Source organism: Rhodococcus sp. NPDC079359 (assembly GCF_040702585.1).
In the GTDB taxonomy this organism is placed as follows: domain Bacteria; phylum Actinomycetota; class Actinomycetes; order Mycobacteriales; family Mycobacteriaceae; genus Rhodococcoides.
The window spans coordinates 342,739-570,904 of the sequence record NZ_JBFBLH010000002.1 but is presented as its reverse complement, the minus strand read 5'-3'; the positions used below and the strand labels follow the sequence as shown (position 1 = coordinate 570,904).

The window sequence follows — 228,166 nt, the reverse complement described above, 5'->3', positions numbered from 1 at the left end:
GGGGACGTCGAACGGAATTGTCATTTCAGTCTTCCTGACAGGAGTTTGCCGAATGTGAATGGTCGTGCCGCTCGATTGTCCGGCTTTTCCTTTGCAGAGCTATGCGCCGCGATCAAGACTCGGGTGTGTCGCGGGGGACCGCCCAGGACCAGTAGCCTGCAGAGGTGCTGCTCTCCGACCGTGACATCCGTGCCGAAGTGACCCTGGGAAACCTGGCGATCGAACCGTTCGACCCGTCGATGGTCCAGCCGTCGAGTGTCGATGTGCGGCTCGACAAGCTGTTTCGGGTGTTCAACAACACCCGCTACACCCACATCGACCCGTCGCTGCAGCAGGACGAGTTGACGACGTTGGTCGAACCCGCGGCCGGCGAGCCTTTCGTTCTGCACCCGGGTGAATTCGTCCTCGGCTCCACTCTCGAATTGACGACGCTGCCGGACTACCTGGCCGGTCGGCTCGAGGGGAAGAGCTCGCTCGGGCGGCTGGGTCTGCTCACGCACTCGACTGCAGGGTTCATCGATCCGGGCTTCAGCGGCCACATCACGTTGGAGTTGTCCAACGTCGCCAACCTCCCGATCACGTTGTGGCCGGGCATGAAGATCGGGCAGCTGTGTCTGTTCCGGCTGTCGTCGCCGTCCGAGAATCCGTACGGCAGTGCCGCGGTGGGGTCGAAGTATCAGGGTCAGCGCGGGCCGACGCCGTCGAAGGCCTACCTGAATTTCGTCCGGTCGAGCGTCGAGTAACGATCGCGCAGTTTGTTTGACCGCCGTAAAACATGACGGACGGACGGTTGTAGCGGTACTCTGGTGACCTGACGTGGGTTGGGGCCTACCAGAGCGAGGTTTCTAGTGTCCGCGGTTCCCGATGTGTCCGTACTCGGCGCTTCGTTGGGGTCGAGTGGTCTCCGCAGCGTGATCAGCGACAACGATCGCTCCGGTGCCGTTCTGGAAGTGCACGAGCCCGTCGCGTCCCGCCCCGCACCCAACGGCCTCGCCCCCGATCCGTGGGATGCCGTCATCACATCGGTTCACAACCTGGCGTCGAAGTACGCGTCGGCGGATTACTATCCGGTGCTCGCACTGCGTGAGAGCGACCCCAGAACGGCTTACGATCAGGATTTCTCCGACGGTGCCGTCCTCGTGTCCGAACTCGGTGCGCAATTGGGTGCACTGCGTGAAACACGTGTGTTGGTAGGCGAACGCTGCGTCGCCCTGTTCGACGTCGGCGCGTCCGGTACCTCGGTCTCCGTGGTCGACATCGACAGCGGCGACGTTCTCGCGTCGCGTCGAACGGATGCGCTCAGCGGTGACGAGTGCGATCGAATGCTGTGCGATCACCTCATCGCGACGTTCGGTGCGGCCGAGGCGCTGACGATCGAGGCTCGTAGGAGGCTCGTGCACGACGTCCGCGACGGCAAACACGAGCTGGCCCTGCTTCGCAGCGTGTCGATCATCGGGCCGTTCGTCGGCGGACGTGCGTCGCTGTGGCGTGGCAATCTCGACGAGATCATCGGCGACGCCGTGCACCGAGCCGTCTCGATGGCCGTCGACGTTCTCGCCGCGGTCGATGCGCAGGGCGTTCGCGTCGACGCCGTCGTCGCCGTCGGCGGCGGTGCCAACATGCAGATAGTTCGCCAGGTCCTGTTCGACGCGGTGTCGATGCCGGTCTACGTGCCCGAGCAGCCGGAACTGCTGGCAGCGCACGGTGCTGCCGGGATCGCTCGGACGGTGGGTCTGCGGCCTGCGCCTGCGGCACCGGAAGCGCTCACCGATCGGTTCGCTGCAGTGGACCGGGATTCCGCAGACCTCGAGGTGGCCGCGGTTGTCCCGGTGGTCTCGAAGCGTCCGCGGCACAGCGACACCTCCTCCAAGCGGGTGACCAGGGCCAACAAGTCCCGGCATCTCGGCGGCGCGCTCGCGGCACTCGTCGCGGTGTGTGCAGCCGGCACCGTGGTCACTGCGGCGGCACGAACCAGCGGCGAGGATCCAGCGCCGTCGGTGACCACGTCGCAGGACTCCTCGCAACCCGCCCGGTCACAGTCCGTGGTGCCTGCGGCAGACGGGTCACCCGCCGAACCCGCCGGATCGTCGGTGCCGTTCGCGACCACGACGGCGACGCCGACCTCTTCTTCGGTCGGCGCGCCGCCAACGTCGTCCTCGTCCCAGGCACCGGCCACGACGGTCGCCGAAAGCGCCACCGCCACACGGCGCACCGTCACCACGACCAGTGCCCCGTCCGACATCGAGCAGACGACGGCACCGAGCAGGCCCACCGTCGATCGGTCGACCGTGGTGCAGACGACGGTCCCACCTGCCGCCACGACTCGTCCGACCACGACGCGTCCCACCACGACGACCCGGACCACGACGACGACAACAACGCGGCCGACTCGGACGTTCGATTTTCCGTTGCCGGATTTCGACTTTCCGCGACGCTGACCGGTCTGCGCTTTCGGCCGTCATCGGCCCGGGCACTCGAGGCAGGATGAGCAGTATGGAGTCGATTCAGACCGAGCGCGAAGACAAGTTCGACGTCGACGCAGAATTTCAGTTGCCCACTCTCGCTTCGTTGGTGCCCACCGGCGGCGCACTGGTGTCGAGCGAGACCGACCTGAGCAGTGAGTATTTCGACACTGCCGGCCACGACCTGTTGCGACGCGGGATCACCGTCCGGCGTCGTACCGGTGATTCCGACAACGGCTGGCATGCGAAGGTCCCGGCAGAGAAGGCGCGGACCGAGATTCGGCTCCCTCTCGGCAGCGGTGCGCACAACGCGGTGCCGGACGAGCTGAACGATGTGTTGCGCGGTGCGGTGATGGGCGCGGAGTTGGCCGCGGTCGCTACTTTGACGACGCGTCGAACGATTCACACCGTGTCCGACGCCGATGGTGCGGTCGTCGCGGAAATCGCCGACGACGAGGTCTCTGTCGTCTTGATCGGGGGTGCGACCGGTCCGCGGTGGCGCGAGGTGGAGGTGGAACTCGGACCGGCAGGCTCGGAGTCGTTCCTGAAGAAGGCGGGCAAGGTGTTGCGCGCTGCCGGTGCTCGGCCCTCGGCGCATCCGTCGAAGTTGGATCGTGCGCTGTCGGTGGTGCGCCAGGAACCTGCCGAACCCGGGGTGGCGCTGCTGGCGGATTATCTCGACGATCAGGCGCAGGCGATCGTCGCAGGCGATGTGTATCTGCGTCGGGGGCTGGATCCGATTCACTCCACGCGGGTGGCCATTCGGCGCTACCGCAGTACCCTCCGCGTGTTCGGGAGTCTGTTCGAGGACGAGCCAGCTGCGCAACTCGAGGCCGAACTGTCTTGGTATGCAAGCATTCTCGGTGAGGTTCGCGATCGTCAGGTGCAGCGTGCTCGGTTCGCGGCTGCGCTGCGCGAACTGCCGCCCGAACTGGTGCTCGGGCCGGTGGCGTCGCGCATCGAGAACGATCTGTTGGCCGAGCAGATCCGATACCGCGAGGCGGCGATGACCGAACTCGACGGAGAGCGATATCGCGCGCTGCTCACGACGCTGTCGGAGTGGTCGCGGGGGCTACCGATCGACGGCGAGGTGACCGACCGCGTGTTGGTCAAGCTAGCGCGCAAGGCCGGCAAGAAGGCGATCGATCGCACGAAGAGTGCCGTGCGCGGTACCGACGACGAGGCGTTGCATCGTGCACGGAAGGCGTCGAAACGTGCGCGGTATGCGGCCGAGTTGGTTGCCCCGGTGGTGGACAAGAAGGTCTCGAAAGCGAACATCAAGCACTACAAGACGATTCAGGAGGTGCTGGGAGAGCACCAGGATGCGGTGATCGCGGCGGAAATTCTGCGGACTCTCGGCGCGCGGGCAGGGACGACGGCGGGGGAGAACGGTTTCACCTTCGGCCTGCTGTTCGAGCGCGAGCGTCGCGCCGCCGAGGTAGCCCGGGACGAGGCGAGCAAGTTGGAGTTCTGATGACCTGAACCGGGATAATTCCCCGATTCGAGACTCGAAGGGTACTCTGAGTCCGAATCGAATTCGGGGGAGTCGACGATCATGGCCATTGCGCTCGGGGTGCACGTCGGTGACGACGAAATATCTGCTGCGTTGGTCGAGGCCGATCTACCCGAGCTCGGCCCCATTTCCACTCGCACCGTCTCCGTCTCCTCGGCTCCCGGGGGTGTCGGGGACGCCGTCACGACGATGCTCGGAATCATGAGAGTGCAGGCGGCCCAGAACGACCTGCTGATCAGCGGTTCCGGGGTGGTCTGCGACAGCATCGCGCTCTGTGGGACCGTTCGCGCCGCTCTGGCCGCCCACGATATTTATGACGTCGGGGTAGTGGATGCCGGAGATCCGCGGTTGAACTCCGCGGTTCCATTGGGAATTGCAGCGGCACTGATCGGAGCCAAGGCCGCACTCGCCGAGCCGGTGGCCGTTCCGACTGCGACGGTTGACGAAGACCGAAGTGGTTCCGGCAGCGACGTGGCCGGTACACCCCGCAGCGCGAGAGTGACGATGATCGGGTTGGGTGTTGCGGTTCTCGCTGCACTGAGCGGAGCCACCGTGTGGGCTCTTGCTGCGTCCGATCCGACGCAGAATTCCGGGGTCGATAGCGCCGATGTTGCCGAGGTCCCGTCGAGTGGAGACAGCGAAGCCGCGTCCTCGGCGGTGGTGGTCGCCGATTCGGCGGTCCCCTCTACCGGCCCGTCGGCGGTTCCGTCCGTCGACACCGGATTGCTCGAGGCCCCCGCGTACGGGCCGATGCCGATCGGTACCTGGAGTGCAGCACCCACTGCGGGTTCGGGCCCCGCTCCGTACGTCGAGGCGTCGTCGGGAGGAGGCAACTCCGGTCGCGTCGATGCGGGTGGCGTCGATGCGGGTGGCGGCAGACCTGGCGGGGGCAACTCCGGTGGCGGTGATTCCGGCGGTGGTGACTCGGGTGGCGACTCGGGTGGCGAGGAAACGACGACCGTCGATCCCCCGCCCGAGCCGGAACCCGAAACCGAGGTGCCGTCCACGGAGCCGGCCGAGCCGACCACCGAGGTTCCGGAGACCACCGAGCCCACCACCGATACAGAACCGCCGGCGGATCCGGTCGAATAGCCCTCGATCCGTTGATTGCATTGTGAGCGAGCGGTTTTGATACTTGTACAAGTCCTTCACGTGACGGGTATGTGAATTCGACTCGGACACCTGAACTTCTGCTCACCCGTCGCTACCATCGAGTGATCGACCAGTAGACGGTGAGTATTCGATGACCGAACATCCCGCAGCAGAACCGGTGACCCGTACGACCATCGACAGGGCAGTGGGTGTTCTCATCGCACTGCGTGGCTGTAGTCCGGAGGAGGCGTTCGCCGAATTGGCGGCGCACAGCTTCCGCTTCGATGTCTCGCTCGTGCAGTCCGCCCGCTCCATCGTCGCGGCTGCGCGTGGGATGGATTCGGCCAACGGTGTCGCGTGCGCGGCGATGACGTCGGCGCAGGAGGAATGGGGTCCGCTGCTGGCGGACCGTCGAGAACCTTTCGACCACGTTGCCTGAGAACGGACAACCGATGTCCGGCTGCTTGTTATATCTCCCAAAACAAACCGAAAGTTCATCGAGATACCCAGTTTGCTGTCCAGGCGGCGGTTCGACGGTTAGTATCGGCTGGTCGGAGTAGCCAGTCGAGTCGAGGAATCATGAGAACAGTCCTTGGTGTTTCGGTGGGTTCCGCCACTGCCCGAGGGGTCGCAGTCGATGCGATCGACGAGTCGGTGCGGTCGGCCCACATCGTTCACTCGTTCGATCCCGACGACCATCTTCAGGTCGCCATCGACTTGCTGGACTCCATGTCGCGCGACCAGATGGTCGACAGAACCGACATCGTCTTGGCTGTGCCCGACGATCCCGGTGCTCGCGCGCGAACCTCCGCCTACTCCACGTACGAGGCCGATCGTCTGCTGGTCGCCTCCGAACTCGGTGCTCAGCTGCGGTATCTGCGGGGCACCGGCCAGCTGGAGGGCGCTCGTACCGTCGCGATCTGTGACGTCGGGGCGTCGGGCACCACGGTGTCGGTCGCGGATCCGGCAACCGGCACGGTCTTCAGTTCGGTGCGCACGACGCTGTTCGGGGGTAACAGCTGCGACGAGCAGGTCGCCCGCTACTTGATCTCGATGTACGGAGCGGACGAGTTGGCGTCCGATCGCACCCGAGCAGATCTGGCGGTGTCGGTTCACGCCGCACGCGAGCAGCTGTCCAGGCTGCGGGTGGCGGAAGTTGCCGGACCTTTCGTCGGCGGGCCGGTGCGGTTGTGGCGCAATACTTTCGACGATGTTCTCGAGCGCAGCATTCGTTCGTTGGAGGACTGGGTGGCCAGTGTCATCGTCGACGCCCCCTGTGCCGTGAACGCCCTGGTGATGGTCGGCGGCTGCGCCAACATCCCGACGCTGCGGCGCCTGTTTCGTCGTGATCTGATGCTGCCGGTCGTCGCGCCCGCCAATCCGGAGTCCCTCACCGCGCACGGTGCAGCCCTGATGGCGGTCGACGCGGTCGCGTCGCGTCGCCATCACCCGCGTGGTGCCATGATCGCCAACGTTGTGCCGTCGCAACACGCCTCGATGGTGGGCATGGTGGGCTACCACGACTCTCCGCGACACCGCTCGGCTTGACCCCTCCGGCCTGGCCAACCAACGCCGTTGTTCGGTAGGTTGCTCGGGTAATGGTGAACAGTGGGGTACGAGACGGTGGGACAACAGTGGCAGAGCAGGTAGCGGAGTCCGGTACGGCAGCGACCGGCGAGGAAGCGTTCGATCCGGCGGAACACGCTCGGAGCATGGTCGGTTATCACTACCGCACCGGGGACTACTACGAGGTGGGCCGCGAGAAGGTCCGTGAGTATGCCCGGGCCGTCCAGGATTTCCACCCCGCCCACTGGGATGGCGACGCTGCCGCCGCTCTGGGTCACAGTGCCCTCGTCGCACCTCTGACGTTCATGTCGCTGGTCGGCACCCTCGCGCAGAAGAAGCTTCTCCAGTCCATCGCCGAGGGCTACGACCTGAGCCAGATTCTGCAGACCGATCAGGTGCTGGTGTTCCAGAAGCCGATCCTTGCCGGCGACCAACTGACATGCGATGTCTCGCTCGATTCGTTCAAGACGGTCATGGGTCGCGACATGATGGTCACCAAGAACGTCGTGTCCAATCAGAAGAACGAATTGGTGCAGACCACGTACACCACGCTCCTCGTCGGTCGGTCCGGCGAGATCGATCCGGCCATCGCCGAGTCTGCGAAGAACTTGGTGATGTTCGGTGCGACGACGGACGTCGGCGGAGCCGATTCCGGCCAGAGCGACACACTGTCCACTCCGCAGGAGCACGAGCCGCTGATCGTCGAGGAGTACCGGGGTCGGCCGACTCAGAAGTTCGACGACGTGAACGTCGGAGACGAACTGCCGCCGCGCACGGTGCGCCTGACCCGCGGTGATCTGGTCAACTACGCAGGCGTTGCCGGCGACGCGAACCCGATTCACTGGAGTGAGCAGTTCGCCAAGCTGATCGATCTCGAGAACGTGCTGGCCCACGGGATGCTCACGATGGGCGTCGGCGGGGGCTACGTCACCGAGTGGCTCGGCGACCCGGGCGCAGTGAAGGACTACACCGTCCGCTTCACCACCCCCATCCCCGTGGACACCCACAAGGCCGCCGAAATCGTCTTCACCGGCAAGATCAAGTCCAAGGACGAGGCGACGCGTACTGCAGTGATCTCACTGGGCGCAACATTCGAGGGCAAGCGAATCTTCGGCCACCGCGCTACGGCAACAGTGCAATTGGGCTGAATGCCTGCGGCAGTGGTGTGATTAGGTGCCCTGGGCGGCACTCAATCACACCACTTGACGGCTTAGTTGGTTCGCCTCTGCCGCGGATCGGCTCCCCAGTTTTGGATTTCTGACTCCGATCGGCGTCGGGTATCCGAATGTGGGGAGCTGATCTGCAGGGTGCAGTGGTATTTACGCCCTTCGTTGGAATCCGCACCCCCTGTAGCGGGCGTGAATTCATGCGAGGGGCGTAGATGTGTTCTGGGTTCATCCCCCCCACGAAGATGCAGAATGGATGGCCGGCCGGGTCGGCATAGATTCGGATCGGCTCCACCGGGTCGTCGTGCAGATCCCGAAGCAGAGTAGCTCCCAAACCCATTGCACGCGAATGCTCTTCGTCGAGTTGCGCGACAGTGTCGACGCGGAAGTCCAGGTGCAGCATTTGAGGGTGTTCGCCGTCCGGCCACGTTGCGGCCGGAAGTGCGTCGACCTGCTGAAACGCGATGCGCCACGAACCGTCGGGTGCGGTGATCGCGAGCCAATCCGGATTGATCGGTTCGGCGTCGCCGGGCACGTATTCGAATCCGAGTAGTTGCCGGTAGAACTCGGCTGACTCACGGGTGTCGGTGCAGTCGAGGACCACTTGATGTACCGAAATGTTCATGATCGGGTCGTCTCCTCGGAGTGCTGCACCATTGCTGATCGGGTCGATCCTGCAGAACCAGTTGACCGCATCGCGGGGCATCGCACAACGCTCAGGCGATCACGATCCGGCCCGTTCTGTAGATCGAGGACGGCAGCGGTGCGCGCATCATGACGACCATGGTTCACGCCCTCGCCGAACGTGAGCAGCGATTCGGGCTGCAGGTGATGTGCGAAGCGGGAGGGCTCTCGAACGCGACCATCATCGAACGACTGTAAGTGCCTGCGGCAGTGGTGTGGTCGAGTGCCCTGGGCGGCACTCAGCCACACCACTGCGGAGCAAATTCCCTCTTGGCACTCGTGGGTGGAGAGTGCTAATTTGGGACTCGCACAGTGAAGACGCGGCCGCTACAGGGGCGGACGCATCGTCGTTCAGGAGGTGGTTGCTGTGCTTCGCTTCGATCCGTTCCGTGACCTCGACTCGATTGCTGCCGGGATGCTCGGCGCGACCAGTGGTTCGGACCGTGCACCCAGGTTCATGCCCATGGACCTCTACAAGCTCGACGATCACTACGTCCTCAACGCAGACCTCCCGGGTGTCGATCCGGGCTCGATCGATGTCGACGTCGATCGCGGCACTCTCACGTTGACCGCGCATCGAACCGCACCCACCAGTGATGGCGTGCAGTGGCTTTCGTCGGAGCGATTTGCCGGAACGTATCGTCGCCAGCTCTCGCTCGGTGACGGGGTCGACGCGGAGAAGATCTCGGCGTCCTACGACAACGGCGTCCTGACGGTCACCATCCCGCTGGCAGAGCGGGCCAAGCCGCGCAAGATCGAGATCGCCCACGACAACACGCAACGAACCATCGAGACCCAGGCAAGCTGAGCGCCTACGGCAGTGGTGCGGATAGGTGCCTTCAGTGGCGCTTGTCCACACCACTGTCGTGGGTAATCGCGGCGTCGTGAAATTCCATCTCGGCAGCCAACATTCCGACGAACCACGCGTCCAGGGTCGCGTCGTCCACCTCGTCCATCGCGTCGACTTCTCGGGCCAACGCGTCCACCTGCGCGACGAACGCGGGGCGGGTATGCATCTCGATCCACTCCTGCAGTGCCGATTCACGATCGACAGATTTGTCCATCGCCGCGCGACACCAAGACAGATACAGGGTTTCGGCGGCGAACATTGCGACCAGAGCTGCGGCTCTACCGTCCTTACGAGCAAGTCCCAGTGCGTAGTTCGACAGAACGGACGAGCTCTCGATCAATTCGTCCACGTCACCGTCGTACGGAAACTGCTCGCGTAGCCCCGCGAAATATTCGCGCTGCTCGCCGACAAGGTTGGACAGCGACGTCACGTGATCGGTGGCGTCGTCCAACGACGTCGACTCCGCGACCACGAGCCCGAGAATGCGCACCGCGGTGAGCACGAATGCTTCCTCGATCACCAGGTAGCGCCGAAAGTCGTCGTCGCGCAACGTGCCGTCGATCGAGTCGGTGATGAAGCGGACACGCTGCGCGGCAGCGAGATTGCGATGCTGCCGCGCAGTCAGTTCGGCGGAGCGAGTCATCTCTCGGACAACCAGGTGATCAGGCCGTCGAACAGATCCGTGTATCCGAGCCATTGTTCGCAGAACTCCGGCGGTGCCCAGTGCGGTGAGCAGTCCGAGGTGAACACTGCGGAGCGGCCCTTGCCGTAGGTGCCCGCCGCCACCAGCGGATCGCCGTCGATGGTGGCCGGTACGGCAACCCCGTCCTTGGCGATCACGCGGTTGTAGCCGAGCAGGGCAGGCCACTCGGTGCCGCTGCCGCTCACGGTGGGGTGGGTTCCGTCGACGACGACGGGAATCATTCCACCGGGCGTCTCCACCCGATCGTCCTCCGGGAGCATCGTCACCGGGAGTGCGTCGGCGAGGGCCGTCTGCCGGAACGCGGCCCGAGCCTGAAATCCGGAGAACGAGAGGTATCCGCCGATCATCATCAGCGCACCGCCGTCGTGCACCCAGTTCCGAAGCTCGACCAATCGATCCTCGCCCGCCTGGAAGCGGTCGAAAACATTGGGTGCCAATTGAATCGAGTTGGCACCGATATCGGAAAGCACCACCACGTCGAACTCCGACAGCGCTTCTGCGTTACCGGGGAACTGGGTGGGTACCAGGTGCGCCGGCATGTGCACCACCTCGTGCCCACGGGAGGCCAGCGCGTCCCGCAGTGGGCCGACGCCTTCGACGTAGGAATGCACGGTGAACTCGTCGACACCCTTGACGTGGGTGGACGACGTCATCCAGCTTTCACCGGCGATCAGAACTTTCTTACCCATGACGCTTCTCTATCCTTTTCCGGCCTGCTCGAAGAGCGACCTCGGGTTGTCTTGCATGAGTGAGGACACGCGCTGCGGATCCAGTCCGTTGCGAACCAGCCGAGCGGCGAAAGAGACCGGCACATAGGCCAATCCATTGCCTCCGTACTTACGCAACATCGATTTGAGGAACAGGTCGTGGCTGAGGAGGAGTTGCGCTCCGTATCCGCCACCGACCAGACCCACCACGGCGAGGGCAGTCTCGGCGGGTGGCGGCGACTGCCCCTCCCCGGGAAACTCGAAGGGCATACCGATCATGTCGAATTCGAGAAAGACGCCGCGATCGGCGAGTGCACACTGGTAATCGGGATCGTTGCCCGACGGATCCATGTGGCACAGCACCACCGCGCCCGGATCGACACCCATCTCGTCCAGAACGATATCGAGTACCGCCGGTCCATAGCGCTTCCAACCCGGAAGATGAACGAACAGCGGCACCTTCACCTCCCGTTGAGCGACGCATGCTGCGCGGAGCGCTTTCGCCTCGTTCTCGGTGAACGACGGCGAGATTCCGATCTCGCCGATCACGCCTGGCTTCGGCGCATCCGTATCGACGGTGAACTCGGAGACGAGCGACGCGGCGAGTGCGTCGATGCCGAGTGCGGCCACCTCGGGCGGATGCGTCGACTCGAGATACCAGCCCGAGCCCATGACGACCCGAACACCGGACCGGCGTGAGTAGTCGGCGAGAATCTGTGGTCGACGGCCGATACCCGGAGGTGTCAGGTCGACGATCGTCGTTCCTCCGTTGTCCGCGAACGTCTTCAGCTCGTCGAGAACCCCGGCTGCATCGTCGACTCGGCAGTTGTCGGCGCTGTGGTACGGGTTGTCGTGCAACAGCCACGCGTTCTCCGAGGCGACCGGGCCGGCGAGGATCTGCGCAACAACAGGATCCGGCGACGGTGAGTACGCGACGGAAGCGTCGTTGTGCAGGTGTTCGTGCGGTAGGACGAGCCCGAGCCGATCGGATTCGATCGGTCCGGTGACGGTGGTGACGATCACTGCTTCCCCGGCGCAGTCTGCAGGTGCTTGAACAGCGATGCCAGGGAATGTCCGCGCATGTTGATCCAGATCGCCATCAGCAGAACGACACCGGTGATGATGGGAGTCAGGAATGGACTGACGCCCAGCAGGGTGAGGCCGTTGGCGATGATGCCGGTGAGGACCGCGCCGATGACGGTTCCGATCACGGTGCCGCGTCCACCGAAGAGATTGGTGCCACCGAGTACAACCGCGGTGATGACGGTGAGCTCGAATCCGTTGGCGGAGTTGGCCGATCCGGATCCCAGCCGAGCTGCGATGAGAAGTCCGGCGATGCCCGCGGCGAGACCGGTGAACACCAACGTCATCATCAGCACTCGGCGGGTGTTGACGCCCGAGCGGCGAACGGATTCGACGTTGGAGCCGATCCCGGTGACGTAGCGGCCGAATCGAGTGCGGTTGAGGGCGATTGCGCCGATGATCACCACGCCGAGTGCGATCCAGGCGCTGGCCGAGAACCCGAGCCACGATGCGGTGCCCAGCTTGGCGAACGCCGTACCGGGAGTGATCGGGACGGAGAATCCCTCGGTGCGGTACAGCGCGATGCCGCGAATGATGGACAGCGTCGCGAGGGTGACGATGAACGGTGGAATGCCCTGGTAGGCAGCGAGCCAACCGTTGACCAGACCCCACGTGGCCCCCATCAAGGGCGCTGCCACGAAGACCACCGAGGAGTCGACGCCGGCCTGGATCAGCTCGGCGCTCATCGCAGCGACGAACGCCACCGTCGCCCCGACGGAGAGATCGATCTGACCGGTGGTGATCACGAACGTCATGGCGACGGCGATGATCAGAACCGGAGCGATCTGCGTCGCGAGGTTCGAGATGTTGGTGAACGTCAGGAACGACGATGTGGTGACCGAGAAGATCGCGGCGACGGCGACGGTGACGGCCAGCATGGCCAGCGTCGGCTTGTTCGCCTGCTGCCACAGGGTGGGTCTGCTGGCGAGCTTCTCCACGCTGGGTGGAGCGTTCTTGTCGAGAATCGTCATGAGGGGCCTCCCGGCCGGGACGTGGAGTGCGTGGGTACCGGGGTACGGGTGATGAGGCCGACGAGGGATTCGATGTTCAGGTCCCCGATGGGGACGTCGTCGACGCTCTGGCCCTCGTACATGACGGTGATGCGGTCGCAGACGCGGAACAGGTCCTGCAGTCGGTGCGTCACGAGGATGACGCCGACGCCCTGGGCCGCGACGTCCGTGATGAGTTTCAGTACCGACTCCACCTCGGCGACGGCCAGTGCCGCCGTTGGCTCGTCGAGGATCAGCACGTCGGGACGGAACGACACGGCGCGGGCGATGGCAACGGTCTGACGTTGTCCGCCCGAGAGCTGCCCGATCTCCTGGTACGTCGACTTCACCTTCACGTGCAGGTCCGCCAGGATCTTCGCGGCCCGCTCGTGCATGCCGTGCCGGTCGAGGAACGGACCCTTCCTGGGCTCGCGTCCGAGGAACAGGTTGCTGGCGACGTCGAGGGTGTCGCACAGGGCGAGATCCTGGTAGACGATGCCGATCTTCTTCTGTTGTGCGTCGAGCGGCGTCGAGAAGCGCACCGGGTTGCCGTCGACGCGCATCTCACCGCCGTCGTGTTGAACGGCGCCGGCAAGGATTTTCATGAGCGTCGACTTGCCGGCGCCGTTGTCTCCGACGACTCCGAGTACCTCGCCGCGTCCGAGCCTGAGATCGACTCCGCGCAGTGATTTGACCGGGCCGTACGACTTGGTGATTCCGGAGAGTTCGATCAGGGGTGGATCCGGTGAAAGCTGTTGTGTCATGGCTCTACTTCTCCAGGTAGTACATGTAGTCGCCGACGTTCGCCGGGGTGACGATCTGCGTCGGGACAGGGATGTCTGTGGGGGCGGTGCGTCCGCAGCCGAGGTCGATGGCGGCATTCATTGCCTCGTAACCGAATTCGAAGGTGTTCTGCTGTACGACGCCTTCGAGCCAGCCGGCCTGGAGCGCGGTGACGGCCTGATCCGACAGGTCCCATCCGACGGCCTTGACCCGGTCCTGTGCGCTCTGACTGTTCACTGCGGCAACGAGACCGATGAGCGCGGGTTCGCCGGTGGCGTAGACGTATTCCATGTCCGGATTACCGGTGAGCAGGTTCTCCGCGGCGGTTTGCGCGTTCTCCTGGATGTTGCGACCGTCGACCACTGTTCCGACGGTCATGCCTGCGGCGGAGACGGTGTCGGTGAAGCCCTTCTGGCGTTCGAGCTGGATGGTGCTGTTGAGCGCGCCGACGATACCGACGGTGCCGGTGTCGTTCGCGAGCTCGGCCAGGGTGTCGCCGATCTGCGCTCCGCCCTCGGCGTTGGCGGTGCCCACCTGGGTGGAGATGGCCGGATCGTCGACGGTGGCGTCGACGGCGACGACGGGGATTCCCGCGGCAGCTGCCTTGGCCACGGACGGCTTGATGCCGTCGGTGTCGATCGCGTCGACGATGATGGCGTCGACGCCGGAGGCGATGAGGTTGTCGAACGCGTTGGCCTGTGTGACGGAATCGTCGTTGCCGCTGATGATCTGGAGATCGACACCGGCTTGATCGGCCACGTTCTGAGCTGCGTTGTTGATCTGGTTGAAGAACAGGGCCTGAAGGTTGATCGTCACCAGGCCGATCTTGAGGGTGCCGTTGTTGCCCTCGCAGGATTCGGCGACGCGGGTGGGCTCGGGGATCGACGACGCGGCCGCGTCGGTCCCGCCGGCGGTATCGCTGGGAGCGGCGGAATCGCAGGACGTGAGCGTCAGCGCCACGGCAGCACCGAGAACGAGAGGGAGTGCGCGTTTGATCATGGGATCTCCTGGAGGTCGAATGGTGCGTGCGTGGAGGTGAATTGGGTCAGTTCGGTGAGGCTGGGGCAGCCGCGTGGACCGGGGGTGGCGCAGGCGAGGGCTGCCGACGCTCCCGCGAGACGTGCCGAGTCGGCCGGTGGTGTGCCTGCGTCCACGAAGGCGATGTAGGTACCGCAGAAACAGTCGCCCGCGCCGACGGCGTCGACGATGTCGACGCGCACCGCGGGTTCGGTGACGGTCTCGCCCGTAGGCGTGACCAGGGTCCACCCGTGTTCGCCGTCGGTGACGACGAGGTGGGTGTCGTGCTCGGCGGTCAGCGTCGACCACCGCTCGGCCTCGATGCCGAAGCTGTTCTGCCAGAGACTGCGTCCGACTATCACGTGGTCGGCGAGAGCGAATGCCCGCAGTGCGGCATCGGCGTCCTCGCAGCCGTCGAGGTCGATTGCGAGGCTGACGTTCGGGGGGAGTTCGGCGGGCAGCATCGCTGCTCGATAGCCGTCGAGGAAGAGCCGGCCGCCGCCCTCGGCGAGAGTGGCGAGCACCGCAGCCAACCGGGTGGCGTCGTTGGCGTCGTCCTGGCTGATGATGGATCGGTCGCCGCCGTCGGCGATGAGAACCACTGCGGTGGAAAGGAATGCGTCACGCGGTGACCAGCTGGTGTCGACACCGTCGTGTTCGAGTGTGGCGAGAAACTGCGTCGAACGCGGGTCCGGTCCGACGGCTCCGGCGAAGGCGACCCGGGCACCCATACGGGCGGCGGCGACGGCGGCGTTGGCGGTCATGCCCCCGTCGATGGTGTCGACAGCCGTCGCCTGAACCCGTTCGCCGAGCACCGGCACGTGCGGAACATGCACCGTCACATCGCTGTTGGCGTAGCCGAAGAAGACGATCATGCGCTACTTTCCTGCTGCGCGGGCGACGGCGCGTACCTTGTCGCCGTCCACCCGGCCCCACCAGCGCGCGTTCTCCTTGACCGAGGAGGCGATGATGGCACCGTCGCACTCCTTCATCAGATCGCCCACGTTGCCCGCGGTGATTCCGGAACCGATGATGACCGGGAGCACGGTGTTGTTCCTGATCACCGACACCTCGTCCACCGAGGCGGCGTCGCCGGTGCGTGAGCCGGTGGCGATGAGGACGTCGGCGTCGAAGAACTCGGCGTCCTCGGTCTGCTCGGCGATGGTGCGGTCGGCGACGATGGCGTGCGCACCGTGCTTGACGTGCACGTCGGCGAAGATCTTGACCGGGGTGGCTCCGATGCGATGGCGGAAGCGAGTGGTCTTGGCGGCCTGGCCCTCGATGAAGCCCTCGTTGGCGATGTACGCGTTGGCCCACTGGTTGACGCGGACGAAGCTCGCGCCTGCGGCCCACGCTGCGGCCACGCCGCATTCGCCTGCGTTGGACAGGATGCTGACGCCGACGGCTCGGCCGAATTCCGCGACCACGGCGGCGGTGACGACGCCCATCGTGGCCGCAGTTTCGTAGCCGTGCTCACCGGGCTTGAGGAACGGTATGTCCCAGTGGTTTTCGACGATGACCGCGTCGAAGCCGTTGTCGATGTAGGCGTGTGCCTCGGCGACTGCGAAGGCCGCGATCTCGGCGACGGGCTGGCCCTTGTAGTGCGGGCTTCCCGGGAGCGCGAGGAGGTGGATGGCCCCGATGAGGGCGGGGGTGGTGGCGACGATGTCGGCAAGCGCCGACGGCTTGGACGGAAATACTCCCAGCGACGACGTCGGGCTGGCTTCCGGAGGGGGCGTGCTCACGTGGGTGGCTCCTGGGATCGGGGCAATCGAGTCGGGCATGTAATCGATTACCTTGCGTATATGCACCGTAGGGGATCAGCACCCGTTCATGTCAAGGAATTCTCGAGTCGTTTATGTAAACGATTGCCTCTATCGTGTTAACCAGACCGGACGGTGTCCACGGTTCGCTACCCTCAGGCCACACCAAAGACTAGGAGTCGGATGCGCAAGGCAACGATTCGCGACGTCGCCGAACGTGCGGGCGTCTCGACGGCCACGGTGTCGCGGGCACTGTCGGGTTCTCGGCCGGTCTCGGAGGAGGTCGCCGCGGCCATCCGGCGAGCAGCGGACGAGCTGGGCTACTCCGGAAACATCATCGCCAGCTCGCTGCGTCGCAATCGCACCGACACCATCGGCATGGTGGTTCCGTCCATCGCCAACCCGTTCTTCACCTCGCTCGTCGTCAACGTGGAACACGTGCTCTCGCAGCGTGGACTGCAACTGTTCCTCTGCGATTCGCGCTCGGATCCGGCCGTCGAAGCGCAGCGCCTGCGAAGCCTGGTCTCTCGTCAGGTCGATGGCATCATCATCAGCCCGTGCCATGGTGAACGATCCGCCGACGCCGTCCGAGCCTCGGCTCGCGCGATCCCCGTCGTCCAACTGGACCGATTCGCCCTCGACACGCACACCGACTGGGTAGGCGTGGACGACGATGCGGCGCAGGCACTTCTGATGGATCACCTTGCCGCCCAGGGCGCACGCAGCGCCGCGTTCATCAGCTCGGAGCTCACCAACTCCTCCACCGAGCTGCGCCGGGCCGGCTTCTTTCGGCACGCCGCCCGCGTCGGCATCGAGACGCGAGAGGAGTGGACCCAGCTGGGCGACTACTCGATCGACTGGGGACGCGAATCATCCCGGGCGATGCTGGCATCGGCGTCTCGTCCGGACGCGGTGGTGTGTGCAGACGACCTGATCGCGCTGGGCGTGCTGCAGAGCTGCCAGGCGCTGGGGCTCGCCGTACCGTCGGACATCATGGTGACGGGCTTCGACGACATTCCGTTCTCCGCCTTGAGCAATCCGCCGATCACCACCATCAGGCAGCCCCAGGAACGGATCGCTGCCGAGGCGACGCGGCTGCTGGATCAGGCGATGAACACCGACCTCACCGGTACCGCGCACATCGCGCTCAAACCTGAACTGGTGGTGCGTCAGTCGACCGTAGGCCAGGCTCGAGTCACCGCGCCGTAGGCGGCGACAGCGGCGTCGAGTTCGGCCAAGGACACGCTCTCGTCGGCCGCGTGCATCAGCGCCGGCGTGCCCGGTCCCCACACCACGATCGGGGCCGACGGGGCCGCGGCGGCCAGGATGGATGCGTCGGTGAAGTAGGTGACCGGCTCTGCTGCAACGGGATTCGGGAGTGCGGAGATCCAGTTGTTGTCCGGCGTGGTGCGTACTCCGGGGAGGTCGATCCGCGCGTCGATACGATCCACTTCCGGCTGATCCCTCCACCAGGCCAGCAGATCCCGGCCATCGCCGACGGTACGGTGGTCGATCACCACGTGGGCAGCGTCGGGCACGATGTTGGGGGCCGAACCGCCGTCGATCAGTCCGACGTTGAACGTTTCCGCGCCCAGGAATGCATCCGAGGCGAGCGGCAGTTCCTCTTTTGCGCGCGCCAACACGTCGACGAGTTTGAAGATGGCGCTCTCGCCGCGTTGCGGTGTACTGCCGTGTGCGGCAACGCCTGCGGTGAACACGTCGACCCACAACGCACCGCGATGGCCGAGGTGTACGCGGTTCCCTGTGGCCTCCGGAACTACGACGGCTCCGACGCTGCAGTCGGCGACGGCGTGGCGGGCGGCCTGCGCGCCGAGCGATCCGATCTCCTCGTCGCTGGTGAGCAGGAATGCGACCGGGACGCCGTCGTGGATGGCGTTGAGCACTGCGGCGGTGGCCGCCACGAGACCGGCCTTCATGTCCGAGGTGCCTCGGCCGCGTAGGACGCCGTCCTCGATGTCGGCGACGAACGGATCGAACTGCCAGTGCTTCAGGTCGCCGGGCGGGACGGTGTCGACGTGACAGGCGAACATCAGCCGCGTCGTCTCGGGAGGTGCCTCGTTGGTTATCAGCATCCACGGGTGCGGACCGTCGGTGTCGCCTTCCACGGTCAGCATCGGAGTGCGCGCTCGAAGCAGCGACAGAACCGTGTTCATGGTCAGTCGCTGTGGTGCGGGGTCGCCGGAAACGGTGCTCGTGGCGACGAGTTCAGTGAGCAGGCCGGTGGTGTCCATGGTGCAGTATGCCTCCGGTTGTGGAGCGGTCACGCGCCGCTGAGGGCGATCGACCGCAACACTGCTGCGGCGGCCGCATCCGATGCCTGTGTTGGAATCCAGTGCGACACATCGGGTAACACGGTCAAGGTGTATGCAGCGTCGACGTAGCGCTGTGCATTGTCGACGGCGGATCGTCCGATGAAGGTGTCTCCGTCACTCCACACCATCGACGTCGGCACGGTGATGCGCAGACGGCCGATGCTCGGGTTCGAGAACGGAAGTCCGCGGTACCAGGTAACGGCGAAGGGCAGTGCGCCGTAGTCGACGATCTGCGTCTTCGTTCGTTCGAGGTCGTCTTCGGTCATTCCGCTGCGCTCGTACCACTTCTCGGCCCGTGCGCCGGGACGCATCATCCATTTCTCGGGCAGTAGCGGCAGTTGGAAGAACGCGAAGTACCAGGAGTGCAGAATTTGCTTCGAGGTGAGCATCGCGGTCATGAACGAGCCGGGATGCGGAACCGAGAACGCAGTCAGTGACGCAACGAGTCGAGGGTGTCGGCCTGCGGTGACCCAGGCGATGTTCGCTCCCCAATCGTGTCCGACCAGATGAACGGGTTGGCCGATCACCTGGATCAGGGCGGCGACATCGCCGACCAACGCTCCGATGCGATAGTCCCGTCGCCGCTTCGGTCGGGCCCGCGGTGAGTACCCACGCTGATCCGGTGCGACAGTGCGGAATCCGTGTTCGTTCAGAACGGCCATCACCGCGGACCACGACGATGCCCGCTCCGGAAATCCGTGCAGTAGCAACACGATCGGGCCGTCGAGCGGGCCTTGGTCGAGGACGTCGAACACCCATCCGTCATGGGTGTACTCGGTGATTCTCTCCGTCGCGGAGCCGCTAGTCAGCATGTGCTTGGCACCGATTGGCCTGCGAACACGGCAGCCAGGAATTGCATGGCGGCCTCGTCGCTGACGTCGTGGCCTTGCTCGGGTTGTTCCTGCGCGACGATCGGATCACCCAGAGCGCAAGCTTTTTCGACACCGTCGGCGGTCCACTGCGGCAGCACGATGTCGTCCTTCGCGCCGTAGGCCACGAACATCGGCACCTCGGTTCGCACCTGGGGGAGTGTGTAGCGGCCGATCACGTCGAGCAGCTGTTGCTCGGATTGCGCTGAGTCGGCGGCGAACTCGTCCGGAGCCATTGCCTCGACGGCTCGCTCCTTGCCGTCCGTGTCTCCGCCCGAGCAGGTGAGCAGCAGCTCGTTGTTGGCCTCCGCGACGGTGCCGCTGTAGTCCATCGGATCGATCGTCGGGTCGACTTGCTGTGCGCCGTAGAGCAGGTACGGCAGCAGCTCCTTCTGCGGTCTGGTGAGGTTTCCGTCCGTTGCCGCCTGCACCAGGGGCGTCAGGTCCGTCGGCGGCGACAGCGACACCGATCCCACCAGGTCGAGGCCCTGACCGTAGGTAGCGGCGAGTTCGTTTGCAGCCCAGGCTGCTTGGCCACCCTGCGACAACCCGACAGCGGCCCAGCGGGTGGACATGTCCGGCAGTGCGCTCTGGGCGGCGCGGGCCGCGTCGATCATGTTGTGTCCCGAGGTGCGCGGTTCCAGGTACGGGTGGGTGCCGCCGCCGGTGCCCAGGCCCTGGTAATCGGGCAGCACGGTGACGTATCCGAGTTCGGTGAAGTCCTGCACAGCGAATTGGTAGCCGAGTAGATCGGGATACAGGGTGGGTCCGCAGTCGGCCTGAATTCCTGTGGTGCCGTGCCCGTAGACGACGGTCGGCCAACCGCCCGCGGGTGGGGTGCCTGCCGGAACGGCTGCCACACCCGAGACCGCCGTGGGGGAATTGTCGACACCCGACGTGGACTCGTAGACGAATCGGTACAGCGTGGCTCCGGTGGCGGAGAGCTCCGTCGATCGATCGCCGAAGTCCTCGGAATCGAGAACGGTGCCCGGCACTCCGGTGAAGTCGTACTGCGGGGCCGGTGCGGTCGTCGTCTCGGCGGGCGTGACCGTGACCGAGGGCGCGGGCGGGGAGCTGCACCCGACGAGCGCGCAGGTGGACGCCGCGAGAACGGCTCCGACGCGTCGAGCTCGATTCGGACCACTGATGGCATTCACCCTCGCGTGTCTACCAGACCCTGGCGGGAATCGGCAGCCTCAACTGCCCGTGTGCTTCCGGCGGACATCGTCGACCAGGTCGTGAGTGGCGGCCGATTCGGGTCGGCAACTCGGCAGCGGTGTTTGCGACCGTCGTATTCAGGGGATCAGTGCTGCTATGAAAACAGTGGTCGTCGTCAGTGCGGTCGTAGCAGTCGTGGTGTCGTTTCTGGGGTCCGGTGCGTGGATCGGAACGCCGATCGCCGAGGCGGCGGGCGGGGCGCTCAGTGCCACGTCCACGCTGGTGGCACCCGCGGGCCCGGCATTCTCGATCTGGTCGGTCATCTACACCGGACTCATCGCCTACGCCGTCTGGCAGTTCCTACCCGGTCGCACCGCACGTCACGACGCGTTGCGTGCACCGATCGTCGCGTCGATGTTGCTCAATCCCGCGTGGATTCTCGTGATCCAGTTCGGCCAGGTGTGGCTGAGCGTGATCGTCATCGTCGCCTTGCTGGCGGTGCTCGTCCGCGTGTTCGTGCTGATGCAGCAGTATCGACCGGAGGGTGTGGCCGACGCGGTGATCACCGACGGCACGATGGGGATCTACCTCGGGTGGGTGTGTGTGGCGACGATCGCGAACGTCTCCGCGTGGCTGGTGAGTCTCGGATTCACCAGTGGTGCAACGGTATGGGCGGTCATCGTGCTCGTGGTGGCTGCCGGTGTCGGGGTGTTTCTGGCCCAGTTCTCCGGTGGTGCGGTCGCACCGATGTTGGCGATCGTCTGGGGATTGGGATGGTTGGCGCAGGGCCGCTTCTCCGGTGAGGTGGTCGATACGACTGTCGCTTGGGCAGCCGTTCTCGCCGCAGTGGTGGTCGCGATTGCCACGGTAGGCATCAGGTTCCGCACCCGTGAGGCAGTGTCATCTGGGTAGCTCCTCGACGGTCGGTGGGTCGGCCCGGTCAGTGATCGGTGACGTCGAGTGCGGCGCCGACGATGGAGTCGGTATCGATCTTGTGGTGCTTGTACACCTCGTCGAGTGATCCCACCTGTCCGAAGTTGCTCACGCCCAACGACGTCGAGGCCACTCGGTTGACCGTGGCGAGGAACGCGAGAGTGTGCGGGTGGCCGTCGAGCACGGTCACCATGGGCGTCGCCCGATCGGCGGGCAGGAGCTGATCGAGAATCCACGATTCTCCGACACCGCGTCCCTGCCTGGCTTGCAGTGCGCGGTAGAGCTCGCCTGGGCTGGTGATGCACAGAACGTCTGCGATCACGCCGACCTTGCTCAGTCGCTCGGCGGCCTCGAGTGCTTCGGTGATCACTGCTCCCATCGCCGCGATGGTCACCGTCGCACCGTCCCTACGCACCAGCGGGTATCCGCCGGCCACGACCTGGCGTCGGCGACGTTCTCGTGCCGCCGGGTCGGTGGGGACGTCGGCCTTCGACTGGTCGACGGGTCGCGTCGACAACCGTAGGTAGGCCGAGGTCCCGTCGGGCCGGCCCAGCCGCGCGATGCTGGCGAGCAGGGTCCATTCGACGTCGATGGCGAATGCGGGTTCGTAGCTGATGCAGCCTGGTTGTTCGAGACCGATCGACGGTGTCTTGATCGATTGGTGCGCACCGCCTTCCGCGGCCAGAGTGACGCCGGACGGTGTGCCGACGAGGATCGATTGACCGCCGGCGTAGATGCCGTACGACCACGGTTCGAGGGCGCGTTCGACGAACGGGTCGTACATGACGCCGATCGGGAACAGCGGCTGTCCCCATCGGCTCCAGGTGGCACCGAGTTCGCCCATCAGTCCGACGAGGTTGGTCTCGGCGATGCCGAGTTCCATGTGCTGACCGCTCGGTCCCTCGCGCCAGTGCATGATCGTCTCGGCGTCGTCGCCGAACCAGTCGTGTCGATCGGAGGAGGACCACACGCCGACCTTGTTGACCCAGCCGCCGAGGTTGGTGGTGGAGCTGACGTCGGGGCTCACTGTCACAACCCTTTTCGCTGCTTCCGGGGCCTCACGAGTGAGGTCTATCAGCGTGCGGCCGAGGGCAGCCTGAGTGGTGGCGGTGCCCTTCGGTGTGCGGCCGATGTCGGTGGGAACGGCAGGGGGAGTCGACGCCGGAACCGGTTCGCGGCGCAGCCGTTCCGCGGTGGCAGCGCACAGTCGCCCGGCAGCACTGTCTTCGTCGAAACGGCCCCAGGGCGCAGCGGGATCAAGGTCGAGGGTGCGAGCGAGCTCCGCGTACTCGTCAACGGTCAACAGCGAGGAGTGGTTCTGGGGGTGCCCCTGAGTGGGCAGTCCGAAGCCCTTGACCGTGTACGCCACGATCACGGTGGGCCGGGTGTCGTCGATGCGAGAGTAGGCCTCGCGCAACGCATCCAGATCGTGTCCGCCGAGGTTGCGAATCGACTCGGTCAGCAGTGTGTCGTCGAGATCGGCGATCAGTTCGGCGATTGCTGCGGCGTCGGGTCCGGATCCTGGAAGGCGGGTGCGCACCTCGTCGGCGCTGCAGCGCAGCAAGCGCTGATATTCGGGGTTCGGCATGTCCAGAATTCGGTTGCGGAGTGCGTCGCCGCCCGGCTTGGCGAAGAGGTCTTCGAGCAGTCGGCCGAACTTGACGGTGATGACCTGCCAGCCGGCAGCGTCGAACATCTTCTCGAGCCGCCGCGCCGCGATGTTGGGGACCACTCGGTCCAGCGACTGCCGGTTCAGGTCGACGATCCACACGATCTCGCCGAGCTCGGTGATGCCCGGGTCGATGACGGCTTCCCAGACTGCGCCTTCGTCGAGTTCTGCGTCACCGACCAGTGAGTACTGTCGTCCGCTGAATCCCGAAGTCCTGGGGGCGGAGTCGTCGGCACCGAACCGGCCCTCGACGAAGCGTCGGGACATCGCACCCCAGATCGGGGCCGTGGCACCGATGCCGACCGATCCGGTGGAGTAGTCGACGGTGTCGGGGTCCTTGGCCCGGGACGGGTAGGACTGCAGTCCGCCGTACGAGCGGAGAGTCGTCAGGTACTTCTCGTCCAACTCGCCCAGAAGGTAGTTGATCGCGTGCAGCACAGGCGAGGCGTGGGGTTTGACGGACACGCGGTCGCCGGGCTGCAGCTGCTCGAACCACAGTGAGGTCATGATCCAGACCATCGACGCGCAGGACGCCTGGTGGCCGCCGACCTTCAACCCTGTCGGGTTGGGCCGAATTCGATTGGCATGGTGAATCATCGACGTCGACAACCACAGCACCCGCTGAGCGATGTCGTGCAGGTCTTCGCCGTCACCGGCAGACGAACGGCGGTCGGCGGGGCTGATGCTGGTCATGACAGATGGCTCCTGAATCGACGATGAAGAACGTCCTGATGCCGGCCGAGACCGGAGGGCACGTGAAAGAGCGGACGACGCGGGACCGAGTGTGGTCCGAGGGTCCGGGCGGGCGTTCGGGTTTCGAATCGCCGGAAGTGCAACTGAGCTGCGATGGGGGACAGTGGACCAGGCGTCTACCCAGCTGCGCAAGTGTTGCCGCTCGAATGGTGCAGATTGCTCAATTCGAGTCCTGTGAGGGGCTCGACCTTGGTCCTACTGATCCCGATTACCCGTCTCCGGAGGCGCGTGCGTTGCCCCCACGACAGCCTCGAAGGTGTCGACGATCAATTCGACCACCGCATCGAGTTCGAGATCCGGGGTGTCGAAGTACGCGTCGGCAGTGCGATCGAGAAAGCCGGTCCACCCGGAGATGGCGGCACTCTGCAACGGAGACAGGGGTTCCGAGAGCTCGGCGAGAGCCGCGACCTGCTGAGCGCCCTCCGCGCGGGCCTTCCGGACGGCGTCTTCGACGACGGAATCGCCCAGTTCTCCCTCACGGATCACCCGGACGTAGAGGGCGCGGTGGCGTTCGAGGAACTCGATGTGCCGGCGCACGAAACCTTCCACGCGAGCCCGCACGGACTGTTCACCGGCCTCGGGTTCCTGAAATTCGGCCAGGTTCGCCAGGACGTCGGCCAGCGCTGCCGCGACGAGGCCCTGTTTGTCGGTGAAGTAGTAGAACAGCAGCCCGTGGGCCACTCCTGCGCGACGAGATATGGCCGCTGCGCTGATGTCGGCGCTGTTGCCCTCGGCCAGTAGCTCGATCGCGGCGTCGATCAGGGCTTGGCGACGGTCTTTGCGAGGGCGGGCACGGTGGGACCGCTCGGCTCCGGGAGGCGGGTTGGTCGACACCGATCCGACATTAGCGCACCACACGCAGGCTCTCCTGACCATCGTTCAACTTCTTGACTAGTAGTCAAAGTGGACGTAGCGTCGGCCACACACAGGTGACCCGAAGAAAGGTCGTTCGATGAGTACGACGCAGGATGCAGAGAGTCGGAAAGCGCCCAGGGTGGCGCCCGATCTCATCGCCCACTGGGTGGTCAAGTCCGCTCGCACCGAGGAGATGGTGCGGTGGTACGGAGCGGTGTTCGGTGCCGAGATCGTCTATCAGGACGAGGGAATCACGTTCCTGACCTGGGACGACGAGTCGCACCGGTTGGCGATCATCGCAGTGCCGAAGCCCGTCAGGTTCCTGTTCCCGTTCGCCAAGTTCAGGCGCAAGGCCTACGGAATCGACCACATCGCGCTGACGTTCCACTCCCTCGAGCGGCTGCTGGAGAACTACGTGCGACTCAAGCGAATGGACATCCTCCCCGTCTGGTCGATCAATCACGGGCCGACGATCTCGCTCTACTACGAGGATCCCGACGGGGTGCGGCTCGAGTTCCAGGTCGAGAACTTCGACGCCGAGAACACCGCGGCATTCTTCTTCACCGAGGAGTTCGCCAAGAACCCCATCGGCGTCAACATCGACCCCGATTACCTGCTCAGTCAGCTGCGCAACGGCGTGCCCCACGAGGAGCTTCGCCGACGCGAGGCCGGAACTCGGCCCGGGCGTCCGGTCGTCGCGAACAAGAAGACCATCACGCCGAAAACTCTGTGACACAACAAGCTGCTGATCCAACGAGGGGGAGGAAGAATCACATGTCTGTCAACGTAGTTCGAACAGTCGACGGTTGGTGGCGTCTCGACGGCGACCGTGCAGTCCGCATCGACACCGAGGCCGAGACCACCCGCGAACTTCTCGCCGACCGCGGTGCCATCACCGGTGCATCGGGCGCGGGTACGAGTGTCGACGAGCTCGAGCTCGTCTCTCCGATCACCACGCCGTGTCGGGTGGTGGCGCAACTGCTCAACTATCGATCCCACGCGATCGATGCCGGCTCCGATCCGAACACGTTGCAGCCGACGTTCTTTCGTAAGTCCTCGGCGTCGGTCTCCGGCCCGTTCGATCCCATTCGTCAGCCTGCCGAGGTAGCGCTGCTGGATTACGAGATCGAACTCGGAATCGTCGTCGGTGCCGAGATCCCGGTCGGTACGACGGTCACCGACGACAACCTTTCGGACTACGTGGCCGGTGTGGTCGTGGCCAACGACGTATCCGCTCGTGAGATCCAGCTGACGAAGGTCCAGGTCTACGAGAGCAAGTCGTATCCCACGTTCACCCCGCTCGGCCCGAGGTTGGTGTTGTTGGACAACGACGAGCTCCGTCGCATCCCCGAGTTGCACATGACGCTGGCCGTCAACGGCGAGACCCGCCAGGATCAGACGATCGGCAACGACCTCATCACTCCGCCGGCCGAGGCGCTCACCAGGTTGGCCCGTTTTCAGAACATGACCGCCGGTGACGTTCTCCTCACCGGAACTCCCATCGGGACAGCCATTTCCGCGCCACCGAGGATCGTGCAGAAGATCGGTGAGCTGATTCCACCGGCTCTGAAGTGGAAGTTCTTCTTCGCCCGGCAGGCGAAGAATCCGAAGTATCTCTCGGTGGACGACGTGATCACCGCCGGTATCAGGACCACCGATGGGACCATCGATCTGGGAACTCAGGAGACGGTGGTCCGATGACTGCGCCGATCGTCGTGGTCGGGGCGGGGCCGGCCGGCTGTACCGCCGCATTGCTGTTGGCGTCCAGAGGGATTCACAGCGTCGTGCTCGAGCGACGAGGAGCGCCGCTGTTTCATCCCGCCGCGCACGTCATCAACGCCCGCACTCTCGAGATCTGGAACGAGTACAGCCCGGAGCTGGCCCGCTCCATCGCTGCGATGTCGCCACCGCACGAGACGGTCAATCTGATCAGCTGGTACGGCGATCTCGCGGACGAGGCCATCGGTTCGATCGACCTGCTCTCGGACCCCGAGCGCAAGGCCATCGTCGAGAGCCAGAGCCCGTTCCTGGTATCGCACATTGGTCAGCATCTGCTGATGCCGGCCCTGTGGGATGCACTCGACGCCGAACCGTTGGTCGAGTTCAGGCGCGGATGCGCCGTCGAGTCCGTCGAATCCGACTCGTCCGGCGCTCGTGTTCGTGGGCGTTGCGCGAGTGGCATCACCGACATCGAGGCCCAATACGTGCTTGCGTGCGACGGCGCCAACAGTGCGACCCGAGATGGTACCGGGGTGGGGCTGACCGGGCCGGTGCTGGCAAACATGGGTAGCGCCTTCTTCACCTCGAAGACGCTCTTCCCCGACGATTCTCGGCCGCTGCTCAGTTGGATATACACGCCCGAGCTGTGCGGCGTGATGATTGCGCACGCCGACCATCGATACATTCTGATGACTGCCTACCTGCACCCCGAGCAGGAGATCGCCAAGGACAGTCGCGCGTTCTGGTTGCGCACGTTGCCGAAGGTGCTGGGCGATCACGAGTTCGATCTGGAATCGACCGGAACGTGGGTGATGACCTCGCAGACCGCCGATGCGTTCCGACAAGGTCGGTTGCTCCTGCTCGGCGATGCAGCGCACCGGTTTCCGCACACCGGCGGTTTCGGCCTGAACTCGGGTGTTCAGGACGCCCACAATCTGGCGTGGAAGCTCGACGCCGTTCTGTCGGGCGACGCCTCCGATTCACTGTTGGACACCTACGAGACGGAACGCCGCCCGGTGGTGGAGAAGTTCGCCGAGCAGAGTGTGGCGAACCATTTCCGGATGGACGACATCGGCAAGAGGGTGGGCATCACCAACAAGATGTTGGCGAAGGCGACACAGGTGATGGGCCGTCCGCCGCTGAACAAGATTCCAGGAAAGTTGATCGCGCCGCTGGCGGCCGGGGCGACACAGCGGCAGATGGCGCGCTCGCAGAAGGTGAACCCCGGCGCTCCCGGTTCGGCTCGGCTTCGCCGCGAGATCGCCGACGCGATTCCGGGTCAGGTGGAGCACTTCGTCTCGATCGGCCTGCAATTCGGCTATCTCTACGCCGGTCCGTTGATCGCACAGGATCCTTCGGCCAAGCCCGCCGAAGACGTGGTGGATTACCTGCCCACCACCTACCCTGGTGCCCGCCTCCCACACGCGGTCCTGTCGGTGAACGGCACCTCGGTGGACGCGCACGACACGCTGGATCGAAACAAGTTGACGCTGTTGACGTTTGCTGGTCACGAGTGGGATCCGGTGGTCTCCGAGCTCGACGCAGGCGGCCCCGGGGTGGTCATGGTGGCGGCCGACGCGCCGTCGGGCATCGATCGTGGCCGGTTGATCGACCTGTACGAGGTCGGTACGTCCGGGGCGATACTGGTGCGACCCGACGGACATGTTGTCTGGCGTACACCAGGTTCGGCGAGCGAGGCCGGAACGGCGCTGGCCGATTTCCTCGAGACACGGTGGCGCAGCGTGTACGACGTCGCACGGTCCCGGATCTGACTGCCTGCGCAGCGTCGCACGAGAGATAGAGAGACAATGCCCCATCCCGACCGTGTACGTTGGCAGGGAATCGACTGGCAGAGCGCGACACGAGATGTTCTCCTGGAGGACAAACGAATTCGCTTGGTCGATCTGAACTCGAGCGGCAGCGGCGAGGTCGTGATCTTCCTCCACGGGATCGCGGCGAGTTGGCGTTGGTTCGTCCAGATCTTGCCGGAGGTGGCGCGGACGCATCGTGCGATCGCAGTCGATCTTCCGGGCTTCGGCGACTCGCAATTCTCCCGTGCCGGTGTGAGTTTCGAGGGCATGGCGCGTGCGGTGGCGGCGGTGTGCGATGCGCTCGAGGTGCCGAGGGCGACGGTCGTCGGGCATTCGATGGGCTCCATCGTTGCTACCCGCCTGGCGATCGAACGGCCCGATCTGGTCGAGCGACTCGTCATCACCGGTGGGCCGATACTGTCGCTCACCGGCCTGGTGAGAAGCCCGGTGAAGACCTTTCGTAACCAACCACGTTCGGTGGCAACACTTCTGATGGAGCTGGCCACGATCGGCATGCCACTTCCTGCACGGCTTGCCCGCAGAGTTGCGCATTCGCCCACTGCGCTGTCGTTGGTGCTCGGGCCGTTCGTGGAGGCACCGCGACAGCTGGACCCGCAGGTGATGGAACAGGTCATGGCCAAACTGGGCGCGACCGGGTCGTTTCCTGCCCTGCTGTCGACCTTCGCGAGCGATCCCAGTGCCGATCTGCACCGCATCACGTGTCCGACGCGGATCATCAGGGGACCGGGAGACCCCCTGTCTCCGCTGTCCGACGTCGAGCGTTTCCTGAAGGCGGTTCCCTCTGCCTCGTCGGTCGATATCGAGGGAACAGGGCACTGGCCCCACATCGAGATGCCCGAACGATTCCTCGCGGAACTCGAGGCATTTCTGAACGACCGGACGTGATGGATCCCGATACGGATGCGGACGGCCCCCGATACAGTGCGCGCATGCACAAAGTACCTCGCGCGATTCGGGCCCTCGGCATCAATGCGGTGCGTCTGTACAACCGCCTCGAAGTGTCCGTGGCGCAACCGGTTCCCGACGAGCCCGTGCTGTTCGTGTGCAATCACGGGTTCGGCGGAGTGATCGATCTGAACGTCTTCGCGTTCTCTGCGGCGTACGACGATCTGAACCTGTCCAGGGAGATCATCGCGTTGACGCACCAGATCGCGTGGACTCTGCGTGCAGGGAAATTGCTCGAGCCGTTCGGCGCTCGGCCTGCCGCTCGACAGAACGCTCTCGATGCATTCGAGGAGGGACACAATGTCCTGGTCTTCCCAGGCGGGGACCTCGATGCACTGAAGTCGTGGCGGCAACGCAACGAGATCGTCTTCGCCGGACGCAGCGGCTACGCCCGTCTGGCAATGGAGGCTGGGGTGCCGATCGTTCCGGTGGTGACCGCGGGAGCGGGTGAGTCTCTCCTCGTCCTCAGTAGCGGAAAGCGCATTGCCAAAGCTCTTCGGCTGGACAAGACGGCGCTTCGGGTCAAGACTGTGCCGCTGTCGGTATCGATTCCCTGGGGTGTCAATGTCGGGGTTGTCGGCTTGCTTCCGTATCTCCCGCTACCGACGAAGCTGCAGACGTCGGTTCTCGCGCCCATGCGTCCCGAGCCCGACGAGTCCGCAGAGGACTTCGCGCATCGCGTTCACTCTGCGATGCAGGCAGAACTCGACGAATTGACGAAGGATCGGCTGCCGGTGATCGGCTGAGCCGTCATCCCGGTCCTTCCCATCCGCACGCTTCACACGAGGCATAGATGCGGCTGTTGGCCGGTCCCACGGGCGGCGAATCGATGACGTTCTCACCCAACGTGACGTGGTCACAGATGGGGCACACTCCCCGATAGTCGAGGTTGAAACTGTAGGTGAGCACTCGGACTCGATCCTGTAGGTCATGTCGACGTGAGCGACAGTAGACCCCGAGCCCCCAGCTCGTCGACAGCCGATGTCGTGACTGTCCGGACCGTACCTTTCGGTTTGACATCGGGCGTACCGTGAGGGAATTCGGTGAAGGTCATCACCGTCGACAGGCCTCGCGCACGTCAACAGGTGTAATGACTGCACCATCTGGGACTCGATCCAATGACCGACCGAAAATTCGAGAACTCGACGCCGAAAGAAGCCAGAGCGGAAGCTGATTTCGACAAAGAAATCCTCGCGGCTCTGTCGGCACCGACCCGTCCTCCCTCTGCAGAGGGCTATTTCGCTGAGGACACGTTCGAGGCACTCGACGTGTTCCGTGGAATTCTGCTCGAACACAGTCGATTCGAGGCGCTCCTCCAAGGGCTCTGTGAGCAGGTCGTCGCTGCAGTACCCGGAGCGGAGATGGCGGGAGTCACACTGTTGCATCATGATTCGGAGAATCCTGAAACCGCAGCGTGTTCGGACGCGCGTGTCGTGGACATCGACATCGACCAGTACAACGCCGACGAAGGCCCTTGTCTCGAGGCCGCTCGAACCAACCGCATCGTCTGTGTCCGCGTCGACGAGGCCGCGGCCCGATGGCCGACGTTCGCAGCCGCGGTTTCCGGCCTCGGGGTCAAGAGCTACTTGTCCGCGCCTCTTGCAGTCGACTCCGAACACGCCGGATCTCTGAACATATACAGCTTCGACGGCGATGGCTTCAGCGACATCGACGAAGTTCTGGTGAAAATGTTCGTCACGGCGGTAGAAGCCGCGGTATGGAATTCACGACACACGGAAGAAGCGAAACAGGAGACAGCCGGCCTGCGCGACGCGATGAGAACCCGCGCTACCATCGAGCAGGCCAAGGGCATCTTGATAGCGGTGCGAGGTGTTTCTCCCGATGCCGCGTTCGCCGCTCTGGCCGAACAATCGCAACGAGAGAACACCCGGGTGGCGGTCTTGGCGGCGCGCGTCGTGAACTCTGCTGTGGAGAGCACACGTGAGCATCGGTGATGCAACTCGAATGGACGACCGGCCGTAGGGTCGGGGTCACGCCGCTCATGCATCACACACCATGGTTCAGCGAAACCGAACCGACCTGGTGCATCCCAGGTCGAGAAGGTCGAGTCTCATGACCGACACACCTATTCACGACGAACTGCAGAACTTAATGAAGATGAGCACGCGCGGTGGCGATCGGACGGTTGAACCCGTTGCCGCATCGGTTCCCGCCGAGGTGCCTGTGCACGCCCCCGCGCGACATCACAGAGCCTGACGTTACGGCCACCGCGCGTGCGGGGCCCGTTCTTCTCGCGCTCGTACCGGTCAGGCGGGCGGTTGGGTTGTGGGGTCGATCGCTGCGTGTACTCCGCGCCTGTAAGACGTCGGAAGCTCGCGGCTGCACAAAGTTTCGGCCTCGTCGGCGGAGATCCCGAGTGCTCGCAGCACGCGCTGTGTCGTGCCGTCCACTGTTGTCGCTTCGTCACGCTCGGGTTGGGCGAGCAGCAGTCGCCCCATGGACAGCAGGGAGCCGGCCACGATCGCGAGTGCGACATCTGCGTCGTCCACATCGAATCGCCCTTGGTCTGCGGCCGATTCGATATCGCGGCGTGAACGCGGTGCCAGGCCACCGGCTGCTGCAAATGCCGCAGCCTCGGAGTTGAGCAGAACGCGACTCAGTTCCGGCTCGAGGCGGAACAGTCGTCCGGACAACCGGAAGGACTGCGTGAATTTCTCGACGGGGTCGTCCAGGCCGACAGTGAGCGAGTCGAGGAAGTCGCCTGCGGATTCGAGGGCCGCGTCGATGGCGGCCTGCCACAGCTCTTCTTTGCTCTCGAAGTAGTTGTAGAACGATCCATTGCTGACGTCGGCGGCCTGGGTTATTTCCAGAACGGGTGCGTTGGTTTTGCCGCTCGCCAGGAATCCTTGCGCGGCCCGAACGAGAGCGGCTCTGGTGCGGGCCTTGCGGCGCTCGACACGGTTGCCTTCGGTCACGGTGTGCTCCTGCTCTGGAAGGTGGTGACGGCAGCCTATCGCGATAAATATTGACGAATTCGTCAAAAAAGCTTGACGCGGCGAGGTGCGGTGAGTGACGATATCGTCAATGTCTGGCGGACCTCGCCGGATCCGTGGCCGCATCGAGGACTTGATGAGAACCGACGTGTCGATTCCCCAGTACCGCAGAAACATCTACTCCACCGACGCCATTCTCGATCCGTACCCGCACTACGCCAGGTTGCGGCAGCTGGGCTCGGTGGTGTGGCTACCGGGTCAGCAGGTGTTCGCGATCCCTCGGTATGCCGAGTGCAAGGAAGTACTGCTCGACGACGAGACCTTCATCTCGGGTGACGGCGTCGCGCTCAACCCCATCGCCAACCGGCTCGGCCGGGGCACGACCCTCAACAGCGATGGCGACGAGCATGCATCCAAGCGCGCGGTTCTGGCTCACCGTCTGACTCCGCGAGCAGTTCGAAAGATGACCACGGCAATCTCGGAGAAGGCGGAAAGCATCGTCGACGCCGCGTTGAGCAAACAGGACGTCGACGGAGTCGACGATCTCGCGACGGCGCTGCCCATGTCGATCGTCCCTGATCTCGTCGGCTGGCCTGAGGATGGCCGCGAGGACCTTCTACGTTGGGCCGGAGCAACTTTCGACTCACTGGGCCCCGTCAATCGGCATTCGGCCACCGCGGTCAAGGCCGCCATCGAGATGCTGAGTTTCTCGAAGCGGGTGGTGCGTGAGCGGTCGGTCCTGCCCGGAAGTATGGGCGAGGACGTGCTGATCGCCGCCGACGAGAATCGACTCGAGAAATCGGCGTGCCCGGCACTGATGATCGACTACCTCGGACCGTCACTCGATACCACCATCGGAGCAATCTCCGGCGCACTGGACCTGTTCGCTCGACATCCCGAGCAGTGGCAGGCGTTACGGCAAAACCCGGACCTGATCCCCAACGCCGTCAACGAGGTGGTCCGGTACGAGTCACCCATCCGAGCATTTTCTCGACGGGCTGTGCGCGATGCCGATATCGGCGAATCGAGAATTCCAGCAGGAGCCCGTGTGCTGGTGATCTACGCGTCGGCGAATCGAGACGAGCGGGAATGGGGCAACCCCGACGCCTTCGACATCACCCGCGATGCGGCCCGCCAGCTCGGCTTCGGCTCGGGTACGCACGGCTGCGCCGGCCAAGGATTGGCGCGCCTCGAAGCGCAGGCCATGCTCCGGGTGCTCGCGCGCCGGGTCGAACGAATCGTCCCCTCGGGAACACCGAAGAGGGCCGTCAACAACGTCATTCACCGATACGAACAACTGCCGCTGAAACTGGTGGCTGCAGAGAGGACATCGCAATGAGAATCGACGTCGACTGGGATCGGTGCGAAGGGCATGGCATCTGTGCCGATCAAGCTCCCAAGGTTTTCAGCCTGGACGACGAGGGCGAGCTCCACTACGCCTTCGACGGCGGCGACATACCCGACGGTCTTGCCTCCACGGCACGTTCGGCGATCGGAGCGTGTCCGGTGGCAGCTCTCCGAGAGAGCAAGTGAGCGCCACCGACCGTCGCATCGTCATCGTCGGAGACTCCATCGCCGGGTGTACCGCCGCCCGTGAGCTCCGCGCCCGCGGGCACCGGGGTTCGATCGTCATGATCGGTGCCGACGCCGACGGCTGCTACGCGAGACCGCCGTTGTCGAAGCATGTGCTCAAAGGTGAAGCAGCCGAGGCCGAGACGTGGGACATCTCGGATCTCGACGTCACGGCGATCGTCGATCCGGCGGTGTCGTTGGACGCCACACGACGAACGGTCACCACGACGGCCGGAATCGACGTTCCCTACGACGCTCTGATCGTGGCCACGGGAGCGTCCGCCCGGCGCATCGCCGGTCCGGATCAGTCGGGTGAGACGGTGCTGCGGACCTTCGCGGACGTCCGTGCCCTGCGTCCGGCACTGGACAATGCCGCGACCGCGATCGTGGTGGGTGCAGGATTCCTCGGCATGGAGGTCGCCAGTGCCTGCGCTGCACGCGGGATAGCGGTGACCGTCGTCGATGTGGATCCACCGTTGCAACGGCTCCTGGGTTCCTTCCTGTCCGACGCGATAGTCGCGCGAGCCGAGGCTGCCTCGGTCGAGTTCGTGCGGGCGGACGCCCCCGTCGCGTTGGTGGGTGACCCCGTCACGGGTATCGAGTTCGCAGATCGAACGCTGACTGCCGATCTTGTTGTCACCTGCGCCGGTGACGAGCCGCAGACGGGTTGGTTGGACGGTACCGGTATCGCGGATCGGATCGGGGTCGGGATCGACTACCGTTGCGCTACAGACATTCCCGGCATCTACGCGGCCGGGGATGTCGCGTACTCGCGCACAGCGTCCCGTCGAGCACCGTTCTGGTCCAATGCCGTTGCGCAGGGCAAAGTTGCCGCAGCCTCCGCGCTCGGCATCGAACCGACCTGCGCACCCACCGACGACTACTTCTGGACCGAAATCCTGGGGTTGTCCATTAAAGTCGTCGGTCCTCTACCCCTGCAGGGAGATCCGACCGTTCTGGAAGGATCCGTCGACGACGGGTCTGCCCTGTTGCAGTGGAGCCATGAGGACGGCCGCACCACCATCGTCGCATTCGGCATCAAGAAGCCCGCCGGTCTGCTCCGGCGGTTGGCTCGCAAGAACACTCTCTCCACTACCTGAGGAACGCATTCATGACTACTGGCTCCACACTTGTACGACGCCTGCCCGAAATCGTCGGATTGGGCCGTGCCGCAATCGGAATCGCCCACATGATCGCGCCCACTCGCGCCAACGAACTTCTCGCCGGGCCCGACGCAGCAGTGGCGACCACGCGAGCTGCCGCCCGCACCTTCGGAATTCGCGAGATCTACATCGGAGGCGGGCTGTTTGCGGCCACCATGTATGCACCGAAGTTGGTGCGCCCCTTGCTGCGCGCCGGGGTGGCCGTCGATGTCTGGGATGCCGGTGCGTTCGCCCTGACGGCGTATCTGCCGCAGCGGACGCGGGTGGCCGGGTGCGCCATTGCCGGAGGGTTCGCTATTGCCGGTGTCCTTGCCGACACTCAGCTCTGACGACGGGGGGAGGGGCTGTCAGAACACCAGTGAGCGCGCAGGCAGCCCCGCCACTCCTTCTCTGGCGAAGGCTGCCCATGTTCGACGGACTCTGGCGGCCAACGCCGACGGCGGTGTGTTGCCCGCCAACATGGGCGCATCCGACCATGCTTCACCGAACAGCAGCGGCAGTTCGATGCAGTGGCACGCCCCCAGAGGAGCACCTTTCGGTGCCCAGTCGACTCGATACGATGCGACCTGACCACCGGCGCGGTGCCACATCTTCACCATCGAATCCACGCCGAACAGCAGGTTGGTGACGAGACGGACGACCGGAGCGGTGAGCGTCGAACTGACAATTCCGAACCTGTTGAGCCACAGCATGCTTGTCACGATGTCCACGAACGGGGCAGCATCGTCTCTGGTGTGGCCGATCAGCAGTTCGACGCGAGTGGCAGTGGCGCGTAGGGCGGCGTCGGGGTCACCGGAGAGGGGCTCGAGGTGCGCAACCGGCCCGAACGGCATTCCGCCCGCGGCACCGAACCTGCGCACAGCCTGTGTCACGGCCCGCTCGGCATCCAGAACATCCGACGCAGGTGCGGTGGCCGGGTCCGTGGAGAACCGAGCTGCGAAAGCCTTTCGCGCTGTGGCGTACAGAGCAGAACGGCCCGATCGCAATCCGAGTGGTGCGCTCTGCACGATGGCTCTGGTGAACAGCCCTGCAGCCGCCTCACACGCCATCAGGGAGAGAATGGCATCGCCGCCCGCGGACTGACCGAACAGGGTCACGTTGGTGGGGTCACCGCCGAATCGAGCGATGTTGGTCGACACCCAGTGCAGTGCGGCAATCTGATCCTGAACGCCGATGTTGCTGTCCCCCGTGTCTTTAGGGGTCAGGTAGCCGAAACCGCCGAGCCGAAAGGTGACGCTGACGACCACCACGCCCTCCCGGACGAGGTGGTCTGCGTCGTACTTCTCCGCCTCCCCACCGCCGGAGACATAGCCGCCACCGTGCAGCCACACCATGACCGGAAGTCCCTCGGCCGCAACAGGAGCGGTCACCGACAGCACGAGACAGTCCTCGCTCTGGTCGAGTGTGTCGATTATCGGACCGGTGACGTTGTCGAGTCGGGACGGGATTTGAATGCAGGCCGGGCCACGGCGGGTGGCGTCCCGCGTCGTCCCCGGGGTGTTCACCGGTTGTGGCTTCCGAAAGCGCGTGGCGGTGGCGTAGGGAATTCCCCGTGCGTGGATCAACCCGTCGGCCTCGATCACGTCGAGATCTCCACTGGTCGTACCGGTGATCGTTCGCCGCGTCGATCCGGCCGTCATGTCGTCGTTCAAATCCAGAACCCCCCTGTGTCGAACAGTGTGAGCATATCGTTCGCCCGTGGCGTCATACTCGGACCATGCGGTCCAAGCAGAAGATTCTCGACGCCACACTCGGGTTGATCGCCGAGTCCGGCTTCGAGGGCGTCACGATCGCGGCAGTGGCTCGGGCAGCCGGTGTCACCCGTCAGACGGTGTACTCGATTGTCACCACCCGCGAGGACATGATCTCCGAGGCCATGATCGGACTCGTCGTCGATGTCATGGGTGGGATACGGGACAAGGCCGATCGGGCCGAGACTCCGACGCAGTTCATCGTCGAGACGATCGTCGCCGCACGCCATCTCATTCGGCGCGAACCGGTTCTGAATTCGTTGCTGCGCTCGGGCAACGCGAACCCGCTCTTCGACGCGGACATGATGGAGCGTGCGCTACCGGTGGTTCGTCAGTTCCTGGACGGATACGTCGAGCGCAATCCCGGATTCGATTCCGCGCAGTTCGACGGTATCGATGGAGTCCTCGTTCGGGTGGCGCTGTCGGTCATCCTGTTCGACGACCCCTCCATTCACGAGGACGACGGTTTGCGTCGCTACCTCGAGCGGTGGTTGATTCCCGTTCTGCCGTTTGCTCAGCCTGGAAAACTTGACACCTGAGGACACATCTGTCTAGTTTTGCACGGCGCGCACGTGTGGCCCGAGTCTCGGTGCGTGCTGTCCACAACCCTGGGGGGAACGTGTCGAATCTGAACCGTCGGTCATTTCTGGGCGCTACTGCAGTTGCCGGCCTGGCCGCAGTCGCGGGTACCGGGGTGGCCCGGGCAGGGGTCAGAACTCGCATTCCGCTCACCCGGGAAGACCATCGGGTGGTCGTGATCGGGTCAGGATTCGGCGGTGGCGTCGCAGCGTTGCGGTTGGCCGAGGCCGGCATTCCCGTGCTGGTGCTCGAGCGCGGAAGACGTTGGCCCACAGGGCCGAATGCAAACACCTTCCCCAATGCGACCGCGCCGGACAAGAGGATGCTGTGGTACGGCTCCAGCCCCAATCTGTTCGGTAGGCCCGTTCCGTTCGATCCGTACGTCGGACTGCTCGAGGCCGTTCCCGGTGACAACATGACCGCGCTGTGCGCCGCCGGTGTGGGCGGCGGGTCCCTGATCTATCAGGGAATGAGCTTGCAGCCGTCGCAGGCCGTGTTCGAGACGCACTTTCCGGTCGAGCTCGACTGGAAGAGGTTGAACGAAGTCCACTACCCCCGCGTCGCGCGAATGCTGCAGCTCGCGCAGGCCCCCGATGAGTTGATCGACACTCCCAATTACCAAGCGGCGCGGGTGTTTGCGGACAGTGCGCGGCGGGCGGGACTGCCGGTGTCGAAGATTCCGATGCCGATCGACTGGAACTACGCGCTCGACGAGACGCGTGGGGTGATGACGCCGTCGTACACCAACGGTGCCGGTGCCTTCGGAGTGAACAACGGCGGCAAGCATTCTGTCGACGTCACCTATATCGCGGCCGCCGAGGCGACCGGCCTGGCCACCGTGGCGACGCAGCACAACGTCACGCATGTCGAGCGCGCCGCCGACGGTCGCTGGACCGTCCACGTGGACCGAATCGATTCCGACGGAACGGTGTTGGAGAACAAGATCCTCACCACCGGTGCGCTGATCATGGCGGCGGGAAGCCTGAACACCACCAAAATGCTCGTTCGCGCGAGCGCCACCGGGGCCGTTCCCGATCTGCCGGACGAGCTGGGGCAGGGCTGGGGCACCAACGCCGATCGCATCTACGTGTGGTCCAGCGTCGAGCAGAATTTCGGTACGCCGCAGGGTGGTCCGGTGGTGTTCGGCAGCTTGAACTGGGACGACCCGCGCACTGCCCACACCGTCATCCAGGCATCGATACCGCCACTGTCCTTCGATGCCCGCAGCACCATGCTCGTCGGATACGGAGTCAGCGACGGGCGTGGCCACTTCGGCTACGACGCCGCGCGAGACCAGGCCCAGCTGCACTGGCCGGCCAACGGCGACTCCGTCATTCAGGACGGATCCATCGACCCGACGGTTCGCCGCATCGCCGGCACCGGCAGCATTCTCACCGACACCAATGCGCTGTTCCCGTCCACCTGGCATCCGTTGGGCGGGGCCAACATCGGCCCGGTGTGCGACCTCGACGGCCGCGTACACGGCCAACGCGGACTGTACGTGCTCGACGGTGCGCTGATGCCCGGCAACACCGCGGCCTGTAACCCGTCCATGACCATCGCCGCGCTCGCCGAACGAGCACTGGACAACATCGTGGCCCGCGACCTCGGCACAGTCATCTGACACGGAAGAAAGAGACCGATGCACCCGTATCGCAACATGATTCGTGTTCTCGTGTGCACCGCACTGCTTGCATCCTCGGTTGCTGCGCTCAAGACCATTCTCGAGCATCCGTTTCTGCGCACGGAGTCGTTGACGAAGGGCGGCAAGTCGATGCTGGAGAATCTGCGTGCCATTCCCCAGGTCGGTGGGATCTTCGACGAGCAACGAATCGGCCGACATACACCTAACGCTCCGGTGTTGATCACCAGTGGAATCAACGACGACACCGTGCCGTACGGGCAGGCCCGACGGTTGGCGGAAGACTGGTGTGGTGCCGGTGCGGCGGTCGAATTCCACAGCAACCCACTGCCGCCGATTCTGCAGGGTGCGGTGTTGCCGAACCACTTCGGACCACAGTTGATCGACGGTTACGGTGGAGCAGCTGCCCAGTTCTTGATGGACCGGTTCGCCGATCTCCCGGTGGCAGCATGCGCTTTCGACTGATCCCCGACCGCTGGCGATGGCGGGAGATGCGAGAGTTCCTTCGACGCAACCGTATCGACGGTGCCCTGAGCGTCGAGCAGCGGGTGAGTGACTATCTCGCCGTCGCCGACGCATTCGGGCTCACCTGGCCACGAGACGAGTCGCGTCTGCACGCACTGCTTCTCGGTTTCGGAGAGTCCGATCCCTCGGCGGCGAGCAGGTTGGTCGGACAGAATGCAGTGTCGGTGACGCTGTGCCCGGTCATTCCGATGCGGGCCCGTGCTACCGATTAGGGACGCCTCCCACCGGCGACACGCATCGCGTCGGATCCGGGCTGTCATCGACTCGGGTGGTCCGACCATCGTGTTTCAGCCGATCATTCGCGCCGGCGACGGCGCGATCGAGGGATACGAGGCTCTGTCGCGTTTTCCGGAAGGCGGAGGCACCACCGAGAGTTGGTTTGCCGAATCCGTGCACTGTGGACTCGGGGCAGCTCTCGACACGTCTGCCGTCATGAATGCTCTCGAGGAGTCCGCTCAGCTCCCGTGCGGATCGTTTCTCGCCGTCAATCTTTGCGCCGCAACACTAGTGGCCGATTTCGCGCTGGTTGGCCACCTCGTGGAATTCCGGCAGCGACGGCACCTGATCGTGGAGATCACCGAGCACGCCACCATCGACGACGAGGTGGGGGTGCTGGCGGCATTGGCCGAGCTCAGACGCGGCGGCGTCGACATAGCCGTCGACGATGTGGGCTCGGGCTATGCGGGTCTGCGACGACTGGTGCTGCTCGAACCCGACGTCATCAAGCTCGACGCGTTCGTCGTGCACGAGATGGGCACGAACCCGACCAAAACAGCGGTGGCCGAACTCATCCTGGAGTTTGCACGAAAAACCAATGCTCGCTGCGTGTTCGAGGGTATCGAGACCGACGACGATATCGAGGCCGCCACGTCGATCGGGGCCGACTTGCTGCAGGGCTATCGAGTGGGTCGCCCCGCAGCGGTGCATCAGTTCACGCGGGACTGACTGCTCCTTCCGCCTAATTTAGGCGATGTTAGGCGTAAGCTAGGCGTTCAGGGGACGGCGGGTCGAGTTACACGGCCTAAATTCACCGATGCTAGTTGCAAATTAGTCGAACGAGGAGTCACCATCAAGACACCCGCGCCGCCGCCATCCTTCGAGTCGATCGCGCGAAAAATTCAACTGTCGGACAACTCTGCGCGCATGTTCGAGATCATGACCCTGACCAGCAATGTGGCCACCGGTGAGTACATGGCCTGGGACAGGTTGCGGTACAAGACGCCCCCTGCAGGCTTGACCCACGAGGAGTGGTGGTTCGGGGTGAAGGTCGCACGATCGAGCTTGCTGCGACCGCTCCCACTTCAGAGCGTCGACGGTACGTTCTTCTCGTATGCCCTGCCGGATCAGGTGCTCAGGCTGCTCGACGACGTCACCAAGCGAGCCAGCGGTCAGATTGCAGCGCCCGAAGAGATTACCAATCCGGCGACAAAGAACAAGTACGTCGTCAGTTCGCTCATCGAGGAAGCGATCACATCGAGTCAGCTCGAAGGGGCAGTTACAAGTCGTCGCGATGCCAAGAAGATGATCAAGAACAAATCCCGGCCGCGAAATCGTAGCGAACAGATGATTTTGAACAACTATCATGCGATGCAGCATATTTCCGAAAACCAGCATGCGGAGTTCACGCCAGAAGCTATATGTGAGCTTCATCGGATCGTGACGGACGGGACGCTGGACAATCCGGATGCAGCCGGAGCCATCCAAAGTGATCCCGATCCAGCCGACCGGGTGAGGGTCTTCGGCGAGCAGGATCAAGTCCTTCATGCGCCGCCTCCGGTGGACGAGCTGCCTGGTCGGTTGCAGACCCTGTGTGACTTTGCCAATGCCGGTCCCGAATCGGATCCATATGTCCCGCCTGTAGTCCGGGCTCTCACTGTGCATTTCATGGCGGGATACGACCACTATTTCGAGGATGGAAATGGCCGTACTGCACGTGCGCTCTTCTACTGGAGCATGCTCAAGCAGGGCTACTGGCTGACTGAATATTTGACAATATCTCGAATATTGAACACGGCACACTCACAATATGCCCGGTCATTCTTGTTGTCAGAAGATGACGGTGGCGATTTGACGCACTTCATCATCTATCACCTGGGAATCATCCAACGTGCGTTGAACGACTTGAACGAACATTTGGAGCGTAAGGCATCGGAACTGGTGTCAGCGCGGGATTGGCTCTCGGGAGCACACGGCGAACTGAATCACCGGCAAATAAATCTGCTGGAAGGTGCGGTGAAGAACGCGGCGAACGACTACACCGTGAACAGTCATCAGCGAACACACGGCGTTGCCATGCAAACTGCACGGAGCGATCTCTACGACCTCGAGCAACGCGGGTTCCTGACCAAAGTCAAGCGGGGTAAAGCCTTCGTATTCTTACCGGCCCCGGATCTGCATGAGCGCTTGACCGAAGCATGACACACGGTCAGGCCGCGAGCGGGACCACCGTTCCCGGCTCCGCTCCCAACATTTCGTCGAGTGCGACTGGCGCACGCTGATGGACCGCATGATTCTCCCACGTCGGCCCGGATTGCGGCCCGCAACTGATGCTCCACTCGACGGCTTCGTAGCGGGAATCCCACGACCAGTGCTCCGGAGTGGAGCAAATTGCTCACCCCGGAGCCGATCCGACCACAGCATTGCCTCGGCGCGACGCAGTTCAGGCCTGGGTAACCATTTTCACGTGCGGGATTCCCGCTTCCAGGTATTGCTCTCCCACTCGAATGAATCCGAAACGCCCGTACCAGTTTTCGAGGTGCGCTTGAGCGGAGATTTCGACCACCCCTGGGTATGCCGTCAGTGCGGCCTCGACGAGTGTGCCGGCATAGCCGCGTCCGCGACCCGCAGTCGCGGTCGCGACGCGGCCGATGTGGACCGTGTCGTCGACGAGGACGCGGAGGGTGGCCAGCACTTCGCCGCTCTCGTCCTGGATCCAGAACAACTCGGTCGTCGGAAGTAGGTCCGCGCCATCGAGTTCGGCCTCGTCGACGATCTTCTGTTCGTGTACGAAGACCGCGACCCGAAGCGCCATGATGCGGTACAGGGTGCTCGGGTCTACGCCGGCAAGCGGAGCATGGTGGAGGGCGGGCATGAGGTCCGTTTCGTCAGGGGAGTAGAACGATCTTTGCACGGTGAGCACCTCGGATCACTGTTGCGGGTTGTGTTCCTCGCGCAGTTTGCGTCCCTGCTCGACGGCCTGCGCATCCTTCTCGTCGTTCTTGTCCGATACTCGGGTGTCGCGCGGCGGCAGTTGGAGTCGCTTCTCGGCGACGATTCCGGCTTGGAGTTGACGGCCACGTTCGAGTTCGGAATCCAGTTCGGCTCCGAAGAGCAAGGCCAAGTTGGTGATCCAGAGCCAGAGCAGGAACACGATGGCACCGGCGAGTGAGCCGTAGGTCTTGTTGTAGCTGGAGAAGTTGGCGACGTAGAAGCCGAATGCGATGGTCGCCAGAATCCATACGATGATGCCCACCGCGGCACCGGAACTGATCCACTTGAACTTGGGCTGCTGCACATTCGGCGTCGCGTAGTACAGAATCGCGACGGCGAGCACGACGACGATCAGAACCAACGGCCAGCGAGCGATGTTCCAGATCGTCAGTGCGGTATCGCCGAGTCCGACGGCGTCTCCCACAGCTTTGGCCACGGGGCCGCTGATCGCCAGCATGACGGCGGCCAGGGCGATGAGTACCAGCGCGATGAGAGTCACCAGGAGCATCACCGGGCGTAGCTTCCAGATGGGCCTGCCCTCGTCCACCTCGTACATGCGGTTCATCGCGCGGCCGAATGCGCCGACGTAGCCGGACGCAGACCACAGCGCACCGGCGATACCGATGATCAACGCAAAACCTGCTGTGGGTGCCTGCACCAGCTGTTCGATCGGTTCACGCAGGGTGTCGACCGCCGATTGGGGTCCGAGATCGCCGACGATCTGCAGTACGCCGTCGACTGTTGCCCGTCCCTGCCCGAACACACCCAACAACGAGACGATGGCCAGAATCGCGGGGAACAGGGACAGTACGGCGTAGTAGGTCAGCGCGGCTGCCAGGTCGGTGCACTGATCCCGAGAGAATTCACGAGCCGTCTTCTTCAGTACGTAGATCCACGAGGGTTTGGTCAGATCGGCAGGTGAGTCTGCCTTGCGGGGATCATCGGGGTCGGCTTCGGTGGGTGCGGGATCGGTTGCTTGGTCTGCCATCAGGAGTGCATACCCGGCCTTTGTCGATGAAAACAGAGCCGGCTACTTCGCAAGTCGACGCAGCGCGACCTGTGCTGCGTTGTAGCCGCCCATTCCGTGCACTCCTCCGCCCGGAGGTGTTGCCGCAGAACAGATGTAGACCCCGTCGATGCCGGTCCAGTACGGGTTGACGCTCACGCGCGGGCGCAAGGCCACCTGGCCCGGATCGTTGGAGCCGGTGATGATGTCACCGCCCACGTAATTGGGGTTGTACGTGGGCATCTGCGTGGTCGAGCGAACTGCCCGCGCCACGATGCGTTTCCGAACCCCCGGCGCGAATCGTTCGATCTGATCGATGATCGCCTCGCTGGCGTCGCCGGTGTATTCGTTGGGGACGTGGGCGTAGGCCCAGATCGGGTGGATGTTGCCCTGCGAGCGGGTGGGGTCCGCCAAGTACTGCTGGCCGAGCAGTACGAACGGCTTTCGCGGCATGGCGCCTCGGTGCACATCACGTTCCGCGGCGGCGACCTCCTCGAAAGTGCCTCCGAGATGGACGGTTCCGGCGCGTCGGGCACTGTCGTTGGTCCAGGGAATGCCGTCCTCGACGGCAAGATCGAGCTTGAACGCACCGGGTCCGTAGCGCCACCGACGGTAGGGTCGTGCCACTCGCCGGGGGAGGGCATCGCCTGCGATATCCGCGACTGCGGTGGGGGAGAGATCCAGCATCACGATGTCGCTCGTCGGAATCTGTTGCAGCCGAGTCACTCTGACGCCGGTCTCGACCTTCCCGCCGTTTTCGGTGAGGATCGACACGAGCGCATCGCTGATTGCGCGTGAGCCACCTTCGGCCACCGGCCAGCCGTACTTGTGACCGGCCGCGATCATCATGACTCCGACGGCGGAGGTGGTCGGCCGAGTCAGTGGATACAGCGCGTGGGCCGCGACACCGGAGAACAACGCGCGCGCCTCGGGTGTACGAAACCGGCGGGCGGTCAGCGACGCCGGTGCCAGCGCGTTGAGGCCGAACTTGGTCAACGTGATCGGGTGCCGCGGAACATGCAGCAGCGGCCGGAAGAAGTCGGTAGTCAGGTCGTCGAAGCGATCCGACAGTGGCCCGAAGAACCGTTGCCAGGCTGCGCCGTCGACCCCGAGTCCGGCTGCGGTCTCGGTGATGGACCGATACAGCACCCCGGCGCTGCCGTTGTCGAGGGGTTGCACCGCGTCGATCTCCGGGTACTTCCACGTCAGGCCGTGGGCCTCGAGATCGAGACTCGCGAAGAACGGTGATGCCGCGCCCACCGGGTGTACGGCCGAGCAGTCGTCGTGCAGCACTCCCGGCAGGGTCAGCTCGGAGGTTCGGGTGCCGCCGCCGACCGTGTCGGCCATCTCGAGGACCGTCACCTCGACGCCTGCCTTCGCCAGCGTCACCGCAGCGGCGAGACCGTTGGGACCCGATCCGACGACGGTCGCCGTGGTCACGGTCGATCCACCGCGTCGGTGACGGTGCGGTGGCTCTGAGTTCCTCGGTGCATCGGCTGACCTTCGCTCATCGGGGTGGGACCAAGAGGTGAACCCTCTCGACCAGGCTCAGTGCGGTGTCGGCATCCCCGCCTTCGAACACCGCAGTGTGTATTCCGCGCATGGCACCGGTGAGCAGGTGCGCTGCAGCGAGTACGTCTGTGTCGCTGTCGATTTGGTGTGCTTCTGCGGCGGCCCGGAGCAACTGGGAGATCGCGAGGACGAAACTGTCGTGCCACCGTTCTGCCGAGCCCTCGGATCTCGGTACTCCCAGATTGCGGAACAGTACGTGTGTGCGCGGGGAGTCGTAGATGCTCTCTGCCGCGATGCGAAGAAACGTCTGCAGCTGCTCGAGTGGGGTGCCCGGCCAGGTGGCGGCGACCGATTTCTCGTGGATGCGGTCTATCAGCACGGTGGCGGCGTCATCGACAGCGGCTTGGAAGAGCACGCGTTTGGTGGGGAAGTGGTGGAATGCGGTTCTCGGTGCGAGACCGCATCGGAGAGCGACACTTTCGATGGTGATGTCGGCGTAATCGGCGTCTCGCAGTAGGTCCTGGGTGGCCTCGATCAGTCGGGCCGCCGCGGGCCCGGGCTCGTCGGTAGTCGACGACCCGGCCCAGCGGTAGAGCGTGGTGGTGTGGATGCCCAGTGAAGTCGCCACGGCGGCCGGGCTCTCGGAACCGCCGAAAGCCCGTGCGACCGCTTGCCGACGATCGGCGAGTGTGAATCTGGAGACCCTGGCCATGCTGGTGACACTACATTCCTCGTGAGGTGCCTGGACGGTGCTGAGTTCGGCCGGGATCTAGTGGAGCATCCGGGCGAGGACGGGCAGCAGAATTCGCGCGGGGACCAGACCGGCCGCGATTGCCTGAACGGTGTTCATCCGGCCCGAAACCACCTGCGGGCGAGACCGTCTGGAATCGAGCGTGCGCATGGCAGTGGCGACCACCTCGGTCGGTGTCTGGTAGCTGCCGGTTGCTGCGGCGGTGTCTCCGATGACATCGAAGAACTCGGTACGGGTGGGGCCCGGATTGAGTGCGAACACTCTGACTCCGTGCTGGGCCGACTCGAACCACAGCGACTGACTGAAACTGAGCACGAATGCTTTGGCGGCCGCATACACCGCCAGTGACGGGACGGGCTGGAACGCTGTGGTGCTGGCGACGTTGACGATGGTGCCGCTCGAGCGGGCGATCATGTCCGGCAGAAACGCCGAGCAGATGTCCACGACCGCGCGGATGTCGACGGCGATGAGGCGCTCGAAGTCGTCGGCGTCGCTGTCCACGAACGGTCCCTGTACGGCGAACCCTGCGTTGTTGACGACGAGATCGATCTGCTCGGGCACCACCTCACGGAGTCGGCGTCCGCTCGCTTCCTCGGACAGGTCCCAGGCCACTGTGCGGCAATGGATTCCGTGGTTCTGCTCGAGTTCCGTCGCCAGTGTGGTCAGCCGGTCTTCTCGTCGGGCGACGAGTACCAGGTCGGAGCCGCGGGCGGCGAGCGCTCGGGCAAATTCTTCACCGATCCCCGAGCTTGCGCCGGTCACCAGCGAGCGGCCCGGCCGGTAGCGAGACCCTCGGAGGTTCATCGGCTCGCCCCGAGGGGAATGCCCCCGAGCTCAGCGGCCGAGCGCCGTGCGAACTGCTCGTACGACGTCGGTGTGTGTCCGAGCAGCTTCGGCAGAACCGTCAGGTCTCCGGCGGGGAGTCCGTAGCCGTCGTAGTGGGTCATCATCGTGCGGTACGCCTCGCGTGCATCGGCCGGCCAATTCTTCATGTCACGGGGGTTGGACGCAGCCTTGGCACCGCGAACGAGGTGGCCGATGGAGTTCAGTTTCGTCGATTGCACCGCATGCCCGACCACCGAGGCCACTGCAGGCAGCACGTTCAGCGAGTTCGTCAACGACGAGGGCGGGATCCGAATGGCGGTGACGCGGTGGCCGAGCACGTCGGACCAGATCTCTGCCATCTCGTGTCGGGTGAGTTCCACCGTGGACAGGTCGTAGACGCGATCGGTGTGCGGCGTGGGGTCGACGAGGATGTTCGCGGCTGCTTCGGCGACGTCGGCAACGTCGACGACACCCATGACACTGTCCGGTGAAACCGGGTACGGCATGACTCCGGCCTGCAGAAATTCCCACACTTCCAGGTAGTTCTGCATGTAGTGGGACGGCCTGAGCACCGTGGTGGGAATTCCACTGCTGCGCAGAATTCCCTCGGCGATGTCTTTCTGGTGGTGGTGCGTCAGTTGATGCAGGTTCGGATGAATCACGGAATGGAAAACGATGTGCTGCAGCCCGTTTACCGGTCCGATTGCGATCAGATGATCGATGATCGGCCTCTCGTCGATGATCTGCGTCGGTGCCGCGTGGTAAAGGACGTCCGCCCCGGTGAGGGCGTTACGGAGCGTTTCCTCGGATCTGAGATCGCCTACGACGACCTCGACGGCTCCGTCCTGGCGGGTGGTCGCAGCTTGCGCCGCGTTCTTGACGACTGCTCGAACCGGCACGTTCTGCGTGGCGAGCTGTCGAACGAGCAAGCGGCCGGCACCACCCGCGGCACTGGTCACTGTGATCATGGGGCCTCCTCGATGGTGGGCTCGGCGGACGCTGAGCCTGATTGCACATATTGCACAGTGAATGTATATAACGCAAGGATTCCTCCGCGCAGAAACAAAAATCCGGTGCAGCCAGCCGCGCTCAGCGCGGTCAGCTGCACCGGATTGTGTTCGAAATCCAGCTGGAATCGGCCTACTCGATGGTGGTCGACTCCTGCGTGCGTTCGGCCGGCTTCGGTTCTGTCGAGCGCCGCGACCAGTAGCTGGCGAGAAGTGAGCCCGAGACGTTGTGCCACACCGAGAAGATGGCCGCAGGCAGAGCAGCCGCAGGGCTGAAGTGCACCGATGCCAAAGCCGCGGCCAATCCGGAGTTCTGCATTCCAACTTCGATACTGATCGCGCGTCGGCTGGCGACGTCCAGTCCGCACGCCTTGCCGATGCCGTATCCCACGGCCAGTCCAAGCGAGTTGTGCAGCACGACGGCCAGGACGATGAGGGCTCCGATAGACAGCAACGTCGGTGCACTGGCGGCAACCACGAACAGCACCACCGCGGTGATGCCGGCGACCGAGATCAACGGCAGAGCGTCGAGCATGCGGTCGATGATCTTGGGAAACAGCAGGCGCAGAACAACTCCCAGTACGACGGGAACCAGCACGATCTGCAGAATCGAGACGAACAGTCCGCCGGCATCGACCGGCAGAAACTCACCGGCGAGCCAGAGCACGAGAAGTGGCGTGAGAATCGGTGCAAGCAGGGTGGATACCGACGTCATGGCCACCGACAGCGCGGTATCGCCCTTGGCGAGGTAGACCATCACGTTTGACGCTGTTCCGCCAGGAGCCGAACCGACCAGCACCATCCCGGCGGTCAGTGCGGCAGAGAGGCCGAGCGCGTTGGCGATTCCCAGACCGAGCAGCGGCATCGCGATGAACTGCGCGGCCACCCCGAGCAACAGTGCCCACGGCCGTCGAGCAACGACCGCGAAGTCGGAGAGCCGCAACGTCATTCCCATGCCGAGCATGATGATCGACAGCAGCCACGGAACGGCAGGAGTGCCGCCGCTGAAGGTGTCGGGAGTGATCAGGGCCAGTGCGCCCGCCGCCACGACGATCAGAGCGAACCACTTGCCGGTGAACTCGCTGACGGATTTCAGCTTGGGCATGCAGAGTCTCCAGAGGTGGTCGGGGCGCGACCCCGGGCGGGCGCGCAACCCACCGAGCGTAACCGCAGCGTGGAACAAGACCAATCGGACTTGTTCTGGCAGTATCAACCCTTACGTGAACCGCTGCCGGCCACGAGCGAAGGACGACGAAGTGAGGACGTCACCGTGAACAAACTCTCGACGGTGGCACTGCTGATCCTGTTGGGCGCAGCCGGAACGTTCAACGGAGTGTCGCTGACCTCGGACCCCAGCGGTCGGTCCCTGGGCTTGAATGTCGGAATGCTCCCGTCGTGGCACACCTGGGACTACCGCATATCTGGGTTGTTCGTGCTGTTCTTCCTCGGGCTCGGACCGCTGATCTGTGTGGCTGCCGTGCTCGTCGACGCCTCCGAAGCAGCGCTGTATGTCGCGTGCGCGGGGTTGGTGACCATCGGGTGGGTGGTGTGGCAGATCGTTGTGCTCGACATCGACGCTCCCCGCGCTCAAATCCCCCTCACCGTGTTGGGGGCCGCGTTGATCGTCCTGGCAATCGGCCAGTTCCGTACGCGTGCCCGCGATCGCAGCCGGCAATAGCCGAAAGCGAGCCGCTGCACGGGATGCTCCACTCGCGGCCCGGGTCTGAGGGAATCCCCCGAGGTCGTCGAATAGTGGAGCACCAGTTGCTCAGGAGTCGGAACCTGCTCGCCGCTGTCCCGGCACGCATCACAACACGATGGGCCCCAGAAGCGACAGGGTCAGCACAACCAGACCGCCACCGATGCGTGAGGAGATGGACAGGAAGGGAAGCAGTTCCAGTCGATCGGCGGCACCCAGTACTGCCAGATCGCCGCTCGAGCCGAAGTCGGCCAGACCCAGTCCGCCCGAGATCGCCGATTCGATGAAGTGGAGATGCACCAGCCAACCCACGAATCCGGCAGCGAACAGGGCGACGAACACGACTGCGATGGTGGAAAACATGTACACCGGGTCGTTGAGCAGACTGAGCACCTGTTTGAAGTCGATCGCCACGATGCTCACGGCCACCAGGATGCCGGGATTAAGGCGTTGGCGACGAGTTTGTACCAGATATCGGCACCCTGAACCAGAAAGTCGGGGATGGTCAAGAAGATCTTCGCGATGGCGCACAACACGATCAAGAAGACATAGCTGTGGATCGACGGAACGTAGAAGGACAGGGCGTCGGCGATCATGAACAGCATTCCGGCCGTGAACAATCCGATGATGGAGCTGCGCACGGCATCGGCCGAGGAGATGGCCTTGCCCACCGGCACGATCATTTTCGATTTCTTGACTGCCAGTTCGCCGTTGCCGTTGAAGCGGGGGAACAAGTTCGGCTTGCGCCGCCCGAGCCATGCCAGGCCACCGGCCGCGATGATGCAGACGGTATTGGCCACCACGACGGCTGGCACGAGCATCGACAGGTAGTCGGTCGCGTTGCCGCCGCTGTTCTGTGCGATGACCTCGGAGATCGGAATGGCACCTGCCGCAACACCTCCGCCCAGTACCGGCCCGACGACGTAGAACAGCATCTTGCCCAGGCCGTATCCGGTGAGGTGCCCGATGAGGCCGAACAGCGCGAAGCACACGGCGATGGTCGCGACGATCGGCACGATGATCCGCGAGCCCGCCTTGATCAGCAGCGAGCGGTCCATCCCGAGGATGCTGCCGACGATCAGCGCGGCGACGACGAATTCACCGAATGCGGACAGGGTGTAGAAGTCGTCGATCGCCGTGGCGGTGCGCTCGGGCATCAGGTTGTAGCTGAACAGCACGGCCGGAATCAGGATGGCGAGGATGACGCCGCCACCGATTCGATTGAACCCGGGGATCGCATTGCCGATCACCATCAGTAGGCCGCCGAGGGCCATCGTGGTGGCGAAGCCCGCCGTCATCCCTTCCGCGGGGGTGAACAGGTACGCCAGCACCACGATGACCAATGCCATCGGGACGAACCAGCGCATCGGTAGGCCGAGGGTCGAGTTCATGTCCGACGAGCGTTCGCCGTCCTCGGTGACGACTTCGGATTCGGTCGGTCGGGCTGACGTCAACGTGTTCTCCTGAATTTTCGGTGCACGACGAGGGGATCGAGCTAGCGCTACGTTATGTGTTGCGGGTCACTGCGTCAACATGATTGTATGCACCTGTGCTCATTTGCCTGGTAGGAATGGCCAGAAAGCGCACATCGAGCATTAATTGCATGCAATAGAGGAGAAGTTGTGACTGTCGACGACCGAGCCACGAACGAGCCGAGTACCCCTCGTCCGGCGTCCACCGGCCCCCTTCAGGGCCTGCGTGTCATCGAGATGGGTCAGTTGGTCGCCGGGCCGTTCTGTGGGCAGATCCTGGGAGACCTCGGTGCCGAGGTGATCAAACTCGAACAGCCGGGAATCGGAGACCCACTGCGTGAGTGGGGCCGGACGCGTCCTCAGGGTGAATCGCCGTGGTGGTCGGTCGTCGGCCGCAACAAGAAGTCGGTGACGGTGAATCTGCGTACTCCCGAGGGACAGGGCATCGCCCGAACATTGATCTCCCGGTCCGACATTGTTGTCGAGAACTTTCGCCCGGGAACGTTGGAGCGGTGGGGACTGGGCTACGACACGCTCGCCGCCGACAATCCAGGCTTGATTCTGGCCCGGGTCTCGGGATTCGGCCAGACCGGCCCGTATTCCTCGCGCGCCGGCTACGGATCCATCGGTGAGGCGATGGGCGGACTGCGTTACGTCGTCGGCGATCCTTCGACGCCGCCCTCACGCGTCGGAATCTCGATCGGCGATACCTTGGCCGCGGTGTTCGCCGCCATCGGAACGCTCGGCGCGGTGTACGAGCGAACTCGCAGTGGCCGTGGACAAGTGGTGGACTCGGCAATCTACGAGGCCGTCCTGGGCATCATGGAATCGATCGTGCCGGAGTGGGTCATCTCGGGCTATCAGCGTGAACGCAGCGGTGCCATTCTGCCCAATGTTGCGCCCAGCAACGTCTATCCCACCGCGGACGGCGGCTGGGTGTTGATCGCGGCCAATCAGAACACGGTGTTCGCGCGTCTCGCCGAGGCAATGGGGATGCCGGAGTTGGCCACCGACCCGCAGTTCAGCACGCACGGTGCCCGCGGAGAACGGCAGGAACAACTCGACGCGATGGTCGGGAAGTTCACCGTTCAGCACGATGCGCGCGCACTCGAAGAGTTGCTGCTGGCGCATTCGGTTCCGGTCGGCAAGATCTACCGACCCGAGGACATGCTGGGCGACGAGCAGTTCATCGCCCGCAAGAGCATCATCACCACCCCGCATCCCACTCTGGGGGAGGTGCCGATGCAGAACACGTTCCCCCGGCTCAGTCGTACCGACGGATCGGTACGCTGGCCTGGCCCTGCGCTCAGCGAACACACCTACGAAGTACTCACTACCGTCGGCGAATTCACGCGCGACGCGATCGATGCCTTCCGCGCCGATGGGATCATCTGATGGTGTTCGACGGTTTGCCCACGAGCGCGAGGTTGGTGGAGGTCGGCCTGCGGGACGGCCTGCAGGCGGTATCGCAGTTCGTCAGTACCGACCACAAACTCGAGTTGCTCCACGGCATTCTCGATTCCGGTGTGACCACCGTCGAGATCACGTCCTTCGCGCATCCTAAAGTGTTGCCACAGTTCAGCGATGCAGAGCGAGTCATCGAGGAAGCGCCGCGCAGAGAGGGGGTTCACTACAAGGCGTTGGTGCCCAATGTTCGGGGCGCACAACGGGCTTGCGAGACGCAGATCGAGGAGATCGTCGCGATCATCCCGGTCGATCGGGACATGGCCGCGAAGAATCAGAATTCGACGCCCGAACAGTTGCTGCACGATTTCGCCGCGATCGTCGCCCAGGGGCACCTGTCCGGGAAGAAGGTCAGCGCCGCAGTGGCGACCGCGTTCTTCGCGCCCTGCCACGGCGCGATCGACACTGCCCAACTCGACGCGGTGGTCGAGCGAGTGGTCGACGCCGGAGCCGACTCGTTGTATCTGGCGGGTACCAGTGGGGTGGAAACCCCGAACGAGTTCTACGACGGTGTCCGACGCGTCAAGAGCCGTCATCCCACCATCCCGGTGGGGGTGCATCTGCACAACCGCAACGGCTTCGGCACCGTCAACGCGTTGGCGAGCCTGTCCGCGGGAGCCGACTGGATCGAGGCGTCCTTCGGCGGCCTCGGCGGAGACATGTGGTTCCCCGGCGACCCGTCCGTCCTCGGCAACGCCCCGATGGAGGACGTGGTGGCCCTGTTGGATTCGCTTGGAATCGAGACGGGCATCGACCTCGAGACCTACCTGGCGATGGTGCGAACAAGCGAGGGGTACACCGGCACACCGTCGTACTCGTTCGTCTCCCGAGGTGGCACCCGTCAACAGCTCGCTGATGCACAATGGCCCGTGTGAGAACACCCCCGACAACCAGGCACCTACCGTGTCCGAGCTGAGCGACAAGATTCTCGACCTTCTCATCTCCGGGCTCTACAGTCCGGGCGAGAAGCTCAACGAGGCCGAGCTCGCCGGGCGGCTGGGGGTCAGCCGCACTCCGGTGCGCGAAGCACTCGCCACTCTCGCCACCACGGGTGTGGTCACGATGGAGAAGAACAAGGGAGCCCGGGTCACCGAGTTCACCCGGGACACCGTCGAGGCGATCTACTCGTCCCGCTCGCTGCTGGAGCCGCATGCCGCCAAACTTGCCACGGGGCACTTCTCGGCCGAGGAACTGGCTGAGCTTCGTAGCACTGCGCAGCGGATGCAGGACATCGTCGTCGAGGCCGCCGACATGACGGAGATCGCGAGCCTGAACAACGCCTTCCACACGGCGATCCTGTCGAAGTGTCCCAACGCACGAATGGCCGAGATGGCCATCGCCTTGCTCAAACCCCTTGTCGCAGCGCGAACCTTCCGGAAGTACTCACCGAAGGAGATCTCGCGCAGCGCCGCCCATCACCTCGAGATCGTCGACGCGTTGGAGTACGAGGACGAAGAGTGGGTCGAGGCCATCATGCGCGCGCACATTCGCGCCGGTTGCCACAGCGCGATCGCGGCGGATTGATCGAACGACGCGAGCGAACGCGTCGTGAACCAAGGAGGTTCCTCAGGATGAGGGGGACGAGCGCTGAGCAGGCTAAGGCCCTCCACCGGAGTCGAGGTTCGATATCGACCCCAATGCGCGGGATACCGCGTGCAGATTGCGATCGTGCTCGGTGAGGTGTGCGTCGCCGTCGTTGCCGCCGCTACCCAGCTTCCGGATCACCGTGCCCACTGTCCTGCAATGGTTGTCGCTCCAAGTGAACCGTGGCAAGGTGACCGTCACTTGAACGGCATTCTGCACTCGATGCCTGCAACCCGAGATGCCCCACCCCGGGCCCTGGAGTGGAGCACAGGTCGCAGACCGTTTCAGCTCACACAGCATCGACTCGCGGCAGGACCGGTCCGGTGGGACGGGGACCTCACATCACGGGAGTTCTCACCATGCGCAGAGCCACCACTCTCGTCCTTTGCCGCCGATGCGTTCGTTCCTCTCTGTTTCGCCGTCTCGGCAGCCGCTGTGGCCGCGCCCGAGGACGTCACTTTCATAGCTGTGTCCGACGGCAATTCCATCACCGGCACGTTCTCGTTCACCGGCGACAGCTACCGGTCACGTGCCTGTTTCTCGATTTCGACACCTTCGACGCGATCACCCAGACGTACGCGGTGTACGGCCTCGTCTATTCGAATGTGGAATCGACGTCCGTTTCCTTCACCGATGTCGATGTGGCAGAGGGGGACTACACCCTCGACTGGAACTGTGCCGGTTCGGGTGAGCAGTGGGGTACCGGTGTCCGCGGCGGAAGCGCAGCCCAGGTTTCGGTCACTGTGGTGACAACCTGTCGACGAGCCGGATCCTGCCTGCACCGGTTAGGTGTGTTTGCCGACCGGCTAGTTCGGTTTGTGACCCATGGCCGCGACCGCCTGAAACGGCTCAGCGTTGCACGGCATTCTGCGCTCGGCACCGCGAAGCCGAGATTCCCACACCCTGAGCCCCGGACTGGAGCACGACCTGCGGGCCCTTAGCCGGGACCCCCAGGCCCCAACATCTAGGAACCCGCCGCCCGCCGGCATCGGATCACCGTGACTCCTGCAAGCAGTAGCCCCGCCGCCGACACGAAATCGGATTCCGTCAACCCTGTCTGGTAGTCGATCGAGTAGAGCACCCGACCCTCGATGGGGTGGTTGAAGAACAGCCACAGGATCGAGGTGGTCGTCAGCGCGATGGCCGCCGTCCAACTCGGCTTCGCGAGGCTCCATGCTGCGCAGGCGAAGACGGCGTTGAGTAATACCAACGCGTGAAAAGGGTCCATCGATCCATGATTACGCACCGAGCGGGCAGGCGCGCAATCAGACGAAAGACGCGACCGTTTGGTATCTAAACTCACCAGACTATTTACACATTCGCCCACACCTCGGTGAAACCGGTAATGGAATCGGTCGATGACCGGTCTGCGTACGGCTCGAAGAATGCGTATCGAGATGCCCAAGCCTCGATTCGAGGATCCTGAACTTCCTGCCGGTTTCCGTCGGGTAAATCTATAGTTGCGGTATTTCCACGAATGTCGATTTGTACTTCATGAATTGTATTTCCGTCCTCCGAGAGCGGAGAACTGAATGTTCCGGCTGCGAGGGTTATCAATTCAGCTCCGCCTCCGGATGTTCCGGGCGACACCGAGTAGTTCCAGCCGTCCCGGGTGACGATGAAGTGGAGGGGCATGAGCGGGGACGCGCCGCCCAGTGGGTCTGCCGGTCTGTCGGTGATCGCCATGGCCGCGACACCGGGTGTGCCCCCGGGCTGCGCTGTGAACGTCCACTTCATGCCCATCGACGTCACCGGCGTGCCGAGATCGCCGGTTCTGAAGTATGCGGCGGCCGGTCCGCCGCCGGTGGGGGCAAAGGTCAACTTGCCATTGGCGATTCGCAGGTTCATGGACGGATCGGGCACCGGTGCAACCGAGGCGGGCTGGCCGGTCTCGAAGGTGCTCGGAGCCGGGCCGTCGGGCAACGCTGTGAAATCGCTGTACACCGCGAAGTTTCGGGCTTCGCCACTCGTCGCTGGAGAAGAAGTACTTTCTTCGGGTAGCAAAATGGTATCCGACGACTCGCCCGCGCACGACACCGATGTCAGGGCAACGGTCGTGAAAACAGCAATCGCGGCAACTCGTAGATTGTTTGTGCGGTTCATTGTCATGAATCTCCAGGTTTCGCTATTTTCTCGTGTTTGTTTATTTCCGAGCCTGGTGTACATATATGTGAAAGCCCTTCGGTGGCAATCGACTCTTCGCTTTTTCCTGCTCTTGTGGGCCTGTCCGCAGGAGTTGCACCTGTTCACCCCCGAGTAAGGCATTCGCTGTGAATATCAATTTCCGATCCCCCTCGCCGAGTGCCTCGAAAAGTAGGCCACTTCTTCGTCGCGCCCTGTCTTCCTCTGTAGCGCTGATCGTGGCGGCGTCCGTTGCGGTGGCTCTGCCGGCACCCGCGTCGGCCGCCTCGGGCCCGATGGGCGCGCGCACATTGGGTGTCACTGCCGTTACGTTGGAGACCTCCGATTCCGTGCGGCAAGCGCAGATTCAGTCGATCAAGCAAAATGGCTTCCCCGCCGTGCGCATACCGATCCAGTGGCCACAGGTCGAAGCTGTTCAGGGCGTATTCAATTGGGCGGGTACAGACAAACTGGTCGTGGACGCGTACAACGCTGGTCTCAATATACTGGCTGTACCCACCTATACGCCGACCTGGGCGGCGATACCCGAGGGCAGAACGTTCCTGCATCCGGGCCCGGCCGATCCGGCCACGTACGCCAACTTCACCCGCCTGGCCGCAGAGCGCTACCGGGGTCTCATTCGAAACTGGGAGATCTGGAACGAGCCCAACGTCATACACAGCTTCGCGCCGAAGCCGGATGCTGCGAAGTACAGCCAGATGCTCAAACTGTCCTATGCCGCAATCAAATCCGTCGATCAGTACTCAGTGGTCATCAGTGGCGGGCTTTCGCCTGCCATCGACGACGGCACCAACATCAGCCCTGCTCGATTCGTCGAGGCCCTGTACGCCAACAAGGCCGGAGCGTCGTTGGACGGAATCGGAAATCACCCGTACAGCGCTCCCGATCTACTCAGCGCAGGTACGGACTGGTGGACGCCGAAGAACTCGATCGACATGATCTCGTACCTGATGTACATCAACGGCGATGGTTGGAAGAAGATCTGGACTACCGAGTTCGGCGCAGCCACCACCACGGGACAGCCGCCGTACGGCGTCACCGAGGCTCGGCAAACCGAGATCCTGGTCGACGGCATCAAGTACTTGAGGTCGCTGCCCAACGGTGGGCCCATCTTTCTCTTCGACTACCGCGACATCAACACCGGAAGTCAGAATCTCGAGGAGAACTACGGGCTGACCAGAACCAACAACACCGCGAAACCGTCCCTGGCTGCAGTGAAGGCACTGATCAACTGATCGCGATAGATTTCAGTCGAATGAATGAATTCACGAACGCAAATTGCCTGGTGTGCCCGGTTCGTGCAATCGTGAGGGCGACTGAACGTCATGGCTGGTTTGTTCGATTGGAGTACGTCCTTGTCCCGTAATTCTGGTAACACCTACAGGGTCACGGGTGCGGACCTGTGCATGATCAACAGTCGCTACATCGGCGTTGCCGGCCCGGCTCGAGGGTTGAGTGCCGATGCTGTCAGGTCGACGCTTCAGAGTCTCGCGGATTCTGGGACACACACACGAATCGGCTTGGTGCCGAAGCACGGAACGGTCACCTGGGAGGTGTCGGAATGCCTCGGTGCCGACGCGGTCCGGGTGGTCGAGCCGTGTTCGACGTCGGGGCAACTCGAGTCGGCCATCGCGGCCGTGCGTCGCCGTGACGGAGAGCGTCTGCCGCTCGAGGTCACCATCTGCGGCGAGTACCTGTTCATCGACACAGCGCACGGATTGAGCGATGGAAAGCTTTTCGTCGATCTGGTGGAGGCCCTGCATCTCAACGATGTTCACGGCGCGAGTGTGTGGTCGCTCGGTCCCGAGTCGAGCCATGTCATTCCGCGGGCGTTGCTGCGATGGTTCGCCCTGCATCCACTGAGGCTGCGCGACGCGTGGCGTGCGGTGAAAGGGATGCAGGCTCTCAAACAGCAGGCTCTCGCTGAGGCGGGTCAACCGGAAGACAATGAGACAGTTCCGTGGAGCCCGTCGCCTTCGGTGGTGATCAGGCAGTCCACCGCGGCCACCGAAGCCGCTGTCTCCGCTTGGCGGAAGAAGAATGCGCCGTCGGCCGGTGCGGCCACCGTTGCGCTGTGGTTGGTCCGATGCGCGATGGAACGCGTCGGTCTGGAGTCGACGCCTGCCGTCACGATCGCCATCAATTGCCGCAGGTATCTCGACGCGAAGACCACTGTCAACGGCAACTTCGCCGTCGGACTGGATGTGGCGATCTCCGGCACCCGCCCCATCGAGCCTCAGGCACGTGTTCTCGATGCCGTGTACACCTCGGGCCTTCCGCTGGCCGTTTTGGGATTGGTATCGGCGACTGTTCGGGTCAAGCCTGCTACCGACCGGACGGCCGTGGACCGGGTGTTGCGCAATCCGAAGGTCAAGCTCATGTACTCGGATCTGGGGCGGCCGCCGTCGTGGGCCAGGGTTCCGTGGAGCGAGGGGGAGGGCAGCCAGTTCGCAGGTCTGCTCGATCCGTCGGCTCCCGATGCCATCACTGTGATGTGCGGTGTCGTCGGTAAGGAACGCACCTACTCGGTGTCGTTCCACGACAACGTGTTCGAGCGAGCGAAGATCGAAGAGGCAATGGATCTGATCGTGACCGATCCGCTCCTGTTGCTCGATTCGGTCTTCTTCGACCTGGTCGAGCAACAGGGACGCGTCTAGCGCTTGCGGCTCGAGCTCGCCATTACCGCGGCGATCGGACGAGCGTCCGAACCCTGCAACTCCCGTACCGCTGCGGCAACGTCGCGATCACGAGCCAGCTTGGTGTCGATGACGAGCAACGTTCCGTCGCACAGTCCGGCGAGAACAGCTGCCGAGCCGCTCGAGGCCAGTGGCGGAGCGTCGATCACGAGGTACGAATAGGACTTTCTGAGCGTTTCCACCAGGTCACGCATTGCGACGGTGGAGAGCATCGGTGTTGCGTCCAACCCGACGCCGACAGGAATTGCGTCGAGGTAGCGGTCTGTTGTGGGTGCTGCGATCTGGTCGGGAGCATCCGGCTTGTCGGCAGTGTCTGCCAGCACCCCTACCAGTCCCGCAGATGCAGGCAGGCTCAATTGCTCGGCCAGCGCGGGATGCGCTGAGTCGGTCTCGATCAGCACCGTCCGGTGATCGGATTCTGCCAGTGCCGCAGCCAGATCCACCGAGAAGTCGATGGTCGACTCCTTGGCGGAGGAGCTGGTCACCAGAATCACCTGTGGACCGGTGGGTATCGATTGCAGGTGGACGCGAACCTTGCGAAATGCCTCGGCATCGGGGCTGGACCATTTGTCGAGCTGCGCACGACGCCCTTCCGGACTGCGGGTGACCGGTGCGACCGGGCCGAGAACCGGTAGCCCCGTCAGCGACTCGGCGTCGGATCGCTTGGAGACCCGTCGATCGAGCGTCGCTACCAGGATGACCAGCAGGATGCCGACCAAGATTCCACCGGTAGCGCCGTAGATGAGGTACGTCGTCAGTTTGGGTGTCGTGGGGCTCGACGCAGCTTCTGCTCCGTTGACGATGGTCACGGTGGCCCTGGCCTGGTCCTGGCCGGTCGGCGTCTCCAACGGCACGATGTAAGCGATGAACTCGTCGGACAGAGTGTTCGCGATCTCGGCTGCCCGGTCGGCAGACGAGTCGGTCACGCTGACGTCCAGTAGCACCGTCTGCGGAACGACGGTTGCCGTGACCTTGCCTGCCACCGCATTTCCGCTCAGGTTCAGTCCCAGCGCATCTGCCACCCGCTGGCCGAGGATCTCGCTGGTCAGGATCTGAGCGTACGACGTTGCGCGCTGCTGAGAGAACTGATCACCCTGGTAGGACTCGGTGGAGCTGGTACCGCCGGTGGTCGAGACGAAGAGCTGCGCATTGGAGGTGTACTGCGGCGGAGTGACCAACGTTGCGACGATCGCTGCGCCGATGCCGATCACGAGGGTGACCGCGACGATCCACCAGCGTTCGAGGAGGATTACAAACGCCCTTTTGATATCCATTGTTAGCGAAGGTCTCCTTGGTTTTCGGGGGCTGGTTCGGGTGCTGGGCGGGCAGCGATCATCGATCGACCGGGGTGGATCGGAGGGGGCTGCGGGATCGTCCGATGCTATCGATATCTGCCGCGGAACAACCGTTGAGGACAACTCCGGCGACCTGCTGACCGGAGAGTGTGATCTGCTGAGCGGTCGCGCGAAGTGTCTCGAATTTGGTCTTCCCGCTTCGGGATACGATCACCAGCGCGTCGGCGAAGTGCGAAAGCCGTTGCGCGTCACTGAACTTGCTGGCGGGGGCGGAGTCCAGAATCACCCAGCCGTGCAACTGTGCGGCCCGCTCGATCAGCAGCGCTGCTCGGGGTGAATCGACCACGCGTGCGGCGTTCTCCGATGCGTGTCCCTGGGGAACGACGGAGATTCCGTCGACCTTGTTGCTCAGGGCGTCGTCGGGTGCCACCAGGTCCTCGACCACATCCACGACCGAGACGACGGATTCGTCGGGTGTGCCGCTGGGCTTCGTCCGTACGTCGAAATCGATCAACGCAACGCTTTCCCCCGAGTCCCGAAGCGAATCGGCCAATTGCTGTGCGATCGAGGTGGATCCGGTCGAGACGTCCGGCGCGGTCACCAGCACGATGTGCTTCTGGTCTGCCGGGAGCGCCGCCTGCAGCGCGTCGCGGAGTTGACGGCCGGGTTCGATCCCCGTCGTCTTCGACGTCTGAGCCGGAAATGCTGCGAACAGTGGCAAACCGGTTGCCTCGATTGCGTCCTCCGGCCGGCGGATGCGTGAGTCGGCGAGGGCCAGGAGCACCGCCAGAGTGGCCCCGGCGATCAGCCCTGCGGCCGTTGCGGCACCGAGGATCAGAGTGGGAGGGAACCCGCCCGGCAGTTCGGAGCTGGTCGGCGGCTCGACGACGAGCAATTCGGCTCTGGGGGTCAAGGCCCCGGGTATGGCTTCGAGAGAGGCGATTTCGGCCATGAACTCGTCGAGGTAGGCCTGGTTGATGGCCTGGGCCGAGGACGGCGAGCCGGCCGCTGTCGAGAGCAGGATCAGCACCGTGCCGGGGACCGGGGTGGCCGTCGTACTGGCGATCAACGCTTCCGGCGTGCTGTCCAACTGGAGATCGGCGATCACCCTTCTGGCCAGATCCTGACTCTGGATCAACGCCGCATAGGACGGTAGGCGCTCCTTGGCATACAGGTCACCGCGGTAGTACGTGTCGGAATCGTCGCGCGGTGTCGAGACGAAGACCGTCGACTGTGACTGGTAGGACTTCGGTTGCAGCAGAAGATAAGTCGCTGCCAGACCGACCACGACGAGGCACACCACGGCAACCCAACGCCAACGCTCGGTCAGGATGCGGAAGTACTCGGTGAGTGTGCTGTTCATCGGGTCCCGTCGGGTTCGATCAGTACTGGAGTCCGGCCGGGCGTCACTGCAGCTGCCCGAATCCGTCGGCGATCAGGGCGGCGGTGAGCTTCTCGGCAATGCGCTTGTGGCCCTCGGGGTTCGGGTGGATGCCGTCATCGGCCAGCAGGGAGCTCACGTCTTCGCCGGCGAACCAGCCGAGGGAGCCGGGGTCGATGAACGTGACCGCACTGTTCTCCGGCACCTCCCGGAGCTTGCCCTCGAGGTACGGCCCCACCCTGGCGGGTCCCTCGTCGGAATCGAATTCCACGTCGGGATCGTCGATGAACCACGGTGCGATGGCCACTATTCGAGCGGTGGGCCACGTCTCTCGGGCCCGTTCCACGGTGTACAGGAACATGTTGCTCAGGTAGATCGGGCCGAACTGGAGGTCGTTGCGACCGGCATCGAGCACCACGACGTCGGCGTCGAAGTTCTCACGCAAACGTGGAAGACGCTCCGAGGCATTCAACGACGCAACTTCGAGTGCGCCCAGAACGCGCGGCAACCGGTGGTCCGGTCCGCCGCTGATGTACCCGGTTCCTGGCTGGGAGCCGAGATTGCAATTCCACCCCAGGTTGGTGGCGGTGAGGCAGGGGTAGCCGAAGTCCGGAACGGACGAGGGGCCGACGGTGTAGCTGTCGCCCACGAACAGAGCCGAACGGGCAGCACCACGATCAGCAGTGGGCCCGGTCGAGGTGGCCGTAGTGCCGGGGTCGGAGGCCGCGGTGTCGTGGCCGAGCATCACCGCGGCAACCCCGAGTACGACGACCATCGCCAGCGCTATCACTGCACCGGTCAGCACGCGTCCACGACGGACGTTGGTCGGCGAGATTCGGCGTGGTTTCGCGCCGGGTGCCGCTGAATGCCGTGATTGCTCAGACAAAGGGAACTCCGGTGTTCTCGAGGGACGCGACGATCTGCTGGGCGAGTACTCGTTGACCGGCCTCGGTGGGGTGGATTCCGTCTTCCTGGATCATTCCTTCCGGAACCAACCAATCTTCACCCACCACGCTCAGGTACGGCAACCGGAGCATCGACGCGGCAGCGCGTACCGAATCGTCGATGACGGCGGCTGCTTCGGGAACCGGGATCTCGTGCCATATCGGGCCCATGACCACGAGTTTGGCGCGGGGTGCCCGGCGAGCCAGTTCGCCCAGGGTGTCGATCGCGCGTTGCATGATCAGTTCCGGCGGCTTGCCGACGTCGTTGATCCCGCCGACGACGAACACGACGTCCGGGTCGTCGGCCACTGCCGCGTCTATCTGGTCCGCGTAGGTGCCGTTGCCGTCGGTGGCGACGTATCCGGCGCTGAAGATGCTGACGTTGTTCACCGACCATCCAGTCGACTCCGCTGCCAGCGTCGGCCATACGACCGTGTCGGGAAGACCTCTGCTGTACGAGTCGCCTACCACCGAAACTTTCAGGGGCGTGTCGGCGGCGGTGACGGTGGGAGGCGAGGCGTCGTCTCGGACGACGGCTGCGACCACGAGGGCCACGGCTGCGATGAGGGCCACGGCGACCGCTGCGTTCGCCGATGGGCGTCCGAACCGGAATCGGCTCGACCGTGTCTTCGGACGATCAGGCACGACGACCTCGATCGGCCGTCGCAGCAGCGTAGGTGTCGGTCAACCTGGTTGCCACCGACCGCATGCTCAGGTCACTCCTGGCGGCCGCACGACCACGTTCGCCCATCGCCGCGGCGAGGGCCGGGTCGGTCAGCAATGTCTTCATCGCTTCTGCAATCGGGCCTTCGCCCGGAACCGTTACGATTCCGCAGCCCGTGCGGGCGACGAGGGGAGCCAGCCCACACTCGTCGGTCACCACGACGGGGATGCCGACGGCCATCGCTTCGAGGACCGACATTGGGTAGGGCTCGTTGACCGAGGGAAGTACGTAGATCGCGGCGCGGCGCATGCGATCGGGGCCTTTGCCTCCGGGCAGTGGCCCTTCCCAGGTGATCTCGGAACGGCCGGCGATGGATTCCGTCACCTTCTCGGCTTCACCTTCGTCGGGTCCGACCAGAGTGAATCGAGCCGAAAGTCCGCTGTCCAAAACTTGTTTCGCAGCACCGACGAAGTCGAGTGGACGTTTTCGTGGGTGTAGTCGGGCCAGATACAAGATTTCGGGTGTTGTACCGGTCGATTCGACGGCTTCGTACTCGGGAACGCCGTTGTTCAGCATGTCGATTCGTACCCCGTCACCGGCCACCTGGCAAATGCCTTCCCGCTCTTGGTCTGTGAGACAGAACACAGTGTGGGCCTTACGAAGCAGCCGTCGGACGAACAGGGCATCGAGCGCTGGAGCCAGGGGATTGGACTTGGGTGCGAGCATGCCGTGCGATTGGACGACGAACGGCAGGCCCAGGGTGTGCACGGCCGTCGCGAACGGCAACATCACCAGGTCGCGGGCGAGGTGGATGTGCACCACGTCGAACTCGGCACGATGCTTCCGCAGCCAGGTTAGCGATGTCGGCGCAGCGAGACCGGCGAAACCGACACCGGGCACCAGGTTTCGCGCCTTCTTCAGCGTGAGAGGTACGCCCTCCTGCTCGGTCGGGATCGGATCGTAACCGCGAACACCCGCGGTGATCGTCACCTCGTGACCCGAGTCCTGCAGGGCCGACGCCTGATTGAGGGCGACGCGGACCGGCCCGCCGTATGCCCCGTCGGGGCTGAACAAGGTGACCGCGTGGAGAATTCGCACGTCAGCGCGGACGAATCGGTCGAATGGTCGACGGCGGTGCGAGTGCGAACGACGATGCAGGAACGTCGGCCGACACCAGCGCTGCGGCTCCGATGACGGAGTTGGCACCCACGGTGACGCCTCGAAGAACCAGTGCGCGTGCTCCCACCCAGACGCCGTTCTCGATCACGATCGGGCCGTTGTCGTACTCGAACACCGGCGAACGGTGGTCGTGGCTGCCGGTGCAGAGAAATGCCTGCTGGGACACACAGACATCCGATCCGATGGTGAGCTGCTCGACGTTGTAGAGGTCGCACCCCACGCCGATCCAGGTGTTGTCTGCGATCTCGAGCTTCCATGGCCACTGGATGCGCACGTCGTGCTTGATCAAGACGCCCGTACCGATCTTGGCCCCGAAGGCGCGCAGCGCGGCGCAGCGAATGCGGTTGGGGCACCACACTTTCGTGAACACCAGAGACGAGAAGGCCACCCACAGGGCTTGATGGACGAAACCTCGACCCTTGTCGTACGAGCGCCCGCGCAGTGCGCCGAGGGATCTGACTGATGCAGTGGAGTCGGTCACGCAGGTTGTCCTTTGCGAATCAGGTCACGAGTAGCGGTAGCAAGGATGAGATGCGTGTCGACCAGTCCGCCCATACGGATCGAGGCGTTTGTAACGGTACCGGAGTGGGGCCGCGATGGAGGATGTGAGCAACCTGAGATGCCGAGACCAGGAGTCGTTGCATTGCTACTCTTCAGTCGAACCGAATGTGGGCAGTGTGACGGCCGAATATCGGCGTGCGCTCGCTCGAACAGACCTTCCAATCCCATTGCAATCGAAAGGCCCTGTCGATGAGCCTGATCCAGCTTTTCATCTGGTTGTTGCCGCCACTTCGGTTGAAGAACCGAATCTTGAACTCGTTCGGTCACGACATCGCGATGTCCGCGAAAATCGGACCCTGCTTGGTCTCGGGAGTCCGGCGCGCGAAACTCGGCGAAAACGTGCTCATCGGTCCGTTCAACACGTTCAAGAACCTGTCCCTGCTGCACCTCGAGAACGAGGCGGGGATCGGTTCGTGGAACTGGATCTCCGCCCATCCGGCCTACCAGGCGCTCGATCCGGAAGCCGGCACGCTGGCGCTGGGATACGGGGCCAGGATCGAAAGCCGTTCCTACCTCGACTGCTCCGGGACCATCGAGGTCGGTGCCTACAGCGCGGTGGGAGGCCAGCGCTGCACGCTGCAGAGCCATGAGCCGAACATGCGAGACATGATTCAGACCGTGGGACGGATCGAGATCGGCCACCACACGTCGGTCGGTAGCAACGTGGTGATCCTCAAGGGCGCGAAGGTTCCCGAATGTTCGGTTCTCGCAGCGCATTCCACCATGACGGGTAAGCCACTCGCAGATCCCAAGCCCGGTGTGTACGGCGGAACTCCTGCCAAGTTCCTTGCCCCCATTTCGGGGCAGTGGTTCGAGCGCACCCAAATTCCCATCACCGATGTCGCGATCGACGGCGTCGTGGGTCTGGATCGCGCCTCGCTGGCGCGGGGCACCGGAGCTCCGCAACATGAAGCTCTGCACGTGGTCGAGGCCGACGGCACTGAGTGATGACAGCAACCGTGGTGACGGCACCACTCGATTCTCCGAAACCGGCCACGACCGGTCTCACTTTCGAAGCCCGGCGGGCCCTCGGCAAGCGAGTCATCTCGAGTGGTGTGCTGATCCTGCTCGGTGCGACGTCGGGCCTGCAGGTCATGGGCTTCACCGTCACAGGCTTCTCGGGGCTCTGCCTTCTCGTGGCCCCTGCCCTCTTCCTGACGGCGACCTCGCGCGGTGATCGCCTGATCATCGGGCTGGCGACCGTAGCGTTCGCCGGGTTCATTGTCTCCTCGCAGCTCAACGACCTGAGTTTCTTCGACGAACGCGTCATCCAGTGGGCATCGTTCGCCATCTACTTCGTCGGAATCACCGTCATCGCCGGTCGGGATCTCGAGCGGCTGTTCTCGCTCGCGGCCGGTGTCGCACTCGGTTCCTGCCTGTACTTCCTCACATCAGGTCTGCCTTTCGCCAGCTTGTCCACATTCGAGGATCTGTGGAAATACGCTTTCGCTCCGTACGTCACGTTGATCGGTCTGTACGTACTCGTCCGGATGAAGGTCCCGGTTCAGATTCAGGCGGTATTCCTGGTGCTGCTGGCCGGGGCCAGCCTGGTTCTGAACTTCCGGTCCCATGCCTTGGTCTGCCTCGGCAGCGCGGCCATCTTGCTGGTGACATGGCTTGCCCGTGAGAAGATCTCGCGGTTCACGCAGTTCTTGATCGTTGCCGGAGTCGGTGCGGGTCTCGGGACCCTGATCCCAGCCATCGCGCGGAGTGGAATCGCAGGCGAGGCGGTGAAAGCCAAGACCGAACTGCAGGATTCGACGGGTGTGCCTGCGATTTTGGCCGGGCGCACCGAATCCCCTCTGTCGATAGCGGCGATCCTCGACAAACCGATCTTCGGCTGGGGCAGTGCAGACAACCTGACCACCGAAGTTTTCGCTCGCGGTGAGGAATTCGCGATCGCGATCGGCTTCGACCCCAACCTGCCGTTCTACGGCTTCTGGCATCTGGCGAACGGTGCCACGTCGTTGCACTCAGTTCTCTTCAGTTCGTGGGCCGAGGGCGGCGTGTTCGCCGCGGTCCTTCCGGTGTTTCTGGTGATCGCGGCACTCACCGTCATCTGGAGCTCACCGCGGTATGGGATCTGGGGTGCGATGGCAGTGCAGATTTCGGTGCAGGCGGGGTGGGACCTGTTCTTCTCCCCGATGTCGTACAACCTGCTCGCGGCGTTCGCGTTGCTCGCCGCCGTCTTCGCCAGCCGGCACCTGACTACACCCGGTAGCCGACGGTCGAGAGCATCCGAGACCGAGCACCGTGAGGTGGCCCTGCCATGAAACCCTCTGTCAGCGTGGTGATCCCCACCATCGGCCGCAGTTCCCTCGAGGCTGCTGTGCGGTCTGCACTCGCGCAGACCTATCCGGTGTCCGAGGTGATCGTGGTGGTCGACTCCGATGCCGAACCCGTTGTTCCAGAGGACGATCGAGTGACGGTGATCCACACCGGCGGCGGCGCAGGGGCCAGCAGGGCGCGTCAGTCGGGAATCGACAAGAGCACCGGTGCCGTCATCGGTCTGCTCGACGACGACGACGTGTGGTTGCCGAATAAGCTCGAAGTCCAAATGTCCTCGCTACCAACGGATTCACAGTTGTGGATCGCATCCAGTCGCGTCCGTGCAATCACTGCCGAGGGCGGCTCGGAGTGGCCGGTTCGGTTGATCGGCATGCACCAGCCCGTGGATCAGTACCTGGTTCGCTTCCACTCGCTCAGGTTCGGTGGAGCGAGTGCGCAAACGTCCACGTTGCTGTTCCCCCGTGAGATAGCCGAGGCGGTTCCGATGGACCTGCCTCTCGGTTCCGTGCACGACGACCCGTCCTGGCTGATCGATGTGCGTCGACGCTTTCCCGACGTCCCGATCGTGCAATCGGCCGAGGTGTTGGTGCAGTACGACATGACGTCTGCGTCGCTGTCTCGAACCGATTCCGATCAGAGCGTGGCCTACATCCAGTGGGGCAAGGAGTATCTGGCGTCCTCGGACAAACGGAGCAGAGGAGACTATTTCCTGACGAGTCCGCTGTCTTCTGCTGTCAGTGGTCGGTCGATGCGTGGGGTGATCAGGTCCCTCGTCGCAGGTGTGCGCTACGGACGGCCCGGGAAGTGGGCCTGGGGGTTTGCTCTCGTGAGCACGGTGCGATTGGTGTTGATGAAGGCCATGGGAATCGCCCAGCATCTGACGAAGAGATGAGATAGGCATGTCGTCGAAGATCGAGAAGATATCCGTGGTCACGATCAGCTTCCGTGACCTGGACGGGCTGAAGAAGACTGTCGACAGTGTTCGGGCCCAACAGTGTTCGGTACCCATCGAGCATGTGATTCTCGACGGTGGGTCCGGCGCGGAGGTGGAGCAATACCTCGAGTCGATCGGCGCAGGCCTGCAGTATTGGCGGTCCGAGCGCGACAATGGACGGTACGACGCGATGAACCGGGGCATAGCGCAGACCACCGGCGACATCGTCTGGCTCATGCACTCCGGTGACTGCTTCTCCGACCCCGGTGCGCTCGAGTACATCGTGGAGAATCTGTCGGATCCCCGGGATAAATGGGGCTACGCCAAGGTACGACGCGTTGGTGCCGACGGCATCGACCTCGGTGAGTGGGGCTTCATGCCCTTCGACCTACACAACTTCACCATCGGCAAAGCGCCCATCCCGCATCAAGGTTCGTTCGTGGGTGCCGATTTCGCCGAACAGCTGGGGCCGTACGACGAAGAGTTCGGATTGGCAGCCGATCAGCTGTATCTGATGCGAGCGGCACTGACCAAGCCTCCGGTCACGTTCGATCGCGTCGTGTGCGATTTCGACACCACGGGTGCCGGCACGGTCCGGCCCATCAAGGAGAGCTTCGCTGATCTTCGGCGGGCCTGGGACATGCTGGACCACTACCCGTACGGCACGCGTCGACGGTCCCGCCTGAAGTCGAAGGTGATCGAACTGGTGGTTCGGGTGGCGTTCCACGGTCGCGAAAGAGTCCGCGCGATGTTGGGGAGGGCACCGGCGAATGGCGGGTAGGCACCGCGTCGACCGTGGGCAGAAGGGGTTTTCCAAATCCCACCCGGCCGCGGTCCAGGACGTGGCACCCAACGAGCTGGTGGACACCGCGGCACCGGCGGGTGGACTGTCCTCCCAGGAGCAGAAGGCCGTTCTGTGGGGGACGGTCTTTCGTGTTCTCGGGACGCCGATCATGGCGCTGCTGGGGCTGCTGAACACCGCGATCATCGTGCGCGAGACCGGTGAGTCGATCTTCGGTGTCGTGTCTCTGATCGCCACGATGAGCCTGCTCTTCCCGTTCGCGGATCTCGGTATCGGAGCCGTGGTGACCAATGCGAGCTCGCGAGCCGGCAAATTGTCCGAGGACCCGGTCACGGTGGGAACGATTCAGCGTGCCTACCGGGTGCTGGCGATGATCGCCGCTGGTCTGATCGTGGCGTTCGTGCTGATCATGATCTTCGACAAATGGGGAGCGGTCATCGGTCTCACCACCGGACCCGACGATCGTTGGGTGATCACCCTGGCGGCCAGCCTGTTCGCGCTGAGTCTGCCGACGGGGCTGGGCATCCGAATCCTCATCGGCATCAACAAGAATCAGCTCGCGGTGTTGGTGCTGATGTCGAATACGGTGTTCGGTTTGCTGATCACCGTCGGGTTGATGCTCGTCGGCGCAGAGGGAATCTTCTTCGCCATTCCCGGTGTTCTCGGTGCGCTCCTCGGCAACATCGTGGGAACGATTGTGGCCCTGCGAATGTCCGGCTTGGGAACGGTGGTGTTCGCGCCGCCCGTGCAGGAGATGGCGCAGGTGAAGTTGCTGGCGGGTTCCCTGTGGATGCTGATCGCCAGTGTGGGGTTGCCTCTCGGCCTGCAGTCCCATCGAGTGATTCTCTCGCACCTGTCCACGCCCGAGGAACTTTCGAGATACGCACTGATGGCTCAGGTGTACGCACTGGGATGGTCGGTGTTCTCCACGGCAGGCATGGCCTATTGGCCGGTGTTCGTCAAACGGCGCGGTGATCAGGCGGGCACCATCAAGATGTGGATCAAGATCGTGCTGGTGTTTTTCGGGGTGTCCATCGTTGCGGCCGTGTTCATCTCGCTGCTCGGCCCCTTCGCGACAAACATCCTCTCCAGTGGCGAGGTGAAGACCGGAACGTGGCTGGCGGTGGCGTTCGGCTGCCTACTGGTGGTGCAGTGCATCCACCTTCCCGCGGGTGTGTTGCTCACGACGCCGACGGAGATGCGGTTTCAGGCGTTCTGCATCATGGGAATGGGTCTGATCAGCGTGGTCGGCGGTATCTTCGTGGCTCCGGAGTACGGGGCCGTCGGAGTGGTGTTCGTCGCTGCTGCAGCGGTATTGGTCACTCAGATCGTACCGGATTTTGCGTTCGTTCCGCGATTGGTCAAGCGACGAGACCCGGTGGAGCTCGATCAGGCCGAGACGTCGGGGTCGGTCTCGGTGTAACCGAAGGCCGGATCGGTCCAGGCGACACCCCTGCGCACCACTTTCGCGGGCACACCGCCGATCAAGCAGTCGGGTTCGTCGAAGTGACCGCGCACCACGGCACCCGCGGCCACGATGCAGCCGTCGGCTATTCGCGTTCCCGCGAGAACGGTGGCCCTCGACCCGATCCACACGTGGTTGCCGATGTGAATGCCCTTGTCGGCGTGCCGGAACGGGGCGTCGGGAGAAGACCGCGTCGGGTGGAAGTCGTCGTCGATCAGGTGCACGTCCCACCCGATCATTCCTTCGCTTCCGACGGTGATCTCGGTGGTCGCAACCACCACGGACATCGGAGAGACGGTGGTCGGTCCGCTCATGGTCATCGTTGCCCCCGGCCCAATGTCCCATCGGTTTCCGGAAGTGATGGCCACGGAGCCGTCCACCTCGAAGCGGCCACGCACTCGGAGCGATCCGGCCATTCTGTTGTCGGCGAAGCCGTAGTTGTTGATGCCCAGGGCGAGAAGGCCGTTGCGGACGGTGATGTTTCCCGCGCCTCGGACGCGAAAGTTGCGTCCCACCAGAATCGGCTTGCGGCGCGCAATCATCGGTGCGGTGCGCAGCACGGTCGGACGGAACTCACCGAACAGTAGGCCGAGTTTCGCTCGCAGTGTCATCGACTTCCTTCACGATCGCGGCGGGCCAGGTTGTGTGCGAAGTGCCGGAACCCCTCGCGGCCGGCGGATTCACTGTAGCGCGCGTTGCCCAGATCCCTTGCTGCACGGATCAGTCGATCCACCTCGGTCTGGTTGCCGTCCAGGGTCATCACCGCGCGGTTGAGGGACGCTGGGTCGCCCGGAGTGGCGAACAGCGCAGAGGAGTGTTCGTCGAGTACCGAGTGTGAGATGCCACCGGGTTCGGTTGCGGCCACGATCGGCCGCGAGGCGGCGACGTAGGACGTCAGCTTGCTGGGCAGCGACATCTCCTTGACGCCTGGGCGCTCGTTGAGCAGCAGCACGTCGGCAGCGGCGAGCACACTGGGGTACGTGTCCTCGTCGACGGGGTCGACGAATTTCATGGTCGGGAGTTCGCCTGCAGCAGAGACGAGTTGGCGACGCTGATTACCGTCACCCACCATCACGTAGGTGATCGGCATCGATTGTTCGTGCGCCAACCGAGCGGCGTCGACCACCGATTCGAGTCCCTGCTTCATGCCCATGTTGCCGGTGTGCACCACGACGCGGTTGTCGGTGTCGGCCCAGCCGAGCCGCGCGCGGGCTTCGTGCGTCGTCTCGGTCGATCCCGAGATGTGCGTGAAGATCGGTAGGTCCACGATCTTTGCTGCGTCGACGCCGTTCTCCGTCAGTACGTCTCGGAATCGTGGGGTGATGACGCCGATCGAATCCGCGCGTCGGGCCAGTCGGTACTCGACGGATCCGACCATGCGCCCAGCAGTGCCGCCGGTGGTACCGGATTGGGCAGCTGCGTTTCCGCTCAGGTCGTGAACCACCACTCCCAGGGGCCGTCCTCGATGACCGAGGGATGCGGCGAGCATGGCACCGAGGAGCGGGGTGACGGTGATGACGACGTCCGCCCGCGAGGCGCGCACCAACGGGGCAGCCAGGGTAGCGAAGCTCAGTTCCATCCGGGCTCGGCCGACGAGATTCGGAGCGGCGGGCACCGCATGCCGGACGCGTCGTACCCGTACGTTGCCCATCTTTTCTCGCCATGTGATGCCGCGACGGTAGCGGGGATCCTGAATTGCCCACTGCGGGTAGTGCGGAACTCCGGTGATCAGGTCCACATCCGCGCCCGCGCTGCTCAGCGCTTCCACCAGAGCGGTGTTGTACGGAGCGCTTCCGGTGGTCTCGGGTGCGTAGTGGCAGGCCACCACGCAGACGGACAACCCATGGAGCGAGAGTGATGCGTCTTGCTCGTCGGGGACTTCTGCCACGTCAGTACGCGCCGTCCGATTTGAGCACTGCCGCGGCGGTACGCCAGATGATCACGAGGTCCTGAATGATGGACCAGTTGTCGACGTAGTAGTGGTCCAGTCGAATCCGCTCCGACTCGGCCACATCCGAGCGTCCCGAGACCTGCCACAGCCCGGTGACACCTGGCTTGACGAGGCTCCGTCGCTCGACGAAGTGCTCCACGTCCGCGCCTTCACCGGGTACCAGCGGCCTGGGGCCCACGATGCTCATCTGGCCGGACAGGACGTTGAACAGCTGGGGAAGTTCGTCGATGCTCAATTTCCGAAGCAGCCGACCAGTTTTGGTGATCCGACTGTCGGTTGCCGACTTGTAAAACACCGAGGTCTGTTGGTTCGCATCCTCCCGCGCGTGGCCGATGGCCGAGTCTGCATCGACCACCATGGTCCGCAGTTTCCAGATGCGGAACTTCTCGCCTGCCAGGCCCACTCGCTCCTGGCGGTAGAAGATCGGTCCTCGGTCGCCGAGCTTGATGGCGACAGCGGCGACGGCCAACACCGGAAACAGAACGGCCAAGGCGATGGTGGCGAGCGCGAAATCGAAGACCGTTTTGCTCTTCCGGGTGGCACCGTCGTACTTGGGTCGGTCGACGTGCAGCAGTGGCAGATTGTCGATTGGCCTGATCTTGAGCCGGGGCCCGGCGATGTCTGCTACGCCGGGAGCGACGACCAGATCGATCCTGTGCTTGTCCAGCTTCCACGCCAGATCGCGCATCCGCTCGTAACCGAGGTGCTCGACGGCCGCGACGGCTACCGTGGTCGCGGAGGTCTTCCGGAGCGCTGTGTCGATGGCTGTTTCGTCACCGAGGATCTCGATGGTGCGGCCGTTCGCGTCTACGGTTGCCCCGGCGGCACCGATGTATCCCGGGATGCAGGCACCGATCACTCGGTAGCCGGCGTCGGCCGCGTTGTCGAAGTTGCCGGAAATTCTCTTGATCGAGGTGACGTTGCCGATCACGATGACCTCGCTCAGGTGGTAACCGGCCGACCGTTTCCGAGCGAGTCGCCGCCGCCAGAACCGCCGACCGGCCAACAGCCCGATGAGGCCGATCGGCAGCGCGATGGCCAGGTAACCGCGGGCGATGCCCGACTGGACGAGAAGGTCCACCACGGCGATGCCGCCGAACAGCCAGCCGGTGGCCGTGACGACTCGTCGGTATTCGTCGGCACCGTTGCCGATCAGCTGTGGGTCACGCGACTGAACGAGACCGAGTGCGAGCAGCCAGACGATGCCGAGGCCGACGGAGAAGGCCGTGAAGAAGACCAGCGCACTGAGGGTCTCGGGCGAGTCGGTCGCAGGGGTACCGAACCGGATCAGCTGAGCGCCGACGAGCGCCGCACCGATGACGCAGGCATCGGTCAACAGAACCTTGCGCCGATAGCTGCGCTGCCATTCGGTCCGCTTCGCCGGCGCGTAGGCTTCTTCTGAGGACGAGATCAGCTTGGGAAGATCCGGCGAATTCGAGCGCGACTTAACCGGGTTGTAACCTGACGTGAGCTTGCCGAGGGCGACATTCATGTGCGGTCTCCATGTCTGGCTGTGCAACGAACAGACTGAGCAAAAATCGAGCTGGTAAGTATTGACTGAATGCATTTCCCCGAGCGCTGCTCATTCTTCGCAGGATCGGGCAAAAGTGTTACTGGGCACACCTAACTTGTGTCAGGTATCACCGGATCGACGAGTAGGACGTGAGTGGATGCAGGCCGCAAGACGCCGACGGTGCCGAACGTTCTTGGCATCGATCGGGGTGACGTCGGTGCTGTTGGCTGCCTGTTCTTCGGCCGAGGACCCCGCTGACGAGCAGGTGGAGTCCACTACGACCGCCGCAGCCGAGGGCGGTGGGTGCCAACCGTCGGTGGAGCATCTGGGCCTGACTGCGGTGACGGCGTCGGAGTCCGAAGACCTGCTGGCAAAACAGAGTTCGCTGATTTCGCAGTACGGTTTCGGTGCGGTGAGACTGACAATTCACTGGCCCGTAATCGAGCCTTATCCCGGTGTTTACGATTGGAAGTCCACCGACGATCAGGTCGCGGCATTTTCCGATGCCGGGCTCGACATCTTGGGGGTGGCGACGTGGGCACCGTGGTGGGACGTCGACCCGGCCAATCGAAACGTCATGCACCCGAAACCGTCGGATCCCGAAAAATTCTCCGAGTTCGCAAAATTGGCAGCAAACCGCTACAAAGACCGAATTCGAACGTGGGAAATATGGAATGAGCCCAATACCGGCGCGACATTCGGTCCCGGTGTCGATTTGCAGACGTACGTTCCGATGTTGAAGCAGTCGTACGAAAAGATCAAAAGCATTGATCCGGACATCGAGGTCCTGACCGGAGGTACCTCGCCGACCATCGACAACGACACGGACCTGAGCCCGGCAAGTTTCATCAAGGGCCTGTACGCAGCCGGCGCGGGCCCTTTTTTCGATGCCATCGCGATGCATCCCTACAGTGCCCCGGATCGGCTCAGCGAGGCGTCAGTGCAGTCGTACAGCTCCAACACTGCGATCGCGCGGATTCGCGAGACGATGATCGTCAACGGCGATCGCAACAAGAAGATCTGGTTCACCGAGTTCGGTGCCGCCTCCGGCACGGGACCGGAGAGCGTCCCCGAGGACAAGCAGGCCGAGCTGTTGGTGGACGGCATCGACTACCTACGGAGCCTGTCCTACTGCGGCGGGATCTTCCTGTTCGACTTCCGTGACTACGACACCGGCAACGCGGTGGACGAGCTGAACGCGGGGCTGGTGCGGTCTGACTTCAGCCCCAAGCCCGCGCTCGATGCCGTGATTCAGGCCGGCGGTTCCAACTGAGTTCGACGGGTGGCTTTCGCGTGCTCGAGCGTCATGGCCGGCGGTGACACCATGACGGTTCCCGGCGCGACGTCGTGCAGAATCGTGGCGTTCGCGCCGATGGTCACGTCGTTGCCGATGGTGATCGGGCCCAGTACCGCTGCACCCGCACCCACGCGGACGTTGTCACCGATGACCGGGCGGCCCTTGGCCGTGTAGCCGAGGCTCACGTGCTGATTGATCCAGCAGTTCTTACCGATGTGTTCTGCGGTGATGATCGAGCCGAGGCCGTGTTGAATGAACAGGCCGGGGCCGATGGATCCCGCTTCGAGTGTCAACGTGGACAGACCCGGATAGAGCTTCTTGAGCAGCAGCCGTTGGACCGTCCCGATGTGCCTGATGCGGTAGTGCACAAGGGTTCTGAACTCGGGTAGCGCTCCGGCGATGTAGGCGAACCGGCGGTAGGGATCGAGTGCGCTGATGGCCTCGACTTCCAGACATACGGTCCATTTGGCCACGTCTGCCGCGATGTCGTCGGCCACGCCCGCTCGCTGCACTGCTTTCCAGAGTGGGTATGCCCAGACGGACGCTGCGGAGGTGAGAAGGGATGTCTTGTCGGTCACCCGAACCACTGTAGGGGCAAGAGCCGTCACCGTCCCATCGATCAGGGGCACTCGTTGGGTGCGTCCTTGTCCGAGAACCGCTCGAGCATCCACTGGTACATCTCGTCGCCCGCATCGGCATCGGCGTGGCCTTGACCTGCCATCTCGCGGTGGACGATTCGGTCGCCGATGCGGCATCCGGCGTCGACAGCCTTGGAAACCCATGCGGGCAGGATCAATTCGTCGTCGGATCCGTTGATCACCAGCATCGGTGCCGGTGCTCGTCGCTGGGGGAGCGAGGCCTCGGTGAGCCACTCGGTGAGTCGATCGGTCGCTTCGTCCGATGCCGGCTGCACCTGTGCTGCGTCGAGTTGGGTGGACAGGGCGGCCTTCTCGGTGTCGGGCAGTGCACACGACGTCAGGCCCGTCAGCTCGCCTGCTGCTGCGCCCCGCAGGTAGTCGCTCTGCTCGAGATCGGGGTGCACCACCGACAACCCGTCGATGATCAGCGGCATGAACGCAGTTTGTGCACCGGTCAATGTCTCGTCCCGAGCGGCCTCGGCGAAGCCGGTGATGTCTGCTGCAGGCGAGGTGGACACACTACCGACGAGGTTCAGGCCCGATCCGTAGTCTGCGCTGTATTCGTTTGCGGCCCATGCTGCTTGGCCACCCTGCGATCCGCCGACGGCCATCCATTTGTCGGAGGTGTCGGGGTATTGGTTGCGCACTGCTCGCACGGCGTCGATCATGTTGAATCCGGCGGTACGTGGCTCGAGGTAGGGGTGCTCGCCCGGCCAGCCCAGTCCCTGGAAGTCTGTCATCGTCACCACGAATCCGGCCTCGGCGATGGCGGCGAGGGTGGGTGCGTAGCCCCGTAGATCCGGGCTGAGCGACGGCCCACAGTCCTGGCCGAGTCCGGTGGTGGGGTGACCGTAGGAGATGACGGGCCAGCCGCCTGCCGGTGCGTCTCCGCGGGGACGGTAGACCGTGGACGCCACCTCGGACACCTGACCGTCGTATGCGGAGACGGAACGGTAGACGACGGTGCGGGCCTCGCCGAGCTTGTCGGCAAGAGTGGGATCCAGGCCTTCGACCGGGGTGGATTGAACGATGGTGCCCCGCTGATCGAGCACCGACTGGGCGATGTCGGGAAGCGGGGTATCGAGGACTGCCACCGCGCGCGGTGTCTCCTGGGAGCACGCAGCGAGCGTCAGGATGCCGACTACGGCAAGGGTTCCGACGCGACAAGCAGACGAGGCCAACATGTGTTCAGGCTAGCGTGTGCTGCGATTTCGACCGACCAAGCTCTAAGCTCGGGTAACTGACCCTCGTCGACATTTCAGGTTGGAGCAAACTCGATGAAACGCGCGCTGATCACCGGTATCACTGGGCAGGATGGTTCATATCTGGCAGAACTGCTGCTGAGCAAGGGGTATGAGGTGCATGGCCTGATTCGACGGTCGTCCACCTTCAACACGTCGCGCATCGATCACCTCTACCAGGATCCGCACGACACCGGCGCTCGAATGTTTCTGCATTACGGCGACTTGAGTGACGGTGCTCGACTGGTCACGCTGTTGACCGAGATTCAGCCGGACGAGGTTTACAACCTCGGCGCGCAGTCGCACGTGCGGGTGAGCTTCGACGAGCCCGAGCACACCGGCAACACCACTGGCATCGGTTCCATTCGACTGCTCGAGGCCGTCCGTCTGGCGGGGTTGCAATGCCGCTTCTATCAGGCGTCGAGCTCCGAGATGTTCGGCGCAACTCCGCCGCCGCAGAACGAGGAGACTCCGTTCTACCCTCGCTCGCCGTACGGTGCCGCGAAGGTCTACGCCTACTGGGTCACCAAGAACTACCGCGAGGCGTACGGCATTTTCGCCGTCAACGGCATCCTCTTCAATCACGAATCCCCTCGTCGCGGTGAGACATTCGTGACTCGAAAGATCACCCGCGCGGTTGCGCGCATCAAGGCCGGTGTGGAGCAGAACATCTATATGGGCAACCTGGATGCCATCCGCGACTGGGGTTACGCGCCAGAGTATGTCGAGGGCATGTGGCGGATGCTACAGGCCGACGAGCCGGACGATTTCGTGCTTGCTACCGGTGGAAACTTCTCGGTGAAAGATTTCCTGGTAGTTGCGTTCGAGCGGGCCGGTTTGGATTGGGAGAAGCACGTCAAGTTCGACGAGCGCTACCTGCGTCCGACGGAGGTCGATGCTCTCGTCGGCGACGCCAGCAAGGCAGAAGAGAAGCTGGGCTGGAAAGCCACCGTGCACACACCGGAGCTGGCGAAGATCATGGTCGACGCCGATATAGCGGCTCTCGAGCATGAGGGTCGTCCGTGGATCGACCGGCCGTCGCTGCCGGATTGGGCGTGAGCGCCGTGGTGCCGGACGGGTCGCCTGCACCCGCCTACGTACCAGCTCCTCTGGATCGAGCAGCACCCCTGTACGTCGCCGGACACCGCGGACTTGTGGGGTCGGCGATCTGGCGTCAACTCGAGAACTCGGGTTTCGATCGTTTGATTGGCCGATCGTCATCCGAGCTGGATCTCAAGGACCGCGACGCGGTGTTCGCGTTCTTCGAGGAGACCAAGCCTGCGACGGTGGTACTGGCTGCTGCCAAGGTGGGTGGCATTCTGGCGAACAGTACGTATCCGGTGGATTTCTTGTCGGACAATCTTCGGATTCAGGTGAACGTGCTCGATGCGGCCTTGGCGCAGGGCGTCGAGCGCGTCCTGTTTCTCGGTTCTTCCTGCATCTACCCCAAGCTTGCTCCTCAGCCGATCAAAGAGGAGTACCTGCTCACCGGTCATCTCGAGCCGACAAACGATGCCTACGCCATAGCGAAGATCGCGGGGATCCTACAGATTCAGTCGGTTCGCAAGCAGTACGGACTGCCCTGGATCTCGGCTATGCCGACCAACCTGTACGGCCCGGGAGACAACTTCTCCCCGCAGGGCTCGCACGTACTGCCGGCGTTGATCCGCCGGTACGACGAGGCCCGCCGCGATGGTGTCGATACGGTGACCAATTGGGGTAGTGGATCTCCGCGGCGTGAGTTCTTGCATGTTGATGATATGGCGGCTGCGTGTATTCATTTGCTCGAGCACTATGACGGGCCTGATCAGGTAAACGTGGGTACCGGTGAGGACGCGACGATCAAGGAGATCGCCGGGATTGTTGCTTCCACTGTCGGTTTCGAGGGTGAGACCGAGTGGGACACATCGAAGCCGGATGGGACACCGCAGAAGCTTCTGGACGTGAACAAGCTGCGGGATGCGGGGTGGAAGCCGCAGATCGACTTGGAGGCGGGGATCGCGACCACAGTCGAATGGTATCGGCAACACGTCGACTCACTGCGCACCTGACAGGCCAAGCCGGGCCGTCCTACGTTCGACCGACATCCTTGACACCGGCCGCGGATCTGGCGCTAATAGGTGGTCGAGGGTCGGTCGGGTGGGGCACGATCGCAGACATCGGTAAAGCAGTGGACGCGTTCGGTTAACGCAGTAGAAACGTGTGACGACCTGCAGGTTTCTGTCGATCAACCTATCGTGACCAAGTGACGCAATAACCACAACAAGATCATCTGCACGACGGGGTGGCACGGAGCTGTGTCGATCACGCAAGGGTTCGGCAACGCGTACGTACCGAGGGGAAATCAGTGTCAATCAGCGATCTGGAAGCGCAGAGTTCGGTTGTCTCGCGGCGTGACGCTCGACGGTTGCGCAGGGTGACGTCGCGTCGTGAATGGGAAACGCATTACACCGAGGGCTTGCGTGTCACCGACACGGTGGTCGTTCTCGGTGCGGTGACGGTGGCGCAGATCATCCGCTTCGGCGACATCGATTTTCGTGAACCGTGGTCCATCGTCGGCTACTTCGGGATCTCCGGAATCCTTGCAATTCTGTGGCTGACGTTTCTCGCCATCTTCCGCACTCGTAGTCCGCGAGTGATCGGCAACGGCTCGGAGGAATATCGCCGCATCGTGTCGGCCACGTTCCGGCTCTTCGGAACCATCGTGATCCTTTCTCTGTTGTTCCGTCTGGACATCGCCCGTCTGTATCTCGCGATCGCACTGCCCGTCGGGCTGGTCGGACTGCTGTTGAGTCGATGGGTATGGCGAAAAATAGTGTCGCGCAAGCGTGCTCGTGGCGGATATCAAACCTCGGTGCTCATCGTCGGCAGTCGTAGTTCGGCCCTGGCCATGGCCAGGTCGTTCGAGCGTTCCCCCGAAGCCGGCTACAGCGTGGTGGGTATCTGCCTACCCAACTACGAACCCGGCAACGACTCGTCGTTCACCATCGACGGCGTAGAGATCCCGGTACTCGGGGATGAACACAGCGTCGTCGAGGCCATCGAGACCTCCGGCGCAGACACCGTGGCGGTGACGGCCACCGAACACATCGGCCATCACGGATTGCGAAAGATGGTGTGGGACCTCGAGAAGAAGAAGGTGGACCTCGTGGTGTCGCCGGGAGTGGTGGATGTGGCAGGTCCGCGTCTGGTGATGCGCCCGGTCGCGAACTTCCCGCTCATCCACGTCGAGAAGCCGCAGTACAACGGCGCGAAGCGATTCAGCAAGACGGCCTTCGACTTCCTGTTCGCCGCCTCGATCCTGTTGTTGATTTCGCCGGTTCTGATGACTCTCGCCGTGATCATCAAGCTCACCAGCAAGGGCTCGATCTTCTACAAGTCCGAGCGAATGGGCATCGACGGCAAGCCTTTCCAGATGATCAAGTTCCGCAGCATGGTCCAGGACGCCGACAAACGAGTGCAAGAACTGGCTGCCCTCAACGAAGGGGCCGGCGGGGTGCTGTTCAAGATGCGCGACGACCCACGGGTGACTCGGGTGGGCAAGGTGATGCGCAAGTTCAGCCTCGACGAGCTGCCGCAGTTCGTCAACGTGCTCAAGCGTGAGATGAGCGTGGTGGGTCCGCGGCCGCCGCTGCGCAGCGAAGTGGAAACGTACGACGGTGAAGTGCGTCGTCGGTTGCTCGTCAAACCCGGTATCACCGGGCTGTGGCAGGTGAGTGGTCGATCGGATCTGTCGTGGGAGGAGAGCGTGCGCCTCGATCTCTCGTACGTCGAGAACTGGTCCATGACAGGGGATCTGCTCATCATCGCCAAGACCGCAGTCGCCGTCCTCAAGAGCGACGGCGCGTACTAGTAGCGCTGACGCTCACCCTGCGGTCGGTCCGTATTGTTCGTATCATTGCGCAATGACAACTGTGTCGCAGAACGGACGTGACGTATCCATGGGGCAGAACACGTTTCACGATTTCCTGGCAGATCGCATCGACGTGATCGCCCGCGTCCATCTGAACAGGTCCACCTCGCTGCACGCTGTCATCTCCGACAGCGTCGACGCCTACACCTCGGCGTTCGCGGAGTTTCACGGCACCGACGCACCGTTGGATCTACTCGCTCCAGAGGTCCGCGCCGAGCTGAGCGATTTCGTCCACCGCTGCGCCGAGGCCGTCGAAGAGCCGGAGAACCCGCAGTTTCCCGTTCGTCGCTGATCTTCGTCCCCGGTTTGACCGTTAGCTCGCGGGGTAACTCATTGATGCTCATGTGCAATTCAGCTCGCCTTACCCGGTCGTTTGCCTTGGGCACTCAGTGTCGTACCGATACCGCGGCTCCGTCGCGGTTGCGGTCGAAACCAAGGAGATTGCCGGAGTATGCGCATCACAGTGTTCGGAACCGGATATCTCGGTGCCACCCACGCGGCCTGCATGGCGGAGCTGGGGCATGACGTACTCGGCGTCGACGTAGACGAGGCCAAACTAGCCAAGCTCGAGGCCGGCGAGGTCCCATTTTGGGAGCCCGGACTCGGGGAAGTACTTCAGCGCAACATCGCGGCCGGCCGTCTCCGGTTCACCTCCTCGTATGAGGAAGCAGCCGAGTTCGCCGAGGTCCACTTTCTCGGTGTCGGCACGCCTCAGAAGCGGGGCGAGTACGCAGCAGACATGAAGTACGTCGACTCCGTAGTCGAAACACTTGCACCGTTGTTGACCAAGCCTGCTGTGATCTTCGGTAAGTCGACCGTGCCGGTGGGTACGGCAGAGCGGCTGGGGCGGATGGCGCGCGAGCTCTCACCGGCCGGTGACGGCGTCGAGGTCGCCTGGAACCCCGAGTTCCTGCGGGAGGGCTTTGCTGTCAAAGACACGTTGCGTCCCGACCGGCTGGTGCTCGGGGTCGACCGCAACCGGCCGGGACGTGCGGAGGGACTCGCCCGCGAGGTCTACGCGCAACTGCTCGACGAGAGGATCCCGTTCCTGGTGACCGATCTGGCTACCGCCGAGCTGGTCAAGGCCTCCGCAAACGCATTCCTAGCCACCAAGATCTCATTCATCAATGCCATAGCGGAGGTGTGTGAGGCGTCGGGTGCAGATGTCACCGTGCTCGCCGACGCCATCGGCCACGACGAACGCATCGGTCGGAAATTCCTCAATGCCGGCATCGGTTTCGGTGGTGGCTGTTTGCCCAAGGATATCCGGGCATTCATGGCCCGGGCGGGTGAACTGGGCGCTGACCAGGCATTGACGTTCCTGCGCGAGGTCGACAACATCAACATGCGACGTCGTACCCGGATGGTCGAGCTGGCGCGCGAGGCTTGCGGGTCTCTTCTGGGTGCTCGGGTCGCCGTGCTCGGAGCGGCGTTCAAGCCCGACTCCGACGACGTGCGTGATTCGCCCGCTCTGAACGTGGCCGGTCAGGTCCAGCTGCAGGGAGCAGCGGTCAACGTGTACGACCCCAAGGCCATGGAGAACTCCCGCGCTCTGTTCCCCACCTTGACCTACAGCAGCACTGCGCTTGAGGCCTGCGAGGGCGCAGACGTGGTGTTGGTGCTGACGGAGTGGAAGGAATTCAAGGCTCTCGCTCCGCAGGAACTGGACGGCGTCGTGCGGAGCAAGAAGCTGATCGACGGCCGAAACTGCCTGAGCCCGGAGCAGTGGCGGGCGGCCGGTTGGAACTACCGAGGCCTTGGACGCCCCTGATCACGTTCGACCCGAACGAATGATTCATTCGATGGAATGAATTCGTGTGGCCGTCTTTGTTCGATACCACGTTTCGTTGTTTCGGCTTTTCATGTGCTTCGATGTCGGTAATATCCTTGTTTCGCCCCAGGCTGAGCGGTGTGAGGTTTGTTCAGCGTACTATCCGCGGGAGCGAGACCATCGATCGCACGATAAAAGGCGTCATAACCTGTGAAGTCTCACATTGCAGCGTCGATTGTGCTCGTGTGTAACGTTTTTGGGCCGCGGCACGGTTACACCAGGTGGGTTCCTGTCGCACAAATCGCCTCGTCAGAGATGGTGTGGTAAACCGGATACCTGCTGTTATTCGTTTGTGATCTACGCCGCTCGCGTGGTGCATCGGATAGCGGCATGGGACTATTCAATTCGATACCAGTTGCTCTCCGGATTGGTTCGAGCCGAATTCGCCGTTCACCTCAGGTGTGCGCAGTACTGCAGAGGAGGGGAGCACGTTGGCATCTGTCGGGGCTGCACAGCGCTCTCTGTGGGGATCTCCACGTCGATCAGGTGTATTGCCGACACGCAAGCTCACCTCGCGACACGTGTGGGAGCAGCAATACATCGCGCGCCTGCGGGTGACCGATGTGGCGGCTGTGGCTCTGTCGGTTGCTCTGGCCCAGATCGTTCGGTTCGGCGATGCCGAGACCAATGGTCTGCTCTCGGCAATGACGTACACGGGAGTCTCCCTCGTCCTGGCCGGTCTCTGGATCGCCTTCCTCGCTATTTTCCGAACACGCTCGACGCGCGTCATCGGCAACGGTGCCGAGGAGTACCGACGCATCGTGTCGGCCACATTCCGCCTGTTTGGGGTCATCGCTATCGCGTCGCTGCTGTTCCGTATCGACATCGCTCGTCTGTACCTGGCGATCGCCTTTCCGGTCGGATTGCTGGCACTACTTCTGAGCCGGTGGACCTGGCGAAAAGTAGTCACAAGGCTTCGCGACAAGGGCGAGTACAAGACGTCTGTCCTGATCGTAGGTAGTCGTACAGCGGCGGTATCAATGGCGCAATCCTTCGAGAAGTCGTCTGCGTCGGGCTATGCGGTGGTCGGAATCTGCATGCCTGGGTACGAAGCTCCGCGGGACGGCGTGGTCCACATCGAGGGCACCGACATTCCGGTGCTCGGCGATGAGCACGACGTAGTGGACGCGATCGAAGAGTGCGGTGCCGACACTGTTGCTGTGACGGCCACCGAGCACCTCGGCCACAAGGGCATCCGCAAGATGATCTGGGACCTGGAGAAAAAGAACGTCGACTTGGTGGTGGCACCGGGTGTCGTCGATGTGGCCGGCCCGCGACTGGTCATGCGGCCCGTTGCAGGTTTCCCTCTCATACACGTAGAGAAGCCGCAATACAACGGTGCAACGCGCTTCAGCAAGACGGCGTTCGACCTGACATTCGCGGCCCTGGTCCTTGTAATGATCTCGCCCATCCTGTTGGCCGTCGCCATCGCCGTGAAGACCACGAGCCGGGGCCCGGTGTTCTACAAGTCGGAGCGGATGGGCATCGACGGCAAACCGTTCTCGATGATCAAGTTCCGCAGCATGACTGTCGACGCGGACAAGCAGGTTGCCCACCTCCTCGATCAGAACGAGGGTGCCGGCGGGGTTCTGTTCAAGATGCGTGACGACCCTCGAGTGACACCTGTTGGCAAGTTCCTGCGGCGCTTCAGTCTGGACGAGCTGCCGCAGTTCGTGAACGTTCTCAAGCGGGAGATGAGTGTGGTGGGGCCGAGGCCTCCGCTACGCCGCGAGGTCGAGACCTACAACGGTGAGGTTCGACGTCGTCTGCTGGTCAAGCCAGGAGTCACAGGTCTGTGGCAGGTCAGTGGACGATCCGACCTGTCGTGGGAAGAAACTGTCCGACTGGACCTTTCGTACGTCGAGAACTGGTCGATGGTGGGGGATCTATTGATCATTGCAAAGACCCTGAAGGCCGTGACTGGAAGCGACGGAGCTTACTGAGCGGCATGTCCAATTTCGTAACAAGCCAGATCTGTGCTGGGCCTTAGAGGAGTGGAAAGATGAAACGCGCACTGATAACCGGCATTACCGGCCAAGATGGCTCGTACTTGGCGGAACTGCTATTGAGCAAGGGCTACGAGGTGCATGGCCTTATTCGACGGTCGTCCACCTTCAACACATCTCGTATCGATCACCTGTATCAGGATCCGCACGACAAGGACGCCAAGCTGTTCCTTCATTACGGCGACTTGAGTGACGGCGCACGGTTGGTCACTCTGCTCACTGAGATCCAGCCGGACGAGGTCTACAACCTGGGTGCACAGTCGCACGTCCGAGTGAGCTTCGACGAGCCTGAGCACACCGGCAACACCACTGGCGTCGGATCCATCCGCTTGCTCGAGGCAGTACGCCTCGCAGGCTTGCAGTGCCGTTTCTATCAGGCATCGAGCTCCGAGATGTTCGGCGCAACTCCGCCCCCGCAGAACGAGGACACGCCGTTCTACCCACGCTCCCCGTACGGCGCAGCGAAGGTCTACGCCTATTGGGTCACCAAGAACTACCGCGAGGCGTATGGCATCTTTGCCGTCAATGGCATCCTGTTCAACCACGAATCCCCTCGCCGTGGTGAAACTTTCGTGACTCGCAAGATCACCCGCGCAGTCGCACGTATCAAGGCCGGTCTGGAACAGAACGTTTACATGGGCAACTTAGACGCCATCCGAGACTGGGGTTACGCGCCGGAGTACGTCGAGGGCATGTGGCGGATGCTGCAAGCCGATGAGCCGGACGACTTCGTCTTGGCCACCGGCGGCAATTTCTCGGTGAAGGACTTCCTCGTCGTGGCATTCGAGCGAGCCGGACTGGATTGGGAGAAGCACGTCAAGTTCGATGAGCGCTACCTGCGTCCCACCGAGGTGGACGCTCTCATCGGTGATGCCAGCAAGGCCGAAGCAAAGCTCGGGTGGAAGGCCACGGTGCATACCCCCGAGCTTGCGAAGATCATGGTCGATGCCGATATCGCCGCTCTTGAGCATGAGGGTCGTCCGTGGATCGACCGGCCGGCACTGCCGGATTGGGCATGAGCACCGTGGCGACGAAGGGGTCGGCGTTGTCCGACTACACTCCAGGTCCGCTGGATCGTGACGCGCCGTTCTATGTAGCTGGGCACCGAGGTTTGGTCGGATCCGCTATCTGGCGGCAGCTCGAAGCCTTGGGGTTCAGCGACCTGATCGGCCGCTCGTCGTCCGAGTTGGATCTCAAGGATCGCGACGCGGTGTTTGCGTTCTTCGAGGAGACCAAGCCGAAGACGGTGGTACTAGCGGCAGCCAAAGTCGGTGGCATCCTGGCCAACAGCACGTACCCGGTCGACTTCCTCTCGGACAACCTACGCATCCAGGTAAACGTATTGGACGCGGCGTTGGCGCAAAACGTGCAGCGTGTGTTGTTCCTCGGGTCTTCGTGCATCTACCCGAAGCTGGCTCCGCAGCCGATCAAAGAGGAGTACCTCCTCACCGGGCACCTCGAGCCGACCAACGACGCGTACGCCATCGCGAAGATCGCCGGCATCTTGCAGATTCAGTCGGTACGCAAGCAATACGGTCTGCCTTGGATCTCTGCGATGCCAACCAACCTCTACGGTCCGGGCGACAACTTCTCGCCACAGGGCTCGCACGTCCTGCCCGCTCTCATTCGTCGCTACGACGAGGCAAGAAGAGACGGTGTCGAGACTGTAACCAACTGGGGTAGCGGCTCTCCTCGGCGTGAGTTCCTACATGTCGACGACATGGCAGCCGCATGTATCCACTTGCTCGAGAACTACGACGGGCCCGATCAGGTGAATGTTGGTACCGGCGAGGACGCGACGATCAAGGAAATTGCCGCTATTGTGGCATCTGCAGTCGGATTCGAAGGCGAGACCGAGTGGGACACCACAAAGCCAGACGGCACACCGCAGAAGCTACTCGACGTGAATAAGTTGCGGGACGCGGGTTGGAAGCCTCAGATCGGATTAGAGTCAGGAATCGCTTCGACCGTCGACTGGTACCGCGGGCACGTCGAGACACTGCGGACCTAGTTCGGGATAAACTTCAAGGATGACCAGGGAACCGGTCCATCAATCGACTAAAATTAAGGAAACTGATTAGGTTTAAGAACGACTTCAAAGAACGACTGAAATCTAGCGGCAGCGAGGATGGACAAGTGAGCACTGGGAGAACAGTCGGACTGCTCGACCCCAGCCTAGATTCTGACAACATGGGAGACTCAATAATCCAGGATTCCGTCAGGGCAGAGCTCAACAAAATGTTTCCAGCTGTGCACATTGTTCGCCTACCGACTCAACGCTTCATGACCCGTTCCGAGAGAGCGGTAGCGCGATCATGCGATCTATTTATAGTAGGCGGAACCAATATACTTAACGGAAATTTGCCGTTCTACATGCAGTGGAAGCTGGATCCAGAGTTGCTGTCAATCTTGGCAGGCAAGACAATCCCAATGGGTGTTGGCTGGTGGAAATATCAGAAAAACACAAACAAATTGTCAGCTAGGGTCTGGCAAACTCTTTTTCTGAACGAATTTATCAGCGTCAGGGATGGGTACACCGAGCGAAAGCTTGCCAGCATAGGAATAAGCTCTATAAACACCGCGTGTCCGACGATGTGGGCCTTGCCGGAAGTCGTGAACGTATCCGCCAGAGTGAAAAGTTCTGTAGTGGTAACCCTTACTGACTACAAGAGGCATGTGGAAGCCGACTTAGCCCTCTTCAAATCCCTTCGACAAGTCTACGACAAGATATACGTATGGCCGCAAGGGGAAAAAGACCAAACCTACATTGAGAAGTTACGGCTTGACGTCACGTTGGGTGAACGAGATGTACGTTGGTTCAACCAAAAATTGGCTCATGGGGAAGCTGACTATGTCGGTACCCGCCTCCATGCCGGTGTCCGTGCCCACCAACTGGGTGCGCACTCTCTTATTGTCGCGATTGACAACCGCGCCACCGAAATCGCAAGCGATACGGGGCTCCCGGTAATTCCGCGAGACGACTGGGCAAATCTTGAGGAGAAAATCTCCGTACGCAACCCGGCAAGGCTGTCCTTACCGCATGGCGAAATAAAGGCCTGGAAAACGAAGCTAGTCGGGATTCTCGATGCACGGTAGATATGTAAACGCAGGATTTTGGGGGCTCGCTTCAATCATCTCCTTCCTGTTCGTCACATCTGATACGAACACGGCGTTGATAGTACTAGCAGTTCTTATTGCCGGTTGGCTATTGATTCTCGGTCGATCACCCAGGGGCGAAACCGCCAGGTCACTGACGCGTACAGCACAACTGGGTATTCCATATTGCACGCTCGGCAGTGCCCTCGTGGTATCAACCGCAGACGTCACCGGCTGGGTGAGCAGCGGACCTCCGTGGCGGTATGCATTTATGGTCCCGGGGCTCTGCGCTGCGGCCGCGATAGATGGAACATTCCGTCGAAAAGTTGATCGGCTGCTGCCCATCGGTACTTTCGCCGGAGAATACAAAGGACTATCCCGAACCACGACGGCGCTTCTCTATGGATTTAGCCTTTTGTGCCTCACTTACATATCCTGCGGTACGATTATGGGCACATTCAACGGAGACAATTACGCTGTGGCGTTACCGCCAGCAATTTTACTTTTCTACGTCGCCGCCTACAAGCGCCCTCTTGGCATCCGACTAAGCTCGACGCCTCTCACTGTTTTGACCGATCTTGTCCGAATAAACACGCGGCGCAGCACGATCTTTAGTGGTATCGCGATGCTATTCGCGGCGGCAGCGCTATCCGACGCTTTGTCTGCGACTACAGGCGGACCACCTCCGTTTGCGAACCACGAGACTATCTTTATCCTTGTAACAGCGAGCCTCCTTGCGACTAGGTTCCGTAAAACCATAGCGATTGTATCGATTGCCGCCATCATTGTAAGCACTCTCAGGTATGCCACCGCCACACTCCTTTTAATTGCTCTTACGGCTGCAGCCCTCTTGCTCTTAAGCTATCTAATTTCGGGTCGATCGTTCAAATATGCTGTATTTCTGGCCGGACCATTGTTGGCAACCGGATATCTAATCTTTGGGCAACGGATAATTAATTCCTTTTATTCAAACGCAAGCCGCACTAACAATAGTGACACGCGGGAAGAATTGTGGTCACAGGGTTTCGACGTGCTGAAAGCCAATCCCTTGTTTGGAGGTTACGGATCAGAAACTATAACTGCGACTGCTTTAATCGACGGACGGTCGGCAAACGTGCCACTGCACAATTCCGTGCTCACCCTGGGGGTATACGGTGGGGCGATCCTGATTGTCTTGTTCGGTTGTTTAGTATTTAGAGGTGCGCTTGCCGGGATCGACAACATTGCCAGCGGCGGTCTGACATATGTATCTCCGTTGCTGGGTCTAATATCGGCGACCATTACGTTGCTGTTCAATCCAGTGCTCGATCAACTTGGACAATCTTTCTTCTTCTACGCGGCTCTATTGTGGTCAGTCACTCAATTGCCCGTGGTCTCTAGCGCGCCCGAATTCTCAAAGCGTTTCATCGAGGAGAAAAATCATGCGACGCTGAGGTCGCGGCCCTCCGCACATCGCACTAGGGGCGTATTATGAGTACAATTTTTGTAGAGCCCAACCCCTTTGCATCGAGGTTGCAGGTATTGGCACCACTCGTAACGGCGGCTAATTTGCAGCAGGCCTGCACCGTCGTGATTCCTGACCGCCTCGGTGGCACTGACTTCGAGTCGTTTAATGCAGAGATCCCAGCGACCACACGGGTGATCAGGGTGAAAGACGGCTCCCCTAAGCAAGCAACTGGAAAAATTCGACTAAGCACCTTTATTAAATGTTTGGTGACGTTGATAAGATGCACCGCGAAGCAAAAGTCGGGAACGATTGTGTTCACGGCAATTGACGATTATACGAAATGGCTATGGCTACTGCCGATACTGCGTGTTATGACACCAGGTTGGAAGTATTTGCTTATTAGATACCGCGTTGATGATGCGCTCGGATCCCCGCAGGATGTCTCGGGAAAGGTCCGGGGGGCACTGGTACAGTCCGTACGCGCCATGCTCGCTGCAAACGTTTGTTGTTTTGATGAGAGAGTGCAACAGCCATTTTACTCAGTATTACCTGACCCGTGGTCAGGTCCGTTTGGCTCGGTGAGCGGTGCCCGTGTAGCCCAGGACCACAACTGGAATACAAATGACTTCATAGTCTGCTTGGTCGGATTTCAAGACAAGCGCAAGGGATTCGACGTGGCGGCCGAAGCGCTAATCAAGGCCGCTGAGGAAGGGTTTCGAATCTGTCTTGTAGGTAGAGTGGATGACGCGCTAGAGCACTACTTAAACGAACTCAAGACCTGTTATGGCCCTAGCCTTGCGCACTACAACTATTATGTTAACGACTTAGAGCTGGCGCAGATCATGACGGCGAGCTCTGTAGTGCTCTTGCCTTACCATCAGAAGTTTAACGCGACCAGTGGTGTCTTAGTTCGTGCGGCAGCATCAGGAACGTCCGTCATTACCTCGGATCACGGTCTAGTAGGTTGGCGCACACGACGGTGGAAACTTGGTGATACGTTCGAGTATCCATATGCCTCGCAACTGGCAGAAGTATTAGTCCGTGCCAGCCTTACTGCGGGCAGTATCGACAAATCGAGTGCTGAACAGTTTGCAAACAGTTCGACCACTTCGGCGTTGACTAAGAGATTTAGTTCAGTGCTGCAGTCGATATGATCTGATCGAACTGGACGGAACAGATAACTTGTCTAAACTAATATCGTCTCTGTGGAATCCGGCAGGCCAGTTATCCCAATCAGCCGTTTCGTTATTGATTACTTTAGCGCTTGCTCACGCGTTCTCGCCTACTGCCTACGGCTGGATCAGCGTAATCGCAATCGTACTTGCGTTGGTTATGTCGATGAATCGGTCAGTACTCGGCGAGCAGTTGCTGGCGACCGTTGGCGGTAAGGGCTCGTTCGATGGCTACTGGATTTTTCAACGTTATCTGTTTGCGATCCTATCTGTTGTAACACTGCCCACGGCATTCCTTCTACTGGGTCTGAACGGGGCTTTGGCGGCGTGGTTCTTTGTCACATTTGTAGCGTCTGACGCGTTTCGATACGCGCTATTCGCAGGCGCAGGCGGCTTGAGCCTGCGAGCGATAGCTGTGGTCGACATGTTAAGGGCTGTCACTGCACTCTTATGCCTCGGGGCTTCATTGGCATTCGACGAAACTCTGGGTGTAGTGGTCCTGGCCATCGCATCAAATCTCCCGTGGCTTGTATTTGCATTCGTAGTGTATCGACCTGCCAAGGTATCCATGAGGCGCTATCTATCGAGCCTGGGCAGGTATGAAATGTTGATCAGTGCACAGTTTCTGATTGCCACGTCAGCCACGCAATGCTTGCCTATAGTCTCACTCGGTTTCTCAGGACCGACAATCATTGGGGCTATCAGGCTGACCCAGTCACTTTTGAATCCGATAGCAGTACTTGGTCTAGCTTTTCAGCCCACGTTGATCGGACTTCTGTCGCGGCAATCCATTCGGGACGCAGTCTCGTTGACAAAAAGACTAGTTCTGGGCGCTCTGCTGATAGCCGGTACGATAGTAATCGGTGCTGTTCTGGCTCAAGACTATATCGTTGAAAGAATGGTTCCGCGCGACATGGCGGAGTACGTGAACAATGTGTGGATACCTATTGCTGTGGTAACCGTCGCTGTTATCGTAGGCCAGCCAGGCGGGGCCCTAATCAGGGTACTTAAGCTTGGCGGTACGAGCCTGTACGGGCAGGTAGTTGGAGCGGTGTGTGCCTACACATCCCTAGCCGTGCTGGTTCTACGGCCTGCGCCTGACGACCTGGCACTGGCGATTGCGGCGGGTGCAATTACCGGCGTAATATCGACTTATGCTGCTCTAGTTTATTCTTTGCGTGGCCCGTATGATCCTGGCCGGATTTCCAGCCCAGACTGATCCGTCCTCGGTGCTTGCTAGCAACACACTGCTTGCACCGATAGTGGATTCATTTCCTACCTTGATCTCGCCCAGAATGGATGCGTTCGCGCCAACGACGACACCCGCACCAATCGTTGGGTAGCCTTCGTGACTGTCGAATCCAATTTTCTTCCGCCCTATCGTTATGCCACCCATCAATGTGCAGTAGGCACCGATCTCAACGCCACCTCCTATGACAACACCGGTCGGATGCTGAAACAGAATTCCATCGTCGATGGATGCTCTTGGATCAATATCTATCCCGTTCAGTGCAATGTTTAATCTGGCTATCAACAGCGCAATGGGGCGGTTTTTTGGAAACACGGCATGGGACAGTCGATAGAGGAAAGCAGCATTGAATGCTGTCGAAAGTGCTAATGCTTTGAGTGCGGATACTGCAGACGTAGTCTGGTATATTCTGCTCAGGTCGGCTGAAACTTGTCGTTTTAGGCTCATGAGAGGATGGTACCCGATATGAACCGTTCCGTAGTTGTGTGCCTAGCGTTTGCTGCAGATCCAAACCTCGGTTCAGAAGCCGGTGCCGGTGCGGCCTTGGTTAGGTCAGCGGCTGAATTTGCGGCTACCCAGGGTTTCGGTCTGGTGGTCTATACGCGAACTAAGCATTCAGCTGATGTACAGCAAATGCTATCGCGTGGCGTTGGTGAAATTCGTGTTATCGGTGTCGACGGCTGGAAGTCGAAAGCCCTCGGTTCCTCGATGGGTTTTCGACTTGAGTCTTTGGTATGGCAGGCTCGGGTATGGGTGCGCGTGAGAAGGCTTACGCGAGAGAATTCAGTTGCGGCTATCCATCATATGACGATGGCGTCAGACGCGATGCCCGGTGCAGTGCATTTTTTGTCTAGGACTAAGGTTAGAACAATCTGGGGTCCGGTTGGTAGCTCCAGTGTTGCTTTGAACACCGGTCAATCATGGCAATCAAGAAGCTTGCGGGTTTTAAAATCGCTTTGGTTTACTGCGCTAGCGCGCAGGGTTTCAGTGGTTGTCTCTCAGACTGATTGGGTTGCGAAGCAACTGATCGGGGGGAGAGTCTCAAGCTTCGTAGAGCAGAATTGCTCAGTCGATGATGAGGTAGTTACGTCGGTGCGAGCAACACGGATGTTAACGCCAAATCATGGAGATCGAGTTATCGTGGTAGGTGAGTTGATCGAACGGAAGCGCCCGCGACTTGCATGTATGGCTGCAGAGTATTTACCGATCACCACTGAGATGGTATTCGTAGGTGATGGACCTCTCCGGGACACCCTTGAGGAAAGCTTTGCCCCTTTAGTAGCTAGTGGCAGGATTAAGTTTACGGGCAAGATTCCTCGTCAAGAGGTGTTGCATCTTCTGGCGAAAAGTAGTCTTCTGCTTCACTTGGCATCTCGGGAAGGTGCCGGCTGGGTTGTGGCTGAATCTTTGGCCTGTGGAACTCAGGTTGTTGCCGTCGATGGTTCGGGGGCTGATTGCCTAGTCCGCAAAGTATTATATGGGGGCGAAGTAGTGTCAGATTCCGTGGCGAACGATCCGCGGGCGTTAGCAAACGTTATTAATGGTTTGGTGTCCAACTCTCAAAATCCCGCATACGCAGGGCAATGGTCTGAGGCCCGGTTTGTTCGCCTTATGGGCGACTGGTATCGACCATGAAGTTTCTGTCGTTCCCTCTTAGTGGATAGTATGTGTTGAAACGGTCAGTCAGATGTATGGAGTCTTTCCGGATTCTATATTCGTTACCGAGTTCATGGGCTCGAATGTCTGCTAATTGTTCTTTCGCGCGGCTATAGCCATATTGTATATCTCTTCCACATTTTCAATCCACGCAGATTCAGAATAGCGGGCGCAGTAGAGTTTACCTGCGCACTGGCGATATGTACCTTGGTTGGTCTGGAGTTCTGCTAGCATCGATTCCACGTCGTGTGCCTCTGTAGTCTGAGGTGAGTACGTCATTCCAGCGCCATCAGTGGTCAGTTCTTTAGCTGCTGAGCATGCATTAGATACCAACAATGGTGTGCCCACCGACAATGCCTCAAGCGCAACTGTTGGTAGGCCCTCAGACCAAAGGCTCGGAAGCAGAAGACCGTATGAGTCCCTGATGTGACGAATGACTTCGGTGGTGTCTAGTAGACCCAACATCACGACTGCTGTCAGACGTCGTCGTGAGATTACTTCTTTCACTTCCTGTTCTAACGGTCCGGTGCCTACAACGCGTAGTTTTTGGCCCTGCGGCCAACGCTCCAGAAGCCAGATCAACCCCTTTTCCTGCGTAATTCGACCTACGTAGGTGAATCCATCGGGCATGGGGTTATTCATCGACGGTTTTGCTGGTGAGAAATTTGGTACGACCTGAATAGGTACCGTCGGGCGAATTGTTTGGAACACTTTCGCGGCCTGCGAGTTCAACGTTATGAGCGCCTGTACGTTATTGAGTACATCGGAGTGTTTTCCCCGTGCCCGCGAGGCAAATGCCAGAGGTGCTGTTGCCAGCGATGAGTTTCTGTAACATTTATGTCTAAGTGCTGACCGTGAACCAAAGTCTAAACATTCCGTGCAGTCATGCCCGTCTCTCCAGAGGATAGAGTTCGCACAGAGCGGGCGGTAATTGTGCATAGTTGCGATGATGGGCCCGTTCCAATCTCTCATCCAACGGGAACCCCAGTTCGGGAAGAGGTTATGCACGTGGGTTACGTCGGGATTGAACTCGCGGAGGTCTGAAAGTGGTGACGGTCCGCTAATGCCGGAGGCGGCGGCTGCAGCTTTCAGGGGGTATAAGGCACGACTCGACTCGCTGTCGGTGTATCTACCCAAGACTTTAACTGTGTGTCCCCGGTTCAAGAGAGCGGCCGCTTGCGCGTCCACGGTAATATTTTCGCCGCTTGGTGAGTCGCTAGAATAGTAGCTGTGTAGAATTGCAATCTTCATTGCGATGCCGACTTGCTTTTGGTTGCTGTTCGCAAAAATACAACATTGCCAACTAAGTACCTTCGCCACAGTCGTCGCGGTTCGCTCGCTAGCCGAAAGAGCCATTCGAGACCTAGTTTTTGGAATGCAAGCGGCGCCTCTTTTGTTGTTCCGGCAGAGAAGTCGAATGCGGCACCGATGCCGACGGCTACTCTGCCAGTCCTGGCTGATATCCTCGCTGCGGCAATATCCTGTTTTGGTGTTCCCAACGCTACCCATACGAGATCGGCATTCGATGCTGCGATTTTTTCACAACACTCATCAAAGAATTCGTCTGACAGGGGTCCATACTCGGGAGCGTACGATCCCGCCACGAGAAGTCCTGGATATTTTCGCTGCATATTGTCTGTGAGAAGATCGAGTGTTCTCGCTGTCGTGCCGAGAAAAAAGTGCTTGACTCCCGGAGTTCGACCTAAATCTAAGACTGACTGGAATAGCGAGGGCCCCCTGACGCGACCGGGTTTCGAGAGTGATTGCGATTCGCGCCTCATGAACCACACGATCGGGGTGCCGTCAGGATAATTGAGCCCGTCTGCGTTCAGTAGTTGTAGGTAGTCTTGGTCCTTGGATGCTAGTGCAACGCAGTAGGCGTTCGAAAGCCTGACCGGAATGGGTGATCGCTCGATTGCGGCTCGAAGTACCTGTTGAGTAGCGTTTTCGAGCGTTGTGACCTCGAATGGAACTCCGCCCACACTTGTTCGTTCTGTCACCAAATTCCGTCCTTTGCGCTCCATGGAGACTGCTTTCCTTCCAGTAAACCGTCGTTCTTAGTAACTGTTGGGCCCGACCGGGTGTCCCTACGGCAAGTTCGGCGCGTACGGTATGTTCCTCAAGCGCTATCATAGTTTAAGAACCTCTAAGGCGTGGACTGCTTTCTGTGGCATCCTAGAGCTGCACAGATTTGCCGTTTGCCGTTTGTTGTCTGCAGCCGGTCCGTAGCGGTAGGTTGTGTTGAGTATTAGATCTGCGAGAGGTTTCGTTTTGGCCTTACGATCTGGATGTTGCCAGGTGAGCGTCGCGTCGAGGGCGGCTTGTAGGTTGCTGGTGTTTGTAGCAGCTGCTGTCCTTGCAGTGAGTTGCGCATCAGATGCAGAACCGTATGAGTCAACTTACGATCCGGTGGTCGAGTCGGCTCCCTTCGGCCCCTTACGGCCTGGGGTCGATAGTAAGGAACTGCGGGTTGCTGTTCTTTCCGATGAGTCGGCAGTAGGGTCAAGCTGCGATTCTGAACAGTCCTACACCGACATCTTGTCGACATCGCTCAACTGGGATATTACCGTCGATGCCGTCCCGTCTTCTGGGTATGCCGTCAGTGCCGGCGATCCAGGTGCCGTTGTTTCTCAGCGCGCCAGTAGAATGCTGGGGCCTGGAAGCAAACCTTTCGACTTTATAGTTTTGCAGGCGGGTGCGGCAGACGTTGGTAGCTCATCCGGATCTTTGGTGGTGGGGGTGCAGAATGCAATAACTGCGGTTCGTGCGAACGCTCCAGGGATCCCGATTCTTGTGGTCGGGATATTGAATGGGGCGAACAGCATCGAAGGGGATGTCGAAAGAAACTACAGGGACATAGCTCGGGTAGCGCTGGCGGCGGACGGGGTGGGGTTCCTCCCCACTTTCGATTTCCGGTTCGCAGCTGGACCGAATCCCCACAGTCCAATCCTTGATGGATGTCAGCAAATTGCTAGCTTGATCATTGAATACTTGGAGAGAATTCACGCACTCGGTTCTGGTTCATAAACTCGTAAGTGTTGATGATGCTGCTTGAAATGGCGCATCTAGCTACGTGGGGCGCTGCGGAGTTCATATGCGTTGTGTAGAGTGTCTGCAAATCGGCCGTTTCTGTTGTACGCCCACAAGGCTTTAGCTGGTCCTTTCGCTCAAAGCGCAGGTGCGATCACGAAGCGGTCGCGCCTAACAAGGGGGACTAGTCAGTGGACGCAATGACTCGGCCAGAGCCTTCGGCGAGTGCGATCCCTGCGGGGATCCGATCGTATTTACCGCGTGCAAGCGCACGGTAAAATAGACGGCGGGGCAGTGCGAACCACAATGCAGTTTTTCCGAGCAGAGACAGTCTCTGCTTCACGCTATGGCTTTGCATGATTCGATCGCGAACTGTCGACCAGTTGTCGTAGGTAGACGACATTCCGCCGAGTTCGAATATACACACAATCTCGTCCACGAAGACTGCCCCGTGTGTCTGTAAGCAGTCGTGAGTGAAAACCCAGTCTGCGCCGAGGCGGTTTAGTCTGTATCGGTTCGCCGTGTATGCGGCGCGGGGATAGGCCGTTGCCTGGTGCGCGGGGTGGTCCAAGCCTTTGCCTTCGCGGCCCAAAGATGGCCGGCGATAGGCGTCGGTGCCATGTAACGTCTCGATGCTGAACCCAACGACGATGCGGTCGTGCTTCTCTACGCCTGAAAGGAACCTGCGAACGTCGAACGTGGGGTGAAAACTGTCACCTGCGTTCATGAACAGAATGTAATCCCCGGTCGCTCGGTCCAAGCCCTTGTTCATGGCGTCGTAGAGTCCGTCGTCAGGTTCGCTGAGAAGTTGGATTTCAGAGTTATCAATGTCTGAGACTAGCTGTCGCACAGCTGATTCGGAGCTACCGTCGATTATCCAGTACTCGATCAAGTGTAGAAACGGCTGAATGCTGTCGATTGTTCGACGGAGTCCGTGAGCGTCGTTGTATACGACAGTGACGACGGTGAGGGTGGCGGCCATGCGGAGCATTGTGCCGTACATGCCGGTTTCTTGCGCGGCGCGCGAGCGTCGGGCCTTTCGGGCTTCGGGCACCAGAAGGCGAGTGATCGTCGCCTTCGCGGTGGCGCACGGTAAAGGTTCTTCAAGCACATCGAACGATTGCTGGGTAGGTTCACGCGGTGGCGCTTTGGCTCTTTGGAAGCTTCTGTTAACGAGGCTTATACAGTGCTGGAACCGCTGCGGTGGAATGAGGACGAGCCGACACGGTCGTTGCACGCGCACGATGCAACACCGACAACGGTCGCGAATTGAGGTTTGCCGCCAGCTGGGCGACCAGTCGGTGAAGGCCTCGGGGTGAACTCTTATTTGCCGCGTCGTAGATCCTGGCGTCTGGTCTGCACGTCACGAGGTGTCAACTTGGATGAACCTAAGTGCAGCACCGTGCGAGGTGATGTCGAACTCGCCCACTGTCAACGACTCCGGCCGTGACGCTGAAGAACGATAGAGCGCGCGGCGGCGTGAGAGATCGCGGAGATGACAGCTGTTGGATGCGGGTTTCGTCATCGTCTCAAGTCCCCAACCTGCACCGCGATGCTCGTGACACCGGTGTGCGAATTGATGTCCGTGATGTCCGTGATGTCCGTGATGTTCGCGTCCTACATGCGAGCCTGATGGCGTCTCCTCGACATCGTCGCTAGCGGCCGCTCGCCGGGGTTTGCTCGCGACATCTTCGACTTGACGGCATGGGCGTGAGCAAACTCGATTCCGAGCTAATATTCCCTGTAACGTCGGCTCCCTATCGATCCGGGCGGATATTCGGAACCGCGCTGAGGCGTTGAGCCCGTAGCTGTTACGGCGGTGTGATTGCTTGTCGGCATCGCGAGATCGTGCACACGTCATCGCTTCGACATTTTTCGCCGATCCTGGCAAGAACGCGGCTGCTGGTTAGAAGCCGACCAGCAGCTCGCGATCAACGGGTGTCGAGGATCACTTCAGGTGACGTGGGCTGTGCGGGTGTGCTTACTGTGCGGCACATGCAAGCTCGATCGTAATGTGAGGAGCAGAGCCGACCATAGAAGATCGCGCAGGAATTCGGGCCAGGTTGCTCAGGTGAGACTTCACAACGGGCAATTAACTTAGTTGTGCTCGCATATCGAACGAATAAATTGACACGCGTCGACCCCGAGTTCATCCGGTGCACGGAAAGCAACTAGCTATGTAACGATTGAGCCACGCAGTGACACGTTGCGGGTTGTACGAGACGAACGAGGAGCGCGAAGCATGGAGATGCAGGATTATCTGAGAATCCTGAAGGCGAGGTGGATCATCATCGCTGTCACCGTGATCGTGGCGATCCTGGGGGCGCTGGGCGCGTCCTTGCTGACGACGCCGCTGTACGAGTCGAGCGCCAGAATGTTCGTGTCGACCTCCGGTGGCACGTCGGTGAGTGAGACGTACCAGGGCAACCTGTTCTCTCAGCAGCGCGTGGCCTCGTACTCGGAATTGGTGACGAGCGAAGCGCTCGCTGCCCGGGTTCTCGAAGTTCTGCCGCTCGGTCTGACGCCGGCACAGCTGGCCGCCAAGGTTAAGGCGTCGTCGACTCCCGACACCGTTCTGTTCGACATCACCGTCACCGATGCATCGCCGTTGAGGGCTCGAGACATTGCCAATGCCATGGCCACCGAGCTGACAAACCAGGTGCGCGAACTCGAAACTCCCGAGGACGGGGGAACACCGTCGGCGGGAGTGAAGACCTTCCAGCAGGCCGACGCGTCCGCATCGCCGGTCAGCCCTATGACCAACCGCAACCTCGCCCTCGGTACCGCCGTTGGCCTGTTGCTCGGTATCGCACTTGCAGTGCTGCGCGACCGTTTGGACAACACCATCAAGAATCGTCGTGAGATCGAGTCGATTTCCGGCAAGGCACTGGTCGGCACCATCCCGTTCGACAAGGAGCGCAAGACACATCCGGCCGTCGACTTCCAGGACCTGACCCAATCGGCCAGCGCCGAGGCCTTCCGTGAGCTCCGCACCAACTTGCAGTTCCTCGAAGTCGATCATCCGCCGCGCGTCATCGTCGTCACGAGTGCGATTCCCAGCGAGGGCAAGACGACCACTGCGCTGAATCTGGCGATCTCACTCGCCGAGGCCGGCCACCACGTCGTTCTCGTCGAAGGCGATCTGCGTCGTCCTCGCATCTCGAAGTACATGGGCCTCATCGGTTCGGTCGGCCTGAGTACCGTCCTTGCCGGGCAGGCGAAGGTGGACGAGGTGCTTCAGCCGACCAGGTACGAGGGCCTGCAAGCCATGGCATCCGGTCCGATTCCGCCCAACCCGTCCGAGCTGTTGGGATCGGAAGCGTCTCGCGCCATGCTGGTGGAACTGCGCTCCAAGTTCGACTACGTCATCGTCGACGGCGCTCCACTGTTGCCGGTCACCGACTCGGCCGTCCTGACCACCCATGCCGACGGCGCTCTGATGGTCACTCGCTACGGGCATACCAAGAGCAACGAATTGGTCAGGGCCATCGGCAATTTGGAAACAATCGGAGCGCACGTCCTCGGTGTGGTGCTGGCATTGACTCCCTCGAAGAAGGGCGACATGTACAGCTACTCGTACAACTACGTCGCCGATACCAACTTGCCCAAGCAGGTGGCACCACCGGTTCCCGCGCCTGCACCCCAGGTACCGGTCGCCTCGACGACGCCGGTGAACCCTCCCGCTCCCGCACCGGTGCATGCTCCGCCGACGCGGCAGTCCTCTCCTCGGTCTGCTTCCGCATCGCCTGCTGCCGGCCCGCGCACCAGAGAGGCAACCCGGGACTCCGAAACCGACCCCCGATCCCAGCGGCCTGAGACTCTGCCCAGAAATGGCACTGAAAACCCGAGACTGCGGAAGTAGTCAGAGACCGCGGAAGTAGACGGCCGAAGTCCAGATCAACTCGATCGTTTCGAGTTGGACTTCGGCCGTCCGCTTGCGCCGATGAGAATTCCCGCCAGGGTCATCGCCGCCAGTAGTACCGGCGTCGAGACATTTGGGACCTGCGCTGTGGCAGCGACCGCGACCAACAGTTGGACGACCACGGTGAGCCTGTCGCTGATGCTGGGTTCGATTTTCTTCTCTTTACTCATATGTAGTTCCTGACGTGGCAGATGATGATGACCTCGTTGAAGCTACACCCGTCGCGGTCGGGAAACTTGTTGACCAGCAATGGTTTTCGTGGACCATCCGCCGGCGAAAGCGGTACCTGACACACGTTATGCCCCGCTGACGGGAGATCGGGTCAGGCAGTGAAGCCTGTCCAGGCAGTCGGTTTTTCCTCGCGAAGGGCGCTGTGTTTGCGCCCGCCCGTGGCACCGAGCGCGAATTAGGTGGTTCCACCAACCGCCCATAACACCAACTATCGAACCGCATTCAGGCAGATTGTATGCCGCGTTTTATCGGCCTAATGTGACCTAAATCACATGTAAAGACATCAACAAATATCCGACTCGACTCGAGTCGAGAGGGGGCGCCTGACATCGTCTGGCCCGTTGTGCAAGGTCACCAGAATCTGCAACCACGCTTTGCGTTATCTCACCGGGCGTTCAGCACTGCGGAACGTCGATGCTCACCGTGGGCTGATCCACCAGAGGCTGCACGGGCACCGTTGCCTCGCCTGGAGCCGAGGGCTCCTCGAGTTCCCACGTCACCGTCTGCGACTGACCCGGCGGGATGGTGAGGTACGCAGCCTGCACCGGCCGGCCCAGCTCGGTGCCGGCCTGGATGGAGAATCCCGTGATGCCGTTGACCTTCATGGACGTGATCTTCGCGCCCTGAGTTCCGTACAGGTAGACGATCGATTCGTTGGTTCCGTACTCCACCGTCGGCTGGAATGTACTTGCTACGTAGGACGTCAGGCCTGCCGGATCCACGTTGTTGGTCAGCGTTGCTGTCACGGTCGACATACGGGTACCGGTTGTGCAGGATTCTGCCGAATACGTGATGTCGCGGGTCAGGTAGTAATCGAGCTTGTTGCCGCCGGCATTGTTGACCACCACATTGGCGTACGGGGCCGGGCTGTCCGGCAACACGTGACCCACCTTGGCGCCGGCCAGAATTGCCTGCTCGGCCGGGTCTGCGCTCCACACCGAGATGCGGCCCTCGCTCCCGGCGCGGCCCACGGCGTCGAGCAGAGGCCTGGTGGGTGCCGCGCCCGTGGTCATCTTCTGCACCACAGCCGCGGCGATCTCCTGAAGATATGCCTTACGGGCCAACTGGTCGTCGCCGAACCTGGAATACGCTGTGCTGAGGGTGATCTCGACGACGTTCTCCGCGGTGATCTGCTCACCGTCGGCCAACGTGACAGGGCCCGTGGCACCGAGGATGTAGCTCAACGCAATCGGGTCGGTAGCGATGGTGCCGTTGAGCACCTCACCCGTCTGCTCCGTCCACATCGACGACCAGATCTGACCGGCATACGGAAAGTGCGGGCTCGCATTCGAATTCCGGAAGTCGGTGGTGGTGTTACGCGGAGCCCACAGTGCGTTGTATTCGGGTCCTAGATCGAGCGAGGTTGACGAGAACCCGAGTTCGCTGTTGGCACCGAGAGTATCCACCCGGGCCGTCCCGTTCTCGGCCCGAATGATGCCGTAGCCACCGAGCAACCCGCCGGTGCCCCGAGCCTCTGCGTTGGTCTGGAACGCGAGAAAGTATCTGCGCGGGCCGTTGTCACCGAGCATCGACGGCAGCAGTTCACTGGCGATCCGGGTGTTCGTGAGCAACGTCGCGAGTTCGTGAGTCTGATCGATCAACGACTTACGAGCCTCGTCCACCACGCCGAGGAAGGCGGGCTCGTCCACCTGCTGGGCCCGCTCACTGAGCTCGTAGGCCGCTGCGGAGGTCTGCTGCAGTACCGGCTGCGCGTCCCGCAGTGCTGCGGTGTCCACCTTGCCGCCGCCCTCGACGAGGCTGCTCGGGTTCAAGCTCGCGCCCGCGGCCGACGCCGGGGCGAGCACGTCCACGGCCAATCCCTGCACCACGTCGCTGATCTGCGCTACCGATTTCAAGGGACTACCAAGGTATGGAACGGCTTTGGCTAACGAAAACGGGATGGACGTCGTCGCCGAGACCGCATCGTCGGCGGATTCGGAAGCGCGAGCCGCTGCGGCCTCGGCTCCGGCCGAATCGCCGTCGAGCAATGCGTCCTTGGCCTGTGTGGCCGAGTCGCGAGTGGCGGTCAAACTCGACTGCGCGGAATAGGCTTCGTAACCAAGCCACACCGCAAAAGCTATGACAATGACCAGAAATACCCCCACCGAGATGAGAATGGGCCGCTTTCTGCCCGATTTCCGACCCCGGGTATCGGTGGAACTGGTTGCCATTGTCGGTGGCCTCTCGGTCGAGGAAATGTATTCGAGTGCACAGCCTAAAGGGGAGTGGTCGATCTGGCGTACCTGTCTTCGATCCAGGTAGAGCATTCACAGTGTGTCGACTAGTTTGTAGTGGGCGATGAAAAGATCGACGTCGATGAGCGGTGCCGCCGGCCGAATCGAAGCCGTCAGGGTGCGTGCGTTGAGGAGGTCGGGGAGTGTCGCCAGAGGCGGATGAGCGGTTCGAGGATGGCCGCTTCCCTCTGTCGGCTGCTCAGATGAACATCTACCTCGCTCAGCAGCTGGCCCCGGATGTGCCGTTCACGATTGCTCAATACGTCGAGATCCGCGGCGATATCGATCCGGCGGCGTTGATTCGCGCGACGGACATCGCTTGCCGACGGCTCGAATCGCCTGCAGTGCGGATCGGCGTGGACGATGGTCACCCGTACCAGTGGTCGGACCTGCGGGTGCCGTACGCGATGATCTACCGCGACTTCACCGACCGCGAGCATCCCATCGACGATGCCCAGCGTTACATGAACGAGCAGTACCGGAAACCGGTGGATCTGGTGCGCGACCAACTGATCGCGTCCGAGATCATCCAGGTGGGCGCGTGCCACTACTACTGGTACAGCCGGGCTCACCACATCGTGATGGACGGCCTCGGCGCAATCTCGGTGCAGGAGCGCACCGCAGCGGTGTACACCGCGTTGATCACGGGCACCGAGATCCCGAAGACCCGCGCCATCGGAGTGCGGGAGATCTACGACTACGAGGCCGCATACCCCAACTCCTCCCGCTACGAGACCGACCGCCAGTACTGGCTCGGTCGACTCGACGGACACCTCGAGGCCCCCAGGCTGGCCGGCAGCCCACGTGAACCCGCCGCTCCCAGCGGAGTGACGGTCAGTGTCGGTGCTGTGCTGGACGCAGATCTCACCGAAGCCGTTGCGGCAGTGGCGCATCGGTACAACTCCTCCGACGTCCCCGTTGTGCTCGCCACGTTCGCGCTCTATCTCGCGCGCATGACCGACACCGACGACGTCATGCTCAGCCTGCCGGTATCGGGACGAGCGACCACCAAACTGCGGGAATCGTCCGGCATGATGTCCAACGTCGTGCCACTGCGCATCGGCGTCGAACAAGGGGTCACCGTCGAAGAACTCCTTCGACGGATTCAGGTGGAACTCACCGGCGCACTTCGCCATCAGCGGTTCCGCGTCGAGGACATGCAGCGGGCGACCGGCGACGGCACCGGTAGCGCCGCGGCCGGACGCGGGGTATTCGGTCCCACGGTCAACATCATGATGTATAACAGCACGATTCGGCTCGGCGACGTCATCGGCGAATACCGCGTGCTCTCCAGCGGACCCATCGACGACATGATGGTCAACGTCTACCCCGGTGTCGCAGGCACGAGCACCCGCGTCGACTTCCTCGGTAACCCGGCCCTCTACAGCACCGACGAGCTCGCAGCCCACCACCGACGGTTCCTGGCACTCCTGCGCGAGGTGGTCCACGCCCCCGAGGGGCTCGCGGTGTCCGAGCTCGAAGTGCTGGGTGCCGAGGAGAAGGCAGCGCTGCTCGACGCGCATTCCACGGCGACCGTAGCCCCCGCACTGCTTCCCTCGTTGCTGACGACCGGCGCGGTGGTGCGAGCCACCGGAGTCGATCAATCCAGCGACGACTTCACCAGGGTTGCGGAACACATTGCTGCGCAACTCGTCTCGATCGGCGCAGGCCCGGAGAAACGAATTGCCGTCGCGATCGAACGCTCCTACGAATCCCTACTGGCGTTGTGGTCGGTCTCGATCTCGGGCGCGTCGTTCGTTCCACTCGACCCCACCGACCCCACCGACCGGTTGGCTGCAGTGCTCGCCGATGCGCACGTGGAATTCGGCATCACGACTCGTGCCCCTGCGCACCACCTTCCGAGCACTGTCCGATGGTTGCTCATCGAGGACCTGCTCGACGCCGACCCGATCGCGTTCACGGTGCCGACCCTGCACGTCGACAACGAGGCCTACGTCATCCATACCTCGGGGTCGACCGGAAAACCCAAGGCCGTCAGCGTCACTCACCGCGGGCTCGCGCAACTCGCAGCCAACGTCGTCGACCGATACGCCGTCACCCCCGACTCGCGCGTACTGCAGGCGGCGTCGCCGGTCTTCGACGCATCCATCCAGGAGCTCCTTGCCGCGTTCGCTGCCGGTGCCACCCTGGTGATCGCCCCGGCCGACGTCTACGCCGGTCCCGCCCTCGCCGGCGTGTTGGACCGCGAGAAGATCACGCACCTGATCACCTCGCCCACCGTGCTGGCCACTCTGGACCCGGACGACCTCAGCTCCATCGACGTCTTCGACGTCGGGGGCGAGGAGTGCCCGCCCGCGTTGCGGGACAGGTTCGTCTCGGCCGATCGAACGATGCGCAACGCCTACGGGCCGACCGAGACGACGGTGTTGGCCACGTTGTCCGACCCGATGCGCGCCGCCGAACGGGTGACCATCGGCGCGCCCCTGCCGGGTGTTCGCGCGTTGGTGCTCGACGCACACCTGCGGCCCACGCCGTACGGAGGCGTCGGCGAGCTCTATCTCGGTGGCGACGGACTGGCCCGCGGCTACAGCGGGCAGCCGGGTGTGACATCGACGCGGTTCGTCGCAGACCCCGGGACAGCGGGAGCTCGGTTGTATCGCACGGGAGACATCGTCCGCCGGTCGTTCGACGGGTCCACGATGGAGTACCTCGGCCGCAGCGATCAGCAGATCCAGCTGCACGGGCGCCGTCTCGAACTCGGCGAGGTGGAGTCTGGGGCAACTACGTGTGCGGGAGTGACCGCGGCCGTGGCCGTCGTACGCGACAACCGACTCGTTCTGTACGTCACCGGAGGCTCGGCGGAGCTCGACGGTCATCTCCGGAACCGCCTGCCCGCCTGGATGGTTCCCAGCACCGTCGTGGTTCTCGATGCGCTACCCATGACCGCGAGCGGCAAGGTCGACCGTCGTGCGTTGCCGGCCCCCACCGCATTCGTCGATACCGAATACGTTGCGCCGCAGACCGATACCGAACGCACCGTGGCGGGAGCCTTTTCCGACGTCCTCGGTGTCGAGAAGGTGGGGCGCGAGCACTCGTTCTTCGAACTCGGCGGTGACTCGCTCAGTGCTACCCGCGTCCTCGCTCGCCTCGGCTCCGGAATCTCGTTGACCGTACTGTTCGCCGACCCCACAGTCCGCGCAGTCGCGGCGGCAATCGACGCGTCCTCGGCTTTCGAGCCGTCACTCGAACTACTCGATACCGTTCTGCCGGGGCGTATCCCGCTGTCGTACGCGCAACAGCGGCTGTGGTTCCTCAACCAGTTCGATCCCGCATCGCCCGCGTACAACATGCCGGTGGCAGTACGAGTCGGAGCCGGTGACGATCCCGCGATGGTTCTGACGGCTCTGCGCGACGTCATCGAGCGACACGAAGCCCTGCGCACCTACTACCCAGCCGACGACGACGGTCCGCGGCAGGTGGTGCGGCCCACCGATACCGTCCTTGTCGAGGTACCCGAGCGCACTGTCTCCGAGCGGGATCTGGACTCCGCTGTCACAGCGGTCGCGGCCGAGGGCTTCGATGTCTCGGCCGAGGTACCCATCCGCGCAACGCTTCTTAACGTGAGCGAATCCGGCGACACCGTTGTCGTGGTGGTGGTGCACCACATCTCGATGGACGGGTGGTCGGTCGACCCACTCGTACGCGACTTCGCCTTCGCCCACGCCTCTCGGGCAGCAGGTCACGCGCCCACCTGGCCACGCCTGCGCGCCCAGTACGGCCAGTACTCGGTATGGAACCGGGCCGTGGTGGATTCGGTTGCGGACGAACAGCTCTCGTTCTGGGCGTCGGTTCTCGGTGATACAGACACTGCGGCGGCGGAGCTACCTGCGGACTTCCCCAGGCCTGCGGTGCAATCGATGAGAACGGACGCAGTTCCGTTCGAGATCGGGTCACACCTGCACTCGGGTATTCGTGAGCTGGCTCGATCGACCAACTCGACCACGTTCATGGTCGTCCACGCCGCCGTGGCCGCCGCTTTGAGCCGCTTCGGTACCTCGAACCGCGTGGTGGTCGGGTCTCCGACCGCAGGGCGAGGACACGAAGCGCTCGACGAGATGGTGGGGATGTTCGTCGGAACCCTGCCTCTCGCAGTCACTGTGGATCCGTCGGACAGTTTCGCGTCCCTGCTCGATGCGGTCCGCACCGCAGACCTCGATGCGTTCTCTCATTCCGACGTCCCATTCGAGCGCATCGTCGACGCTCTCGCGACCGATCGATCCCTCGACCGGCATCCGCTGTTCCAGGTGATGTTGGCTTTCGACAATGCGCCGCACCGATCGGTCGAGGACCTGCCGGTCTCGGTGTTGGAGGTACCCACCCGCACCTCGGAATTCGATCTGACGCTCGTGCTTGCGGACGAACAGGGTGATTCGGCGTCGTCGACCGGCCAGATCGAGTACGCGGTAGACCTCTACCAGCGGGCCACCCTCGAGCAATTCGCCTCGGTGATTCTGGCTTTTTTGAACGCAGCGGTCGCGAACCCAGCGTTTGTCGTCGGTGATCTCGCCCTTGCCGACACGCCGGCCCTGCCGTCCTCGATGCCCGACGGCACGCTGCTGGACGTATTGAGCGGCGGCACAGTCATGTCCAGTGCTGTCGCTATCGACGGACTGGAATCGGTGACGTACGCCGAGCTCGATTCTCGCTCGAACCGGATCGCGCGGCTGCTCATCGCGCACGGTATCGGGCCGGAAACCCTTGTCGCCCTGTCCCTCGAACGCTCGGCCGAGTACATCGTCGCGCTGTGGGCCGTGGTGAAGGCGGGCGGCGCGTTCGTACCCGTGGACCCGCGCTACCCAGCCGCTCGCCGCGAACAGATGCTGAGGCACATCGAGACCGGCTTCGGCGGAGTCGAGCCGACAGTGCACTGGCTCGGTGAGACGCAGGCCGAGCAGTTCAGTGACCTGGCCCTGACCGATGCGGATCGCCTGGCAGCGCTGAAACCCACGCACCCCGCCTACGTGATCCACACGTCGGGTTCGACGGGAACACCCAAGCCCGTGGTGGTGACGCATCAGGGTGTGTATGGGCTTGCGCAGCAGGTCATTCCGCGGTACGGCGTGACCTCGAGTTCGCGTGTGCTCCACGGCTACTCGGTCAACTTCGACGCGGCAGTGCTCGAACTCGTTCTTGCTTTCGGGGCCGGGGCGACCATGGTGATCGCGCCGCCGGACCTACTCGGCGGGGATGAGATGTCGGCCTTCCTCACTGCGCATCGTGTCACCCACTACCTGTCCACACCCGCGGTGCTCGCCACCGTGCCGCCGACCCCCGGGATCGGGACCGTCGCCGTCGGCGGTGACGTGCTGGGTGCCGGCGTCGTCGACGACTGGTCGGCCGGGCGGTCGATGCTGAACGCCTACGGTCCCAGTGAGGCGACGGTGGTGGCCACGTTGGCCGAGTCGCTGCGTGCCGGGGAACCGGTCACCATCGGTCGGCCGCTGGATCATGTGGGAGCGCTCGTACACGACGACCGGTTGCATCCGGTGCCACTCGGGGGCGTCGGGGAGCTGTACCTCGCAGGCTCGGGCGTGGCTCGCGGCTACCACTCGGACCCGGCGTCGACCGCCGCACGCTTCGTTGCGGCACCCGGCGGCACGCGGATGTACCGGACCGGTGACCTCGTTCGGCAGCAGCCGTCGGGCATGCTCGATTACCGCGGGCGCCGAGACGATCAGGTCCAGATCAACGGTGTGCGAGTCGAACTGGGGGAGATCGAGAGTGCACTGACGGCGCACCCCGACGTCGGTGGAGTGGTGACAGCGGTACGTGAGAACCGAATTCACGCCTGGGTGGTGGGCCTCGATGGGCAGGACGCTGCCCAGTGGCTGCTGGACAGGCTGCCGTTGTCGATGCAACCGGCGGTCATCACCCGGATCGACGGTATTCCGCTGACCGGCAACGGAAAGGTAGATCTCGCCGCCCTGTATGCGGAGACGCTTCCCGGCGGTGATCCGGTGGCGGCGCGCACCCTGGCTCAGGAGGTGGTGCTCGGCATCTTCGCCGACCTGCTGGGCATCGAAAATCCTGCCGTCGACGACAATTTCTTCGTCCTCGGCGGGGACTCCCTCGTCGCGACGCGTGCCGCAACCCGCATCAGCGCGGCGCTCGGTACCCATGTTCCGGTGCGGACGATCTTCGAATCTCCCACCGCGCAGCAGCTTGCGTCGGCGATCGAGTTGTTGTCCGAGAACTACATTCCGCTACCCGCTCTGGTCCACGATCCCGACGCGCGGTCGTACCCCGGTCTTGCGCCGGCCGAGCGCCGAATCTGGCTGCAGAATCGATACGACCCGACCTCGGCCGCGTACAACATCGCCGTCGAGGTACCGCTTCCGGCAAACCTGGACCTCGATGTTCTGCGCGCCGCGATAGCCGATGTGCTGGAACGGCATACGCCGCTGCGCACGGTGTACCCGTCGACCGCGAATGGTCCTGTCACCGTTGTTCTCGACCCGCAGATCGTGCTGTCGACGTTGGACGATGCTCATGCAGGGCACGATGCTCTGGCCCTGCACGGCTTCGATTTGACCCTCGAAGCACCGCTACGCCTCGGCTTGCTGAATCGTGGCGGTGAGCAAGTGCTGTCCGTTGTTGCCCACCACATCGCGGTCGACGGCCTTTCACTCCGTCCGCTGGCCCGGGACGTCGAGATCGCCCTGCTGGCCCGAATGGCCGGATCGACACCGGAATTCGGTTCTCTCGCCGTCGACTACTCGGATTACCGAGTGTGGCAGCGGAATGTGCTCGACGCCGTGGCGTCGGATCAGCTCGAGTTCTGGCGTCGCACCCTGGCCGGAGTGCCGGAGTTCCTCGACCTGCCGACCGGAACCCCTGATCCCTCGGCCGATGCGACGGCCGTGGAGTTCTCCGTCGGTCCGGACACCCTCACGCTGCTGCGTTCGCTCGCGCATCGTGTGGGCGCAACGGTATTCGTCGTGGTCCACGCAGCGTTGGCCGCCGTGCTCGCAGAAGCCAGTGGTACCCAGGACATCGCCGTCGGGACCCCGGTGGGTGGCCGATCCGATCCGGCACTCGATCACCTCGTCGGCATGTTCGTCGGTACCGTCGTGCTCAGGACGGAAGTCGATCCGTCGACGACGTTCGAGGACTTCGTGACCGCGGTCCGCGACCGGGATCTCGATGCATTCGCGAACTCGGACGTACCGTTCGAGCAGGTGGTCGACGCGGTGCAACCCACCCGCGCCGTCGATACCCATCCGCTGTTCCAGGTGCTCCTGGCCTTCGGTGATACGGCAACTCCGACAATCGAACTGGGGTCCACGTCGATCACCCCGCGTCGCGTGGACATCACGGACACGCAGTTCGACCTCGAGGTCCTGGTCGACGAGTCCGAGGCCGGACTGATCGGCCATCTCGGGTACTCGCCCGCACGGTTCTCGCGATCGGTGATTCTCGGACTCGCCGAGCGTCTGACCGAGGTGTTGACGATGGTCTCCACGCGGCCGAACATTCGGCTGGGCAGCGCGGAGTTCGGGCACGCCCCGTCGGCCGTTACCTCCCATCGCGACAGCGCACCCGGACTCACACTGGCGACAGTGTTCGAGCAGGCAGTGCAGAGCTGGCCCGACACTGTCGCGGTGATCGAGGGCTCGCAATCGCTGACCTACCGTGAGGTGGATCGACGGTCGAATGCGCTGGCCGACAGACTGATACGCGCAGGTGCACGGCCAGGTGTACTGGTGGCAATTGCCTATCCGCGCTCCGCCGACTATCTCGTCGCGATCTGGGCCGTGGCCAAGACCGGTGCCGGGTTCCTGTCCATCGATCCCTCTCAACCCGTGGCTCGGGTGCAGGAGATCCTCGAGCGCGCAGCCCCGGTCACGGGAATCTCGGCTGCCGACTTCCATTTGGTCGGTGCCGATTGGATGAGCGTCACCGGCGACGAGCGCGATCGTGTCGATGGTCGCGAGGCACCACTCGACAGCGTGGCCTACGTCGTCTACACCTCCGGTTCCACCGGGGTGCCCAAGGGGGTGCGGGTGACGCACCGCGGCATCGCGAATCTGGTTCAGAGTCAACGAGATCTCTTCGGAGTGGAGCCGGGATCGCGGGTGCTCCAGTTCGCGTCGCCGAGTTTCGACGCGTCGATCTTCGAGACACTGATGGCCGTCGGTGCGGGAGCCAGCACGGTGATCGTTCCGCCCGAGGTGCACGGGGGGCGCGAGCTCGAAGCGCTCATCGAGCAACACCAGGTGACCCATGCCTGCCTCACGCCGACCGTCCTCCAGGTGACCGACGCCGAGGCCGTGCCGTCGCTTCGGGTAGTCGTCATGGCGGGCGAGGCTGCCAATTCTGCACTGCTGCAACGTTGGTCGCGTCGACGCTCGGTGTTCAACGCCTACGGCCCCACCGAGGGGACCGTCATGAGCACCTGCACCACGGACCAGCGTCAATGGGGCCCGGCGGTGCCGGTGACCATCGGCGGACCGGTTCGCGGCTTCGACGCAGTGGTACTCGACACCCGTCTGCGCCCGGTGGGCAACAACGTCGTCGGGGAGCTCTACCTGGGCGGGGCCGGCCTTGCCGAAGGATATCTGGGACAGAGCGGAACGACGGCGAGCAGCTTCGTTGCCGATCCGTTCGGTGGCGGTCGGCTCTACCGAACCGGCGATCTGGTGCGCTGGGTGGTTCGGGGCATCGATCGCGAGCTCGAATATCTGGGCCGGGTCGATTCGCAGGTGAAGGTTCGCGGTCATCGCGTCGAGCTGTCCGAGGTGGAAGCGGCACTGCTGCGTCACCGAGATGTGCGTCAGGCCAGCGTGATCGGTCGTGGGCAGTCGCTGGCTGCTTATGTGGTGGGCGGCGTCGAACCGCGGGAGGCTCGCGAGTTCCTGGCCAGGACACTGCCGGCGTACATGGTGCCCAGTACCGTCACCGTCGTCGATGCGCTGCCGATGACGTTGTCCGGCAAAGTCGATGTGAGCACGTTGCCCGAGCCCTCGATCATGTCGACCGAACGACGTGCCCCGGTCTCCGCGAACGAAGTACTGGTGCATGCCGTGTTCTCCGACGTACTGCAGATGGCCGGCGAGGACATCGGGGTGGACGACAATTTCTTCGATCTCGGTGGGCACTCCCTCTCGGCGGTGCAGGTGATGGATGCGCTGGGGGACCGACTCGACCGTCGGCTTCCGATCAGTCTGCTGCTGGTACATCCGACGATCTCGGCCCTGGCCGCACAACTCGACGCGGGCGAGGACGGTGCGGACCGTGCCTTCGAGGTGGTGCTTCCGCTTCGAACCGAGGGCGTGGGTGAGCCGCTGTTCTGTGTGCACCCGGCCATCGGAATCGCGTGGAGCTACCTCTCGCTGCTCGGAGAGACCGAACGGCCGCTGTACGGGCTTCAGGTGCCCGGCATCGCCGACGGTGACACTGCACCGACCTCGATCGAGGAGTTCGCCGAGAGATACGTGCGCGAGATCCGAGCCGTTCAGCCGCACGGCCCCTACCACCTGCTCGGATGGTCGCTCGGCGGCGTGATCGCGCATGCTGTTGCGACGCAACTGCAGTCGGAAGGTGAGGACGTCGCGCTGTTGGCGCTCGTCGACGCGCAGCTCTCGGCACCGGAGGGTGCCGCAGAGTTCGGCATCGACGATCTTGCTCGTCAGCTCGGGGTCGAGGGTGACTCGTTCGAGACCATCGTGGATCGATTGCGCGAGAACATAAGTGAACTGGCGTTCCTCACCGTCGATCATCTGCGGCGAATGTATCGTCCCGTCGCGGAGGCTCCCACCTGGGTGGCGTCGTACGCGCCTGCTGTGTTCGCGGGGTCGGTGCACTACTTCGCCGCTCGCGGCTCGCACGGTGCGGAGCAGTGGACGCAGTTCGTGGGCGGGCGGATGTCGGTTCACCGGGTCGATGTGGAACACGAAGACATGCTGGGCGAGTTCGGTGCCCGTGCACTAGGCCGAGTGATCGGCACCGATGCTGTGGGGAAAGGTGTGGCGTGATGAGCGAACAATTGGAGCCGTACGTCGATGACGTGCGAGCGCACTACGACCTGTCGGACGAGTTCTTCGCGTTGTTCCTCGACCCGAGCATGACGTACAGCTGCGCCTACTTCGAGCGTGAGGACATGACGCTGGAGGAGGCGCAGACGGCCAAGATCGACCTCGCCCTCGGCAAGCTCGATCTGAAGCCGGGCATGACGTTGCTCGACATCGGCTGTGGCTGGGGCGCTCTCGCCAAGCGGGCGGTCGAGAAGTACGACGTCAACGTCATCGGTCTGACGTTGAGCCGAAATCAGTACGAGCACGGGCGCACCGTCGTGGCCGACCTGTCGACAGACCGCACCGTCGATATCCGGTTGCAGGGGTGGGAGGAATTCGACGAGCCCGTCGACCGGATCGTCAGCATCGGCGCGTTCGAGCATTTCAGACGCAACCGATACTCGGCATTCTTCGCGAAGTGCCGCTCGGTACTGCCCGCCGACGGGCGAATGTTGTTGCACACCATCGTCATCACCCCACCAGACCCGGCCTCGGGTGCGGGCGGACTCACCCGTGAGGATGCGCACTTCTCACGCTTCATCCTGCGCGACATCTTTCCCGGCGGACAGTTGACGCTCGTCAAGGTGATCAAGTCCAAGGCGGCCGACGCCGGATTCGAGTTGCTGCGGGAGCATCCTCTGAGGTTGCACTACGCGAGGACACTCGATACCTGGGCCGAGAAACTGATCGCATCTCGCGACGAGGCCATTGCCGTGTCCTCGGAGGCGACGTACGACAAATACGTCCAGTACCTCACCGGCTCGTCGGCGCGATTCAAGAGTTCACGCATCGACGTCGTGCAATTCACGCTGGCCGCTGCAGACATACCCGAGAAGTGACAAGGATGCCCACCATGATCAAAGCCCGAGTCGGTTGTGTCAGTGGACTGTTCGCTGCCGCGGTTCTGGCCGTCAGCGCGATGGCTCCCGGAACCGCTGCTGCTGCACCTCTTCCGGTCGTCGGACCCGGTAGTGGTTTCGTCACCACCGGAGGCATCGACGACCTCACCGCCTGCTCCATCGCGGCCGTCGGATACGACGACGCCGGCCGACTCGTCGCCCTGACCGCAGGCCACTGCATTCTGCGTACGGGTCTGCCCGTCACTCTCGTCGGGTCGCCCACGGCCCCGGTCGGGACCACGGCCGTCGGGCATTGGGGACCCGACTACGGCGTCATCGTTCTCGATCCCACCAAGGTCACGCCCGTGTCCAGTCTGGGCGGAGTCACCGTGACGGACATCGGCATCGGGTCGGTGGGTCAACCGGTCTGCAAGAGTGGCGTCGGTAGCGGACTGACGTGCGGCACCATCGTCGAGAACCGAGGCGGGGACCTGATGTCCGATGCCGTCACCGTCTGGGCCGACTCCGGAGCACCGCTGGTGGCAGGTACCACGCTCGTCGGAATCGCCAGCCATGCCTCGGGCGCTCCGTTGCTCAGCCCCACCGCCTACGCATCGGCGTCGGAATCGATGCGCTTGCTGAGTGCATCGGGAGCCCCGGGTGCGGGCTTCCGGCCGGTATAGAACGGGCGCCAGTGGGCTCTGGAGGTGGAATGGACAAGCACGGGAAGGTTCTGCCGTTCGCGAACTGTTCTGAAATCGATCCGCGGGTAGTGTCACGCGCGTGACACCGTATGCGTCCGAGACTGTGCTGTTCGGCGCGGTCGTGGTGCACCATCGCAGCTACAACACCGTGAAATCCACGGTGGATGCGTTGGCCGGAGGCGTCACGGCTCCGTCGGCGATTGTGGTGGTGGACAATTCCGAGGAGCCCGAGCGCGCGGGTGAACTCGAGCGTGCCTTCGGCACTCGGGCCGCCGTGCTCAGGACGTCCAACAAGGGCTATGGGGCCGCGGTGAACGCGGGAATCGAATGGCTACGTTCTGAGCTACCCGACATGCGCTATCTGGTTGTTGCCACCCACGAAGCCCGTGCAGATCCCGTGGCAGTTCGTGAGTTGGTCGCAGCACTCGAGTGCGACTCTCGTGCGGGTGTCGCAGGCCCGACCTTGAGGGTGCACGACGGTGCCGGACAGGTGTGGTCGACGGGCGGATTCTTGACCCGGGTCTTGCGGCTACCGCGCCACTTCGACCATCGCGCAGAGGGAATCGATAAGGAGGTCGGTACCGTCGAACGAATGTGGGTCGACGGCGCGTTCGTGCTGTACCGCGTCGACGCGTTGAACGCCGCATCGATGGACGAGTCGTACTTCCTCTACATGGAAGAGGTGGATTATCACCTGCGCTTGCGTCGGGCGGGATGGACGACGCTTCACGTTCCGGCCGCGCAGGTCTGGCAGTCATCGTCTGGAATTCCGCCTTATTCACTGGCTCGCAATATGCAGCTCTTCCAGCACGCGCACGGCACGCGGCGCGGCCGTGCCTTCGCTACACCCTGGTCCATCGCGCATCGCGCGCTGTCGAATGTGGTGCACGGTCGTCGGCCGGTCGGTCTGGTTGCGATGTTGCGCGGATGGCGCGATGGTCTGAGTGGCTTTCCGCACGAGTAGCTGAAAGCCGACAAATCGAATCTGGCCGTGCATAATGTGAATGCTCCGATCTCAGCGGGCGAAGCCTATGTCGACTCTCTGACTCGAGAGTGACGCGCCGGAAGGATCACACGTCGTGGTAACGGTCGTCTTGATCAATCCACTCGGGGCGGCCTTGAGTCACTACGAACAAGAAGCCGTCGACGTGCTGAATGCCTGCGGTGCCACAACCGTTGTCCGCAGCATTCTGGAGCCGTCGGCGTCCGGTACCGGACGGATCCGCTGGCTCACCGCCTACCTCCGAGAGTTGTTGCGAACTCGGCGAGGTGCGGTATCGGCAGTGGTCATACTGTGGCCACCGATCGGGTATCTCGACGTCATTGCCGCCATGGTTCTCGGAGGACGCCGGTGCTGGATCGTCATGCACGATCCGGTACCGCTGGTCGCGGCCGTCGGATTCGGTTCGGCGGCTCGACGATGCGCTCGAATCATTCGGCCCAACCGCTTGGTGACGCACAGTGCAGCAGCAGACCACGCAGTGGAGTCGGCGCTCGGACACCGCACGGCTCGCCTCCCTCACCCTCTGCTTTCCGTGTGCCTATCCAATCGCCGACACGCGACACGCCTTCCCGTTGTCCGCGTGCTAGGTCAGTACAAGAACGATCGAGACCTTCTGCTGCTCAACAATATTGCGTCCGCGCTCGGTGGCGAGACCACTCTCGAGATCCTTGGACGGGGATGGCCCGCGGTTGCGGGATGGTCGGTGCATTCCGAGTTCGTCTCAGAGGACGCGTTCGGCCATGCAATCGAAACCGCTGACGTCGTCGTGATTCCGTACAAGCGGTTCTTTCAAAGTGGTGTGGCCGTTCGCTGCCTCGAACGTGGCACGCCCGTCGTCGGCCCCGCGGGCACGAGTCTGGACGATCTGTTGGGTGCGAACTCCGGACTGTTGGTTCATCCTTCCGCGTCACCGGCAGCATGGGCCGCCGCCATCGAGTACGCGATCGAGCAGGGAAGGCCGGAGATGCACCGGGCGGCCCTTGCGGCGCGGGCCGCAGCCGTGGACGAGTGGGGCAAGTGGCTACGCATTGTGCTCCCCGCGGGCACGTCGTGACCAGACAACTGGCGGGCGTGGTAGTCACCTACTACCCGGACCTGCGGAGGCTCGAGGCAACACTGGCTCGATTGGGGCCTGAACTGACGCCACTGGTAGTGGTGGACAACAGCGACGATCCCGACGTCGCACGCGCCGTCGAGTCCTGCTGCCAGGAGGCGGGTGCGTTGCTCCTGGCGATGAAGTCCAACATCGGAATAGCCGCGGCGCAGAATCGGGGTATCCGAGAATCGCTGCAGCGCAATGCCACTCATGTGCTGTTCTTGGACGACGACAGCGAGCTGACCGCCGGTGCGCCCACTGCATTGCTCGCTGCCTTCGATTCGCTGCGGGTCACGCGCCCCAACGTCGTAGCGATGGGACCCAGGGTCAAGGATCGGCGCACCGGTGAGTTCTTGACATTCGCATGGCGCGGTCGGCATATCCGTCAACTGAGAACAGCTGACGATCACGACGACTTCACCGATTCGGCGTTTCTACTCGGATCCGGTGCCGTTGTGGTGGCCGAGGCATTCGAGACGGTTGGCTTGTTTCGCGAGGAGTACTTCATCGACCACGTGGACAAGGAATGGGGATTGCGCGCCGGCGCATCGGGATTCACCTCCGTCGTGACATCGTCTGTGACACTGCTGCATTCACTGGGCGATACGCCCGACCGTGCCGCGTCAGGGTCAGCTGCCTTGTACACGCACCGCAGCCCGGTACGCGACTACTACTTGACCCGCAATGCATTCCTGCTCTTCCGCGATCTCGACCTTCCTCGGATCAGGTTCGTTGGAATGCTCCGCCTCCTCGCCGAGCAGTCGGTGCGCAAGGTCGTGCATCCCGCGCATCCGGGTCAGCGCCGTGCCGTCCTCCGCGGCGTCGCAGACGGGCTACGCGGACGAAGTGGACCGCTCGGGCACACTGTCACCGGCAAGGTCGGTGTCGAGTGCAGTCCGACGCGGCGAGGTGCTTCGTGAGGCACGTGCTGAGTCGACTCAGCGGCTTCTCCGTAGCGGTATTGGTGCCTGCCGCAGTCGGTTTTGCAGTGATCCCGATCTTGATTCGCGTCGCTGGATCGTCGGAGTGGTCTGCCATCGCTGTGGGCCAATCGGCCGGAACCATCGCCGGCATCGTCGTAGCCCTTGGATGGGGTTTCAACGGCCCGACCATCGTCGCGATGGCACCTGCCGATGGCCGAGTGGCCATCGCCGTGAACTCGTTGATCGCGCGAGCCATCGCGGCGCCGGTCATTATCGGGCTCGCATGTGCCGTGGCCGCAGTCCTCCAGCGGGACCACGTGTGGGTCTCGACCATGTCGTGTCTCGGCGTCTCGATTTTGGGTCTCGGTATGACCTGGTTGTTCATCGGGGCTCAGGACGTTCGCTCGTTGCTTCTGTACGACGCGTTGCCGAGGGCAGCGTCGTCTGTGGCCGGTATTGCCGCGCTCCTCCACACCAGGGACGCACTTGCATTCGTCCTCTGCCAGTTGGTCGGTGCAGTGGTGTCCGTGGTCTTGTCGGCACACGCGTGCACACGCGGTATGGACGCCGTGCGCGACGATTGGAGTGCCCGAGAAGCCATGCGGCAGAGCCGAAAACAAGCCTTCGCGGGTGTTACTGTACTCACCGCCTCGACCTACCTGTCGATGCCGACATTGATCGTCGCGGCGCTGGCACCGGGCAGTGTCTTCGTTTACGCCATTGCCGACCGGCTCACCCGATTCACGTTCCTGGCCATCGCACCGATCTATCAGTGGATGCAAGGGTGGGTACCGAGTCACCCCGTCACTACCGAGACGCTCCGACGGATCCGCCTCGTCCTGCAGTGGTCGGCCGTTCTTGCGGTTGTACTGGCGACCCTGACCATAGTGGCCGGACCCACCGCAGCACGACTGCTGGGTGACGAAGCAGGGTTGCTGACCTGGACGCTGACGGTGCCGCTTGGCATCTCGGTGGCGATGTCGGCATTGTCGAGATGCTCCGGGATGGTGTGCCTGCTGGCACTGGGTCGGGACCGAACGGTGGCGGTGAGCGCTGTGCTCGGTGCCTGCTGCGGTGTACCGCTGCTTCTCGTACTCGTGCCGTGGGCCGGAGCCGTCGGCGCTGCAGTCGCGGTTTTGATTTCTGAAACAGTGGTGACCGCGTTTCAAGCCGTTCGACTCCACCAGGTCGTGCGCACCGTGCGTGAGCAGGTGCACGCGTGCTAGTCCTGCTTTTCGAACTCTTGGCCGTTGCCGGCATCGCCATCATGCTGCTGTGCCATCCGCGCCGGGACGACATTCTCGCGGTGCTCATCGGTGTCGCGGCGGGTTTCACCGATCTGCAGGTTGCACGGGTACACGTGTTCACCATCCTCGTCTTCGTGTGGGTCCTCTTCAAACTGGGGCGGCGCACGAACAACACGGTGACGCTGGTTCTGGTGTTGTCGATGAGCACAACGCTGGTCGCAGCGACGGTGCTGATCGGCGACCTGGTGGTCAATCCGACACTCGCTCTGCAGCTGATCGCGCTGACCGTCGCGGCCGCCGCAGTGGCGTTGTACTCGACTCCGAACGACCAGAGGCGGATGCTTCACGGACTCCTCTTCATCCTGACGTTCTCCGGCCTGGTTGCCATTGCTCAAGTAGCGCAGATCATTCCGTCCGAGGTGTCACTGATCGTCCCCGATCAGCTCATACACCTGGAAATCAGCTCCATCGGACGACCGAGCGGACTGACGCCTGAACCGGACTGGCTGGGAATGATGTCGGGCATCGGAATCTTCCTGGCGTTCAGTCTCGATCTGACGCGATGGGTCCGAGTGTTCGCCCTCGGAATATGCAGCGTGTCATGGCTTCTGGCCTTCGCTCGGGCTGCGTGGGTCGGGGTCCTGATCGTCGTCGTCCTGCTGGCGCTGCCAATAGTCCTTAACCGTAACCGCGCGCTTCGGTCGAGCTTCCAGCAAGGCCGCGGTTTCGCAGCGAGCATCGTCGCCGTGGTCCTCGCAGTCACGACCGTCGTGGTCGGTGGGGTCAGTACCGATGTTTGGAACCGGTTGCAACAGACGGTAGCCGGTGCGATGGGATCCACGGTTCCTGGAGACGACGGCGGATTGGCGCGTTTCCAACAGGTCGACTCACTGTTGTATTTGGCGGAGCACTCCCCGTTCTACGGCCATGGGCTCAGTGCTGCGGGCAGAGTCGGTGTTTCGGGAAAGCTCTATCTGACCGGACCGTCACCGAACAGCGTTGCCAGCAACTGGGTTCTGGGACTGTGGGTCGATGCTCGCTACCTCGCGATTCCCTTTTTCCTGCTCATCGCTTACGTATTGGTTCGATCGTTCTCCACCCTGCCCGGCCGCATCCTGGCTCTGGTGTGCTTCTGCAGCCTGATATCGAACGCGACGTACTTCCCGGTCTTCTGGCTCGCCTTGGGGTTGTCACTGTGCGCCATCGCTGCTCGTAGTTCGAGAGAGGCTGCGACACCAGACGTCACCACGCCGTATTCATCCATGTATCGAAGTCGGTCCGTACGGCGCTGGCCGGGAGCGAGGCGGTGATCTCGGTGACGCGGGACCGGCCGTGCAAGGCCGACACCACGGCATTGGCCAGGGCGTCGACATCGAACAACTGCTCGACGACAATGTGCCCGTGTTCTTTGAGCCAACCCGCGTAGCCCGTCTGGTCCGTCGACGCGACCACGCATCCATGGGCGAGTCCCTCCATATTGGGAAGCCCGATCTGCTCACGCCATCGCGGGTTCGATTGCGACAACAGAATCTGGACGGTCGCTTCTCGCAGGTGCCGGTGGATCACCTCGCGTGGCGGATCGATCTTCAACTCGATGTCCTCGCGTCCGGTTGCCCAAGCCGTGACCTCAGCTTCCAGGGGGCCCTTGCCGAGTACGACGAGCTGTCGCACTCGGGAGTCGTTCTCGGAGATGTTGTCCCACAACAGCATGAGCTCGGGGACTCCTTTGCGCGCCGACAGTTCGCCCACGAACAGGAGGACGGGTGCTGCCTTTCCAGTACCGGGGTGCTCCCCTACGCACGGGCAGGGGTTGGGCAACTCTAGACGTACTTTGACGTCTTTCCGGTCGATCGTGGGGCCCGCGGTATCCCTAAGGTTCCGGTAGGCATCGTCGGTGCCGAACCCGATCCGGTCGATCGGGGCGAGCAGAACCCGGCTCGCCGCACGGGCGATCATCGATCCGGCCCATTGAGGAACGTGCAAAAAGCTGCTCACGGCTGGGCCGGGCGGATTGTTCTCGATGACGTAGGTGGTCACTGTGAAGTGCCTCCGCAGAACGTATCTCGCAAACAGGAGGGCGAGCGTTTGCGGCACCAACGACGGCCAGACGCGAATCATCAGAGGCTCGTTGAGTTCGACGAAGTGAGCGTTGGTGCTCAGAAGTGTTCTCACCGTGCGCAGGAGCCCCGACCGTTCGGCAGAGACCGTTCCGTTCGGGGGTTCTTCGTAGTCGTACATCTTGTCGCGGTACAGAAGATGGCCGGGCACCATCGTCTCGAGCAAGGTCAGGTGTGTCGTGCGCACCGAGTCGTAGACCCGCAGAACGTCGGGTGAAACAGGCGAGTCGCTCACGTGATAGCGGCCTTCTCACGAGCGCGGTCGGTGCGTTTCTTGGTCAGTCGTTTGAGTGTCATGGCCGGTTGTTCGATGACGAACCAGCTCAGTAGCGCGAACGGTGCCGCACAGGCGATCGACAGCGCGACGAATACGCCGATGGGAAGCTTTGTCCAGTCGTAGATCGCCACCAGGATCTGCTGCAGTGGCATTGCGTAAATGTATGTGCCGTAGGAGAAGTCGTTCTTTCTTCCGACAGACTGAAGAGGTAGCTTGATTCCGAGCCACATCATGACGTAAGCAAATGGAAGTGCACCGAGCAACGGGAACAGGCCCAACGGGATGGTAAGGGTTGCCAAGCATGCGGCAACGGCAGTGAGCCAGCCGTTCATCGGGATCTTGTCGCGCAGGAGGTACAGGAGAGCACCGGCGCAGAAGTAGACTGCAAGCTGGCTGAAGAACGTGAGCATGTCGTGGATGACGAAACCGCGCCACACGTGCAGAACATTGTAGGTTCCGGTCAAAATCAGGCCGACAAATACTGCAGGAACCACGAAACGCCGCGGTACGATGCTGACGCCGAGGCCGATGGCGACGTAGCAGAGCGCCTCGAAGTAAAGCGTCCACAGGGATCCGTTCCACACATCCGGATACGGTGCCTCCTGCAAAGTGCCGGCGATACCCCATTGTTGGATGTACAGCGTGAAGTTGTTGAAGAAGTAGGTGATCCCACTCTTCCACTCGTAGCTGTCGCGGTCGGTCAGCAGTGTGTATACGGGAGCGAAGACTGCCGCGACCATGAGCAGCGCGACCAGGTAGGCGGGGTAGATTCGGAGAAACCGCCGCCAGAAGTAGTCGACGATGGAAGGCGTGGACATACGACTGGCTGTGATGAGGTAGCCGGAGATCGCAAAAAATCCAGCGACCGCCGTGTTTCCGAAGTCGCGGCCATGCCACTCGGGAATGTGTCCCCATCCACCGATAGGCCACGAGTGCACGGCGATGACGACAAGCGCGAGAATGAGCCGGATTGCGTTCAGGCTGTTGTGTCGCGGGTCGAACTTCTCACCGATGGTGCTCACGAGCCCTCCTCTGTGGGTTCGGAATTCGGCTGTCACCTGGGTGCACGCTATCGGCCCAGGTGGTCGCTGAGCGCCAATTCGTAGTTTGCACACACGAGTTCCCAGGTGTACTCGTCCTTCGCTCGTTGCGCTGCCCCAGCGCTGAGGTCCTCCTGTCGGTCCCCGTCGTTGATCAGGTTATGGATCGCGTCGGCGATCTGGGTGGGTTGGGGCTCGACGAAGACGGCATTGTCTCCGAGCACTTCGCGGTTGTAGCGGGTGTCGCGCGCAACAATAGGCGCGCCGCATGCCATCGCCTGCACCAGAGCAGGATTGGTACCTCCGACGCTGTGGCCATGGAAGTAGGCACCGGCGTTCTCCCACAGAGAGAAAAGCAAGTCGTCGTTGCTGAGGTGTCCGTACCACTTCACGTTCGAGTTGGACTCGGCCAGATCTTTCACTTGCCGCTCGATGTCGCCGCCGTATCCGGACGAGCCGACGATCACCACCTGCCATGTCTGGCTTAGAACGCGGGCAGCAGCAAGGAACGGCCCGATGGTGTTCTCGGGCACGAACCGAGCGACCATCAGCACGTACTTGCGTCGGCTCAATCCATCGATGATCGGGCCGTTGTTCTTCAAGTCCCCGCCGTATGGAATGAAAATACCGTCACGGCCGCAGTATTCGCGCCACCGGATACCCAGTTCCTTGGAGTCGTATATCAGGGACGTCGCAAATTTTCCGGTGAGATAGCCGCCGGCCTTGAACACGGCCTTGGCTCCCTTTCCCCACTTCTCGCGTTCCCATTCGACGCCATCGACGTTGACGACGGTTGGTATGCCGCGTGCTCGGAGGAGGGGGAGCCAGAAACCGTTGGCGACGTTCATCACCAACGCGACGTCGGGACGATCGGTCAGGGCGTGAACGGTCGACGTCAGGCCGTAGGACAACGTGCTGAGCGATTTGGTTTCGATACCTGGGGTGACGATGGACCGGACGCGACTGTCGCGGTTCGCGTCTTCCGTACACAATCCACCGGGCCGTCCGTAGACGTTCACCTGCCACCCTTGCTCGGCGAGGTACGGTGCCAGTCGGCGAACCAATGTCTCGAAGCCACCGTAGTAACTCGGATAGCCGCGAGTGCCGATGATGCTCACTGTGCGCGTCACTGGGCCTCGTCAGAATTTCGTGGGGCTGTCGGGTGGCCGTAGCCAATGTATCGAGACCGAGGCCTCGTCAGTCTGTCGTTCGGACCGCATCCCGAAACGTGAAACGAATGCTAACCGAACATGCGGCAATTGTCTGCACCGAATCGAATCGGCAGAACCGGTGCTTGAATACGTAGATCCGAATTCGCCCTGGGTCCGGAAAGTAAATTGCCGACGGTAACGAAATGGCACTTGTGAGTCGGAGAAAGGAAGTCTGCAGTGCACGAGCATGATCGCGCTACACTTGCTTACGCGGCCGGCCGAACTCAGTGGGTCGACGTAGCGAAGGCCGTCGCGATCATCGGAGTTGTTCTCTTCCATGCCGGTTCGCTCGCGTCGGGTAACGACCAGGCAGCGCGAGTGTGGCGCGTTCTCGACATCGGGATCTTCACGTTCATCCTTCCCCTGTTTTTCCTCCTGTCGGGCCTCTTCGTGGGTAGGAGTCTCGGGCTGCCGTTGCTCGCCTATCTGCGCGTCAAGGTGTGGCCGGTGGCATACCTCTGGATCACCTGGTCAACGCTGTTCGTAGTGCTGTTCTCGGTTACCGGTGGCAGGCTCGGCGCAACCGTCCTCGCCACGCTGACCTTGCACACCATCCTCTGGTACCTCGCCGCGCTCGCGGTGCATCTGACGGTTGCGCGCCTCACGCGTACCGTTCCTGCCTCGATCCAACTGGCCGCCGCCCTGCTGCTGGCTGTGCCGTTCGCAATCCTGCAACCGTTCGAGGGATGGGGCCTGGCGCATACCCCGCACTTCTACATCTTCTTCCTTGTAGGAGTGTTGTTGCGGGACCCAATAATTGAAGCAGTGCGGGTGGGGCGCGTGTTGCACATAATGTTCTTTGTGGTGGTGGGGATGCTGCTTCTGGCGGTTGCCGGAGTTGTACCACAAGCCGATCGGCTGGTGTACGCGCTCGCGCCGCTGGTCGCTGTTCCCGTCATTCTGATCATTTCTCGGATGCTCACCGATTGGTCGGTGGCCGCGGGGCCTGCGGCGTACCTGGGTCGGCGGACGTTGCCGGTCTTCGTCACGCACCCCCTGGTGGTACAGCTCGTAGGCCTGGCTGTAGCGGACCGGAACATCGGAGTTGCCTTCGCTCTCCTCCTTCCGATCATCGCCTTGTCGGTCGCATTGGGGGTCGGGCTCACAGCAGATTTGATTCTGCGTCGAGTTCCGGGTGTCTTCGGACCTCCGCACCCAAAGAAAGGGCCTGCTGAAAAAGGGTACGGACGTGCATGATTCGAGTTTCGATTCTCGCGAACGGGCGATATGGAGAATATGTTGTTGTGGGTAAGGAACGTATTAAGGTTTCGAAGTAATTCAATTGAATGAATCGATCGTGCGGCATGGTTTCGGTCCGATAACGGTGCTACATTCCAGCTTGTTATAACCGGACATTTGGTCAGCACCTATTCTGGTTCGGTCAACTGCCGTCGGGGCTCGTACCTACAAGAACGATTCGCCGCACCGAGCAGGAGTACAGCCATGCCTCTTCACCGCCGATTTACACCCGCCATGGTTGTCGGAGCCGCTGTGGCAGCGTTTCTTTCGCAAGCCAGCTCCGGAAACGCAGCTACGGTCTCGGCCACCTCGACGGTCACTGCGGCTCCCTCCCTCTACTGCTCGCAGACCGCGGCAGGGTCTTCAGGTGGCCCAGACCCAGATGGCTCAGAGTTCGTCTTCTGCGTCTCGGACGGCGAGGGCGGCACTGCGCGGGGGTATTGGGACGGGTCGGAGCCAGCTGTCGATTTACCTGGTTACAGTGCTGCCACTTCGGAGACCGGCGGTGACGCGACCGTGAGAGTGTCCGAGAATTCGGCAGCCCTCGTCATTGCGTCGTCGAACGCCGTCGCGTCCGCAATCGCCAATGCATCGTCGAAAACTGAGGTTTACGCGGAGGACGGGTCCAATGTCACCGCAACCTCCGGCGGTCAGTCGCGTATCGGGGTTCAAGCTCGGAGTTCGAACGTAGACGTCGTCGCCACTCAGTTTTCCGCGGCGTTCGTCGACACGACTGGCGGGTCGGTTGTCACCGCCTACGTCACGGAGAACTCGCAAGGGGGGTTCAACGTCGATGACGGATCTGACCTGACCGCCTATGTGATCGACCGCTCGGGGGTCCAAGCTGTTTTGGGGAACGCTGCTCAGGCAGTATTGGCCGCCGGGGGTGGGTCCACGATTGGGGCACTCGTGGGAGCGTCGACGCTGTCTGCCCTGGCAACCAACGATTCCAAAATCTCGGCCCAGGTCACCGACGGTTCCGAGGCTGTTGTCAACGCGGACGACGGCTCTGTCGTCGGTACGCGAATACAGGGGAATTCGGTTGGCCTCGTGCGCGCCGCAGACGGAGCCCTGGTGTCTGCTGGCGCGACGGGAGGTTCCGATGTTTACATCGACGCCTATGGAGGCGTGGAGGCTATCGGCGAGTCCAACAACGGTGCAGACGTGGAGGTCACGGCCGCTGATGGTTCCGTAGTTCACGCTGGCGCGACCGGCGCCGGTGCCTCAGTGAAGACGGCGGCTGTCGCCGACGCGTTGCTCGAGGCGACAGCGGACAACTCGGTAGTCGAGGCGCTTTCGGTGGGCGGCTACAGCTGGTCGCAGGCGTTCGATAATTCGGCGATTTTCACGAGATCGTTCGGTTATGGAGCCGAGGCGTATTCGGAGGCGTTCGAAGGGGCGTTGGTTCTCACGCAGGCCGACAGTGGTGCTGATCCGGGTGCGTCGGCTCGGGTGCTCGGGTCGGCGACGGGCAACGTGTATGTCAATGCCGAGGCGAACGGTGACGGTGCGCGGACCGGAGTGGTTGCGGTACCGGTGATTCCGGGTTCGCCGGTGGGTCAGCAGGCGCTGGTGCGTGGTCTCGCGTACGACGGGGCGGAGGTGTCGGTCGGTGCTCAGTTTGTTGCCGGTGATGTGATCGTCGCTGCCGCGTCGGGTGAGGGTAGTCGGGCGTTCGTCGTGGTCGATCATTCCACCGGGACGGGGCCGGTCACGATCACGGTGTTGGCGACCGAGGGTGGTACGGCGTACATCTTCGAGGACACCAACGAGTTCGGGTGCTTCGGTGGCGTGACGTCGGTGAAGACGTCGACGGGTGGGTGCGAGAGCAACGGCAACGTCACGGTGATCACGTATGCGGACGGGTCGACTGGGACGTTCACCGATCTGGTGGTGCCCGCGAATCTGGCAGCGCCGGTTGATATCTCGAGCCCGTTCCCGACCATCGAGCGTCTTGTTCCCGATCTTGACGTCTTTCCGAGATCCGCTGCCCCGGGGGCGCGGGCGGCGAGCACTGTCGTTTCACCGGCGAGCGACTCGGTTCACGAGGCCTTGGTGGCAGAACCTGAGATAGGCGAAGAACTGATTCCGGATCACTCAGCAGCGTCCGATGCCGACGTACCGGTGGCCGTTGTTACGAGCGAGAGCGATGAACCGGCCACTATCTACGATGGCGCGGCGGTGCCTACCGCTCCTGTCGTGACAGAAGCAGAGGGCGACGAGTCACCTGACGAAGGCATCGATTCTGAGGTGGCCGACGAGGTAACGACTGAGGCCAGCACTGGCACAGGCAGTTCGTCTGAAGCCGATGACGAAGCCGGTTATGAGAACGACAGCGGGCCAGAGTGATGGGGAAGTCGTTGTGTGTGAGCGTTTTACGAAGGAAGCGATCGCAGATCGTCAGGTGCTCGCGACTTAGCTTCGTGGACGGCAGCAACGTATCCGGCGGTGGTTGACGTTGAAGCACTGCTGGCCCTAGGCGAATGTGTCGTTCGTTTGGATGAACTCGCTGTTCAGGGCATGAAATGTTCCGATTTGGTTGATACATTGCGTTTCGATTGAGCATGAGGTCCGGACGGGCCGCTGCCCGAAAGGCCCTCCATGACTTCACGAATGGCATCTCGCCGTTGGCTTTTGCGTGTCTCTCTCGTCGCCGCGGCTGTGGGAACGGGAGTCTCGCTCGGACAGAGCGTCGCACTCGCAGACCCAACTACCGGTGACGACGTCGCAATCACCGTCAGCAGCGAACCGGCAACGCCCGTACTGCGCACTGATGACCCGCCGGACGATGCTGACATCAACGCAGTGCCGGCAGACGATCACGGCACTGTCGCGATCGAATCGGAACCGCTGCAGGAAGTTTCCGACCCGGAACCTGTCATCGATCCCGGTGACGACGGTGTGGTGGGGCCAGCCCCTTATCAGGTCCCGGCGGACTCGCCCGATGACGCTCCGGTCCCCGTGACCGAATCCAGTGTCTCTGGGGTTGAACCCGTCGAGGCCAAGGCCGACTTGGATGTACCGGAACCCGCACGGGGCCGGAACGATCCTGTCGACGACGATGCACCGGTCGAGTCACCGCCCGACGAGGCACCTGCCGCAACGGCTGAACCTGATTCCGCGGCCGATCCTTCGGCCATTCCCGGCTCGGCCCACCATCCATTCGACGGCGCACCGACCGTAACGACGCCGACTACGGCAGCTGGAGGGAATGCGCAGCCTCCGGCCGCGTCCCCCGAGCCCATCACATCAGCACCGTCGGTTATCGAGCGACTCGTCGACACCTTGCTCGATATCACGGGGGGAGGGCCGAACGCACAGGACGGTGGGCAGCTCGATGGCCCGCCGATCGAAGCGCTGTGGCTCGCCGCACGTGACCTGCAGGCTCGCACGTCCGCATACCGAACAGCTGGCCGAGCAACAGGTTCGGCGTCGACCGACGCTACCGATGTCAGTGGGGATGGCTACAGCTTCATCGTCGATCCGCTCACCGGCGCGGTCACCGGAACCGTCGACGTTGTTACCTCCGAGGGTGTTGTTCCTGTCTACGTGGCAACCAACGCACCGGACCCATCGGTCGGTAACTTCGTTCTCGACTCGGCCACCGGCGTGTGGTCGTTCACTCCATCGGATCTGTTGCGTCGACTGGCGGTGACGTCGGACGAGGACGACGTCATCGGTGTTCACGTGCTAGTGGGCATTGGGGACTCCGTCACGCACGTGGACTTGGCTGTTCCAGTGCTACCTCTCGCACTTGCGCCCACGTCGGAGCACACCGTCGAGGCGAGCAACGGCACCGTCCACGGGATGATCCGCATCCCCGGTGGCGCAGTCGGAGAACCGTTCTTCTTCGCGGTCAACGCGCCTGACGCTGCACTTGGTTCGTTTGCCCTCGATAGCTATACCGGCGCTTGGACTTTCACCCCCACGACCGTGCTTCGTAATCTGGCCGCACAATCCGCTGGCGACGATGCTTTCGACCTGACTTTCTTGGTGGGTGATGGTCTCGAGGTCGCTTCGGTCACGGTAGCGGTACCTATCGCTCCACCTGTAAATGGTGCCCCGACTGTGGTGCCGGATGCCGCATCGACGACAGTCGATCCAGTGACGGGGACAGTCTTGGGGCAGGTGGTGGCGACCGACCCCGAGAACGATCCGATTGTGTTCGTTGCATCTGACGCTCCAGATCCGGCCATGGGGATTTTCACCCTCGACTCGGCAACGGGGCGTTGGACCTTCACGCCCAGCAGCATTCTTCGAGACCTCGCCACATTGTCCCCCGGTGACGATTCGTTCGGTGTCACCATCCTGGTGGGCGACGGTACGTCCGTACGGTCCGTTGTAATCAGCGTGCCGGTGTCCCCGGTCTTCGTCGACTCGGCACCGGTGATCGGTGATGTCCCGTTCATTGCGACAGGAAACCCGACTACCGGAGTCGTCGTCGGCAGCGTCAACTTCTCATCGCCCGGCGGCGGACCGCTGACCTACACAGTCGGTGGGACATTCGGTCCGGCGAACGGATACCTCGATTTGGATTCTGCGACGGGTGCATTCGTGTATACCCCATCGCTGCGAGCATTGACGGACGCATGGCGATCGCCATCCGGCACAGCACCGGTTAGCTTCACTGTCACGGCAACGACATCGTCCGGGCTCACTGCCACTACGACGGTGAGTGTGCCGATCGGTGTGTCGTCCGATGCGCTGCTTGAGTTGTTGCGGCAGTTCGAAAGTCATCCGTCTGCCGTTGCAGTTGGCAACGATGGTGCGGTCTACGTCGTCAATTCCGGGGCAGGTCGACTCTCCGTCATCGACCCGATCACTCAGACGGTGTCAGCTGTCGTCGCGGTCGGCAAGACGCCGACCGCTGTGGCCGTGGACGCAGAGAATCGTGTGTGGGTGACCAACTCAGGCGATGGCACGGTGACGGTAGTGTCCAATGGGTACGTCATCAAAACCATTCGTGTCGATTCCGGGCCAGCCGGCATCGTGTTTGCCTCCGATGGAACCGCATTCGTGTCCAACTCGGTGAGCAGTACCGTCACAGTCATCGATTCGACCTTCTCGGTGCGGAGGACCGTCGCTGTCGGTAAGAACCCGACCGGCATCGCGGTCGATGCCGACGATCTGGTCTACGTCGCCAATTTCGGTGACGGAACGATCTCGGTGATCGACATGGACAACCTCATCGCTGGCGAATATCCCTGGGACAACGCGAAGGCAACCGACACGATCGCACTGACCGGCGTGAACCCGTACCGGATCGCAATCGGTTCGGACGGAGCCCTTTACGTCACCGATCCCACTCACGACACCGTGACACGCCTTGCCCGATCGAGCGAACAAGCCAGTCGCGCGAACCAATCGGTGTCCCACGATTCCTCGACCTCGTGGTCCCTTCAGGGTGCCCCTCAAACGGTGACGTCCCAGGTCGGGACAGTTCCCTACCTGCTTGAGACTTACGTCGTACCCGGATCTCCCACGAGTATTGCGTCAGGCCTCGATGGAACGATCTACGTTGCGAACGGCAGCGGCAACACGATCACAGAGATCTCGTGGAACGTCGGAACCAGGTATATAACCGTCGGTGCTGGACCGACCGGAATCTCAGTGGAACCCGGTGGAACCCTGTATGTGAGCAACGGCAGCTCAAATACGCTGAGCGTGCTCGGCGGTACCGCACCGGTCCAGATCCCGATCGGACTGGACACCTATCGAGCAACGATGGGTTCGAGCGGTCAGCTGATTTTGACAAACACAATCAACAACGGCACTAGGATAATTCAGGCAAACCCCAACATCGGCGTGGGCCAGAATGCCTCGGCTCATTTTTCTGGACTATCGAGAAGTATCGTTCTGGCAGTAGGGCCGGACGGCCGCATCTTTACCGACAGTCAAGCTTATCTTGGTTACGGCGGGTACATCTACGGCTTCAACGACGCCGGCAATATTGTCTCGTCGGGTATGACCATGTACGGACTGCTGCTCAACAACGACACATCAGCTAGACACGCGGTCATGGAGATTGCACCAGACGGCACGTACTACCTACTCACGAGCGGTTTGCTGTATATCGGACACGACGCTCCCGAGGACCCTCTGTCCTCCACGCGTGGGATCGCATTCGAGCGAATCGTGCCGGAGATTTTCGCGGAGGACCTGGTGGTCGGCACGGACAACCGGTTGTACCTCACGAGCGGAAGCGGAACGATCACGGTCCTGGACCGCACCGATATGTCGGTGATGACAGTGATTTCGGTGCCGGTTGGGGACACGTGGGACGCAAGGCTGAACAATTTTACGCTTGGTCTGGACGGAAAACTTTATGCCACAACCAATTACGGGACTGTGCTTCATATCATCGACACCGCCGACTACTCGGTGCGCACTGTCGTCCCGACAGCCGGTGTTTCGAGTGTCGCTGCCGGTACAGATGGTCGAATCTACCTCGGCACCTATGGTGGCGTCAGCGTCCTGAATGCGAACCTCGACCAGGTTGCGTTCGTCAAGATCGGCGAAGAGACGCCCGTGAAGGTGGTTATCGGTACAGACGGGCGGGTCTACATCGTCGGCGCGACCGTATACGTCCTCGACCCCGGCAGTTATTCGATCGGAACCGTTGCTCTCTCCTCGAGCAATTCCAATTCTGTTTACCCTCGGGATGCCGTCGCCGGCGGAGGCGGAATATACATCCTGTCCGCCAGTTGCGGTCCTTCCTACTGCACCACGCAGTTCAATCAGGTTGGTTTGTCGGGGTCATTGTCGGAGAACGGCATTGGAGTGCAGCAAATGCTCGCGCGTCTCGCCAACATCGCCGATCTTGCGTACGCAGCGACGATCGCCCCCGCAGACGCTATCCACGATGCCCTCGACGGCACCTCAGCCGGTACGGTCGCGGATCTCGCCGGCATAGCCGAGAACATCCAGGCCATCAAGTCCTTAGGTACGCAGGGAGGCCTGCCCATTCTCGGACTCGTCACCATTCTCGATAAGGTCGCTGACCTGAAGGATCGCCTGCCCGGAATAGCAGCGGGCGACATGAAGGACTACCTCCTTGGATTGGCGGACGTTGCGGCAATAGCTATTGCGTTGGCACCGCTAGCCGTCTCGGCCCCGGCAGGAATCTCATTCCTTGCTTTCGCGGGTCTTACGATCACCGTGTTGGAGGCCGTACTGAATCTCGTGCCTTAGATCGATTGCATCTCGGATCTTTCCCGCGATTGCTGGGTCTACATGTTGCGTCGTTCGGGGTACCTTGACCGCTCGATAGCTTTGCAAAGTCAAGTGTGCCGTCACATGAGTGCCCGAAACAGTGGGTAGAGCAGTAGTTTTCAGGGTCATCCAAACGAAGTAATCGTTCCTTGTGCGTAGTTGTATATCCTCGACAGTGTTAGATTTTGCCTAGAAATTCTGGACATTCCGTAGGGTATCTGAGGCCAATCTGTGCCATTGGGGCCTCATTCGAGAATGACCGATCCGTGCCTCGAGTTGGAGTAGACCTTGTCCATGATGCGTAGATCCACCCCTAGCATGATCGTCGGGGCCGTTGCTGCGGCATTCTTGTCTCAAGCAGGATCCGGAGTGCCAGCAACGCTGCATGTCGATTCGGTGGCAACTGCGACTGCGCCGACTCTCTTCTGCGCTTCGAATACTGTCGCAGGATCGCCGAACGGAAACGAGTACTTCGTATGTTCGGTGTCCGATGACGGGGCTCAAGCGCAGGGCTACTGGGACGGAACGCTCCCCACGGAGGTTCCTCTGATGGAGAATACTGTTCGGGCAGAATCCGATGGCAGTGCGCGACTCACACTGTCCGGCAACTCTTCTGGGTCCGCCTTCGCGCAGACCGGTGCGGTCATGGATGCTACGGCGAGCGATCTGTCGTCCGCTGTGGTCTTCGGAGACAGTAATTCGATCGGGAACGGCGCGGCAATCGGAGATTCACATCTGCACGCAGCGTCGCGCCTGTCGTCATTCGTTCGCGCAGTCGCAAGTCAGATGTCCATTCTGACGATCGATGCTGAGGGCGGCTCCACCGTCGACGCTTACGTGACGGATTCGTCCGAAGCGTATCTTGTTGCGAAAGGTGGCTCGAACCTCCTCGCATACGTGATCGACCATTCGGGTGTGTCTTCCAGTATCGATGATGGTTCGGATGCCGAACTGGCCGCCGGCGGATATTCGGGAGTGTCTGCATACGTATTAGGCTCGTCGGTCTCTGCGTTGGCCACCGATAGATCGGTCATGGAACTGTACGCCGAGGACGGCAGCGACATGATTGTCAAAGCTGACGGCAAGTCCTATGTGGGCTCTCAGAGCATCGATTCGACGGTGTTCGTTCGTGCGGCAGACGAAGCGCTCGTGGTGGCAGGGGCGTTGGACAACGCGTCCGCCTACGTCGATGCCAGCGGTGGGTCGGAAGTGCTTCTGGTGGCCAGCGAGGGTGGCTATGCCGAAGCCACAGCCGCACTCGGGTCGGTAGTACACGTCGACGCTTCTGGTTCCGGCGGGGTCAGGGCGGCCGCTGTGTACGACGCTCTGGTTCAGGCAGAGTCCCTCGACTCGACAATCGAATCGGTGTCGATCGGCGGCTACAACAATGCAACTGCTGTTAATGGATCGTCGGTGTGGGCACAGTCCAGTGGATATGGTGCCGAGGTGTACGCCGAGGCGTTCGACGGTGCTCGTTTGGTCACCTTCGCGCAGAGTGTGGACCCAGAGAACACAGCGCGCGTCGTGGCATCGGTCTTCGGCAACGTTTCGGTCAATGCCGAAGCCAACGATGAGGGGTCTCGTACGAGCATTGAGGCTTATTCCGAGCAGGAGACTGACGGAGCACAGGCAGAGGTGCGTGCACTGGCATACGACGGTGCGGAAGTATCGGTCAGTGCGAAGTACGGCGCAGGCGATTCAGTGGTGGCTGCCGCAGCTGGTGAGGGCAGCCGAGCGTACGTAATTCTGGACCACACGACCGGAAACGGTCCTACGACGATCACGGTACTGGCCACGCAGGGCGGGACCGCTTACATCTTCACGGATTCGGGCGAGTTCGGTTGCTACGGAGGTGTGACATCCGTTCGGTCCGAATTCGGGTCGTGCGACAGCAACGGAAGCGTCACGGTCATCACGTACGCAGATGGGACCACGGAGACGTTGACCGATCCGGTGGCACCGCCGATGCTTGAGGCTCCACTCGACGTCGAGCTGCCCCTTCCGCCGATCGAGCGATTGCTCGAATACCCGGAGTGGGGTGATCGCGCTGATTCTGCGGCCCGTATCGTCGAAGACTCGAGCAGCCCGGATGACGAGTCGTCGGTTGTGGAGATTACGGGCGAGTCCTCCGGTGCAGCAGGCGAGCTGGAATCCGGAACAAGTGACATAGTCGAATCTGCCGAAGTGTCCGATTCAGCGGAACCGATTGAAGACGAAGTAGCTGCCTCCAAAGGTTCTGGAGATGATGCCGGAACCGAGACTCCGGAGTCCGCGGAGAGCGATCCCACCGGTGAGGCGTCCGACTCGACTCAGAGCGAGACCGTAGACGAGATCGATGTCGAGCCGTCGGACGAAGACACCTCTGAGGCAGAGGCTTCGGAGACGTCCACTGCTTCAGCAATGCAGGAGTGACGGACTCTCCCATCGCGAGTTGATTTACCAGGGTGAGGGACTGGCTTCGATATCCAACAACGAGACCACCGGCCAGTCGTGTCGGTGGTCTCGTTGTTGCTCGCCTTAACCGTGGTAGCAATCGAGTGGGCTAGAGCGATGCCAGCCTGGGTCCAGGTCTTCAGGATCGGAAGGTCGATTTGTTCGCGCCACGGGATGGACTACAACAGGAGATATCGAACTGTGGCTGTTCGGAGATTCGGGCGGATCACAGCATAGAGGGACCGAGAGCAACTGGGACGCTCTCGTTTTGGCAGCCAAGCCTCCCTTTCGGGTTCCTTATATCTAACGTGTCAGATGGACGGCGTAACTTCTTGATGGTGACGCACAGGACGACGCCCCCCTATGGGCTCCTGTTCAGGAACGGGGTGCCATCTGGCCCCGGGTAATGACGTGCGCGTGCAGTTCAGAGCGATTCAATCAGAATTCTGTAACGACGGGCTCGGGCATGATGTCGCCCTGGAACCGAGCCAAGGCATTCTTGATATGCGAGTACTTGGAATCCGTGGACTTGTCCAATTCGCGGCCCAAAGTGAGGTAGGTCTTCTTGTCCCCATGTAGTCCCATTCCCCAACCATTGCGCGTCGAACCCTTGAACACTTGCCCGTTCCAGTCCGCAACCCAGGAAGCGAGCGCGTTGCTCAGGGCGGGGATGGGATCGCGAGTGTCGCGAATGTGCACCACCCTATCGTTCCATTGCGCTGGCTGACTGATCGGTGAGCCGAATGTGATGACGGTTGTGGCGAGTTCTGAGTAATGGTCGGCCAAGTTGAGCGCATCCATACCGCCCTGGCTGTAACCGACAAGCATCATCTCGCTGCAATCGTCACCGCACTCGGCGATGGCGGCGTCGATCATCTCCAGTTGATGTGGTTTCAGTAAGCCTACGTAGGTGGGCGCATTGGATACCCAGGTCTGATGGTCTAAACCCCAGAAGTCAGAAGTGCCGCCGAGATAGACGACCACCCTCCGGGCACCATCCCAGTCACGCACAATTTCGGTGTGAATGCCGTCGTCGTTTCCCGGTTTGCTCCAGAGGCGATCATACAGAGCCTCGAACGTCGCGGGTGATTGTTCGAACTGAATGGGCTGGGACGGATCGTCCCCGGGCTCGGGGTCCGGGTAGTCAGGCACGTCAGGGAGAGGGTCACCGATGATGTCGACGGTGAAACTTGATGCATTGTAGTAGCTTTGGTATTCGATCAGGTAGATCGGTCCACCCGGTCGAGAGTACATGTCCAGGATTGTGCCTACTCGGCTCTCCGAATCGATGGCGTAGGTCAGCGGATCGATCACGAGAGCGCCCTGACCTGTGGAGACAAAGATCAATCCGTTCGGTCCCTCGACAATCGCCTGCGGGGTTACTCCGGTTGGCACCACTGTGATCGACTCGAAGTCGGAGGATAGGACGAAGATCTCACCGAGTTCGTTCGCTAGGTAGACCTTTCCGTCTGAACCGACTTCGATCACGCCCGAGTTCCACGGAAGTGTGACCTCTCGCATCAGATCGCCGGTCGAGTTCAATACGGACAGTTTTTTCTGTCCATCGGAGGTGGGGATCAGATAGATGCTGCCATCGGTGCCCACGTCCATGGTGATTGCGCTGTAATGACTCGGTGCCCAAAGATGGACGCGTCGAATTTCGGCGAAGCTGTCCGGATCGACAAATACAAGATCACCGGCACTGGCATCTGCAACGAGGAGCGTACCGTCAATGCCAAGGCCGACGGTCGAGATCTGATATGGAATCGGAATCGGAATATTTCCCCTGCTTGCGAAGTCCATCTGCGCGAGCCCTTGAGACCTGTGGGATCCGGTCCAGAACACATAGACACGGCCGTCCTCGGACACCATCATTGTTTCGGCGCTGGAAAGAAAGGAACCCACATTGCCGGATTGATAGGTGCCGTCGACAAGGCGGTAGACGGTGATATCAAAATAGCCCGCGCGGGCAACGTACACAGCGCCGTCCGCCCCGTAGGCCACCTGAGGTTTGGTCTGTGTGGCGTCCGACAAGACCGCCTTGTCGATGCTGTATCCGGCCGACAGGTCGGTTGCTGCGGACACGACAGACACCGATCCCGTGTATTTGTTCACAACGATCAACTCCCCGGCCTGGCCGACCGTGATGTTGTTGACCGCAACCGCAGCGTCCAATGTCGATACGGTGCCGCCTTCATCGATGATCGTGATGTCGGCCGTGTCGAGCCCGATGACGTAGGCGGTTCCTGCCGCGTCCACGACCACTCTCGATGGCGTCGAATCGACGACAAATTTTGACAGCACGTCGCCTTGCGAATTCATCATGAAGATAGAGCCAGTGGAGACGTCGGCCAGTCGAATCAATCCGTCCGCACCGATCGTGACTGCGCCCGGTGCCCCAGGCACATCGATGAGATGCTCGATGAATCCACCCGCACCGTCGGGCGTCAATCGGATTACGACTCCCTGTCCCGGATCCGTCAGAAACACAACGCCGTCGGCAGAGACTGTCATCGAACCGGCCGACCACGAACCACTGACGGACCGAACGGATTCAGTAGTCGGATCGACCACAGTGACTGAGCTGCTGCCGTTTTCGAGCACGAATACGGTGCCATCGGCCGCCACAGCGACTTGGTCCGCACCAGGCACCGCGACAGCGAAGGAAGAGACGCTGTACGCGCCCGTGTCGATGATCACTACCCCTAGTCCTGTTCGCGTAGTCACGTACGCGCGTCCATCGGGAGCGACGGTGATGCCCGTTGGACCAGCGCCCACATTGAGCTGTCGGTATAGGTAGCCGTCCGCGTTGTAGACGAACACCGTGTTGTCCTGCCCGTTCGACACGTAGACGAGTCCATCCGAGCTCACAGCGACATCTGTAGGCGCTCTACCAGTTGCGACGGTGTGTGACGTTCCTGCCACTCTGTCAATGATGGTCAGGGTGTTGGCTCCTTCGTCCACCACGTACAGTCGGCCATCTCCAGCCACGGCGAGCGCGACGGGGCGGCTCCCATCGCGCTCGAGCATCGTGACCAACTCGTTGCGGGACAGCGTCACCGGGACGGTGACTGTTCGAGACGAGGACAGTGCACCATCCGACACCGAGGCTGTGAACGTCAGAGTGGTCGGCTGCCCGGAGAAGTAAGCGGACATGAGAGTGTCTCCGCCGGGTGTGAGTGTCCAATGGCCAGTTGCACTGTCGATTTTGACGGTGCCCGCGGCGACCTGCGGGCCGGAGACGATCGTGAAAGTCAGAGGATTCCCGTCGGCATCGGTCGCGGTGAGAATCCCTGACATTGCACCGGACCTCGGATCGACGGTGGTGGAACCCGGACCGTCCACGAATACGGGTGCGCGGTTGGGGCCGAGGGCCGCGGCGATCGGAACATCGATCACCACGGACCCGACGGAGGCTCCGTCACCGACGAGGACCGTCACACCGAATGAATCGTCTCCAGGCGACTGGGCAGCGAGGTCCCGGAGTTCCAGAGTTGGTGTGAACGTCCACCGTCCCGAAGTGGAGTCGAGAGTGAAGGACCCGAGGGATGAGTCGGGTGCGTTCGCGACGACGAACACCAGCCGATCGCCTTCCGGGTCGGAAGCACGTACCAAACCCGAAACTGTCCCTGTTATCGGATCCACGGTCGTGTCCGACACGTCGGTGGTAACCGTCGGCGTCTGATTGACGGGCGGAGCAATGGGCAGGGAGATGGTCACGGACGCGACCTCGTTACCGTCGCCGACGAGCACGGTGACGTCGAATGCGTCCTCGCCGGCCGTCTGAGCCGCCAGGTTACGCAGTACCGTCGTCGGAGTGAAGGTCCACGAGCCGGAAGTCGAGTCGAGTGTGAAGTCGCCAAGCGCTTTGTCCGGTTCGTTTGTGACCACGAAGACCGGTGCTCCGACGGTACCGCCCGGCACCACGATCGAGCCCGAGACTATGCCGGTGACCGGGTCGAGAGTGTGTTGCGACGACGGGGCGAGTGCAAGCGGCACAATGGGGACCGTCACCGATACGGGGATAATTGTCTCGCCCAACCCGACGAGAAGATCGACACCGAATGTGTCTTCCCCTGTCGATCTAGCCGCAAGACGACGCAAGAGGTGCGATGGTGTGAACGTCCACCGACCAGTAGCGCTGTCGATCGCAAAGCTGCCGATTCCTGGGTCGGGAGAATTCGTCGTGACGTACACGGGCGTGGTTCCCTCTGGAACCACGACGTCGATCGTTCCGCTGACCGCTCCACTGACCTCGTCGACAGTGACGCTGTGGCCATCGCTGCTCGCGTCGGTGGGAGCCGAACCCGTTGTGCGACTTGCTGTTCGTTGCGCGATCGTGCGTGCCTGCAAGTCCCGGGCCGCAAGCCAGAGGCCTTCGATGGGCGGCACTTGGCCACTGCCGACGTACTCTTCGTCCGACGCCACTCCTGCGAGGTCGAGAAGCACTCCGACCACACTTTCGAGAACGGACGGGTTGGACTCCGCAGAAGGCGTCGTCGGCGTAACAGGGGCAATCGGTTCAGGACCGGCGGCAGGCGAGCTTGTGTGATTCTCGGAACCTGGCGGAGAGGGCGCTATGTCAATGGGCTTGTCCTGCGACTGTCCAGGGATTGCGTCGTCTGCATCGTGGGAAGGCAGATTTTCTGCGTTGACTGGCGGCCGCGCGCTTTCAGTCGTCTCGGCTATTGGAGCGTCCGCAGTCGTAGGAATTGCAGTGGTGGTAACTGGGTCCTCGTCGAGTGCAGCGGGATCCGCACCGGGTGTGCCGATGTCTGGCTCCCCGATGTGTGTCTCCTCCATCTCGGGATTGAGAGTGCTCGACTCATCGGTATCGGTATCGGTATCGGCATCCGCGTCGCTGGCGACGGATTCGGGGGATTCGGCTTCGGAGGTGACGATCTCGGCCGGGGTTTCTGCCGCCGAGGAAGTGGGGTCGGTGCCGCCTTGGGGTCGCGGATCTTCCGCGGCCGAGTCGTCCGACTCGGTTTGCACAATGGACGGTGTTCCGTCGTCGGTCACGGGCTGGGCAGCAGCTGATCCTAAGCCGAGCGCGATGCCCGACCCCGCAGAGACAGCGACGAGGGAGGCTCGAATCAGCCACCGGCGAGAAGACATGCGAGCGGTCACAGACTGCCTTTCGAGCGGTGGTCCGTCCGGACCGACAATTGACGAATCGGAACCTACCAATCCGATCGGATCAAATGCATGTGGGAAAAGAGAATTCATCCGAACGCAGGACGGGCTCGTCGATTGTTTGTCGCATAGTCCACTGTCCACCTCGTGGATCGAGAGGAGTCCGCCTTCTCTGCCTGCCGTAGACTCCGACTCGTCCCGAGGCGCCGAGCCCGCGCGGTCGCTCTTACCCCGATTTGACCAAATGTCGCGAGACGTCCGAGCGATCTGATCAGCCGGGCTTAGGAGGTGACCTACACCCGATCGATTCCCGCTTCGTGGGTCGGATCGATGAGGAACAGGCTGCTGCCGTCCAATCCGTCTCTGCGGTGAATGTTTCCGCGCAATCCGGCTTCGACCAGTCGTACCGCTATTTCGTAGATCTCTTCGAGGCGACCGTCGGTGAGATCGGGCCTGATCGCGAGATGGATTTCGTCGCCGATGTGGCGCAGTACCGCTTGGAAGCTCGGACTCACCGCGCTGTAGAGCTCCTCGCATTGGACCACCAGCGCGTCGGACATGACGAAGTCGTCCTCGGCCCCGAGCAGCGGCATCACTCCGAAGTCCTCGAGCAGATCGATCAGCTGCACGGCACTGCGACCGGCTGCCGTCGAGCGATCTGCCTGTACACCGGATTCCACTTCCTTCGTCGTGAAGATCAGTGTCGCCTCGGCGCTGGGATCGAGCAGACCCAAGTCGGCGCGCATCGCCTTCAGTAGCAACGAGTGCATTCTGGTGATGTAGGCATGCTCGCTCTGCAGACGTTCGTGTGCGGGAGCGGGGATTCCGGTTTCCGGAGCCAGCGGTGCGAACACCCGACGATCGATGCCCGTGGACAACTCCAACGCCAACGGATGGACGCGCCTGCGCGCGACCACCAGTGCCGCGGTCAGCGCCAGATTCAGTTGGTCGTAGGCCTTGTCCAATGCCCGCGTCGCAGCCTTCAGGTCGCCGACCGGAGTCGAGACCACCGCTGCCGAAATCTCCTCGGCCACAACCCGATCGACGTTCGACAGCGCGAAGAGTAGTTCCTGGTATCGCGCGGTCACCTGGTCGCGGTTCCACGAGTCGTTGTCGCTGGACTGACGCACCTGACGATCGACGGCGGTGTGCAACGCCGCCAACTCCCGCGACATCACCTCCTCCTTCGCGCCGACGCGTCGGACACTCAGCGCAGCCAACGCGGCACCGAGCGCAGCGATGACGACGAGAATCAAGGTCCACACCGCAATCGCGGTCACACCGGACTCGGTCGCAGCTACGACGCTGGTAGTCATGGGCACATCATGCACGAATGTGTTACATATCGTTCTTCTTTCGCCGCTCTAACTGCCAGGTAATTGTGGGTGGGTTATCGCCTTTCGGATTCAGCCCAGAGCGGTTTGGGCTGCACCGATCTCTGTCGCCATCGCCGAAGTAGCGGCTTTCGGCTGGCTTTGCGCCGCGATGCGACGTGGATCGTTTTGGGCGAGTGAGTCGATGAGGATGCGTCGGGGATGCGAGGAGGGCCCGGTGATGAGGTACTTCTGACCGGGGCGCACGCGGGCTGCTTCGGCGAGGACCCACTCCGATGGGGAATCGGTGTCACGCAGTTCGTTGGTGTCACGCAGTGCGTCGCTGACGATGCGGCGGGGGTCGTATTGCCGCAGGTTCATCGATTCCCATTCCGAGCGTCGGAGCGGAACGCCCATGTCTGCTTCGGCCGCGGTGCGGGTGGTGTCGACGAAGTGGCGCACGCTGCGTACGGCGCGGGTGAGTTGGTGCGCGTATCCGGGGAGGCGTTGGGGGCCCAGGACGAACCCGGCGATGATCGCGATCAGGAACAGTTTCTCGAAGGTCAAGCCGAACATGAGGAGAGCTCCGTTTTCGGGGGTGTGAGGGCGCGTTTGTCGTGTACCTCGGTGATCACGATTGCTGCGCCGAACAGCGTGGCCATGGGAACCGCGACCAGGAACATCGACAGGACATCGGCGGCGGGCGTGACGAGTGCACTGAACAGTGCGATGGCGACGACGCTGATTCGCCAGCTGCTGCGTAGCCTGCGCGCGGACAGGATGCCGAGGCAGTTCAGCATCACCAGCAGTGCCGGGAGGACGAAGGCGATGCCGGTGGCCAACACGATCTTCATCACGAAGTCGACGTAGTACGAGGCATTGAGGATGGTGCTGTCCTGGTCGGAGGAGAACCCGGCGAGGACGCTGACCATGCGGGGGAAGATGGCGAACCCGAACACGCAGCCGGCGACGAACAGTGGAGCTGCGGCCGCGGAGAAGCCGTAGACGTATTTCTTTTCCCGACGCGTCATGCCGGGGGTCAGGTAGGCGAACAGCTCACGCAGCCACACCGGAGACGACACGATGACGCCGGTGAACAGGGCGATCTTCAGTTCGAGATCGAAAGCGCCGGTGACGGTTTCGAAGTTGAGGCTGGCCTGCCGGGTGAGGGCGAGTTCTTCGACGGGTGCGCGCAGAATGTCGAGAATCTGATCGGAGAGCGCGAACCCGATCGCAATGCCGACGAGCAGCGACACCGCCGCGCGAATCGCGCGGCGACGTGCCTCGCGTGCATGCGCGGCAAGCGGCATCACTCCCCGCGCGGCGGTGGCTGTGCTCACGAGGTGTGTCGGTACGGAACCGGCGTGGACGCAGCGTCGGCGAACACCGGAGCCGTCGTGTCGTCACCCGCTACGGGCTTCTTCTCCTCGCGCACTTCGTCTTTCAGGATGCGCATCGACTGGCCGACGCCCTTCGCGAGTGACGGGAGCTTGGTGGAGCCGAAGACGAGCAGCAGGATGGCGAGAACGATGAGGGCATGCCAGCCGGTGAGGTTGTGCAACATGGTGATTCCTTCGGTGGTGTGAGGTAGGGGTGATCAGTTGGTGGGTGCGGTGCCTGCGGGTGGGCCGCCGGCCGGGGGAGTGCCGCCGCCCATCGGGGACTGGCCGCCTCCGCCTCCGGAAGGGGCTGCGCCGGCGGCGGGTTCGGTGGTGGTGTCGATGGCGACGGCCAGCGATCCGACGTAGCCGGCGGTGGGGTCGCCCGAGAACGACCCCATCTGCAACTCGTAGCCGTCGCCGAACACGTTGTCGTTGTCGAGGCTGCCCAGCTGCGCGAGGTTCTGCGCCGATGACGGGTAGGTGTCGAGCTGGTAGATCGCATCGAGCATGTCCTGAGGAAAGGCGATCTGCGAAGTGGCGATGGCGTTGTCTGCGGTGGTCGCAGAGGCGGCGTCGGGATACACCTCGAAGTGAATGTGGGTCCAGCGCCCGCTGTAGCAACCGGGGACGATCGTGTCGAAGGTGACGGTGCCGTTGGCGTCGGCGGCTTGGATGCCGCGCAGGTACGTCTCGTCCTCGACTCCCTCGGAATACATCGAATACAGTCCTGCCGCATCGCATTGCCACAGGTACACGGCGGCGTTCTCGAAGGGGCGATTGTCGTTCGCCATGTCGGTGAGGGTGAGGCTGAGCGACAGGGGCACTCCGCTGACCGCGGTGCCGCCGTCGAGGCTGGAGGTGATGTCGCGGCGAACGATTCCCGATTCTTCGAGCACGTTAACGCCGTTCGAGCCGTCGGCGGGGTAGGGGCCGTTGGTCTCGTCGGGGATCTCGCTGGTTGCGGTAGCTGTGCTCGACGCGGTTGCCGTTGTGGCGGTGGCACTTCCAGAGTTCGACGTGCTCGAGCAGGCAGCCAGCGCCACAGCGCCGGCTCCGGCGCCGACGATGCTCAGCACGCGACGACGGGTGACGAGGGTGGTGATGTCGAATCTCGCGCCCTGGTCGACGACCTCCTCGGCGGGTCGATCGAGCAGCCGGCCCTCGTAGGCGGGTCCGGCAGAAGTGTTGGTGGGCTCGGGGATGCGGGTCATCGTCGTGGGTCTCCTTCGATGTGGCACTGAATGATTCGGTAGTGCCAATACTCTGGGACGATGCGGTGAAGACCCTGAACCTCCGCTGCAAGGTTCCTGTGAGCGGTGTGGCCCGGATTTCCGATGGGGGATAGCTAAGGCTAGCCTTATCGGCAATGCCCTCTCGAGCTACAGGATTGTCATGACTCATCGCCTCACGTTCCGCTTCGCCGCAGTGTTCACCGCCGTGGCAGCCGCATCCATCGCACTCGCCGGTTGCGGCTCCACCGATTCGGCCGACAGTCCGGCAGCCGCATCGTCCACCGGCACGTTTCCGCTGACCGTGCACCACATGTACGGCGACACCACGCTGGACGCCGTACCCGAACGGGTCGCGACATGGGGATTCGGCACCACCGACGCTGTGCTCGCACTCGGTGTCGTCCCGGTGGCGATGCCGTCGGCCGAGTACGGCGGAGGTGACGATCTGATCTATCCGTGGGTGTCCGACGCGATCGAGGCCTCGGGCGGTCCGGCACCGGTTCTGCTCGACAACGTCACGGACGCACTGTCCGTCGAGAAACTGCTCGCCACCGACCCCGATGTCGTGTTGGCCCCGCACTCCGGCCTGACGCGAACCGAATACGACGCGGTGACCGCGGCCGGAGTTCCCGTCATCGCCCCACCCGAGGAGCTGTGGTCGACGCCGTGGCGCGACGTCATCACCACCACCGGTGACGTTCTCGGAGTTCCCGAGCGCGCACGCGATCTCGTTGCCGATCTGGACCGACAGGTGCAGGACGCAGGCGCGGAGCATCCCGAATTCGACGGCCGCACAATCGCATACGTGTCCGAGGCTGCGGACGTGTACTACCTGCTGTTGCCGACGGACCCGCGAGTGGAACTGCTCGAGAACCTCGGCTTCGCCTCACCGGCATCGGTGACCGATCTCGCGACCGACGACGCGACGTACTCGACGACCGTCTCGGCGGAGAACATCTCGAAGATCGACGCCGACGTCGTGTTCACTCAGGTCGACACCGAGGATGCCCTGCAGCAGTTCCTCGATTCGCCTGTGTCGCGGCAGATTCCGGCCGTCGCTGCCGGTGCGGTCGCCGGATTCGTCGGCCAGGAAGCCGGAGCCGCAGTGGGCCCGACGGCACTGTCGATTCCGTACTTCCTGCCGACACTCGTCGACGGACTTGCTGCTGCTGTTTCCGTCGACGGGTGAGTCCTGCCGAAGAGCGGGGTGGTTTCGCGCGGACTTCTGCAGGCCTTACATACCGAGCGGTCTTCGGTGTGGTTTGCTGGGATGGAGGGTGGCAGTAGGTGCTGGGTTCGAATTTCTACGAGGAGGCGGATCGAATGTCTGCGTTTTCTGCAGTGCGCGCCACGAACCGCGTGGTGACGTTGTCGTCGCGAGACGGTTGGCGCGTCCGGAATTCTTTCCTGTGCGCTGTTCCGGGAGGACTCGGCACAGCGGCCCAGTACGACGTACTCGAGGACATCATCAACTGATGCCCGACTCACCAGCTCCCGAGCTCAGTGTGACCCGGACGTTCGCCGGCGGCATCGTCGCCGCCGGCGTGTTGGCGGTGACACAGCTGTTCGTCGGCCACGAAACCGCGCTGTACTCGATCATTTTCGGCCTGCTGGCGATCGTGTTCGCGTTTCTCGCCTACTGGGCCTGGGTGAAGGACAACACGACTTTCCTCGGCATCGTGTGGGGGTTGTTCACCATGGGATCGGCAGTTGTGTTCGTGGCCAATGTTCTATAGCCAATAAGCCTCTTGCATCAACCGGCATACGAGTTCCGTCCCGGCCAAGCGCTGGCACCCGCCGTCACAACCGACACGATATGTTCCTCTCGTAACAAACCCACCGGTTTTAACGACAGGACCGGCGTATCGGATTCTACGATCGGACGGCACACTTCATGGGCGACACCGGATCGACGACCAAATCCAGGTGGACTACCGGTCTCGTCATCGTCTCGATCGTCGCCTCCGGCGTCATTGTGGCCGGGCTGACGCAACCACACGAGGAACTCCAGTTGACCACCGCGCCAACGACTCCGACAGCAGAACCGGAAGCACCGATGATGCCGGAATACGTGCGCATCACCGAGCCCGCCGACCCCACTGCCGCCATACCCGGCTGCGACATCGTCGAGACACCCGGTGAACCGATATTGAGCATGAGCACCTCGATGACGGAGTCGACGTACGACAACCCCAAGTTCCCGTGGTTCAGTGGCCCGAAGGCGACAGCAATGTCCGACGCCGTCATCGATCTGCTGCCGACGGGGGTCGAGGTGGCGTTCGCATCCCCGCAGGGATCGCTTCGATTCGGTCCGATCATGGACTTCGACGAGTCCGATCCGAACTCGATCGGTTCGACCGACGCATGGGGAACGGTGTCCCGTGCTGGTGCTGCAGGCACCGTGCATGTCAGCGTCCGACAGAGCACCCAACCCATTCCAGCGTGCTTCGCGGGGGCCCTCGACGAACGTGTGACGGCACCCGACGGCACCGTCCTCGACCTGAACGACATGTGGGAGGAAGTCAACGGTGTTCGTACTGTCAGCCGAAGCGTGGCTGCATACGTGCCCGACGGTTCGTGGATAGACGTCACCGCCGACGACCGACCCTCTACTCCAGAAACGTCGAACAGCGGCCAGATCCCGCTGAGCCTCGACGAGCTGCAACGCATCGCCCTCGATCCACGCTTGCGTTCCACCGCGCCCGTTCCGCCGGGCACTGCACCGCCTGCACCAGACTGCGGCGTCTATACCGACGTGCCCGGCCCGGACATCACACGCGAGGAACGAGACCGACTGAACGACGTGCTGGCCGGTGCCGACCTGGGCGGCATCGTTCTCGATCGCCCGTTGAATACGTTGCAGCTGACAGACTTCGGGATGGACATACTGTGCAGCAGCTCGACCGTGGTGGGAACCAATACGAGCCTCGGTCTGACGCTCGTCGGTGGTCAAGAACTTCCGCGCGAAGACGCCGAGCGGCCTGACCCGTTCTCCGATACTCGAAAGACTTTTCGCACTCTGGAAGACGGGACGGTTGTCCAGACCGACCTCTCGTCTTATGCGTCGGTGAGCAGCGACGGCAGCGAGGATGCCGAGCAGCGGGTATCGAATTCGGTGACCGTGACGCGCCCCGGTGGTACCCGCGTTTCGATGACGTCGAGCTCCGCCGTGACGAGTGAACCAGTGCGGTTGGAGATCCTCGAAACCGTCGCGTTGACCGATGGCTTGGAGATTCGCTGATGCCGGAGAAGCAGACGTGGGCCCTGGTGGCCGCAGCGACCGCCGCGGTCGTGACGATAGTCGGAGCAGGCGCAGTACTTGTTGGACAGACGCCCACGTCCACCATGAAGATCATCGGAACAAATGATCGAACGCCCGGCTTGGCGTGGTCTTTGAGTGCTGCGGACTATCTCGGTCGACCGTGGGCGCAGTTCTTCGACCCGCGCGGTGGCGTCATGTTTCCGGACGGGTCCTCCGCAGCCATCTCTGTTGGCGACACACTTGTCGTGGCAGCGGGGGTGAACCGCGACGGCTATTCACTCGAAGACCCGGTGATGCTCGGAATCGACGCTTCGGACGGCACAGTGCGCTGGCAACACCCCGCCACCGGAATCGAGCAGTGCGCCAGCGAGTCTTTCGACGGCAAAATCGTGTGCTACGCATCAGGTGATGCGTACGAGATCGTCACGTACGAAGCAGCTTCGGGGAATGTTGTCAGGACACCCGTCGAAGAATCGGTGTTCGCGTTGACCGTCGCGGACGACACTCTCTACGTGGTCGAGGGCAATGCCGAGGACTACGACGTGCGAGTCCATGCGGGCACACCTGACGACATCTCGTCGAGATGGGTGCAGCAGTACGAAGCAGGTGGCGCGTGGGAAGAAGTGTTCTCGGGGGCATTCCTGACCGTTGCCGACGGAGTCGGTCTTGTCGGAACTGCCTGGCAAGGAGCAACATTCGATGCCGAGACCGGCGCGGAACTGTTTGGTGGCGACCCCAATGAATGCGTGACATCGTCGACCTTGGTCGCAGGACCGGCAGTTGCGCAAACCCATGTGGACTGCGAAACCTACGACACGATCACCGAGGTGCTCCGCCGACCGGACGGACGCATTGTTGCGACCGACGTTACCGGTGTGCCCCAGACGCCGCGCCTCTACGAGCCCGCGGCCGAGGGCGTTCCGGTCGTGATCGGAAGCTCGGGGTACGACACGTCCACCGGAGAGAAATTATGGACGAATCCAGATCTTCTCGGAGACTTCGACGGAACTCGGTACCCCACCCTCGTCGCCGTCGTCGGAACAACTGCTTACGTAGAAGATTCGACGACCGACGTCGCCCTCGGCATAGATTTGCGAACCGGTTCCGAAATGTGGAGACGCGACCTCGCCGGGTCGTTCATCCCCTCCGGTCATTCTGGGACGACGATTGCGGGAGACGACGGTCGAGCGATCGTTGCCGTGGACATCGAAACGGGGAATCGTCTGTGGGAGGCCCCCTTCGAAGCCATCGACACAGATCCGGACCTTTATTGGTCTGGAACGACGACTCCTACCGACATTGGATGGATGCACGTCTCACCCGACCGGATGCTGGGGCTCACTCCGCTCGACTGACGCTGACGCGAGCCGGTTGCTGACCATGTCAACGTGGCTTTTCTGCGGTCCACTCAGGGTGCTCTCCGTCGGTGACGCACGCCCACACCTGGGCTTCGTCGCCGTCGGAGGTTGCGGCGTCGGTGAGCCAGTATGTTTCGTCAGGTGCCCATCCCGCGATGACACTTGACGTGTCGTCGTCCACGGCGATGGCCGTACCGGCTGCGGCAAGGTAGCCGCAGACGGTGAGGTGAATACCGTCGTAGTGCGCGGCCACCCGTGGCCAGTCGGGAATGACCCATCGGCCGGCCCGCCCGGTGGTGGAGTACCAGTCGTGCCGCTTCTGCGCAGTGACCTCGACGGGGAACTCTCTGCACAGCTGCGCCCACTCCTGTGCGCCGTCGATCTCGTACACGCGAACACCGCCGGGAACACGCAAGCGCCGCGAGACCGCCCGCTTCCACCCCGAACCGTCCTCGACGAACCACAGCTCCGCTGGGGTGCCATCGAACAACGAGCGAGTCGAACTCCGTGTCGGAGGGACCGACCACCACTCACCGGAAAAGCCCGCGGCCGGGTCCGCCGGCCGCTCGCTCGCTGCTCGTACTTCTTCTTTCACTGTGCGAGTACCGTAGTCGCGCAACGACTCCGCGGTCGTCGGTGTGGCCGCGGGGCCATCCGAGACCTGGGTGTCCGTGTCGTCCCACTCCACGATCCACTGATCAGCGGCCGCAAGACCCGTCGACCACCACTGTGCGTGCGGCGTCGAGGCGACGTGTTCAGCGATCCGTTCGAGCTCACCCCGTACAGAAGCGGTGGCCGCGAGAACGTCCTCACCGCTCGGTGGCTGCCAGTACATCGCGTGATCGACCGCTGCAGCAAGGGCCGAACGCAGTACGCCTGCTGTCATTTCCGGGAGCGGCACCCGAGACAGGTGATCCGCCACATCCTCCGCTGTCACCACGGTCCGCCGCGCTTCCTCAGCACCGGGCCCGAACATCACCACTCCGGCACCCTGATCTACGTCGAGGCGGTACGACGCCAGGAACACCGCAGAGCGAAACGAATCCTCGGCATCGACGCCCGAATCCTCCTCCGCGAGCAGCGAATACTCCAGGACCAACCGACGACCACGCGGGCCTGCAAGTAACCAATTGACCTCACTCATTCGTGCTCCCTCTCAGTATCGTCGCTCTTGCTGAGCGCAAACGCAGACCGTTCGGCCCTCACAACTCCACGCGCCGGCCCCTGGTCGGTACATGGCGTGCACAGTGGCGTTCGGCGGATCAGTCTCGGTACACCGATTCGTATTGGTACCAAGGGCCGTCGAGGTGAGTCCAGGAGGAATCGGCATCGCCCCGGCCGCCTGGTTCGTGATCAGGCGAGTAGACCCACCCGCTCGTAAAGCTGAAAAAGATGGTCGAATTGTCGACGAAAAAGACCTCTCCCGACAGACCGCCTCGGGCGCTACTGATATCGAAAGGACCGATCTCGAACTTCTCGCGGGACGTGCCGGGGTTCTCCCGGATGTCGACGGCAATGGCCTCGAACTCGCTACGCTTGTCGAGGAATGTCGTGCTCGGCCCCCACACCACGAAGGCGAAAGCGACAGAGACGATGACGGGCGCGGGAAGTATCCACCAGGACCAACGTTGGTCGCGGCCGAGCACGTAGAGAGTTCGGATCGCCCACACCAGGCCAGTGACGGCAAGAACCACAAGGACGAGTAGATGGGCCAGAAGTGGGTCGGCCCAGGTGTGTGCGCCGAACGGAGACGGCCACCAATTTCGTTTGACGCAGACCCATACGGCAACGGCGGCTGTCACGAAGGTCAGCAGTATTCGACCAGGTGGCTTCGACCGTGTCTGGTCGCCCGTCAGCTGCTGATGCACCCACCTGTCGAGCGATGTCATTCTCGCCATCGAGTCAGCGTATCGGCCCGCAGCCTGCGGCCGATCTCGAACGTTGTACGTCAGTACGGAACGGATAGGAAGGCCGATACCCCACGGCGTTCGAGACGGGGCATCCCGTGTAGCGGCACGCAGGGGCGCCGCGCATCGCCAGTTCGGTCCTGCAAAAAATGAGACTCGTGCCCATTCTGGTCGAACCCGCTATTCCCGAGGGATCATTTGTCGGTGCTGCTCAACCCCTCGTCGAGGTCTCGCGGTCGGTCTCGCTGCGCCCGTGGGATGGGGGCGATGCTGCAGCGGTGGTGGACGCTTTCCGGGACCCACTCATCCAACGATGGCACGTCCGGCGCGCAGATTCCGTCGAGGAGCAGCGGACTGGATCGAACGGTGGCAGTCCGAGTGGCACAAAGAATCCGGAGCCCATTGGGCTGTGGTCGATTCGTATTCGAATCTTCTACTCGGGCGAATCGGGTTGAAGAGTATCGATTTGTACGACGGAACAGCCGAGCTGGTGTACTGGATGACTGCATCGGCGCGTGGGCACGGAGTGTGCTCGAACTCGGTGATTGCTGTGGCGCGATGGGCTTTCAGTGAAATGACGTTCAATCGCATCGAGCTCGAGCACTCGGTCGACAATGCTGTTTCGTGCCGCGTCGCGGGAAGGGCCGGGTTCCAGTTGGAAGGGACTCGTCGTAGGTCAGCACGTCACGCGGACGGGTGGCATGACATGCACGTGCACAGCATGATTCGGGGAGAGTCGAATGCGGGCTGAGTGACCCTTGGCTTGTGTGGGACAGATGTCACTGCGGCACAGGGTCAGATCCGATGCGTGACCCGAACCACCGCATCGCGCAACGTTTTCGAGTGCACACCCGTCCCGCCGACGGTCCTGGAACGCTCGAATGCGGTGTCGATGCGCCACGCGGAGGCGTCGAACAGGGCGGTGATGCCTTTCGCGGTGACGGTGGCCTCGTGCGGCGGCTCGCCCTCGTGTGAATGATGTTGTGCGCCATCGTGCCGATGGCCGACGATGAGCAGCGAGCCACCCGGCGCGACCCACTGCGCGATGTGTCGATAGAACTCCAACTGTGGAATCGACGGATGCGCGTAGTGGGTCATCACCAGATCCCATCGCTCGGTGGGGTTCCAGGTCGTCAGGTCGGTTTCGATCCAGGTGACGTCGACCTTTGCTGTCTGCGCCTGCTGCGCGGCGGCCTGGAGGGCAGCTGCGGAGATGTCGGCACCGGTGACCTGCCAGCCCTGCTCGGCGAGCCAGATCGCTTCCGCTCCGGTGCCACATCCTGCGTCGAGCGCGGTACCGGGCGTCGATCCGGCTGTTTCCTCCACGAGGTACGGATTCGTTGCGACGGTACGAGATGTTCTGTCATCCCAATGGTGCTCCCAGTAGTCCTTGTCGAATGCGTGCGTCATCGCAGAACCCTCTCGCTCGATGTTTTGTAGGGAGAGTGGCACCCCCTCTGAATTATGGCAATCTATCTTGCTGTTTCGGCAAATAGGTACGTATGTACGACTTTCGGGAACCGTTCGCGCTCCCGCGCCGTCCAAGGGTTTGGGATGGCCGGCCGACGATGGGGTCTTGATGACGACGAAGTGGCGAGAAGTGACGAGCATCGAGTGCCAACAGGATTTCGACGACCTGCTCGACGTCTGTATCGATATCGCCGCCGAGCGAATCAGCGAGAACTGGGGCCTCCACCCGGTGGCTGTCGTCAACGATTTCTCCGGCGGGCAGAGGGTGCTCGCGCCGCTGCAGCCGGAGGGCGGCGGGGCATCGAACGCCGCGATGCACGAGCAACTCGTCCATGATCTGCGAGCCGTCGCCGGGGATCTGCGGTCGTACGCCATCGTGTCCGACGTGACCGACGAGGAGGCGTCGGGCACATATCTCGAGGTTCTGCTCGAGCACCGCGAGTACGCGATGCGGATACTCGTCCCGTACCTGATGCCCGACGCCTCGACCTTCGATCTGGGTCCGACGAAAGCTTCGGTGGGGCAACGGTTTCTGTGGCTCTGATCTCTCCGCAAACGCGCGCGCCTTTGCCAGGTGCGCGCGAATTCTGCCCGTCTCGGGGGCGAATCCGAACGCGTCTGACAAACGCGCGCGCCTTTGCGAAACCCGGGGGTGCGCGGCCGATCGACCTCGTCCAGGGGATTGGCACTCTTCACCGTCGAGTGCCAAAATGGAGGCTCATACTCACTCGAAAGGAGTCCGCAGTGACCGTCACCTCTCCCCACTTCGATACACGTGATTCGGACGACGACATGCCACCGAAGTGGTGGAATCGGCGCATTCGTACCCGCGCTCAGGTGACCGAATATGCCGTCATGTTCGGTGCACTGTCGATCGTCTCGTTCTGGGCTGCGGGCCTCGGTATCGCGGCGGGACTGATTGCCGTCGCGTCCGCGCTGTGGGCCGATCGCAGCCCCGACCTCTCCGGGCCGCCCGCCGATCGCAGCGACAGGGCGCTTGCCATCGGGACCGGAATCGTCGGAATCGTCGTCGGCATCGGATTCGTCGTGATGGTGTTGCCGTACTGGTGATGGAGCGACTTCGTCGCATGTGACCGGAACTTCGTAGCCTGCTACGAGTTTCTGCTCACGACCCGGGGCACCCGAGCCTTCGAGGCCGGTCGACCGTACAGCGGTCGGCCGGTTTCGTCGTTTCGAATCGATTTCTTCAAGTATCTGCGACGGAGCGTTGCACCAACCAGATTTATATGTGACGCTGTGTAGCGTAAAGATTTGAGGACGCGGGCGGAAGGATCACCATGACTGCAGTCGACGACGCACGAACGCTCTACCGAGACAGGCTGCACGCTCTGTCGACGGCATCGGTGCATCAGCACTTCGACGCCTTCCTCGACATCCCCTGGGATGAGCCCGAATATGCAATCGTTCCCAACGATCCACGCTGGGTGCTCCCGGACGCGGACCCGCTCGGCCACACCGACTGGTACAAGTCGCTTCCCCTGGACGAGCAGATCCACATCGGGATGTATCGCCAGGCCAGCATGGTCAAGGTCGGCCTGCAGTTCGAGCAGATCCTCATCAGCGGACTCATGCAGTACGCCCTCACGCTGCCCAACGATTCACCCGAATTTCGGTACTCGACGCACGAAGCCACCGAAGAGTGCCACCACACCCAAATGTTCCAGGAACTGGTGAACCGCATCGGCATCGACGTTCCGGGTGGGCCCGCGTGGTTCCGCAAGGTCGTACCGATGCTCACGGTGTTCGCCGCTCGATCGGCACCGTTCGGATTCTTCGTCGGCGTCCTCGCGGGAGAAGAGCCGATCGACCACATGCAGAAGGGCGTCCTGCGCGCCGGTAGCGTCGGACACCCCTTGGTGCAGCGCGTGATGCAGATTCACATCGCCGAGGAAGCCCGTCACATCGGCTTCGCGCATCAGTACCTCGAGCACAAGGCCCCGCGGCTCGGACGCTTCGAGAAGGCGTCGATCTCGATACTCATGCCCATCATCATGCGATTGCTGTGCGATGTGATCATGAAGCCGAGCAAGCAGATGCGACGCGAACTCGACATCCCCGACGAGGTTGTCGACGCCGTCTGGTGGGACAGCGACTCCTCACGAAAGGCATTGCGCGACACCTTCGGTGACGTCCGCATGCTCGCGGGCGAGCTCGGACTGATGAACCGCGTGTCCCGACGCGTATGGCGCGCCCTCGGTATCGACGGACGCCCCTCGCGCTACCGCAGTGAGCCGTCGTTCGGCTGAGCTGTTCGTTGGGGGACCGAGCGTCTTCCGATGGCGACGCTGAGTGCATCGAGTTCGGCCAGAACCGCCGTGGCAGCCCATATCTGGTTGCGCTTGCTGGCTGTCAGTACCTCGAGCACGCCTGCCTCGGTCAGCCGAGCGAGGGCGCGATAGGTGCTCGCATCGGTGGTGCCGGTGATCCGACTGGCTGTGTCCGCGTTCAAGATCGGGGTGTCGAGCAAGGCGTCGATGATCTTCGCGTCCGCAGAATTGGCGCGGGGGCGAGCAGTGGCGCGCCAGTGTTCGGGAAGTTCGGCCAAGGCCTGGGCCGATTCCTGGGCGGCGTAGCTGGACACGGTTGCCGCCTGCGCGACGTAGTTCACGAATCCATCTGCGTCACCGGCGCGGTAGTCGGTCAGCCTGTCGAAGTAGCGCCCTGTGTCCGCGAGCATCACCGATGCCAGGGGGACTGTCACCCGTCCGGTCAATCCGCGTCGACGCAGGATCGCGCTGATCAGAGCCCGGCCGATGCGGCCGTTGCCGTCGGTGAACGGGTGGATGGACTCGAACTGGGCGTGCGCGATCGCAGCCTGAGCAAGTACGGGCAGATCTGTTCGGTTGGCGAAGGTGAGCAGATCCGTCATCAATTCGTGGACGAGCTCCGGCGGAGGCGGGACGTACAGAGCGTCGATCGGGGTGTAATCGCTGCCGCCGATCCAATTCTGCACGTCGCGAATGGTGCCCGAATCGCGCGCGGTGTAGAAATCCGGTGCCATCAACAGTCTGTGCGCGGTCGTCAGGTCGTCACCGGTGATCGGACCTCTGCCTGAGGCGTCGACCATCGCCGCCAGAGCATGCACGGCCGCGAGTTGAGATTTCGCCTCGGCGTTGGATTTACCTCCGGCGAAGGCCTTGCCGAAGGCGCGCCAGCCGGCGTCGATGTGCTCTATTTTCGACGATGCGACAGACTCGCTTCGGAGCAGAAAGTCGGACAACGGTGCCAGGTGCTCGCCGAAACCCGCCTCCAGCCGGACGACAGCAATGACCGCCTCTTCATGAGCCCGAGCAACCGAGCCGGAGAGATCGCACTGCGCTTCGCCGATCATGGGTGGGATGGACACTTCGATGTGTTGCAGCGTGCGATCGGCCCGCGAACCGTGACGCCGACTCGGCTTCCAGGCCCGCGACTCGACGCGGTGCGGCGACCAGATCATTGTCGCCCCCGATCGTCAGAAAACGCGACTGTTTCGAACGTAAGTATACTTTGATATCACGAAAGTAGGCTATGTGCGCCAATGGACGCGCTACCGCAGTGAGCCGTCTTTCGGCTGAGTCTCGTCGACGACGCTTTCGAGTGGCACCTGCGGGATCGCGATGCCGCGGGATGCTCCGAGTCCCTTGACCTGAAGCCAGATGGTGTCGGCCAAGAATGTCGCGAAATGATCGAGCCCGGTACGTGTTTCGGTCTGCCCGCTCCAACTGCGCACCGCACCCATGCAGCCGGACACCAGGCCCGCCACCCACGGCCGCACCAGCGACCAGTCGTCGGTGGTCAGGTCTGCATGCACGAGGGACAGGAACGCCGCGACGCTCACTTCCAACTGCTCGGCCAGCATGGCGTTGGTTTCTTCGAGGGGAGTGGGCGACTCGGCACTGACGTCCTGCTCGACGAAACGCGTCCATGCGGGATGCTCGGCCACCCACCGCACGTAGGTACTCACCACTCGATGGACCACATCGCGAGGAGTGCCGGTCAACGCGAACGAGGTGACCAACGTGGCCGTCAACTCCGCGCAGATCGCCCGCTGAATGGCCGTATCCAGGTCGGTGCGATCACGAAAATGCCGGTACAGACCGGTGCGATGCACCCCGGCCTCGGCGGAAATCTGAGCGGTGGTGAGCCGCTCACCAGGAGCGATATCGCGCGCCAGCACCTTCATGGCGGCGTCGATGATATGGCGTCGACGATCGGTGTTGTGCTGTTCCCAACGCCGCTTACGGCCATCGGACTTCGGGCGCGGGCCACCGTCACTCATGCTGCATGTTCTCACGTCCACACTGGGCAAGGCTGTCAGTTGCTGCGTTTACGAAGCGCGAACAGAACGCCGGCGGCGCCGACCACGGCCACCGCTGCGCCGATCGGCCAGAGTGGGAATCCGTCGTCGGTGTCCTCTGCCGGAGTAGCGGGCGGTAGGGCCTCGTTGGTGAAGTCCAGGTCCGTTGCCGGCGGGGCGTCGGCCTGGGTGAGTTGGAACGGAATGCTGCCGGTGATCGGGTGCCCGTCGGCGGAGACGACCCGATAGCCGATGGTGTAGTCCCCTCCCGCGCCGAGTCCGTCCAGATCGACGGTCACCGTACTGCCGTCGACGACGGGATCCGATGCCCCCCATTGCGTTCCATCGGATCCGATGACAGTCACGGTGGCGAAGTTCGACTGAACGGACTGATTGAACGTCAGCGTCACCTCGTCCGGCGCGGCGTCGAGCACGGAGTTCTCGGCAGGGTTGCTGGACTGCAGAGTTGCATGCGCAGCTGCCGGAGCGATCGACAGTGCCGTCGCGGTGAGAATGGCGGCTGCGATCACGGCCAGGCGTTTCATGGACTGCTTTCCTGTTGTCGCTACTCGTGTGGAGGTTCGCCGGTGACCTTGTGGTCTGCGAAGTTGAGGCCTTCACGCACGAGACGGGCGAGGTGACCGTCGGCCAAGCGGTAGATGACGTTGCGGCCGTCGCGTCGGGTCTCGACGAGTCCGGTGAATCGGAGCTTGGCCAGATGCTGACTGACGGCGGTGCGGGAGGTTCCGGTGGCCGTGGTCAATGCGCTGACGTCGGCGGGGCCTCGGTCGAGTAGCCAGAGGATGTGCAGTCGGGTGGGGTCGGAGAGCATCCGAAAGGTGTCGCTGGCCGTGGCCAGGCGGGCGGAGTCCGGTTCGACGGCATGGTCGAGACTGATGCGCGGTTCCTTCTTCGGTGGCATCGAACGTCGTCTCCCTACGCGGAGGCGACCACCGACATTCGGGTGCGACTCCACAGGCGTGCTGCGGTCAGTGCCGCTAGTGTAGCCAAGCCCGTGAGCACCATCGCCGCAGTGAACAGTCCGAACTGGGCCCCGACCCATCCCGCAACCGGATAGGTGAGCAGAAACGCGGCATGCGACAACGAGAACTGCGCCGTGAAGATGGACGTACGGGTGCTCTCGTTGGATTCACGACGCAGGATCCTCGCCGACGGCGTGTTGATCATCGACGTCCCGACGCCCAATATCGACCACGTCGTGGCCAGAGCTATCCAGGCTGCCGACCCGCCGTTCAGGGTTGCGACTGCTGTTGCTGCTGCGGTTCCCACGACGGCCGTTGCGGCCCCGGTGAGCATGAGGGTGTGGTCGTTCGTGGATCTCAGCGCCCGCGGGATGAGCAGTGCAGCGAGCATCGAACCGCCGCCGTAGAAGCCGAGAGCGATGGCCAGCTGGCTGCTCGAGCCGCCGAACAGATCGCGAACGTAGACCACGGAATTGACCATCACGAGAGCTGTCGCCGCAGCAACCACCGTGTTCAGGGCGAGCAGCCCCTGCAGTTCGGGATTTCTGATGAACGTCGTGATGCCTGTTGTCGGCCTGTTGTGTTCGAGCGCAGTGTGTTTCGGCAGTACCGTGCCCACCACCATCATCGCGGAGACGACGAACCCCAGCGCCGTGCCGACGAAGAGCGTGTGGAAGCCGATGACCGTCAACAGTGCTGCGGCGATGAGTGGACTGACCAGTGACTCGAGGTCGTAGGCGAGGCGCGAGAGCGTCAACGCACGGGTGTACTGCTGCGAGTCGGGCACCACGGACGGAATGACCGCCTGAAACGTGGGAGTGAACGTGGCCGACGCCGCCTGCAGAACGAAGATCAGCACGTAGACCTGCCACACCTGATCGACGAAGGGCAGCGCCAGCGCGGTGAGCGCCCTGACGGCGTCGGCGCTGACGAGCACGAGCTTGCGGGGGAGCGTGTCGGTCAGTGACGAAACAATCGGAGCAACAAACACATACGCGATCATCTTGATCGCGAGAGCGGTGCCGAGGACCGCACCGGCGGCACTGCCGGCGATGTCGTAGGCGAGCAGCCCCAGTGCCACCGTCAACAGACCGGTGCCCAGCAACGCGACGACTTGCGCGGTGAAGAGGCGTCGAAAGGCGATGTTTCGGCGAAGCATGGTTTCAAGGTACACATGCGTGCGCACTTGCGCACTCATATGGTTTTGCTGATTCCGAGTTCCCGCAGGCACGACAGGGAATCTTTGGGTAGCGTTGCGCGGTCGGCGTCACAAACGAGGTGGTCCATGACCGGTACGCGAAACGCATCGAGCGAGGTCATGCGTCGCGCCGTCGATCAGTTGCCCTCGATGATCGGGTACTGGGACAGCTCGCTGCGGAATGTGTACGCCAACCAGGTGTATGCGGATTATTTCGGTATCGAACCTCGGGATTTGGTCGGTAAGCACCTCAGCGAACTGCTCGGCGAGGCTCTCTTTCAGTTGAACGAGCCGTACATCACCGGCGTCCTCGCGGGCGAGCAGCAGCAGTTCGACCGGACCCTCATCGACGTCAACGGTGCCGTGCGCGTCACTCAGGCAACCTATGTGCCCGATATCGTCGACGGTGCCGTCGTCGGGTTCACCGCGTTGGTCGTCGATGTGAGTGCGCGCGCCGAGGTCGAACGTGAGCGCGATCGCGCGATCCGGCTGTTCCAGAACGTCATGGAGAACGCCCCGATCGGCAAAGCAGTGATGACCCGTGACGGACGATGGCTCCAGGTGAACAAGGCCCTGTGCGAACTACTCGGCTACACCGCAGAAGAATTGCGGCAGAAAACTTTTCGAGACATCACCCATCCCGACGACATCCCCCTCGCCGACGAACACCTCAAGGGACTGGCCGACGGGACGCTGACGAACGTGGCGTCGGAGAAGCGATACATCCGCAAGGACGGTGCCACCATCTGGGTACAGCGAAACGCGACCGTGGTGCGCGACGACGAATCCGGCGACGTCATCATCGCGCAGATCCAGGACATCACCGCCCGCAAAGCTGCCGAGGCGTCGCTCGAACGCCAGGTGCTGATCGACGACCTGACGGCGTTGGGTAATCGACGACGATTGATGGCCGAGCTGGATGCGCTGAAGGAATCGGTCAGCAAACGCCCGGTCGGAATGCTCTTCGTGGACATCGATTCCTTCAAATCCATCAACGATCGGTTCGGCCACGCAGTGGGGGACCGGGTACTCCAGGCAATCGGCCGTCGCATCCTGGACAACACCCGCACTCGAGATATTGCTTGCCGCATCGGCGGTGACGAATTCGTAGCCCTACTGCACTCCGCCAGATCTGCCGAGGGAGTCGAGCGCCTTGCCAACCGTGTTCGTGGCCTCCTCGCCGGCCCCTACGACATCGACGGCATTGTCGTCCCGGTCTCGGTGAGCGTCGGATGGAGTTGGGAACCGACCACCGACCCGGACGAGTTACTGCGCATCGCAGACGAGCGAATGTACTCGTCCAAGCGCGCCTGAGATCTGGATCAATGTGGGTTTCAGTCGGTCGGAGTGCAAGAGAGTCGCATTGATCCGGTGGGTCGGGCGGGGCTGGGGAATCTCAAAGCCGTGTCGGCCGAGCACCCAGCGGCGGCGCAGGGGCAGGCCCGCGGTGCTTACGTGACTCGACTCGATACGCGATGTAGAGATACAGGAAGCCGGTGATGGCACCGCCCAGGCAGCTTGCAGCGATATCGAGCGTGGTGGAGCCCGAGGTGATCGTCAAGTGCATGAGGAGGAAACCGATACCGACTGCGGGCACGAGGGCAAGCGCATTGATGTAATCGGCCCGGGTTGCGCCGCACTTCTTGCTCAGTGCACCGGTCATGACCCACTCGCGAAATGGCTTCTGCATCTCGGCCTCCGACCTCGTGCGGTCCAGTTTGTCCGTTTTCTCCACGGTACCGGATTGTTCGCGGCGCTGACCGTGTCATGGGAGGGTGCAGGTATGCGTGCTCTGGTGCTCCTCGCGGTTCTCGCGATCGTGTACAAATGGCCGCTGTTCGGAGGCAGCCCCGGCCAGTGGTCTGCCCTGTTCCAGGGCGTCATGATCGGCGCGATAGTCAGCACCGCGGTGACTCCCGCGGGATGGAAGGCGATCCGTCGCATCAGAAGTCGACTCGATGGGTCGTACAGTCCGCCCAGGTCCTCGCGGCGATGAAATCGGGTGCAGCTGACCGCGCTCAGCGCGGCTGGCTGCACCGGATTCGATCGAGAGTAGCGACTATTTCGGCGATCACGTGGTCCATTCGTTCGGTCAGGTCGACCCAGGTGTAGCGAAGGATCGTCCAGCTCTGAATGATGTCGTTCTGCCTGATCCGATCCTGATGGAACGCGTCGTGATCGGAGTGAAATGCCCAGCCGTCGATTTCGATCACCACCATCTCGGCGAGGAACGCGAAGTCGAGTTCGTATCCGCCCCATCGATAGTTGACCACCCAGCCGCCGATCTTGCGGGCCCGGAACTCTCGAATCAGGAGACGCTCGCCCTCGGAGCGTGCACCGTTCGCTGCGACTTTCAGCAGCCGCTTCGCTTCGGGAGCGCCGGTGCGACCTGGGTTTCGTGCATCTGCTCGCTGCAATCGCTCGAGGTCGGTGTGTCGCTGAAGTGCCCGATCCATGATGTGCGCCTTACCTATCGACGCTTCGAGTACGGTGAGTTCGAGAGACGTGACACGAAGTCCGCGCCGCTCGACGATGTCCTTGTTGTGAATGTCGCGGCGGCGTAGTCGGCAGCCCTCGGCGCGGCTTCGCCCCCTGCGTGGGGTGGTGACCTCGATAATGCTCGGCGCTACGGAGATCACTCCGTGCCAGAAGGCAGCGGCTTCTCCGCTGAGCGCAGCGTTCGGTCCCGCACCCCACACAGCGCACCGAATGCGTGCGTCCGCAGTGAATGGGCGGTCCACGACGAAGTACACCCCGCGATGAATTGTTCGCCACGCACCCGCGCGAACCGAGCGATCCACAGCGTCGCCACTCAGGCCGCAGAGCGCCGCCTGCGCGCGAGTGATCACGCCGTCGTGCTGTGCCAGCCATTCATCGAGCATGTCCACTTGGACGTTCACTGCGCCGAAGCGGTTCCACAGAGCGAATCGGGTGCACTGAGCCGCGCTCAGCGCGGCTGGGTGCACCGAATTCAATCGACGTGAAGCTGTGTGTTTGAGTCAGTCTCATGAATTGGGTCGCCAAGGAGCTCGGTTCGGCTGCGACCGTGGGTGCGGGCACGGCTGCGGTGCTCATCTGGCCGATCGTCGACGGTCGGTGGTGGGACCTGACCCTCCCCATCGTCGTCGGTGGCGCGTTCGGACTGGCCGTGGGCCTGTTCGCTGTCGCCGGTGGACACTACGCAGCTCGGACTGCAGCGTTCTGGCCACCGCGGACTCGCAATCGGTGGAGACATCGATTCGCGCTGTGTTCGGCAGCGGCCGCGATGCTCTCGGTTGGCGGACTGTTCGCATGGACCAAGGTGGGCTCGGGGAATTCATCTCTGGACCCGGAGTACTTGCTAGTGCTCGGAATACTGACAGCGGTGAGCTATGCCTTCGCGTACGTTCTCGCGCCTTCGACAACGACCGATGTGGACCGCTGAAAACGTAGTAACGAACAATCACGTCACTGCACCGGGAAACCGACGAAAACCGGTGGTGGGCCGCTGGCTCGGCTTGCTACCGTCCGAGCATGCATCTGATCTTCGAGTGACGGCTTCTTTGGCCGAGTCGAACGTGGGAACTACCCGCATTCGGCGGTGCCGCCGATTCCGGACCTACCCGGTCCGTCCGTCACCCACGCGCAGCTAGGTTGCTGTGCTTCTTCTTCGGAGATCGAATGCCACACTTTTCTTCTTTCCGTGCGCGCGCCAACGCGCAACTCATCGCCTCCGACATCGCAGTCACGTTCGGTGGCTCACCGGTCTTGACCGGTGTCGACATCGCTGTGACACCCGCATCTCGGTGGGCAATTGTGGGGGAGAACGGGCGCGGGAAGTCCACCCTCCTCAACGTCTTGGCCGGGCGGTTGACGCCAGACTCGGGAACCGTGTCACGTGTCGGGACCCTCGATGTTGCCGAGCAGGAAATGGTCACCACGGACGAACGTACTGTCAGGGAAGTCCTCCGCGAATCCATCGCCGAGTCGATATCGGCGTTGGCGAGTCTCGACTCGGCAGCGCGAGAATTCACCTCCGGCACAAATCGAGCTGAGCAGAGATTCACATCAGCGTTGGAGCGCGCCGAGGCCCTCGACGCGTGGGACGCCGAGCGGCGACTGGACATTGCGCTCGACGGACTCGGTGCAGTAACCGACAGAACCCGGCTTCTGTCGACGCTGTCTGTTGGACAGCGATACCGGGTTCGACTCGCCTGTTTGCTCGGAGGAGATCACGACTTTCTGCTTCTCGACGAACCGACCAATCACCTCGACCGCTTCGGCCTCGACTATTTGGCCGAACGGCTTCGAGGTCGGGCGGGTGGTGTCGTGGTGGTCAGCCACGACCGAGCTCTCGTGTCCGATGTAGCGCAACAGATCCTGGATCTCGATCCGACTCCGGACGGTCGCCCGCGCGTCTACGGTGCGGGCTATGCCAGCTACCGGGCCGGCCGCGCTGCCGAGCGGATCAAGTGGGAGCAGGAGTACGAACAGCAGTTGGCGATGACTGTGAAGCTCCACGAAGATCTGAGCAGAGCCCAGAACAGACTGGTCAGCAGTTGGCGGCCGAGCAAAGGCACAGACAAGCATCAACGCGCCACCCGTGCAGGAGGTCTGGTGCGAAACGTGCACCGCAGGCAGGAAGACCTGCAATCGCAGCTGCTCCCAGTTCCGGAACCACCTCAGCGGCTCCGGTTTCCGACAATCGTTGCACAGCGCGGAACGCTGCTGGTTGCCGAACATGTGACGGTGGAGGGGCGACTGGGTGTGCCTGTGTCGCTGACCCTATCGGCAGGCATCAAGCAATTGGTGACGGGGCCCAACGGATCCGGGAAGTCCACACTCCTCTCCGTGCTCGCGGGGCACGATAAACCGACGACCGGCCAGGTGCGTGCAGCGCACGATGCGCGGGTCGTTCTGCTGCGTCAGGAGTCAGAATTGCCGCCGGAATGCAGAGCGGGAGAGTACTTTCGATCACGTTCAGACGGGGCGGTCTCGTTGTCCTCTCTCGGTTTGCTGCAGTCGCGAGAGATGAACAAGAGGATCGGCGAACTATCGATGGGGCAACAACGCCGCCTCGATCTCGCACTGGCTCTCGCCTGCCGCCCGAGCGTTCTACTGCTCGACGAGCCGACGAATCACCTGTCCATCGCTCTGGTTGACGAATTGACCCAGGCGCTCGAGGCAACCGATGCCGCGGTGGTGGTGTCCACACACGATCGACAGATGCTGCGGGACACGAGTTCCTGGGAAGCTCTCGACCTCGAGAATTCGTGATGCTCGGATGGTCACTGTCCCGGGGTCGACAGGCGTCGATTGTGGGACGAGGTGACAGCGATGACCGGAAGTGCAACTGCAGCAATGAGAGTCATGCCTCCGGCGACCATGGACGGCGTCGCCGCACGGTAATCCCACATCGAGTCGAGCACGATCCAAGCGCCGACGGCAGACACTGCTTGTGCTCCCACCCGCCGCTGCGTGACGTCCTTCGATGGCGCAACCGCGAACTTGCCCCACGTCATGGGTAGTCGATGCCCTTCGTTGACTCGTGCGAGGCGCAGCGTCGCATCGGTCATCATCATCGCACCGAGTGCCGCGACCACAAGGCCCAAAAACAACATGCTCAGTACGTTACGCAACGGCTGCGCTCTAGGCTGCCAGGATGACGAAGGCTCACGATATCCACCGACGCAGAATCCCGCCCTGGCTTCGCGAGATAGCCGTTCTGGTTGTCGTCGCGTTGGTGTTGAGCGTTTCTCTGCAGACGTTCGTCGGCCGCGTCTATCTCATACCCTCCGAGTCCATGGAACCGACGCTGCACGGATGTAAGGGATGCACAGGCGATCGGATTGTCGTGGACAAGATGACCTTTCGATTCGATGACCCGGAGCCGGGTGATGTGGTGGTGTTCCGTGCACCGACCATGTCGTGGAACGTCGGGTACACCTCCGCGCGGCCGACCAACCCGATAGCGAGAGCGCTACAGGACGCTGGTTCATGGGCGGGACTCGTTGCACCCGACGAGAACGACCTCGTCAAACGCGTCATCGCCATCGGTGGGCAAACCGTGCAGTGCTGCGATGCGCAAGGTCGCGTCGAGGTGGATGGTCAGCCACTCGACGAGCCGTACGTCGTCATGGATTTCCCGTTCGTCGAGGACACGCTCACCTGCGAGACGGCGCCTCGATCCGGCCGTTGCTTCGGGCCCGTGACGGTGCCCTCCGGCAATCTCTGGATGATGGGCGACAACCGCAGCGGCTCAGCCGATTCCAGATCTCACAGCACTGACGAACTGGGCGGCACGGTCCCCGTCGGTGATGTCATCGGCAAAGCGCGCCTGATCGTGCTGCCGCCGTCGCGATGGGGCGCCATCGAGTCGCCGCCGATTCAGCAACACTGATCAGAATCCGAGATCCCTCTTGCGACGCTCGCGCTCGAGTCGGCGTTGTTCCTCTGCACGTTCTCGACATCGCCGGAGAAATTCTGCATCGGCATCGGGATTCTGGGCAGCCTGACGGCCAGGGCGTGTTTCGTACTCAGGAAACGCAGAGTTGCTCGCGCGCCGGTTGCCGCCGCCGGAACCTCCCCAGATTCCGCCTCCTACAGGACGTCCCGCGAACAACCATGCCAGTGAGCCGGCGAGCGGGAGAAACACCACCAACAGCAACCACACGATCTTCGGGAGGAATCGCACTCCACCATCGTCGGCCGTGATCACGTCGATCAGACAGAACACCCACAGCAACATCACCAGCAGACCGAGATACGGCATGTGATCCTCCATTTTCAAGACCGTTCGGTCTGATGTATCGAGCATCGTAGCGGGGCTGTCGCGATTTCGACAGATATGTCCCCAGGTCTATCGATCGGCAGGATGTGGTCAGCGAGGTGCCGGACTCCGCTGCCGGGCAAAATCGGGTGCAGCTAGCCGCGCTCAGCGCGGTCAGTTGCACCCGATTCGGCCTCCAATTGCTTCAGCCCGCATAGCGTCGCTGCAACAGTCAGTGGCCTTGGGAGTAGATGAACAGCGACGACTGTCGTGTGTTCCTGGTGAGCAGGACGGTCACGGGGTCTGCCGTTCCCTGCGCAGGACGCGCGGTGGACAGCATCTCGGGTTCGCAGGTCAAGCCCAGTGCAGTCCAGTTGCTCGTCGATGCAGCGGCGCACGTCACCGGTTGCAGGGGCGGGAAGGAAGGGTTTGCCGCCGATAGCGCTGTGTCGTCGCCGGCCTCGCCCGGCGCGTCGAATCGGGCCCGCCACGCGGGCTGGCCGACGAACTCCGTGTGGGTGAAGGCCTGAACGAACTCGAAGCCACTCGGCACGTCGAAAGCTATGTCCTGCAGACCACGCGACACTTCTTCTTCATTCATGGACCTGCGTTCGCCGGGCTCGAACGAACTGCACGACGCGGTGAGAACGACGACAAAACCGATGAGCCAGAACCGACACAGTCCCGCTGACGAACTCATCTCGCCGCACGGCTCGATGATTGTCGCGGGATCAGTGTCGGGAGTGCCTTTTTGAGCGGAGTCGAGCCGTCGTCGCCGTTGAGCAGTATTTCCATTGCGGTTAGGGCGATTTGGTCGAATGCGGTGCGAACCGAGGTCAGGGGAACCGGCAACAGTTGCGCGAGCGGGATGTCGTTGTAGCCGACCAGTGAAAGGTCCTCTCCAACAGCCAGATTGTGGCGATGCGCTGCCGACAACACTCCGAGGGCGAGGTTGTCGTTGGCTGCGAACACGGCGGTGGGACGGCCTGAGCCGTCGAGCAGATCGTGTCCTGCGCTTGCGCCGGCTTCGATTCCGTAGCCGGTCTCGATCGTCCACTCCGGGCGTGGTTGCAGGCCGGCTTCGGCAAATGCCCTGTGCGCGCCCGCCAGACGACCGACAGCGCTGGACGTGAACAGAGGTCCTGTCAGCACTGCGATGTCGGTGTGGCCGAGATCGATGAGGTGGCGAACCGCCAGATATCCACCGGTCTCGTCGTCGCCGATCGAGGACGGGCTCTTTCCGTCGGTTCTCAGCACCAGTACGTGCGGAATTCCGTTCTCGCGCAGGTGACTGGGGAGGGGGTCGTCGGTGCGGCTCGTGGCGAGAACGACCCCATCGACATTGCGCTCCAGAAGCGACTGCGCAGCGTTCCATTCGTCGGTGGGATCGTCGCCGCTCGTCGCGACGACGGCGTGGTAACCCTCCCTGCCCGCTGCCCGGTCGATGGCCTCGAACATCAGCGCCATCACGGTGTCCGAGAGGCGCGGCACCAGGACGCCGATGGTGGCGGTGGCACCGCGTCGTAGATTCGACGCGAACGTGTTGCGCCGGTATCCGAGATGCGCGGCAATCTCGCGCACCCGTACGGCCGTCGCGGATCGGGACGGTGCGACGCGGTCGTCGAGGACACGGCTGACGGTCGAGATGCTGACCCCGGCAGCCTTGGCGACGTCACGCAGTGTGACCGCGTCTGTGCGCTCCGTCGAAAGCCCACTTCGGGTGGAACGCATGTGCAGTTCCTGACTGTTCGTTGAAACTCCTGGTACGGCCGAACTTACAGATCGCCAGCCCGCGGCGCATGCAAACGTCCCAGGAACGTTTGCAAGCGCGCTATGCGATGCCTGTCACCCCTGATCTTCAAAGTGATGGTTGACACATCGACGGCGAGCGGTTTAGCGTGATGCAAACGTTCCCGACAACGTTCCCATCAGATTCTCGAGAAGGACGACAACATGAATTCACTCGATCTCCGCGGACTCAGCCCAGCACCGATCACGCCGTTCACTCGCGATGGTGAGGTCGACTACGACGCCATCCAGCGCCTCGGGTCCTGGCTCGGCAGCGTCGACGGCGTCAAGAGTCTCGTCGTCCTCGGTCACGCGGGTGAAGGCACTTTCCTCACCCAGGCCGAGCAGGCCAAGGTGATCGGTGCCTTCCGCGATTCGGTCGACGGAAAGCTTCCGATCATCGCCGGCATCACCGGGGAAGGAACGGCCGTATCCGTCGAAGAAGCCAAGCGTGCGGTCGACGCCGGTGCATCGGCCGGACTGGTGTACCCGTCGCATGGTTGGCTCCGTTTCGGCTACCAGGACGGCGCACCGCAGGATCGGTACCGCGCACTGTACGAGGGATCGGGCTTACCGCTGATCCTGTTCCAGTACCCGGATGTCACCAAGGCGACGTACAACCTCGACACCCAGCTCGAAATCGCCGCTCAGGAGGGCGTTTTCGCAACCAAGAACGGCGTTCGCAACATGCGCCGTTGGGACCGCGAGATCCCGGTTCTGCGCAAGGAGAACCCGGACCTGCAGATCCTCAGCTGCCACGACGAATACCTGCTGCACACCATGTTCGACGTCGACGGCCTCCTCGTCGGCTACGGCGGCCTGGCTCCCGAACCCCTCGTCGAGCTCATCGCCGCAGGCAAGGCCAAGGACTACCCGGCCGCACGCGCCATCCACGACCGTCTGCTGCCCGTCACCGCCAACGTCTATCACCGCGGATCTCACATGGAGGGCACCGTCGCGCTCAAGGAAGGCCTGGTCCACCGCGGCATCCTCGAGCACGCCACCGTCCGCTCGCCACTGCTGCCACTCGCCGCAGGCGCTCACGAAGAGATCGCGGCGGCACTCGATTCCGCGAACCTCGGTTCGGTAGTACCCGCGCTGGTCTGAGTTCCTTCGCAGGGACAGACCGCGTCAGATCACTCGGTCGGCATCGGTGGCCCTCTTCGTCCGGCCATCGATGCCGCACACCGACCTTCGCTCGTACTTTTCGTATCCGCTCCCCACCGCGTCGAGCCGAGGGCACACTGCCTCTAGTAGCGAGTACGGAGCGTCACCAGAAAGGCTCGTCATGAGTCAACCCCGCACGACCCCGGTGGCACCAGCCGCGTCCACCATCACCGCAGATGGACCGCCTGCCATGTCGAGTCGATGGAAGACCGTCCTGAGCACGCTGGCCATGGCGGGTCCCGCCTTCATCGCCGGCGCCTGGCAATTCGGCCCCGGCAACCTGGCCAGTGCGGTCGAGGCCGGTAGCAAGTACGGCTACGCGTTGATCTGGGTCGTCGTGCTCTCGACGGTGTTCATGCTCGTGTACGCCGATATGAGCGTGCGTCTGGGAATACGGACGCCGACGTCGTTGATCAGTTCGGTCAAAGACATCCTCGGGCACCGATTCGGTGTCGCAGCCGGCTTCGGGGTCTTCATCATCACCCTGTGCTTCTCGGTCGGCAATGCCGTCGGATCCGGACTCGGGCTGTCGATGGTATTCGGCGGCTCGCCTCTGATCTGGACGATTGCCTGCACGGCATTCGTGGCGCTGATCCTGTTGTTTCGCAACGTCTATCGCATAGTCGAGCGAGTGCTGCTCGTCATCGTCGGACTCCTCGGTGCCGCCTTCATCATCAGCGCGGTCATCGCGAAGCCGGACTGGTACATGGCGCTCGACGGCGTGATGCCCAGCGCCCCTTCGGGAAGCTTGCTGCTCATCGTCGCGCTCGTCGGCACCAACTTCTCACTCAACGCAGCGTTCTTCACCTCGTACGGCATCCACGAACGGGGCCGGACCAGAGGCGAATACCGTCAAACCTCCATTGCCGACACGATCCCCGGCATCGTCGCCCCCGGCATCATGACAGCGCTCGTCATCGTCGTGGCCGCTGCGGTACTCGAGAGCCAGAATGCCGAAGCGACCAGCTTGGTCGGACTGGCGAAAATATTCGAACCCATTGCAGGACCGATCGGTTCGACCATCTTCGCCCTCGGACTGTCGGGAGCGGCCTTCTCCTCGATGGTGGCCAATGCCACCGCCGGAGGAACTATGCTCTCCGACGCGTTGGGCCGGGGAGCATCGCCCGGTACCCCTACGGCGAAGGTGACCTGCGCCGCGATCCTGGCATTCGGTTTGGCGATCACGATCATGTTCACCTCGTCGCCGATCCAACTGATCATCGTCGCCCAGGCTCTGACCGTGCTGGTGGCCCCATTCCTCGGCTTCTTGCTCTACGTCATGAGCAACAACCGCCAATTGATGGGAGACCTCCGAAACACGTGGTGGAAGAACGCACTCGGTGTCCTCGGATTCCTCTCCATCCTGTCGCTCTCCGGTGTGCTGGTCTACGAACTTATGACTCGCTAGAGCACGCGTCGCAATCGTCCCGGGCGGGAGTTCTCACGAACTCCTGCCCGGGACTTCTCTCTATCGCAACGCCACCGATCGCGGTGGGTAGGTCGTGACGAACTGTCCGGCTATCGAACCCACGAGCGCGATGCCGAAGCCGACGCACTGAACTCCGGTCATGCTCTGTCCCAGCACTATCCATCCGATGACTGCTGCAGTGAGCGGACTCAGCACGCCGAGGAGTGTGACATTGGCACTGGGAAGAGTGCGAGCACCGCGAAACCACAGTGAGTAGGCCAACGCGCCGCCCACCACTGCGAGCCAGGCATAGCCGATTGCAGCCTCGGCATCCAGTGCCCATGGCCCGTCGTCGACGATCGGAATCAGTGGCGAGATGACCATTCCGCCGATAATCAGTTGCCACGCAGTGGAATTGAGCGGGCTGTGTTGGGTGGCACACCCCAGCGCTTGGTGAGAGCGACGCCGGTTGCCATGCTGACGGCACCGACCACTGCGGCGGCGAGGCCGATGGCGTCGAGTCGGATAGTGCCGGACACCGCCGTCAGCGCAAGCCCGACGACGGCCAGCGCGGCCCATCCAACCTGGACGGGTCGCGTTCGCCCCCAACCGAAGACCACCGATATCGCCACGATCACAAGCGGCTGCGCGGACCCCACGACGGCGGCAATTCCACCGGGTAGCCGGTAGGCCGCCACGAACAGCATCGGAAAGAACAATCCGATGTTGAGTACACCGAGGGTCGCGATCTTGAGTCTCCATCCCCTTGCGGGGACGCCCGGAGCGATGAGCAGCAGAAGGAGCCCTGCGGGAACCGCGCGCAGCACGCTGGCGGTCGTCGGGCGGTCGGGAGGAAGGAGTTCGGTGGTCACCAGGTATGTCGTGCCCCAGAGGATGGGAGCGAGTGCGGCAGCGGCCGTCAATCCGAGAGTCGGGGGGGCGACGTCTGGTGCGCGGAGGCGTCGAGCATCGGTTGGGTGTGTCTGAATGCGAGGTGTACGCATCGGGAGCTCATCTCTGGGGCGCTGTCGGCAAACGTCTTAACGTTGAACTATCTAGCATTGAACGGTAAGACGGGCGTGGCACAATGTCAAACAATTGAGCGCTGAAGTGTTGAGGGGGTGGTTGGCTCGATGTCGAACGAGGCACTCGACGCAGTGGACCGGATCGTCCAGCAGTGGCGGGCCGAGCGGCCCGATGTGGATGTCGGCCCCATGGAGGTCATCGGCCGCATCAGCCGTGCGGCGTCCGTCCTGGACAGACGCACGCAGGCTGTACTGGCCGAATTCGGTTTGCAACCAGGCGAATTCGATCTCATCGCAACGCTCCGGCGCGCCGGGTCTCCGCATCGTCTCACCGTCGGGCAGTTGCTGGACAGCGCGATGGTGACGTCAGGTGCCGTTACGCATCGTTTGAATCGGTTGACCGACAAGGGATTGGTCGAACGCGAGATCGATCCCACCAATCGTCGGGTGGTCATAGTGCAATTGACGCCGGCTGGGATCGCGGCAGTGGATGCCGCGCTACCCGCTCACGTGGCCAACGAGGAAGCTCTGCTCGGATCGTTGAATCCGGATGAGCGACGCCAACTTGCAGGTCTGTTGAAACGACTTCTTCTCGATCTCGGATAGCTGCGCCACTGACACCGTCTCTTCCGCATCCAGGCGGACTGTGGTACTTGTTGTTCCATGAACTCATTCGACACGTCGAAAGGCGCATGAGCGCCCGTAGTCACAGCATCGTCGGTCTCGAAACGCCGAGGTGCAGAACATGAAGCTTGCCGAGGCCCTCGCTGAACGAGGGGAACTGATCAAGCGCACCGAACATCTGAAGGTTCGGATTCTGGCGAACGCCCGCCATCAGGACGGTGAATCACCGGCCGAAGATGCGTCGATTCTGTTGTCGGAGTACACAACTGTGCTCGACCGTCTCGAGGTCCTCATTCGCAGGATCAACCGGACGAACAGCGCCGCGACGATGCGGGACGGAACCGTCACCGACGCACTCGCGTCCCGTGACGTGCTGCGGATGCGTCACAAGGCGATCTCAGCAGCCGCGGACGCCGCGTCGGGACGTGAACAGGAGCGTCGATACGGTCCGCGACAGCTGCGGTCGGAGTTGGTGTATGTCGCAGCCCTCCCGGTTGCCGAATTACGCTCTACTGCAGACGATATCGCCAGACAGATCCGGCTGGTGGATCTGGAGATCCAACGCATCAACTGGGAATTCGACCTGATCGAGTAGTGAATCGGTTGCCGGGTAGTAGGTAGTTTTCGTTCGAGGCGAGCACGTGCCGCGGCCGGCGGTTTTCCGGTCCTTCTCCCGCGTGGTGAGCAGCGTCCCGGGTAATCACCCGTTCACAGTGCAGCTCAGTACAATTCACGGAGTACGGCGCACACCGCACAGTGCACTACCGTGTGCTGATCGAACGAGAACGAGGGTGGGTAAGGGGCCACCCGGCATTGTGGTCTCGACGGCTTTCGGAGGTTAGCCTGAACAGCATGAACGTACCGCCGATACGCCTCGAACGGCCTGCTCTGATCGTCGTCGACGTGCAGGCTGGATTCGACGATTCCGAATTCTGGGGCCCGCGGGACAACCCGTTGTGCGAAACCAATATTGCTGCGCTTCTACGGGTGTGGAGGTCGAAGGCATGGCCGATCGTGTTCGTTCGACACGACTCCGACAACCCTGTGTCGCCATTGTCTCCGACCGGTGCGGGGCATGCGTTCAAAGACGTCATCGAGGGAACTCCGGATTTGCTGATCAGCAAACGGGTCAATTCGAGCTTCTACGGCACTCCGGACCTCGATGCCTGGCTGCGCGCAGAGAACATCGACCAGGTGGTGATCTGCGGGATCACCACCAATCACTGTTGCGAGACCACCGCGCGCATGGCGGGCAACCTCGGATACGACACCTACTTCGCCATAGACGCCACTCACACCTTCGATCGCCTCGCACTCGACGGAACCACGGTGCCCGCGGCGACTTTGTCGGCAATGACTGCGACAAACCTGCACGGGGAATTTGCGACTGTCGTGGTGACAGAGGATTTGCTTTCGACCTCGTAGCCGAGCCGTTTGATACCGTTCGGTATGGCGAATCGGCGGACGACTGCGGGTCTGGCAGGACCCATCGTGTTGCTGTATCTGGGTTACTTCGCGTCGGTCCCGATACTCGAGGCATTCGTTCGCGGCCTGTTCGAGCCGCAGTTGAACTGGGCCGAGATCGGTTGGGGTGAAACGACTGTATTTGCATTCATGGTCGTTGCAGGACTGATTGCGTGCGTCACGGCGATACGGATTCTTGTCGACTCGCCGCGCTTTCCCGGCATCGTGGCGACCTCGGGTTCGTCTATCGGTCGAAAGATCGATTCGGTGGCTGTCACGCTGATCGGGTTCGCAGTCGTCGTGTTTTCGCTGATGGGCGAGGGCCTGGCACTCGGCTTCTTCGCCCCCATCGTGACCGGATGGTTGTGCGTCAACACAATTCGCAACTACAGATCGCTGGCCAAGTCGCGTCGAGCTGCAACGGCGCAGTGAACACCGTACTTGCGCTGCTACTGATGGTCGGAGTTTGCGCGTTCGCGTACGGCGCTTCAGTCGGCTTTCGAGGAAAGGCGCTCTACGTCGATTACTACGGCCGCGACGTGCCGGACCGAGTGAAGACCACGCCGCACCTGCGTGCACGGGCGAATAGGATATTCGTGGTCTGCGGCGTCGCTGCCGCTACTTTGCTGCTTGCTCCACTTGTTTGGATCTTCACCGACTTTCAACGCGACAGAACAACGTGGGAGTTGGCCGGGCTGGCCGCCTATGTCTTCATCGTCGTAATCGTCGGCAGCTACCCGTTCGCAAAAATCAAGAGTCTGTGATCATTCGGCCTTCGCTCAGGTTGGTTCAGGACCTATCAGTGACTCGACTGTCTCGCTCTCGGAAATCGATCAAGACCACGTGGAAGGCCGGCGACGGGTCCGGACAGAGCACTGTGGATGGAGGCAAGCGTTCGGGTCCAGGACGGTCGGACGACGATCTGGACGCGCTCGTCGAGTTTGGGGCCGAAACGGTTCAGCTGAGTCAAGCGGGCACTGTCAGAACCGGCCGACCGCAGTGTCGAGCAAGATTGTCGGCTGCGGACTCGCCGCCCAATCTGCGTAGCACCGAGACAAACCCGCCGCCGGACGCACCCAGGACGATCATCTGCGCGTTGTACTTCCGTCCGAAAGACTCCAGTGCGCCGCCGGGTGTTCCGTAGACCGCATCGTAGGTCCATGGGACGTCCTCTCGGTCGAGTGCTGCGACAGCGCGCTCACGTTCGCGGCCCGCCTGAGCCTCGGTGTCCTCCTCGTAGCTGTCCGAGTCCGGGTCGACGGGTGTGTCGGCGAGGTCGATCACGTGCACGACGTGGACAGATCCTCCGATCTCCGATGCGAACTGCAGCGACCACGTCAGTGCGTGATGTGAGATGTCGCCGCCGTCGTAACCGACGACCAGCGGGCACTTGTGGGTATGGGGACCACCGTCCGGTCCGTCGATGTGCTCTACCGCGCTGCGTCGGTGGTGGTCTGAACTTGACATCATTGCCTCCTCGAATCGTGCACTGCAGAACGAACATGCGCCCTCATCAGATGTACGCCGTCGCGATCATCGCGACACCGACGACCGCAGTGGTGGCGAACGCCGTGCCGATGGCGTTGGACGCGGCGAGCCCGTAGCGGCGGCGTTCGAGCAGGCGGATGGTCTCCACACTTGCGGTGCTGAAAGTGGTGAAACCACCGCAGAACCCGACACCGATAGTTGCCTGCACCTGCTCAGGTGCAGACCGAAACATCACCAACCCCGCCACGACGCCGAGTACGGCCGATCCGGTGACATTGATCAGCACTGTGGCGTAGGGGAATTCGGTCTTCAGTCGCGTGCGGATGACGCCGTCGAGCACGAATCTGCTCACTGCCCCGGCACTTCCGGCGAGAACGACCCACAGTGCGATCATCGCTTGTCCTCCGTGTGGGCACCGAACCGTTGCGCGAGAACTATGCCTGCCCCGGCTGCGAACGTACCGACGACCACACTGATGGTCATGTACAACGCGGCCCCCAACACCCGATGATCTTGCAGCAGTTCCACGGTCTCGAGAGCAAAGGAGCTGTAGGTGGTGTACGAGCCGAGTACCCCGGTGCCGATACACAATCGGATTCGGCGTCGCCAGCCGTCGTCAGGGCCGGAGTGCGCAAGACGCTCCAACAGCATCCCGAGGACGAAAGCTCCGGTGAGGTTGATGATGAGAGTGCTGAAAGGGAACGGACCCGGATTGGGCGGATACGCGGTCTCGGCCGCGTATCGAACACCGGTACCTACCAGGCCGCCGAGGGCTACGGCCGCAATAGCGGCTGGTTGGGCATGCACTGGGCGGGAAGGGGCCGGGCTGTCGGGGTCGACCGGCAGGGACCCATCGGCGGTAGCGCCGTGCGTCTCGTAAAAATTGTTCATCAACCTGCTCCCTATCTGCGGACATACGAGTGCCGAGACAGGGACTGTTGTCGGTCCGAAGACCGAGGTTCGGTTACGGCGAGCCCCACCGCCGCTGCGCGCACCGGCGCATGATCATGATGGCACACCGTGGTGCGGCTCCGCCGCAGTGGCGTGCTTAGGTGCCCTGGGCGGCACTTTTTCGCGCCACTGCCGAAGGCACTGGGCCGTCGTAGCGGGCGATCGGGCGAATGATCTTGCTGTCATGTGACTGCTCGACGATGTTGGCACACCAGCCGACCATCCGACTGCAGGCGAAGGTGGGCGTGAACATCGACCGAGGAATTCCGCAGAGCTCCATCACGACGCCGGCGTAGTACTCCACATTGGCGTACAGCTTGCGGTCCGGCTTCAGATCGGCGAGCGCAGCGGTGATGACCTTCTCGACCTGCACCGCCTTGTCGATGAGCTCCCCGCCCAACTCCTGCGCCGTCTCGCGCAGCATCACCGATCGGGGATCGTCGGTGCGGTACACCGGATGCCCGAAGCCCATGATGCGTTCGCCTGCAGAGATTTTCGCTCGCGCCCACGCGTCTGCAGAATCGACGTCGGCAATCTCGTCCAGCCCGTCGAGAGCACGATCCGGGGCACCTCCGTGCAACGGACCGGCGAAGGCACCGATGGCTGCACACACTGCGGATGCGATGTCCGAACCTGTCGACGCGACGACTCGCGCAGTGAAGGTCGACGCGTTGAACCCGTGATCGATCGTGGCGGTGAGGTATCGGTCGACCGCTCGGGCGTGGGCGGCGTCGGGCACCTGCCCGGTGATCATGAACAACCAGTTCTGCGCGGTGGTCAGATCCTCGCGCGGTTCCACGGGCTGTTTGCCGGCCCGAATCCTTTGTACGGCAGCCAGAATGGTCGGCGTCATTGCGCACAGACGTAGCGCGGTCGCACGCTTGTCCGATTCCGACGACTCGTAGAGGGGAACTGCGCCTGCCAACCCCGACAACACCGTCCGCAACGCAAAGAGGGGTTGCTCGGGACCCGATTGCGCCACCGTCCTCACCGCAGCTGCGACGGCCTCCGGCAAGAATCGAAGCGGTGCCACCGTACGCAAGAATTCGGCGCGCTCGGAATCGTCCGGCAATCGTTCTTCGACCATCAGGAACCACGCGTCCTCGAAAGTCAGGTGTAGCGCGATGTCGATCGCCGAGTACTGGCGGTAGTGATAGAAACCTTCGTCGCCGCGAACATCTCCGATCGATGTGGTGGTGACAACGACGTTGTGGAGCCCCCGTGGGGCATCGAGAACGGTCATGGCTGCACTCCTTTGCGCTGGTCAACCCCTACCATCCGCGCTAACGTTGATTATTGTCAATGTTGATCGAATCAATGTGAAAGGCGGACATGACGCACGCTGACGGTCGGAACATGCTCACCACCGCCCAGGCTGCCGCACGGCTGGGGGTCAAGCCGGAAACGGTGTACGCGTACGTCAGCCGCGGTCTGCTGACCAGTACTCGACTGACCGGCGTACGGGGGAGTGTGTTCGACGTCGACGAGGTGGAATCTCTCGCCGGACGGGACACTGCGCGGCGCACCGATATCGGTGCGGTGGAACGAATTCGGACTCGGATCACGCTGATCGACGACGGGCATCTGTACTACCGGGGGCGCGATTCGGTGGAGCTCAGCTCGCGTGCGTTCGAGTCGGTTGCACACTTCGTCTGGACGGGTGAATTGCTGGACGAAGTCCACTTCCACGCGGACTCCGTTGTGGTGCAACGATGTAGAGAAGCGACAACGCTGGTGTCACCGGATTGCCGGTCCATCGATCGGATCCGTATCGCCGTCGACATCGCGTCCACCTACCGACCGATGCGATTCGACACCGGGTCCACATCCGTTGTCCGCGAGGCAGGGCAGCTGCTGGCGACGGTCGCAGCAGCACTCGGTGGTGGTTCCTCGGAGCTTTCGGTTGTCGAATCGGTCTGGGCGGCAATCAAGTCCGACCCATCGGATCCGAACGGTCTGGCGGTGCTGCAGGCCGCGCTCGTCCTGATGGCAGACCACGGTCTTGCTGCGTCGACGCTCGGAGTTCGGGTGGCAGCGAGCACCCGAGCCAATCTGTATTCGGCAGTCTCGGCGGGTCTGGGATGCATCGACGGCCCGCTGCACGGCTCCGCCGCCGATCCCGTGTATCGGTTCCTGACAACCGCGATCGACGATCCGATAGGCGCTCTTGCAACGCAATTGAGATCCGGGGAGCGGGTGCCTGGCTTCGGGCACGTCATCTACACCGACCGAGACCCGCGTGCCGAGGAGCTACTGCGACTGCTTCGGGACCCGGCTCACGGTGCGGACCCCGTAGTGATCGCTGCAGCGGACACGATTATCGAGGAGGTGAATAGCAGATTCGATACCTTTCCGAACTCGGATTTCGCTCTCGCCACGTTCACCCTCGCCTACGGGCTCGAGGACGACACACCGGAGATGCTGTTCGCACTCGCCCGCATTGTCGGGTGGACGGCACACGCCCTCGAAGAATACGACGAAGCGCCCCTTCGCTTTCGGGTTCCCGGCATCTACACGGGGACTCGACCGGGAACCTACTGAGGCGTCGGGCAATCCAGTAATGCGAACGCAGCAAGCAGTTGGCGACGCGCGGCAGCGATCTCGGCTGTGTTGTCGGCCAGGTGATGCAGCAGAGCGCGCTGAAAGATGCCGTCGAGGAGGATGTAGGCCGAGGCTTTGTCGAGTGCGGGAGTGGAGCCGCGAAGTTCGCAGTAACGAGCGACCACGCGCCAGATCATGTCCTCACGACGCGCCTCGATCTCGAGCACGTCGGTGCGGAAGGACCCGTCGAACAGGGCTTGATTACGCAGGTCGTACCAGAGTCGATGGATGCCGGCGTCCTCGGCCAGAGTGGCGAAGTACTTCTCCTCGAAGTCCGCGTACAAGCCGGTGGCGTCGACGGCGTTGGCCACCACCTCGTCGTAGCGAGTGACACACATGGCCTCGTACTGGCGAACGGCGTGCGTGATGAGGTCGAGTTTGTCGGTGAAGTAGTAGTGCAGTACGCCGTGTGAGTACTCGGAATTCTGCGCGATCTCCCGCAGTGACGTGCGCGCGTAACCCAATTCGGCCAGCGTGTGCAGCGTCGCCTCGGCCAGCTCGGTGCGCTTGGCCTCGAACTTGTTGCGGGCTCGCTCTTCGATACGCGCGCGCGGATCAGCGGTCTGGGTCATGTGCCGGGTCCTTTCCGCGCGTGGTCGTCAACTCAGTGTATGCCCGACGGCCGATCAGGGAACGTCGGTGTCGGCCAGATGTTGGTCAGTTGTCAAGAAAAAGCTTGACGTCTGTACAAATTCTATCCTATTGTGATGCGCAGCACACGTCAGAAGGGCGGATGTTCCCCACGTCCCCTCCGGTGCTCGCAGTCTCAATCCATCTCGGTCCGCCGTGCGGACGGGCCGATCACGAGAGGACCTTCCATGCCAACCGACAAGCGCGTCGTCGTCTACGGTGCGTCGGGATACACCGGCCGACTGATCTGTGAATACCTGCGCGAGTACAACATTCCGTTCCTGGCCGCCGGACGCGACGAGGGCCGAGTCAAGGGCATCATCGACGTGGTTCCCGGCATCGAGACCGTCGAGCACGACGTTGTCGAGGTGGAACACAACGCGGCGGCCCTCGCCGAGGCATTCCGGGGTGCCGAGATCGTCCTCAACACGGTAGGACCGTTCTCGCGATACGGCCACGAAGTTGCGCAGGCGTGCATCGAGATCGGCGCGCACTACACCGACACCACGGGTGAGCAGGACTGGATGATCGACGCCGAGGCAAAGTACGGCGCGGAATTCGCTGCCCGAAACCTCGTGCTCACAACAGGTTTGGCACAGATGTACAGCATCGGCGAGATCGCTGCGAACATCTGCCTCGAGACGCCGGGGCTGGACACACTCGACATCGAGGTCTTCTGGAAAGGACACCCGACGGTCGCGTCGACGAACACGATCCTTACCAATGCCGCGTTCTCCAAGGCCTACTATCTGGAGCAGAACGAGTACGTCGAATGGCCGGACGACGGCGTCATGCAGGTCGTCGTGCCCGGCCAACACGATCTGGGCCTGGCTCTTCCCTGGGGTGGCACGTCCCATCCGGTGTGGTTCAAGAACGATCCTCGCGTCGCGAACGCACGTGCCCTGGGCGGGGTGATCAACAAGCCGCTGATGCTGGCAGTGCCCCAGATCATCTCTGCCGCAATGGCCCAGATGGAAGGCAAGTCCGACGCCGAGAAGTACCAGATCATCGACACGGTGTCGTCGTCGGTGCGCAGCGAGACACCCCCGCGTGAGAACCCACGCATCAACACCTCACTCGACTCGGTCTATGCGTCGGGACCACTCGGTCGCGTGCACACCGTGATCCACGGCAACTGCAACTACAAGCAGACCGCGCTGCTCAACGCCTACGCAGCGGCGCATCTGCTGCAGGGACCGCCGAAGAAGGTGGGATTCGCCTCGAGTTGCCAGGCATTCGGGCATCGAGAACTGCTCGGCGTGCTTCGCGCGTTCGGGCTGGTGCTCGAGCCCATCGTCACTGCACACAGCTGAGGACAGGGCCGATGCGGCTGTCCGATTACCTCGACAAGGGTGTGTCACTGGGCCGAGACGCACCGTGTCTCACCATCGGTGACACCACCCGAAACTACGGCCAGGTGTACGACGACACGGTGGCCATCGCCGCTGCGTTGCAGCACAACGGAATCGAGGCAGGCGACCGAGTCGCTGTGCTCTCCGCCAACGACCCGCTCGCGCTGACATGCGTGTTCGCGATCTCGCGCGCGGGGGCGGTGTGGTGCCCCATCAATCCACGCAACGAAGCCGACGAGAATCGGCAACTCTTCGAGCTGTTCGGCTGCCGATTCCTGTTCTTCCAGAAAGCCTTCGCCGATCTCGTCGGACGCATTCGCGATCAGCTGCCTCGACTGGAATGGCTCGTCTGTCTGGACGGTGACGTATCGGGAGCACTCTCGTACGACAGCTGGCTCGTCGAACACGGTTCGGAATCGGTCGAAGAGCGACGACCGGCGGACGGCTTGTGCATGATCGCCGGCACCGGCGGTACGACCGGAAAGCCCAAGGGGGTGAGGCTGACCGAGGAGAACATGATGACGGCGACGGCGACGGCACTCATGAGCTATCCCTTCGGGGATCGGCCTCGGTACCTGGCTCTCGCGCCGCTGACCCACTCCGCGGGCGTGCTGACGTTCCCCATCCTCAGTCTCGGCGGACACGTTGTCGTCATGGCTGCTCCGGACGTCGGAAAGTTTCTGTCCCTCATAGAGAAACACGGGATCACCCACGCGTTTCTGCCGCCGACGGTGATCTACGGCGTGCTCGATCATCCGGATCTCGACGTCACGGATCTGACGTCGCTACGATGCCTCTGGTACGGGGCCGCTCCGATGTCGCCGACTCGGCTGGAAGAGGCACTGACCCGAGTAGGACCGGTTCTCGGGCAGCTCTTCGGGCAGACCGAGGCACCGAACATGATCGCAACGCTCGCTCCGGCCGATCACTTCCGCAGCGACGGTTCGATCGCCACCGAACGACTGAGCTCGGCGGGCAAGCCGACCCCTCTGACAGCGGTGGCGATCATGAACGACGACGGCGCATTGGTCGATCGTGGTGAGCGGGGAGAGATCGTTGTCCGCGGGCCCCTGGTGATGCAGGGCTATCACGAGAATCCCCACGCCACAGCCGAAGTGGGGGCGTACGGGTGGCACCACACCGGTGACATCGGGTATCTCGACGACGACGGCTATCTGTACGTCGTCGACCGCGCCAAGGACATGATCATCACGGGCGGGTTCAACGTCTACTCGGCCGAGGTCGAACAAGCTCTGCTGTCGCATCCGTCGGTGAAGGAATGCGCCGTCGTCGGGCTGCCCGACGACAAGTGGGGCGAACGCGTCACCGCGGCAGTTCTGCTGCGACCCGGCCGGGATGCGTCCGACCAGGATCTGATCTCGCACGTGAAGGCGCGAATCGGAAGCATGAAGGCACCCAAACAGATTCAGATCTGGACCGACCTTCCCCGCTCGAAGGTGGGAAAGATCCTCAAGACCGAAGTACGCAGCATCATGTCTCACTCATCATCGAAGGGAAGCACACCATGACCGAGTTCGAGGGCAAGCGAGTATTCGTCACCGGATCCGGAGCCGGCATCGGAAAAGCCATCTCCCAGATGTTCATCGAGCGTGGCGCTCGTGTTGTGGTCAGCGACATCGACGAAGGCGCAGCAGCGAAGGCAGCCGAGGAGATCGGTGCCGCCGGGATCGCCAACTGCGATGTGTCCGAGGAGAGTCAGGTGCAGAGTGCGGTGGCGCAGGCCGTCGAGATTCTCGGTGGTCTCGACATCGTCGTCAACAACGCGGGAATCGAAGTGTCGTCGCCGCTGCTCCAACAGTCGACGGAGAGCTTCGACAAGATCTACTCCGTCAACGTCAAGGGCACGTTCCTGGTGATGAAAGCCGCGATCGGTGCACTGGTCGAGTCGAAGGGGAACATCGTCAACATCGCATCGCTCGCCGGTGTGGGCGGCACCGCGCTGCTCGGATCCTATTGCGCTACAAAGGCTGCAGTCATCCAGCTCACCCGCGTCGCCGCCATCGAGATGCGAGCATCGGGAGTGCGGGTGAATGCGGTGTGCCCCGGATTTGCCGACACCGCAATGGTCGACCGATTGGTCCCGGACTTCGAAGCCGCGACCCAGATCCCGTTCGGTGACCTCGTCAAGGCCAAGCAGGGACGGCTGGGGACACCCGAGGACATCGCGGAAGTGACGTTGTTCCTCGCCTCCGACCGGGCGTCGTGGATCACCGGAAGCCACTACATTTTGGACGGAGGACTGTCGGCGTCGCTCGTGTAGCTCGGAGGGCTCTCCGTCGTCATCCCAGGGCGACGGGGAGCAGGCCTCGGGGTGTCTCGGATGCGATGTCGGTCAGCGCTTCCTGCAGGTCTGGGTATCGGAACTCGAAGCCACTGCCGTTCAATACTTGTGGATCCACCCAACGGCTCTTCAAGGCCAACTCTGCCTCCGTGCGAATCACCCGTGCCCCGAACTGAAGCAGCCATGCCGGTGTCGGCAACCCGCGGCGTCGCCCCAGGGTGTTCCTCACCTTCTGCATCAGCTCCTCGTTGGTCACCGGGAACGGCGTGGCGACGTTGACGGGGCCGGAGATGCCTGTGTTGTCGTAGAGGTGATCGAGGATGCGTCCGACATCGGCGACGTGCACCCAACTGAACACCTGGCCGCCGTCGCCCATCGTGCCGCCGAGTCCGACTCGGGTCAGGTCGATGATCGGGTTGATCGCCCCGCCGCCTGCACCCAGCACGATCGACATACGCAGCGCCACTTTGCGAATGGCCACATCGGCGTCGAACAGCTCACGCTCCCAGGCGCGGGCAACCTCGACGGAGAATCCAGACCCGATGTCGCCGGATCGTTCGTCCATCGGCCTGTCGCGCGAATCGCGATAGATGGTGCCCGTACTGGCGTTGACCCACAATTCGGGTGGGTTCTGGACCTGACCCAAGGCACGCCCGAGTTGGGCCGTCGTCTGGATGCGCGATGACATGATCTCGTCCGCGTTCGCCTTGTTGTAGCGACAGCTCACCGAGCGGCCTGCGAGGTTGACGACCAGATCGGAACCGTCGAGCACATCGACGAGGCCGCGATGGTCGGACCACGTTGCATCACTGGATGTTCCGCGCCCGACGGTCCTGACGCGAATGCCGCGATCTTCGTAGGAGCGACGCAGATACCGGCCGATGTAGCCAGAGGCGCCGCAGACGACGACAGTCGATGGTGAATCAGTCACTGGTCCAACCCTTCTGGAGAGGTCATTCGTTTCAACAGGCCGGCCACGTCGGTGACCAACCCCCGCGCCACCGGGAGACGAGCGAGGCGTACGGCTTTGGCCACCACCGGTACGAGCCCGTCGACCAGGGTGCGGGTACGTGCCTGGTTGTCCGAGGAGTCGGTGACCCAATGGAGGGTGACACCCATGTAGATCATCCAGAGCAGCTGCGGAAGAACGTCTTTCAGGGAACCTGGAACCTTCTGTTTCGACGTCTCCAAGGTGGTTCGCATGAGGTCGATGGCCATGGACCTGGCGTCGGATGATTCTTCCGAGAACGGACTGGAACTCGACCGGGTGGGCAACGCCAACTGCAGGAAGGATCCACCGAATGCGTGATACGGCTCCATCACGTCCAGACCGGAATGCAAGACGGCAGCAAGGTTTTCGGACAGTGATCCGCCGTCGACGAGAACGGCGAGTGCGCGCTCGCGATGATCGCGCTGGATCACCATGTACAACTCGTTGACCAGCTCGTCCTTACCGGCGAAGTAGTAGTACGCATTTCCCAGAGAGACACCCGCTTCATCGGCGATACGACGCATCGTCGTGGCCTGAAACCCCTCCTCGCGAAACAGTCGAAGTGCTACCTCGACCACCTTGTCTCGAGTCTCGGACGTGCGAGCCATCGATTGACCTCAATTCTGAACGTGTTCAAAATTGACGATAGACCTGTTTTTGAACACGTTCAAGTCCGCGGGAGCCGGTGGTGTGGAGATCGGTACCGAGGACGACAGGTCGCGCCGACCGCTTCGACACCGGTCCGATTTTTGGAACCGCCGCTGACCGTCAGACGTAGGGTCGCTGCTATGAACCGAGAACCCTTTGTGGCGAGTCGTCATGTGGCTCGAGTTATCAGGCGGACACCCGACGAGGTGTACGAGTTCGCCGCGAATCCTGCGAACTTGCCCAAATGGGCAGCAGGACTGGCGAACAGCGCGGTGACCATCGACGGTGATCGGCTTCTCGTCGATTCGCCGATGGGACAGGTGACCGTACGCTTCGTGCCGCACAACGACCTCGGCGTCCTCGATCATGACGTGACACTGCCGTCGGGGATCGTCGTGAACAATCCGGTAAGAGTGCTGAGTCATCCAAATGGCGCGGAGATTCTGTTCACGGTCCGACAAATCGAACTGAGCGACGAAGAATTCGAGCGTGATCTCGGCATGGTGGCCGACGACTTGAAAAGACTCGAGGAGGTGCTGGAAGCTCAGTCCGCTTGATTCAGCGGGTATGCGCCCGACGCCGCCGACCACGTGTTTTGATCAGCGCCGAACCGTCCTAGGTGCGTCTCGTGGATACTGAGTACCGTGGTGCTGAGACGAATGGGAACGTCCCTCATCGGAGGCCGAGGGGCCCAGTGGCTTCGTGAGCTGAACGAGCGACACCCATGGAGTCACAACGACTACTTCCACAGCTGGATTCTGGCGAATCTGCCGGACCGGCGTGGCCGTGCACTCGATATGGGTTGCGGACGGGGTGGCCTGGTGCGAGCCTTGGCTCCTCATTTCGAGCACGTCGTCGGGGCCGATGCCGATCATGAGATGCGCCGAATCGCAGTGGCCACGTCTGGCCACGTCGACAACGTATCGATCACGGATCGTCAACTGGATTCGTGGGCAGACGATTCGATCGATCTCGTGACCATGGTCGCCGTCCTGCATCACCTCGACATCGACGATGCCTTGCGTCAGGTCGGGCGGATTCTTGCGCCGGGCGGCCGCGTGCTCATCGTCGGGCTTTCTCCACCGACCAGCGTGCGAGATCTGCTGTGGGATTCGGTCTCCATCGTGACCAACCCCTTCATCGGATTTCTGCACCACCCGTGGCCGAGTCCGGTGACAGCACCGTCGCCACCGTTCCCGGTCAAGGATCCGGTGCTGAGCTTCGACGACATCGGAGACATGGCCGAAAAGTGGCTACCGGGTAAGAAGATGCGACACCGCCTAGGGTTTCGACACACAATCGAGTGGACGAAGCCTGGCGTGTAGTCACACCCACGGTGCTCGGCGTTCCCACCACGGCAGTGTTCTGGACCGGTCGATCTCGACGGTCACGTCTCGGTACCGCTGATCCAATCGAGCTACAGCGGCGCGTAATTGGTGGGCGTGGCGTCCATGGCGTCGCATGAGTCGCTCCAGTCCATCGCGAGGTCCTTCGCCGCCGAAGTGCCCGTCGCATGCCGGACAGCCAGTCAATCCGGTCGATAGCGGGACCCGATTGTCACGTGCAGACCGACTTTTCCCGCTGACCTGTTTCTCGACGGACTCGACTCGCTGACGCCACTGCGTCAAGTATTGGAGTGCCCAACCATCAGTTCGCGCGGCACGCGGCCTGTGGGTGTTCATCGGACAAACGCGGGCATTGCCCTCTCGTGCAGAATTGTCATCATAAGCGCCATGTCGGAGGCGGGCCGGTGAGTTTTTCGGATTGGTGCAGCGAACGATACCGCAGAATCTATACGTCGAGAAGTGGCAGAGGTCAGGCGGATTTTCCTTGCTTTCGATCCTCCCGTTCACGGATTGCCGTCGGTGAGTACGTGAGTGACAGGAAGAAGCACAATCCGACTACCACTGCGGTAGGAGCGCCTGCGTTCGCGATCTGCCTCGACAGTGCGAAAATTGCGAAGATGGTCGCGCCCGCGGTAGCGGCGCTGAGGATGGCGAATACAACGACTTTGCGGGCTGATCGAGCGGTGAGAGCATGTTCGCCATCGATGACCTTCAATGCCCACGTACCGCCGACATAAGTCGCGCAGCCGACTATTCCGCCCAGAACTGCTCCGATCAGTAGCGCGTACACAACGGTGCCGCCATCGGCGACGACACTGGCTGACCGGAACAGCGACCAGCATGCGTAGACGACCCCACCGACTATCGGCCAACAGACAGCCGATGTGGTCCACGATGGTCTAGCCAAACGAGTCAGCTCCTCTCCGTGAGATCGCCTATGGGCGTCGCTCGGCCGGCTCGATCGATCCACATCGCGACACCTTCGACGAGGTGAGGGGCCATGAATCCACCCTCGTCACCCCACGGCCAGGCTGTGTGGGCTTCGGCGACTTGCAGTTGAACCAGATCTGCCATCGATACCAGCACCCTCTCGACACCGTCGTCCACCTGCGCGCCGGTTCCGTTGCCGCCGAGCCCATCCGGATTTCGCCCCTCCACGGTGACGGCGCTTTCGAGCCACACCGCGCCGCCGTCCGGGTCGTACATGGCCGCCCAATCGATATGTTCGATGCGAGAGCCGTATTGACGCACATGCAGGTCGTGGCCGAGTCGACCGAGCGCGGTCAACCACGGTGCTGGCAACGTGGACGACCCGACCTCGACCCCGTGCTCCGGCGTCCAACTACCGGTCAAAACGCATTCACGGTGCTCGAACAACAGGCGGTGCATCGTCCGAGTATGCCAGCATGTTCCCCCGCTGAAAGGTTGATTCTTTGAAGGCGTAGAACAGTCATGGAGCGGGGAGCGGACGCTGAGGAAAGGACGCGTCGAATGTGGGATCTACACAGCCGGGGCGTGCTTCAGTTGCCGTCGGGCAGCCTCGTTCGTGGACGTGCTTTGCGTGTTCCGATGCTTGACGGTCCGTTGCCGGACTTCGGGATCTACCTGCAGGGCAAGGATCCGGGCGAGTTCGCGTGGGACAGTCGATGGGTTCGTTGGCCCGACTTCCGGCTGCCGTCCGACTCGAATGAGCTCGAGGTCGGACTACGAGAAGTATTGCGCCGCTGTGCAACCGAGAGAGTCGAGATTGCGTGTACCGGCGGTGAGGGGCGAACGGGCACCGCACTGGCCTGCCTGGTTGCGCTGGACGGTTTGCCGGGAAGTGCTGCAATCGACTATGTCCGGAGCAATTACTCGCACCGCGCTATCGAAACGCCCTGGCAGAAGCGCTATGCGAGGACATTCGTGAAACCGAGCTCTCTGCTCTGAGCAGAATCTGCGACCCATCACGGACGGGAGGCCTAGGCTCCGATCATGGGCCAGGTCATACGAATCGATGAGCGTCGAGCAGCGCGCGCGGTAGAACCCCTGTGGCGCGAGGTGGTCGGCAGACGACTACGCGAGCGCAGACACGCCCGCGGAGATACCCTCGCCGACACCGCTGCGCGCGCAGGCATTGCGCCGCAGTACTTGTCGGAGCTCGAACGCGGCCGCAAGGATCCGTCGAGCGAGATCCTCGCGGCCGTCGTCGGCGCATTGGGCACGTCGATGGCCGAAATCTCACGCCTTGCGCATCACGACCTCTCGCGCGGCGATGCGACGTTGATGGCCGCTTGACGCCCCTCGAGAACCTGATCGACGACGCCGTATTCGAGAGCAGCCGGTGCCGTCAACACCAGATCTCGGTCGGTGTCGTGTCGAAGCGTGTCCACGTCGCGTCCGGTGTGTGCCGCCAGAATTGCCTCCATCTCGGCTCGCACTCGGACGACTTCGTCAGCGGCCAGAATGAGGTCCGGGATGGTGCCGCGGCCTTGTGCGGCAGGCTGATGCAACACCACCCGGCTGTGGGTGAGCGCAGAGCGTCGCCCCGGTGCTCCCGCTGCGAGCAGCACAGCGCCTGCCGCGACGGCCTGCCCCACACATGTTGTGGCAATAGGTGATCCGATGAATTGCATCGTGTCGTAGATCGCGAGCATGGCGGCGGTGTCGCCGCCCTCGCAGTTGATGTACATCGAGATTTCCTGGTCGGGGGAATCGGCCTCCAGATGCAAAAGCTGCGCGATCATCGCATTCGCGACCCCTGCGTCGATACCGGTACCGAGATAGACGATGCGCTCACTGAGCAGATGCGAATAGACGTCGACGACGCGTTCGCCCCGCGAATCTCGGGTGATGACATTGGGAATGGTGTACGTGCTCATCGGGCCAACTCCATTCCGAACGACGCCCGTCGCGCGGGCATGACCTGATCGAACGAGTCGACGATCGCGTCGACGAACCCGTATTGGCGGGCTGCTTCCGCGGTGAACCAACGGTCGTGCAGAGAGTCGTCGAAGATCTGCTCGCGTGTCTGCCCGGTGTCGTCGGCAATGAGCCCGAGCACCGTATCTCGGGTATGACGCAGATCGTTGGCCTGTACTTCCACTTCGACGGCCGATCCACCGATCCCGGCCGATCCCTGATGCATCAGTATTCGCGAATGCGGCAGGGCATACCGCTTGCCGCGCGTACCGGAGGACAACAGGAATTGACCGGCGCTGCAGGCCAACCCGAGTGCAAGCGTCGACACGTCGCACGGCACCAGCCGCATCACATCGCGGATGGCGAGCATCGCGGGAACCGATCCGCCGGGGGAGTGAATCCACAGGGCGATGTCGGCCGAGGAGTTGTCGGCGGCCAATGTCAACAAATGGGTGGTGAGGACCGTGCCGTTGTCGTCGTCGAGGGGGCCGTCGAGCACCAGGACTCGATGACGCAGGAGTTGGTTGCGGAGTTCGGGTGGGAACATTCGTGGCGTTTCGCTCATGGTTCGAGTGTGAGTCCCAATTCGATTGCATGCCAATGGTTCTGCTGTAGGCAGCGGGTCTGCTCACAGCTTCGCGGGTGCCGGATGGACAATGGAGAGATGACTGCACTCGAGTTCTCCGAATCCGTCGTCGTCGATGCGTCGGTCGACGACGTGTACGCCGTTGTCTCCGACATCACCCGAACGGGAGAGTGGAGCCCGATCTGCCAGGAGTGCTGGTGGAACGAGGCCGACGGCGGTGGCGTCGGATCGACGTTCACCGGCCGCAACGTGGTGCCGGGTCGCACGTGGGAGACCGTGTCGACGGTCGCCGCAGCCGAACCCGGTCGCGAGTTCGCGTGGGTGGTGGGCGACAACTTCGTTCGCTGGGGCTACACCCTCGAAACCGTCGATGGCGGAACACGACTGACCGAGAACTGGAACTTCCTGCCCGACGGCATTGCCTTCTTCCACAGCAAGTTCGGTGACGACGCGCAGAAGGAAATCGACACTCGTAGCCAGGCGGCACTCGACGGCATCCCTCGCACCCTGGCCGCAATCAAGCGAATCGTGGAAGCAGAAGCCTGATTACTGTCGGCCAGGTGCGCTGGCTGTCCACTGTTCGAGGCCGACGACGGAATCCCGCCTCTCGACGCGAATTGTGGACACTGAGCGCACCTGTGACCGATAGCCTGTCCGCATGGCAGCGACGGCTCTGCGGATGTCCACGGTTCTCGAATCACGAGGCCCGGCAGCGGCCATTGTGCTCACTGACGAGCAGGTCGCGTCCTTCGGTTCCACCAAAACGCCGCCAGTTCGGTTCACGATCGGTGGTCGGACGGTGCGTGGGCGCATCGGCCGAATGGGTGGCGAAAATCTGCTCGGGCTCAACAAGAGCGTTCGCGCCACACTCGGCGTCGAGGCCGGCGACACCGTCGACGTGACCATCGAGCTGGACGACCAACCGCAGGTGATCGAGGTTCCGCCGGAGCTGGCGACAGCCTTGGACGCGGATCCGACTCTCCGAGCAGCGTTCGATGCGCTGGCACCGTCGACGCGAAAGGAACACGCAAGGTCCGTCGCCGACGCGAAACGCGACGACACTCGCGAGCGGCGCGTCACGGCAATCGTCCAGTCCCTCCGGCCCTGAGTGCTGCCGGCCCTGGGACATCGCAAACGCGTGCGCATTCGCCAGGTGCGCGCGATCCCGCTAGCGACCTGGTGACCAATTCGCGAGCGTCTCGCGGACGCGCGCGCGTTTGCGATGGCCGTCGGGGCTCACACCACCGCAGCAGGCGTGCTCGACGCGACGGTCGGCGTCGGGGTGTTCTCCGACGACAGGCGAGTGAGGATCTTGACCGCCGAGGTGATGTCGGACAGTGACCGGGTGAACGGAATGCGCTGACGATCGTCGAAGGCGTACCCCGTTCCGAATCTCAGTCCCGGTGCCAGCAGCAGTCCCTGCGACTGGGCGTCGGCGACGAGATGGCTGGATCGGATGCCGTCGGGTAGGGAACACCACAGTGCCAGACCGCCGTCGGGAACGCGAAAGCGCCAGCCCGGCAGATGATCACGTATCAGTGCGACGGTGTGATCGCGGGCCGTTCTCGACGCCTCCGCACGGACTCGTCGCACCTCGTCGTACTTACCCAACAACTCGACTGCCGCCAGTTGATCGATGATCGAGACCGAAAGTTGGCGTCGCGCATAGGTTGCGGCGACCCTCGCCAACAGGCCGGCTTCGGCGCGAACCCACCCGACCCGCAGCCCGCCCCACACCGTCTTGCTCGTGGACCCGACGGTCACCGTCGCCACGTCCGGAGTGGCGGCTCCGAAGGGCTCGATATCCGGTGAACCGTCGAGAGACAGATCGGCCGCTACCTCGTCGACGATGGTCAGTACGCCGTGGCGGTGCATGGTGGCGGACAGCTGTCGGCGGGTGCTCAGGGGGAGTCGCGCACCCGACGGATTGGAGAAGTCGGGCATGAAGTACGCCAACGTCGGTGCACTCTGCCGCGCGGACCTGTCTGCGGCAGCCACGAACTCGTCGGTGTTGTCGGGATCGATGGGCACCGGGATGCAACGACCGCCGAGGGAGTGGACGAGTTCGACGACACCCGGATACGTCGGGTGCTCCACCAATACGCGGGCCCCGGGCTCGGTGAACGTCGCCAACACAGCGTGGATGGCGTCGGTGGCACCGGAGGTGACGAGGATGTTGTCGGCGGTGGTCGGCACTCCCCGCCCTCGGTAGTACGCGGCGATGGACTCTCGGAGCTCGAACAGACCGGACGGAGCGTACCCGCCCAAGTTGAAACGGTCTCGAATCGTCTCTGCCGCAACACCGTACGCGTCGGACAACAGCGGCGATGCCGACGGGGAGGCGTTGACGAATTCCAGATTTGCAGTCTCTCGGTCGCCGGCCAGTGAACCCCACGACGGCAAAGACCCCGTCGGCGAGACGTAGGTACCCGAACCTCGCTGGGCGCTGATCCACCCACCCTCGCGCAGATGCCGGTACGCCGATGCGACTGTCACCCGACTGACGTCCAAGCTGATCGACAACGCCCGCTCGGCAGGCAGACGCGTCTGCGCCGACACCTCACCGTTCTCGATCAGTCGCCGCAACTCGTCGGCGATCTCGAGGTAGAGCGGACCACCGGATCGGTTTCGCAACGTCGATGGGTCGATCCGTGCGGCCAGGTCCGGGGCCGTGATGGCGGAGGCGTCGAACGAGTCCATGCATGCCACTCTCGCACACTGGACTGCACTATTTGGAGTGAAAGCAGTCCATTGTGGTCATATGATCGCAATTGGAGCTGTATTGGTCCTGTCCATGGTGGGCGCAGGGTGGACTGTGGTCGCTCTGCACGAGGGCGGAAGAAGCGGGCCTGCCGGGCCGCCGCGGAGTCGTGTTCAGTCGGACTGACGCGGCCGTGTCTCAGCAAACGCGCGCGCATTCGTCACACGCGTTCGATTTCGCATCCGATTCGGGCCTAGATCGCGCGCACCTGGCAAACGCGCGCGCATTTGCCAGGTCAGGGGTGCGGGAGCGGGGCGGGGGCGAGATCGGCGTACTGGGCGAGGGCGAGCTGTGGACGTCGAGGTCAGTTGTCGGCGGTGATCGAATCGACGAACGGGGTCAGTAGCAGCGCCAGATCATCGGCTGCTGCAGCGATGTCCTCGGGCGGTTCGGGGATGTAGCTCAGGGCCAATCGGACGATGGCTTTGCTGACCACGTCGGCGTGCCGTGGGCTCGCGCCCACCCATCCGCGCTGGAATGTCTCGGACAGACGCTCACCCGCCCGCTCGATGAGCACTTCGCTGTCGGTGGTGATCAATCGCAGAAGATCTTCCGGTGCGTCGCCGCTGTGCAGCGACCGGACGAGCGGATCAAGGCCGCTCAGCTCGAAGAACGACGAGAAGCCCTGCCGCAGAGCGGCTGACGCGTCATTCTCGTGCTGATACAGAGCCGTTTCGCACATGGCCACGAAGAGGTCCGTCAATCTGATGGCGTACCCCTGCGCGACGCCGCGCCGTGAACCGAACTCGTTGTACAGGCTCTGCCTGCTCAGTCCTGCCGCCTTGGCGATGTGGCTCATCGTGACGTTGCGCCAGTTGCGCTCGTTCAGTAGCTCTCGCAACGCGTCGAGCGCGGTATCGCGCGCGAGAGTGGACGCGGCTTCACGGTATCGACCGGGGGTCGACGTCTGTTCGGCTGCGGGCATGAACACGACTCTATCGAACGACCGCATGAGGTTGATCCAGCCAATCTTCTCCGATGAGTTCCCGATCGATGGGGTCTGCGCTCGCGATGAGGGATCTGATCTGTCGGATGTCCTTGGGGTAGCCGACGCCGATGGCCCCGACGAGCGTGTCCCCGCGCAGCGCACAGGCGGTGAAGCGGCGATCCTCGATGGAGCCGCGAACCACGACGTACTCGTCCTCGGCACCGGTCCATCCCGCGAACTGCAGGTTGAGCCCGTGCTGAGTGGACCAGCCCCACGGCACGTCGAGAGTGCCGACATCGAGACCGAGCATGGACCGTGCCGCCCTGGTCGCCTGATCGACGGCACCGTTCCAGTGCTCACTCCGATAGGTGCCGCCGAGAATCGTGTTGGGAACCTCTGCCACGTCGCCCGCCGCGTAGATGCTGGGCGCGGATGTCCGCATCGCCGCGTCGACCAGGATTCCCGACGCGGTCTCGAGGCCCATGTCCGCGCCGAGCTCGACGTTGGGCACCGAACCGGCCGACACCAGGACGGTGCCGGCCGACCATGAGCGTCCGTCCTGAGCGGCGGCACGGAGGGTGCCGTCGTCCTGCTTGTCGAGGCTCGTCACGGTGACGTCGGTGTGCATCGTTATACCGTTGTCCGCGTGGAGGTCTCGGTACATCTGCGATATCTCCGGCGGAGCGATCCGGCTCAGCGGAGCCGATGCCGCTTCGAGCACCGTCACCTCGGCACCGAGCGACCGGGCTGCTGCCGCCGCCTCACACCCGATCAATCCGCCGCCGATCACCAACAGCGATTTGGTGCGGAGGATGTCGGCATGCAGCGGTGCGACATCGGCGGCGCTGCGAAGCGTGAACACGTGACCCGGGAAATCGAGTTGCCGAGCACGAGAACCCGTTGCCAACAGCACGGCGTCGTACGGGATCGGATCGCCCTCGTCGAGCTCGACGGCCGAGTCGGTGACGGCGACGGCGGTGACGCCCGTGCGGACGTCCACGCCCTCGATGGCTGCACCCAACCGGACCTGATCGACCGACTTGGTGCCCATCAGCAGCTCCTTGGACACCGCCGGACGACGGTAGGTGGACTCCTGCTCGCTCCCGATCAGCGTGATGGAACCCGTGAAACCCTCGGCCCGTAGCACTTTGGCGGCGGTGTACCCGGTGGCACCGGTGCCGACGATCACGACCTCGGCGGGTTGCCCAGTAGTCACCCGCGCTCTACCTCGACCATCTCGAAATCGGCCTTGGCCGCGCCGCAGTCGGGGCACGACCAGTCGTCGGGAATGTCGTCCCAGCGCGTGCCCGGCTCGATGCCGTCCTCGGGCCAGCCCAGTTCCTCGTCGTACTCGAATCCACACTGAACACAGCGGTAGAGCTTCATGCCTGACTCCTGAAGTCGATTTTCTCGCGCACTCCGCAATCGGGGCACGGCCATTCGTCGGGCACGTCCGCCCACGGTGTTCCTGCCGGAAAGCCCTCTCGCGGTGCGCCGTTGGTCTCGTCGTAGACGAACTCGCACACCGGGCACTCGAAGGCGGCCATCACTTCGCTCCGTGCGCGGCGAGGATCTTCTCCCGCTTGGACGGCGCAATGTTGACCTTCGTGATGTCACCGTCGTAGTGGTCGAGAACGCGGTGGTCCATCACCTTTCGCCACACCGGTGGGAAGTAGGCCAGCGAGATCATGCTCGCGTAGCCGCTCGGCAGATTGGGTGCCCCGTCCATGCTGCGCAGAGTCTGGTAGCGGCGGGTGGGATTTGCATGGTGGTCGCTGTGGCGCTGAAGGTGGTACAGGAAGATGTTGGTCACGATGTGATCGGAGTTCCAGCTGTGCTCGGGAGTGCAGCGCTCGTAGCGGCCGTTCTCCTTCTTCTGACGCTGCAGGCCGTAGTGCTCGAGGTAGTTCACCGTCTCCAGCAACGAGAATCCGTAGATGGCCTGAATCACGAGGAACGGCAACACGATCGGACCGAACACCGCGATCAGAACCCCGTACAGGACCACCGACATCAGCCATGCGTTGAGCACGTCGTTCTGAATGCTCCACGTGCTCTTGCCCAGTCGCTCCATGCGGGTCTTCTCCAGCTCCCAGGACGACTTCAGGCTGCCCCACACGCTTCGAGGCAGGAAGGCCCAGAAGCTCTCGCCGAACTTCGAGCTCGCCGGATCCTCGGGAGTGGCGACGCGAACGTGGTGGCCGCGATTGTGCTCGATGTAGAAGTGGCCGTAGAACGTCTGTGCCAGAGTGATTTTCGACAACCAACGCTCGAGGCTGTCCTTCTTGTGGCCGAGCTCGTGTGCGGTGTTGATGCCGACGCCGCCCATCACGCCGATGCTGATGGCCAGGCCGATCTTCGAGATGAGGCCGAGCCCGCCGTCGATGCCGAGCCACGACAGGTTGTTCGCCGACCACAGGTAGCAGGCGAACACCAGGCTGGCGAGTTGGAACGGAATGTAGGCGTAGGTGCAGTAGCGGTAGTACTTGTCCTCCTCCAGCGCCTTCATCACCTCGTCGGGTGGGTTGTCACCGTCGGGACCGAAGAAGCGATCGAGGATCGGGAGCAGTCCGTAGACCAGCAGCGCGCCGATCCACCACCAGACCGGCGACACAGCGGTCCAGCCGAGCTGGTTGAAGGCCCACACCAGGCCGGTGGCCAGGAAGACCGCCGTGGGTGGGATCAAACCCATCAGCCAGAGGTATCGCTTTCGGTCGTGCCACTCGGCGACCGGCGCCTGCGCCTGATCGTCGACATTCGATGCGGTCATCGTCACTCCTCGTGTAAGGCCGATCACTGTGGATTGGACAATACACGGAATTTGTCAGCTCGATGGACAAATTGGCTGATTTGTACAAAAGCACGTCGTGTCGCGGTGAGGGGGCGTCGTTTGTACTCTCAGCCGGAAGCGAAAGGGATCCGCACCCAAAATGAGCCTCGACCACGACCACCCGGACGGTGAACGCCGCAGCTCTCGCGGTCGAACCGGTCGACGCATGCTTGCGGGCTTCGGACTGCTGATCGTCGTGGCGCTCGGTCTCGGTGCGTGGCTCGCATACACCGTCAATGCCGCATACACGTATCTCGATCAGGCCCGCGAGCATGCCCAGGCAGCAAAAGCTGCACTGCTGACCGGGGATACGCAGAAGGCCGAAACTTCCGTGTCCGACGCGGTGCGCACCTCGACCCAGGCGAAGGACGCCACCGATTCGTTGATCTGGACGGCGGCCGCCGCGATTCCGTACGTGGGTCAACCGCTGGACGTCGTCTCGCAGATCACCGACGTCGTCAACGGGCTGAGCGTGGATGTGTTGACACCTTCGGTTGAGGTGGGCACCACCCTCGATCCGAGTCGGCTGCGTGGGCCCGACGGTTCCATCGACATCGCCGCCCTGCGCGACGCCTCGCCTGCGTTGTCTCGGGCGGCGGCTGCAGCGGAGGTACTCGATGCCCAGGCCGAGGCAATCGAGGAACCGACATTCGTCGATCGGGTCGGCGAGGCGCGAACTCGATTGCAGGATCAGACTCACGAGCTGACGTCCCTGTTGACGAACACGAACATCGCGGCGAGGGTGCTTCCGGCGATGCTCGGTGCGGACGGCCCGCGCAATTACTTCCTGGCCTTCCAGACACTGTCGGAATCCCGCGGAACAGGTGGATTGATAGGCGGATTCGGCATCGTGCGCGCCGTGGGCGGGAAGGTCGCGGTCGACTCGCTGGCCAGCAATGCCGAGCTTCGGATTCCGTACGACCCCATCGATCTCGGCCCCGACTTCTTCGACTTCTACGAGAGCCGCTTTGCGCCCACCCAGAACTGGCAGAACAGCAACGTCAGTCCGCACTTTCCGTACGCGGGTCGGATCTGGCAGTCGATGTGGGAGCAGGAAACAGGCGAGCGTCTCGACGGCGCGTTGGCCACCGACCCGGTTGCCCTCGGTTACATCCTCGACGCCGTCGGACCCATCACGATGGGCGACGGCGAAGTGATCGACGGATCCAACGTCGTCCGGATCACGCAGTCCGACGCCTACTTCCGCTTCCAGGACGACAATGCCGCACGTAAGGCCTACCTCCAGGACATCGCCGCCCGGGTGGTCGCGAAGATGCAGGGCAACATCGGATCACCGAGCGCGCTGCTCGAAGCACTCGGCAAGGCCACCAGCGAAGGTCACGTCTCCGTGTGGAGCGCGGACCCGGCACTCCAAGCGATCCTCGGTCCGACCGAGATCGGCCACGAAGTTCCCGACAGCCCCGACCCGTACGCCGCGTTGGTGGTGAACAACGGTGCGGGCGGCAAGCTCGACTACTACCTGCAGCGCAAGGTCACCTACTCCGCGCAGTCCTGCGACGGCCCGACGCGCACCACCCGCGTCGTCGCCGAGATCACCAACAACGCTCCGCTGCAGGACTACACCACCTACATCGCCGGCAGGCAGAACGAATCCACCCGATACGACGGACCTCCGGGAACCAACCGATCGGTGGTGGCTCTGTACGCAACTCAAGGCGCAACGTTGACCGACGCCACGATCAACGGAACTCCACTGTTTCTGCTGACCGCTGCCGAGCGGGGCCACCCGGTGTTCTACGTGCCGGTCGTCATCGAACCGGGACAGACCACGACCATCGAGTACAACCTCGTCGAACCGACAGTCGCCGGCGAAGCGCACGCACCGGTTCAGCCGCAATCGGCGCCGGCACCGACGGAAGTGGACTTCCCGGACTGCTCGTGATCGCCGGTAGGGCAGAATCCCCGGCGTGCGAAGAACTCGACTGTGGATCGCCGGGGCACTCGGGGTGGCTCTGGTCGCCGCGCTCGTGGCAGGACCACTGAAGAAGCCGGCGCTGACGGTCCGCAACGCACACTGCTTCGGGTGGAGCGTCAACGACACCGGCCCACGATTGGTGACGCTGGGCGACTCGATGGCGCAAGGCAATTCACGCGTCGACTGGGGGATTCACGGCAACACGTCGTGGTACTCGTATCTCGTGTGCGGAGACGATGCTCGCGCAGCCGACGGTGGCAATCTGGGAATCAACGGCGCGACGACGACGCAGATCCTCGCCCGAACCGACGACGCACTGGCAGCGAACCCGGACATCCTCGTCGTCAACGGCGGCACGAACGACCTGGCCCGGTCGGTTCCGCTACCCCGGATCATCGACAACCTACGCACGATCCTGGACCGGGCACGCGACGTCGACACGGTCGTGATCGCCACGGTGCCGTCGTCCCGCAAGGTCAGCGCCGACGACCTCAACGACGAAATTCGAGCCCTGGCTGCCGAGCGCGGCATACCCGTCGCCGAATTCGCGCCGCTGCTCGACCGGCCCGGAGCCACCTTCGACGGGGTGCACCCCACCGCGAGTACGGCTGCAGCCATGGCGGCAGCGGTGGTTGCGGCAGTCGGCCGAGCGCTGCCGCGGACGTGAGCGTTCAGAAGCGTGCTGCAAGCGCGGGATTCCGCCGATGAGAGTCGGTACTGAACGCTGAGTTGCGGGCTGCCTGTGGATAACCCCGAACTATCCACAGGTTTCGAAAACAGCACTGGCGCAGGCGTCGTCGATCGTTCACCGTATCGGCATGGGGGTACACACAGCGGTCGACCTGATGGCTCGGGGGATGAGCCGCAGCACCATCTCTCGCAGAACTGCGTCCGGGCAGCTGATTCGAGTGCTGCCCGGAATCTACGCGACGAACAAACCCGAGTACATCGACCTGTGCACAGCGGTTGTTCTGTGGAAGCCCGGCGCTGTGCTCAGTCATCTGACCGCTGCGTGGGTGTGGGGGTTGATCGACGAGGAGCCGACGCAGGTCACGGCGACAGTGCCGCCCTCGACCCGGCAGCACGCGCCGGAGTGGGTGAAGATCCATCGACGACGCGTCCCCGAGGCGGACCGGTGCCGAGGTCTTCCGGTGGTGACGTTGGCCCAGGTGTTCGTCGACGTGGCGGCCACCCTGACGGGTGAGGAGTTGGAGCGGTTCTTCGACACGGCAATCGCGCGGCCGGCTCTGCGACGTCGAATCGCGACCGAATGCGAACGATCTCGAGGGATGCACGGCATGAAGGCAGTACGGAGACAACTGCGTCTGTGCTGCCTCGGCACCCGATCCGAGGCCGAGCGAGTAGTGGCTCGGGCACTGTCCGCTCGACAGTTCTTCATGGAGATCAATGCGCGGGTAGGTCCGTATTTCGGCGACCTCGTGGACTTCCGGGCACGGGTGATCGTCGAAATCGACGGACGCGAGTTCCATACGTCGAGCCGAGTGTTCGACGGCGATCGTCGACGCCAGAACCGGCTGGTACTTCAGGGGTGGCTGGTTCTGCGCTACTCCGCTGTACAGGCGTTGGGGGAGACGCGACGCGTGGTCGACGAGATCATCGAGGTGGTCCGGCGTCGTCGACGTTCGATCGATGCAGTCGGCCGAGCGCTGCCGCGGACGTGAGCGTTCAGAACCGTGCGCCGAACGCGGGATTCCGCCGCTGAGCGTCGGTAGTGAACGCTGAGGTGCGTGATCAGAGGCGGCCCTGGTGGATCGCAACAACGACGAGGGCGATCACAGCAATCGTGAGGATTGCTAAGAGCGCCAAATGAATTGGATCAGTGGAACCTGGCGGTCGAACCCCGTTCGAACCCCTTTTCTGGAGCATGTCACAGACTGTAGGTCACTTTATCGGATTGTGCACAGTAAGAGTGGTACAACCGAAAACCACTCCTCCGCGAGCTCGCACATATGTTCGATAGCGAGTAGTGTCGAGTACGGCGGAGCTGGGAGGGAAGCCCGGCTCCGCCGCCCGATCCATGCCCCGCAGGCAAGTTCTCGAGTTCGCAGACCGGGTGATTCGTCTGTGGTTGACTTGGCCCTCCAGGTCGGGATACCAGGAAAGCTCTGCAAGGTGAACGGTCTTCGTCAGTGGTGGTCGCTTCCCGTCGACTACGGGTGGAACGTTGCATATGCGCGTTCGCAACGAGGATTGGACATCACCAGGGTTCTCATCGGAATCCTGTGTTGGCTCTACGCCGGTGCCGCGGCGATCGCTCTGAGCATTCCGGGATTCGCCGACAGCAGCCTCGCGCGCTGGCCCCTGTGGTTCACCGTCGTCACGACGGTCCCGGTGGGGTTGATCTGGTTGATCGGCGGCTGGCCGAGCTGGCGCGTGTCGATCGCGTTCGTGCTGTACGCCGACATCGTGCTCGCGGCTGTCCTGCTCACCACCGATGGACCGTCCGCGGTACTGCCCATCGCAGCCCTGTTCACGGTCATGGGCGCTTATGTCGCGGGGTTTCACGGTCCCAAGCTGTTCGCGTTCCATCACGGCTTCGCATTCGTCACCGCCGTCACCCTCTACGTCTCGGCAATGGTGAACGACCCGGCGGAGCGTCTACAGACCAGTCTCTACTTCGTCATGCTGATCCTGGTGATGTTCGCGGGACCGTTGATCGGGCATTCCTTCCTCATGCTGTTGCGCCGGGACGCCACCGGCGCGTTCTACGATCCGCTCACCGGCCTGCGCAACCGTCGGGGATTCGATGCGGCGATCGGCAACCTGGAATCTCGATCCGGTGCGAACATGTCGCTGGTCGCCGTGGTCGTCGACATCGACAACTTCAAGGCGGTCAACGACAGATACGGCCACGAGCACGGAGACGCGGTCATCCGGACCACCGCGAATCGCATCCTCGAGGTCTTCCCGGCACCGGCAGTCACGGTTCGGCTGGGCGGCGAAGAATTCGCGGCCGTGTGTGTCGACGGCCTCGATGCGGTGGTCGAACAATCCGAGCGATTACGAAATCGTCTGTGCGACGGGACCGACCGAGCACCGTTGACCGCGTCGTTGGGCATTGCCCGTGCCGTGGTCGAGATGGGGGACATCGAGTCCGCTGTCAACGAACTGCTGGGCCGCGCCGACGAGGCGATGTATCACGCGAAGAGGCTCGGCGGCGACCGCGTCGCCCTCTACGGAGGCGATTCGCTGTCGAGCCGTGACGTGGACGAATTGCAGTGACGACGCCGAGCCGAGGTCCGTGTCGGAACCCGGCTCGACGCCGTCGATCGTGCTGTGAACGAACTGCTACGCCACCTCGGCCGCGAGCGCGGACTGCGTTCCGACGTCGAACACCGGGTTGGTCAGGTGCACATCGAGGCTGTTTCCTGGGCCTGCGATGATGCCGTTGAGCACCGAGGTGAACGCGCCGCAATTCTGGAACTGCGGAATGGTGTAGGTGCCCTTCACGTGGGCATCGGCCTGATTGTTCTGGATCAGATCGATCGCGTCGAGCGAACCGGTGAGTTCGGCCGTGGTCTCCGCGGTGACGCAGTTGCTACCCGCGGGAATGAGATCGACCGACGCCGACCCCGCGGACCCGGTGTCGATACCCAGAGGCTTGACCGAGTCGATACGAATCTTGAAGCTCTGCTGGACGGCGAGATCCAACGTGGGTGCCTCCGCGGGACCGCCCTGGGTGAGGGTGCCCGACACCGGCGTCGGATCGACGATCGAAATGGTGAAGTTCGCCAACGTTGCAGGGCCGAGTTTCAAGTCGGCCGACGCCTGCGGCAGTGCGAGCGTGCCGGTTACCGTCCCGCCGACCAGGTCGACGTCCGTGACGAGGTCGGTGGTGGGGAAGACGACCGGCTGACCGGTCTTGGCGATGATCGTCGTCGTGTCTGCCTGGAACGTGATGGGAAGCGTGTCGGCAGCGTTGGCCGGGGCGGCCACCATCGTCGCCAATGCGACGGACGAGGCCAGTGCCGCCATTGTGACGACAGTCTTGTTGCGGATTTTCACGTGCTCTCCTTCGAGGAAATAGATTGTGGTGGAACGTAATCGGAGGATGTCGATCAGGACAGAGTGAAGGCCGGGTTCGGCTGGACCGACAGGCTGTCGACCGTGCAGTTGCCGGACATGGGCTGGTCGGTCGAGGTGAGGGTGTTGGTCATGTTGTCGAACGAACCGGCGAGGGTGGCCGGGCCGCAGTTGTATCCGACGAGTGAGAAGGCCACGTTGGAGACCTCACCGGTGGTGGCACTGGTGGGAGTCAGAGTCCACGGCAGGTCCTTCAGCTGCGGCAGGCCGCACAGGCGGTTGGAACCGCTGATCTTCGCGTCGGTGATCGATGCAGAGGAGCCGTCGGCGCTGGTGCTGCCGGAGAGTGTGATGGAACAGCTCACGGGAACGCCGAACGAGGCGGGCGTGCTCACGACGATCGTGCCGGGTGCGGTGAAGGCGGTTCCGGCCGGAGAGATGGTGGCGGCACCGGCATCGGCGGCACCGACTGTCGCCCCGGTGATGGCAACGGCGGCGAGTACGGCGGCGAGTGTACGAGAGCGGGTCGGCGGGTTGAGCGTCATCGATCGATCCTCCATGTCCAGGACGACTCCGGGAGCCCACGCGGGCGGCCGGTGGTACCGGTGCTCCGGCAACCGGGATGGACGTTAGGTCGGCGAACCATATGTCGGAATTGCTTCGATTCAAGTCTGTGAGTATTCACAATACGGTCGGTATGTTTGTTGTTCGCCGTGGTAACAAAATTAGGCTCCGGTTCCGAAAGTCCACTCCGTCATGGGTTTTCGGCCCGATTTCGAGCCCTGAGGGTTCCGAGCCGCGCGGTCGACTCTGGGAAAGTTCCGTTACCTGAGCGTTATACAAAGTTATCCAAACGAGATAGTTGTGGTGTCTGTCGTGACACCTCCGTCGTCCACTATGGAACCAGCGAGAAGAAACTACGGAATTCAGGTTTGAAGATCAGCCAACCCCCACGTGACGGGGGTCGTTTTTTCGTGTCAAACTGTGGTGTGACGTTCGCGCTGGCCGAAGCAGGATCTGCAGTCGACACGGACACGGGAGAGCTGACGGTGCAACCGTATTTCGCCCCGGTCTGTCGGCTGGACAACGGCGCGCTCGCAGCGATCGAAGTTCAATTGCGAGGCCCCAAGAACGGCCCGCTCGCCTCCGCCGACGCGCTCAAGCGCGCAGCCAGAGCAATGGACGCCAAGCGGGAACTCGACGCCCTCGCGTGGGGAGTGGCTCGGATCAACCAGTCGGTGCGGTTGCCGATGCTCGTCTCCATGGACGTCGACTCCCTTGCTGCACTCGATTCCGCCACCGAGGAACAGTTGCGCCGCGACATCGTGGTCGTCACCGAGGCGGCACTCGTCGACAGTCCGGCCCGCACCCTCGCTGCGATCGACAAGGCCAGGCGTGACGGCAAAGTGGTGGCCGTAGACGACGTCGGTCGTCGGCCGCAGTCGATGACCCTGCTGCCGCTCATCGAACCCGATGTGATCATCCTCGCCGGATCGATGGTCTCCCGGCGTCCCGATCTCGCCACCGCACGTACCGCTCATGCCGTCTCGGCTCAGGTGGAACGAACCGGCGCGGTGGTGGTGGCCAGCGGAGTCGACACTGCTTTGCACCGCACTCGCGCACTCGGACTCGGAGCGACCTACGGGGTGGGTGAGCTGTATCCGGCGGCCGAGACCACCGAGGAGCTCCCCGCGGACGCCGCGGAGGTGATGCCGCCGTTCCCGACCTGGAGCACGCCAGCTGTCGCCGCCGAGTCGCCGTACGCCATCGCGTCCGCAGGAAAGACGGCCACCCGCAGCACCAAGCGTCTACTGGTGGCGATGAGTACGTCTCTCGAGATGCAGGCTGCGGCCGCAGGGCCGGAAACGTTGGTGCTTGGTACTTTTCAGCGAGCAGAGCACTTCACCTCGACCACCCGTGCGCGTTGGGTCTCGATGGCCGAGCAGATCTCGTACGCCGGCGTGTACGGCGTTGGCATGGGCTACGTACAAGAGGGCGGCATCATGCATGCGCCCCTCGACCCGACGGATCCGCTCGTGGAGGAGTGGAACGTGGTGGTGTTGGGTCCGCACTTCTGTGGAGTGCTCGCAGCGATCGATCTGCACCGCGGGGAAATCGACGCCGATCGTGAGTTCGATTACGTGATGTCGTACGACCGCGCCACAGTAGTTCGTTGTGCGCGTGCGATTCTCGCGCGTTTCTGACACAACGACGACCGCGTTGCTGGACGGGATGTTTCGGGCAGCCATGGCAGGGCATACGGCACAGCAGGTAATGAAGTAGTCCGGACTGCAGCATTGCTCAGGCCCCGTGCGTTGAAAAAGCAGCGTACGGGGCTGCCTGAACAGTTACCGCGCGGACGAAGCCTTGTCCACCAACTCCTGCGCGATGTCGCGAAGCTTTCGGTTGGTGCCCTGCGATCGGTCGACGAGCAGCGCGAACGCCGCATCGGCGGTAATGCGATGTATTGCCATCAACATTCCCTTGGCCTGTTCGATCGGTGCTCGTTGCGAGAGTGCCCGTTGAACACCGTCCGGCAGCCCGAAGTCGGTTGCGTTCGCTGCGGTCATGGAGACATTGTTGCGCGACTTGCTCCGACGCAGGTCAGGCCTGAGAAGACACGCCGAAGACCCGTCGAACAGAGCTGTCCACGTTACCGATTTCGTAGTGTTCCGTGATCGCGGTGTTACAGAACCTCGGCGCTGTCAGGCGGCGGGATTGGACAGCGGCCGTCCGATCAGGAACTCGAGTGTGCGGTAGGCGTCGGTCCGCCGTCCGTTACTCGCATTGTCGTGATACGCGGCACCGGCGACGACCACGCCGACCGGAATACGGCCGGATTCGATATCGCTCGCCGTCTGCTCGGCGCAGTTGCGCAACACCGGGCAGTCGGCGCACAAGCGCCATGCCTTCTCTGCGCGTTTGCGTCCGTGCCGAGGAAGTTGTTGCGAGTCGTAGGCATCCATGTCTTCGATGCACGCACCCTTGAGGCGCCAGACCTGGTCATCCGTCATCGTCATGATCCGTTTCGCGTCGTGCCGATCGTTCCAGGACCCATGTTCCCCGTCACGCGGAACTCGAAACACCCAAATGCCTTGCGCCGCCGCAGGCCCGCAGGGTCAGACAGGACGACGAGCGGCGACCCGCGACGCTGCGGCCGCCGCCGCGATGGTCACCAGTGCGCCGAGCACGATGGCAGGGCCTTCACCGGGAGCCAGGACGCCGCTCTGCGCGCCCAATGTCACCGCCGAGACCGGAACACCCAGCTGGGCTGCCGCGAGTATCCCGAGTCGGGTGGGCTGGCCTGTCAGGCGCATCGCGCCGTGCACCGCGATGGCACCGAAGCCCAAGACGAACCCCAGCACGATCATGTTCGGGTGACCGGCGAGGGCACGTAGATCGAGGGATGCACCGAGCCAGACGAAATACAGTGGTCCCAGGAATCCTTCGGTGATGGCGAACAGTTGTTTGGCAAGGCGACGCGGTTCTCCGATGGCGGCAATCGCCAGGCCGAAACCGAAGCCGGCCAGCATCACCGAGGCGTGGGTGTGGGCGGCCAGGGCCGCGAGGCCGAAGAGCAGAACCAGGTTGAGTCGCAGTTCGAGCGCGAGTTTGCGCTGGGCAGACACCCGATGCACGCGGCGGCGCAATCCCGAGATGTCGAAGTGCCGCAGGACGACGAAGATCACCGCGGCAGCGAGCAGAACCGTCGCAGATCCGAATGCGGCCGGACCGGCCCGCTGTGGATCGATCACGAGGGGCAGCGCGACGATGCAGACGGCATCGGCGAGCGCGATCTGCGGCAGGAGGGCCATCAGGCCCGGTGCGGTCATCGTGGTGGACTCGACGATCGGCATGATGACAGCGGCCGAGGACGACGCCATCAACACCGCGTACAGACCGAGATGAGGCGGATCGAAGGCTGCCGAAACGCCCCAACCGAGCGCGGTTGCGAGCAGCCCGACGGCCACCGCCCGCGCAGCGCCGACCCCGAGACCGATGCGCAGTCGCGGATCGCGAATCGGAACCTGACTGCCGGCCACGAACATGACGAGCGCAAAGCCCACCTGCGCCAGGAAGCTCAGCGTCTGCTCGCTCGGGTCGACAACGCCGAAGCCTGTGTAGCCGAGTGCAATTCCGGCGACGAGTTCTCCGATGACGACGGGTATCCGAAGCCCGCGTGGAAGCGCCAGCAGTGGGCCGAACAATCCCACCGCGGCACACAGGGCGAGCGTCTCGAAGGTCATGCGCCCGCGCCGGTGTCAGGCAGAGTTCAGCGTCGGGCGTCGACTCGACGGCAGCGCCGATGCAACGAGATCACGAGGATGCAGCGCCCCCTGCTCGGTCATCATCACCCGCATCCGATACTCGACCACACGCAATTGCGCAGCCAACGGGCTACGCATCAGCGCGAACTCGTAGTCCGTACCGGCGGAGCGAAATTCGGTGTCGAGATCGGTCATGTCATCGTCTCCTCGAACGTGGGTGATTCGTGTCGACGAGTTCAAGGACGACAGCCTCGAGCGTACGACGGCACACGCGGCGTGCAGTCGGCACAAAGGCTCTCTTTTCGAGGACACTCGGCCCTTCTCGTGGTGACCGGCCGCGTCGCCGAAGTTCACATCACGATGACTGCGGCGCCCGCGAACCGGCCGTGCCGCAGATCGCGCAGGGCATCCGGTACTCGCGAAAACGGGTACTCCGTGGTCTGCACCGTCAGGTGGATTCGAGCGCACACCTCGAGGAATGCCCGTGCATTCTCCCTGGTGTTCGCTTCGACACTGCGCACACGCTTTTCGTGGAACAGGTGCCGCTGGTAATCGAGGGCAGGGATATCGGTCATGTGGATACCGGCCAGGACGACGGTTCCGCCCGGCGCGAGTGCCTCGAGCGCTGCGGGGACGATCCCACCGATGGGAGCGAACACGATCGCTGCATCCAGTTGCTGCGGCGGGGCGGCGTAGGTGTCCTGCGCCGAATCGAGACCGAGGGACAGAGCGAACTCGCGCGCAACAGGATCCCTGGTCATCACATGCACCGTGGCACCGGCCGAGCGGGCGAGCTGCGCGACGATATGGGCGCTGCCGCCGAATCCGTAGAGGCCGAGTACGCCGTGTTCGGGGAGCTCGGCAAGCAGCAACGCTCGGTAACCGATGATTCCCGCGCACAACAGGGGCGCGAGCTCGGCAGTGCCGTATCCGTCCGGCAGAGTGAGAGCGTAGTCAACGGGGACAACCGCCCACTGCGCGAAGCCTCCGTCGTGATCCCAACCGGTGTAACGGGATTCGGCGCACAGATTCTCCTTTCCAGCGGTGCAGAACGAGCAGGTCCCACACGTGTGCCGAAGCCACGGAACCCCAACTCGATCTCCGATGCGAAAGGCAGTGCCGCACTCCTCGCCGAGGGCGGCAACTACCCCGACTATCTCGTGTCCGGGGACGACGTGAGGTTCGTGTACCGGAAGATCGCCCTCGACGACGTGTAGATCCGTCCGGCACACCCCGCAGGCCTGCACAGCGATCAACAATTCTCCCGATGTGGGGACGGGACGAGGTTCGTCGCACAGATGCAGCGGAGAGTCGTCGACGGAGCCAGGAACGCTGGTGCGCCAGAGCTTTCCGCGTTCTTCCGTATCGGCGATCGAAGAGTTCATGAGGTGAACACCGCGGCGAGCGAGTCGGCAATCGTTCCGGAGGTGTCGATCACGGTTGCACTCGGCCACGGGCACCGGGTACCGGCCATGGCGTCGTACACGGCCTGCGACGCGTCCGAAGCGCCGCGTGGACGGGTCGCAATACGTTCGAGGGCAATGTGTTCGGGCGTTCGGCATTCGAGTTCGACAAGATCGCTGTGGGTACCGGCGGCCAGTTCGAGCGCTTGCTCGCGGGACTTCTCGTCGTTCCACGAGGCGTCGATGACGACCGAACGGCCCATCCCTACCTGCTCGCGCGCTCGGTGCATCAATTCGGCATAGGTGGATGCTGTCTTCTCGGGGGTGTACAGCCCGTATCCGACTGCCGACGGATGCGGAGACCGTGGATCGAGCCCCGCGCTCTCCTTGCGCACCACATCGCTCGACAACACCACCGCCCCGGTACGTTCCGCGAGTGCGGCCGCCACCGTGCTCTTGCCGGTGCCGGGCAGGCCTCCCACCAACGTGATGGTGATGGAGGACGACGCCAGGTGGTCCAGCGCGAGTCGCATGTGGGCGAGCGCGTCGGTCTGCGAGGCCGGATGACCCTGATGAAAGCGAAGGCAGGCGACTTTGGCGCGAACCGTTGCGCGGTAGGCGATGTAGTGATCGATCAGAGAGCAGGGAGGATTGTCCTCGGTCGCCTCGAGGTACGACGCCACGAAGCGTCGAGCCGCGTCGGGGCGTCCCTGGAATTCGAGATCCATTGCCAGGCAGGCGACGTCGTCGATTCCGTCGAGGAAGCGGAGTCGGTCGTCGAAATCGAGACAGTCCAGTATTCGTGGGCCGTCCGGTAGGCAGAAGATGTCGTCCGAGAGAAGGTCCCCGTGTCCGTCGACTATGCGGCCCCGCGAGATCCGATGATCGAACAGGGCCGCACGACCGGCGACGTAACGCAGTGATCGGTACTCGAGCTCGTCGACGAGTGCGGTGTCGAGGACGCCGAGCGCGAGTGTGTGCAGTTCTCGAATGTTGTTGCGCCATCGCTCGTTCAGAGCGCTCTGTCGTCCCTCGTCGTCGATGCGGGTACTTCGGGGACTGTTCCGATGGGCGATCGCGACAGTCTGCGCGACGAGGTCGACGACGGTGCCGATATCGTCGCCTGCCGCAGCGCGGGTGGACAACCGGGTTGAATCGGGGAGACGTCGCATCTTCAACAGTGGTTCGGCGGGCCCGCCGCCCGGATCGGTGAGCTCGGCGATACCGATATATACATCGGGCGCGAATCGAGAATTGAGTACGAACTCGCGGTCGCATGCGGTCCATCGGGAATCGACGGTACGGAAGTCGAGGAAGTCCGTCTCGATCGGCTTCTTCATCTTGTAGGCGACATCACCGAGTAGAAACACGTAAGCGCTGTGCGTTTCGTGGACCTCTGCGGTGCCGACGACCGCCGGGCCTGTTCGGTCGCAATCAACTACTGCAGGCATGGAACATCCTTCGATGGATTTGGGGGAGAACAAGATCGGCGGCACTACCGCGAAGGATGGTTGCGGTCCTGTAGAAAGTGTTGCCAGTCCCTGTCCCACTGCCGCATTCGTGAACGTTCGCCGGCCCTGGTTGTGAGATAGACAAGACCACCGACGACGACTGCACCGAGGAACCACACGAACACGGCCGTGGCAGTTCCGTTGACGACGGCACCGGCGGCGGTCTCGGGAGCGCGTACGCGGTTTCCGTCCGCATCGCGCCAGATCGGAGTCGTCTCACCGATCTGCACAGCGGACGGCACCTGGGCCGATCCCGACCGGATGGAGCCGTCCGGCGCGCTCCACTGCACGGTCGCGGTACCGCTGGCGGGCACGGCACCGTCCGTCTCGGACCGCTCGGTCCTGACGGAGTCGACCACCCTGGCATCGACTCGAACGTATTCTGCGCGTTGCTGTTGCGCCCGCAACGACAGGTCGCTGTACGTCACCGAACCGATCGTCGCTGCCACGGGAACCAGCAGCAGAAGCACCGCGATCCCGACGGCGAAAGCCGCTCGTTCGATCCTGTCCGGCAGCCGCATCAGTGGATTGGAGATCCACGGACTGTGTCGCCACCACCGGTGCGCGAGTTCCGAGAACATGGCCGTCACCTACTCCCACCCGAAGTGCATTCGTCTCCTACGAGTCTCCGGCGTCGAGCAGTGGATCCGGAAGGGCACAAGGTCCCGATGAGCCGGGGGCTGTCGGCAGTTCGAGGACTCAACGCACCACGAGAATCGGGCAGCCCGACGCATGCACCAGTGACTGGCCGACCGAGCCGGTGAACGGACCAGTCCATGGCCCGTGCCCGCGGCTGCCGACCACGAGGAGGTGTGCGGTGGCCGATGCGAGTCGAAGCTCGTGCTCCGCGGACGCGTCGAGCAGATGCAGATGCACGTCGACCGTGGGATGCATGGACTCAGCAGCGTCGAGGCGTCCGCCCAGCCATTCGAGTGCTCGGATCTGTTCCAGCTCGGCATCGTTCGTGACAGGCCGACGGCGGGGCGATCCGACGTGCAGCGCGGTGAGTGGTACCTCGAGTGCATCGGCGAACCAGAAGGCCGCCTCGATCGCTCTGGTGCAGGAATCGGAGTGATCGACGCCGACGACAACCGGAGAGGTCGGCGTGAGATCCGCGTGCTGGGGACGCCACACCAGGACCGGGCACGACGATTCTTCGACGATGCGAGTTGCGTTGCGGCCGAACAGGACATCTCGGATCGGGCCCGATTCACGACCGCCGATGACGATCAGATCAGCAGTGTGCGACAGCGCGCCGAGAACGGAGGCTATGGGATCGTCCGTCAGAATCGAATCGATTGCGATGCGGGGATCGAGACCGAAGAGTTCACGACGAGCCGATCGGAGAAGGCGTCGACCGTGCAGTCGCTCCAACGACCGGGCCGATTCGCGGGAGGTGAGTGCGTGCACGAGCCGAATGCGCGCGCCGGTGACAGAGGCCAGGCCCGCGGCCCAGGACAGGGCGTCGCGGGATTTCAACGTGCCGTCGAGCGCGACGACGATGTCACCCCAGTTGCTCTTCGCCCAGAAGCCGGGAGCGTCCGGGTCTTCTGTGGGTTGGTGTCGCGGCTCTGCGCTCACCATGACCGGCCTGCCATGGGCGGCAGGGTGCGGCGTATCTCGGCCGAAACGGTCTTCAGATCGTCGTCGATTGCTCGTTCCGCTTGCAGACGGTCGAGTTCGACACGGGCACGATTGGACGTCAGTGGGAACAGGTGGCCGTGGACGCGCGCGGTGGCGTACAGGCGGTCGTAGGTGGTGCGGACTGCGTCGTCGACGACTGCGCGCGTCAGATCGGGGAACCTCGCGGCGAGCATCTCGGCGATCGATGTCAATTCGTCGTGCAGCAGTTGGGTGGTCGGTGGTGCGTCGGTGATGGTCATGAAGATCGGCTACCTCGCGCTCGTGGAGATGGAGTGCTCCTCCCCTGAGCGTTCCCGGCGCGGCTCGTGCGATGTAGGGCCTTTTGTCGACGAGCTCGTTACCGAAGGCCCCTCTGTCCTGTGATGCCGCCTCGTAGCGTCGTCCACGCTGCCCGATGACCCGCACCGCACGAGTTGTACCGACCGAAGGGCCCGCCATGGGAACGAACAGAGTTTTTGCACTCGTCATCGGATGTGTGGTCTCACTCGTCGCCTTCGCAGTGCTCGGCGTCGGTGTACTTCTGTTCTTCGGTTACGTCGCGCAGGACGACGAGGGGCGAATCGGTTTGCCGACCGCACCGTTGACGACGGCCTCGAGCGCACTCGTGTCCGAGGATGTCTCCCTTGTCGATGCGATCGACCCGCAGGTGTCGGACAGGGTTTCGGTCTCGGTCCGAGTCACCTCGTCCGATCCCGCGCGTGAGGTGCTGATCGGGATCGCGCCCACCGAAGATGTTCGTGACTACCTCCGCGGTGTGGCGCACACCGTGGTGACCGATGTCGAGTTCTCTCCCTTTCGGGCTGGATACGACAACGTCGCTGGAAGCGACACCGCTGCTTCGCCGCTGGATCAGCCGTGGTGGTCGACCCGTGCAAGTGGCACGGGGACAACAGAACTGGAGTGGAGGCCGCAGGGCGGCTCGTGGACGATGGTAGTCATGAATGCCGACGGGAGCGCCGGCGTCGACGTGGACGTGAGGGCAGGCGTCCGAGTGCAGTCACTCGGACCGGTGGCTGCTTCCGTACTGGCAGCGTCGGCGATCCTTCTGGTGCTCGGTGTCGGGGCGATCGTCTTCGGTGCGTCCGGGCTCGGCAGGCGGGCGGCTTCCGAGACCGCGGCGGTATCGAAGCCGCTCGACGAACCGGACGCCCTGCTCAGCGCTGCCGAACAGTCTCTATATCCGGTGGTGCTCACAGGCACACGCCCCGAGTCACTGTCCCGGGGGCTGTGGCTCGTGAAATGGATTCTGGCAGTGCCGCACTACATCGTGTTGGTCTTTCTCCTGGCAGGCTTCTTTGTCACGACCTTCGTCGCGGGGTTGGCGATCCTGTTCACCGGGAGGTACCCGCGCGGTTTGTTCGACTTCAATGTGGGAGTTCTCCGCTGGGTGTGGCGTGTGCAGTTCTACTCGTACTCCGCGCTGGGTACCGACCGCTACCCGCCGTTCACGCTGCACCGCACGGACCATCCCGCCGACCTCGTGGTGGACTACCCCGAAAAGCTCTCGCGCGGAAAAGTTCTGGTGAAGTGGTGGCTGCTGGCGATCCCGCACTACCTGGTGCTCTCCCTGCTGGCGGGAGGCTGGTACGCGGGCTTCCGCATAGCGGGTAACGGCGGGGACGCAGGGGCTACGGGCCAGCCGTACATCTTCGGATCCGTTCTCGGCGTGCTCGTCCTCATCGCCGGTATCTCGCTTCTGTTCACCGGGCGCTATCCGCGAGGCCTGTTCGACCTGGTGCTCGGCATCAACCGGTGGGTGTTTCGCGTCGCGGCCTATGCGGCTCTGATGACCGACGAGTACCCGCCGTTCCGGCTCGATCAGGGGCCGGACGAGACCGAATCAGCTCAGAAAGACCGCGTCGACGACGACGTATCCGGCCACCGCGAAGACCAGGTAGGCGAATAGGCGTTGTAGCCGTGCGGTATCGACCCGACTTCCGAAGTGCGCGGCCACGAGGGAGCCGACGATTGCGGTGCCTGCGAAGGCGAGGGTGATCGACCAGTCGATGGTCGTACCACTCAGGTGCGAGAACAGACCCGCGACGGAGTTCGCGACGATGATGACCAGCGAGGTTCCGACAGCGACCGACATCTCTATGCCGAGCATCAGCACCAGTACCGGAATGATCAGGAAGCCGCCTCCGACGCCGAACAGCCCGGTCATGAATCCGACGGCAAGGCCGGCCGGAACCGAACGTGGTGCGCAGCGTCTCCAGTTGATGCCCGATGTCGATGTCTTGCAGGCTGTTCCGATACCTCCCCGCTCGGCGAGCATCCGCGCTCCTGCGGCAATCATCACGGCGGCGAAACCGAGCAGCAGGACCCTGTCCGGAAGCAACCGTCCGAGTGCACTACCGGCGAACGTCGCGGGAATGCCGGTCGCAGCGAACACGGCCGCCAGCCGCCATTCGACTCGGTGGGCTCTCAGCTTCGGTATCACTCCTACTGCGGAGGCGGTACCGACGACGATCAGCGAGACGGGGATGGCTTCCTCCACGCCGAGGCCGAGGGCGAACACCAATACCGGGACCGCAAGAATCGATCCGCCTCCACCGAGTAGGCCGAGCAGAATTCCGATCACCGCACCGAATCCGAGCGCCAGCGCCAACGTCATCGTGTGTTCACTCCCATGGTTGCTGTTCTCTTTATACCCCAAGGGGGTACTTGACATACCCTAGGGGGTATTGCACACTGTGTCTACCGCCCCGCGAAATTCGCCCGGAGACAGCCAGATGGAGGAAATCATGATCCTCGAGCAGTACTACCTCGAATGCCTTTCCCACGCTTCGTATCTGATCGGTGACGAGAGCACCGGACGCGCGATCGTAGTCGATCCTCGTCGCGACATCGCTGAATACCTGGACGATGCGGCGAAATACGGCCTCACGATCGAGGGTGTCGTCAACACCCACTTTCACGCCGACTTCGTCTCGGGTCACCTCGAATTGGTCGACGCGACCGGCGCGTGGATCGGCTTCGGTGAATCGGCCGAGACCGACTACCCCATTCGGAGACTGCGCAACGGGGAACGTCTGTCCCTCGGCGAGGTCGAACTCGAGATCTTGTCCACTCCGGGTCACACCTGGGAGTCGATCTCGGTCTTGGTTCGCGAGCATCCCGGGGCCACCCCGACTGCCGTGCTCACCGGAGATTCCCTGTTCATCGGCGATGTCGGGCGACCCGATCTCGTCAATCTCGGGGACGGGTCCACCACCGACCTTGCCAGAGCGATGTATCGGACGGTGCACAACACACTGCTGACGCTGCCCGACGAGGTCGTCGTCATGCCCGCCCACGGAGCCGGCTCGTCCTGTGGCAAGAACCTGTCCACCGAGTTGACCTCCACCATCGGCGAGCAGCGGGCGACCAATCCGTCGGTGCAGCCGATGACCGAGGATGCTTTCGTTGCGCTGGTCACCGAGGGTCAACCGGCGGCTCCGTCGTACTTCTCCGCCGACGCCGCGATGAACAAGCAGGTGCACCCGCTGCTGTCACCGAGCCGTACGATTCCTGCGCTGACACCGGAGGAGGTCCGAGGCGAGCTTTCCGCCGGCACCCGAGTGCTCGACGCGCGGAGTGTGGACGACTTCGCGGCCGGCCATCTTCGGGGATCGGTCAACGTGGGTTTCGACGGTCGCTTCGCCGAGACCGGCGGCATGGTCGCGGAGATCGGCGGACGCATCGTTCTCATCGCGTACCCGGGGGACGAGCAGGAAGCTGCGCTGCGGTTGGCCAGGGTCGGCTCGGACAACGCGATCGGCTACCTGGTGGTGGACCGAGACGGAACCTTTCCCTCGGAGCTGACCGAACTGGTCGAGACCGCTCCACGCACCACGGTGGAGCAACTCGACGCCATGCTCGCAGCGGACGAAGTGACACTGGTGGACATCCGTAATCCGGGTGAACGCGACCTCGGCACGATCCCGGGAGCGACACCGATACCGCTGGCGCAGCTGCGAACTCGACTCGAGCACGTTCCGACGGGCAAGCCGATCGTGGTGCACTGTGCAGGCGGTTGGCGTTCGAGTGTGGCCGCATCCTTGCTCCGTGCACAGGGATTCGAGGACGTCTCGGATCTGCTGGGTGGCTACAACGCCTGGGTCGACGCCCACGTTCCGGCCTGACATTTCACCGAATCGTAGAGGAGAGAATCATGTGTTATCCCGTCACCTGCAACACCTGCAACAAGACCGGCTGGGGTGGTTGCGGCAACCATGTCGACGACGTCATGGCCACGGTGTCCGTGGCCGACCGCTGCACCTGCGGTGAGGCATCAGCGTCACCCGTCTCGGAGCGTCCAAGCATGCGGTCGTTGTTCGGTCGCTGAATCACCCTGGGCAGCAGGGACCTTGTGCCCTAGTTCACGCGGTGCGCTGCGGCCAAGCTGGACCGATGATATCGACAACGCGGGTGGCCACCGAACGCACTCGACGCTGGCCGTGGCTCGGCGCAGTCTGCGGAGGTGCATCGATCAACGCGTTCGGTGCCGCGATCGGATTGATGTCGGGTGCAATCGATCCGAGCCCCGATGTACAGGGGACGTTGCCTGTCACGCTCACAGCACTCTCGCTGGTGTTGGTCGTCGGCATACCGATGGGGCTTGCTGCGGCGTCTGCCTTCGCAGGCGGCGGACGGTCGGGCCCGATGGCTCACATCGCCGGCGTGCTCCTCGTGGCCTGGATCGTCGCGCAACCGGTCCTGACCGGTGAGACGAGCTGGTTGCAGGCATCGTTCGGTGTGCTGGGTCTCGCCATCGCTCTCCGCGGATGGCGAATGACGGTTGCCGCGGGCAAGTCCGCGTATCTGTTGTCGGACGACGCATGAGGTTGCTGATCTGTACCGCAGGTCGGCACGGAGCGACCCACAGTCTGGGCCAGGAAATGGGCCGAGTCTTCGAGCACGATGGCGTCGAGGTCGATATGCGGGCACCGGAATCGGTGACCCGCGTGGACGGCTACGACGCGGTGATCATCGGCAGCGCCGTCTACTCCGATCGCTGGGTTCCGGCCGCGAAGGCTCTGGTCGACAGGGTGTCCAGGTCCGACCATCCACCCGTCTGGCTGTTCTCCTGTGGACCGCTGCACTCGAGCGACCGGCCGGTCAACGTCACCTCCGACGCGGCACACGCGGTGTCGGTGTTGCATGCCACCAAACACCGAACGTTTCCCGGAAGGCTCGAGCCCGAGAAACTTTCGGTGGGGGAGCGTCAGATCTTCGAAAACTCCGGAGCAGTCGCAGGAGACTTCCGCGACTGGGTGCTCGTATGCAATTGGGCCCGAGAGATACTCGCCTGTCTCACGGCTGGGACACCGGGCTCGTGACCTTCTGGGACGTGCCTGCACCCAGACGCTGAGCGGACGGACAAACGTGCTCGTGAATCTCTGCCGCCAGTCGCGCCACCGATTCGGTCAAGACCGTATTGGCCTCGATCATGTCCTGAAGCAGGGCGGTGTTCGAAAGTGTATGTACGGCAACCTCACTGCTCACCGAGTCCGCGCGTTTGGCGGAAATCAGCAGAATCGCTCCCTGGAGTCCCGCGATCATCGACAAGAACAGGTTGAGCAGGATGAACGGGTACGGGTCGAATCCGTCGCTCTGGTTGTACATTGCCCACAGCGCCATGGTGCCCAGAAACAGGAACACGAACGGCCACGAGCCCATCCCGTTTCGGACGTAATCCGCCGCTCGCTCACCGGTGGTCAGTGCGTCACCGGTTCGGACCCCGGGGTGTCTTCGCCACAGGTTCATTGCCCGCAGGTGTTCGATCGGGAGTGTGCAGCAGTATCCATGCTGCCCAGTGTTCTCCAGCTCATCGACCAGTGCCAGGGACGAAAGCCCCTGCTCCTCGGGCCTTTCTGCTCCCGACCTGTCGGGTTGGGATACGTCCCGAACCTGCGGTGACTTCCGGCCCTACATGCCGAGTGTCGCAGCGCCGACCATCGACAGTGTGCATTGCTCGATGGTCGAGAACGGCATTGGATTCGAAAGTTGGAGGACATCCACGATGAAAGCTGCTGTTGTCACCGAGTTCGGCGGACCCCTGGTCGTCAAGGACATCCCGATCCCGACACCCGCACCCGAGCAGGTCCTGGTGAAGATGGAGACGTGCGGGGTGTGCCACACCGATATTCATGCAGCGCAGGGGGATTGGCCAGCAAAGCCCACCCTGCCGTTCGTTCCCGGGCATGAAGGCGTCGGCGTGATCGAGGCCGTCGGATCGCAGGTGTCGAAGGATCGAATCGGTGAGCGGGTCGCGATCGCATGGCTCGGTTCGGCGTGCGGCGAATGCGATCACTGCGTGTCGGGCTGGGAGACGCTGTGCGAGAAGCAGCAGAACAGCGGCTACTCGATCGACGGTGCATACGCGGAATACGCTGTGGCACATGCGCGATACGTAGTCCGCGTGCCAGACGGCATCTCCTCGTTCGACGCTGCACCGCTGACCTGTGCAGGCGTGACGACGTACAAGGCAGTCAAGGTCGGCGGCGTCACACCGGCCCAGCGTGTGGCCATCTTCGGCGTCGGTGGACTCGGTCACATGGCGGTGCAGTACGCCAAGATTGCCGGCGGATTCGTCACCGCAGTGGACATCGAGGACGAGAAGCTCGAACTCGCCCGTGAACTCGGTGCCGATCACACCGTCAATTCGGCGACGACCGATCCGGTGGAGGCGATCCAGGATCTCGGCGGTGCCGATGTCGCCATCGTCCTGGCCGTCATCCCCAGCGTCTTCGATCAGGCCTTCCGTTCGCTTCGCCGCGGCGGTCGGCTGGTGTGCGTGTCCATGCCCGCCCACGGCGTGTTCCCGGTCCCGATCTTCGAGACGGTCGTCGGCGGTATCTCGGTACTCGGTTCGATCGTCGGCACCCGAAAGGACCTGCGTGAAGTGTTCGCACTGCACGAGGCCGGGCGAACCACAGTATCTGCCGTGTCGCGCAAGTTGGACGAGGTGAACGAGTGCTTCGACGACCTCATGGGCGGCCGCGTCACCGCTCGGCAGGTCTTCGAGTTCTGATGTCGAGCCGCGATGCTGTTCGGGAACGCCACAGCATCGCTTGCTCGACTTCTTCACGCAATCGACCCCTCGTCTTTCGACGCGGGTACCACGGCAGGAGCCGACATGTCCTACGCCTCGACCAACCCGTTCACCAATCGGACCGTCGCCACATTCCGTGACATCACCGACCATGAGCTCGACAACGCAGTCGCGACGGCTCAGTCGACCTTCTCATCTTGGAAGAACACTCCGTTCGCAGATCGGGCACGCGTGCTGAATCGCGCCGCAGTTCTATTGCGCGACAATGCGCACGACTATGCGCGCCTGCTCACTCTGGAAATGGGAAAGTTGTTCTCGGAGAGCCTCGGTGAGGTCGAACTCTCTGCTTCCATACTCGAGTACTACGCGGACAACGCCGAGTCGTTCCTGGCACCTCGTACGGTTTCCTCGTCCGAGGAGGCAGGTTCTGCAGTAGTCCACAGTGAACCCCTGGGTATCCTGCTCGGCATCCAACCGTGGAACTTCCCGTACTACCAGTTGGCCCGCGTGGCGGCACCCAATCTCATGGCAGGCAACGTGGTCATCGTCAAACACGCATCCATCGTCCCGCAGTCCGCAGCTGCATTCGAGAAATTGTTCGCTGATGCCGGCGCGCCGAAAGGTCTGTACACCAACGTCTATGCGACGAAGGAACAGCTCGCCTCGCTGATCGACGATCCGCGAATTCGTGGCGTCGCGCTGACCGGAAGCGAACAAGCGGGCGCGATCGTCGCAGCACGGGCGGGAAAGAACCTGAAGAAGTCGACGATGGAACTCGGCGGTACGGATGCGCTCATCGTTCTGGCCGACGCGGAGATGGACAAGACCGTCGCGTGGGCGTTGTGGGGACGAATCAACAACGGCGGTCAGTGCTGCGTGGCGTCCAAGCGGATCATCGTCGAGGAAAGTGTGGCCGACGAATTCACCGCGAAGTTCCTCGACGCGATGGCTGGGCTGACTGCAGGAGATCCCCTCCTCGTCACGACCACGTTGCCGCCGATGTCGTCTCAGGCCGCCGCCGACGGGCTTCGCGCACAGGCCAAGATTGCGCGCGATCACGGCGCCATCGTCACCGAGGTCGGCTCGCCGGTTCCCTCGACGGGGGCGTTCGTGCAACCGACGGTGATCACCCAGTTGGACTCGGACAATCCGGCATACGACATGGAATTCTTCGGCCCTGTCGCGTTGATCTTCAGAGCTGTCGACGCCGATGACGCTGTCCGCATCGCCAACGACTCCAGCTATGGGCTCGGTGGTTCCATTTTCACCGCCGATATCGAACGCGGCCAGGCCCTCGCGCAGAGGATCGAAACAGGAATGGTCTTCGTCAATCACCCGACCTGGACGAGGCCCGACCTGCCGTTCGGAGGCATCAAAAAGTCCGGATACGGCCACGAGCTGTCCTCCGCCGGCATCGAAGAGTTCGTCAACAAGAAGCTGATCAACACCGTCCCCATCGATTCGCCTGCCTGACTCTGCACACATCCTGGCGTGCCCCATCCGGCCGGCGGATGGGGCACGCCACTGCGGTAGAGGCCGTAGGGTTCGAGGTGGGCAGGCGCATACCCGAAAGGTATGCGTGCCCACAACGGAGTGAGCAGTGATGAACACAGAGGAACACGAAGACGATCTCAGGTCGAGCCTGGCCGACCTAGGCAGATTATCGATGACGAATCTGTCTCTGTCCGACACCCTCTCTCACGTGGCTGAATTCGCTGTACGGGCCATTCCCGGCGCAGACGGTGCCGGATTGACGCTCCTGCATCCTGACCGCCCCGACACGATTGTCGCGAGTGCAGATTTCGTCCGTGTCGTCGACGACATCCAGTACGGACTCGGCCAAGGCCCGTGCATCACGGCAGCTGCCGAGGGCATCACCGTTCGGTCAGGTTCGCTCGAGACCGATCCGCAGTGGCCGGAATTCGGTCCGAAGGTCGGTCGTTTGGGAGTGCACAGCGTGTTGTCCCTGCCGCTGATCACCGCAGGCGGTGTGCTCGGTGCGATGAATGTCTATGCGCACCGGCCCGACGCATTCGATGCCCGCGCTGCCGAGTTGGGCGAGCTTTTCTCGGTGCCGGCTGCGATCTCGGTGCAGAACGCGCGCGCACTGGCCAGTGCTGCCCGGCTCACCGAGCAGCTCGAGAAAGCACTGAACAGTCGGGCAGTGATAGACCAGGCGATCGGGGTGCTGATCAGCCGAAGTGGATGCACGGACACCGAAGGATACGACAAGCTCCGATCACTGAGCCAGAGCGAGCACAAGAAGGTGGCAGTGATCGCTGAGGCCATGGTGGGCGAGGCGATGAAGACAGCCCGCTCCCGTTCGCGCAGATAAGGGCGTAGCGTTCGAGTCGCACGCGCATTCCGAGGCATCGAGTCCGACTTTTCCTCGCGCTGGCATATCCGCCCGGGCACAACGCTGCGGGTGTATCGGAAGAATCGAATAGGCGATCGGGCCGCACCTGGAATATCGATGCAATTTCAGCCTCGATTGATGACTGATCTCGCGACTCTGACCGAATCTCTGGACGACCCGTCTATCGATCTCGCTCGTTTCGCCGGGCACTTGGCAGCCGATATCGATGTGGCCGTCTCGGCAGTGGTATCGATCATGTTGACTGTGGTTGTCGACGGTGAACGATTCGAGGTCTCGACAGCGACACGCAGCCCGCATCAGGGAGTCGTGGCGTCCTCGCTCGAATTCACCTTCGCCGGCCGTCCTGGTTCCCGCTCGGCCAACCAACTGCTCATTCTTTCCGGCACTCCCGGAGCGCTCGTCGACTTCGCGGCGGACGTTGGCTTCGCGCTGGGGCTCGCCGAGGGTTCGGCTGTACTGGACCGACATCTGGCCCACAGCGGTGGAACGGACTGTGGGCCGGACGACCAGAGTTCTCTTGCCGATACGAGCGAGGTGAACCAGGCGATCGGTGTTCTCGTTGCGGGTGGCCGCACGGTTGCCGAAGCCCGTGCCGAATTGCGCCGACTCGCCGAGCGGTGGAACCGATCGACCGTCGAAGAGGCCGGTCGGACCCTGCGCGATGCCCGTGGCTGGTTTCCGCCTCAGCTACCGTGAACTGTGCTGCCAGTCGAACTCAGCGAAAGCGATGGGCAATGACGCTGCGCGGTAACTGCAATGGACTGGGATACGCCACGAGAACCCTGTTGCCGTCAGGATCGCAACCGTCGACGTAGCTGACCCCGTCTTCACTGTGCGCGAACGTGGACGGATACCACTTCCTGAGTCGAGCGCCCATTTCGTTGAGGGACTCGATGCGTTGGGCAGACCACATGATCTCGTTGACGCCGAGAGCTCCTATCGGTCGCTGCACCGACATCGGGTCCGCGTGCAGGTAGATCTGAAAACCGTTCCGGGCCAACAGTAGGGCTGCGTCTTGCTCCCTGATCGAGACGGTGAACTCGAACACCGAACAGTAGAAGTCGATCGATCGCGACAGTTCCCGTACGCGGATCAGCGCGGATGCGACTGCCACCGTGGCGATGTGCGACGGGATCGCCCCGGTGGTGCCCGGGCTAGAGATGATCCCTCGAATGAACGACAAGCACCGGGCAGTGGGCATGTTCGGCACATTGCGAGCTGACAGAACCGAGGAGCAGTCCGACGAAGCCGCCGTGACCTCGGCTTCCGACAACGAGAATCTCGGCGTCATGGCTGGCGTCGAGCAGAACCTTCGCCGCAGAACCCTGCCTCGCAACCTGTTTCAGACCTGCGGGGACATCGGTGCCGAATGCAGCAGCCGTCGCCTCGGCGAGTACCTTCTCTGCGTTCTGTGCGGGCTCGACCTCGACGACATAACCGGTGTCCATGTACGGCTGGTACTGCCAGACATGGATTGCATCCACTGTGGTCGAGATGGCCGTGGCCAAATGCTGTGCACGTTGCAGGGCAAGGATCGAGGAGGGCGATCCGTCGACCCCCACCACGATGGGGCGGCCGGTCGGCTCGGTAGCGGTCATGAAGATCGGCCTTTCTCGGGTGAGGACACCAGTCGTTCGGTGAGGATGCCGCTGATGTCTTCGGCCCATCGGGCAACATCTGCGGGTGATCTGCTGTCGCCGTCCGCAGCCTTGATCAGCCGAACGACGGCACGTTCGAGAAGTGACAACCGCGAATTGATCAACTTGCCACCGAACACACGATGCTCGATCGCCCAGTCGGCCTTCGTCTCTTTCGGCTGAGTCGTCGTAGGCGTGCTGCCGTCCACCGGGCCACTCGAGAAGAGCCACACAGGAATCGCTTCCAGTTCGGCTTGTTCCCTGGCGATCAGCGAACGTGCGTCTTTGAGCCATCGGCCCATGTACACGCCGCTGCCGATGATCGCAGCGTCGTACTCGGCAATGCTGTCGACGTCGCGGGCATCACGAACGTCGACTGTCGTGGTGGTGTCGATGTTGGACATTTCGCGCAGAACAGATGCACCCAGCCACTGTCCGATCTCTCGGGTGGCACCGTGGCGGCTTGCTGTTGCAATCAGGATTCGCATGTGGACGTCCTGTCAGTGTTGGTTCGGGTTCGGTTGAATCGCAGTGCAAGGCCATCCATCTGTGTCAGGTACTGCACTCGATCCAAGTCGCCGCGCGCATATCGCGCGGCGAACAGTTCTTCCAACGTGTTGGGTCCGGCACTGTCGAGCGAAGGAACGAGAATCATGCCGGGTGGTCCTTGTCGTGGAGGGAGACTGCTCGATGATCACTCTGCGCTGTCGGACCGCCGCCGAGTAGGGACTTACGACCCACAGGCACGGCCGAAGGTGATCGACTTCTTGTTTTTGCGGAACGACATTCGCGACGGGCAAAGGGTCCCCTGCTTCGAGTACCTCCTACCCTGTCCTGCCACCTGCAGCGTCGATAACGTTCGAATGGGCAGAGCATGTTGCCTGTCCATCGATACGATCGGATCACCATGATGCACAGCCCGACCACCACGATCGCCCCCCCTCGCGAACGGGGACCGTGCGTTGCCGTCGGATTCCGACCGTCGTCTGATCCTGACCGTGCCCGGTCCCGGGACACCCTCGGCCGGCGAGGTGGACGGTGGATGGCGTTCGTACAGCGACGATCTCGAAGGCGAACTTCCGGAACTCGTTGCCGCTCTGACTCGGCTCCTCGGCCCGATCGACCGGGTGCTGTACAGGTTGGACGAGTGGCAGCACGCGCCAAGGCGCGTCTTGGTCGGTTCGAGAAGCGTCCGGTTGGACGGGTACCGCTCGCAGCCGGCCCACACTCTCGGTGTGCGGAGCCTCGATGGAATCAGGTTGGCGCTGCTGGTGATACCCAGGCAACTGAGTGAGCCTGCCGCACAGGTTGTTCTGCGGTGCGCGGGGGAGTACGGGAATACGGAATCCGTACAGCAACTACTCGGTCTGACGCTGACGGACGTCGCTCCGTTCACCGATCCGGTCGTCGCCGCCCAACGGTGGGACTCGGACGGTGGCGCCGCATGGACTCCGAACGCCCTCCACTCGAATTCGTAGAAAAGGACCTTCGGCAGCGGTGCGGGGGCACCCGACCGTGTCCTTGGGGTAGTCGCGACACGCACGCTGGTGGCGTGCGCAGATTCGACAGACTGCCGCACCCGGCTACGAGGAGACCTGTTGACCATGGACCTGATGCACATCACTCGCGTAGTTCTCGTCACGGCAGTGAGTAGCTGACATGCGCGTGGTCATTGCTGTCGGAGGAAACGCGTTGCTTCGTTGCAACGGGCGCTCCGACACCGCCGAACAACTCGCGCATGTTCGTTCGGCGGCAATCGCTCTGGCACCCATCGTTCGCGAACACGAGGTCGTCATCTGTCTCGGCAACGGACCTCAGGTGGGGCCAACCGCCCGGGAGAGCAGCTTGCACGCGGCACTGGTGCGCCCCTACCCGCTGGATGCAGTCGGAGCTCAGAGCCAGGGCATGATCGGCTACTGGCTGTCACAGGCCTTGCGCAACGCGGGCATCGTCAAACCGATCGTCAACCTGACCACGCAGGTACTCGTGGATCCGGACGATGTGGCCTTTTCCGATCCGACCACGTTCGTCGGAGCCGTCTACACGGAGTCCGAGGCCCGCGCCGCAGTGGACGAGCACGGTTGGTCCATCGCTCCCGACGGCACAGGGTGGCGTCGAACAGTACCGTCGCCCAGCCCGATTCGCGTGATCGAGCAGGAATCGATCACGCGCTTGGTCCAGGCCGGCTCCGTCGTACTCTGTGGCGGCGGTGGCGGTGCCCCTGTCGTCGAGGCAGCGAGTGGACAGCTGCGCGGAGTGGATGCGGTCATCGACAAGGACCTGACCGCGACACTGATCGCCCTCGACTGCGGTGCCGATCGTCTGCTGATTCTCACTGACGTGCCCGCTGTCGTCGACCACTTCGGCACCGCGCAGGCGGAGCCGCTGGGCAACGTCTACGTCGACGAGCTCGACCCCGGTGCCTTCGCGGCCGAGTCGATGAGCCCGAAAGTGCAGGCCTGCAGCACCTTCGCCTGGGCGACCGGGCACTTGGCCTCCATCGGCGCGCTCGACGATGCACAGAACGTGCTCGACGGGATATCGGGCACAACGGTTCTCGACCGTCGAACCGAGGACATCGCGGCCGGACGGCGTGCAGTATGAGCCCGGCGGAACGCCGATGACCGTCCTCGTTCGGACAACAGACGGCCGCAACCTCGAAGTACTCGACACCGGCCCCGCGGACGCCTTTCCGCTCGTCTACCACCACGGCACACCACAGGGTGCGGTGCCGTTCCCGACCCTCGAACGCGCTGCGGCGGAGCGGGGACTCCGGGTCGTGTCCTACTCACGGCCCGGGTACGGAGCGTCGTCTCCGCGCCCGAACGGTGCCACCACGGCGCAGGTTGCCGACGATGCCGAGGACACCGCGACTGTGCTCGACCACCTCGGGATCGATGAGTTCCTGACCATCGGCTGGTCCGGCGGGGGACCGCGCGCACTGGCGTGCGCTGCGATGCTGCCAGGACGATGCCTGGCCGCTGCCTGCTGTGTCGGGATAGCGCCGGCCGCCGAGTACGACGGTGACATTCGCGATGGGATGGCCGAAGAGAACATCGACGAGTACACGGCCGTCTTCGCCGGTGTCGAGGCACTGGAAACGTTCCTCGATGTGCGAAAGGGTTTCTTCGGTGTCACGCCGGATCAGGTGGCGGCCGGATTGGGAGCATTGGCTCCGCCGGTCGACCGTGCCGCGCTGACCGATGAGCTGACCGAGTACCTTGCCGCATCGGTCAACGCGGCCGGCCGTCAGGGCATCGTCGGGTGGCGCGACGACGACCTGACCCATACGCGCCCCTGGGGATTCGATACGAGCCGAATCTCGACTCCCGTGTCGATCTGGCAGGGCAGCCTCGACACGATGGTGCCGTTCGCGCACGCGCGATGGCTGGCAGCGAATGTCGCCGGCGCGCAGGCGCATCTGATCGAGGGAGAGGGGCACATCTCCCTGATGAGCCGGGTTCCTGCGATCCTCGATGATCTACGGAGTCTGGGTGGGGTGCTGCAGAGAAACTAGATTGCCTGCGCTGCAATAGCATTCGCAGCAATGGTGCGCAGCATCTTTCTGCTCATGACGAATCCGATGGGCTCGACGAAGTAGCGGCCGAAGGTCAGGTTGCTCTTGAACGACGTCGAGTGCGAGTATCTTCCGCGCTCGATCAGTCGAGTTCGACCGCCGGGCAGGGGTCGTAGATGAAACGACCAGAGTGCCCGGTCGGCCGATTCGGGGTCTGCGCCCAGCAGCACCAAGGCCGTCCCGTCGTCGACCACGGTCACTGTCAGAGACGGTGCTTGTGGATGCAAGATCACAGAGTCGCCGACCGCCAGCGTCTGGAACCAAGGATCGAGTCCCGTTGCCGCCGTGATGTTGCAGCCGACCATGTTCTCGAGTCCGCGATAGCTGTAGAAACCTGCACGTTGCTGACCGATCTGAGTCAACCATGGCCACACGAGATCCGGCGTCGTGTCGACATCGATCGCATGGGTGTACCCCCACGCCGGGTGTGGCACGCTGTCGTCACCGGGCAACGTTTCGTTCACCTCCGCCTGCGTCGCACCCCATGTCGTACGCCACCGGCGCAGGGGAACTGAGGCCAGGACGTGGAACGCGATCAGGCCGGCACCAGCGGCCGACTCGGCGAGCTCGTTCATTCCGGTCTCACGCATCGCGTCGGCGCAGGAGATACGACGCGAGTGCGAGCAGCAGCACCGTCCACAGTGCTGCGACTCCGAAACCCTGCCAGGGAGTGAGTAAGTCGCCGGGGGCTTGCCGGGGTGAGGCGATCAGGCTGCCTGCCTGCGAGGGTAGGTACGCCTGGATGTACCGGCCGACGGTGCCGGGGATCAGCTGGGTCAGCGGGGCCAGTACGAGAACGAATCCGATGATGCCGGTGATGGCACCCGCGGTGTGTCGGACGATGGCACCGACGGCGACTGCCATGGCACCGAGCAGCGCAAGGTACAGACCGGCACCGATCACCGCTCGCAGCACACCCGGATCGCTCAGCGACACCGAGGCACGTGAATCCATGATTGCCGACCCGAGGAAGAATGTGGGAAAGGCCGTGATCTCACCGATCACGAACACGACGGCCATGAACACGCCGGTCTTGGCGGCCAACATCGGTATTCGTGAGGGGACCGCCAGCAGGCTGGCCCTGATCGTGCCGCTCGCGTATTCGCTGGTGACCACCAGGACTCCGAGGACACACACCGCCAACTGACCGAGTTGGAATCCTGCACCGAGGATCTGCCGCGCGGGGTCGGTGACGATCTGGAGCTGTGACGCCGGATCGACGTTGTCCCAGTAAGCGACGGTGAACCAGGTGAAAAACCCGGTGAAGCCCACCGTGACGATCACCAATGCGGCCAACGACCAGATCGTCGAACGCAGCGAAATCAGCTTCGTCCATTCCGATAACACCAGTCCGACAACGTCGGTGCGGTGGTGTTCGCGCTCGCGAGGTGCCGATGCGATGCGCTGTGCGGTGATACTCATGGGTTCGCCTGTCCGCGAGAGTGGGTGACGAGCTGTCGGTCGTGCTCGACATCGTCGAGGTGGGTGAGTGTCATGAACGCTTCTTCCAGCGACGCCTCCTGCGGGGTCAGCTGATAGATCGCGATGTGTTGCTGTTGGGCGAGTTCCCCGACCCGGTGCGCCGAGAGATCATGAACGGTGAGTCCATCGTGGCCGAGGATGTCGGCGGTACCTCCGTCCGCCTCGATCACTGCGGCGAGACTCGTCGAGTCGGATGACGACACCAGCACCGACGCTCGACTGCTGCGGGCAATCAGCTCTGCGGGAGTGCATTCGGCGATCAGTCGGCCGTGATCGATGACGACGAGATGGTCTGCAGTCTGCGCCATCTCGCCCATCAGATGGCTGGAGACGAAGACCGTTCGTCCCTCTCCCGCCAGGTTCTTCATGAGGTTGCGCATCCAATAGATGCCGTCCGGATCCAAGCCGTTGATCGGCTCGTCCAGGATCAGCACCGTCGGGTCGCCGAGCAGTGCTGCGGCAATCCCGAGTCGCTTCCTCATACCGAGCGAGAACGATCCGGTACGTTCGCCGCTGACGTCGCGTAGCCCGACCAGCTCCAGAACATCGATGATGCGTGTGGTCGGAATATGTTGAGTTCGAGCAAGATACAGCAGATGAGCGTATGCCGATCGTCCCGGGTGGACGGCCTCGGAGTCCAACAGGGTTCCCACAGTGAGGAGAGGTTTGCTCAGCTGGGCGTACTCGACACCGCCGATCAGTGCGGTGCCGGCGCTGGGGCGATCCAAGCCGACGATCAACCGCATGGTGGTGGACTTACCCGATCCGTTCGGTCCGAGAAAGCCGGTGACAGTGCCGGGTTCGACAACGAACGACAGGCCGTCGATGACGAGTTTGTTGCCGTAACTCTTGCTCAGTGCCTGTACTTCGATCGGGAAGTTCATCGTGACTGCGTGGCGAATACATGTTCGTCGACACGGTGGACTTCGATCTTGCAGTTCTCGACCACGGCGGCAACAGCAGCGACGGCGACCAGAACCGGAGCGACGACGGCGAATGCGAGACCGGCGGTGACGGGGATCTCGATGATGGTGTGGTCGTGCTCGTTCTTCACCACTATTCGACGAATGTTGCCGTCGTGCAGCAGCTTCTTCACGGTTGCGGTCACGTCGGCTCCCCTGGTCTGCATGGTGTCGATCAGGGGGGTTGCTTCTCGTGTGTCTGTGGAGTCGGAGGTATTCATGATCGAAGTCCGTTCTGCTCGAGGTACGAGTCGTGTCGAATTATGTTGTAAGGGTTGAAGATCAGTGTGGAGTAAGAAATACACTGCGGGTAGGGGCTTTGTGCCCCCGATTCGCGGCTGCGTGGAGAGCTGCCCGGGTACTTCGCTCGACCAGCAGGGGAACGAAATCGCGGATCGTTCGCCCATCGAAACGGGAATACTCTGTTGCGATAGCCTCGTCGATCACCGCTGTCGCAGTGTCGGGGAAGGCTGTCCCCAGCCTGACGCCAATTTCGGCGATGTGGTTCTCTTGGGTGGTCGTCATGGCGTTCGGACCAACGTGGCGGCATCGCGCCTCATCGAAGTCGGGTATTGCGCTGTGGGGGAACCGAGTCGCACCATCATCTGAATCGTTTGGCCCTCAGGCGCGTATTCCTCGTGAATTGCCGCGTACGGGCCGGCCATCTCGGAATACTCCTGGAGGACCTGACTCAGCGGTTGCATCACCAACCCGAGAGTGCGTGCACGTAGCGACAGATCGGCGTAGAGCATCCCCGCCTGTACCTGCTCCGCCCGGGAATTGGATGCCGTGCTCACCAGTGCGTACGCAGGGGTATGTGCAACGGCCTCGTCGGTCGACGAAATTGCATTCTTCGCAGTGGCCGCGTCGTCGTTGATCGACGGCACGATCGTGATCAGCCCCTGCAGTAGGTACTTCATGAATCCGCTGGTTCCCTGACCTTCCACGGCGAACCCGGACCGGGCATCGTTCTTCGCGCCTTCGTTGGGATGGAACAACGCCGCGCTCTCCTCGGTTGCCGGGGTGTACCGGCTCTCGACGAGGGTGCCCTCGACAGCGAAGTCGCCGAGAGTCGCCATGTTCTCGGCATCGGTGACTATCTCCACGGTTGCGCCGGAACCGGTTGCCAACTCCGTCAGTGCGTCGCGTTCGGTGGCTGTCAACGGGGTGTCCGAGTAGGGGGCACGATTGGTGTCCGAGAGGAACAGAGAATCGAAGTCCTCGGTGACGACCGACGCATCCTCTGCGAGAGTCACCTTCGCAACCGGTACGTCGTTCATCGATCGCATCAGGTCGGCCTCGTCGTAAGGACCGGCCGGGAACAGCTCGACGGTCGACCGGTATCCCATTTCAGCGGCCGCCACCTCGAAGTACTGCAGAAACGTTCCCTGCGAGAGCATGGCTTGTCGGGCCAGCGGATCCACTGCGGGAGTGAGGCGAGTGGCGTCCACGTAGAGGTAGAGCACCTGCGCGTCGGACTGATCGAAGACGACCGTCCACGGCTGTGTGTTGTGGCTGCTGGGGGCCAGTTCGGCGCGCGCGACGACCTTCATCCGTGGGTCGTCGAAACCGTCGGAGTAGTCCGAAGACCACGGATCCAGGTAGTGGGCAGGGGAGAAGATTCCACCGACCGCGAGAACGATCCCGAGACCGAGTATCGCCACTCCTGCAATCGATCCCATTGAGATCAGAGCTATCTTCTTCACGAATGTTCCTTCGTCGTAGTCGTTCTCTCGCGGGCGGAGCTGGGCACGACGGTGACCGGACACGACGCGCGTGCCATCACCGAGCGGCTGGTGGAACCGAGCATCATTCCGGCGAATCCGCCGCGACCATGACTGCCCAGCACCAGTAGTTGGGCGCTCTGTGCGTGGTCCAGCAGTGCGTGGACCGGG

General features: G+C 62.8%; 219 protein-coding genes and 3 pseudogenes (2 of these 222 running past the window's edge). 112 read left to right on the top strand and 110 right to left on the bottom strand.

The window, feature by feature from the left end; genetic code table 11:
* Positions 1-24: the 5' portion of a hypothetical protein gene (locus AB0362_RS07345; protein WP_300522796.1), read on the bottom strand. The gene continues 690 nt to the left of window position 1, outside the view; 24 of the gene's 714 nt are visible here — the first part of the coding sequence; it begins with the start codon at positions 22-24; its stop codon lies beyond the left edge, outside the window.
* Between the two features lie 140 nt (positions 25-164).
* Here AB0362_RS07345 and dcd point away from each other — a divergent pair, with 140 nt between their 5' ends.
* The 7 genes from dcd (at position 165) to AB0362_RS07310 (ending at position 7,781) form a co-directional block, all read left to right on the top strand.
* Positions 165-743 (top strand): dCTP deaminase, encoded by a 579-nt coding sequence (gene dcd / locus AB0362_RS07340; protein ID WP_032396620.1) that lies wholly within the window; start codon positions 165-167, stop codon positions 741-743.
* A 168-nt stretch (positions 744-911) separates the two neighbouring features.
* Complete coding sequence (locus tag AB0362_RS07335) at positions 912-2,438, top strand: Hsp70 family protein (RefSeq protein WP_366235340.1); 1,527 nt, start codon at positions 912-914, stop codon at positions 2,436-2,438.
* 55 nt (positions 2,439-2,493) lie between these two features.
* A complete protein-coding gene (locus AB0362_RS07330; protein WP_366235339.1) occupies positions 2,494-3,936 on the top strand; it encodes a CYTH and CHAD domain-containing protein in 1,443 nt (480 codons plus the stop codon).
* A gap of 81 nt (positions 3,937-4,017) precedes the next feature.
* A complete protein-coding gene (locus AB0362_RS07325) occupies positions 4,018-5,067 on the top strand; it encodes a hypothetical protein (RefSeq protein WP_366235338.1) in 1,050 nt (349 codons plus the stop codon).
* Between the two features lie 151 nt (positions 5,068-5,218).
* The gene (locus AB0362_RS07320) at positions 5,219-5,506 is read left to right on the top strand and encodes an ANTAR domain-containing protein (protein ID WP_094640614.1); all 288 of its coding nucleotides are present in this window, start codon (positions 5,219-5,221) and stop codon (positions 5,504-5,506) included.
* Positions 5,507-5,646: 140 nt separating this feature from the next.
* The gene (locus AB0362_RS07315; RefSeq protein ID WP_366235337.1) at positions 5,647-6,615 is read left to right on the top strand and encodes an Hsp70 family protein; all 969 of its coding nucleotides are present in this window, start codon (positions 5,647-5,649) and stop codon (positions 6,613-6,615) included.
* Positions 6,616-6,779: 164 nt separating this feature from the next.
* Complete coding sequence (locus AB0362_RS07310) at positions 6,780-7,781, top strand: fused (3R)-hydroxyacyl-ACP dehydratase subunits HadA/HadB (protein WP_366235436.1); 1,002 nt, start codon at positions 6,780-6,782, stop codon at positions 7,779-7,781.
* Here the strand turns inward: AB0362_RS07310 and AB0362_RS07305 are convergent.
* Positions 7,756-8,505 (bottom strand): VOC family protein, encoded by a 750-nt coding sequence (locus AB0362_RS07305; RefSeq protein WP_366235336.1) that lies wholly within the window; start codon positions 8,503-8,505, stop codon positions 7,756-7,758. The genes AB0362_RS07310 and AB0362_RS07305 overlap by 26 nt on opposite strands.
* A gap of 53 nt (positions 8,506-8,558) precedes the next feature.
* On the opposite strand from AB0362_RS07305, the pseudogene AB0362_RS07300 reads away from it, so the two are divergent.
* Both AB0362_RS07300 and AB0362_RS07295 read left to right on the top strand, forming a co-directional pair.
* Positions 8,559-8,681, top strand: a pseudogene (locus AB0362_RS07300) (steroid 3-ketoacyl-CoA thiolase); the annotation flags it as partial.
* Positions 8,682-8,850: 169 nt separating this feature from the next.
* The gene (locus AB0362_RS07295) at positions 8,851-9,291 is read left to right on the top strand and encodes an Hsp20/alpha crystallin family protein (RefSeq protein WP_149407006.1); all 441 of its coding nucleotides are present in this window, start codon (positions 8,851-8,853) and stop codon (positions 9,289-9,291) included.
* A 31-nt stretch (positions 9,292-9,322) separates the two neighbouring features.
* On the opposite strand, the gene AB0362_RS07290 is transcribed toward AB0362_RS07295, so the two are convergent.
* The 8 genes from AB0362_RS07290 to AB0362_RS07255 are packed head-to-tail and all read right to left on the bottom strand — an operon-like array spanning position 9,323 to position 16,360.
* Positions 9,323-9,976 carry a TenA family protein gene (locus AB0362_RS07290; protein ID WP_366235335.1) on the bottom strand — a complete coding sequence of 218 codons (654 nt, stop codon included), beginning with the start codon at positions 9,974-9,976 and terminating at the stop codon, positions 9,323-9,325.
* The gene (locus tag AB0362_RS07285; RefSeq protein ID WP_366235334.1) at positions 9,973-10,725 is read right to left on the bottom strand and encodes a glutamine amidotransferase; all 753 of its coding nucleotides are present in this window, start codon (positions 10,723-10,725) and stop codon (positions 9,973-9,975) included. Before AB0362_RS07285 ends, AB0362_RS07290 begins: the two co-directional genes overlap by 4 nt.
* Before the next feature lie 9 nt (positions 10,726-10,734).
* Entirely contained in the window at positions 10,735-11,766 is a 1,032-nt protein-coding gene (locus tag AB0362_RS07280) for a phosphotriesterase (RefSeq protein ID WP_366235333.1), read from the bottom strand.
* Positions 11,763-12,797, bottom strand: coding sequence for an ABC transporter permease (locus AB0362_RS07275; RefSeq protein ID WP_366235332.1), 1,035 nt, complete (start codon positions 12,795-12,797; stop codon positions 11,763-11,765). The genes AB0362_RS07280 and AB0362_RS07275 overlap by 4 nt, the downstream gene beginning before the upstream one ends.
* Positions 12,794-13,579 carry an ATP-binding cassette domain-containing protein gene (locus AB0362_RS07270; protein ID WP_068049297.1) on the bottom strand — a complete coding sequence of 262 codons (786 nt, stop codon included), beginning with the start codon at positions 13,577-13,579 and terminating at the stop codon, positions 12,794-12,796. Before AB0362_RS07270 ends, AB0362_RS07275 begins: the two co-directional genes overlap by 4 nt.
* 4 nt (positions 13,580-13,583) lie before the next feature.
* Complete coding sequence (locus AB0362_RS07265) at positions 13,584-14,597, bottom strand: substrate-binding domain-containing protein (protein ID WP_366235331.1); 1,014 nt, start codon at positions 14,595-14,597, stop codon at positions 13,584-13,586.
* Positions 14,594-15,490: a carbohydrate kinase family protein gene (locus tag AB0362_RS07260; RefSeq protein WP_366235330.1), complete on the bottom strand. Its 897-nt coding sequence runs from the start codon at positions 15,488-15,490 to the stop codon at positions 14,594-14,596. The genes AB0362_RS07265 and AB0362_RS07260 overlap by 4 nt, the downstream gene beginning before the upstream one ends.
* A 3-nt stretch (positions 15,491-15,493) precedes the next feature.
* Entirely contained in the window at positions 15,494-16,360 is an 867-nt protein-coding gene (locus AB0362_RS07255; RefSeq protein ID WP_366235329.1) for a BtpA/SgcQ family protein, read from the bottom strand.
* A gap of 201 nt (positions 16,361-16,561) precedes the next feature.
* Here AB0362_RS07255 and AB0362_RS07250 point away from each other — a divergent pair, with 201 nt between their 5' ends.
* Entirely contained in the window at positions 16,562-17,587 is a 1,026-nt protein-coding gene (locus tag AB0362_RS07250; RefSeq protein ID WP_149407014.1) for a LacI family DNA-binding transcriptional regulator, read from the top strand.
* On the opposite strand, the gene AB0362_RS07245 is transcribed toward AB0362_RS07250, so the two are convergent.
* From AB0362_RS07245 to AB0362_RS07235, 3 genes are read right to left on the bottom strand one after another with little or no spacing between them, the layout of a single operon-like run.
* Entirely contained in the window at positions 17,548-18,663 is a 1,116-nt protein-coding gene (locus tag AB0362_RS07245; protein ID WP_366235328.1) for a M20/M25/M40 family metallo-hydrolase, read from the bottom strand. The genes AB0362_RS07250 and AB0362_RS07245 overlap by 40 nt on opposite strands.
* Entirely contained in the window at positions 18,660-19,523 is an 864-nt protein-coding gene (locus AB0362_RS07240) for an alpha/beta fold hydrolase (RefSeq protein ID WP_366235327.1), read from the bottom strand. The genes AB0362_RS07245 and AB0362_RS07240 overlap by 4 nt, the downstream gene beginning before the upstream one ends.
* Positions 19,517-20,737 carry a lipase family protein gene (locus AB0362_RS07235; RefSeq protein ID WP_317798387.1) on the bottom strand — a complete coding sequence of 407 codons (1,221 nt, stop codon included), beginning with the start codon at positions 20,735-20,737 and terminating at the stop codon, positions 19,517-19,519. Before AB0362_RS07235 ends, AB0362_RS07240 begins: the two co-directional genes overlap by 7 nt.
* A 157-nt stretch (positions 20,738-20,894) precedes the next feature.
* Here AB0362_RS07235 and AB0362_RS07230 point away from each other — a divergent pair, with 157 nt between their 5' ends.
* Positions 20,895-21,650 (top strand): TspO/MBR family protein, encoded by a 756-nt coding sequence (locus AB0362_RS07230; RefSeq protein ID WP_366235326.1) that lies wholly within the window; start codon positions 20,895-20,897, stop codon positions 21,648-21,650.
* Between the two features lie 28 nt (positions 21,651-21,678).
* On the opposite strand, the gene AB0362_RS07225 is transcribed toward AB0362_RS07230, so the two are convergent.
* Entirely contained in the window at positions 21,679-24,033 is a 2,355-nt protein-coding gene (locus AB0362_RS07225; RefSeq protein ID WP_366235325.1) for a pyruvate dehydrogenase, read from the bottom strand.
* Positions 24,034-24,288: 255 nt separating this feature from the next.
* Positions 24,289-24,927 (bottom strand): TetR/AcrR family transcriptional regulator, encoded by a 639-nt coding sequence (locus AB0362_RS07220; RefSeq protein ID WP_366235324.1) that lies wholly within the window; start codon positions 24,925-24,927, stop codon positions 24,289-24,291.
* Between the two features lie 118 nt (positions 24,928-25,045).
* Here AB0362_RS07220 and AB0362_RS07215 point away from each other — a divergent pair, with 118 nt between their 5' ends.
* The 6 genes from AB0362_RS07215 (at position 25,046) to AB0362_RS07190 (ending at position 31,399) form a co-directional block, all read left to right on the top strand.
* Positions 25,046-25,681, top strand: a complete 636-nt coding sequence (locus AB0362_RS07215; protein WP_317809907.1) for a VOC family protein — start codon at positions 25,046-25,048, stop codon at positions 25,679-25,681.
* A 41-nt stretch (positions 25,682-25,722) separates the two neighbouring features.
* The gene (locus AB0362_RS07210) at positions 25,723-26,649 is read left to right on the top strand and encodes a fumarylacetoacetate hydrolase family protein (RefSeq protein WP_366235323.1); all 927 of its coding nucleotides are present in this window, start codon (positions 25,723-25,725) and stop codon (positions 26,647-26,649) included.
* Positions 26,646-28,439, top strand: a complete 1,794-nt coding sequence (locus tag AB0362_RS07205; protein WP_366235322.1) for an FAD-dependent oxidoreductase — start codon at positions 26,646-26,648, stop codon at positions 28,437-28,439. The genes AB0362_RS07210 and AB0362_RS07205 overlap by 4 nt, the downstream gene beginning before the upstream one ends.
* A gap of 36 nt (positions 28,440-28,475) precedes the next feature.
* Complete coding sequence (locus AB0362_RS07200; RefSeq protein ID WP_366235321.1) at positions 28,476-29,384, top strand: alpha/beta hydrolase; 909 nt, start codon at positions 28,476-28,478, stop codon at positions 29,382-29,384.
* Between the two features lie 44 nt (positions 29,385-29,428).
* On the top strand, positions 29,429-30,190 hold the full coding sequence (locus tag AB0362_RS07195) for a lysophospholipid acyltransferase family protein (protein WP_366235320.1): 762 nt from the start codon (positions 29,429-29,431) through the stop codon (positions 30,188-30,190).
* 372 nt (positions 30,191-30,562) lie between these two features.
* Entirely contained in the window at positions 30,563-31,399 is an 837-nt protein-coding gene (locus AB0362_RS07190; RefSeq protein ID WP_366235319.1) for a GAF and ANTAR domain-containing protein, read from the top strand.
* Positions 31,400-31,711: 312 nt separating this feature from the next.
* Here AB0362_RS07190 and AB0362_RS07185 read toward each other — a convergent pair whose 3' ends face one another.
* On the bottom strand, positions 31,712-32,380 hold the full coding sequence (locus tag AB0362_RS07185) for a TetR/AcrR family transcriptional regulator (protein ID WP_366235318.1): 669 nt from the start codon (positions 32,378-32,380) through the stop codon (positions 31,712-31,714).
* A gap of 154 nt (positions 32,381-32,534) precedes the next feature.
* Here AB0362_RS07185 and AB0362_RS07180 point away from each other — a divergent pair, with 154 nt between their 5' ends.
* The 4 genes from AB0362_RS07180 to AB0362_RS07165 are packed head-to-tail and all read left to right on the top strand — an operon-like array spanning position 32,535 to position 35,462.
* Positions 32,535-33,737, top strand: a complete 1,203-nt coding sequence (locus AB0362_RS07180; RefSeq protein ID WP_366235435.1) for a cytochrome P450 — start codon at positions 32,535-32,537, stop codon at positions 33,735-33,737.
* Positions 33,734-33,931, top strand: a complete 198-nt coding sequence (locus AB0362_RS07175) for a ferredoxin (RefSeq protein ID WP_366235317.1) — start codon at positions 33,734-33,736, stop codon at positions 33,929-33,931. The genes AB0362_RS07180 and AB0362_RS07175 overlap by 4 nt, the downstream gene beginning before the upstream one ends.
* Positions 33,928-35,070, top strand: a complete 1,143-nt coding sequence (locus tag AB0362_RS07170) for an FAD-dependent oxidoreductase (RefSeq protein ID WP_366235316.1) — start codon at positions 33,928-33,930, stop codon at positions 35,068-35,070. The genes AB0362_RS07175 and AB0362_RS07170 overlap by 4 nt, the downstream gene beginning before the upstream one ends.
* An 11-nt stretch (positions 35,071-35,081) precedes the next feature.
* Entirely contained in the window at positions 35,082-35,462 is a 381-nt protein-coding gene (locus AB0362_RS07165) for a hypothetical protein (protein ID WP_366235315.1), read from the top strand.
* An 18-nt stretch (positions 35,463-35,480) separates the two neighbouring features.
* Here AB0362_RS07165 and AB0362_RS07160 read toward each other — a convergent pair whose 3' ends face one another.
* On the bottom strand, positions 35,481-36,785 hold the full coding sequence (locus AB0362_RS07160) for a carboxylesterase family protein (RefSeq protein ID WP_366235314.1): 1,305 nt from the start codon (positions 36,783-36,785) through the stop codon (positions 35,481-35,483).
* 65 nt (positions 36,786-36,850) lie between these two features.
* Between AB0362_RS07160 and AB0362_RS07155 the strand changes: the two genes are divergently transcribed.
* The 6 genes from AB0362_RS07155 (at position 36,851) to AB0362_RS07130 (ending at position 42,048) form a co-directional block, all read left to right on the top strand.
* Complete coding sequence (locus tag AB0362_RS07155) at positions 36,851-37,423, top strand: TetR/AcrR family transcriptional regulator (protein ID WP_366235313.1); 573 nt, start codon at positions 36,851-36,853, stop codon at positions 37,421-37,423.
* Positions 37,424-37,503: 80 nt separating this feature from the next.
* The gene (locus tag AB0362_RS07150) at positions 37,504-39,087 is read left to right on the top strand and encodes a GMC oxidoreductase (RefSeq protein WP_366235312.1); all 1,584 of its coding nucleotides are present in this window, start codon (positions 37,504-37,506) and stop codon (positions 39,085-39,087) included.
* An 18-nt stretch (positions 39,088-39,105) separates the two neighbouring features.
* Positions 39,106-39,570, top strand: coding sequence for a lipase family protein (locus AB0362_RS07145; RefSeq protein WP_366235311.1), 465 nt, complete (start codon positions 39,106-39,108; stop codon positions 39,568-39,570).
* Positions 39,555-39,842: a hypothetical protein gene (locus AB0362_RS07140; protein WP_366235310.1), complete on the top strand. Its 288-nt coding sequence runs from the start codon at positions 39,555-39,557 to the stop codon at positions 39,840-39,842. The genes AB0362_RS07145 and AB0362_RS07140 overlap by 16 nt, the downstream gene beginning before the upstream one ends.
* A complete protein-coding gene (locus AB0362_RS07135) occupies positions 39,829-40,575 on the top strand; it encodes an EAL domain-containing protein (protein ID WP_366235309.1) in 747 nt (248 codons plus the stop codon). The genes AB0362_RS07140 and AB0362_RS07135 overlap by 14 nt, the downstream gene beginning before the upstream one ends.
* 198 nt (positions 40,576-40,773) lie before the next feature.
* Entirely contained in the window at positions 40,774-42,048 is a 1,275-nt protein-coding gene (locus AB0362_RS07130; RefSeq protein WP_366235308.1) for a Fic family protein, read from the top strand.
* Between the two features lie 241 nt (positions 42,049-42,289).
* On the opposite strand, the gene AB0362_RS07125 is transcribed toward AB0362_RS07130, so the two are convergent.
* The 7 genes from AB0362_RS07125 to AB0362_RS07095 form a co-directional block, all read right to left on the bottom strand.
* Positions 42,290-42,721: a GNAT family N-acetyltransferase gene (locus AB0362_RS07125; RefSeq protein ID WP_366235434.1), complete on the bottom strand. Its 432-nt coding sequence runs from the start codon at positions 42,719-42,721 to the stop codon at positions 42,290-42,292.
* Between the two features lie 54 nt (positions 42,722-42,775).
* Complete coding sequence (locus AB0362_RS07120) at positions 42,776-43,828, bottom strand: YihY/virulence factor BrkB family protein (RefSeq protein ID WP_366235307.1); 1,053 nt, start codon at positions 43,826-43,828, stop codon at positions 42,776-42,778.
* Between the two features lie 42 nt (positions 43,829-43,870).
* Positions 43,871-45,286, bottom strand: a complete 1,416-nt coding sequence (locus tag AB0362_RS07115) for an NAD(P)/FAD-dependent oxidoreductase (protein ID WP_366235306.1) — start codon at positions 45,284-45,286, stop codon at positions 43,871-43,873.
* A gap of 67 nt (positions 45,287-45,353) precedes the next feature.
* A complete protein-coding gene (locus AB0362_RS07110; protein ID WP_149407041.1) occupies positions 45,354-46,070 on the bottom strand; it encodes a TetR family transcriptional regulator in 717 nt (238 codons plus the stop codon).
* A 57-nt stretch (positions 46,071-46,127) separates the two neighbouring features.
* Positions 46,128-46,913 carry an SDR family oxidoreductase gene (locus AB0362_RS07105; RefSeq protein ID WP_366235305.1) on the bottom strand — a complete coding sequence of 262 codons (786 nt, stop codon included), beginning with the start codon at positions 46,911-46,913 and terminating at the stop codon, positions 46,128-46,130.
* Entirely contained in the window at positions 46,910-47,902 is a 993-nt protein-coding gene (locus AB0362_RS07100; protein WP_366235304.1) for an NmrA family NAD(P)-binding protein, read from the bottom strand. The genes AB0362_RS07105 and AB0362_RS07100 overlap by 4 nt, the downstream gene beginning before the upstream one ends.
* Positions 47,903-48,074: 172 nt before the next feature.
* Positions 48,075-49,046, bottom strand: a complete 972-nt coding sequence (locus AB0362_RS07095; RefSeq protein WP_300520341.1) for a bile acid:sodium symporter family protein — start codon at positions 49,044-49,046, stop codon at positions 48,075-48,077.
* A 165-nt stretch (positions 49,047-49,211) separates the two neighbouring features.
* On the opposite strand from AB0362_RS07095, the gene AB0362_RS07090 reads away from it, so the two are divergent.
* Entirely contained in the window at positions 49,212-49,619 is a 408-nt protein-coding gene (locus AB0362_RS07090; RefSeq protein WP_094671128.1) for a hypothetical protein, read from the top strand.
* 129 nt (positions 49,620-49,748) lie between these two features.
* Here the strand turns inward: AB0362_RS07090 and AB0362_RS07085 are convergent.
* A pseudogene (locus AB0362_RS07085) lies at positions 49,749-50,989 on the bottom strand (2-hydroxycarboxylate transporter family protein).
* A 273-nt stretch (positions 50,990-51,262) separates the two neighbouring features.
* Between AB0362_RS07085 and AB0362_RS07080 the strand changes: the two are divergent.
* Genes AB0362_RS07080 through AB0362_RS07070 form a run of 3 tightly spaced genes read left to right on the top strand, consistent with a single transcriptional unit; the run spans position 51,263 to position 54,100 of the window.
* Positions 51,263-52,507: a CaiB/BaiF CoA-transferase family protein gene (locus AB0362_RS07080; RefSeq protein WP_366235303.1), complete on the top strand. Its 1,245-nt coding sequence runs from the start codon at positions 51,263-51,265 to the stop codon at positions 52,505-52,507.
* On the top strand, positions 52,507-53,451 hold the full coding sequence (locus AB0362_RS07075; RefSeq protein ID WP_366235302.1) for a hydroxymethylglutaryl-CoA lyase: 945 nt from the start codon (positions 52,507-52,509) through the stop codon (positions 53,449-53,451). Before AB0362_RS07080 ends, AB0362_RS07075 begins: the two co-directional genes overlap by 1 nt.
* 28 nt (positions 53,452-53,479) lie before the next feature.
* The gene (locus tag AB0362_RS07070) at positions 53,480-54,100 is read left to right on the top strand and encodes a GntR family transcriptional regulator (RefSeq protein ID WP_366235301.1); all 621 of its coding nucleotides are present in this window, start codon (positions 53,480-53,482) and stop codon (positions 54,098-54,100) included.
* 72 nt (positions 54,101-54,172) lie between these two features.
* Here AB0362_RS07070 and AB0362_RS07065 read toward each other — a convergent pair whose 3' ends face one another.
* From AB0362_RS07065 to AB0362_RS07055, 3 genes are all read right to left on the bottom strand, one after another.
* Positions 54,173-54,301, bottom strand: a complete 129-nt coding sequence (locus AB0362_RS07065) for a hypothetical protein (protein WP_366235300.1) — start codon at positions 54,299-54,301, stop codon at positions 54,173-54,175.
* An 823-nt stretch (positions 54,302-55,124) separates the two neighbouring features.
* Complete coding sequence (locus AB0362_RS07060; RefSeq protein WP_366235299.1) at positions 55,125-55,388, bottom strand: hypothetical protein; 264 nt, start codon at positions 55,386-55,388, stop codon at positions 55,125-55,127.
* Between the two features lie 83 nt (positions 55,389-55,471).
* Positions 55,472-56,326, bottom strand: coding sequence for a hypothetical protein (locus AB0362_RS07055; protein WP_366235298.1), 855 nt, complete (start codon positions 56,324-56,326; stop codon positions 55,472-55,474).
* 194 nt (positions 56,327-56,520) lie between these two features.
* Here AB0362_RS07055 and AB0362_RS07050 point away from each other — a divergent pair, with 194 nt between their 5' ends.
* Both AB0362_RS07050 and AB0362_RS07045 read left to right on the top strand, forming a co-directional pair.
* Complete coding sequence (locus AB0362_RS07050; protein WP_366235297.1) at positions 56,521-57,537, top strand: hypothetical protein; 1,017 nt, start codon at positions 56,521-56,523, stop codon at positions 57,535-57,537.
* A 171-nt stretch (positions 57,538-57,708) separates the two neighbouring features.
* Positions 57,709-58,959 carry a hypothetical protein gene (locus AB0362_RS07045; protein ID WP_366235296.1) on the top strand — a complete coding sequence of 417 codons (1,251 nt, stop codon included), beginning with the start codon at positions 57,709-57,711 and terminating at the stop codon, positions 58,957-58,959.
* Here the strand turns inward: AB0362_RS07045 and AB0362_RS07040 are convergent.
* Genes AB0362_RS07040 through AB0362_RS07015 form a run of 6 tightly spaced genes read right to left on the bottom strand, consistent with a single transcriptional unit; the run spans position 58,956 to position 64,942 of the window.
* The gene (locus tag AB0362_RS07040; protein WP_366235295.1) at positions 58,956-60,272 is read right to left on the bottom strand and encodes a Wzz/FepE/Etk N-terminal domain-containing protein; all 1,317 of its coding nucleotides are present in this window, start codon (positions 60,270-60,272) and stop codon (positions 58,956-58,958) included. The genes AB0362_RS07045 and AB0362_RS07040 overlap by 4 nt on opposite strands.
* 58 nt (positions 60,273-60,330) lie before the next feature.
* Positions 60,331-61,656 carry a Wzz/FepE/Etk N-terminal domain-containing protein gene (locus AB0362_RS07035; protein ID WP_366235294.1) on the bottom strand — a complete coding sequence of 442 codons (1,326 nt, stop codon included), beginning with the start codon at positions 61,654-61,656 and terminating at the stop codon, positions 60,331-60,333.
* 43 nt (positions 61,657-61,699) lie between these two features.
* A complete protein-coding gene (locus tag AB0362_RS07030; RefSeq protein WP_366235293.1) occupies positions 61,700-62,560 on the bottom strand; it encodes an SGNH/GDSL hydrolase family protein in 861 nt (286 codons plus the stop codon).
* A complete protein-coding gene (locus AB0362_RS07025; RefSeq protein ID WP_366235292.1) occupies positions 62,553-63,263 on the bottom strand; it encodes an SGNH/GDSL hydrolase family protein in 711 nt (236 codons plus the stop codon). Before AB0362_RS07025 ends, AB0362_RS07030 begins: the two co-directional genes overlap by 8 nt.
* The gene (locus AB0362_RS07020; protein ID WP_366235291.1) at positions 63,256-64,380 is read right to left on the bottom strand and encodes a glycosyltransferase; all 1,125 of its coding nucleotides are present in this window, start codon (positions 64,378-64,380) and stop codon (positions 63,256-63,258) included. The genes AB0362_RS07025 and AB0362_RS07020 overlap by 8 nt, the downstream gene beginning before the upstream one ends.
* A gap of 1 nt (position 64,381) precedes the next feature.
* Entirely contained in the window at positions 64,382-64,942 is a 561-nt protein-coding gene (locus tag AB0362_RS07015; protein WP_094675920.1) for a colanic acid biosynthesis acetyltransferase, read from the bottom strand.
* A 269-nt stretch (positions 64,943-65,211) separates the two neighbouring features.
* Here AB0362_RS07015 and AB0362_RS07010 point away from each other — a divergent pair, with 269 nt between their 5' ends.
* From AB0362_RS07010 to AB0362_RS06990, 5 genes are read left to right on the top strand one after another with little or no spacing between them, the layout of a single operon-like run.
* Positions 65,212-65,970 (top strand): hypothetical protein, encoded by a 759-nt coding sequence (locus AB0362_RS07010; RefSeq protein WP_366235290.1) that lies wholly within the window; start codon positions 65,212-65,214, stop codon positions 65,968-65,970.
* On the top strand, positions 65,970-67,295 hold the full coding sequence (locus tag AB0362_RS07005) for a hypothetical protein (protein WP_366235289.1): 1,326 nt from the start codon (positions 65,970-65,972) through the stop codon (positions 67,293-67,295). Before AB0362_RS07010 ends, AB0362_RS07005 begins: the two co-directional genes overlap by 1 nt.
* Entirely contained in the window at positions 67,292-68,203 is a 912-nt protein-coding gene (locus tag AB0362_RS07000) for a glycosyltransferase family 2 protein (protein WP_366235288.1), read from the top strand. Before AB0362_RS07005 ends, AB0362_RS07000 begins: the two co-directional genes overlap by 4 nt.
* Before the next feature lie 7 nt (positions 68,204-68,210).
* Positions 68,211-69,026 (top strand): glycosyltransferase, encoded by an 816-nt coding sequence (locus tag AB0362_RS06995; RefSeq protein ID WP_366235287.1) that lies wholly within the window; start codon positions 68,211-68,213, stop codon positions 69,024-69,026.
* Positions 69,016-70,470 (top strand): hypothetical protein, encoded by a 1,455-nt coding sequence (locus AB0362_RS06990; protein ID WP_366235286.1) that lies wholly within the window; start codon positions 69,016-69,018, stop codon positions 70,468-70,470. Before AB0362_RS06995 ends, AB0362_RS06990 begins: the two co-directional genes overlap by 11 nt.
* Here AB0362_RS06990 and AB0362_RS06985 read toward each other — a convergent pair.
* Genes AB0362_RS06985 through AB0362_RS06975 form a run of 3 tightly spaced genes read right to left on the bottom strand, consistent with a single transcriptional unit; the run spans position 70,437 to position 73,955 of the window.
* A complete protein-coding gene (locus AB0362_RS06985; protein WP_366235285.1) occupies positions 70,437-71,123 on the bottom strand; it encodes an acyltransferase in 687 nt (228 codons plus the stop codon). The genes AB0362_RS06990 and AB0362_RS06985 overlap by 34 nt on opposite strands.
* A complete protein-coding gene (locus AB0362_RS06980) occupies positions 71,120-72,400 on the bottom strand; it encodes a glycosyltransferase family 4 protein (RefSeq protein ID WP_366235284.1) in 1,281 nt (426 codons plus the stop codon). Before AB0362_RS06980 ends, AB0362_RS06985 begins: the two co-directional genes overlap by 4 nt.
* Before the next feature lies 1 nt (position 72,401).
* Entirely contained in the window at positions 72,402-73,955 is a 1,554-nt protein-coding gene (locus AB0362_RS06975) for a sugar transferase (protein ID WP_366235283.1), read from the bottom strand.
* 214 nt (positions 73,956-74,169) lie between these two features.
* Here AB0362_RS06975 and AB0362_RS06970 point away from each other — a divergent pair, with 214 nt between their 5' ends.
* Entirely contained in the window at positions 74,170-75,249 is a 1,080-nt protein-coding gene (locus AB0362_RS06970; RefSeq protein WP_366235282.1) for a cellulase family glycosylhydrolase, read from the top strand.
* On the opposite strand, the gene AB0362_RS06965 is transcribed toward AB0362_RS06970, so the two are convergent.
* Both AB0362_RS06965 and AB0362_RS06960 read right to left on the bottom strand, forming a co-directional pair.
* A complete protein-coding gene (locus tag AB0362_RS06965; RefSeq protein WP_256980756.1) occupies positions 75,228-75,851 on the bottom strand; it encodes a DapH/DapD/GlmU-related protein in 624 nt (207 codons plus the stop codon). The genes AB0362_RS06970 and AB0362_RS06965 overlap by 22 nt on opposite strands.
* Positions 75,852-75,892: 41 nt before the next feature.
* Entirely contained in the window at positions 75,893-77,095 is a 1,203-nt protein-coding gene (locus AB0362_RS06960; protein ID WP_366235281.1) for a lipase family protein, read from the bottom strand.
* Between the two features lie 93 nt (positions 77,096-77,188).
* On the opposite strand from AB0362_RS06960, the gene gmd (AB0362_RS06955) reads away from it, so the two are divergent.
* From gmd (AB0362_RS06955) to AB0362_RS06905, 11 genes are all read left to right on the top strand, one after another.
* Complete coding sequence (gene gmd, locus AB0362_RS06955; RefSeq protein ID WP_094687012.1) at positions 77,189-78,211, top strand: GDP-mannose 4,6-dehydratase; 1,023 nt, start codon at positions 77,189-77,191, stop codon at positions 78,209-78,211.
* 8 nt (positions 78,212-78,219) lie between these two features.
* The gene (locus AB0362_RS06950) at positions 78,220-79,203 is read left to right on the top strand and encodes a GDP-L-fucose synthase (RefSeq protein ID WP_366235433.1); all 984 of its coding nucleotides are present in this window, start codon (positions 78,220-78,222) and stop codon (positions 79,201-79,203) included.
* 365 nt (positions 79,204-79,568) lie between these two features.
* Positions 79,569-81,005, top strand: a complete 1,437-nt coding sequence (locus tag AB0362_RS06945) for a sugar transferase (RefSeq protein WP_366235432.1) — start codon at positions 79,569-79,571, stop codon at positions 81,003-81,005.
* Positions 81,006-81,057: 52 nt separating this feature from the next.
* On the top strand, positions 81,058-81,357 hold the full coding sequence (locus tag AB0362_RS06940) for a hypothetical protein (protein WP_366235280.1): 300 nt from the start codon (positions 81,058-81,060) through the stop codon (positions 81,355-81,357).
* Positions 81,358-81,516: 159 nt separating this feature from the next.
* Positions 81,517-82,836 (top strand): UDP-glucose/GDP-mannose dehydrogenase family protein, encoded by a 1,320-nt coding sequence (locus tag AB0362_RS06935; protein WP_366235279.1) that lies wholly within the window; start codon positions 81,517-81,519, stop codon positions 82,834-82,836.
* 551 nt (positions 82,837-83,387) lie between these two features.
* On the top strand, positions 83,388-84,839 hold the full coding sequence (locus AB0362_RS06930) for a sugar transferase (RefSeq protein WP_366235278.1): 1,452 nt from the start codon (positions 83,388-83,390) through the stop codon (positions 84,837-84,839).
* Positions 84,840-84,898: 59 nt separating this feature from the next.
* On the top strand, positions 84,899-85,921 hold the full coding sequence (gene gmd / locus AB0362_RS06925; RefSeq protein ID WP_269602746.1) for a GDP-mannose 4,6-dehydratase: 1,023 nt from the start codon (positions 84,899-84,901) through the stop codon (positions 85,919-85,921).
* On the top strand, positions 85,918-86,913 hold the full coding sequence (locus AB0362_RS06920; RefSeq protein ID WP_366235277.1) for a GDP-L-fucose synthase: 996 nt from the start codon (positions 85,918-85,920) through the stop codon (positions 86,911-86,913). Before gmd (AB0362_RS06925) ends, AB0362_RS06920 begins: the two co-directional genes overlap by 4 nt.
* Before the next feature lie 125 nt (positions 86,914-87,038).
* Positions 87,039-87,998 (top strand): polysaccharide pyruvyl transferase family protein, encoded by a 960-nt coding sequence (locus AB0362_RS06915; RefSeq protein ID WP_366235276.1) that lies wholly within the window; start codon positions 87,039-87,041, stop codon positions 87,996-87,998.
* Positions 87,988-89,472 carry a hypothetical protein gene (locus tag AB0362_RS06910; protein WP_366235275.1) on the top strand — a complete coding sequence of 495 codons (1,485 nt, stop codon included), beginning with the start codon at positions 87,988-87,990 and terminating at the stop codon, positions 89,470-89,472. Before AB0362_RS06915 ends, AB0362_RS06910 begins: the two co-directional genes overlap by 11 nt.
* Positions 89,469-90,599 carry a glycosyltransferase gene (locus AB0362_RS06905; RefSeq protein WP_366235274.1) on the top strand — a complete coding sequence of 377 codons (1,131 nt, stop codon included), beginning with the start codon at positions 89,469-89,471 and terminating at the stop codon, positions 90,597-90,599. Before AB0362_RS06910 ends, AB0362_RS06905 begins: the two co-directional genes overlap by 4 nt.
* A 1,180-nt stretch (positions 90,600-91,779) precedes the next feature.
* Here AB0362_RS06905 and AB0362_RS06900 read toward each other — a convergent pair.
* Positions 91,780-92,313, bottom strand: a complete 534-nt coding sequence (locus AB0362_RS06900) for a hypothetical protein (protein ID WP_366235273.1) — start codon at positions 92,311-92,313, stop codon at positions 91,780-91,782.
* 18 nt (positions 92,314-92,331) lie between these two features.
* Between AB0362_RS06900 and AB0362_RS06895 the strand changes: the two genes are divergently transcribed.
* Entirely contained in the window at positions 92,332-93,501 is a 1,170-nt protein-coding gene (locus AB0362_RS06895) for a glycosyltransferase (RefSeq protein ID WP_366235272.1), read from the top strand.
* A 111-nt stretch (positions 93,502-93,612) separates the two neighbouring features.
* On the opposite strand, the gene AB0362_RS06890 is transcribed toward AB0362_RS06895, so the two are convergent.
* From AB0362_RS06890 to AB0362_RS06880, 3 genes are all read right to left on the bottom strand, one after another.
* The gene (locus tag AB0362_RS06890; protein ID WP_366235271.1) at positions 93,613-94,773 is read right to left on the bottom strand and encodes a glycosyltransferase family 4 protein; all 1,161 of its coding nucleotides are present in this window, start codon (positions 94,771-94,773) and stop codon (positions 93,613-93,615) included.
* Positions 94,770-95,546 (bottom strand): WecB/TagA/CpsF family glycosyltransferase, encoded by a 777-nt coding sequence (locus tag AB0362_RS06885; protein WP_366235270.1) that lies wholly within the window; start codon positions 95,544-95,546, stop codon positions 94,770-94,772. The genes AB0362_RS06890 and AB0362_RS06885 overlap by 4 nt, the downstream gene beginning before the upstream one ends.
* Positions 95,547-96,736: 1,190 nt before the next feature.
* Positions 96,737-97,534, bottom strand: a complete 798-nt coding sequence (locus AB0362_RS06880) for a glycosyltransferase (RefSeq protein WP_366235269.1) — start codon at positions 97,532-97,534, stop codon at positions 96,737-96,739.
* A gap of 1,260 nt (positions 97,535-98,794) precedes the next feature.
* On the opposite strand from AB0362_RS06880, the gene AB0362_RS06875 reads away from it, so the two are divergent.
* A complete protein-coding gene (locus tag AB0362_RS06875; protein WP_366235268.1) occupies positions 98,795-100,414 on the top strand; it encodes a polysaccharide biosynthesis tyrosine autokinase in 1,620 nt (539 codons plus the stop codon).
* A 35-nt stretch (positions 100,415-100,449) separates the two neighbouring features.
* Here AB0362_RS06875 and AB0362_RS06870 read toward each other — a convergent pair whose 3' ends face one another.
* Positions 100,450-100,644, bottom strand: a complete 195-nt coding sequence (locus tag AB0362_RS06870; RefSeq protein WP_366235267.1) for a hypothetical protein — start codon at positions 100,642-100,644, stop codon at positions 100,450-100,452.
* A 456-nt stretch (positions 100,645-101,100) separates the two neighbouring features.
* Entirely contained in the window at positions 101,101-102,735 is a 1,635-nt protein-coding gene (locus AB0362_RS06865; protein ID WP_366235266.1) for a DUF4012 domain-containing protein, read from the bottom strand.
* Positions 102,736-103,142: 407 nt separating this feature from the next.
* Between AB0362_RS06865 and AB0362_RS06860 the strand changes: the two genes are divergently transcribed.
* The 8 genes from AB0362_RS06860 to AB0362_RS06825 all read left to right on the top strand — a co-directional run bounded on the left by AB0362_RS06860 (position 103,143) and on the right by AB0362_RS06825 (position 120,095).
* Entirely contained in the window at positions 103,143-112,934 is a 9,792-nt protein-coding gene (locus AB0362_RS06860; protein WP_366235265.1) for an amino acid adenylation domain-containing protein, read from the top strand.
* On the top strand, positions 112,934-113,812 hold the full coding sequence (locus tag AB0362_RS06855) for a cyclopropane mycolic acid synthase family methyltransferase (RefSeq protein WP_366235264.1): 879 nt from the start codon (positions 112,934-112,936) through the stop codon (positions 113,810-113,812). The genes AB0362_RS06860 and AB0362_RS06855 overlap by 1 nt, the downstream gene beginning before the upstream one ends.
* Before the next feature lie 14 nt (positions 113,813-113,826).
* Entirely contained in the window at positions 113,827-114,495 is a 669-nt protein-coding gene (locus AB0362_RS06850; protein WP_366235263.1) for a hypothetical protein, read from the top strand.
* Between the two features lie 100 nt (positions 114,496-114,595).
* Positions 114,596-115,480: a glycosyltransferase family 2 protein gene (locus tag AB0362_RS06845; protein WP_366235262.1), complete on the top strand. Its 885-nt coding sequence runs from the start codon at positions 114,596-114,598 to the stop codon at positions 115,478-115,480.
* A 115-nt stretch (positions 115,481-115,595) separates the two neighbouring features.
* Entirely contained in the window at positions 115,596-116,573 is a 978-nt protein-coding gene (locus AB0362_RS06840) for a hypothetical protein (protein WP_366235261.1), read from the top strand.
* Complete coding sequence (locus tag AB0362_RS06835) at positions 116,570-117,535, top strand: glycosyltransferase family 2 protein (protein ID WP_366235260.1); 966 nt, start codon at positions 116,570-116,572, stop codon at positions 117,533-117,535. The genes AB0362_RS06840 and AB0362_RS06835 overlap by 4 nt, the downstream gene beginning before the upstream one ends.
* A complete protein-coding gene (locus tag AB0362_RS06830) occupies positions 117,532-118,764 on the top strand; it encodes a polysaccharide biosynthesis C-terminal domain-containing protein (protein WP_366235259.1) in 1,233 nt (410 codons plus the stop codon). Before AB0362_RS06835 ends, AB0362_RS06830 begins: the two co-directional genes overlap by 4 nt.
* Complete coding sequence (locus tag AB0362_RS06825; protein ID WP_366235258.1) at positions 118,758-120,095, top strand: hypothetical protein; 1,338 nt, start codon at positions 118,758-118,760, stop codon at positions 120,093-120,095. The genes AB0362_RS06830 and AB0362_RS06825 overlap by 7 nt, the downstream gene beginning before the upstream one ends.
* Here AB0362_RS06825 and AB0362_RS06820 read toward each other — a convergent pair.
* From AB0362_RS06820 to AB0362_RS06810, 3 genes are read right to left on the bottom strand one after another with little or no spacing between them, the layout of a single operon-like run.
* Positions 120,028-121,137 carry a glycosyltransferase gene (locus tag AB0362_RS06820; protein WP_366235257.1) on the bottom strand — a complete coding sequence of 370 codons (1,110 nt, stop codon included), beginning with the start codon at positions 121,135-121,137 and terminating at the stop codon, positions 120,028-120,030. The genes AB0362_RS06825 and AB0362_RS06820 overlap by 68 nt on opposite strands.
* A complete protein-coding gene (locus tag AB0362_RS06815; protein ID WP_366235256.1) occupies positions 121,134-122,201 on the bottom strand; it encodes an acyltransferase in 1,068 nt (355 codons plus the stop codon). The genes AB0362_RS06820 and AB0362_RS06815 overlap by 4 nt, the downstream gene beginning before the upstream one ends.
* A gap of 47 nt (positions 122,202-122,248) precedes the next feature.
* Positions 122,249-123,349, bottom strand: a complete 1,101-nt coding sequence (locus AB0362_RS06810; protein ID WP_366235255.1) for a glycosyltransferase — start codon at positions 123,347-123,349, stop codon at positions 122,249-122,251.
* A 258-nt stretch (positions 123,350-123,607) separates the two neighbouring features.
* Between AB0362_RS06810 and AB0362_RS06805 the strand changes: the two genes are divergently transcribed.
* The 4 genes from AB0362_RS06805 to AB0362_RS06790 all read left to right on the top strand — a co-directional run bounded on the left by AB0362_RS06805 (position 123,608) and on the right by AB0362_RS06790 (position 134,293).
* Positions 123,608-124,627, top strand: coding sequence for an acyltransferase (locus AB0362_RS06805; protein ID WP_366235254.1), 1,020 nt, complete (start codon positions 123,608-123,610; stop codon positions 124,625-124,627).
* Positions 124,628-124,921: 294 nt separating this feature from the next.
* Complete coding sequence (locus AB0362_RS06800) at positions 124,922-127,018, top strand: hypothetical protein (protein ID WP_366235253.1); 2,097 nt, start codon at positions 124,922-124,924, stop codon at positions 127,016-127,018.
* A 936-nt stretch (positions 127,019-127,954) separates the two neighbouring features.
* Positions 127,955-131,860: a VCBS domain-containing protein gene (locus tag AB0362_RS06795; RefSeq protein ID WP_366235252.1), complete on the top strand. Its 3,906-nt coding sequence runs from the start codon at positions 127,955-127,957 to the stop codon at positions 131,858-131,860.
* Between the two features lie 570 nt (positions 131,861-132,430).
* Positions 132,431-134,293, top strand: a complete 1,863-nt coding sequence (locus tag AB0362_RS06790; RefSeq protein ID WP_366235251.1) for a hypothetical protein — start codon at positions 132,431-132,433, stop codon at positions 134,291-134,293.
* A 459-nt stretch (positions 134,294-134,752) separates the two neighbouring features.
* Here AB0362_RS06790 and AB0362_RS06785 read toward each other — a convergent pair whose 3' ends face one another.
* The 6 genes from AB0362_RS06785 to AB0362_RS06760 form a co-directional block, all read right to left on the bottom strand.
* Complete coding sequence (locus AB0362_RS06785; RefSeq protein ID WP_366235250.1) at positions 134,753-138,034, bottom strand: VCBS domain-containing protein; 3,282 nt, start codon at positions 138,032-138,034, stop codon at positions 134,753-134,755.
* A gap of 1,709 nt (positions 138,035-139,743) precedes the next feature.
* Complete coding sequence (locus AB0362_RS06780) at positions 139,744-140,766, bottom strand: hypothetical protein (RefSeq protein ID WP_366235249.1); 1,023 nt, start codon at positions 140,764-140,766, stop codon at positions 139,744-139,746.
* 90 nt (positions 140,767-140,856) lie between these two features.
* Positions 140,857-141,339 (bottom strand): preprotein translocase, encoded by a 483-nt coding sequence (locus AB0362_RS06775; protein ID WP_366235248.1) that lies wholly within the window; start codon positions 141,337-141,339, stop codon positions 140,857-140,859.
* Complete coding sequence (tatC, locus tag AB0362_RS06770; protein WP_366235247.1) at positions 141,327-142,103, bottom strand: twin-arginine translocase subunit TatC; 777 nt, start codon at positions 142,101-142,103, stop codon at positions 141,327-141,329. Before tatC ends, AB0362_RS06775 begins: the two co-directional genes overlap by 13 nt.
* Positions 142,100-142,327, bottom strand: coding sequence for a twin-arginine translocase TatA/TatE family subunit (locus AB0362_RS06765; RefSeq protein WP_366235246.1), 228 nt, complete (start codon positions 142,325-142,327; stop codon positions 142,100-142,102). Before AB0362_RS06765 ends, tatC begins: the two co-directional genes overlap by 4 nt.
* 33 nt (positions 142,328-142,360) lie before the next feature.
* Positions 142,361-143,356, bottom strand: a complete 996-nt coding sequence (locus AB0362_RS06760; protein ID WP_366235245.1) for an intradiol ring-cleavage dioxygenase — start codon at positions 143,354-143,356, stop codon at positions 142,361-142,363.
* 181 nt (positions 143,357-143,537) lie between these two features.
* Between AB0362_RS06760 and AB0362_RS06755 the strand changes: the two genes are divergently transcribed.
* From AB0362_RS06755 to AB0362_RS06735, 5 genes are all read left to right on the top strand, one after another.
* Positions 143,538-144,566 carry an ABC transporter substrate-binding protein gene (locus tag AB0362_RS06755; RefSeq protein WP_366235244.1) on the top strand — a complete coding sequence of 343 codons (1,029 nt, stop codon included), beginning with the start codon at positions 143,538-143,540 and terminating at the stop codon, positions 144,564-144,566.
* Positions 144,567-144,700: 134 nt separating this feature from the next.
* Complete coding sequence (locus tag AB0362_RS06750; protein WP_366235243.1) at positions 144,701-144,853, top strand: hypothetical protein; 153 nt, start codon at positions 144,701-144,703, stop codon at positions 144,851-144,853.
* On the top strand, positions 144,853-145,113 hold the full coding sequence (locus AB0362_RS06745; RefSeq protein ID WP_366235242.1) for a hypothetical protein: 261 nt from the start codon (positions 144,853-144,855) through the stop codon (positions 145,111-145,113). The genes AB0362_RS06750 and AB0362_RS06745 overlap by 1 nt, the downstream gene beginning before the upstream one ends.
* Before the next feature lie 158 nt (positions 145,114-145,271).
* Positions 145,272-146,618, top strand: coding sequence for a hypothetical protein (locus tag AB0362_RS06740; RefSeq protein WP_366235241.1), 1,347 nt, complete (start codon positions 145,272-145,274; stop codon positions 146,616-146,618).
* Entirely contained in the window at positions 146,618-147,994 is a 1,377-nt protein-coding gene (locus AB0362_RS06735; protein ID WP_366235240.1) for a PQQ-binding-like beta-propeller repeat protein, read from the top strand. Before AB0362_RS06740 ends, AB0362_RS06735 begins: the two co-directional genes overlap by 1 nt.
* Before the next feature lie 28 nt (positions 147,995-148,022).
* Here AB0362_RS06735 and AB0362_RS06730 read toward each other — a convergent pair whose 3' ends face one another.
* A complete protein-coding gene (locus tag AB0362_RS06730) occupies positions 148,023-149,141 on the bottom strand; it encodes a hypothetical protein (RefSeq protein ID WP_366235239.1) in 1,119 nt (372 codons plus the stop codon).
* Positions 149,142-149,259: 118 nt separating this feature from the next.
* Positions 149,260-149,895, bottom strand: coding sequence for a DUF1109 domain-containing protein (locus tag AB0362_RS06725; protein ID WP_366235238.1), 636 nt, complete (start codon positions 149,893-149,895; stop codon positions 149,260-149,262).
* 322 nt (positions 149,896-150,217) lie between these two features.
* On the opposite strand from AB0362_RS06725, the gene AB0362_RS06720 reads away from it, so the two are divergent.
* Positions 150,218-150,655, top strand: coding sequence for a GNAT family protein (locus tag AB0362_RS06720; RefSeq protein WP_366235237.1), 438 nt, complete (start codon positions 150,218-150,220; stop codon positions 150,653-150,655).
* Between the two features lie 44 nt (positions 150,656-150,699).
* On the opposite strand, the gene AB0362_RS06715 is transcribed toward AB0362_RS06720, so the two are convergent.
* Entirely contained in the window at positions 150,700-151,314 is a 615-nt protein-coding gene (locus tag AB0362_RS06715) for a class I SAM-dependent methyltransferase (protein ID WP_366235236.1), read from the bottom strand.
* Positions 151,315-151,483: 169 nt separating this feature from the next.
* Between AB0362_RS06715 and AB0362_RS06710 the strand changes: the two genes are divergently transcribed.
* The 3 genes from AB0362_RS06710 (at position 151,484) to AB0362_RS06700 (ending at position 153,641) form a co-directional block, all read left to right on the top strand.
* Positions 151,484-151,918 carry a hypothetical protein gene (locus AB0362_RS06710; RefSeq protein ID WP_366235235.1) on the top strand — a complete coding sequence of 145 codons (435 nt, stop codon included), beginning with the start codon at positions 151,484-151,486 and terminating at the stop codon, positions 151,916-151,918.
* Between the two features lie 200 nt (positions 151,919-152,118).
* The gene (locus tag AB0362_RS06705; protein ID WP_269596486.1) at positions 152,119-152,445 is read left to right on the top strand and encodes a hypothetical protein; all 327 of its coding nucleotides are present in this window, start codon (positions 152,119-152,121) and stop codon (positions 152,443-152,445) included.
* A 227-nt stretch (positions 152,446-152,672) separates the two neighbouring features.
* Positions 152,673-153,641 (top strand): diiron oxygenase, encoded by a 969-nt coding sequence (locus tag AB0362_RS06700; protein ID WP_366235234.1) that lies wholly within the window; start codon positions 152,673-152,675, stop codon positions 153,639-153,641.
* Here the strand turns inward: AB0362_RS06700 and AB0362_RS06695 are convergent.
* The 5 genes from AB0362_RS06695 to AB0362_RS06675 all read right to left on the bottom strand — a co-directional run bounded on the left by AB0362_RS06695 (position 153,614) and on the right by AB0362_RS06675 (position 157,816).
* Entirely contained in the window at positions 153,614-154,834 is a 1,221-nt protein-coding gene (locus tag AB0362_RS06695) for a Fic family protein (protein ID WP_366235233.1), read from the bottom strand. The two genes, AB0362_RS06700 and AB0362_RS06695, sit on opposite strands and share 28 nt — an antisense overlap.
* A gap of 90 nt (positions 154,835-154,924) precedes the next feature.
* Positions 154,925-155,656 (bottom strand): TetR/AcrR family transcriptional regulator, encoded by a 732-nt coding sequence (locus AB0362_RS06690; RefSeq protein ID WP_366235232.1) that lies wholly within the window; start codon positions 155,654-155,656, stop codon positions 154,925-154,927.
* A 35-nt stretch (positions 155,657-155,691) separates the two neighbouring features.
* Entirely contained in the window at positions 155,692-156,219 is a 528-nt protein-coding gene (locus AB0362_RS06685) for a copper resistance CopC family protein (RefSeq protein WP_366235231.1), read from the bottom strand.
* A gap of 20 nt (positions 156,220-156,239) precedes the next feature.
* Complete coding sequence (locus tag AB0362_RS06680; protein ID WP_032396178.1) at positions 156,240-156,596, bottom strand: metalloregulator ArsR/SmtB family transcription factor; 357 nt, start codon at positions 156,594-156,596, stop codon at positions 156,240-156,242.
* Positions 156,597-156,610: 14 nt separating this feature from the next.
* Complete coding sequence (locus tag AB0362_RS06675; RefSeq protein WP_366235230.1) at positions 156,611-157,816, bottom strand: MFS transporter; 1,206 nt, start codon at positions 157,814-157,816, stop codon at positions 156,611-156,613.
* A 126-nt stretch (positions 157,817-157,942) separates the two neighbouring features.
* Here AB0362_RS06675 and AB0362_RS06670 point away from each other — a divergent pair, with 126 nt between their 5' ends.
* Positions 157,943-159,169: a PAS domain S-box protein gene (locus tag AB0362_RS06670; RefSeq protein WP_366235229.1), complete on the top strand. Its 1,227-nt coding sequence runs from the start codon at positions 157,943-157,945 to the stop codon at positions 159,167-159,169.
* A gap of 82 nt (positions 159,170-159,251) precedes the next feature.
* Here AB0362_RS06670 and AB0362_RS06665 read toward each other — a convergent pair whose 3' ends face one another.
* The gene (locus AB0362_RS06665) at positions 159,252-159,545 is read right to left on the bottom strand and encodes a hypothetical protein (RefSeq protein ID WP_366235228.1); all 294 of its coding nucleotides are present in this window, start codon (positions 159,543-159,545) and stop codon (positions 159,252-159,254) included.
* Between the two features lie 93 nt (positions 159,546-159,638).
* Between AB0362_RS06665 and AB0362_RS06660 the strand changes: the two genes are divergently transcribed.
* On the top strand, positions 159,639-159,851 hold the full coding sequence (locus AB0362_RS06660) for a hypothetical protein (protein WP_366235227.1): 213 nt from the start codon (positions 159,639-159,641) through the stop codon (positions 159,849-159,851).
* A 22-nt stretch (positions 159,852-159,873) separates the two neighbouring features.
* Here the strand turns inward: AB0362_RS06660 and AB0362_RS06655 are convergent, their stop codons facing one another.
* Positions 159,874-160,821, bottom strand: coding sequence for a type IV toxin-antitoxin system AbiEi family antitoxin domain-containing protein (locus AB0362_RS06655; RefSeq protein WP_366235226.1), 948 nt, complete (start codon positions 160,819-160,821; stop codon positions 159,874-159,876).
* A gap of 41 nt (positions 160,822-160,862) precedes the next feature.
* On the opposite strand from AB0362_RS06655, the gene AB0362_RS06650 reads away from it, so the two are divergent.
* Together AB0362_RS06650 and AB0362_RS06645 are read left to right on the top strand one after the other, a co-directional pair.
* Entirely contained in the window at positions 160,863-161,279 is a 417-nt protein-coding gene (locus AB0362_RS06650) for a hypothetical protein (protein ID WP_366235225.1), read from the top strand.
* A 236-nt stretch (positions 161,280-161,515) separates the two neighbouring features.
* A complete protein-coding gene (locus AB0362_RS06645) occupies positions 161,516-163,111 on the top strand; it encodes an ABC-F family ATP-binding cassette domain-containing protein (RefSeq protein ID WP_366235224.1) in 1,596 nt (531 codons plus the stop codon).
* 11 nt (positions 163,112-163,122) lie between these two features.
* On the opposite strand, the gene AB0362_RS06640 is transcribed toward AB0362_RS06645, so the two are convergent.
* On the bottom strand, positions 163,123-163,455 hold the full coding sequence (locus AB0362_RS06640) for a hypothetical protein (protein WP_366235223.1): 333 nt from the start codon (positions 163,453-163,455) through the stop codon (positions 163,123-163,125).
* Between the two features lie 41 nt (positions 163,456-163,496).
* Between AB0362_RS06640 and lepB the strand changes: the two genes are divergently transcribed.
* Positions 163,497-164,234, top strand: a complete 738-nt coding sequence (gene lepB / locus AB0362_RS06635; protein ID WP_366235222.1) for a signal peptidase I — start codon at positions 163,497-163,499, stop codon at positions 164,232-164,234.
* On the opposite strand, the gene AB0362_RS06630 is transcribed toward lepB, so the two are convergent.
* From AB0362_RS06630 to AB0362_RS06620, 3 genes are all read right to left on the bottom strand, one after another.
* Positions 164,235-164,606: a PLD nuclease N-terminal domain-containing protein gene (locus AB0362_RS06630; protein WP_366235221.1), complete on the bottom strand. Its 372-nt coding sequence runs from the start codon at positions 164,604-164,606 to the stop codon at positions 164,235-164,237.
* Between the two features lie 229 nt (positions 164,607-164,835).
* Entirely contained in the window at positions 164,836-165,303 is a 468-nt protein-coding gene (locus AB0362_RS06625; protein ID WP_366235220.1) for a hypothetical protein, read from the bottom strand.
* Positions 165,300-166,334 carry a LacI family DNA-binding transcriptional regulator gene (locus tag AB0362_RS06620; RefSeq protein WP_366235219.1) on the bottom strand — a complete coding sequence of 345 codons (1,035 nt, stop codon included), beginning with the start codon at positions 166,332-166,334 and terminating at the stop codon, positions 165,300-165,302. The genes AB0362_RS06625 and AB0362_RS06620 overlap by 4 nt, the downstream gene beginning before the upstream one ends.
* 222 nt (positions 166,335-166,556) lie before the next feature.
* Here AB0362_RS06620 and AB0362_RS06615 point away from each other — a divergent pair, with 222 nt between their 5' ends.
* Both AB0362_RS06615 and AB0362_RS06610 read left to right on the top strand, forming a co-directional pair.
* A complete protein-coding gene (locus tag AB0362_RS06615; protein ID WP_068055215.1) occupies positions 166,557-167,498 on the top strand; it encodes a dihydrodipicolinate synthase family protein in 942 nt (313 codons plus the stop codon).
* A 250-nt stretch (positions 167,499-167,748) separates the two neighbouring features.
* Positions 167,749-168,966 (top strand): Nramp family divalent metal transporter, encoded by a 1,218-nt coding sequence (locus AB0362_RS06610; RefSeq protein WP_366235431.1) that lies wholly within the window; start codon positions 167,749-167,751, stop codon positions 168,964-168,966.
* Positions 168,967-169,026: 60 nt separating this feature from the next.
* Here the strand turns inward: AB0362_RS06610 and AB0362_RS06605 are convergent, their stop codons facing one another.
* Positions 169,027-169,350: an EamA family transporter gene (locus AB0362_RS06605; RefSeq protein WP_366235218.1), complete on the bottom strand. Its 324-nt coding sequence runs from the start codon at positions 169,348-169,350 to the stop codon at positions 169,027-169,029.
* Between the two features lie 11 nt (positions 169,351-169,361).
* Positions 169,362-169,970, bottom strand: a complete 609-nt coding sequence (locus AB0362_RS06600; protein WP_366235217.1) for an EamA family transporter — start codon at positions 169,968-169,970, stop codon at positions 169,362-169,364.
* A gap of 129 nt (positions 169,971-170,099) precedes the next feature.
* On the opposite strand from AB0362_RS06600, the gene AB0362_RS06595 reads away from it, so the two are divergent.
* The 5 genes from AB0362_RS06595 (at position 170,100) to AB0362_RS06575 (ending at position 172,843) form a co-directional block, all read left to right on the top strand.
* Positions 170,100-170,597 carry a MarR family transcriptional regulator gene (locus AB0362_RS06595; protein WP_366235216.1) on the top strand — a complete coding sequence of 166 codons (498 nt, stop codon included), beginning with the start codon at positions 170,100-170,102 and terminating at the stop codon, positions 170,595-170,597.
* A 139-nt stretch (positions 170,598-170,736) separates the two neighbouring features.
* Positions 170,737-171,210 (top strand): DIP1984 family protein, encoded by a 474-nt coding sequence (locus AB0362_RS06590; RefSeq protein WP_149407457.1) that lies wholly within the window; start codon positions 170,737-170,739, stop codon positions 171,208-171,210.
* Positions 171,211-171,467: 257 nt separating this feature from the next.
* Entirely contained in the window at positions 171,468-172,040 is a 573-nt protein-coding gene (locus AB0362_RS06585) for a cysteine hydrolase family protein (RefSeq protein WP_366235215.1), read from the top strand.
* Positions 172,041-172,064: 24 nt separating this feature from the next.
* The gene (locus AB0362_RS06580) at positions 172,065-172,511 is read left to right on the top strand and encodes a hypothetical protein (protein ID WP_366235214.1); all 447 of its coding nucleotides are present in this window, start codon (positions 172,065-172,067) and stop codon (positions 172,509-172,511) included.
* Positions 172,508-172,843, top strand: coding sequence for a hypothetical protein (locus AB0362_RS06575; protein ID WP_300520905.1), 336 nt, complete (start codon positions 172,508-172,510; stop codon positions 172,841-172,843). The genes AB0362_RS06580 and AB0362_RS06575 overlap by 4 nt, the downstream gene beginning before the upstream one ends.
* A 202-nt stretch (positions 172,844-173,045) precedes the next feature.
* Here AB0362_RS06575 and AB0362_RS06570 read toward each other — a convergent pair whose 3' ends face one another.
* The 4 genes from AB0362_RS06570 to AB0362_RS06555 all read right to left on the bottom strand — a co-directional run bounded on the left by AB0362_RS06570 (position 173,046) and on the right by AB0362_RS06555 (position 175,761).
* Complete coding sequence (locus tag AB0362_RS06570) at positions 173,046-173,546, bottom strand: universal stress protein (RefSeq protein WP_300520906.1); 501 nt, start codon at positions 173,544-173,546, stop codon at positions 173,046-173,048.
* A 46-nt stretch (positions 173,547-173,592) separates the two neighbouring features.
* Entirely contained in the window at positions 173,593-173,961 is a 369-nt protein-coding gene (gene crcB / locus AB0362_RS06565) for a fluoride efflux transporter CrcB (protein WP_366235213.1), read from the bottom strand.
* Positions 173,958-174,458, bottom strand: a complete 501-nt coding sequence (crcB, locus tag AB0362_RS06560) for a fluoride efflux transporter CrcB (RefSeq protein ID WP_366235212.1) — start codon at positions 174,456-174,458, stop codon at positions 173,958-173,960. Before crcB (AB0362_RS06560) ends, crcB (AB0362_RS06565) begins: the two co-directional genes overlap by 4 nt.
* Before the next feature lie 157 nt (positions 174,459-174,615).
* The gene (locus AB0362_RS06555; RefSeq protein WP_366235211.1) at positions 174,616-175,761 is read right to left on the bottom strand and encodes a citrate/2-methylcitrate synthase; all 1,146 of its coding nucleotides are present in this window, start codon (positions 175,759-175,761) and stop codon (positions 174,616-174,618) included.
* 89 nt (positions 175,762-175,850) lie between these two features.
* On the opposite strand from AB0362_RS06555, the gene AB0362_RS06550 reads away from it, so the two are divergent.
* The gene (locus tag AB0362_RS06550; protein WP_366235210.1) at positions 175,851-177,059 is read left to right on the top strand and encodes a citrate synthase; all 1,209 of its coding nucleotides are present in this window, start codon (positions 175,851-175,853) and stop codon (positions 177,057-177,059) included.
* Here AB0362_RS06550 and AB0362_RS06545 read toward each other — a convergent pair.
* Complete coding sequence (locus AB0362_RS06545; protein ID WP_366235209.1) at positions 177,053-177,691, bottom strand: TetR/AcrR family transcriptional regulator; 639 nt, start codon at positions 177,689-177,691, stop codon at positions 177,053-177,055. The genes AB0362_RS06550 and AB0362_RS06545 overlap by 7 nt on opposite strands.
* Positions 177,692-177,937: 246 nt before the next feature.
* On the opposite strand from AB0362_RS06545, the gene AB0362_RS06540 reads away from it, so the two are divergent.
* From AB0362_RS06540 to AB0362_RS06530, 3 genes are read left to right on the top strand one after another with little or no spacing between them, the layout of a single operon-like run.
* On the top strand, positions 177,938-179,062 hold the full coding sequence (locus tag AB0362_RS06540) for a DUF5938 domain-containing protein (protein WP_317547823.1): 1,125 nt from the start codon (positions 177,938-177,940) through the stop codon (positions 179,060-179,062).
* Between the two features lie 11 nt (positions 179,063-179,073).
* Positions 179,074-180,630, top strand: a complete 1,557-nt coding sequence (locus AB0362_RS06535) for a long-chain fatty acid--CoA ligase (RefSeq protein ID WP_366235208.1) — start codon at positions 179,074-179,076, stop codon at positions 180,628-180,630.
* Positions 180,627-181,382, top strand: coding sequence for an SDR family NAD(P)-dependent oxidoreductase (locus tag AB0362_RS06530; protein WP_094634638.1), 756 nt, complete (start codon positions 180,627-180,629; stop codon positions 181,380-181,382). Before AB0362_RS06535 ends, AB0362_RS06530 begins: the two co-directional genes overlap by 4 nt.
* Before the next feature lie 19 nt (positions 181,383-181,401).
* Here the strand turns inward: AB0362_RS06530 and AB0362_RS06525 are convergent, their stop codons facing one another.
* Together AB0362_RS06525 and AB0362_RS06520 are read right to left on the bottom strand one after the other, a co-directional pair.
* Positions 181,402-182,334 (bottom strand): TIGR01777 family oxidoreductase, encoded by a 933-nt coding sequence (locus AB0362_RS06525; RefSeq protein ID WP_366235207.1) that lies wholly within the window; start codon positions 182,332-182,334, stop codon positions 181,402-181,404.
* Positions 182,331-183,002, bottom strand: coding sequence for a TetR family transcriptional regulator (locus AB0362_RS06520; protein WP_366235206.1), 672 nt, complete (start codon positions 183,000-183,002; stop codon positions 182,331-182,333). The genes AB0362_RS06525 and AB0362_RS06520 overlap by 4 nt, the downstream gene beginning before the upstream one ends.
* A gap of 276 nt (positions 183,003-183,278) precedes the next feature.
* On the opposite strand from AB0362_RS06520, the gene AB0362_RS06515 reads away from it, so the two are divergent.
* A complete protein-coding gene (locus AB0362_RS06515) occupies positions 183,279-183,599 on the top strand; it encodes an SRPBCC family protein (protein WP_366235205.1) in 321 nt (106 codons plus the stop codon).
* Between the two features lie 102 nt (positions 183,600-183,701).
* Entirely contained in the window at positions 183,702-184,367 is a 666-nt protein-coding gene (locus tag AB0362_RS06510) for a class I SAM-dependent methyltransferase (protein ID WP_366235204.1), read from the top strand.
* Positions 184,368-184,857: 490 nt separating this feature from the next.
* Here AB0362_RS06510 and AB0362_RS06505 read toward each other — a convergent pair whose 3' ends face one another.
* Positions 184,858-185,295, bottom strand: coding sequence for a hypothetical protein (locus tag AB0362_RS06505; protein WP_366235203.1), 438 nt, complete (start codon positions 185,293-185,295; stop codon positions 184,858-184,860).
* Between the two features lie 5 nt (positions 185,296-185,300).
* Positions 185,301-185,777, bottom strand: a complete 477-nt coding sequence (locus AB0362_RS06500) for a hypothetical protein (RefSeq protein ID WP_366235202.1) — start codon at positions 185,775-185,777, stop codon at positions 185,301-185,303.
* A 102-nt stretch (positions 185,778-185,879) separates the two neighbouring features.
* Here AB0362_RS06500 and AB0362_RS06495 point away from each other — a divergent pair, with 102 nt between their 5' ends.
* Both AB0362_RS06495 and AB0362_RS06490 read left to right on the top strand, forming a co-directional pair.
* Positions 185,880-186,317 carry a protein-tyrosine phosphatase family protein gene (locus tag AB0362_RS06495; protein WP_366235201.1) on the top strand — a complete coding sequence of 146 codons (438 nt, stop codon included), beginning with the start codon at positions 185,880-185,882 and terminating at the stop codon, positions 186,315-186,317.
* Between the two features lie 45 nt (positions 186,318-186,362).
* Positions 186,363-186,665, top strand: coding sequence for a helix-turn-helix transcriptional regulator (locus AB0362_RS06490; protein WP_255183123.1), 303 nt, complete (start codon positions 186,363-186,365; stop codon positions 186,663-186,665).
* Here the strand turns inward: AB0362_RS06490 and AB0362_RS06485 are convergent.
* Complete coding sequence (locus AB0362_RS06485) at positions 186,623-187,249, bottom strand: ATP-dependent Clp protease proteolytic subunit (protein ID WP_094640729.1); 627 nt, start codon at positions 187,247-187,249, stop codon at positions 186,623-186,625. The genes AB0362_RS06490 and AB0362_RS06485 overlap by 43 nt on opposite strands.
* Positions 187,246-187,854 (bottom strand): ClpP family protease, encoded by a 609-nt coding sequence (locus AB0362_RS06480; protein ID WP_300523730.1) that lies wholly within the window; start codon positions 187,852-187,854, stop codon positions 187,246-187,248. The genes AB0362_RS06485 and AB0362_RS06480 overlap by 4 nt, the downstream gene beginning before the upstream one ends.
* Positions 187,855-187,953: 99 nt before the next feature.
* Here AB0362_RS06480 and AB0362_RS06475 point away from each other — a divergent pair, with 99 nt between their 5' ends.
* Entirely contained in the window at positions 187,954-188,421 is a 468-nt protein-coding gene (locus AB0362_RS06475; protein WP_366235200.1) for an SRPBCC family protein, read from the top strand.
* Between the two features lie 112 nt (positions 188,422-188,533).
* Positions 188,534-188,983, top strand: a complete 450-nt coding sequence (locus AB0362_RS06470) for a YdeI/OmpD-associated family protein (RefSeq protein ID WP_366235199.1) — start codon at positions 188,534-188,536, stop codon at positions 188,981-188,983.
* A gap of 128 nt (positions 188,984-189,111) precedes the next feature.
* On the opposite strand, the gene AB0362_RS06465 is transcribed toward AB0362_RS06470, so the two are convergent.
* From AB0362_RS06465 to AB0362_RS06440, 6 genes are all read right to left on the bottom strand, one after another.
* Positions 189,112-190,575: a PLP-dependent aminotransferase family protein gene (locus AB0362_RS06465; RefSeq protein WP_366235198.1), complete on the bottom strand. Its 1,464-nt coding sequence runs from the start codon at positions 190,573-190,575 to the stop codon at positions 189,112-189,114.
* 365 nt (positions 190,576-190,940) lie between these two features.
* Entirely contained in the window at positions 190,941-191,561 is a 621-nt protein-coding gene (locus tag AB0362_RS06460; RefSeq protein WP_269595050.1) for a TetR family transcriptional regulator, read from the bottom strand.
* A 10-nt stretch (positions 191,562-191,571) separates the two neighbouring features.
* Positions 191,572-192,780: an FAD-dependent oxidoreductase gene (locus tag AB0362_RS06455; protein ID WP_366235197.1), complete on the bottom strand. Its 1,209-nt coding sequence runs from the start codon at positions 192,778-192,780 to the stop codon at positions 191,572-191,574.
* Complete coding sequence (locus tag AB0362_RS06450; protein ID WP_027495558.1) at positions 192,777-192,950, bottom strand: rubredoxin; 174 nt, start codon at positions 192,948-192,950, stop codon at positions 192,777-192,779. The genes AB0362_RS06455 and AB0362_RS06450 overlap by 4 nt, the downstream gene beginning before the upstream one ends.
* Positions 192,947-193,111 carry a rubredoxin gene (locus AB0362_RS06445; RefSeq protein ID WP_366235196.1) on the bottom strand — a complete coding sequence of 55 codons (165 nt, stop codon included), beginning with the start codon at positions 193,109-193,111 and terminating at the stop codon, positions 192,947-192,949. Before AB0362_RS06445 ends, AB0362_RS06450 begins: the two co-directional genes overlap by 4 nt.
* The gene (locus tag AB0362_RS06440; protein ID WP_366235195.1) at positions 193,111-194,334 is read right to left on the bottom strand and encodes an alkane 1-monooxygenase; all 1,224 of its coding nucleotides are present in this window, start codon (positions 194,332-194,334) and stop codon (positions 193,111-193,113) included. Before AB0362_RS06440 ends, AB0362_RS06445 begins: the two co-directional genes overlap by 1 nt.
* A gap of 160 nt (positions 194,335-194,494) precedes the next feature.
* Between AB0362_RS06440 and AB0362_RS06435 the strand changes: the two genes are divergently transcribed.
* The 4 genes from AB0362_RS06435 (at position 194,495) to AB0362_RS06420 (ending at position 199,573) form a co-directional block, all read left to right on the top strand.
* Positions 194,495-196,297 carry a DUF4012 domain-containing protein gene (locus AB0362_RS06435; protein ID WP_366235194.1) on the top strand — a complete coding sequence of 601 codons (1,803 nt, stop codon included), beginning with the start codon at positions 194,495-194,497 and terminating at the stop codon, positions 196,295-196,297.
* Between the two features lie 25 nt (positions 196,298-196,322).
* Positions 196,323-196,997 carry a GDSL-type esterase/lipase family protein gene (locus AB0362_RS06430; protein WP_366235193.1) on the top strand — a complete coding sequence of 225 codons (675 nt, stop codon included), beginning with the start codon at positions 196,323-196,325 and terminating at the stop codon, positions 196,995-196,997.
* A gap of 151 nt (positions 196,998-197,148) precedes the next feature.
* Positions 197,149-198,012: a DUF559 domain-containing protein gene (locus AB0362_RS06425; protein ID WP_366235192.1), complete on the top strand. Its 864-nt coding sequence runs from the start codon at positions 197,149-197,151 to the stop codon at positions 198,010-198,012.
* A 451-nt stretch (positions 198,013-198,463) separates the two neighbouring features.
* Positions 198,464-199,573 carry a GGDEF domain-containing protein gene (locus AB0362_RS06420; RefSeq protein ID WP_366235191.1) on the top strand — a complete coding sequence of 370 codons (1,110 nt, stop codon included), beginning with the start codon at positions 198,464-198,466 and terminating at the stop codon, positions 199,571-199,573.
* Between the two features lie 66 nt (positions 199,574-199,639).
* On the opposite strand, the gene AB0362_RS06415 is transcribed toward AB0362_RS06420, so the two are convergent.
* A complete protein-coding gene (locus AB0362_RS06415) occupies positions 199,640-200,356 on the bottom strand; it encodes a hypothetical protein (RefSeq protein WP_366235190.1) in 717 nt (238 codons plus the stop codon).
* 53 nt (positions 200,357-200,409) lie between these two features.
* Positions 200,410-200,919, bottom strand: a complete 510-nt coding sequence (gene praA / locus AB0362_RS06410; protein WP_366235189.1) for an alkane oxidation protein activator PraA — start codon at positions 200,917-200,919, stop codon at positions 200,410-200,412.
* A 444-nt stretch (positions 200,920-201,363) separates the two neighbouring features.
* Here praA and AB0362_RS06405 point away from each other — a divergent pair, with 444 nt between their 5' ends.
* Complete coding sequence (locus AB0362_RS06405) at positions 201,364-202,578, top strand: EAL domain-containing protein (protein ID WP_366235188.1); 1,215 nt, start codon at positions 201,364-201,366, stop codon at positions 202,576-202,578.
* A gap of 144 nt (positions 202,579-202,722) precedes the next feature.
* Here AB0362_RS06405 and AB0362_RS06400 read toward each other — a convergent pair.
* The 9 genes and pseudogenes from AB0362_RS06400 to AB0362_RS06360 all read right to left on the bottom strand — a co-directional run.
* Positions 202,723-202,908 (bottom strand): annotated as a pseudogene (locus tag AB0362_RS06400) (ANTAR domain-containing protein); the annotation flags it as partial.
* A gap of 171 nt (positions 202,909-203,079) precedes the next feature.
* Positions 203,080-203,388: a WhiB family transcriptional regulator gene (locus AB0362_RS06395; protein WP_366235187.1), complete on the bottom strand. Its 309-nt coding sequence runs from the start codon at positions 203,386-203,388 to the stop codon at positions 203,080-203,082.
* 105 nt (positions 203,389-203,493) lie between these two features.
* Complete coding sequence (locus tag AB0362_RS06390) at positions 203,494-204,621, bottom strand: cation:proton antiporter (RefSeq protein WP_366235186.1); 1,128 nt, start codon at positions 204,619-204,621, stop codon at positions 203,494-203,496.
* A gap of 15 nt (positions 204,622-204,636) precedes the next feature.
* Entirely contained in the window at positions 204,637-204,837 is a 201-nt protein-coding gene (locus tag AB0362_RS06385; RefSeq protein ID WP_068055050.1) for a hypothetical protein, read from the bottom strand.
* Between the two features lie 155 nt (positions 204,838-204,992).
* Positions 204,993-206,027, bottom strand: a complete 1,035-nt coding sequence (locus tag AB0362_RS06380) for a zinc-binding alcohol dehydrogenase family protein (RefSeq protein ID WP_366235185.1) — start codon at positions 206,025-206,027, stop codon at positions 204,993-204,995.
* Positions 206,024-207,496, bottom strand: coding sequence for an AAA family ATPase (locus AB0362_RS06375; protein WP_366235184.1), 1,473 nt, complete (start codon positions 207,494-207,496; stop codon positions 206,024-206,026). Before AB0362_RS06375 ends, AB0362_RS06380 begins: the two co-directional genes overlap by 4 nt.
* 44 nt (positions 207,497-207,540) lie before the next feature.
* Positions 207,541-208,137: a hypothetical protein gene (locus tag AB0362_RS06370; RefSeq protein ID WP_366235183.1), complete on the bottom strand. Its 597-nt coding sequence runs from the start codon at positions 208,135-208,137 to the stop codon at positions 207,541-207,543.
* A gap of 118 nt (positions 208,138-208,255) precedes the next feature.
* Complete coding sequence (locus tag AB0362_RS06365) at positions 208,256-209,140, bottom strand: universal stress protein (protein WP_366235182.1); 885 nt, start codon at positions 209,138-209,140, stop codon at positions 208,256-208,258.
* Entirely contained in the window at positions 209,134-209,439 is a 306-nt protein-coding gene (locus AB0362_RS06360; RefSeq protein ID WP_366235181.1) for a three-helix bundle dimerization domain-containing protein, read from the bottom strand. The genes AB0362_RS06365 and AB0362_RS06360 overlap by 7 nt, the downstream gene beginning before the upstream one ends.
* Before the next feature lie 197 nt (positions 209,440-209,636).
* Between AB0362_RS06360 and AB0362_RS06355 the strand changes: the two genes are divergently transcribed.
* Entirely contained in the window at positions 209,637-211,106 is a 1,470-nt protein-coding gene (locus AB0362_RS06355; protein WP_366235180.1) for a DUF4389 domain-containing protein, read from the top strand.
* Here AB0362_RS06355 and AB0362_RS06350 read toward each other — a convergent pair.
* On the bottom strand, positions 211,041-211,814 hold the full coding sequence (locus AB0362_RS06350) for a sulfite exporter TauE/SafE family protein (protein WP_317809950.1): 774 nt from the start codon (positions 211,812-211,814) through the stop codon (positions 211,041-211,043). The two genes, AB0362_RS06355 and AB0362_RS06350, sit on opposite strands and share 66 nt — an antisense overlap.
* Positions 211,815-211,944: 130 nt before the next feature.
* Between AB0362_RS06350 and AB0362_RS06345 the strand changes: the two genes are divergently transcribed.
* The 4 genes from AB0362_RS06345 to AB0362_RS06330 all read left to right on the top strand — a co-directional run bounded on the left by AB0362_RS06345 (position 211,945) and on the right by AB0362_RS06330 (position 214,521).
* Positions 211,945-213,324, top strand: coding sequence for an MBL fold metallo-hydrolase (locus tag AB0362_RS06345; RefSeq protein WP_317809951.1), 1,380 nt, complete (start codon positions 211,945-211,947; stop codon positions 213,322-213,324).
* Between the two features lie 29 nt (positions 213,325-213,353).
* Positions 213,354-213,527 (top strand): hypothetical protein, encoded by a 174-nt coding sequence (locus tag AB0362_RS06340; protein WP_188078790.1) that lies wholly within the window; start codon positions 213,354-213,356, stop codon positions 213,525-213,527.
* Between the two features lie 65 nt (positions 213,528-213,592).
* Positions 213,593-214,024 (top strand): hypothetical protein, encoded by a 432-nt coding sequence (locus AB0362_RS06335; protein WP_317809954.1) that lies wholly within the window; start codon positions 213,593-213,595, stop codon positions 214,022-214,024.
* The gene (locus tag AB0362_RS06330; protein WP_317809955.1) at positions 214,021-214,521 is read left to right on the top strand and encodes a flavodoxin domain-containing protein; all 501 of its coding nucleotides are present in this window, start codon (positions 214,021-214,023) and stop codon (positions 214,519-214,521) included. The genes AB0362_RS06335 and AB0362_RS06330 overlap by 4 nt, the downstream gene beginning before the upstream one ends.
* On the opposite strand, the gene AB0362_RS06325 is transcribed toward AB0362_RS06330, so the two are convergent.
* On the bottom strand, positions 214,496-214,948 hold the full coding sequence (locus AB0362_RS06325) for a DUF1003 domain-containing protein (protein WP_317809957.1): 453 nt from the start codon (positions 214,946-214,948) through the stop codon (positions 214,496-214,498). The two genes, AB0362_RS06330 and AB0362_RS06325, sit on opposite strands and share 26 nt — an antisense overlap.
* A 256-nt stretch (positions 214,949-215,204) precedes the next feature.
* Here AB0362_RS06325 and adhP point away from each other — a divergent pair, with 256 nt between their 5' ends.
* The 4 genes from adhP to AB0362_RS06305 all read left to right on the top strand — a co-directional run bounded on the left by adhP (position 215,205) and on the right by AB0362_RS06305 (position 219,309).
* Complete coding sequence (gene adhP, locus AB0362_RS06320; RefSeq protein WP_317809958.1) at positions 215,205-216,215, top strand: alcohol dehydrogenase AdhP; 1,011 nt, start codon at positions 215,205-215,207, stop codon at positions 216,213-216,215.
* Between the two features lie 105 nt (positions 216,216-216,320).
* Positions 216,321-217,709: an NAD-dependent succinate-semialdehyde dehydrogenase gene (locus AB0362_RS06315; RefSeq protein ID WP_317809959.1), complete on the top strand. Its 1,389-nt coding sequence runs from the start codon at positions 216,321-216,323 to the stop codon at positions 217,707-217,709.
* Between the two features lie 130 nt (positions 217,710-217,839).
* Complete coding sequence (locus tag AB0362_RS06310) at positions 217,840-218,571, top strand: GAF and ANTAR domain-containing protein (protein WP_317809961.1); 732 nt, start codon at positions 217,840-217,842, stop codon at positions 218,569-218,571.
* A 159-nt stretch (positions 218,572-218,730) separates the two neighbouring features.
* Positions 218,731-219,309, top strand: coding sequence for a hypothetical protein (locus tag AB0362_RS06305; protein ID WP_317809962.1), 579 nt, complete (start codon positions 218,731-218,733; stop codon positions 219,307-219,309).
* Positions 219,310-219,328: 19 nt separating this feature from the next.
* On the opposite strand, the gene AB0362_RS06300 is transcribed toward AB0362_RS06305, so the two are convergent.
* The 3 genes from AB0362_RS06300 to AB0362_RS06290 are packed head-to-tail and all read right to left on the bottom strand — an operon-like array spanning position 219,329 to position 220,738.
* Positions 219,329-219,727: a VOC family protein gene (locus tag AB0362_RS06300; RefSeq protein ID WP_366235178.1), complete on the bottom strand. Its 399-nt coding sequence runs from the start codon at positions 219,725-219,727 to the stop codon at positions 219,329-219,331.
* 40 nt (positions 219,728-219,767) lie between these two features.
* Positions 219,768-220,211: a universal stress protein gene (locus AB0362_RS06295; RefSeq protein WP_317809966.1), complete on the bottom strand. Its 444-nt coding sequence runs from the start codon at positions 220,209-220,211 to the stop codon at positions 219,768-219,770.
* Positions 220,208-220,738 (bottom strand): flavodoxin domain-containing protein, encoded by a 531-nt coding sequence (locus tag AB0362_RS06290; protein WP_317809967.1) that lies wholly within the window; start codon positions 220,736-220,738, stop codon positions 220,208-220,210. The genes AB0362_RS06295 and AB0362_RS06290 overlap by 4 nt, the downstream gene beginning before the upstream one ends.
* 474 nt (positions 220,739-221,212) lie before the next feature.
* On the opposite strand from AB0362_RS06290, the gene AB0362_RS06285 reads away from it, so the two are divergent.
* The 3 genes from AB0362_RS06285 (at position 221,213) to AB0362_RS06275 (ending at position 223,767) form a co-directional block, all read left to right on the top strand.
* On the top strand, positions 221,213-221,728 hold the full coding sequence (locus AB0362_RS06285; protein WP_317809968.1) for a DUF5994 family protein: 516 nt from the start codon (positions 221,213-221,215) through the stop codon (positions 221,726-221,728).
* Between the two features lie 181 nt (positions 221,729-221,909).
* A complete protein-coding gene (locus AB0362_RS06280) occupies positions 221,910-222,854 on the top strand; it encodes a carbamate kinase (protein WP_317809970.1) in 945 nt (314 codons plus the stop codon).
* A gap of 16 nt (positions 222,855-222,870) precedes the next feature.
* Entirely contained in the window at positions 222,871-223,767 is an 897-nt protein-coding gene (locus AB0362_RS06275; RefSeq protein ID WP_317809972.1) for an alpha/beta fold hydrolase, read from the top strand.
* On the opposite strand, the gene AB0362_RS06270 is transcribed toward AB0362_RS06275, so the two are convergent.
* From AB0362_RS06270 to AB0362_RS06240, 7 genes are all read right to left on the bottom strand, one after another.
* On the bottom strand, positions 223,764-224,402 hold the full coding sequence (locus AB0362_RS06270; protein ID WP_317809973.1) for an SRPBCC family protein: 639 nt from the start codon (positions 224,400-224,402) through the stop codon (positions 223,764-223,766). The genes AB0362_RS06275 and AB0362_RS06270 overlap by 4 nt on opposite strands.
* Positions 224,403-224,409: 7 nt before the next feature.
* On the bottom strand, positions 224,410-225,249 hold the full coding sequence (locus AB0362_RS06265; RefSeq protein WP_317809974.1) for a hypothetical protein: 840 nt from the start codon (positions 225,247-225,249) through the stop codon (positions 224,410-224,412).
* Positions 225,246-226,193: an ATP-binding cassette domain-containing protein gene (locus tag AB0362_RS06260; RefSeq protein WP_317809975.1), complete on the bottom strand. Its 948-nt coding sequence runs from the start codon at positions 226,191-226,193 to the stop codon at positions 225,246-225,248. Before AB0362_RS06260 ends, AB0362_RS06265 begins: the two co-directional genes overlap by 4 nt.
* The gene (locus AB0362_RS06255; protein WP_317809977.1) at positions 226,190-226,492 is read right to left on the bottom strand and encodes a DUF4342 domain-containing protein; all 303 of its coding nucleotides are present in this window, start codon (positions 226,490-226,492) and stop codon (positions 226,190-226,192) included. Before AB0362_RS06255 ends, AB0362_RS06260 begins: the two co-directional genes overlap by 4 nt.
* Before the next feature lie 61 nt (positions 226,493-226,553).
* Positions 226,554-226,796, bottom strand: coding sequence for a three-helix bundle dimerization domain-containing protein (locus AB0362_RS06250; RefSeq protein WP_366235177.1), 243 nt, complete (start codon positions 226,794-226,796; stop codon positions 226,554-226,556).
* Positions 226,793-227,977 carry a hypothetical protein gene (locus AB0362_RS06245; protein WP_317809979.1) on the bottom strand — a complete coding sequence of 395 codons (1,185 nt, stop codon included), beginning with the start codon at positions 227,975-227,977 and terminating at the stop codon, positions 226,793-226,795. Before AB0362_RS06245 ends, AB0362_RS06250 begins: the two co-directional genes overlap by 4 nt.
* On the bottom strand, positions 227,974-228,166 hold the 3' end of the coding sequence (locus AB0362_RS06240; RefSeq protein WP_317809981.1) for a universal stress protein. The gene runs 719 nt beyond the window's last position; 193 of the gene's 912 nt are visible here — the last part of the coding sequence; its start codon lies beyond the right edge, outside the window; it ends in the stop codon at positions 227,974-227,976. The genes AB0362_RS06245 and AB0362_RS06240 overlap by 4 nt, the downstream gene beginning before the upstream one ends.

Excerpts from the sequence above, each read along its gene's own strand:
- AB0362_RS07330 (WP_366235339.1), top strand. The coding sequence starts at position 2,494 with ATGGAGTCGATTCAGACCGAGCGCGAAGACAAGTTCGACGTCGACGCA.
- AB0362_RS07325 (WP_366235338.1), top strand. The coding sequence starts at position 4,018 with ATGGCCATTGCGCTCGGGGTGCACGTCGGTGACGACGAAATATCTGCT.
- AB0362_RS07320 (WP_094640614.1), top strand. The coding sequence starts at position 5,219 with ATGACCGAACATCCCGCAGCAGAACCGGTGACCCGTACGACCATCGAC.
- AB0362_RS07315 (WP_366235337.1), top strand. The coding sequence starts at position 5,647 with ATGAGAACAGTCCTTGGTGTTTCGGTGGGTTCCGCCACTGCCCGAGGG.
- AB0362_RS07310 (WP_366235436.1), top strand. The coding sequence starts at position 6,780 with ATGGTCGGTTATCACTACCGCACCGGGGACTACTACGAGGTGGGCCGC.
- AB0362_RS07305 (WP_366235336.1), bottom strand. The coding sequence starts at position 8,505 with ATGCCCCGCGATGCGGTCAACTGGTTCTGCAGGATCGACCCGATCAGC.
- AB0362_RS07290 (WP_366235335.1), bottom strand. The coding sequence starts at position 9,976 with ATGACTCGCTCCGCCGAACTGACTGCGCGGCAGCATCGCAATCTCGCT.
- AB0362_RS07285 (WP_366235334.1), bottom strand. The coding sequence starts at position 10,725 with ATGGGTAAGAAAGTTCTGATCGCCGGTGAAAGCTGGATGACGTCGTCC.
- AB0362_RS07275 (WP_366235332.1), bottom strand. The coding sequence starts at position 12,797 with ATGACGATTCTCGACAAGAACGCTCCACCCAGCGTGGAGAAGCTCGCC.
- AB0362_RS07270 (WP_068049297.1), bottom strand. The coding sequence starts at position 13,579 with ATGACACAACAGCTTTCACCGGATCCACCCCTGATCGAACTCTCCGGA.
- AB0362_RS07265 (WP_366235331.1), bottom strand. The coding sequence starts at position 14,597 with ATGATCAAACGCGCACTCCCTCTCGTTCTCGGTGCTGCCGTGGCGCTG.
- AB0362_RS07260 (WP_366235330.1), bottom strand. The coding sequence starts at position 15,490 with ATGATCGTCTTCTTCGGCTACGCCAACAGCGATGTGACGGTGCATGTT.
- AB0362_RS07250 (WP_149407014.1), top strand. The coding sequence starts at position 16,562 with ATGCGCAAGGCAACGATTCGCGACGTCGCCGAACGTGCGGGCGTCTCG.
- AB0362_RS07240 (WP_366235327.1), bottom strand. The coding sequence starts at position 19,523 with ATGCTGACTAGCGGCTCCGCGACGGAGAGAATCACCGAGTACACCCAT.
- AB0362_RS07230 (WP_366235326.1), top strand. The coding sequence starts at position 20,895 with ATGAAAACAGTGGTCGTCGTCAGTGCGGTCGTAGCAGTCGTGGTGTCG.
- AB0362_RS07225 (WP_366235325.1), bottom strand. The coding sequence starts at position 24,033 with ATGACCAGCATCAGCCCCGCCGACCGCCGTTCGTCTGCCGGTGACGGC.
- AB0362_RS07215 (WP_317809907.1), top strand. The coding sequence starts at position 25,046 with ATGAGTACGACGCAGGATGCAGAGAGTCGGAAAGCGCCCAGGGTGGCG.
- AB0362_RS07210 (WP_366235323.1), top strand. The coding sequence starts at position 25,723 with ATGTCTGTCAACGTAGTTCGAACAGTCGACGGTTGGTGGCGTCTCGAC.
- AB0362_RS07205 (WP_366235322.1), top strand. The coding sequence starts at position 26,646 with ATGACTGCGCCGATCGTCGTGGTCGGGGCGGGGCCGGCCGGCTGTACC.
- AB0362_RS07200 (WP_366235321.1), top strand. The coding sequence starts at position 28,476 with ATGCCCCATCCCGACCGTGTACGTTGGCAGGGAATCGACTGGCAGAGC.
- AB0362_RS07195 (WP_366235320.1), top strand. The coding sequence starts at position 29,429 with ATGCACAAAGTACCTCGCGCGATTCGGGCCCTCGGCATCAATGCGGTG.
- AB0362_RS07190 (WP_366235319.1), top strand. The coding sequence starts at position 30,563 with ATGACCGACCGAAAATTCGAGAACTCGACGCCGAAAGAAGCCAGAGCG.
- AB0362_RS07180 (WP_366235435.1), top strand. The coding sequence starts at position 32,535 with ATGAGAACCGACGTGTCGATTCCCCAGTACCGCAGAAACATCTACTCC.
- AB0362_RS07175 (WP_366235317.1), top strand. The coding sequence starts at position 33,734 with ATGAGAATCGACGTCGACTGGGATCGGTGCGAAGGGCATGGCATCTGT.
- AB0362_RS07165 (WP_366235315.1), top strand. The coding sequence starts at position 35,082 with ATGACTACTGGCTCCACACTTGTACGACGCCTGCCCGAAATCGTCGGA.
- AB0362_RS07155 (WP_366235313.1), top strand. The coding sequence starts at position 36,851 with ATGCGGTCCAAGCAGAAGATTCTCGACGCCACACTCGGGTTGATCGCC.
- AB0362_RS07145 (WP_366235311.1), top strand. The coding sequence starts at position 39,106 with ATGCACCCGTATCGCAACATGATTCGTGTTCTCGTGTGCACCGCACTG.
- AB0362_RS07140 (WP_366235310.1), top strand. The coding sequence starts at position 39,555 with ATGCGCTTTCGACTGATCCCCGACCGCTGGCGATGGCGGGAGATGCGA.
- AB0362_RS07130 (WP_366235308.1), top strand. The coding sequence starts at position 40,774 with ATGTTCGAGATCATGACCCTGACCAGCAATGTGGCCACCGGTGAGTAC.
- AB0362_RS07125 (WP_366235434.1), bottom strand. The coding sequence starts at position 42,721 with ATGCCCGCCCTCCACCATGCTCCGCTTGCCGGCGTAGACCCGAGCACC.
- AB0362_RS07120 (WP_366235307.1), bottom strand. The coding sequence starts at position 43,828 with ATGGCAGACCAAGCAACCGATCCCGCACCCACCGAAGCCGACCCCGAT.
- AB0362_RS07110 (WP_149407041.1), bottom strand. The coding sequence starts at position 46,070 with ATGGCCAGGGTCTCCAGATTCACACTCGCCGATCGTCGGCAAGCGGTC.
- AB0362_RS07105 (WP_366235305.1), bottom strand. The coding sequence starts at position 46,913 with ATGAACCTCCGAGGGTCTCGCTACCGGCCGGGCCGCTCGCTGGTGACC.
- AB0362_RS07100 (WP_366235304.1), bottom strand. The coding sequence starts at position 47,902 with ATGATCACAGTGACCAGTGCCGCGGGTGGTGCCGGCCGCTTGCTCGTT.
- AB0362_RS07095 (WP_300520341.1), bottom strand. The coding sequence starts at position 49,046 with ATGCCCAAGCTGAAATCCGTCAGCGAGTTCACCGGCAAGTGGTTCGCT.
- AB0362_RS07075 (WP_366235302.1), top strand. The coding sequence starts at position 52,507 with ATGGTGTTCGACGGTTTGCCCACGAGCGCGAGGTTGGTGGAGGTCGGC.
- AB0362_RS07060 (WP_366235299.1), bottom strand. The coding sequence starts at position 55,388 with ATGGACCCTTTTCACGCGTTGGTATTACTCAACGCCGTCTTCGCCTGC.
- AB0362_RS07055 (WP_366235298.1), bottom strand. The coding sequence starts at position 56,326 with ATGTACACCAGGCTCGGAAATAAACAAACACGAGAAAATAGCGAAACC.
- AB0362_RS07045 (WP_366235296.1), top strand. The coding sequence starts at position 57,709 with ATGATCAACAGTCGCTACATCGGCGTTGCCGGCCCGGCTCGAGGGTTG.
- AB0362_RS07040 (WP_366235295.1), bottom strand. The coding sequence starts at position 60,272 with ATGGATATCAAAAGGGCGTTTGTAATCCTCCTCGAACGCTGGTGGATC.
- AB0362_RS07035 (WP_366235294.1), bottom strand. The coding sequence starts at position 61,656 with ATGAACAGCACACTCACCGAGTACTTCCGCATCCTGACCGAGCGTTGG.
- AB0362_RS07010 (WP_366235290.1), top strand. The coding sequence starts at position 65,212 with ATGAGCCTGATCCAGCTTTTCATCTGGTTGTTGCCGCCACTTCGGTTG.
- AB0362_RS07005 (WP_366235289.1), top strand. The coding sequence starts at position 65,970 with ATGACAGCAACCGTGGTGACGGCACCACTCGATTCTCCGAAACCGGCC.
- AB0362_RS07000 (WP_366235288.1), top strand. The coding sequence starts at position 67,292 with ATGAAACCCTCTGTCAGCGTGGTGATCCCCACCATCGGCCGCAGTTCC.
- AB0362_RS06995 (WP_366235287.1), top strand. The coding sequence starts at position 68,211 with ATGTCGTCGAAGATCGAGAAGATATCCGTGGTCACGATCAGCTTCCGT.
- AB0362_RS06990 (WP_366235286.1), top strand. The coding sequence starts at position 69,016 with ATGGCGGGTAGGCACCGCGTCGACCGTGGGCAGAAGGGGTTTTCCAAA.
- AB0362_RS06985 (WP_366235285.1), bottom strand. The coding sequence starts at position 71,123 with ATGACACTGCGAGCGAAACTCGGCCTACTGTTCGGTGAGTTCCGTCCG.
- AB0362_RS06975 (WP_366235283.1), bottom strand. The coding sequence starts at position 73,955 with ATGAATGTCGCCCTCGGCAAGCTCACGTCAGGTTACAACCCGGTTAAG.
- AB0362_RS06960 (WP_366235281.1), bottom strand. The coding sequence starts at position 77,095 with ATGTTGGCCTCGTCTGCTTGTCGCGTCGGAACCCTTGCCGTAGTCGGC.
- gmd (WP_094687012.1), top strand. The coding sequence starts at position 77,189 with ATGAAACGCGCGCTGATCACCGGTATCACTGGGCAGGATGGTTCATAT.
- AB0362_RS06940 (WP_366235280.1), top strand. The coding sequence starts at position 81,058 with ATGACAACTGTGTCGCAGAACGGACGTGACGTATCCATGGGGCAGAAC.
- AB0362_RS06935 (WP_366235279.1), top strand. The coding sequence starts at position 81,517 with ATGCGCATCACAGTGTTCGGAACCGGATATCTCGGTGCCACCCACGCG.
- gmd (WP_269602746.1), top strand. The coding sequence starts at position 84,899 with ATGAAACGCGCACTGATAACCGGCATTACCGGCCAAGATGGCTCGTAC.
- AB0362_RS06920 (WP_366235277.1), top strand. The coding sequence starts at position 85,918 with ATGAGCACCGTGGCGACGAAGGGGTCGGCGTTGTCCGACTACACTCCA.
- AB0362_RS06910 (WP_366235275.1), top strand. The coding sequence starts at position 87,988 with ATGCACGGTAGATATGTAAACGCAGGATTTTGGGGGCTCGCTTCAATC.
- AB0362_RS06905 (WP_366235274.1), top strand. The coding sequence starts at position 89,469 with ATGAGTACAATTTTTGTAGAGCCCAACCCCTTTGCATCGAGGTTGCAG.
- AB0362_RS06900 (WP_366235273.1), bottom strand. The coding sequence starts at position 92,313 with ATGAGCCTAAAACGACAAGTTTCAGCCGACCTGAGCAGAATATACCAG.
- AB0362_RS06895 (WP_366235272.1), top strand. The coding sequence starts at position 92,332 with ATGAACCGTTCCGTAGTTGTGTGCCTAGCGTTTGCTGCAGATCCAAAC.
- AB0362_RS06890 (WP_366235271.1), bottom strand. The coding sequence starts at position 94,773 with ATGAAGATTGCAATTCTACACAGCTACTATTCTAGCGACTCACCAAGC.
- AB0362_RS06885 (WP_366235270.1), bottom strand. The coding sequence starts at position 95,546 with ATGGAGCGCAAAGGACGGAATTTGGTGACAGAACGAACAAGTGTGGGC.
- AB0362_RS06880 (WP_366235269.1), bottom strand. The coding sequence starts at position 97,534 with ATGGCCGCCACCCTCACCGTCGTCACTGTCGTATACAACGACGCTCAC.
- AB0362_RS06875 (WP_366235268.1), top strand. The coding sequence starts at position 98,795 with ATGGAGATGCAGGATTATCTGAGAATCCTGAAGGCGAGGTGGATCATC.
- AB0362_RS06870 (WP_366235267.1), bottom strand. The coding sequence starts at position 100,644 with ATGAGTAAAGAGAAGAAAATCGAACCCAGCATCAGCGACAGGCTCACC.
- AB0362_RS06860 (WP_366235265.1), top strand. The coding sequence starts at position 103,143 with ATGAACATCTACCTCGCTCAGCAGCTGGCCCCGGATGTGCCGTTCACG.
- AB0362_RS06855 (WP_366235264.1), top strand. The coding sequence starts at position 112,934 with ATGAGCGAACAATTGGAGCCGTACGTCGATGACGTGCGAGCGCACTAC.
- AB0362_RS06850 (WP_366235263.1), top strand. The coding sequence starts at position 113,827 with ATGATCAAAGCCCGAGTCGGTTGTGTCAGTGGACTGTTCGCTGCCGCG.
- AB0362_RS06790 (WP_366235251.1), top strand. The coding sequence starts at position 132,431 with ATGGAGAATACTGTTCGGGCAGAATCCGATGGCAGTGCGCGACTCACA.
- AB0362_RS06780 (WP_366235249.1), bottom strand. The coding sequence starts at position 140,766 with ATGACTACCAGCGTCGTAGCTGCGACCGAGTCCGGTGTGACCGCGATT.
- AB0362_RS06775 (WP_366235248.1), bottom strand. The coding sequence starts at position 141,339 with ATGTTCGGCTTGACCTTCGAGAAACTGTTCCTGATCGCGATCATCGCC.
- AB0362_RS06765 (WP_366235246.1), bottom strand. The coding sequence starts at position 142,327 with ATGTTGCACAACCTCACCGGCTGGCATGCCCTCATCGTTCTCGCCATC.
- AB0362_RS06760 (WP_366235245.1), bottom strand. The coding sequence starts at position 143,356 with ATGACCCGCATCCCCGAGCCCACCAACACTTCTGCCGGACCCGCCTAC.
- AB0362_RS06755 (WP_366235244.1), top strand. The coding sequence starts at position 143,538 with ATGACTCATCGCCTCACGTTCCGCTTCGCCGCAGTGTTCACCGCCGTG.
- AB0362_RS06750 (WP_366235243.1), top strand. The coding sequence starts at position 144,701 with ATGTCTGCGTTTTCTGCAGTGCGCGCCACGAACCGCGTGGTGACGTTG.
- AB0362_RS06745 (WP_366235242.1), top strand. The coding sequence starts at position 144,853 with ATGCCCGACTCACCAGCTCCCGAGCTCAGTGTGACCCGGACGTTCGCC.
- AB0362_RS06740 (WP_366235241.1), top strand. The coding sequence starts at position 145,272 with ATGGGCGACACCGGATCGACGACCAAATCCAGGTGGACTACCGGTCTC.
- AB0362_RS06735 (WP_366235240.1), top strand. The coding sequence starts at position 146,618 with ATGCCGGAGAAGCAGACGTGGGCCCTGGTGGCCGCAGCGACCGCCGCG.
- AB0362_RS06730 (WP_366235239.1), bottom strand. The coding sequence starts at position 149,141 with ATGAGTGAGGTCAATTGGTTACTTGCAGGCCCGCGTGGTCGTCGGTTG.
- AB0362_RS06725 (WP_366235238.1), bottom strand. The coding sequence starts at position 149,895 with ATGGCGAGAATGACATCGCTCGACAGGTGGGTGCATCAGCAGCTGACG.
- AB0362_RS06720 (WP_366235237.1), top strand. The coding sequence starts at position 150,218 with ATGGCACGTCCGGCGCGCAGATTCCGTCGAGGAGCAGCGGACTGGATC.
- AB0362_RS06715 (WP_366235236.1), bottom strand. The coding sequence starts at position 151,314 with ATGACGCACGCATTCGACAAGGACTACTGGGAGCACCATTGGGATGAC.
- AB0362_RS06710 (WP_366235235.1), top strand. The coding sequence starts at position 151,484 with ATGACGACGAAGTGGCGAGAAGTGACGAGCATCGAGTGCCAACAGGAT.
- AB0362_RS06700 (WP_366235234.1), top strand. The coding sequence starts at position 152,673 with ATGACTGCAGTCGACGACGCACGAACGCTCTACCGAGACAGGCTGCAC.
- AB0362_RS06695 (WP_366235233.1), bottom strand. The coding sequence starts at position 154,834 with ATGATCTGGTCGCCGCACCGCGTCGAGTCGCGGGCCTGGAAGCCGAGT.
- AB0362_RS06690 (WP_366235232.1), bottom strand. The coding sequence starts at position 155,656 with ATGAGTGACGGTGGCCCGCGCCCGAAGTCCGATGGCCGTAAGCGGCGT.
- AB0362_RS06685 (WP_366235231.1), bottom strand. The coding sequence starts at position 156,219 with ATGAAACGCCTGGCCGTGATCGCAGCCGCCATTCTCACCGCGACGGCA.
- AB0362_RS06680 (WP_032396178.1), bottom strand. The coding sequence starts at position 156,596 with ATGCCACCGAAGAAGGAACCGCGCATCAGTCTCGACCATGCCGTCGAA.
- AB0362_RS06675 (WP_366235230.1), bottom strand. The coding sequence starts at position 157,816 with ATGCTTCGCCGAAACATCGCCTTTCGACGCCTCTTCACCGCGCAAGTC.
- AB0362_RS06670 (WP_366235229.1), top strand. The coding sequence starts at position 157,943 with ATGACCGGTACGCGAAACGCATCGAGCGAGGTCATGCGTCGCGCCGTC.
- AB0362_RS06665 (WP_366235228.1), bottom strand. The coding sequence starts at position 159,545 with ATGCAGAAGCCATTTCGCGAGTGGGTCATGACCGGTGCACTGAGCAAG.
- AB0362_RS06660 (WP_366235227.1), top strand. The coding sequence starts at position 159,639 with ATGCGTGCTCTGGTGCTCCTCGCGGTTCTCGCGATCGTGTACAAATGG.
- AB0362_RS06650 (WP_366235225.1), top strand. The coding sequence starts at position 160,863 with ATGAATTGGGTCGCCAAGGAGCTCGGTTCGGCTGCGACCGTGGGTGCG.
- AB0362_RS06645 (WP_366235224.1), top strand. The coding sequence starts at position 161,516 with ATGCCACACTTTTCTTCTTTCCGTGCGCGCGCCAACGCGCAACTCATC.
- AB0362_RS06640 (WP_366235223.1), bottom strand. The coding sequence starts at position 163,455 with ATGTTGTTTTTGGGCCTTGTGGTCGCGGCACTCGGTGCGATGATGATG.
- lepB (WP_366235222.1), top strand. The coding sequence starts at position 163,497 with ATGACGAAGGCTCACGATATCCACCGACGCAGAATCCCGCCCTGGCTT.
- AB0362_RS06630 (WP_366235221.1), bottom strand. The coding sequence starts at position 164,606 with ATGCCGTATCTCGGTCTGCTGGTGATGTTGCTGTGGGTGTTCTGTCTG.
- AB0362_RS06625 (WP_366235220.1), bottom strand. The coding sequence starts at position 165,303 with ATGAGTTCGTCAGCGGGACTGTGTCGGTTCTGGCTCATCGGTTTTGTC.
- AB0362_RS06620 (WP_366235219.1), bottom strand. The coding sequence starts at position 166,334 with ATGCGTTCCACCCGAAGTGGGCTTTCGACGGAGCGCACAGACGCGGTC.
- AB0362_RS06615 (WP_068055215.1), top strand. The coding sequence starts at position 166,557 with ATGAATTCACTCGATCTCCGCGGACTCAGCCCAGCACCGATCACGCCG.
- AB0362_RS06610 (WP_366235431.1), top strand. The coding sequence starts at position 167,749 with ATGTCGAGTCGATGGAAGACCGTCCTGAGCACGCTGGCCATGGCGGGT.
- AB0362_RS06605 (WP_366235218.1), bottom strand. The coding sequence starts at position 169,350 with ATGGTCATCTCGCCACTGATTCCGATCGTCGACGACGGGCCATGGGCA.
- AB0362_RS06600 (WP_366235217.1), bottom strand. The coding sequence starts at position 169,970 with ATGCGTACACCTCGCATTCAGACACACCCAACCGATGCTCGACGCCTC.
- AB0362_RS06595 (WP_366235216.1), top strand. The coding sequence starts at position 170,100 with ATGTCGAACGAGGCACTCGACGCAGTGGACCGGATCGTCCAGCAGTGG.
- AB0362_RS06590 (WP_149407457.1), top strand. The coding sequence starts at position 170,737 with ATGAAGCTTGCCGAGGCCCTCGCTGAACGAGGGGAACTGATCAAGCGC.
- AB0362_RS06585 (WP_366235215.1), top strand. The coding sequence starts at position 171,468 with ATGAACGTACCGCCGATACGCCTCGAACGGCCTGCTCTGATCGTCGTC.
- AB0362_RS06580 (WP_366235214.1), top strand. The coding sequence starts at position 172,065 with ATGGCGAATCGGCGGACGACTGCGGGTCTGGCAGGACCCATCGTGTTG.
- AB0362_RS06570 (WP_300520906.1), bottom strand. The coding sequence starts at position 173,546 with ATGTCAAGTTCAGACCACCACCGACGCAGCGCGGTAGAGCACATCGAC.
- crcB (WP_366235213.1), bottom strand. The coding sequence starts at position 173,961 with ATGATCGCACTGTGGGTCGTTCTCGCCGGAAGTGCCGGGGCAGTGAGC.
- crcB (WP_366235212.1), bottom strand. The coding sequence starts at position 174,458 with ATGAACAATTTTTACGAGACGCACGGCGCTACCGCCGATGGGTCCCTG.
- AB0362_RS06555 (WP_366235211.1), bottom strand. The coding sequence starts at position 175,761 with ATGACCGTTCTCGATGCCCCACGGGGGCTCCACAACGTCGTTGTCACC.
- AB0362_RS06550 (WP_366235210.1), top strand. The coding sequence starts at position 175,851 with ATGACGCACGCTGACGGTCGGAACATGCTCACCACCGCCCAGGCTGCC.
- AB0362_RS06545 (WP_366235209.1), bottom strand. The coding sequence starts at position 177,691 with ATGACCCAGACCGCTGATCCGCGCGCGCGTATCGAAGAGCGAGCCCGC.
- AB0362_RS06540 (WP_317547823.1), top strand. The coding sequence starts at position 177,938 with ATGCCAACCGACAAGCGCGTCGTCGTCTACGGTGCGTCGGGATACACC.
- AB0362_RS06535 (WP_366235208.1), top strand. The coding sequence starts at position 179,074 with ATGCGGCTGTCCGATTACCTCGACAAGGGTGTGTCACTGGGCCGAGAC.
- AB0362_RS06530 (WP_094634638.1), top strand. The coding sequence starts at position 180,627 with ATGACCGAGTTCGAGGGCAAGCGAGTATTCGTCACCGGATCCGGAGCC.
- AB0362_RS06520 (WP_366235206.1), bottom strand. The coding sequence starts at position 183,002 with ATGGCTCGCACGTCCGAGACTCGAGACAAGGTGGTCGAGGTAGCACTT.
- AB0362_RS06510 (WP_366235204.1), top strand. The coding sequence starts at position 183,702 with ATGGGAACGTCCCTCATCGGAGGCCGAGGGGCCCAGTGGCTTCGTGAG.
- AB0362_RS06500 (WP_366235202.1), bottom strand. The coding sequence starts at position 185,777 with ATGCACCGCCTGTTGTTCGAGCACCGTGAATGCGTTTTGACCGGTAGT.
- AB0362_RS06495 (WP_366235201.1), top strand. The coding sequence starts at position 185,880 with ATGTGGGATCTACACAGCCGGGGCGTGCTTCAGTTGCCGTCGGGCAGC.
- AB0362_RS06490 (WP_255183123.1), top strand. The coding sequence starts at position 186,363 with ATGGGCCAGGTCATACGAATCGATGAGCGTCGAGCAGCGCGCGCGGTA.
- AB0362_RS06485 (WP_094640729.1), bottom strand. The coding sequence starts at position 187,249 with ATGAGCACGTACACCATTCCCAATGTCATCACCCGAGATTCGCGGGGC.
- AB0362_RS06480 (WP_300523730.1), bottom strand. The coding sequence starts at position 187,854 with ATGAGCGAAACGCCACGAATGTTCCCACCCGAACTCCGCAACCAACTC.
- AB0362_RS06475 (WP_366235200.1), top strand. The coding sequence starts at position 187,954 with ATGACTGCACTCGAGTTCTCCGAATCCGTCGTCGTCGATGCGTCGGTC.
- AB0362_RS06470 (WP_366235199.1), top strand. The coding sequence starts at position 188,534 with ATGGCAGCGACGGCTCTGCGGATGTCCACGGTTCTCGAATCACGAGGC.
- AB0362_RS06465 (WP_366235198.1), bottom strand. The coding sequence starts at position 190,575 with ATGGACTCGTTCGACGCCTCCGCCATCACGGCCCCGGACCTGGCCGCA.
- AB0362_RS06460 (WP_269595050.1), bottom strand. The coding sequence starts at position 191,561 with ATGCCCGCAGCCGAACAGACGTCGACCCCCGGTCGATACCGTGAAGCC.
- AB0362_RS06450 (WP_027495558.1), bottom strand. The coding sequence starts at position 192,950 with ATGAAGCTCTACCGCTGTGTTCAGTGTGGATTCGAGTACGACGAGGAA.
- AB0362_RS06445 (WP_366235196.1), bottom strand. The coding sequence starts at position 193,111 with ATGGCCGCCTTCGAGTGCCCGGTGTGCGAGTTCGTCTACGACGAGACC.
- AB0362_RS06440 (WP_366235195.1), bottom strand. The coding sequence starts at position 194,334 with ATGACCGCATCGAATGTCGACGATCAGGCGCAGGCGCCGGTCGCCGAG.
- AB0362_RS06435 (WP_366235194.1), top strand. The coding sequence starts at position 194,495 with ATGAGCCTCGACCACGACCACCCGGACGGTGAACGCCGCAGCTCTCGC.
- AB0362_RS06425 (WP_366235192.1), top strand. The coding sequence starts at position 197,149 with ATGGGGGTACACACAGCGGTCGACCTGATGGCTCGGGGGATGAGCCGC.
- praA (WP_366235189.1), bottom strand. The coding sequence starts at position 200,919 with ATGACGCTCAACCCGCCGACCCGCTCTCGTACACTCGCCGCCGTACTC.
- AB0362_RS06395 (WP_366235187.1), bottom strand. The coding sequence starts at position 203,388 with ATGACGGATGACCAGGTCTGGCGCCTCAAGGGTGCGTGCATCGAAGAC.
- AB0362_RS06390 (WP_366235186.1), bottom strand. The coding sequence starts at position 204,621 with ATGACCTTCGAGACGCTCGCCCTGTGTGCCGCGGTGGGATTGTTCGGC.
- AB0362_RS06385 (WP_068055050.1), bottom strand. The coding sequence starts at position 204,837 with ATGACCGATCTCGACACCGAATTTCGCTCCGCCGGTACGGACTACGAG.
- AB0362_RS06380 (WP_366235185.1), bottom strand. The coding sequence starts at position 206,027 with ATGAACTCTTCGATCGCCGATACGGAAGAACGCGGAAAGCTCTGGCGC.
- AB0362_RS06375 (WP_366235184.1), bottom strand. The coding sequence starts at position 207,496 with ATGCCTGCAGTAGTTGATTGCGACCGAACAGGCCCGGCGGTCGTCGGC.
- AB0362_RS06370 (WP_366235183.1), bottom strand. The coding sequence starts at position 208,137 with ATGTTCTCGGAACTCGCGCACCGGTGGTGGCGACACAGTCCGTGGATC.
- AB0362_RS06365 (WP_366235182.1), bottom strand. The coding sequence starts at position 209,140 with ATGGTGAGCGCAGAGCCGCGACACCAACCCACAGAAGACCCGGACGCT.
- AB0362_RS06360 (WP_366235181.1), bottom strand. The coding sequence starts at position 209,439 with ATGACCATCACCGACGCACCACCGACCACCCAACTGCTGCACGACGAA.
- AB0362_RS06355 (WP_366235180.1), top strand. The coding sequence starts at position 209,637 with ATGGGAACGAACAGAGTTTTTGCACTCGTCATCGGATGTGTGGTCTCA.
- AB0362_RS06350 (WP_317809950.1), bottom strand. The coding sequence starts at position 211,814 with ATGACGTTGGCGCTGGCGCTCGGATTCGGTGCGGTGATCGGAATTCTG.
- AB0362_RS06345 (WP_317809951.1), top strand. The coding sequence starts at position 211,945 with ATGATCCTCGAGCAGTACTACCTCGAATGCCTTTCCCACGCTTCGTAT.
- AB0362_RS06340 (WP_188078790.1), top strand. The coding sequence starts at position 213,354 with ATGTGTTATCCCGTCACCTGCAACACCTGCAACAAGACCGGCTGGGGT.
- AB0362_RS06335 (WP_317809954.1), top strand. The coding sequence starts at position 213,593 with ATGATATCGACAACGCGGGTGGCCACCGAACGCACTCGACGCTGGCCG.
- AB0362_RS06330 (WP_317809955.1), top strand. The coding sequence starts at position 214,021 with ATGAGGTTGCTGATCTGTACCGCAGGTCGGCACGGAGCGACCCACAGT.
- AB0362_RS06325 (WP_317809957.1), bottom strand. The coding sequence starts at position 214,948 with ATGAACCTGTGGCGAAGACACCCCGGGGTCCGAACCGGTGACGCACTG.
- adhP (WP_317809958.1), top strand. The coding sequence starts at position 215,205 with ATGAAAGCTGCTGTTGTCACCGAGTTCGGCGGACCCCTGGTCGTCAAG.
- AB0362_RS06315 (WP_317809959.1), top strand. The coding sequence starts at position 216,321 with ATGTCCTACGCCTCGACCAACCCGTTCACCAATCGGACCGTCGCCACA.
- AB0362_RS06310 (WP_317809961.1), top strand. The coding sequence starts at position 217,840 with ATGAACACAGAGGAACACGAAGACGATCTCAGGTCGAGCCTGGCCGAC.
- AB0362_RS06305 (WP_317809962.1), top strand. The coding sequence starts at position 218,731 with ATGACTGATCTCGCGACTCTGACCGAATCTCTGGACGACCCGTCTATC.
- AB0362_RS06295 (WP_317809966.1), bottom strand. The coding sequence starts at position 220,211 with ATGACCGCTACCGAGCCGACCGGCCGCCCCATCGTGGTGGGGGTCGAC.
- AB0362_RS06290 (WP_317809967.1), bottom strand. The coding sequence starts at position 220,738 with ATGCGAATCCTGATTGCAACAGCAAGCCGCCACGGTGCCACCCGAGAG.
- AB0362_RS06280 (WP_317809970.1), top strand. The coding sequence starts at position 221,910 with ATGCGCGTGGTCATTGCTGTCGGAGGAAACGCGTTGCTTCGTTGCAAC.
- AB0362_RS06275 (WP_317809972.1), top strand. The coding sequence starts at position 222,871 with ATGACCGTCCTCGTTCGGACAACAGACGGCCGCAACCTCGAAGTACTC.
- AB0362_RS06270 (WP_317809973.1), bottom strand. The coding sequence starts at position 224,402 with ATGAACGAGCTCGCCGAGTCGGCCGCTGGTGCCGGCCTGATCGCGTTC.
- AB0362_RS06265 (WP_317809974.1), bottom strand. The coding sequence starts at position 225,249 with ATGAGTATCACCGCACAGCGCATCGCATCGGCACCTCGCGAGCGCGAA.
- AB0362_RS06260 (WP_317809975.1), bottom strand. The coding sequence starts at position 226,193 with ATGAACTTCCCGATCGAAGTACAGGCACTGAGCAAGAGTTACGGCAAC.
- AB0362_RS06255 (WP_317809977.1), bottom strand. The coding sequence starts at position 226,492 with ATGAATACCTCCGACTCCACAGACACACGAGAAGCAACCCCCCTGATC.
- AB0362_RS06250 (WP_366235177.1), bottom strand. The coding sequence starts at position 226,796 with ATGACGACCACCCAAGAGAACCACATCGCCGAAATTGGCGTCAGGCTG.